183 protein-coding genes, 4 tRNA genes, 1 riboswitch and 3 other annotated features (1 of these 191 running past the window's edge) are annotated in these 230686 nt (G+C 39.2%); of the genes, 79 read left to right on the top strand and 108 right to left on the bottom strand.

Translation table 11 applies throughout. From position 1 onward, the window contains the following. The 16 genes from pflB to BQ2683_RS05390 all read right to left on the bottom strand — a co-directional run. On the bottom strand, positions 1 to 1083 hold the 5' end (the start) of the coding sequence (gene pflB, locus BQ2683_RS05470; protein WP_069987949.1) for a formate C-acetyltransferase. 1131 nt of this gene lie to the left of the window's left edge; the window shows 1083 of its 2214 coding nt (coding positions 1-1083); its start codon is at positions 1081 to 1083; its stop codon lies beyond the left edge, outside the window. A 382-nt stretch (positions 1084 to 1465) separates the two neighbouring features. Continuing rightward, a complete protein-coding gene (locus BQ2683_RS05465) occupies positions 1466 to 2407 on the bottom strand; it encodes a hypothetical protein (protein ID WP_069987942.1) in 942 nt (313 codons plus the stop codon). 25 nt (positions 2408 to 2432) lie between these two features. Next, the gene (locus BQ2683_RS05460; RefSeq protein ID WP_141720181.1) at positions 2433 to 3332 is read right to left on the bottom strand and encodes a hypothetical protein; all 900 of its coding nucleotides are present in this window, start codon (positions 3330 to 3332) and stop codon (positions 2433 to 2435) included. Positions 3333 to 3361: 29 nt separating this feature from the next. Next, positions 3362 to 3865, bottom strand: a complete 504-nt coding sequence (locus BQ2683_RS05455) for a hypothetical protein (protein WP_141720180.1) — start codon at positions 3863 to 3865, stop codon at positions 3362 to 3364. Between the two features lie 676 nt (positions 3866 to 4541). Then, positions 4542 to 5405 (bottom strand): 16S rRNA (adenine(1518)-N(6)/adenine(1519)-N(6))-dimethyltransferase RsmA, encoded by an 864-nt coding sequence (rsmA, locus tag BQ2683_RS05450; RefSeq protein WP_069987936.1) that lies wholly within the window; start codon positions 5403 to 5405, stop codon positions 4542 to 4544. A gap of 10 nt (positions 5406 to 5415) precedes the next feature. Then, on the bottom strand, positions 5416 to 5934 hold the full coding sequence (gene lepB / locus BQ2683_RS05445; protein WP_069987933.1) for a signal peptidase I: 519 nt from the start codon (positions 5932 to 5934) through the stop codon (positions 5416 to 5418). Positions 5935 to 6662: 728 nt separating this feature from the next. Beyond that, a complete protein-coding gene (rny, locus tag BQ2683_RS05440; RefSeq protein WP_235843892.1) occupies positions 6663 to 8195 on the bottom strand; it encodes a ribonuclease Y in 1533 nt (510 codons plus the stop codon). 487 nt (positions 8196 to 8682) lie between these two features. After that, complete coding sequence (gene trpA / locus BQ2683_RS05435; RefSeq protein ID WP_069987930.1) at positions 8683 to 9477, bottom strand: tryptophan synthase subunit alpha; 795 nt, start codon at positions 9475 to 9477, stop codon at positions 8683 to 8685. Next, positions 9467 to 10657: a tryptophan synthase subunit beta gene (trpB, locus tag BQ2683_RS05430; RefSeq protein ID WP_069987927.1), complete on the bottom strand. Its 1191-nt coding sequence runs from the start codon at positions 10655 to 10657 to the stop codon at positions 9467 to 9469. The genes trpA and trpB overlap by 11 nt, the downstream gene beginning before the upstream one ends. A gap of 1 nt (position 10658) precedes the next feature. Then, positions 10659 to 11276, bottom strand: a complete 618-nt coding sequence (locus BQ2683_RS05425) for a phosphoribosylanthranilate isomerase (protein ID WP_069987923.1) — start codon at positions 11274 to 11276, stop codon at positions 10659 to 10661. Further along, a complete protein-coding gene (gene trpC, locus BQ2683_RS05420; RefSeq protein WP_069987920.1) occupies positions 11273 to 12052 on the bottom strand; it encodes an indole-3-glycerol phosphate synthase TrpC in 780 nt (259 codons plus the stop codon). The genes BQ2683_RS05425 and trpC overlap by 4 nt, the downstream gene beginning before the upstream one ends. Beyond that, positions 12049 to 13074 (bottom strand): anthranilate phosphoribosyltransferase, encoded by a 1026-nt coding sequence (trpD, locus tag BQ2683_RS05415; protein ID WP_069987917.1) that lies wholly within the window; start codon positions 13072 to 13074, stop codon positions 12049 to 12051. Before trpD ends, trpC begins: the two co-directional genes overlap by 4 nt. A gap of 2 nt (positions 13075 to 13076) precedes the next feature. Further along, positions 13077 to 13640, bottom strand: a complete 564-nt coding sequence (locus BQ2683_RS05410; RefSeq protein ID WP_069987914.1) for an anthranilate synthase component II — start codon at positions 13638 to 13640, stop codon at positions 13077 to 13079. Positions 13641 to 13654: 14 nt separating this feature from the next. Continuing rightward, positions 13655 to 15124: an anthranilate synthase component I gene (trpE, locus tag BQ2683_RS05405; protein ID WP_069987906.1), complete on the bottom strand. Its 1470-nt coding sequence runs from the start codon at positions 15122 to 15124 to the stop codon at positions 13655 to 13657. A 55-nt stretch (positions 15125 to 15179) separates the two neighbouring features. Continuing rightward, positions 15180 to 15433 (bottom strand) — a binding site (T-box leader). A gap of 476 nt (positions 15434 to 15909) precedes the next feature. Then, positions 15910 to 17106, bottom strand: coding sequence for a dicarboxylate/amino acid:cation symporter (locus BQ2683_RS05395; protein ID WP_069987901.1), 1197 nt, complete (start codon positions 17104 to 17106; stop codon positions 15910 to 15912). 25 nt (positions 17107 to 17131) lie between these two features. Next, complete coding sequence (locus BQ2683_RS05390; RefSeq protein WP_069987900.1) at positions 17132 to 18349, bottom strand: AI-2E family transporter; 1218 nt, start codon at positions 18347 to 18349, stop codon at positions 17132 to 17134. Between the two features lie 388 nt (positions 18350 to 18737). Here BQ2683_RS05390 and BQ2683_RS05385 point away from each other — a divergent pair, with 388 nt between their 5' ends. Both BQ2683_RS05385 and BQ2683_RS05380 read left to right on the top strand, forming a co-directional pair. Beyond that, positions 18738 to 19520 carry a 4Fe-4S binding protein gene (locus BQ2683_RS05385; RefSeq protein ID WP_069987899.1) on the top strand — a complete coding sequence of 261 codons (783 nt, stop codon included), beginning with the start codon at positions 18738 to 18740 and terminating at the stop codon, positions 19518 to 19520. Positions 19521 to 19597: 77 nt separating this feature from the next. Continuing rightward, positions 19598 to 20323 carry a tRNA 2-thiocytidine biosynthesis TtcA family protein gene (locus BQ2683_RS05380; RefSeq protein ID WP_069987898.1) on the top strand — a complete coding sequence of 242 codons (726 nt, stop codon included), beginning with the start codon at positions 19598 to 19600 and terminating at the stop codon, positions 20321 to 20323. 351 nt (positions 20324 to 20674) lie between these two features. Here BQ2683_RS05380 and BQ2683_RS05375 read toward each other — a convergent pair whose 3' ends face one another. Together BQ2683_RS05375 and BQ2683_RS05370 are read right to left on the bottom strand one after the other, a co-directional pair. Continuing rightward, positions 20675 to 20851 (bottom strand): helix-turn-helix domain-containing protein, encoded by a 177-nt coding sequence (locus BQ2683_RS05375; protein WP_338061260.1) that lies wholly within the window; start codon positions 20849 to 20851, stop codon positions 20675 to 20677. Positions 20852 to 21638: 787 nt separating this feature from the next. Continuing rightward, positions 21639 to 22778, bottom strand: coding sequence for a WD40/YVTN/BNR-like repeat-containing protein (locus BQ2683_RS05370; RefSeq protein ID WP_069987897.1), 1140 nt, complete (start codon positions 22776 to 22778; stop codon positions 21639 to 21641). 174 nt (positions 22779 to 22952) lie between these two features. Between BQ2683_RS05370 and BQ2683_RS05365 the strand changes: the two genes are divergently transcribed. After that, a complete protein-coding gene (locus BQ2683_RS05365; RefSeq protein WP_159427357.1) occupies positions 22953 to 23273 on the top strand; it encodes a helix-turn-helix transcriptional regulator in 321 nt (106 codons plus the stop codon). A gap of 319 nt (positions 23274 to 23592) precedes the next feature. On the opposite strand, the gene BQ2683_RS05360 is transcribed toward BQ2683_RS05365, so the two are convergent. From BQ2683_RS05360 to BQ2683_RS05265, 19 genes are all read right to left on the bottom strand, one after another. Further along, the gene (locus tag BQ2683_RS05360; protein ID WP_069987892.1) at positions 23593 to 25047 is read right to left on the bottom strand and encodes a hypothetical protein; all 1455 of its coding nucleotides are present in this window, start codon (positions 25045 to 25047) and stop codon (positions 23593 to 23595) included. 85 nt (positions 25048 to 25132) lie between these two features. Next, a complete protein-coding gene (locus BQ2683_RS05355; protein WP_069987890.1) occupies positions 25133 to 26503 on the bottom strand; it encodes a hypothetical protein in 1371 nt (456 codons plus the stop codon). Between the two features lie 29 nt (positions 26504 to 26532). After that, positions 26533 to 27879, bottom strand: a complete 1347-nt coding sequence (locus tag BQ2683_RS05350; RefSeq protein ID WP_069987888.1) for a hypothetical protein — start codon at positions 27877 to 27879, stop codon at positions 26533 to 26535. Between the two features lie 22 nt (positions 27880 to 27901). Next, positions 27902 to 29077, bottom strand: coding sequence for a hypothetical protein (locus tag BQ2683_RS05345; protein WP_069987885.1), 1176 nt, complete (start codon positions 29075 to 29077; stop codon positions 27902 to 27904). 23 nt (positions 29078 to 29100) lie between these two features. Then, positions 29101 to 30267, bottom strand: a complete 1167-nt coding sequence (locus tag BQ2683_RS05340; protein ID WP_069987882.1) for a hypothetical protein — start codon at positions 30265 to 30267, stop codon at positions 29101 to 29103. Between the two features lie 410 nt (positions 30268 to 30677). Then, positions 30678 to 31319, bottom strand: coding sequence for a hypothetical protein (locus BQ2683_RS05330; protein WP_069987875.1), 642 nt, complete (start codon positions 31317 to 31319; stop codon positions 30678 to 30680). Positions 31320 to 31395: 76 nt separating this feature from the next. After that, positions 31396 to 31971: a signal peptidase I gene (locus BQ2683_RS05325; RefSeq protein ID WP_069987872.1), complete on the bottom strand. Its 576-nt coding sequence runs from the start codon at positions 31969 to 31971 to the stop codon at positions 31396 to 31398. Between the two features lie 117 nt (positions 31972 to 32088). After that, complete coding sequence (locus BQ2683_RS13730; RefSeq protein WP_268873766.1) at positions 32089 to 32214, bottom strand: hypothetical protein; 126 nt, start codon at positions 32212 to 32214, stop codon at positions 32089 to 32091. A 263-nt stretch (positions 32215 to 32477) separates the two neighbouring features. Further along, a complete protein-coding gene (gene aspS / locus BQ2683_RS05320) occupies positions 32478 to 34259 on the bottom strand; it encodes an aspartate--tRNA ligase (protein ID WP_069987869.1) in 1782 nt (593 codons plus the stop codon). Between the two features lie 54 nt (positions 34260 to 34313). Next, positions 34314 to 35624 carry a histidine--tRNA ligase gene (hisS, locus tag BQ2683_RS05315; RefSeq protein WP_069987866.1) on the bottom strand — a complete coding sequence of 437 codons (1311 nt, stop codon included), beginning with the start codon at positions 35622 to 35624 and terminating at the stop codon, positions 34314 to 34316. A gap of 282 nt (positions 35625 to 35906) precedes the next feature. Next, positions 35907 to 36134: a binding site (T-box leader), on the bottom strand. A 13-nt stretch (positions 36135 to 36147) separates the two neighbouring features. Continuing rightward, positions 36148 to 36549, bottom strand: a complete 402-nt coding sequence (locus tag BQ2683_RS05305; protein WP_069987861.1) for a methylglyoxal synthase — start codon at positions 36547 to 36549, stop codon at positions 36148 to 36150. Positions 36550 to 36587: 38 nt separating this feature from the next. After that, complete coding sequence (locus tag BQ2683_RS05300; RefSeq protein ID WP_069987858.1) at positions 36588 to 37316, bottom strand: nucleotide-binding protein; 729 nt, start codon at positions 37314 to 37316, stop codon at positions 36588 to 36590. 299 nt (positions 37317 to 37615) lie between these two features. Beyond that, positions 37616 to 39661 (bottom strand): peptidoglycan D,D-transpeptidase FtsI family protein, encoded by a 2046-nt coding sequence (locus tag BQ2683_RS05295; RefSeq protein WP_069987857.1) that lies wholly within the window; start codon positions 39659 to 39661, stop codon positions 37616 to 37618. Between the two features lie 18 nt (positions 39662 to 39679). Next, positions 39680 to 40210, bottom strand: a complete 531-nt coding sequence (gene mreD / locus BQ2683_RS05290) for a rod shape-determining protein MreD (protein WP_069987855.1) — start codon at positions 40208 to 40210, stop codon at positions 39680 to 39682. 2 nt (positions 40211 to 40212) lie between these two features. Then, positions 40213 to 41103, bottom strand: a complete 891-nt coding sequence (gene mreC / locus BQ2683_RS05285; protein ID WP_069987851.1) for a rod shape-determining protein MreC — start codon at positions 41101 to 41103, stop codon at positions 40213 to 40215. Positions 41104 to 41236: 133 nt separating this feature from the next. Further along, positions 41237 to 42253, bottom strand: coding sequence for a rod shape-determining protein (locus BQ2683_RS05280; RefSeq protein ID WP_069987838.1), 1017 nt, complete (start codon positions 42251 to 42253; stop codon positions 41237 to 41239). A gap of 131 nt (positions 42254 to 42384) precedes the next feature. Continuing rightward, on the bottom strand, positions 42385 to 42942 hold the full coding sequence (locus BQ2683_RS05275) for a Maf family protein (protein WP_069987835.1): 558 nt from the start codon (positions 42940 to 42942) through the stop codon (positions 42385 to 42387). Positions 42943 to 42993: 51 nt separating this feature from the next. Then, positions 42994 to 45060, bottom strand: coding sequence for a U32 family peptidase (locus BQ2683_RS05270; RefSeq protein WP_083256385.1), 2067 nt, complete (start codon positions 45058 to 45060; stop codon positions 42994 to 42996). Then, positions 45032 to 45424, bottom strand: a complete 393-nt coding sequence (locus BQ2683_RS05265; protein ID WP_069987831.1) for a cell division protein ZapA — start codon at positions 45422 to 45424, stop codon at positions 45032 to 45034. The genes BQ2683_RS05270 and BQ2683_RS05265 overlap by 29 nt, the downstream gene beginning before the upstream one ends. 355 nt (positions 45425 to 45779) lie before the next feature. Between BQ2683_RS05265 and BQ2683_RS05260 the strand changes: the two genes are divergently transcribed. After that, the gene (locus BQ2683_RS05260; protein WP_069987829.1) at positions 45780 to 48173 is read left to right on the top strand and encodes a glycogen/starch/alpha-glucan phosphorylase; all 2394 of its coding nucleotides are present in this window, start codon (positions 45780 to 45782) and stop codon (positions 48171 to 48173) included. Between the two features lie 82 nt (positions 48174 to 48255). Continuing rightward, positions 48256 to 50106, top strand: a complete 1851-nt coding sequence (locus BQ2683_RS05255; protein ID WP_069987827.1) for a glycoside hydrolase family 13 protein — start codon at positions 48256 to 48258, stop codon at positions 50104 to 50106. Between the two features lie 318 nt (positions 50107 to 50424). Here BQ2683_RS05255 and serS read toward each other — a convergent pair whose 3' ends face one another. From serS to rpmH, 14 genes are all read right to left on the bottom strand, one after another. Beyond that, a complete protein-coding gene (gene serS, locus BQ2683_RS05250) occupies positions 50425 to 51705 on the bottom strand; it encodes a serine--tRNA ligase (protein ID WP_069987824.1) in 1281 nt (426 codons plus the stop codon). A 32-nt stretch (positions 51706 to 51737) separates the two neighbouring features. Then, positions 51738 to 52586, bottom strand: coding sequence for a ParB/RepB/Spo0J family partition protein (locus tag BQ2683_RS05245; RefSeq protein WP_069987822.1), 849 nt, complete (start codon positions 52584 to 52586; stop codon positions 51738 to 51740). Positions 52587 to 52589: 3 nt separating this feature from the next. Further along, positions 52590 to 53369, bottom strand: coding sequence for a ParA family protein (locus BQ2683_RS05240; protein ID WP_069987819.1), 780 nt, complete (start codon positions 53367 to 53369; stop codon positions 52590 to 52592). Between the two features lie 363 nt (positions 53370 to 53732). Further along, positions 53733 to 54899, bottom strand: coding sequence for a YibE/F family protein (locus BQ2683_RS05235; RefSeq protein ID WP_159427356.1), 1167 nt, complete (start codon positions 54897 to 54899; stop codon positions 53733 to 53735). Between the two features lie 25 nt (positions 54900 to 54924). Beyond that, a complete protein-coding gene (locus tag BQ2683_RS05230) occupies positions 54925 to 57297 on the bottom strand; it encodes an immunoglobulin-like domain-containing protein (RefSeq protein ID WP_069987810.1) in 2373 nt (790 codons plus the stop codon). A 504-nt stretch (positions 57298 to 57801) separates the two neighbouring features. Next, positions 57802 to 58662, bottom strand: a complete 861-nt coding sequence (locus BQ2683_RS05225; protein ID WP_235843886.1) for a ParB/RepB/Spo0J family partition protein — start codon at positions 58660 to 58662, stop codon at positions 57802 to 57804. Positions 58663 to 58737: 75 nt separating this feature from the next. Further along, positions 58738 to 59445 carry a 16S rRNA (guanine(527)-N(7))-methyltransferase RsmG gene (gene rsmG, locus BQ2683_RS05220; RefSeq protein WP_069987807.1) on the bottom strand — a complete coding sequence of 236 codons (708 nt, stop codon included), beginning with the start codon at positions 59443 to 59445 and terminating at the stop codon, positions 58738 to 58740. 3 nt (positions 59446 to 59448) lie between these two features. Continuing rightward, positions 59449 to 61338 (bottom strand): tRNA uridine-5-carboxymethylaminomethyl(34) synthesis enzyme MnmG, encoded by a 1890-nt coding sequence (gene mnmG, locus BQ2683_RS05215; RefSeq protein ID WP_069987804.1) that lies wholly within the window; start codon positions 61336 to 61338, stop codon positions 59449 to 59451. Between the two features lie 151 nt (positions 61339 to 61489). Next, a complete protein-coding gene (gene mnmE, locus BQ2683_RS05210) occupies positions 61490 to 62851 on the bottom strand; it encodes a tRNA uridine-5-carboxymethylaminomethyl(34) synthesis GTPase MnmE (protein ID WP_069987802.1) in 1362 nt (453 codons plus the stop codon). Between the two features lie 168 nt (positions 62852 to 63019). Next, complete coding sequence (jag, locus tag BQ2683_RS05205) at positions 63020 to 63907, bottom strand: RNA-binding cell elongation regulator Jag/EloR (protein WP_069987800.1); 888 nt, start codon at positions 63905 to 63907, stop codon at positions 63020 to 63022. A 25-nt stretch (positions 63908 to 63932) separates the two neighbouring features. Beyond that, positions 63933 to 65000, bottom strand: coding sequence for a YidC/Oxa1 family membrane protein insertase (locus tag BQ2683_RS05200; protein WP_069987798.1), 1068 nt, complete (start codon positions 64998 to 65000; stop codon positions 63933 to 63935). 54 nt (positions 65001 to 65054) lie between these two features. Further along, entirely contained in the window at positions 65055 to 65288 is a 234-nt protein-coding gene (yidD, locus tag BQ2683_RS05195; RefSeq protein ID WP_069987797.1) for a membrane protein insertion efficiency factor YidD, read from the bottom strand. A 4-nt stretch (positions 65289 to 65292) separates the two neighbouring features. Then, entirely contained in the window at positions 65293 to 65670 is a 378-nt protein-coding gene (rnpA, locus tag BQ2683_RS05190) for a ribonuclease P protein component (protein ID WP_069987796.1), read from the bottom strand. A gap of 193 nt (positions 65671 to 65863) precedes the next feature. Continuing rightward, positions 65864 to 65998, bottom strand: a complete 135-nt coding sequence (gene rpmH / locus BQ2683_RS05185; RefSeq protein ID WP_069987794.1) for a 50S ribosomal protein L34 — start codon at positions 65996 to 65998, stop codon at positions 65864 to 65866. 492 nt (positions 65999 to 66490) lie between these two features. Between rpmH and dnaA the strand changes: the two genes are divergently transcribed. The 10 genes from dnaA to BQ2683_RS05130 all read left to right on the top strand — a co-directional run bounded on the left by dnaA (position 66491) and on the right by BQ2683_RS05130 (position 83674). Then, positions 66491 to 67846: a chromosomal replication initiator protein DnaA gene (gene dnaA, locus BQ2683_RS05180; protein ID WP_069987792.1), complete on the top strand. Its 1356-nt coding sequence runs from the start codon at positions 66491 to 66493 to the stop codon at positions 67844 to 67846. A gap of 381 nt (positions 67847 to 68227) precedes the next feature. Next, complete coding sequence (gene dnaN, locus BQ2683_RS05175) at positions 68228 to 69337, top strand: DNA polymerase III subunit beta (RefSeq protein WP_069987790.1); 1110 nt, start codon at positions 68228 to 68230, stop codon at positions 69335 to 69337. Then, positions 69327 to 69554: an RNA-binding S4 domain-containing protein gene (locus tag BQ2683_RS05170; RefSeq protein WP_069987788.1), complete on the top strand. Its 228-nt coding sequence runs from the start codon at positions 69327 to 69329 to the stop codon at positions 69552 to 69554. The genes dnaN and BQ2683_RS05170 overlap by 11 nt, the downstream gene beginning before the upstream one ends. Further along, the gene (gene recF / locus BQ2683_RS05165; protein ID WP_069987782.1) at positions 69541 to 70644 is read left to right on the top strand and encodes a DNA replication/repair protein RecF; all 1104 of its coding nucleotides are present in this window, start codon (positions 69541 to 69543) and stop codon (positions 70642 to 70644) included. The genes BQ2683_RS05170 and recF overlap by 14 nt, the downstream gene beginning before the upstream one ends. 15 nt (positions 70645 to 70659) lie before the next feature. Then, positions 70660 to 70923 carry an extracellular matrix regulator RemB gene (gene remB / locus BQ2683_RS05160; RefSeq protein WP_069987780.1) on the top strand — a complete coding sequence of 88 codons (264 nt, stop codon included), beginning with the start codon at positions 70660 to 70662 and terminating at the stop codon, positions 70921 to 70923. A 60-nt stretch (positions 70924 to 70983) separates the two neighbouring features. Next, the gene (gene gyrB / locus BQ2683_RS05155) at positions 70984 to 72912 is read left to right on the top strand and encodes a DNA topoisomerase (ATP-hydrolyzing) subunit B (protein ID WP_069987778.1); all 1929 of its coding nucleotides are present in this window, start codon (positions 70984 to 70986) and stop codon (positions 72910 to 72912) included. A gap of 32 nt (positions 72913 to 72944) precedes the next feature. Next, the gene (locus BQ2683_RS05150) at positions 72945 to 73829 is read left to right on the top strand and encodes a YcxB family protein (RefSeq protein ID WP_069987776.1); all 885 of its coding nucleotides are present in this window, start codon (positions 72945 to 72947) and stop codon (positions 73827 to 73829) included. A gap of 37 nt (positions 73830 to 73866) precedes the next feature. Continuing rightward, positions 73867 to 76500 carry a DNA gyrase subunit A gene (gene gyrA / locus BQ2683_RS05145; RefSeq protein WP_069987774.1) on the top strand — a complete coding sequence of 878 codons (2634 nt, stop codon included), beginning with the start codon at positions 73867 to 73869 and terminating at the stop codon, positions 76498 to 76500. A gap of 235 nt (positions 76501 to 76735) precedes the next feature. Further along, a complete protein-coding gene (locus BQ2683_RS05140) occupies positions 76736 to 77170 on the top strand; it encodes a zinc ribbon domain-containing protein (RefSeq protein ID WP_069987772.1) in 435 nt (144 codons plus the stop codon). A 1380-nt stretch (positions 77171 to 78550) separates the two neighbouring features. Continuing rightward, positions 78551 to 83674 (top strand): family 78 glycoside hydrolase catalytic domain, encoded by a 5124-nt coding sequence (locus BQ2683_RS05130; RefSeq protein WP_069987768.1) that lies wholly within the window; start codon positions 78551 to 78553, stop codon positions 83672 to 83674. A gap of 282 nt (positions 83675 to 83956) precedes the next feature. On the opposite strand, the gene BQ2683_RS05125 is transcribed toward BQ2683_RS05130, so the two are convergent. Both BQ2683_RS05125 and BQ2683_RS13365 read right to left on the bottom strand, forming a co-directional pair. Continuing rightward, positions 83957 to 84496 carry a YcxB family protein gene (locus tag BQ2683_RS05125; protein WP_069987766.1) on the bottom strand — a complete coding sequence of 180 codons (540 nt, stop codon included), beginning with the start codon at positions 84494 to 84496 and terminating at the stop codon, positions 83957 to 83959. A 268-nt stretch (positions 84497 to 84764) separates the two neighbouring features. Further along, positions 84765 to 84932 (bottom strand): hypothetical protein, encoded by a 168-nt coding sequence (locus BQ2683_RS13365; protein WP_159427355.1) that lies wholly within the window; start codon positions 84930 to 84932, stop codon positions 84765 to 84767. A 349-nt stretch (positions 84933 to 85281) separates the two neighbouring features. On the opposite strand from BQ2683_RS13365, the gene BQ2683_RS05120 reads away from it, so the two are divergent. The 5 genes from BQ2683_RS05120 to BQ2683_RS05100 all read left to right on the top strand — a co-directional run bounded on the left by BQ2683_RS05120 (position 85282) and on the right by BQ2683_RS05100 (position 88684). Further along, complete coding sequence (locus tag BQ2683_RS05120; RefSeq protein ID WP_069987764.1) at positions 85282 to 85566, top strand: co-chaperone GroES; 285 nt, start codon at positions 85282 to 85284, stop codon at positions 85564 to 85566. Between the two features lie 26 nt (positions 85567 to 85592). After that, positions 85593 to 87218 carry a chaperonin GroEL gene (gene groL / locus BQ2683_RS05115; RefSeq protein ID WP_069987762.1) on the top strand — a complete coding sequence of 542 codons (1626 nt, stop codon included), beginning with the start codon at positions 85593 to 85595 and terminating at the stop codon, positions 87216 to 87218. 168 nt (positions 87219 to 87386) lie between these two features. Continuing rightward, complete coding sequence (locus tag BQ2683_RS05110) at positions 87387 to 87854, top strand: hypothetical protein (RefSeq protein ID WP_069987760.1); 468 nt, start codon at positions 87387 to 87389, stop codon at positions 87852 to 87854. A gap of 61 nt (positions 87855 to 87915) precedes the next feature. Beyond that, on the top strand, positions 87916 to 88440 hold the full coding sequence (locus BQ2683_RS05105; RefSeq protein WP_069987758.1) for a hypothetical protein: 525 nt from the start codon (positions 87916 to 87918) through the stop codon (positions 88438 to 88440). Then, on the top strand, positions 88433 to 88684 hold the full coding sequence (locus tag BQ2683_RS05100; protein ID WP_069987756.1) for a hypothetical protein: 252 nt from the start codon (positions 88433 to 88435) through the stop codon (positions 88682 to 88684). The genes BQ2683_RS05105 and BQ2683_RS05100 overlap by 8 nt, the downstream gene beginning before the upstream one ends. A gap of 752 nt (positions 88685 to 89436) precedes the next feature. On the opposite strand, the gene BQ2683_RS05095 is transcribed toward BQ2683_RS05100, so the two are convergent. The 8 genes from BQ2683_RS05095 to BQ2683_RS05060 form a co-directional block, all read right to left on the bottom strand. Then, on the bottom strand, positions 89437 to 90525 hold the full coding sequence (locus BQ2683_RS05095) for a transglutaminase-like domain-containing protein (protein WP_069987755.1): 1089 nt from the start codon (positions 90523 to 90525) through the stop codon (positions 89437 to 89439). A gap of 390 nt (positions 90526 to 90915) precedes the next feature. After that, a complete protein-coding gene (locus tag BQ2683_RS05090) occupies positions 90916 to 91368 on the bottom strand; it encodes a GNAT family N-acetyltransferase (protein WP_338061262.1) in 453 nt (150 codons plus the stop codon). 244 nt (positions 91369 to 91612) lie between these two features. Then, positions 91613 to 92695, bottom strand: coding sequence for a DUF4340 domain-containing protein (locus BQ2683_RS05085; RefSeq protein ID WP_069987753.1), 1083 nt, complete (start codon positions 92693 to 92695; stop codon positions 91613 to 91615). A 4-nt stretch (positions 92696 to 92699) separates the two neighbouring features. Next, the gene (locus BQ2683_RS05080; protein WP_069987751.1) at positions 92700 to 94136 is read right to left on the bottom strand and encodes a GldG family protein; all 1437 of its coding nucleotides are present in this window, start codon (positions 94134 to 94136) and stop codon (positions 92700 to 92702) included. A gap of 10 nt (positions 94137 to 94146) precedes the next feature. After that, positions 94147 to 94851 carry an ABC transporter permease gene (locus BQ2683_RS05075; protein WP_069987749.1) on the bottom strand — a complete coding sequence of 235 codons (705 nt, stop codon included), beginning with the start codon at positions 94849 to 94851 and terminating at the stop codon, positions 94147 to 94149. Continuing rightward, complete coding sequence (locus tag BQ2683_RS05070) at positions 94851 to 95975, bottom strand: ABC transporter ATP-binding protein (protein WP_069987747.1); 1125 nt, start codon at positions 95973 to 95975, stop codon at positions 94851 to 94853. The genes BQ2683_RS05075 and BQ2683_RS05070 overlap by 1 nt, the downstream gene beginning before the upstream one ends. A gap of 199 nt (positions 95976 to 96174) precedes the next feature. Next, positions 96175 to 97452, bottom strand: coding sequence for a DUF1015 domain-containing protein (locus tag BQ2683_RS05065; RefSeq protein ID WP_069987745.1), 1278 nt, complete (start codon positions 97450 to 97452; stop codon positions 96175 to 96177). 105 nt (positions 97453 to 97557) lie between these two features. Then, a complete protein-coding gene (locus BQ2683_RS05060; RefSeq protein ID WP_069987743.1) occupies positions 97558 to 98307 on the bottom strand; it encodes a GH25 family lysozyme in 750 nt (249 codons plus the stop codon). Positions 98308 to 98800: 493 nt separating this feature from the next. On the opposite strand from BQ2683_RS05060, the gene BQ2683_RS05055 reads away from it, so the two are divergent. From BQ2683_RS05055 to ftsH, 6 genes are all read left to right on the top strand, one after another. Beyond that, positions 98801 to 100645, top strand: a complete 1845-nt coding sequence (locus BQ2683_RS05055) for a ribonuclease J (protein ID WP_235843885.1) — start codon at positions 98801 to 98803, stop codon at positions 100643 to 100645. Positions 100646 to 100683: 38 nt separating this feature from the next. Then, positions 100684 to 102651 carry a DHH family phosphoesterase gene (locus BQ2683_RS05050; RefSeq protein WP_069987741.1) on the top strand — a complete coding sequence of 656 codons (1968 nt, stop codon included), beginning with the start codon at positions 100684 to 100686 and terminating at the stop codon, positions 102649 to 102651. 351 nt (positions 102652 to 103002) lie between these two features. Next, positions 103003 to 103446 (top strand): 50S ribosomal protein L9, encoded by a 444-nt coding sequence (gene rplI / locus BQ2683_RS05045; RefSeq protein ID WP_069987739.1) that lies wholly within the window; start codon positions 103003 to 103005, stop codon positions 103444 to 103446. Positions 103447 to 103615: 169 nt separating this feature from the next. Next, positions 103616 to 104953, top strand: coding sequence for a replicative DNA helicase (gene dnaB / locus BQ2683_RS05040; RefSeq protein WP_069987738.1), 1338 nt, complete (start codon positions 103616 to 103618; stop codon positions 104951 to 104953). After that, positions 104946 to 106274, top strand: a complete 1329-nt coding sequence (tilS, locus tag BQ2683_RS05035) for a tRNA lysidine(34) synthetase TilS (protein ID WP_069987736.1) — start codon at positions 104946 to 104948, stop codon at positions 106272 to 106274. Before dnaB ends, tilS begins: the two co-directional genes overlap by 8 nt. Before the next feature lie 101 nt (positions 106275 to 106375). Further along, a complete protein-coding gene (gene ftsH / locus BQ2683_RS05030; protein WP_270739399.1) occupies positions 106376 to 108589 on the top strand; it encodes an ATP-dependent zinc metalloprotease FtsH in 2214 nt (737 codons plus the stop codon). A gap of 1011 nt (positions 108590 to 109600) precedes the next feature. Here the strand turns inward: ftsH and BQ2683_RS05025 are convergent. The 4 genes from BQ2683_RS05025 to BQ2683_RS05010 form a co-directional block, all read right to left on the bottom strand. After that, on the bottom strand, positions 109601 to 109837 hold the full coding sequence (locus BQ2683_RS05025; RefSeq protein WP_069987734.1) for a helix-turn-helix domain-containing protein: 237 nt from the start codon (positions 109835 to 109837) through the stop codon (positions 109601 to 109603). A 234-nt stretch (positions 109838 to 110071) separates the two neighbouring features. Beyond that, positions 110072 to 110548 (bottom strand): tRNA adenosine(34) deaminase TadA, encoded by a 477-nt coding sequence (tadA, locus tag BQ2683_RS05020; protein WP_069987732.1) that lies wholly within the window; start codon positions 110546 to 110548, stop codon positions 110072 to 110074. An 18-nt stretch (positions 110549 to 110566) separates the two neighbouring features. Next, a complete protein-coding gene (locus BQ2683_RS05015) occupies positions 110567 to 111571 on the bottom strand; it encodes a CPBP family intramembrane glutamic endopeptidase (protein ID WP_069987731.1) in 1005 nt (334 codons plus the stop codon). 30 nt (positions 111572 to 111601) lie between these two features. Continuing rightward, entirely contained in the window at positions 111602 to 113290 is a 1689-nt protein-coding gene (locus BQ2683_RS05010) for a hypothetical protein (RefSeq protein ID WP_069987730.1), read from the bottom strand. Between the two features lie 372 nt (positions 113291 to 113662). On the opposite strand from BQ2683_RS05010, the gene BQ2683_RS05005 reads away from it, so the two are divergent. The 9 genes from BQ2683_RS05005 (at position 113663) to BQ2683_RS04965 (ending at position 123778) form a co-directional block, all read left to right on the top strand. Further along, positions 113663 to 114664, top strand: coding sequence for an LTA glycolipid anchor biosynthesis glycosyltransferase, IagA/BgsA family (locus BQ2683_RS05005; protein ID WP_069987728.1), 1002 nt, complete (start codon positions 113663 to 113665; stop codon positions 114662 to 114664). Between the two features lie 137 nt (positions 114665 to 114801). Next, positions 114802 to 116175 carry an MATE family efflux transporter gene (locus BQ2683_RS05000; RefSeq protein ID WP_463674931.1) on the top strand — a complete coding sequence of 458 codons (1374 nt, stop codon included), beginning with the start codon at positions 114802 to 114804 and terminating at the stop codon, positions 116173 to 116175. 935 nt (positions 116176 to 117110) lie between these two features. Then, positions 117111 to 117485 carry a hypothetical protein gene (locus BQ2683_RS04995; RefSeq protein ID WP_069987725.1) on the top strand — a complete coding sequence of 125 codons (375 nt, stop codon included), beginning with the start codon at positions 117111 to 117113 and terminating at the stop codon, positions 117483 to 117485. 102 nt (positions 117486 to 117587) lie between these two features. Then, positions 117588 to 118754: a hypothetical protein gene (locus BQ2683_RS04990; RefSeq protein ID WP_069987723.1), complete on the top strand. Its 1167-nt coding sequence runs from the start codon at positions 117588 to 117590 to the stop codon at positions 118752 to 118754. A 17-nt stretch (positions 118755 to 118771) separates the two neighbouring features. After that, the gene (locus BQ2683_RS04985) at positions 118772 to 119944 is read left to right on the top strand and encodes a hypothetical protein (RefSeq protein WP_069987722.1); all 1173 of its coding nucleotides are present in this window, start codon (positions 118772 to 118774) and stop codon (positions 119942 to 119944) included. A 438-nt stretch (positions 119945 to 120382) separates the two neighbouring features. Further along, complete coding sequence (locus BQ2683_RS13190) at positions 120383 to 120775, top strand: hypothetical protein (protein WP_141720177.1); 393 nt, start codon at positions 120383 to 120385, stop codon at positions 120773 to 120775. Further along, positions 120762 to 121634: a hypothetical protein gene (locus tag BQ2683_RS04975; RefSeq protein ID WP_069987717.1), complete on the top strand. Its 873-nt coding sequence runs from the start codon at positions 120762 to 120764 to the stop codon at positions 121632 to 121634. The genes BQ2683_RS13190 and BQ2683_RS04975 overlap by 14 nt, the downstream gene beginning before the upstream one ends. An 18-nt stretch (positions 121635 to 121652) precedes the next feature. Next, positions 121653 to 122342: an ATP-binding cassette domain-containing protein gene (locus BQ2683_RS04970; protein ID WP_069987715.1), complete on the top strand. Its 690-nt coding sequence runs from the start codon at positions 121653 to 121655 to the stop codon at positions 122340 to 122342. Positions 122343 to 122593: 251 nt separating this feature from the next. Then, positions 122594 to 123778 (top strand): hypothetical protein, encoded by a 1185-nt coding sequence (locus BQ2683_RS04965; protein ID WP_069987714.1) that lies wholly within the window; start codon positions 122594 to 122596, stop codon positions 123776 to 123778. Between the two features lie 304 nt (positions 123779 to 124082). Here the strand turns inward: BQ2683_RS04965 and BQ2683_RS04960 are convergent, their stop codons facing one another. The 3 genes from BQ2683_RS04960 to metG form a co-directional block, all read right to left on the bottom strand. Beyond that, on the bottom strand, positions 124083 to 124859 hold the full coding sequence (locus tag BQ2683_RS04960) for a TatD family hydrolase (protein ID WP_069987713.1): 777 nt from the start codon (positions 124857 to 124859) through the stop codon (positions 124083 to 124085). 142 nt (positions 124860 to 125001) lie between these two features. Beyond that, positions 125002 to 125502, bottom strand: coding sequence for a hypothetical protein (locus BQ2683_RS04955; RefSeq protein WP_069987711.1), 501 nt, complete (start codon positions 125500 to 125502; stop codon positions 125002 to 125004). A 138-nt stretch (positions 125503 to 125640) separates the two neighbouring features. Further along, positions 125641 to 127587, bottom strand: a complete 1947-nt coding sequence (gene metG, locus BQ2683_RS04950) for a methionine--tRNA ligase (protein WP_069987710.1) — start codon at positions 127585 to 127587, stop codon at positions 125641 to 125643. Positions 127588 to 127923: 336 nt separating this feature from the next. On the opposite strand from metG, the gene BQ2683_RS04945 reads away from it, so the two are divergent. Together BQ2683_RS04945 and BQ2683_RS04940 are read left to right on the top strand one after the other, a co-directional pair. Continuing rightward, positions 127924 to 128000, top strand: a tRNA-Pro gene (locus tag BQ2683_RS04945). Between the two features lie 82 nt (positions 128001 to 128082). Further along, on the top strand, positions 128083 to 128331 hold the full coding sequence (locus BQ2683_RS04940; protein ID WP_069987709.1) for a hypothetical protein: 249 nt from the start codon (positions 128083 to 128085) through the stop codon (positions 128329 to 128331). 68 nt (positions 128332 to 128399) lie between these two features. Here the strand turns inward: BQ2683_RS04940 and BQ2683_RS04935 are convergent, their stop codons facing one another. Further along, positions 128400 to 128942 carry a nitroreductase family protein gene (locus tag BQ2683_RS04935; RefSeq protein ID WP_069987706.1) on the bottom strand — a complete coding sequence of 181 codons (543 nt, stop codon included), beginning with the start codon at positions 128940 to 128942 and terminating at the stop codon, positions 128400 to 128402. A gap of 239 nt (positions 128943 to 129181) precedes the next feature. On the opposite strand from BQ2683_RS04935, the gene BQ2683_RS04930 reads away from it, so the two are divergent. Beyond that, positions 129182 to 130741, top strand: a complete 1560-nt coding sequence (locus BQ2683_RS04930) for a trypsin-like peptidase domain-containing protein (RefSeq protein WP_083256378.1) — start codon at positions 129182 to 129184, stop codon at positions 130739 to 130741. A gap of 298 nt (positions 130742 to 131039) precedes the next feature. Beyond that, the gene (locus BQ2683_RS04925) at positions 131040 to 132548 is read left to right on the top strand and encodes an IMP dehydrogenase (protein ID WP_069987704.1); all 1509 of its coding nucleotides are present in this window, start codon (positions 131040 to 131042) and stop codon (positions 132546 to 132548) included. 499 nt (positions 132549 to 133047) lie between these two features. Here the strand turns inward: BQ2683_RS04925 and alr are convergent, their stop codons facing one another. The 3 genes from alr to rpsT all read right to left on the bottom strand — a co-directional run bounded on the left by alr (position 133048) and on the right by rpsT (position 135371). Further along, complete coding sequence (gene alr, locus BQ2683_RS04920) at positions 133048 to 134211, bottom strand: alanine racemase (RefSeq protein WP_069987701.1); 1164 nt, start codon at positions 134209 to 134211, stop codon at positions 133048 to 133050. 548 nt (positions 134212 to 134759) lie between these two features. After that, positions 134760 to 134933, bottom strand: a complete 174-nt coding sequence (locus tag BQ2683_RS13360; protein ID WP_159427354.1) for a hypothetical protein — start codon at positions 134931 to 134933, stop codon at positions 134760 to 134762. Positions 134934 to 135116: 183 nt separating this feature from the next. Next, positions 135117 to 135371 carry a 30S ribosomal protein S20 gene (rpsT, locus tag BQ2683_RS04915; protein WP_069987698.1) on the bottom strand — a complete coding sequence of 85 codons (255 nt, stop codon included), beginning with the start codon at positions 135369 to 135371 and terminating at the stop codon, positions 135117 to 135119. Positions 135372 to 135594: 223 nt separating this feature from the next. On the opposite strand from rpsT, the gene gpr reads away from it, so the two are divergent. The 8 genes from gpr (at position 135595) to BQ2683_RS04875 (ending at position 140698) form a co-directional block, all read left to right on the top strand. Further along, entirely contained in the window at positions 135595 to 136458 is an 864-nt protein-coding gene (gene gpr, locus BQ2683_RS04910) for a GPR endopeptidase (protein WP_069987697.1), read from the top strand. Between the two features lie 62 nt (positions 136459 to 136520). After that, positions 136521 to 137678, top strand: coding sequence for a stage II sporulation protein P (gene spoIIP / locus BQ2683_RS04905; protein WP_069987694.1), 1158 nt, complete (start codon positions 136521 to 136523; stop codon positions 137676 to 137678). Positions 137679 to 137684: 6 nt separating this feature from the next. After that, the gene (locus tag BQ2683_RS04900; protein ID WP_069987692.1) at positions 137685 to 137981 is read left to right on the top strand and encodes a hypothetical protein; all 297 of its coding nucleotides are present in this window, start codon (positions 137685 to 137687) and stop codon (positions 137979 to 137981) included. A gap of 152 nt (positions 137982 to 138133) precedes the next feature. Continuing rightward, positions 138134 to 138210 (top strand) — tRNA-Pro (locus BQ2683_RS04895). A 63-nt stretch (positions 138211 to 138273) separates the two neighbouring features. Then, a tRNA-Thr gene (locus BQ2683_RS04890) sits at positions 138274 to 138349 on the top strand. Between the two features lie 28 nt (positions 138350 to 138377). Next, positions 138378 to 138463, top strand: a tRNA-Tyr gene (locus tag BQ2683_RS04885). Between the two features lie 791 nt (positions 138464 to 139254). Next, entirely contained in the window at positions 139255 to 139989 is a 735-nt protein-coding gene (locus BQ2683_RS04880; RefSeq protein WP_069987689.1) for a toll/interleukin-1 receptor domain-containing protein, read from the top strand. 472 nt (positions 139990 to 140461) lie between these two features. Next, positions 140462 to 140698, top strand: a complete 237-nt coding sequence (locus BQ2683_RS04875; protein ID WP_069987687.1) for a hypothetical protein — start codon at positions 140462 to 140464, stop codon at positions 140696 to 140698. 120 nt (positions 140699 to 140818) lie between these two features. Here the strand turns inward: BQ2683_RS04875 and BQ2683_RS04870 are convergent, their stop codons facing one another. After that, complete coding sequence (locus BQ2683_RS04870) at positions 140819 to 142189, bottom strand: MATE family efflux transporter (protein WP_069987685.1); 1371 nt, start codon at positions 142187 to 142189, stop codon at positions 140819 to 140821. Between the two features lie 655 nt (positions 142190 to 142844). Here BQ2683_RS04870 and BQ2683_RS04865 point away from each other — a divergent pair. Further along, on the top strand, positions 142845 to 143936 hold the full coding sequence (locus tag BQ2683_RS04865) for a 3D domain-containing protein (RefSeq protein ID WP_069987683.1): 1092 nt from the start codon (positions 142845 to 142847) through the stop codon (positions 143934 to 143936). Positions 143937 to 144231: 295 nt separating this feature from the next. Then, positions 144232 to 145008 (top strand): hypothetical protein, encoded by a 777-nt coding sequence (locus BQ2683_RS04860; RefSeq protein WP_069987680.1) that lies wholly within the window; start codon positions 144232 to 144234, stop codon positions 145006 to 145008. Between the two features lie 532 nt (positions 145009 to 145540). Here BQ2683_RS04860 and BQ2683_RS04855 read toward each other — a convergent pair. After that, positions 145541 to 146566, bottom strand: coding sequence for an AraC family transcriptional regulator (locus tag BQ2683_RS04855; protein WP_069987678.1), 1026 nt, complete (start codon positions 146564 to 146566; stop codon positions 145541 to 145543). A 204-nt stretch (positions 146567 to 146770) separates the two neighbouring features. Here BQ2683_RS04855 and BQ2683_RS04850 point away from each other — a divergent pair, with 204 nt between their 5' ends. Further along, entirely contained in the window at positions 146771 to 150949 is a 4179-nt protein-coding gene (locus BQ2683_RS04850) for a glycosyl hydrolase (RefSeq protein ID WP_069987676.1), read from the top strand. Positions 150950 to 151079: 130 nt separating this feature from the next. Further along, complete coding sequence (locus BQ2683_RS13895) at positions 151080 to 154247, top strand: glycosyl hydrolase (protein WP_076939118.1); 3168 nt, start codon at positions 151080 to 151082, stop codon at positions 154245 to 154247. An 865-nt stretch (positions 154248 to 155112) separates the two neighbouring features. Here BQ2683_RS13895 and pheT read toward each other — a convergent pair. Both pheT and pheS read right to left on the bottom strand, forming a co-directional pair. Further along, the gene (gene pheT / locus BQ2683_RS04840; RefSeq protein WP_069987672.1) at positions 155113 to 157485 is read right to left on the bottom strand and encodes a phenylalanine--tRNA ligase subunit beta; all 2373 of its coding nucleotides are present in this window, start codon (positions 157483 to 157485) and stop codon (positions 155113 to 155115) included. Positions 157486 to 157534: 49 nt separating this feature from the next. Continuing rightward, the gene (gene pheS / locus BQ2683_RS04835) at positions 157535 to 158554 is read right to left on the bottom strand and encodes a phenylalanine--tRNA ligase subunit alpha (protein WP_069987669.1); all 1020 of its coding nucleotides are present in this window, start codon (positions 158552 to 158554) and stop codon (positions 157535 to 157537) included. 85 nt (positions 158555 to 158639) lie between these two features. After that, positions 158640 to 158868: a binding site (T-box leader), on the bottom strand. Between the two features lie 216 nt (positions 158869 to 159084). Between pheS and BQ2683_RS04830 the strand changes: the two genes are divergently transcribed. From BQ2683_RS04830 to BQ2683_RS04820, 3 genes are all read left to right on the top strand, one after another. After that, positions 159085 to 159660: a hypothetical protein gene (locus BQ2683_RS04830; protein ID WP_069987667.1), complete on the top strand. Its 576-nt coding sequence runs from the start codon at positions 159085 to 159087 to the stop codon at positions 159658 to 159660. A gap of 12 nt (positions 159661 to 159672) precedes the next feature. Further along, complete coding sequence (locus BQ2683_RS04825; protein ID WP_069987665.1) at positions 159673 to 160131, top strand: S-ribosylhomocysteine lyase; 459 nt, start codon at positions 159673 to 159675, stop codon at positions 160129 to 160131. A gap of 200 nt (positions 160132 to 160331) precedes the next feature. Beyond that, positions 160332 to 162077, top strand: a complete 1746-nt coding sequence (locus BQ2683_RS04820) for a peptidoglycan DD-metalloendopeptidase family protein (RefSeq protein ID WP_069987663.1) — start codon at positions 160332 to 160334, stop codon at positions 162075 to 162077. 159 nt (positions 162078 to 162236) lie between these two features. On the opposite strand, the gene BQ2683_RS04815 is transcribed toward BQ2683_RS04820, so the two are convergent. After that, positions 162237 to 163322: an AraC family transcriptional regulator gene (locus BQ2683_RS04815; RefSeq protein WP_159427353.1), complete on the bottom strand. Its 1086-nt coding sequence runs from the start codon at positions 163320 to 163322 to the stop codon at positions 162237 to 162239. Between the two features lie 210 nt (positions 163323 to 163532). Between BQ2683_RS04815 and BQ2683_RS04810 the strand changes: the two genes are divergently transcribed. Beyond that, positions 163533 to 167465 (top strand): family 78 glycoside hydrolase catalytic domain, encoded by a 3933-nt coding sequence (locus BQ2683_RS04810; RefSeq protein ID WP_069987658.1) that lies wholly within the window; start codon positions 163533 to 163535, stop codon positions 167463 to 167465. A gap of 69 nt (positions 167466 to 167534) precedes the next feature. Here BQ2683_RS04810 and BQ2683_RS04805 read toward each other — a convergent pair whose 3' ends face one another. Continuing rightward, entirely contained in the window at positions 167535 to 168668 is a 1134-nt protein-coding gene (locus BQ2683_RS04805) for a YbjQ family protein (RefSeq protein WP_069987655.1), read from the bottom strand. A 349-nt stretch (positions 168669 to 169017) separates the two neighbouring features. Between BQ2683_RS04805 and BQ2683_RS04800 the strand changes: the two genes are divergently transcribed. Then, entirely contained in the window at positions 169018 to 170007 is a 990-nt protein-coding gene (locus BQ2683_RS04800; RefSeq protein WP_069987652.1) for an AraC family transcriptional regulator, read from the top strand. Between the two features lie 364 nt (positions 170008 to 170371). On the opposite strand, the gene BQ2683_RS04795 is transcribed toward BQ2683_RS04800, so the two are convergent. The 7 genes from BQ2683_RS04795 to BQ2683_RS04765 all read right to left on the bottom strand — a co-directional run bounded on the left by BQ2683_RS04795 (position 170372) and on the right by BQ2683_RS04765 (position 182654). Continuing rightward, entirely contained in the window at positions 170372 to 174049 is a 3678-nt protein-coding gene (locus BQ2683_RS04795; protein ID WP_069987649.1) for a glycosyl hydrolase, read from the bottom strand. A gap of 475 nt (positions 174050 to 174524) precedes the next feature. After that, complete coding sequence (gene thrS, locus BQ2683_RS04790; RefSeq protein WP_069987647.1) at positions 174525 to 176471, bottom strand: threonine--tRNA ligase; 1947 nt, start codon at positions 176469 to 176471, stop codon at positions 174525 to 174527. A gap of 474 nt (positions 176472 to 176945) precedes the next feature. Beyond that, complete coding sequence (recG, locus tag BQ2683_RS04785) at positions 176946 to 178979, bottom strand: ATP-dependent DNA helicase RecG (protein WP_069987645.1); 2034 nt, start codon at positions 178977 to 178979, stop codon at positions 176946 to 176948. 1 nt (position 178980) lies between these two features. Further along, entirely contained in the window at positions 178981 to 180615 is a 1635-nt protein-coding gene (locus BQ2683_RS04780; RefSeq protein ID WP_069987643.1) for a DAK2 domain-containing protein, read from the bottom strand. Between the two features lie 17 nt (positions 180616 to 180632). After that, positions 180633 to 180983, bottom strand: coding sequence for an Asp23/Gls24 family envelope stress response protein (locus BQ2683_RS04775; protein WP_069987641.1), 351 nt, complete (start codon positions 180981 to 180983; stop codon positions 180633 to 180635). A gap of 511 nt (positions 180984 to 181494) precedes the next feature. Continuing rightward, on the bottom strand, positions 181495 to 181755 hold the full coding sequence (locus BQ2683_RS04770) for a stage V sporulation protein S (protein ID WP_069987638.1): 261 nt from the start codon (positions 181753 to 181755) through the stop codon (positions 181495 to 181497). 131 nt (positions 181756 to 181886) lie between these two features. Then, complete coding sequence (locus BQ2683_RS04765; RefSeq protein ID WP_069987635.1) at positions 181887 to 182654, bottom strand: TIGR00282 family metallophosphoesterase; 768 nt, start codon at positions 182652 to 182654, stop codon at positions 181887 to 181889. Positions 182655 to 182912: 258 nt separating this feature from the next. On the opposite strand from BQ2683_RS04765, the gene BQ2683_RS04760 reads away from it, so the two are divergent. The 5 genes from BQ2683_RS04760 (at position 182913) to spo0A (ending at position 187850) form a co-directional block, all read left to right on the top strand. Then, positions 182913 to 183275 carry a GntR family transcriptional regulator gene (locus BQ2683_RS04760; protein WP_333724051.1) on the top strand — a complete coding sequence of 121 codons (363 nt, stop codon included), beginning with the start codon at positions 182913 to 182915 and terminating at the stop codon, positions 183273 to 183275. Next, a complete protein-coding gene (locus BQ2683_RS04755; protein WP_069987633.1) occupies positions 183272 to 183970 on the top strand; it encodes an ABC transporter ATP-binding protein in 699 nt (232 codons plus the stop codon). The genes BQ2683_RS04760 and BQ2683_RS04755 overlap by 4 nt, the downstream gene beginning before the upstream one ends. Continuing rightward, a complete protein-coding gene (locus tag BQ2683_RS04750) occupies positions 183964 to 184830 on the top strand; it encodes a hypothetical protein (RefSeq protein ID WP_069987631.1) in 867 nt (288 codons plus the stop codon). The genes BQ2683_RS04755 and BQ2683_RS04750 overlap by 7 nt, the downstream gene beginning before the upstream one ends. 271 nt (positions 184831 to 185101) lie before the next feature. Then, positions 185102 to 186427, top strand: a complete 1326-nt coding sequence (locus tag BQ2683_RS04745; RefSeq protein ID WP_069987628.1) for a sodium-dependent transporter — start codon at positions 185102 to 185104, stop codon at positions 186425 to 186427. Positions 186428 to 187073: 646 nt separating this feature from the next. Then, positions 187074 to 187850 carry a sporulation transcription factor Spo0A gene (gene spo0A, locus BQ2683_RS04740; protein WP_069987625.1) on the top strand — a complete coding sequence of 259 codons (777 nt, stop codon included), beginning with the start codon at positions 187074 to 187076 and terminating at the stop codon, positions 187848 to 187850. 107 nt (positions 187851 to 187957) lie between these two features. On the opposite strand, the gene BQ2683_RS04735 is transcribed toward spo0A, so the two are convergent. Then, on the bottom strand, positions 187958 to 189559 hold the full coding sequence (locus tag BQ2683_RS04735; RefSeq protein WP_069987622.1) for an ABC-F family ATP-binding cassette domain-containing protein: 1602 nt from the start codon (positions 189557 to 189559) through the stop codon (positions 187958 to 187960). Between the two features lie 252 nt (positions 189560 to 189811). Between BQ2683_RS04735 and BQ2683_RS04730 the strand changes: the two genes are divergently transcribed. The 3 genes from BQ2683_RS04730 to BQ2683_RS04720 are packed head-to-tail and all read left to right on the top strand — an operon-like array spanning position 189812 to position 191770. Next, entirely contained in the window at positions 189812 to 190174 is a 363-nt protein-coding gene (locus tag BQ2683_RS04730; RefSeq protein WP_069987620.1) for a PadR family transcriptional regulator, read from the top strand. Further along, positions 190159 to 190815: a permease prefix domain 1-containing protein gene (locus tag BQ2683_RS04725; RefSeq protein ID WP_069987619.1), complete on the top strand. Its 657-nt coding sequence runs from the start codon at positions 190159 to 190161 to the stop codon at positions 190813 to 190815. The genes BQ2683_RS04730 and BQ2683_RS04725 overlap by 16 nt, the downstream gene beginning before the upstream one ends. A gap of 4 nt (positions 190816 to 190819) precedes the next feature. Next, positions 190820 to 191770: a DUF4097 family beta strand repeat-containing protein gene (locus tag BQ2683_RS04720; protein ID WP_069987617.1), complete on the top strand. Its 951-nt coding sequence runs from the start codon at positions 190820 to 190822 to the stop codon at positions 191768 to 191770. 324 nt (positions 191771 to 192094) lie between these two features. Here the strand turns inward: BQ2683_RS04720 and BQ2683_RS04715 are convergent, their stop codons facing one another. The 6 genes from BQ2683_RS04715 to BQ2683_RS04690 all read right to left on the bottom strand — a co-directional run bounded on the left by BQ2683_RS04715 (position 192095) and on the right by BQ2683_RS04690 (position 198942). Next, positions 192095 to 193948 (bottom strand): ABC transporter ATP-binding protein, encoded by a 1854-nt coding sequence (locus BQ2683_RS04715; RefSeq protein ID WP_069987616.1) that lies wholly within the window; start codon positions 193946 to 193948, stop codon positions 192095 to 192097. Continuing rightward, the gene (locus BQ2683_RS04710; RefSeq protein WP_069987614.1) at positions 193941 to 196247 is read right to left on the bottom strand and encodes an ABC transporter ATP-binding protein; all 2307 of its coding nucleotides are present in this window, start codon (positions 196245 to 196247) and stop codon (positions 193941 to 193943) included. Before BQ2683_RS04710 ends, BQ2683_RS04715 begins: the two co-directional genes overlap by 8 nt. A 19-nt stretch (positions 196248 to 196266) precedes the next feature. Continuing rightward, on the bottom strand, positions 196267 to 196725 hold the full coding sequence (locus BQ2683_RS04705; RefSeq protein WP_083256376.1) for a MarR family winged helix-turn-helix transcriptional regulator: 459 nt from the start codon (positions 196723 to 196725) through the stop codon (positions 196267 to 196269). 312 nt (positions 196726 to 197037) lie between these two features. Next, on the bottom strand, positions 197038 to 197793 hold the full coding sequence (locus BQ2683_RS04700; RefSeq protein ID WP_069987612.1) for a helix-turn-helix transcriptional regulator: 756 nt from the start codon (positions 197791 to 197793) through the stop codon (positions 197038 to 197040). A 121-nt stretch (positions 197794 to 197914) separates the two neighbouring features. Beyond that, on the bottom strand, positions 197915 to 198493 hold the full coding sequence (gene lexA / locus BQ2683_RS04695; RefSeq protein ID WP_069987610.1) for a transcriptional repressor LexA: 579 nt from the start codon (positions 198491 to 198493) through the stop codon (positions 197915 to 197917). Positions 198494 to 198507: 14 nt separating this feature from the next. After that, positions 198508 to 198942 carry a GNAT family N-acetyltransferase gene (locus BQ2683_RS04690; RefSeq protein ID WP_235843884.1) on the bottom strand — a complete coding sequence of 145 codons (435 nt, stop codon included), beginning with the start codon at positions 198940 to 198942 and terminating at the stop codon, positions 198508 to 198510. 413 nt (positions 198943 to 199355) lie between these two features. On the opposite strand from BQ2683_RS04690, the gene gdhA reads away from it, so the two are divergent. Beyond that, a complete protein-coding gene (gene gdhA, locus BQ2683_RS04685; protein ID WP_069987608.1) occupies positions 199356 to 200708 on the top strand; it encodes an NADP-specific glutamate dehydrogenase in 1353 nt (450 codons plus the stop codon). A gap of 390 nt (positions 200709 to 201098) precedes the next feature. Here gdhA and BQ2683_RS04680 read toward each other — a convergent pair whose 3' ends face one another. After that, the gene (locus BQ2683_RS04680) at positions 201099 to 202118 is read right to left on the bottom strand and encodes an AraC family transcriptional regulator (protein WP_069987606.1); all 1020 of its coding nucleotides are present in this window, start codon (positions 202116 to 202118) and stop codon (positions 201099 to 201101) included. A 195-nt stretch (positions 202119 to 202313) separates the two neighbouring features. Here BQ2683_RS04680 and BQ2683_RS04675 point away from each other — a divergent pair, with 195 nt between their 5' ends. Then, positions 202314 to 205439 (top strand): glycosyl hydrolase, encoded by a 3126-nt coding sequence (locus BQ2683_RS04675; RefSeq protein WP_069987604.1) that lies wholly within the window; start codon positions 202314 to 202316, stop codon positions 205437 to 205439. A 183-nt stretch (positions 205440 to 205622) separates the two neighbouring features. Here BQ2683_RS04675 and BQ2683_RS04670 read toward each other — a convergent pair whose 3' ends face one another. Together BQ2683_RS04670 and BQ2683_RS04665 are read right to left on the bottom strand one after the other, a co-directional pair. Further along, complete coding sequence (locus BQ2683_RS04670) at positions 205623 to 206231, bottom strand: hypothetical protein (protein ID WP_069987602.1); 609 nt, start codon at positions 206229 to 206231, stop codon at positions 205623 to 205625. Further along, positions 206216 to 206731 (bottom strand): flavodoxin family protein, encoded by a 516-nt coding sequence (locus BQ2683_RS04665; RefSeq protein ID WP_069987600.1) that lies wholly within the window; start codon positions 206729 to 206731, stop codon positions 206216 to 206218. Before BQ2683_RS04665 ends, BQ2683_RS04670 begins: the two co-directional genes overlap by 16 nt. Positions 206732 to 207025: 294 nt before the next feature. Between BQ2683_RS04665 and BQ2683_RS04660 the strand changes: the two genes are divergently transcribed. The 7 genes from BQ2683_RS04660 to BQ2683_RS04635 all read left to right on the top strand — a co-directional run bounded on the left by BQ2683_RS04660 (position 207026) and on the right by BQ2683_RS04635 (position 212540). Next, positions 207026 to 207352, top strand: coding sequence for a PadR family transcriptional regulator (locus BQ2683_RS04660; RefSeq protein WP_069987598.1), 327 nt, complete (start codon positions 207026 to 207028; stop codon positions 207350 to 207352). Next, positions 207342 to 207932, top strand: a complete 591-nt coding sequence (locus tag BQ2683_RS04655; RefSeq protein ID WP_069987596.1) for a DUF1700 domain-containing protein — start codon at positions 207342 to 207344, stop codon at positions 207930 to 207932. Before BQ2683_RS04660 ends, BQ2683_RS04655 begins: the two co-directional genes overlap by 11 nt. After that, a complete protein-coding gene (locus tag BQ2683_RS13355; RefSeq protein ID WP_159427352.1) occupies positions 207920 to 208063 on the top strand; it encodes a hypothetical protein in 144 nt (47 codons plus the stop codon). The genes BQ2683_RS04655 and BQ2683_RS13355 overlap by 13 nt, the downstream gene beginning before the upstream one ends. Continuing rightward, the gene (locus tag BQ2683_RS04650; protein WP_069987593.1) at positions 208060 to 209040 is read left to right on the top strand and encodes a DUF4097 family beta strand repeat-containing protein; all 981 of its coding nucleotides are present in this window, start codon (positions 208060 to 208062) and stop codon (positions 209038 to 209040) included. The genes BQ2683_RS13355 and BQ2683_RS04650 overlap by 4 nt, the downstream gene beginning before the upstream one ends. Before the next feature lie 17 nt (positions 209041 to 209057). Continuing rightward, positions 209058 to 209921 carry a CPBP family intramembrane glutamic endopeptidase gene (locus BQ2683_RS04645; protein WP_069987591.1) on the top strand — a complete coding sequence of 288 codons (864 nt, stop codon included), beginning with the start codon at positions 209058 to 209060 and terminating at the stop codon, positions 209919 to 209921. A 350-nt stretch (positions 209922 to 210271) separates the two neighbouring features. Continuing rightward, positions 210272 to 211879, top strand: a complete 1608-nt coding sequence (locus BQ2683_RS04640) for an ABC transporter permease (RefSeq protein ID WP_069987589.1) — start codon at positions 210272 to 210274, stop codon at positions 211877 to 211879. Between the two features lie 13 nt (positions 211880 to 211892). Beyond that, a complete protein-coding gene (locus tag BQ2683_RS04635; RefSeq protein WP_069987586.1) occupies positions 211893 to 212540 on the top strand; it encodes an ABC transporter ATP-binding protein in 648 nt (215 codons plus the stop codon). A 778-nt stretch (positions 212541 to 213318) separates the two neighbouring features. Here BQ2683_RS04635 and BQ2683_RS04630 read toward each other — a convergent pair. Beyond that, a complete protein-coding gene (locus tag BQ2683_RS04630) occupies positions 213319 to 214107 on the bottom strand; it encodes a hypothetical protein (protein WP_069987584.1) in 789 nt (262 codons plus the stop codon). A gap of 446 nt (positions 214108 to 214553) precedes the next feature. Between BQ2683_RS04630 and BQ2683_RS13350 the strand changes: the two genes are divergently transcribed. Together BQ2683_RS13350 and BQ2683_RS04625 are read left to right on the top strand one after the other, a co-directional pair. Then, a complete protein-coding gene (locus BQ2683_RS13350) occupies positions 214554 to 214691 on the top strand; it encodes a hypothetical protein (protein WP_159427351.1) in 138 nt (45 codons plus the stop codon). A gap of 294 nt (positions 214692 to 214985) precedes the next feature. Then, entirely contained in the window at positions 214986 to 215537 is a 552-nt protein-coding gene (locus BQ2683_RS04625) for a flavodoxin family protein (protein WP_069987583.1), read from the top strand. Between the two features lie 99 nt (positions 215538 to 215636). Here BQ2683_RS04625 and BQ2683_RS04620 read toward each other — a convergent pair whose 3' ends face one another. From BQ2683_RS04620 to lepB (BQ2683_RS04590), 7 genes are all read right to left on the bottom strand, one after another. Then, entirely contained in the window at positions 215637 to 217232 is a 1596-nt protein-coding gene (locus tag BQ2683_RS04620) for an amidohydrolase (RefSeq protein ID WP_069987582.1), read from the bottom strand. A 403-nt stretch (positions 217233 to 217635) separates the two neighbouring features. Then, positions 217636 to 218328, bottom strand: coding sequence for an ECF transporter S component (locus BQ2683_RS04615; RefSeq protein ID WP_069987581.1), 693 nt, complete (start codon positions 218326 to 218328; stop codon positions 217636 to 217638). Continuing rightward, positions 218316 to 219995, bottom strand: a complete 1680-nt coding sequence (locus BQ2683_RS04610; RefSeq protein WP_235843883.1) for an ABC transporter ATP-binding protein — start codon at positions 219993 to 219995, stop codon at positions 218316 to 218318. Before BQ2683_RS04610 ends, BQ2683_RS04615 begins: the two co-directional genes overlap by 13 nt. Beyond that, entirely contained in the window at positions 219968 to 220858 is an 891-nt protein-coding gene (locus tag BQ2683_RS04605; protein WP_069987579.1) for an energy-coupling factor transporter transmembrane component T, read from the bottom strand. The genes BQ2683_RS04610 and BQ2683_RS04605 overlap by 28 nt, the downstream gene beginning before the upstream one ends. A 16-nt stretch (positions 220859 to 220874) precedes the next feature. Then, positions 220875 to 221645 (bottom strand): DUF4430 domain-containing protein, encoded by a 771-nt coding sequence (locus BQ2683_RS04600; RefSeq protein WP_069987578.1) that lies wholly within the window; start codon positions 221643 to 221645, stop codon positions 220875 to 220877. A 171-nt stretch (positions 221646 to 221816) separates the two neighbouring features. Continuing rightward, the gene (locus BQ2683_RS04595) at positions 221817 to 223124 is read right to left on the bottom strand and encodes a hypothetical protein (protein WP_069987577.1); all 1308 of its coding nucleotides are present in this window, start codon (positions 223122 to 223124) and stop codon (positions 221817 to 221819) included. A 175-nt stretch (positions 223125 to 223299) separates the two neighbouring features. Beyond that, positions 223300 to 223497, bottom strand: a riboswitch (cobalamin riboswitch). Positions 223498 to 223626: 129 nt separating this feature from the next. Beyond that, positions 223627 to 224136 carry a signal peptidase I gene (gene lepB, locus BQ2683_RS04590; RefSeq protein ID WP_069987576.1) on the bottom strand — a complete coding sequence of 170 codons (510 nt, stop codon included), beginning with the start codon at positions 224134 to 224136 and terminating at the stop codon, positions 223627 to 223629. A 189-nt stretch (positions 224137 to 224325) separates the two neighbouring features. Between lepB (BQ2683_RS04590) and BQ2683_RS04585 the strand changes: the two genes are divergently transcribed. Genes BQ2683_RS04585 through BQ2683_RS04575 form a run of 3 tightly spaced genes read left to right on the top strand, consistent with a single transcriptional unit; the run spans position 224326 to position 226711 of the window. Beyond that, positions 224326 to 224679, top strand: coding sequence for a sigma factor (locus tag BQ2683_RS04585; protein ID WP_083256391.1), 354 nt, complete (start codon positions 224326 to 224328; stop codon positions 224677 to 224679). 8 nt (positions 224680 to 224687) lie between these two features. Beyond that, the gene (locus BQ2683_RS04580; RefSeq protein WP_069987575.1) at positions 224688 to 225278 is read left to right on the top strand and encodes a helix-turn-helix domain-containing protein; all 591 of its coding nucleotides are present in this window, start codon (positions 224688 to 224690) and stop codon (positions 225276 to 225278) included. A gap of 41 nt (positions 225279 to 225319) precedes the next feature. Next, the gene (locus BQ2683_RS04575; protein WP_069987574.1) at positions 225320 to 226711 is read left to right on the top strand and encodes an LA2681 family HEPN domain-containing protein; all 1392 of its coding nucleotides are present in this window, start codon (positions 225320 to 225322) and stop codon (positions 226709 to 226711) included. Positions 226712 to 226757: 46 nt separating this feature from the next. On the opposite strand, the gene BQ2683_RS13345 is transcribed toward BQ2683_RS04575, so the two are convergent. Genes BQ2683_RS13345 through BQ2683_RS04565 form a run of 3 tightly spaced genes read right to left on the bottom strand, consistent with a single transcriptional unit; the run spans position 226758 to position 228041 of the window. Further along, the gene (locus BQ2683_RS13345) at positions 226758 to 226934 is read right to left on the bottom strand and encodes a hypothetical protein (protein WP_159427350.1); all 177 of its coding nucleotides are present in this window, start codon (positions 226932 to 226934) and stop codon (positions 226758 to 226760) included. Positions 226935 to 226993: 59 nt separating this feature from the next. Then, the gene (locus BQ2683_RS04570; protein WP_069987573.1) at positions 226994 to 227200 is read right to left on the bottom strand and encodes a hypothetical protein; all 207 of its coding nucleotides are present in this window, start codon (positions 227198 to 227200) and stop codon (positions 226994 to 226996) included. After that, the gene (locus BQ2683_RS04565; protein WP_069987572.1) at positions 227193 to 228041 is read right to left on the bottom strand and encodes a rolling circle replication-associated protein; all 849 of its coding nucleotides are present in this window, start codon (positions 228039 to 228041) and stop codon (positions 227193 to 227195) included. The genes BQ2683_RS04570 and BQ2683_RS04565 overlap by 8 nt, the downstream gene beginning before the upstream one ends. Positions 228042 to 228318: 277 nt before the next feature. Between BQ2683_RS04565 and BQ2683_RS04560 the strand changes: the two genes are divergently transcribed. Then, on the top strand, positions 228319 to 228507 hold the full coding sequence (locus tag BQ2683_RS04560) for a hypothetical protein (RefSeq protein WP_069987571.1): 189 nt from the start codon (positions 228319 to 228321) through the stop codon (positions 228505 to 228507). A gap of 150 nt (positions 228508 to 228657) precedes the next feature. On the opposite strand, the gene BQ2683_RS04555 is transcribed toward BQ2683_RS04560, so the two are convergent. Together BQ2683_RS04555 and BQ2683_RS04550 are read right to left on the bottom strand one after the other, a co-directional pair. Next, positions 228658 to 229092 (bottom strand): hypothetical protein, encoded by a 435-nt coding sequence (locus tag BQ2683_RS04555; RefSeq protein WP_069987570.1) that lies wholly within the window; start codon positions 229090 to 229092, stop codon positions 228658 to 228660. Positions 229093 to 229192: 100 nt separating this feature from the next. Next, positions 229193 to 230584 carry an LPXTG cell wall anchor domain-containing protein gene (locus tag BQ2683_RS04550; RefSeq protein ID WP_069987569.1) on the bottom strand — a complete coding sequence of 464 codons (1392 nt, stop codon included), beginning with the start codon at positions 230582 to 230584 and terminating at the stop codon, positions 229193 to 229195. Positions 230585 to 230686: the final 102 nt, after the last annotated feature.

The raw sequence follows: 230686 nt of genomic DNA, 5'->3' as shown, positions 1-230686 counted from the left end.
TTCGGACCACAGGACAGTCAGGTTTGGTTCTGGAGCTGGGCCCAAGTTAATCAGAGTGTGTAAGAAACGGAAGGACATTTTTGTTACCATGTGGCGTCCATCATTGCACATACCGCCAATGGATTCTGTTACCCAGGTTGGATCTCCGCTGAACAGTTCATCGTATTCAGGGGTTCTCAGGAAGCGGACCATTCTCAGCTTCATAATAAAGTGGTCAACAAATTCCTGGATTTGTGCTTCGGTAAAGGTACCGTTTTTCAAATCTTCTTCCGCGTAAATATCCAAGAAGGTAGATACACGACCTAGGGACATTGCAGCGCCGTTCTGGTCTTTTACTGCTGCCAAGTAGCCAAAGTATACCGCCTGAATTGCTTCCTGTGTGTTGGTAGCAGGTTTGGAGATATCACAGCCATATCTTGCAGCCATGCTCTTCATTGCTTCCAAAGCACGGATTTGTTCAGAAAGTTCTTCCCTTTGACGGATGGTTGGGCTGTCCATATAGTCAAAAGCAAAGTTTTTCTTCGCGATTTTCTTTTCTTCGATTAACTTGTCAATCCCATACAAAGCAACACGGCGGTAGTCGCCAATAATTCTTCCACGGCCGTATGCGTCTGGTAAACCAGTAATAATCGCACAGTGGCGAGCTGCCCTCATTTCATCGGTATAAACATCGAATACACCGTCGTTATGGGTTTTTCTGTGTTTAAATACACGGGCAACCTTTGGATCCATCTCTTTGCCGTATGCTTTTAAGGAAGTTTCCACCATACGGATCCCACCGTAAGGCATAATCGCACGTTTTAAAGGCTCGTTAGTCTGCAAGCCAACAATTGTTTCCAGGTTTTTATCAATATAGCCTGGAGCATATGCGTCAATAGCGGAGATTGTTTTTTCGTCAATATCCAATACGCCGCCGGCTTCCCGCTCTTTTTTCATTAAATCGGTTACTTCTTGCCAGAGGTCTTTTGTTTTTTCGGTTGGTCCAACCAGAAAGCTATCATCACCATCATATGGTGTGTAGTTTCTTACAATAAAGTCACGTACATTGATTTCTTTGTTCCATTTTCCTGTTACAAAATCCATGTATTTTCCCTCCTGTTTTTGTATGACTGCCTTTGTTCACTTTCCTTCGATAAAGAACTATTCCGTCCATCCTTTATCTCGCATTAATATCTTAACAAACCAAGGGAATAATGTCAAACAATTGTACGCCAAACTTTCTGCAACAAACTATACTTATTTTGTATATATTATATAGGAATCATTCCTAACATTGCAATAAAACATTTTTTCATAAATAAACCAAGAATTTATTTCTTTATCAAATAAATTTTTCTCTTTTTCTCAAAAAAACAAAAATAATTTTTGTTTCCAAATCTTTGTTTCCATTTATTTTTTTTGGAAATAACAAGTCTATTATGATCAATTCCTATCAAAATAAGGGCGAATCAACATCGCCCTTCTATTATCGAACCCTATCTTTTACCTTCTGGTAAATCAATAACCCTCCTGTTGTGAGAACAAACGCCGCTATAATAACCAGTAACACAATTCCTTCCGGTTTAATGCCTTCTAAAAATTTCGGCCTGGTTGGGTTCGTAATTAATCCAGGTTCTCCTCCGTAAGGGAAAACGTGCTTATGTTCTTTTACGCGGTTTATCCGTTCCGCAAAGTCCTTATAGGTATAGCGCTGTCCATCTATAAAATCACCGGCTGATTTCATATCTCCTGATATTTTTTCTATACCGCTTACACTAAAATCTTTAATTGGAACCATATAAACAGGTTTTTTATCCTGTAAAACGAGGCTATACAATCCTCTCATCTTATTACAATCGCCAAAAAATATTTTATGTACCCTCTGATCGAAATTCGTATTGATCAAAGCGTCATCCAGTATTTCCGTTGGTAATTTGGAAGCGTTTGGATAATAATACGATAATGAGGTCTGCCAGCGGACTTCCTGATTGGCAATTATGCGGAGGGAGGAATCGGTCAACAGCCCTTTGCTATTTGTGTTTAATTTTCGGTTCAAACGACAGCTCACAATAAAATGCCCATTATCGGTGAGAACCGGAATATTCCAAGCATATTCCGCACGAGGCAACTCCTGCTCCAAATCCTCTAGTTTTAATGGATTTACCATATAAGATTTGTATGCCAATTTAAAATGAATATTTTCTTTTTCAACGGTGATATCTAAATTGCTGGAACGGATAATGGTACGGGTTTCACTTAAGATACTCCCTGAAAGCTTTTGTATTTTCTCAAATTCTTCTGCTTGAAGCAATGATTCATATCCATTTTCATTCCATACCAGTTCCCTTGTTTCCACATCGGATGAACACGCTGTTAGGATAGAAAACAGCAGTAGCATACAAGATAAGCAGGATAAAATCTTTTTCATACGACCACCTTCTTGTCCATAAAGGTCACTCACATGTTAATTTAAAACGGATGATACACACCGCTACCAAAACCGAAACAATCCCAACTAACACGAGCAAAAGGATTTGAACATACGAGATACTATTCAAATGGGGAAAATCCTGCTTCTCTGCTTTTACCTGTTGAAATCTTTTTGCCATCTCCGAAAAATCATAAAATTTTCCAATTTGATATTCCCTCACCGATCCTTGTCCAAACCTTACATACTCCGACCCGATAGGGTAAGAACCATCTAACAAAATTCCTTGGGATAATTGATTGTTTTCCACTGTCACACCCAATGTTCCAGTTCGTTTTTCTGCGCCATAAAATAATAATTTTGGCTGGTTTGGATCAACGCCATACCATCTGGAACGCATCTGAAATTCTTCCGCTACATCCATACCTGATGAATACCGCACATAGTTTAACGCGAATTCACCAACCACCCAGCTTCTCCCTGATTTCTCCATCTTTTCCTTTTCGCTATCCGCTAAAAAAGGATAATCCCTTGGAAAACACTGGATTGTAATCCGAAACCCCTTACAACAGATTGGAATCATCCAAATATGAGTGGTATAACGCAGTTCTCGTATCCAATCTTCTGTGGAAAACTCTCCTAAAAGAAATGGGTCAGACATAACAAAACAGCAATAGGCGTTTTCATAATCAATCAATTCCGGAACAATATCGGATTTTTCCACATCCTCCAGCCCCGGCAAATTATCACTGATTTCTTCCAAAATATCCTCTTCCAATGCAGAAATTTCCGCAAAGTCCTGAGATTTCATTAAGGATAAAAATCCGGATTCATTCCACTTTAATATTGGTTCTTCCGCAAATGCTGGTAATTCAAACAAAACGGCAAGCATAACACATATCCATACCAACATCCATCTTTTCACAACTGTTACCAGCTTAGAAAAATCAATTGTTATATCCCCAAAGTAGGAACATTATCGTCTGTTCCCTCTACCTCCTGATGCAAAATTTTTCCTTCCCAATACAAAATATTCTCATTTTGTTTTGAGCCAATTTCAAAATGCCAGGTTTCGGAATCAGAACTTAATTTGTCCGTCCATTCATAAACATGAGGCCCATCGTTTAAATTAAACACTAACAACCCATTTCCTGTTGATTCTGTCGTTTCTGGTACCACAGTATCATCTTCAATATAACAGGTAAAATCAGTATCCACAAAAAATCCGCCTCGATAGATTTCCTGGTCACCCGCAATCGTACATCCACGGTATTCGTCCAATTGTAAAACCAGATTTCCCTGTTCATCATACCAAGAACCATTATTCAGCAACAATGCGTATTCCCCGCCTAGAGTAAGGGTTTGATTAACATTGCCAAAAACACATCCAGTTAGACAAAGGGTCACCATAACACAACATAAAACAAATACTCCTACTTTTAAACTCTTTTTCATCATAAATGCCTCCTTTTCCTGCTTTTATTGTAGCATAAGGGATAACAAATAGCTATATAGTAAATCGACAAAAATCACCAAAATATTTTTGCGAAATCAACATACTACTAGATATTTCAAAAGAGATTCGTGCTACTATGGAGAGAATATCCTTTTATTTTTTGTGTGAACTATTGATTATCTGGTTTCTATTGTGATTTTTCTAATACATAAAATGAAATACTATTCCTTGTTTTGCGTCCTTCTTAAAATAACATTTCTCCTTTTACAGTAAAAACCCTAACATATCTTTACATTGATTGATATCATAAAAACCTTCTATGGTAGGATTGAATAGATCCAGCAAAAACGGATAATAGACAAAAGCCCCCTGATGTAGGAAAATAGATACATCAGGGAGCTTAACTGTACAAAAAGGAAATTACACGCACGTGCAGGAAATATTACCAGAAATCGAGGAAATAATTCAGGCAGGAAAAAGTCAGAGAGAAATAATTGACCAATATATCCATTTCTACAACCACGAACGCATCCAAATTAAAACAGGAGTAGTGCCGCTCACACTGTGCCATTCCTACTAAAACTTAATATTCCTACACCACGGGTCTTTTTTGTACTGTCTGCACAATATGGGGCAGTACGATCCTACCATAGAGGGTTTTTGCGCTTATTCGTTTTATTATTTTTTCAACATTGTAATCCCGTTTGCAAGCTGGATAAACTGTTCCATCGTCAATTCTTCCGCACGGGCAGTAGATTTTATTCCGGATTCCTCCATCAATTGTTTTAACCGGGGTTTGCCCACCCCTAAACTGCCGGATACTGGGTTCACCAAAGTTTTTCTTCGCTGGGAAAACGCCGCTTTTACCAAACGGAAAAACAGCTTTTCATCCAGTATATTCTGTGGCGTTTCTTTTTTAATATCCAGCCGGATAACGCAGCTATCTACATTAGGCGCAGGCATAAAACTTCCTCTGGATACCTGGAACAAAATACGGGGTTCGCTAAAATAACGCACTGCCAAGCTAACAGCACCTACATCCCTGGTTCCAGGCTGGGCACAAATACGGATGGCAGCCTCTTTTTGCACCATCACGGTAACAGCATCAATTGGCAACCTACTTTCCAACAAATACATAATAACAGGAGAGGTAATATAATAAGGAAGGTTAGCGCATACCACAACCTGCATCCCTGCGAATTCTTCCTGGATCAATTTGTGGAGGTCTACCTTTAAAATATCCTGGTTGATGATTTTGATATTATGATAATCAGATAAGGTTTCCTCTAAAACCGGTAACAGCCGCTGGTCAATTTCCACCGCAACCACTTTATCAGCCCGTTGCGCCAATTCACTGGTTAAGACACCGATCCCCGTTCCAACCTCAATTACGCCGACACCTTGTTTAGCGCCTCCTTGTTCCGCAATCCTAGGGCACACACTGGGGTTTACCAAAAAATTTTGCCCCAATGATTTGGAGAATGTAAAACCATGTTTGGTTAATATTGCTTTAATTGTTGAAATATTGGATAGATTTTCCATCTATTCCTCCTTATCCGAGCCACTCTATTTTTGGGAAAAAGGTAAATTCTGCTTTCCCAAGAATTTTATCCCGTTTCACAAATGTATTTTTCCAATAGCGGGAGTCTAAGGAGTCATTCCGATTGTCCCCCATCATAAAATAGGAATCCTCTGGTACTTCAAACGGTCCAAAATCCTCCTGTATGACGATATCCGTATAATCTGGATTGAGGGCTTCCCCATTGACATAAACAACGCCGTCAATCCCTTCCACAGTATCTCCTGGTGTACCAATAATCCGTTTAATAAACTTTTGCTTTTCATCATCTGGATATTTGAAAATCACAATATCCCCCTGTTGAGGGTCAGAAGTCAGGTATGCCAGCCGAAAGCCTATCAGACGATCCCCTTTTGAAATGGTAGGTTCCATAGATGAAGAAGGTATGGAAACATTTAAAATAATAAAACTATTTAAGATGATTGCGGCTAATACCGCTGCACCAATGGTAATCACCCAACTCAATATATTTTTTTTGGTTTCTTTTGTCAAAAGAATCCCTCTTTTCTGGATTATAAATCAACCTTTAAACTAGATCTTACAATTTCTCATTGGATAACTCTATCATACCAAATTTTTGATGTATTTTCAAATCCTTTTTCTATTAATGTCATACGGATACTTTACTCGTTAACCAAATATTAATTGTTTTTCATACACATTACTTTTTAAATCCTAATTTATCATTAGAAATTTTCTCTAATCTTATCTTTTAGTTTTATTTTGTATAAACATCAAAAATATTACTAATTGTTTAAATGTTAATTTCGCTTTATAGCAAAAAGTAAGCGTACCATAGTCCTGTAACAGTCCAACATTATTTTCAGTTCTGTATCGTTATCATTTTATCCGTTTATATGGTTTCGTTTTATTTCTTTTTTCATCTTCTCCAGTATAACTTTCTCAATATAGTCGAATCAGTGTCTTACACAGCCCCTAAAGGGCTATTCTAATTAACCCCTATAAGGGGATAGCTAAATAATATGATTGCATCACACGCACTGGCTTTTCATTCGCTATACTTTTTCATACAGCCTCTTTTCAACTCGCATAAAGCTGGTCATTATAATTCTTGCACTACTTTTATTTCTTCTCCACTCAAACTAGGGGATTTTCCCACGTCAAAAGACACCATTAAAAAAACTGCTGTAACGATTTACAGCAGTTTTTCTATACTATTTGTTATAAAATCAAATTAGATTTACTTAATCCATTTGATACTATTTTGCATAATCCACTGCACGGCTTTCACGGATCAGGTTTACTTTTACCTGCCCAGGATAATCCAGTTCATTTTCAATGCGCTGAACAATCTGACGTGCTACTAAAATCATGCCATCATCCTTAATCACTTCTGGTTTTACCATGATACGGATTTCACGGCCTGCCTGAATGGCGAAAGAGCGTTCTACCCCTTCAAAGGAGTCAGCAATTTCCTCCAGTTTTTCCAGACGTTTAATATAATTTTCTAAGTTCTCACGGCGAGCACCTGGACGTGCAGCGGAAATAGCATCCGCAGCCTGTACAATACAGGCGATTACTGTTCTTGGTTCTACATCGCCATGATGTGCCTCAATTGCGTGAATTACTTCTGGATTTTCTTTGTATTTTTTACATACATCCACGCCAATTTCCACATGGGACCCTTCAATTTCGTGGTTCAACGCTTTACCAATGTCATGCAACAAGCCGGCACGACGTGCAGTATTTGCGTCCACACCTAATTCGCTTGCCATCATACCAGCCAAATGAGCCACTTCAATCGAATGGTTTAATACATTCTGTCCATAGCTGGTACGGTATTTCAAACGACCAATTAATTTTACTAGTTCGTGGTGAATACCATGTACATTGGTTTCCATCACAGCCCGTTCCCCTTCCGAACGGATAGTTTGGTCAACATCCCTACGTGCTTTTTCCACCATTTCTTCAATGCGGGCAGGATGGATACGTCCATCTGCAATCAGGCGTTCCAAAGCCTGGCGAGCAATTTCCCTTCTTACTGGGTCAAAACAAGAAAGTGTGATTGCTTCAGGGGTATCATCAATAATCAGGTCAACTCCGGTAAAGGTTTCTAAGGTACGGATATTCCTACCTTCACGGCCGATAATTCGGCCTTTCATTTCATCATTTGGCAAGTTTACAACCGAAACGGTTGCTTCTGACACATGGTCAGCAGCACAACGGGATACCGCTAAAGAGATCAGCTGCCGCGCTTTATCCTCTGCTTCATCCCGGATTTGCTGTTCATAAGTAGATATTTTTAAAGCCTTTTCATGTACCAGTTCTTTATCCAAACTTTCCAGCAGCTGGTTTTTTGCCTGTTCTGCTGTTAAACCGGATATTTTCTCCAGCATTTCCATCTGGTGGGTTTTGATTACTTCGGCTTCTTCCAGTTTTTTATCCGCTGTTTTAATTTTGTTTTGCAAGATTTCTTCTTTCTTTTCAAAATTATCCAGCTTGCGGTCAAGTGTTTCTTCTTTTTGCTGCAAACGGCGTTCCATACGGTTTGCTTCATTACGGCGCTCTTTAATATCCCGGTCGGCTTCCAAGCGTAATTTATGGATTTCGTCTTTTGCTTCAATCAATGCTTCTTTCTTTTTGGAGGATGCATCCTTTTTTGCGTCTTCTAAAATACGTTTTGCCTGTTCTTCTGCATTTCCCAGTTCCCCTTCCGCAACCTGTTTGCGGTAAGCAATTCCTTTTTTAAAGGAGATAAAACCGGCAACAAAGCCACAAAGCGCGCCTGACACAACAAAGGTTAGCACACACCATAAAACTGTTTCCAAATCAAATAAACCTCCTTTTTGTTAGATTACCCTGTATTAGGATTGTAATAGTTTTCAAAATGTTTTAGCGGTGCGCACTACGCAATCGATCTATTTGATAAAGCAGTATTTTCCCAGAAAAAACACTACTCCCTGGGAAAACAACTATTTCTATTTTTTATAACAAGACACCCTCGTGTACGGACTTAAACAAAAGTGATACAGTTTACAATACGATTGTTATCTTTTATTGAAATTGAATCATCATTTTTTATTTAGGAACCCCGACGTCCCAAACCGTCGGTTTCAGTTATAAATATAAACACAAATCTATCGATAATAGGAACGATACGTCTTTCACACGCACCATATCTTTATTTTATTACGGAAACCATGTTATGTCAAGAGAAATTGTGTAATTTATACAGGTTTATTTGGATAGGAATCGACAAATACAACAAATTAGTTGAATTTATTTTACAGCTTTGCACATATTGCCAACAAACTCGCCAACAGATGTGATTTTTTCTTCTTTTGTTTTGCCATTGGCAATCCGGTTTACAATCGCACTGCCTACAATGACTCCATCACAGTACTGTTTTACTTCAGCAGCTAGTTCCGGTGTAGAAATTCCAAAGCCAATACAATTTGGAATCGTACTATAGGTTTGGATGTTATGGAAAAATTCGTTTAAGTCGGTGTTGATGTGGTCTCGCATCCCAGTAACCCCAAGGGAGGAAACACAGTACAAAAATCCTTTTGATTTAGCGATAATCCCTTTCATTCGTTCCAAGGAGGTTGGGGCTACCAAACTGATTTGATATACATTGTATTTGTTGGTATACTCCTCTATCTCGTCACTTTCTTCATAGGGCAGGTCGGGAACAATAATCCCATCTACACCCACTTTGGCACAGCCAGCAAAAAATGGCTCTGCCCCATAGTGAAGTAGACTGTTATAGTACATTAAAAATACAATGGGGATTTGGCTGGACTGGCGGAGTTTTTGTACCATTTCAAACAAACGGTCAATGCAAACATCGTGTTGTAATGCACGTAAATTTGCAGCTTGGATGACAGGACCTTCCGCCATAGGGTCAGTAAATGGAACCCCCAGTTCCACTAAATCAGCCCCCTGCTTCTCCATTTCCAACACCAGTTCAATAGTGGTGTCCAAATCTGGGTCCCCTGCGGTGATAAATGGGATAAACGCTTTTTTCCCCTCTTGCTTTAACTGTTCAAATTTTAAATCAATTCTATTCTTCATTGAGCTCAACCCCCATATATTTTGCTACAGAATACACATCTTTGTCTCCACGACCAGATAAACAGATGACCATAATCTGGTCTTTTGTCATTGTTTTTGCCAGCTTTATCGCCTGGGCTACTGCATGGGAACTTTCAATCGCTGGAATAATCCCCTCTACCCTGGTCAAATACCGGAAGGCATTAACCGCTTCATCATCAGTAATCGGATAGTATTCTGCCCTACCTGTTTTAAATAGATGGGCATGCTGAGGACCTACGCCCGGATAGTCCAAACCAGCAGAAATCGAGTAAACTGGCATAATACCGCCGTTGTCATCCTGCAAAAACAGGGATTTCATCCCGTGGAATACCCCCAACTGCCCTTTTGCAAAGGTAGCGGCATGTAATTCGGTGTCCACTCCTTTTCCAGCTGCTTCTGCACCAATCAGTTTCACAGATGGTTCATCAATAAATTCACTGAAGGTACCAATCGCATTGCTGCCTCCACCAACACAGGCAACGACACAGTCAGGCAGCCTTCCTTCTTTTTCCTTTAACTGCTGTTTGATTTCTTTACTGATCACACTTTGGAATCCCCGAACAATGGTTGGATATGGATGAGGACCTACCGCAGAACCCAATACATAAAAAGTATCGTCCGCATGGGCAGCCCAAGCTCGGATCGCCTCGCTAGTAGCATCCTTTAATGTGGCTGTTCCAGCGGTAACAGGGGTTACCTTTGCGCCTAGCAATTCCATCCGGAACACATTTAATGCCTGGCGTTCCGTATCTTCCTTCCCCATAAACACTTCACATTCCATATCAAACAATGCAGCAGCGGTGGCAGCCGCTACGCCATGCTGCCCTGCCCCGGTTTCCGCAATGATTTTCTTTTTGCCCATCCGCTTTGCCAGCAATGCCTGCCCCAGTACATTGTTGATTTTATGGGAACCAGTGTGGTTCAAATCTTCCCTTTTTAAATAAATTTTAGGACCTCCCAAATCCTTTGTCATCTTTTCTGCGTAATACAACAAGGAAGGTCTACCTGCATACTCTTTATAATAAAATTCCAGTTCTTTCAAAAACTCTGGATCTTTCATTGCTTCCGCATACACATTATCCAACTGCTGCAACGCATGCATCAGTGTTTCCGGCGCGAATACCCCACCGTACTCTCCAAATCTTCCTAAGTTACCCATTTTATGAAACTCCTTTCATCAACTCAATTAACTGTTTTACTTTACTTTCATCTTTATGGCCATCTGTTTCTGCCCCGCTGCTCAAATCCACTGCATAGGGGCGGACTGTTGTCACAGCCTCTATTAAATTTTTTCGGTTTAAGCCACCCGCCAATATCAGGCGCTCCTTTGGAAGATGTTGAATTAGCTCCCACTGAAACTGCTTTCCGCTTCCTCCATATTCACCAGGCTGGTAGGTATCCATCAAATACCGGTCAGCATGGTAACGCTCTATATTTTCTACAGATTGTTCATTTTTTACCCGGATGGCTTTCCAGACTTCACAACTGCTGTTTTGTTTTAATTGCTCTATCAGTTCTGGCGATTCTTCTCCATGCAACTGGATTACTTTTAACCGTGCTGTATGAGAAATTTCCAACAACTCTTCTAAGGGAGTGTTGACAAATACACCTACTGGTAAGATAGCAGGATTTAACTGTGTAATCAACTTTTTTGCCTGCTCTTTTGTGACCTGGCGTTTGCTTGGTGCAAACACAAACCCTACATAATCGGGATGGTACCGATTTGCAATCTCAATATCCTCTATGCTTCGTAAACCACATAATTTAAATTTTGTCATTGGGATCCTCTCAACTGTTCCACTGCTAACGTAACATTCGGATTTCTCATAAATGCTTCCCCGATTAAAACACCGTCCACCTGATATTCCGCAATCCTTCGGATATCCTCCGGCGTACGGATACCGCTTTCCGAAACCACCACCCGGTCAGAGGGGATACTATTTCTCAATTCTCCGGTAGTTTCCAGCTTTTCTTCAAATGTTTTCAGGTTGCGGTTGTTGATTCCTACAATCGGGAATCCCAACTTTAGAACCCGTTCCAGTTCCTGTTGGTCGTGTACTTCATTTAAGCAGTGCATCCCTAAAGTAGTAGCGATATTATAAAACCGTTTCATGGTAGTATTATCTAAAATAGCGGCAATTAGCAGGATTGCATCCGCTCCCATGCAATACGCCTCATAAATCTGATACTCATCTATGATAAAATCCTTACGCAACAACGGGATATTCGCAAAAGAACGGATTTGCTTAAAATACTCATCCGAGCCTTGAAAAAAATCTTCCTCGGTCAAAATAGACATAGCCTGGACACCAGCTTTTAAATACGCCCGCGCAATTGCCTGTGGATAGAAGTCTGGTCGGATTACCCCTTTGGAGGGAGATGCTTTTTTCACTTCCGCAATTATTGATAGCCCTTCCTGCCGCAAGGCATGTTGGAAATCCAATGGTTTCCGTTGCAGTTTTAGTGCCTGTTGTTTCAACTGTTCCAAAGGAAATTTTGCTTTTCTCTCTTGCAGTCGGATTTTCTTTTTCGCCACAATTTCATCTAAAATCATGATTTATTTCCTTTCAAACTATTGGTAAAGGTGATCAATTCCTGTAATTTTTGTTGTGCCGCTCCGGTTTCCACCAGTTCTTTCGCCATCAATACACCTTCTGCAATCGAGCTGGCTTTTCCTCCAATATAAATTCCAGCTCCAGCGTTGAGCAATACAGTATCTAGTTTCGCACCCTGTTCTTCCCCGCTGAGAATCCGTTTGGTAATCTCCGCGTTTTCTTCTGGAGTACTTCCTTTGATATCCTCTATTTCAGCACGCTGGAACCCGAATACTTCCGGTGTCACCATATAGTCGATCACCTTTCCGTCCTTAATTTCAGAAACTTTATTTTCTCCAATCGTGGTAAATTCATCAATGCCATTACAGCAAACCACAATCCCTTTCTGAACCCCCATGGTCAGCATAGCAGTTGCCAGGGTATTGGTCATATATGGATCGAACACCCCAATCAACTGTCCTTTTGCGTTGGAGGGGTTGGAAATTGGTCCTAAAATATTAAAAATTGTACGGAATCCCAACTCGTTCCTAACCACAGAAGCGTTTTTCATACAGGGGTTAAAGCTACGAGCAAACATAAAGCCCATACCTGTATGGTCCACACATTCCTCTACCTGTTTTGGGGTAACATCCATATTGATTCCCAGCTTTTCTAACAGGTCGATGCTGCCACTCTTACTGGTAACTGCTCGATTTCCGTGTTTGGCAATCGAAACCCCAGCCGCTGCTGTGATAAATACGGCGGTGGTCGTAATATTAAAGGTGTTGACGCCATCTCCACCAGTTCCTACAAAATCAATATAATCTGAAACTTTTGGATTGATGTGCATCGCCTTTTCCTTCATCATCATTGCGGAACCAGTGATTTCCTCCACTGTTTCCCCTTTTTGGCGGAGCAAGGAAAGGTATGCCCCAATCTGCGCATAAGTGGCTCCGTTATCTAACACTTTATCCATTGCGTACTTTGCTTCTTCCAGTGTTAAGCTCTCGCCCAATGATAATTTCTTTAAAATTTGTTTCATCGTTATCCCTCCAAAAAGTTTCTGATCATTTGCATGCCATCCGGTGTTAGTACCGATTCCGGATGGAACTGGATGCCGTAAACAGGCCTTGTTTTATGTTGAACTGCCATAATACATCCATCGGATGTTTGGGCGGTAATTTGTAATTCTTCTGGCAGAGTTTCCGGAGCAATCACAAGGGAATGGTATCTCCCTACCTGGACTTCCGACCGCAACCCATGGAACAGCTTACAGCTAGCGTCCACAGTAGCAACATCTGCCTTGCCGTGCATCACCTGTGGCGCATGGACAATCTTGCCGCCAAACGCTTCCCCAATCGCCTGATGTCCCAAGCAAACACCTAAAATGGGGATTTCCCCCGCCTGTTGAATTAATGGGATACAAATTCCCGCATCAGCAGGATAACCTGGTCCAGGTGAGATAATAATCCGCTCCGGCTTCATCTCCAATACCTGCTGCACGCTCACCGCATCGTTCCGCATTACCTTTACATCAGGCTGGATGGTTCCAACATATTGGAATAAATTATAGGTAAAAGAATCGTAATTATCAAGAATAAAAATCATAAGAACCCTCCTGCCTAAGCCATTTCAGCCGCTTCTTCTACTGCACGGAACACAGCAGTCGCTTTGTTGACGGACTCCTGATACTCTGTTTCTGGGTTGGAATCATATACAATCCCGCCGCCAGCGCCTACATAACAGGTGTTATTTTGAAACACGCCGGTGCGGATGGTGATACAGCTATCAAAATTACCATCAAAACCAATGTATCCAATCGCCCCACCATATAAACCACGACGTTTGGTTTCCAGCTCATCGATGATCTCCATTGCTCTCACCTTTGGCGCGCCGGATAACGTTCCTGCTGGTAGGACGGACGCTAGTGCGTCAAATGGGGTTTTATCCTTCCTCAGTTTCCCTTGTACATCGCTGGTCATATGCATTATATGGGAAAACCGTTGGATGTACTTGTACTTGCTGACATGGACCGAGCCAAATTCGGAGACTTTTCCAATATCATTCCGCCCCAAATCCACCAACATGGTATGTTCCGCATTTTCTTTTGGGTCGGCAACCAGGTCTTTTTCGTTTTCCAAATCCTCTTGCGCCGTCTTGCCCCGTGGTCGGCTTCCGGCAATGGGACAGGTGGTCACAATTCCATCCTGTACCCGGACGAGAAGTTCTGGGGAAGCGCCTGCCACCTGATAATCTCCAAAATCAAAGAAATACATATAGGGGGAGGGATTGATCACCCGCAAAGCCCGATAAGCGTTAAATGGATTGACCGAAGTTTGAATTTTAAACTGCTGGGCAAATACCACCTGGAAAATATCCCCGTTGCGGATGTATTCTTTTGCCTTTTCCACTTTGGTACAATACTCTTGTTTGGTCATGTTACTTTCCACCTGGCATTGTTCCCGATAGCGCACTGTCTGTTTTTTCCTTGGCAATACCGCCTGGTCCAGCTCCTGTTTAATCTCAATAATCCGGCGTTGTGCCATATCATAGCTGCGTTGTAGGTTTCCGCCAGTACGCATGTTAACGATAATCACCAGCTTTTGTTTTTGATGGTCAAATGCAATTACTTCATCCACAAACAAAAACTTTAAATCCGGTAAATGGAGGGAATCTTCCGGTGGATTTTCCAATCGCTCAAACAGCCGGATAGTGTCATATCCAAAGCATCCAACAGCGCCTCCACAAAACCCAGGGGATTTTTCCAGTTTTGGTGCCTTGTACTGTTCGGTCAGTTGCTGTAAATAGTCCATCGGGTTCCCAGATAAGTTCTGTTCCCCCTGCTCTGTTGTCAAAGCTATTTGATTTCCACGGCTTTCAAACACCAAAAATGGATTCCGCCCCAAAAAGGAATACCTTGCCCGTTCGCTGTGCTGTTCTACACTTTCCAGTAAAAAACAATTTGTTTCTGTCCTCAGCTTTTGGAACACACTAATTGGCGTTTCGGTATCTGCGTAATATTCCGCCATAATTGGGATCATTTGATAATCTTCTGCTAAATTTTTGACTTGTTCATAAGTTGGATAAAACATTCTGGTCACCTCTCATTGCCTGAAAAAAACAAAAACAGCCCATCCTTTTTCTGTTAAAAAGGACAAGCTGTTGTAATCTCATACAAAACCTGCGGTACCACCTTAATTGGTATAACTATACCCACTCTGCGGATGCAATCACATCCCGCTCCCTATAACGTAGGAGATACGTCGGGGGCTACTTACAGTAACTGTGTTCGGCCCGCCCTCCTCAGTCCAACGGCGTTTGTACTAATCCATACCGGCTTGCAGCAACCGCCGGCTCTCTGGGATGGCAAAAGTACAGCCAATCTGATTCATCGGTTTTGTTTTTATTTGTTATATTTGTTACCATTATAGCATGATTTTCAAATTTTGCAACCCCATTTTCAAAAAAATTTTGCAAAAAGCTATTTTTCATTACAGCAAAATTTCCTTGCAATACTGGTAAACTGTATCGTTTCTACTGAGTAATCATTTTTTATAAGAGTAATCCTATACCCATAACTCAAAAGTAATAAGTCCCAACATCCCCATTTCGATCTTTATATCATTTCCATAATGAGTAAATTCTATTCTGGAACTATCATAATTTTCCGCAAAAACAACTCTTCCAATAATCATAAACTAACTCTATCATGTTTATTGATGATACCTTTGGATTGTCAAACACCACTTTCTCTCAAAATTTTAAAAAGTTCTATCTAATTCGGAAATACTTCCAAGTTTCTTCATCAAAAGAAGAAAACTCCCGATTTTGTCAAAATCAGAAGCTTTCTATCCTACACTTATGCTATAAATATTTATCAACCAATTTCTTTTTCCAGCTCGTCAGCATCTCCTAAATGGTGCTTCTCCGCATAGCCGGTAAGAATTAAGGTCAATGCGCCATCCCCTGTGACATTGCACGCCGTACCAAAACTATCCTGCAATGCAAAGATCGTCATCATCAACGCTGTTCCGGTTTCGTCAAAACCAAGTACGCTGGTGATCAAACCCAGCGAAGCCATTACTGTACCGCCTGGTACCCCTGGCGCTCCAATCGCGAATACACCCAATAAGACAATAAACAATATCATGGATGGAATAGATGGCAACTTACCATATAAAATTTGGGATACGGTAATTACAAAAAATACTTCTGTTAAAACAGAACCACATAAATGGATATTTGCAAATAAAGGAACTCCAAAATTGATAATATCCGGACGGAGCACCTTAGATTTTTTTGCGCAAGTAAGGGCCACTGGAAGCGTTGCGGCGGATGACATAGTCCCTACTGCGGTCAAATAGGCTGGTCCATAATGTTTGAATACTTCTTTTGGATTTTTTCTAGTGACAAGCCCTGCAATACCATACAGCACTGTCATCCAGATAAAATGTCCAACAATCGCAATTACAATTACCCCTAAAAATACCGGCAACTGTTTGGTAATAGAACCCTCATAGGACAATGTTGCAAAGGTGGAGGCAATAAAGATTGGCAAGATTGGAATAATAATTTTACTGACAATCGCCAAAATTACCTTTTGAAACTCATTTAACACATCTTCGATTAAAGTTGCTTTGCTCCAGGAAGTCGCCAATCCCAACATAACAGAAAGCACCAAAGCGGACATCACCGACATAATAGGGTCAATCTGCAAATCAAACAGCAATTCTGGAAGTTCTCGCAGACCTTCCGCGGCAGAAGAAATGTGCATTTGGGGGATAATCAAATATCCTGCTACAGCAGAAAAAGCCGCGGCCCCTACAGAGGATAGATAGGCAATTCCAACAGCCAATGTCAGCAATTTGGATGCATTGTTCTTTAATTGAGCAATGGACGGGGCGATAAAGCCAATAATAATCAGTGGTACAGCAAACAACACCAACTGGCTGAAAATAGATTTTATAGTAACAACCACATTCATAACGGGTTCATTAGCAAGGATACCAATAACAATCCCTAGTACCACAGCTACTAACAGCTTGAATACCAGGCTATTTAATATTTTTTTCATAATACAACTCCTTTTTTAACGGAAATCAATCATCTTCTTTCCCTAATTGTTCCATATATGGTTCCGCAGAGGAATCCATATCGCTCATATCGGATTCTTTCTCATCCCATTTTTTCAATTTTTTCTGGAACTCTTTTTCCGCAATAAAATCATCGATTAATTCAATCATAATCGCCATCAATGGAGGGCCTAAGAACATTCCCACAACACCAAATAAACCACCAAATAGCGTTACTCCAAAGATAACATATAACGGTTTGATTCCAATAGAATTGCCAATAATTTTTGGATTAACAATGTTCCCATCAATCTGTTGTAATACAGTGATAAAGATAAATGCTATGATTAACTGCCCTAAACCACCGGATAAGAAGGTAAAAATAGAAACAGTAATAACACCAAATAACGCCCCAAAGTAAGGGATTAAACTAAATAATCCATAAATCAATCCTAAGATTGGCGCATTTTTTACCCCCAACAGTTGGAACCCTACTCCAGAGGCTACCCCTACAAATAGAGCATCCAATGCCTGACCATAAATAAAGCTATTGAGTACCGAACCAATCCGTATTAGTAAATCATTTACCCGCTCCGCACGACGTTCTTTAAAGATCAACTGCAATACACGGTTAAAATTTTTACGGATATTCGCACGGTCAATTAACAAATAAATCGCTAAAATCATTCCCAAACCAATATTGGTCAAGGTGCCTATCACGCTCTGAATTCCTGCAATATAACTACTCCAATCATTCATGCTTAAAAAATCCAAAATTTTAGACGGAGTTAGATATTGGTTCACTGTTTGGATCAAATGATCAATTTGTATTTCATCTCCAAAATGCTCCTTGATAAAGGTATATAACTCATTTAAATATCCAGGAATGGACCGGGCGAATTCATAAATATTCCGATACAGAGATGGTAAAAAGATCACCAATAATACAACTAGTATAATAAGAAACAGTAATAATGCTGCAATCGAACTAATACTCCTAGCCCGCTTTTGGAAAAACGGCTTTTTAATTTTGTAAAGCAATATCTCTATTTTTTTCGCTGGTAAAAATAGCAGGAATGCAATCACTCCACCATAAATAAATGGAGATAATACCCCTAGTATTTTTCCAATAGTAGAAGTTATCACACTAAAGTCATCAAACGTTTTGTAAACAGCAATCACTGCTACCGCAAAAATAAACAGCTCCAGCCATTTTCGTATACTACCTTTATTCTTGGTTGACATGCTCCAATACCCCGATCTTTCCCTATTTTCGCAAATTACCTCTTGGCGATAAAATACTAGTAATTACAGACACGATTTTATATAGGCGTTATAAAATAATCATAAAAAATAGAACGACATAACTTTTTGTCCTATTTTAATACTATCTTTATTATATCTGGTAACAGAAGGTTTGTCCAGCAAATGGCATAAGTCCTACGAAACGCCAAAATTTATGGGAAATCTTTGTGCAAAATAAGTAATTCCTACTAAATATAAAGGAATTAATAAAATAGACTTTTCTATTTTTTAATGGTATAATATAGCCACAAACTAAATAAATTATGGTTCCTTTACCCCATTCTTATACAACAATGGGGTTTCACTTTGCATAGAAAGGATGATACTTATGGAGATAAATCAGGTAATAGCGGCCTATTTTAGCCCCACTTACAGCACTAGGGATATTGTTTTAACTATTTCCTCAGAAATACAACACTCCCCAAAACAGATTGATTTAAGTATCTATGACAATAGAGAAACTTCCTATTCTTTTTCCTCCCATGAACTGGTGGTGCTAGGAGTTCCCGTTTATGGTGGAAGAGTTCCAGCTGACGCTACAAAGCGAATCCATAACCTGCACGGAAATAACACTCCGATTGTATTAGTAGCTGTTTATGGTAACCGGGAATTTGAAGATGCACTGATAGAGCTAAAAGATATTGTTGTATCAAACGGATTTATCCCAGTCGCTGCGGCTGCACCTGTTGCACAACATTCTATTATCCACTCCATTGCCGCAGGAAGGCCAAATGCGCAGGATATCCAGCAGGCACGGGATTTTTCCAAAAAGGTACAGGATAAACTGAAAAAAACTGTTGTACTAACTCAGCAGGATTGCATCCAATTGCCTGGAAACCAGCCCTATAAGAAGTATGGCGTTATCCCTTTACATCCCAAAGCTGGTCACAACTGCATCCAATGTGGTAAATGTGCGAGTAACTGCCCTGTCCACGCCATTCCTCAAGACCATCCAGATCAAACCAACACGGAACAATGTATTTCCTGTATGCGTTGTATCGTTGTTTGTCCAAAACACGCTCGTGGATTAAACCCGATTGTAAAAGCTGCTACTGCCAACAAACTGAAAAAAGTCTGTTCTCAGCCAAAAGAAAACCTTTGGATTTTATAACACTCTTATTCTATGCTTGCAGTTCTATTTACTCTATGATACAATAAAATACCAATATACAAAAGGGATGGGATAAAATGCAAAGAATTTTAGGATATATGCGCAAAGCGGTTACAGAATTTGATTTGATACAGGATGGGGATAAAATCGCAGTTGGCGTTTCCGGTGGAAAAGATAGTGTTGTATTGTTAACCGGGCTTGCCAGACTGCGCCGTTTTATTGGCATCCAATATGATATTGTGGGGATTACCCTAGATCCTCAGTTCAATAGCCAACCTACGGATTATTCCCCCATTGCAAAGCTGTGTGAAGAACTGGATGTGGAATACACAGTAAAGCCCACCCATATTGGCGAGATTGTGTTTGATGTGCGAAAAGAAGAGAATCCTTGTAGCTTATGCGCCCGGATGCGACGTGGTGCGCTTCACGATATGGCAAAAGAATACGACTGCAATAAAGTGGCGTTAGGCCATCACTACAATGACGCAGTGGAAACCTTTGTTATGAACTTGTTTAATGAAGGCAGGCTTGGATGTTTTTCCCCCAAAAGCTATCTATCCCGCAAAGAACTTACTTTGATTCGACCATTGGTGTTTGCACCAGAAAAGGAGATCAGAAGGGCTGCGGAACGGACAAACCTACCAATTGTTAAAAGCAAATGCCCGGTAGATGGTTATACCAACCGACAAAAGACAAAAGAATTTTTACGGGAGCGGGAACGAGAAGACAATGGATTCACTTACCGCTTATTTGGAGCTATGCGCCGCGCTGGATTGGATGGCTGGGGATTTCCAGAAAAATAACAGATAAAAAACCTCAAGGCAATGATGAACTGCCTTGAGGTTTTCCATTTTCTCTCCTCTTCTAGTACATGCTTAATAGAGGAAATAGATAAAATTTCAAAACCAACTATCTCCCACTACCTGCTAATCCAAGTAATTGTATGGTATTTCTGTATTCCTTTGCGGGATCAATATTGCCCCTGTAAAGAAAAACGAAACCATGGATTTGTCATTTCGATTTTTGAGAATTGCCCCATTTTATTTCAGAAAAAACAGCCACTATTGGGGAATCACTCTGTTGTTCTGTTTATTGGATATCCTGCTCTAATGAATTAAATTCTGGCGTATCAAAAAATTGGGATAATGTGATTCCTAAGCCACACAAATCATTTTAATGGTCGCGATTTTAGGATTCATGCTTTTCCCATATAAAATATTTTTCACAGAGGAAGGCGGTATACCACATAAATCTGCTAGTCCATTAATTGTTAAATCGTTTTGTCCGCATAATTGTAAAATTCTTGATTTAATTGCGTCTACTGTGTTCAAAGTTAACCCTCCACTCTTCTTCTCGCTAAGATTATATAACTGCGCTAATAACAGATGCCATTATTTTTAATATACATAGATTTTCCTTTTTTTCATCGATTTTTTATTCCAAAATTTTGTTAAACCGAAAAAGTGAAGAAATATGCCTTATGGTACTGTTATATGGATTCTATTTAAGAATAGGTTAACTCAATTAATCCAGTTTTATAGGCTATACATGCTACTATAGTCTACCTATAGCCTTGTAAATTTTGGTTATTATCTTTTTTTGCACTGTTTCGACAATATATTTGCGATTTTTGCCGATTGATAGTATGATTACTATACGGTTTATTGATACCACTCCAATCTTATATTACGAAAATCAAAATAGACTCCATTCTTCTTGTATTATTCATAAATAAAGGATCATTTTACATTATTTCCATAAAACACCTCCCCTGATAATTTGCTCAACCTCCAGCTTATCCACTCGACCCATCCCATATAATCACACATTATAGCTCTGAAAAAAGTTTCAACCTGATTTCCACGAAAATAAATCACACCACAAATTTACAATTGATTATATCAAATAATGATATTCTTCAAAATCTTATACTACATTTTTCTAACAATCCCAGTGGATAAGCGATATCTACTGACTCATTTTACTTGATTTACAGCTCATAAATAGGTAAAATCCCATTGGAACAAACGCTTTTGTGTAGTGATCTTTTACCAATAGGGCGAATATCCTCTATAAAACAAAAATAGCCCCTCCTAATTAGGAGAGGTTATTTTTATTTTACTGGGTAACGACAGAATCAAAATTCCAGCTATCCCCTCCATCGTGGGAGAGAAATTTTGCTCTGGAGCCTTCCCCACCAGTCATGAACAGCGTTCCTTCCTGCCCATCAAACTCTATATCATCCACAACTGTGTAAAATCCTTTTTGTTCTTCTGGTAATGTTAATGGTATTTCCGTCCAATTCTGTCCATCCATAGAGTAAAATAATGATCCGAGGCTACCATTCGTAATATTTCCATATGACACAAAAATTTTCCCTGCTTCTGAGATACCAACACAGGATATCGGTGGGGAGTAAATAGGGCTTGTACAACTGTTCCATGTGGTTCCCCCATCGTTGGTATAATAAACCAGATTGTTGTAATATCCCATTTGCCTATCTGCATTTGCCGCAAAAACGCCATGCTGGCTATCTGAAAAATTGACAAATACCGATTCTATGATATGGTCAAGCAATCCATCTACCTGATGTAGTTGCCATCCATTTCCAGCTGACCAGGTTCCCACTGCATTTTCCGTGCGGCACGCTCCCGCTACGGCAATCATCCCATTGATATCACTGGAACCATATACCGCCGCTTCTGGCAGTTCTTTTGGAAAATCGTCTTGTTTCCCTGTTAATAAATCCAGTACATAATACCGATTCTCTCCTGGATTCAACTGGTACCGCTTTTCCTGCTCCACGGTTCCAACTATCATTTCATAAAAAACGGTGTCCAATTCTGTTTGCTCAACCGCCCCCATTGCTATTACCTGATAATTTTCCTTGTCCTTTACCACTTCAATTGTTTCCTGGACATGATATCCCGTCCCATCATCCAGCCAGCCCAGGTATAATCCCTGTGCTACAAAATCCTGTGGACCGCCATTGGTAATGGTAATCTTCATTAACTGTTCCTCTCCATTTGTATTTTCCACCAAAGGGAACGCCTGATAAGCGGCCGCAAACATCTCTACTACATCTTCGGATTGTTTATGGTCTCCTTCTCCTTTATTTAAGGAAGAAATAAAATCTATATTTTGTTGCTCCAAGGTAAAGGCTTTTGTTTCTTTTGGCGCTATATGTCCTGTAGATTGACAAGCAGTACAGCCCATCAAGAGAAATACACATAAAAGTAAAATTCCAAGCCGTTTCATCTAATTTCACACCTTTCTTTGTTTCAGAGTATCACATTCATCACATAAACGCAATGGTATTCTATTTTCCGTGGAACGCAAGGATACCTTCCGTAGAATTTTAAGAAATTGCAATCTAAGATTGTTAGGTATCATGAAAATGTAAAAATCCTGCAAAATCGGGATTTATTCAGTGTGCTACATTATATCCAAAACAATTATGCCACTGTTACGTTGGAAGAAGTGGCGGATAAGTTTTACTTTTCTACCAGTTACCTTTCCAAGCTCATTAAAGCCAATACCAATTTAAACTTTACCGAACATATTACTCATCTTAAACTGCAAAGTGCCTGTAATTATTTAACCCATTCTGACTTACCCATTGATAAGATTACCGAAATTATTGGTTACAATGACTCCAGCTATTTTTCCAAGGTGTTCCGGAAACAGTATGGTATGACCCCCAAACAATACCGGCAAATCCAAATATCCTCCCTTTCAAGTGTTCATGATTAATATACTAGAAAAATGTATTTCTTTTAATTTCAATTCAACTGCTGACCATAGTTCTCCAAAAGTATAAGTTCCTATTTTATTACAAAATTGGCTTCAACACTAAATTGGTAAATTTATCAATCTCTACTTTCATTTTATCTTCCAAGCCTATATTAATTCCATTTCTGATTGATAAATAGTTCCTTAGGCCGCAAATTTTTTAGACCTGATACAGATAATCCCATAAAAGAAACCGGGACGATTTTTAAAGAATCGTCCCGGTTTCTACATTTATAATTTTTATGATAGGATACTTCTAAATCTAAATCATAAATTAATACTATTTTATGATAATAGTACTGTTATCATCTGACGCAGCTGTAATTTGGTCATAATTACCGCCGTTGCTAATTGTAGTTGTGTGTCCATTAAAGGCAGCAGCATAAATCTCAGTGAAATTTTCTGGTACATCAAAAGTAACACCGGACAGTGTTGCTGTTGCATCATATGGATAGGAGTTTGGGTTGGAACGGTTCCCTACAACAAGTGCTGCCATTGGAACTTCGTTTCCACTTCCCCAATTTGCATCATTATATTTGCCACCATCCTGATATTCTGCTGTACAAGTTAGAGTACTATTTGTGATATTTACGGTTCCGCAACGGTTAATAACTGCCTGACGGTCAGCGGTAATTTTAGAATTTTCGATATTCAATGTTCCAGGGATATTGAATAAGATTGCCGCAGTATCATGGTCACTTCTTTCCGCGACCAAGGTGGAGTTTTTAACGTTGATGGTTATATTGTGACCTGTTTGATTGTTGCTGGCATTAGTAGAAATACAATAGTTGTCATTGGTTTTAATCTCAGAATCAATGACATTGAGGGTCGCTTTATTGACGCCATTACTTACCAAAAGAGGGCTGGCCCCAGCTGGAGTTGTCATTGCAACGTTTTTAAGTGTTAATTCAGAATCTTCTTGCAAAGCAATTGCAACTTGGCTACCTTGTTCTGGAGTAGCTGTATAATTAAGGGTTCCATTTTCCATTGTTAAAGACTGACCTTGTTGCAGTATGGTTGACCCTCCCTCATTGATAGTAAGAGTTTGACCATTCAGATTGAGTTCAGGGGATTTTGTTGCTTCAATTGTATCTGCGGAAACCTCTACATCCCCAGTTAACACAACTGATTTTCCCGCTTGTAAAGCTGTTGTTAAATCTTCTGTTGAACTAACTGCTGAATACGCATTTTCAAAAGCTTCTTTTGCACTTGTAAAGCCATCTTTTTGGATCGCGTGTGCTGTAAATGTTAAATTGACACCATCTTTTAAACTACCATCTGGATTTAACATACCATCATTATCCAGTGCAGCATCATATGTAACTTTATTGTCCTTTAAAACAGGGAATGTTTTTGGGTCTGCATCTTTTGCTACCTCTCGGTAATAAACTTTGGTAGCTCCTACATTCCAACCTTCTAATTCTGTCCAACCTTCCGCAATAGTATAATCTACGAGACCATCCGTATTATCTGTTACGATAGCGTAAACATAGGAAGGCACGGTATTATTTACAGTAATGATTGGGTCTTTGGCTTGTTCGGTTCCAGGGATAATATTATAGTCGCTTCCAGTGGTTTCACTTAAGGTTACCAAAACCTTATTGGTGTTAAAGTTATTTATTACATCATCTGTGGTTCCTTGCAAATAAGCATAGGTTCCTCCACCCAGTACCATCGCTGCTGCCAATGCAACCGCCAGCCCAGTGGTTACTACTTTTTTCTTACTAATTTTCATAATTGCTATTCCTTTCAACATCTTCATTTTTTACTACAATACATGAAGTTTTATTATCATTTCTGACAATAAATAGTATAATAATTTATTTTGCTGTTACAGTCCATTTATCATTGGATTTCGTCACATTATAATGTTCTGTATCCACATAATCGGATGGATCTACATTAAAGGTTCCACCGGTAATCACCAGGATATCTGTTGCCGGAACATTTCCAGAAACTTCAACCAGTTTTCCACCTGGAGCAACATTAAAATTGCCTCCCTTTACCTCAATTTTTTGAGTGTAACCGCTTTGAGATTTGATATAAAAGAGACGACCATCCGCATTAAAAGTACCATCATTAATAGTAGTAATAGTAGGTACTCTCTGAGAACCCCAGGAAAGGTAAATACACTCTCCAGAACCATCGCCTTCCTTAGTTGCGTTAAAGGTTCCGCCATTAATCTCCACACTTCCAATGATATCTGCCACAACACTGGCATTTCCTTTGCCTTCAAAGGTACCACCGTTGATAACAACACCCACCGTTTCACTACTTCTCTGGAGCTGACAGTAAACTACCGCATTATCATGACGATATTTACCACTCTCGATAGTAATAGTTGGCTGCCATGCAGTAACAGCCCCTATTTGCCGCATACCACCACCAGGCAGTTTTACCAATTCACTATCAATACTATACCCACCATTATTATTAGGGTCTCTTAACACAAGGTTTACAGAAGGGCCTCCATTGGTGGTAGTACCATTTTCAAATGCACCACTAAAAGTTTTCCCATTAAAATCAATGCTAGAGTCTTTCAAAATTCCCAACTGAATACCATCTTCAACTGTAATGTTATCCTGTAAAATGATGTTTCCACCATTCTGCTGAAGCATCTCCTTCAAATCAGCAGCAGAGGAAACAAACGTTGGCATTTGCTTATAAGCATCCACTGCATTTGCAAACGGTTCGGATTGAATTGCACGTGCTTTGAAGGTCAACGCAACACCATCTTTCAATGCGTCTCCTTCCATCATATCACTATTTCCTAGTGCTGCGTCATAAGTAACGCTATCCCCTGCTAATACAGAAAATGTTTTAGTTTCTGCGTTTGCCGCTACCTCACGGTAATAAATATTGTCATACCCATCCAGTTTTGTCCAACCATCCGCAATGGCATAACTAACCAACCCTTCTGTGGCATCTGTAATTTCTACATATACATAAGAATCCACCGTATTGTCAACGGTTACTTTTGGGTCTTTTTCCTGTGTTGTACCAGGGATAATATTATAATCATTTCCGGTAGTTTCGTTCAGTTCTACCAGAACCTTATTGGTGTTAAAATTGTTTACTACATCCTTTGTGGTTCCTTGCAAATAAGCATAGGTTCCTCCACCCAGTACCATTGCCGCCGTCAGTGCAACCGCCAGCCCAGTGGCTACTACTTTTTTCTTATTAATTTTCATGTCGTTTTTATTCCTTTCTAATACTGCAATTAATGGATTGTAAATTGAAAAGAATCCAATGCTTCTTCATACACGGATACATATGGGGACAGCGCTTCTTGTGTAGCGGCAATCTGTTCGCCGTTTACAAAGAAAGTACAGTTTTCAACATCCACTGTTGTGTTAATCGCCCGGATTGACATAAAATATTGCTTGTTTCCTGTGGTTTGGTTTGCCTCAATTCGGCAGTCTTTAAAGGTAAATACACCGCCGCTAGCACCGGTTGCACTAGGATTTCCATCTGCGTTATCTACAACAACTGTCGCAAAATCGTTCCATCCATCCTCATTATATCCTTTGTCATTTAACCCAATTAAAGTACAATTCTCAAAGGTTGCTTTCATATTTGGTGTATGTATATTCATTGCCGCCCAACCCTGGATCGTTGTATTTTTACAGTTAATTTCCACATTTTCATTTCCAAATGCGAAATTAAATGCGTAATAGCTTGCTGACAGGGATGAATCCTCAATATTAATGGTTACATTTTTGGATTGACCAACGGATATTCCGCGGGTATAGGCTCCTGTAGTAGGCCCTACCAGATCCACGTCCTTAATATTAATCGTAGTTGGCTCTGTTTGATCGGTAATGCTAATAATGCGATTGTTGTCTTTTTGTGGAGAATTGGTTGGAGCAGTTAGTTTATGCCCATTCCCAATAATATTCACTTCACCAGAAGCATTCAAGTATGCGTTGTCTAAGGCAATATCCGTTGTTAAAACAGCTGTCTTGCCTTCTTGTAAAGCTGTTGTTAAATCCGTAGAGGTATCCACTGTTGTGTATGCGGTTTCAAAAGCAGCTTCTGGGCTAGCAAATCCATCTTTCTGGATTGCATGCGCTGTAAATGTCAGGTTTAAACCATCTTTTAAAGTTCCATCTGGATTGACCATATCGCTATTTTCCAATGCAGCATCATAGGCAACTTTATCTCCCGCCAGTACAGAAAATTCTTTTGCTGCTGCGTCTTTTGTTACTTCACGATAATACACTTTTGTATGTTCGCCATCCCAGCCGTTTAACAGAGTCCATCCATCTGCGATGTCATATTTTACTAGACCATTGGTGTTATCTGTTACAATCGCGTAAACATAGGAATCTACAGTATTGTCAACGGTTACTTTTGGGTCTTTCGCTTGTTCTGTTCCAGGAATAATATTATAATTACTTCCGGTCTTTTCTTCCAGAGTTACCAGAACCTTATTGGTGTTGAAGTTGTTGACTACATCCTTTGTAGTGCCCTGCAAATAAGCGTAGGTCCCTCCACCCAACGCCATCGCTGCTGCAAGCATAACAGCTGCTCCAGTAACGATTATGCTTTTCTTATTCCGTTTCATCTTTGGTACTCCTCTCAAAATATTAATCCGCTACTACAGTATACCAAGTTCCTTTGGTATCTGTGGATTTGTCTACATGATAGCCTTCTGCTACAAAATTTGTATTTTCTCCCTCTACTGTACAATTGGATGGATCAAATTCAAAAAATTTGCCGCCCTTTACAATGATATTGGCAATCCCATCTTTATAATTTGCATCTTTACAGTTTAATGTCCATTTTGGAGTTTTACAAATAAAGGTTCCGCCATTAATTTCAATGGTTCCTGTCTCACAATAGATTAAGTCATATTGTGCATCGTTACCATTTACTTGTTCATTTGTATAAGTACCGTTATTGATAATTAATTTGGCAAACTGGTTAGTAGTCGATACTGCCATATGGTATCCATCTGCGTCATTAGAAACACCACTAACAGTACCCTCCCCATCAAGGGTTAATGTTGTATTGGTTCCTACCTGGAATACACCCCAGTTTGATGTATTTTTGCTATTCCCCAATACTTTTCCATTCAAATCTACTGTAACATTGCCTTTGTTGGACATCTTTGTAACAGTGGCAAAATCAATATTATCTTGAACAATAAGATTATGCGCTCCGTTTTCAATAGCGGATTCAAAGCTCTCCTCACTATTTGGCATCTCTACTCGATAAGCATCTTCAGGATTATAAAATGGTGCCTTTTGGATAGCGCTTGCCTTAAAAGTAATGGTCTCACCTGTTTTTAATTTTCCAGTTGTCCACATCATATCGCTATTTTCAAGAGCTGCGTCATAGGAGACTTTGTTATCTTTTAACACATAAAATTCTTGTGGGCTATCCGATGCCTCGATTTCACGATAATACACTTTTGTAAATTGGGTTGTGTATTTTTCAAGTGGTAACCAGCCATCTACAATCTCATAGTCCACTAAGTCCGCTACCTCATTCGCCAATTTTACTTCTACATATACATAGGAGGGCACCGTAGCATTCACTGTCACTTTTGGGTCTTTTTCTTGTGTTGTACCAGGGATAATTTCATAATCATTCCCTGTGGTTTCTTCCAAATCTACCAGAACTTTATTAGTATGAAAGTTGTTTACTACATCGTTTGTGGTACCCTGTAAGTAAGCGAATGTTCCTCCGCCTATCAGAAGCGTTGCTGCCAGCGTTATCGCAAGGCCAGTAGTAATCACCTTTTTCTTGCTCGATTTCATCGTTTTACGCTCCTTTCAATGTCTTATTTTTGTTGTACCGTATACCAAGTAGCACCACCGTCTGGATTAGAAGTTATGGTATAGCCTTCTGGAACAAAGTTTGTATGTGCGCCTTCGGCCTCATTATCGGCAGGGTTAAAGTTTTTAAATGTACCACCTGTGACAGTAATTTTAGCAGTACCATTTAATCTGTTAGTATCATAACAGTTTAAAGTAAATCTCTCATCTTTGCTTGAACCTAATTGTTGTATAGAGAAAGTACCACCTTGTACTGTCAATTCTCCTTGATAGATATATGCTACCGAAATATTTCCAATAAAAGTACCGTTTTCAATGGTACATTTACTTCCATCTTGGACATCTACCACATAACAGTCGTTTTCTTTTGTTTTTACTGTTCCATTTCCTGTAATGGTAAGATTACCACCTTGTTTTACTGAGAAAATTGACCAGTTATTTCCTACGTAAATATCATCGGTATTTGTTATGGTTTTGCCGTTCAGGTTAATAGTAATATCTTTATTCTTCACTGCTATTGGCTTGGCAGAACTAGCTCCGCTGGCTTTTGCCAAAGTAATATCATTTGCCAGTACAACTACATCTCCGTCTTTCGCATTTTCAATCGCTGCTTCCAGCTCAGATGGTGTTGAGGCAATATAGTCAGCATCTATGCATAAATAGGCTGATGCAGCGTTTTCAAACGGTTTGGATTGGATTGCATGTGCTTTGAAAGTCAGTGCAACGTCATCTTTCGCCATATCACTATTTTCCAGTGCTGCATCATAGGTAACGCTATCCCCTGCCAATACAGAAAATGTTTTGGTTTCTGCGTTTGCCGCTACTTCACGATAATAAATATTGTCATATCCATCCAGTTTTGTCCAACCATCCGCAATGGTATAGTCAACCAATCCGTCTGTGGCATCTGTAATTTCTACATACACATAAGAGTCTACGGTATTGTCTACCGTCACTTTTGGGTCTTTGGATTGTGTTGTACCAGGAATAATTTCATAATCATTTCCTGTGGTTTCTTTCAACTCTACCAGAACTTTATTGGTATGAAAGTTGTTTACTACATCCTTTGTGGAACCCTGTAAATAAGCATAAGTTCCTCCACCCAATACCATAATCGCTGCAAGCATGATAGCTGCTCCAGTAACAACTATACTTTTCTTGCGATTTTTCATCGTTTACTCCTCCATTTTTGTCTGTTCATCACTTGAAACAATTGTGTGAATCTTTCTTGCGTGTCCACATTAGGCCACCCACTATCCCAGAAGCTCCAAGCAACATAGCAGCAAGGTACCATCCAATCTGGTTGCTATCTCCTGTTGGAGGTTTGGAAGGAACATTGGGCTCCGATTCGGATGGTTCTGTTGGTTGGGATGGCTCCGTTTGGCTCTCCCCTGTAAAGGTATTCACACAGGTTACCGAAAGTGAGGTCACATAAGCAGTAGTACCCTTTACCGTCTGTGTATATAGACCAATAGTGAGGCAAACACAGATTGCCAGTAGAAAAAACGATTTGAAAAGTAAAAGATGCTTTTCTTTTTTCGTCATTTATGTACCCCTCCTTCTTTCCAAATTATTTGCGACATCATGCAATTGGTGGAACCGTTATAGTAACATCGCCCAATCCAAACTGTTTTACAGCAAGATCTGTCGCGGTAGCTACATCAATGTTAGCAGTTTGTACAGCAAATGCTGTCACGCACAATTTTCTTTCGCCTAAGCTCTCAATATCTGCTTTTGTCAATTCTGGGGAAATAGTAACTGTCGTAAAAATCGGTTTTAATGCGATATCTTCTGTTGATTCCAGAGCGTTTACCTTTGTGCTATACGCGTAAACAGTATTACCGCCTGATTCTGCTACCTTCAACCATGCGTCTGTAGCGTAGTTCATGGTAAATTTATCGTTTAGGCCATTTTCTACTAACAGGAACACATAACATTCTTCACTACCTTTTAGCACCGTTGGAGTTGGATCTTTATCCAGCACAGCACCGGCAACATATTTGTAGTTATTAGCGTTTACCCGCTTTGCATCTTCCCCTGTTACTTTTTTGCCGTTCGTGTCAACAAATGCCTCATCTAATTTAATAGAAATCGCACCTCCCGCAAAGGTGTTTACCACCGGTTCACTGGTGGAAGACAGCCAGGATAGTGTTGGCATAACTGTGAGCATTACAATTACAGCAAGCAGTACACTGGTGAGCATGAACTTTTGACTTTTCCGCATTTTTTTATTCTCCTTTCGGTAAAATTTATTTTCATATGGCAAAATAGGAACTAGTTTACCATACTAAAACCAAATATTACGATTCTGAAACATTATGATCCGATGACAATACACTGTTATCTTTTTCCGAATCTATTTTTTTCTTTGTATTTTTTCTGGCGACAATATCCCAAACCAAAGAAAGGATAAACAGTATAGCAATTGCTCCAATCACAAAGGGACGATTTTCATCAGCGGTTAAAAAACGCATTGGCTTGCCAAGCCATGGAATGCCAAATGCAACCTTACCTACTGTGTTTCCCCATAATACAGGCGCCGCGTCTTCTGTGTTGTTCGCATCGCCTTTTGTGATAAAGGTTTTATCTGTATGATTGATATCAACTACACGGTGTGTTACAAGTATACCATCTTCATTGAGTACATAGGTGATTACATCGCCTACCTGTATTTTTTCTGGTTCGATTTTTTGTACAACAACTAATGTATCCACTGGATATTGAGGGGACATACTGGGGCTATCAACCGAAAACATATTCCAGCCCAGCAGTTTAATTACTACAAATAGGATTGCTATAATTACCACTATTGCTGTAATAAATGTGGATAAAAAATCACCTGTTATTTTTAAAGCATTTTTTATTTTAGGATTCATTTTTTGTACCGTTCTCCTTTAAATATAAAAAAACGTACAGCTATAAGGATAGCTATCCCTATAGCTGTACGTTATATAGCAATAAAAACCATTTGGGCAACACAAAATAGACAGAAGTTACCTCTGTCTGTCTGTCTGTCTGTCTGTCTGTCTGTCTGTCTGTCTGTCTGTCTGTCTGTCTGTCTGTCTGTCTGTCTGTCTGTCTGTCTGTCTGTCTGTTAAAATCATGCTCTTCATTTTCATAAAAATCAAGACCTTATATGTAAATTATTGAATTTTTATATACATAATTTTACACGTCTAGTATATCATACCTTGGTAACTTTTTCAATAAGATCTCAAGTATTTACAGATTATTACAGGAAAATATGACAATTTTCTTGTATTTCTCCATAAATGAGGACATAATACAATGAAACATAATTTATAATTGTAATTGAAATTATTTTACCAAAACAAAAAGACGCAGATATAATAATCCACGCCTTTTGCCAGCCTGTTTACCCTTATTCTTGTGGTAAGTTGGTTTTAATATAAAGTTCATCCAGCTGTTTCTGGTCTACTTCTGCTGGACATTGAGTCATCAATTCACTTGCGTTCTGTACTTTTGGGAACGCGATTACATCACGAATACTTGGTTTGTTCAACATCAACATGACCAGACGGTCCAGACCATATGCCATACCGCCATGTGGTGGAGCGCCATACTGGAACGCATTAATCAGGAAGCCAAACCGTTCTTGTGCTTCTTCTTCCGAGAAACCAAGTGCCTGGAACATCTTCTTCTGCAATTCAGGGTTGTTAATACGGATAGACCCTCCCCCAACTTCACAGCCATTCAATACCATATCATAAGCTTTCGCATGGCAATGAGCTGGATCGGTCAGTAGCTTGTCCACATCTTCGTCCGCAACTGCAGTAAATGGGTGATGTTTTGCCACGTAACGGTCCTCTTCTTCATCGTATTCAAACAGTGGGAAATCGGTTACCCACAGCAAGTCAAAGCTATTTTCTGGAATCAGTTCCAGTTTTTCCGCCAGATGACAACGTAAAGCTCCCAAAGAATCATATACAACACTGTTAGATGGGTCGGCTACAATCAGGATGATATCCCCTGTTTCTGCCCCCATTGCCTGACGGATGGCTGTTTTCTCTTCCGCACTCAGGAACTTCTCATAACTCGAACTCCCTTCCTCGGTATTCAAACGAGTATAGGCCAATCCTTTCGCACGGTAGGTTTTCACATATTCCACCAGTTTGTCGATTTCTTTACGGGAAAGCTTTTCCGCCCCGCCTTTCACATTGATACCACGTACACTACCAGTGGATAAAGCGCCAGCAAACACTTTAAACTCAGTATTCTGTAATAGGTTGGACAAGTCCACTAGTTCCATGCCAAAACGGGTATCCGGTTTATCGGAACCATAACGGTTCATAGCTTCCTCATATGGAATACGACGGAACGGGGTTTGGATATCAATATCCATAATACGTTTAAACACATATTTCATAAACCCTTCGTTTATAGCAATCACATCATCTACATCCACAAAGCTCATTTCCAGGTCAATCTGAGTAAACTCAGGCTGACGGTCCGCACGTAAGTCCTCATCACGGAAGCAGCGGGCAATCTGCATGTAACGGTCAAAACCGGCAAGCATAGTAAGCTGTTTGTAAAGCTGTGGGGACTGTGGCAGAGCATAAAATGCCCCTGGATGCACACGAGATGGCACCAAATAGTCACGGGCTCCCTCTGGGGTGGATTTGATTAAAATTGGGGTTTCAATCTCGATAAACCCGTTTTCATCATAGTAATCCCGGGCAGCTTTTACGATTTTATGGCGCATCATCAAGGTGTGCTGCATTGGCGCACGGCGCAAATCCAGGTAACGGTATTTTAACCGCAGTTCTTCATTTACCTTTGTTTCATCGGTAATTTCAAATGGTGGAACCTCTGCTTCGGACAGGACACGCAAATCCGAAACAAAAACCTCAATATCCCCAGTTGGAATCTCTTTGTTTTTGCTTTCCCTCTCCCGGATGTTCCCCTTTGCCATTACGACAAATTCTGAACGGCACCCAGCCGCTTTTTCAAATACTGCACGGTCTGTGGCATCATCAAAGGCCAACTGCACAATACCGGTGCGGTCACGTAGATCCAAAAAAATCAGATTTCCTAAATTGCGGCGTTTTTGTACAAAACCGCATACCACTACTTCATCGCCAACTGCTGCGTTAACTACTTCTACACAATAATGGGTCCGTTTTAACCCTTTCATCGTATCCATTGATTCCATTCTCCTTTTGTTCAACAATCTTTCCCCAGTATTCTACCGGTTATATTAAAATGAAATATCTTCATCGCCTATTTGGTCGCTTAAATCTTTCAACTGTTTTTCATACACCACATTTGGTAAATCCTTAAACTCTACCTGCTGTACGCTGCCATCTTCCATGTCTTTTACTTTAGCAGAACAACTTTGGATCTCATCATCCCCCAATACGCAGGAAAGTTTTGCACCAATTTTGTCCGCATATTTCATTTGGGCTTTTAGGCTTCTTCCCACAGTATCGGTTTCGGCATAAAATCCTTCTTTTCTCAACAAATAAACCAGCTGGGTTGCTTTTAGCTGGGCTGCCTGTCCAATGGTAGCAATAAAAAGATCGCAGGTATTTGGTTCCGGAATTTCAATTCCCTGTGCTTCCAATACCATCAGCAGACGTTCCAGACCCATACCAAATCCCAAAGCAGGAGTTGGTTTTCCACCCATGGTTTCCACCAAAGTATCATAGCGTCCGCCACCGCACACGGTGCTTTGTGCTCCCAAATCATTGGAAACAAATTCAAATACGGTACGGCTGTAATAATCCAAGCCACGTACAATATTTGGATTCACAGTAAACGGAATCCCCATTGCGGTCAAGCTCTGTTGTACCTGTTGAAAATGTTCTGCACAGTCCTCACAAATATAATCCAATACTTTTGGTGCGTTTTTCGTGATCTCTTTACAACTTTCTACTTTACAATCCAAAATACGCATTGGATTTTTTTCCAAACGCTCTTTACAAGTATCACACAACTGGTCAATATTCTCATAAAAATACTGCTTTAATGCTTCTTGATATTTTTTGCGGCATTCCGGGCATCCAATGGAATTGATCTGCAATTCCAGATTTTTGATCCCTAAAGTATCAAAAATTTCATACGCAACACTAATCACTTCCGCATCTGCGCTTGGTAAAGCGGAACCAAACATCTCAATCCCAAACTGATGGAATTCCTTAAAACGTCCTGCTTGTGGACGTTCGTTCCGAAAACAGCTCAGTATATAACAAAGCTTTAATGGAAGAGCATCGTTGATAATTCCTGTTTCCAATACAGAACGGACCGTACCAGCAGTACCTTCTGGACGAAGGGAAAGGGAACGCCCTCCCCTATCCTCAAAAGTAAACATCTCTTTTTGTACTACATCGGTGGTATCCCCAACCGAACGCTGGAACAACTCAGTATGTTCAAAGGTAGGTACTCTAATCTCACGGAAACCAAACATACCTGCCGCTTCCAAAACCAGATTTTCAATAAATTGCCATTTATAGCTATCCTTTGGAAGGATATCCTGGGTTCCCCTTGGTGCTTTGGTCAAAAGTTTCATTCCTGTCATCCTTTCACTTTACAATCTTAATATTTTCCATAAAACCAATGTTTTTAACGAAATTCTTTCTTTTTATCATAGCAGATTCCCCACAATAGTACAACTATTTTTGTTCTATTTGTAAACCTCCTTTGAATGAAACCGAACATTGGTATAACAGCACTAGCTACAATAATATATAATATTTTTTGATTCTTATAAGACAATTCAGTTTCTATTACGGTACTATTTGATTCATGTGTCCTTATGGTATACCGCAATAAAAAATAATATCCCCGTCCACCAAGGGACGAGGATAATTCCACGTGTTGCCACCCAAATTTATGCAGCACAAAAAATAGCTTTTTTGCTACACCTTCCATTTCTTTAACGCAGAAATTACGGTTTTGCTTTTTTTCACAAAACAGCTCTAGGGTGTCTTCTACAGGGCAGGAAAAATGGCTTTCAGCAACTGCCATTCTCTCTGGGCTTCCTGGGGAGCTGTATACTCTTCCCTTTCAGCGCATTATTATCATATCGAATTTTATTGTGGATTTACAATATTTCTCCAGTCTAAATCACCGCGTTCCAAACCGTGGATGAGCACCTCCGCAGTTGCGATATTAGTTGCTAACGGAATGTTGTGCACGTCACAAAGGCGGAGCATATCCATTTCGTTTACCTCTCTGGTTTTATCTGCTAAAGCATCGCGGAAAAACAACAGCAGGTCAATTTCATCATAAGCGATACGGGCAGAAATCTGTTGGTCTCCCCCTTGTTTACCACTTAAAAAACGTTGGATGCTTAGACCTGTCGCCTCAGAAACCAACTTTCCGGTTGTGCCAGTAGCGCACAGATTATGCCGGCTTAATACGCCGCAGTACGCAATACAAAACTGTACCATTAGTTCTTTTTTGGAGTCGTGCGCAATTAACGCGATATTCATATAACTCTCCCCTTATATTAAATTAATCGGATAAAACTTTATTGTACTACCAACGGTGTGTGTTCGCCTGTTAACCGCTTGGCTATTGCTTGAAACGTCCGTTCAGATAAACTGCCAGTGCTTAATGGAAGCCCTTTTGCTGTACTGTACCAAATATCCTGCTGGTCTTTTACCACACCTAGCAACTGGACACCTACACCATCGATCACCGCATCCAAATCCGGTACCATATCCTTTTTTAACGCTTCTTTGGAAACTTTGTTAATAATCAGTCGAAGTTCCGCCGCTTTATTTTTCCGCAATACAGCTGCTACAATAGCTGCGTCACGGACGCAAATTGGGTCAGGAGTAACTAAAAGTAAAATTGTATCAGATACTGTAGCCAATGCATCTGTTAAGCCATAGCCCGCTGTTGTATCAATAATTACAAAATCATATTTGGTTTTTAATGCGGAACAAATGGCAGAAACCTCTTCTTTAGTAGGGAATCGTTCAAATTGTGAAGGTGCATTGATTAATGAAAGATTTTTACAATCTGGTACATAGTTTACAGCGTCTTTTATACTACACCTGCCATGTAGGATATCATTAAAATCATAAACAGAATCTGAAACGCCTAACATGATATCCAAGCCACGGAGGCCACAATCCAGCTCTAAAATCACAGTGGCCTTCCCTTTCGCTGCTAATGCTCTACCTAACAAGCAGCTAAAGGAGGATTTTCCAACCCCACCTTTTCCAGATGTCACTGAGATTACCTTACTCATGGTTCCTCCTATTGCCTAGTTCTCCATTTTGCTATCTTACTATAATTCTACATGATTTCAGGATAAAAATCTATATTTTTATCACAACTTAATGTATTTTTGTTTGTTGTTACAAAAAGCAAATTTTTAACACTTAAATTACTGTTCAATTATAACATGTATGAATTCTGAAAATCAACGTTTTTTATTACAATAAACGGAATTTCGTACAGGTTACATAGAATTATTTTCTATTTTTTGTACTATTTATCCATTCGATTTTTCCATATTATCATGCAAATTATCCAATTTTTGTTAAATTAACTATTTTGATGTTCCTGTTGCCACTGCTGGGCGGACTGTTTACTTGCCTCATATGCTTGAATCACTGGTACCACCATATCTTTGGCATAAGATATTCCATCACCCCGTTCGATTACTACCGCAATCGCAATTTCGGGTTGTTCTGCTGGATAAAAAGCAACTGCTGCAGAGTCATATACTGTTTTTGTTCTTTGAGGAGTACCAGTTTTAATGGCAATATTCATTCCATTCATCTCTGGGTACTTGGTACTAACAGATTCCATCCCTTTGGTTGTTTCTTCAAAGGCGTTATTTTTATCCTCCAGCTGGTTCATGATCTGTTTTTCTGTTTGTTTTACTGTTTCAGAACCATCAAATTTATCCACTTGTTTGATAATATGGGTATTATAACGAATCCCTTTGTTTGCGATAGTCGCCATCTGGGTTGCCATCTGGACTGGGGTAACATAGGTTTCCATCTGTCCAATCGCACTCTGCATCGCGTCACCGATACCATTCCATGGAATACCCAATTTTTCTGCGGTTTCTTTGGAAGTAATCCTACCAGTGGCATTGCTCAGCTCCAGACCAATGTCAGTCCCCAGCCCCAAAGCATTGGAATATTCGGTAATTTTATGCTCATCGATTTCCTGTAATGATTTACCTACATTATAAAAATAAATATTACAAGATACCTTTAAAGCATCATATAAATTCAAATAGCCATGCCTGCTTAAACAGTTAAACGGTGTACGGCTGGTATCACCAGGTAAATACATTGTTTTGGTACAATTAAACGGCTTAGAAGTTCCCGTCATAATTCCTTCACTAACTCCTGCGACTGCCATAGCCGTTTTATAGGTGGAACCTGGACGATAAATCTCTTTAAAAGACCGGTTCAGCATTGGTTTTTTCGGATCGGCATTTAAGGTGTCATAATTTTCACTCATGGTATTCAGATCATAGCCTGGATAACTCACGGACGCCAATATACTGTTATCACTGGTATCCAGAACCACAACGGAACCTCCAGTGATTGCACTGTGTTGGGATAATCTTTGATAAAATTGGTCTTGAATTTGTTTCTGTAAGACAGAATCTATGGTTAATACGACGTTATTTCCAGGTTTTGCTTCTTCTTCCATGTATTGATTCACAACGGTTCCATCTGCGTCTTTTTCCAAAATCATGACGCCGTCAGTGCCTTTTAGGTCGGATTCCATCAAAGCTTCTATCCCCGTACGACCAATATCATCATCCATGTTATATCCTTCAATATCCTTATATCCGGTAACCCCTGATTCTTCGTCCCCTTCCCAGTCCTCTTTCAACATAGGACCAATGTTTCCTAAAATATGAGGTGCCAAAGTTCCATCTACATATCCTCTGGTATAGGTTTCGCTGATTTCTACACCTGGGATTTCATTCTGCATTTCAATCAGTTGTGCAGCAAATGTTTTATCCACATTTTCCGCAAAGGTATATGGATTGCGGTCAGAAAAATTTTCTACTTCCATCATACAACGGATTGCCACAATGGTTCTAGTATCCTGTTCGTTGTAACCAGTAATTTCAAATTTTTCTATGGCATTATCCATACATTGTTGGGCTGTACCGTAATCTTGCATTTTGAGCATTGATTTTAGTTTTTCAATCTCAGAGTCCATCCCATCTTTAAACTGATATTCTCCATTGACAGGTTGTTCTGTAATAGGGAACTCATCCCTCCAGGCTGCACCCTGTTTCTGGAACAGCTGGGTTAAACGGAGGATAACCTCGTTCTCCTTGCCCTCTGGCAAGCTTCCACGGTTTAACTGAATGTTTAACACCAGTGAATTGGTTACTAACGGTCTGCCGTAACGATCCAGGATTTCACCTCGAGCTGCCTCTACATTGGTACGAATCAAGTTATTACTGTCCGCTTTTACCGCGTTTTCTTCCCCATGTACTACCTGGATATTCATCAGCTTGATAGAAGCAAAAATAACCGCAACCATCAATATTGCGGATAATACAAGCAGACGCACTTTCTCTTTTCTTTTTGGTTTTTCTGAAGTTGCCATACTGGCTGACCTCCCTTCTTACCAAGAGCTATCCTCTTCTGCAACCGGATAAATTTTTCTTCTGATTTTTTGCATAATTAAGAAGAAAATCGGACTAAACAACAAGCTGTATCCAATTGTAGGAAGGATATTCCTTACCAATAATAGACCCATATGGGAATAACCCCAAATGAGATAACCGAAAACAAAATCAATCAAAAAATAAATTACCAATGTACCCAAACAAAACAAAATATTGTTAATTACATTGGATTTTACCAAATACATGACCAACAACGAGATGGTGACACAACAAACCATCAAGATAATGACAGAAGTACCAAACAGCCGGGATGTTGCACTATCCCATAAACATCCTGCCACAATACCAATAGCAGCTGCGGAACGCTCATGTTCCAACATGGCAATCGCCACAGCATAGGGCAAAACAAAAACCGGACGCACTCCCATAATCTCTAAAAACCCTGGTGTAGTCTGTAGAATAAACAGGAAAAACAGGATTACAATATAAATCACCCATTTTAATACCGACCGGGTGGATTTTTTCATGCTCAGCCCTCCCCAGACGATGTATTGGCAGAAGAATTGGTGCCATCCGGTGTGGACACACCCTGCCCTGTAAAGCTTTTGATGACAAGGACATCATTTACTTTTTCAATATCCACCATTGGTTCAATTTCAGCATAAGCGGAAATCCCATTTTCCTGAACGGAAATTTTCTGAACAGTACCAATTTGTAAACTTGCTGGGAACACCCCGCTGGATCCGGCAGTAGTAACAATGCTACCCTCTTCAATTTTGGTTTCTTTATCCAAATGGAGCATCTGGCACATTCCCTGTTCCGCTAAAGAAATCTCCCCATTTACAACCCCCGCACTTTGGGTTGTTACCTCATAAGCACTGATATATAACTCTGGGTTTAATATAGTAATGACATGGGAATAGGTCAACGCAACTGAATCCACCTGTCCTACTAAGCCTTGGGATGTCATAACAACATCCCCCACTTCAATTCCGTTCAACGAACCTTTGTTGATCTGGAAAGAACAGAATGGGTCGCTAGCATCCCGTGAAATTACATTAGCTGGTTCCAAATCATAATCCGGGTTTATCTCTTTAATATCCGCAATTTCTTTCAGCTGATCATTTTCTGCTTTAATTTTTTCATAATCAATCAGTTTTTCATTCAAATCTGTAATTTGCTGTTTCAGTTCTTCATTTTCTTTTTTGTATTCGTTCGCATTAACCAATGGGTCAGTTAAACTGCTAAACCCGTTAGAAATGGTAGACGCTAGACTTTTAAAAGGAGAAGCAATCACGCCAATCAGTTGGGATGGCGAGGATATGTTCCCAGTTGAGGCCTCATATAAAATAAATGCCAAAAAAACAGCAATAACCCCTAACAATATTTTAAAAATGGCACTTTTAAAAAATTCTCTCAATGGTTTTTACACCCCCAAAGTTGGATGTCCATACGGTTGTTGTCAATTCCACTAATAGCGGATAAGACCGAGCTCAACCTGTATGTTAAGCCCAGTCTTATCAGATTGTATTTGTTAAGTTCCACCCGTTGTATTAAAAACGGTCCTCTGTTAAAACATCAGCCAGTTTATCGATGTTTTCCAATACCTTACCTGTACCTTCCGCTACGCAGTCCAATGGGCTTTCCGCAATATGCACAGGCATGCCTGTTTCTTGGGAAATCAAACGATCCAGCCCTCTCAGCAAAGCGCCGCCACCAGTTAGCATAATCCCCTGGTCAATAATATCCGCAGCCAACTCTGGTGGGGTTTTTTCCAATGTTACTTTTACTGCATCAATCACACTGGATAACGCATCCCCCAGCGCTTCCCGAATTTCCACAGAAGAAATTTCGATATTTTCTGGCAGACCGTTCAATAAGTTTCTACCTTTGATCTCCATTGTTTCTTCTGTTTCCAGAGGGAAAGCGGAACCAATATTCATTTTGATATTTTCTGCTGTACGTTCCCCGATTAGCAGATTATATTTCTTTTTAATATACTGGATAATCGCATTGTCAAATGCGTCCCCGCCAACACGGACGGATTTTGCAGCTACAATACCACCTAAGGAAATTACTGCTACTTCACTGGTACCACCGCCAATATCTACTACCATATTACCGGTAGGTTCTTCTACTGGCAAGCCCGCACCAATTGCCGCTGCCATAGGTTCTTCAATAATCGCAACTTTTTTCGCGCCAGCCCGTTCTGTCGCTTCTTTTACTGCCCTTCTTTCTACAGCAGTAACGCCGGATGGGATGCAGATGATAACACGTGGCTTCGCCAAAAATGTTTTGTTCAACGCTTTTTTGATAAATTGTTCCAACATGCTGGTGGTGATGTCAAAATCAGCGATAACGCCGTCTTTTAATGGACGGACTGCTGTGATGGAACCAGGGGTTCTACCGATTACTTGTTTTGCTTCTAATCCCACAAATTTTACAATGTCTGTTCTGGTATCCACAGCAACAACGGAAGGCTCCCGGATAATAATCCCTTTGCCTTTCATAAATACCAGTGTGTTCGCGGTTCCCAAGTCAATACCAATGTCCTTTGAAAATGCTCCCATGTTACAAACTCCTCCTATATTGAAAAAAACTGAACGTTTTAATAGCAAAAATAACGCAATAGACTACAAGTTCTTTTAACTTTTTCATTATAACCCTAAATCGGCTTTTTCTCAACGTTTTTCGTAAAATTTCACTTTCTATTCACAAAAAGATTTAATTCCCGACTCAGTTTTGAAACAGGCAGGCCAACCACGTTATAATAATCCCCATTGATTTTCTTTACCAACAGGCATCCCTGGCCTTGGATGCCGTATCCGCCGGCTTTATCAAAGGGTTCGTTGGTGTCAATATAATCTTTGATTTCCTGCTCGGTCAGCTGGTAAAAGGTCACTTCGGTTATTTCAGAAAAACTGGCTGTTTTATCTCCCTGTATCATAGCTACTCCAGTGATTACTTTATGAGTATTCCCCGAAAGCCTACTTAGCATCTCAAAAGCATGTTGTTTATTTTCAGGTTTTCCCAGCACTTCCCCATCCAGGATGACAACGGTATCGCAACCAACAACCAGCTCATCCGGATGTTCTTGGGCAACCTGGTCCGCTTTTGCCCTTGCCAAGCGCTCTGCAAAGTATTCTACTGGTTTTTGTGCCACCAGGCTTTCGTCCACTCCAGATGGAATAATTTTCACATCTTTGCAAATTCTTTGAATTAATTCTTTTCTTCTTGGCGATTTTGAAGCTAAAATCATAATATGTCTTCCTTTTCTATGGTTTATCCATGATAATACATTTTATTTTTTCTATAAAACACCCCGGTAATACAATCCTTTTGTAATAGGCAGCTCTATTTTTTGTTTTTGTAAAAAGTTTTGAACCATTTCCCTACTCTGCTCCGGTGTTTCCAGCGTAATTTTTAATGTAAAAAACGAGATATTGGTAAAATCATCAATTCGGTCGGCTATCCACAAACAATCGCTGTTATAAATTTCACTATATCCATCCGAACACGCTACCCGGAACCGTTTTCCTTTTCGGTCGGTCAGCCAGGATTGTCGTTTACATTGCCTACAGGTTTTCTGGTTCTTAATTGGGCAGTTTCTGGTCAACATCAACGGCAGGTATCCTCCAGCAAGGATACCACATGGCAGGCTGCTTTTCAAAATTTTCATCTGTTTTGCCGTCAATTCCGGGGATACCACACAATCCTGGAACCCCCATTCTTCCAGCTGGGCAATACTCATGGAATTGGCAATATTCAAACCAAACCCGCCATGCAGCCGATACCCCAGTTGTTTTCCAATCTGAATCTGTGCTAGGTTTTGTACCAATAAATCTTCAATCCCTTGCTGTTTTAATATTTCCAGTTGCTGAATTACTTGTTGCTCTATTCCAAACATCGCTCTTGGAGGAATTACAACTAACTTTTGTTTCCATGGAGCAAGTTTAGTTATATACTTGGATAATTCCTCCAATTTTAAACCAATCCATTCAAATTGATCCATAAATTCCAGTGGAATTTGATCGAACCGTTCAAATTCTACCCTTAGACTAGTGATTTTAGGAGGGGTAAGAGGGATTTTGCTCTCTTTTATCGGAAAAAACGTTTTCGGATGGATAGCGGAACGTTTCTGCTCCAGTTGTTGTACTGCCTCACGCCGCATCCCGTTTAAAACAGAAACTGGTAAACTTAACCCATCCTCCAACTCTGCCTGAAACTGTTTTAAATAAAAAGCTGTCCCACCCAGTTTTCCCAAGCTGGACTGGAGCTTTTCCTCTGTTAGGGCAACATGTTTCGCTGTTTCCGGAACTACCCCAGAAACATGTGCTTGATTTCCATCTTGATCCCATAGGGTAAGTTGGGATGGACAATCTGATTTTAGTTGAAACTTCATCCAAACTGGAATCCTTGCAGTGGGCTTTTGATAGGTATTCTCCAGTTGTTTTAACAGCTTAGCCGAAGCTGCTGTCACATCTTCTTTGCTCCGCACACCAAACATTTGGGGAGAAAGTTTTTGATCTAAATAACCATCTGTAAACCCACTGCGAGAAAATACGGATTGTAACACTTCCATATTGGGTTGGTTTCCATCCACAACTGCTTTACAAGCGGATACCGCTGCTGCCACATATTCCGGCCGTTTCATTCTGCCTTCAATTTTTAAGGAATAAACCCCCGCATCCAGCAGTTCTGGAATCCGTTGCACTGCACTCAAATCTTTCAAAGAAAGGTCACACCTACCCGGCGCTCCTGCTGAAAAAGGCAGACGACAAGGCTGGGCACACATGCCACGGTTGGCACTGCGCCCTCCTAACATCCCGCTCATATAACATTGCCCAGAAACACACATACACAGTGCCCCATGGACAAACGCTTCCAATTCAATTCCGGCTTTCGCCACATTCCGGATTTCTTCCAGGCTCATTTCCCGAGATAATACCACACGGGAAAAGCCCTGTTCTTTTAAAAATTCCGCTCCTTTCCGGGTATGGATACTCATTTGGGTGGAACCATGCAGCCTCAACTCCGGGGCAACCTGTTTTACTAGGGAGGCAACGCCAATATCCTGTACAATCACCGCATCTAACCCCAATTCACAGGCTTGTTGTAGGGTTTCAATTACCTGCTTCCGTTCCTCATCAAACGCTATCGTATTTAACGTCAAATATACTTTTGCCCCATTCAAGTGGCAATATTCTACGGTTTCTTTTAATTGGGAATAATCAAAATTTTTCGCGTTTCTTCTTGCGTTTAACGCTTTCATCCCCAGATAAATGCTGTCGGCACCATTGTTCAAGGCGGCTCTCACACAGTCCGGCTGGCCTGCGGGAGCTAAGAGTTCATAACGGCTTGGTATGATTCTGGTCAATTTTATCCCTCAATGTATAAATTTCTAATTCTGTTTGCAACTTTTCAATAGTTTGCTGGTATTCATCCAGTTTCCTTTGGCAGTATTCCAGCTGGCGCTGGGATTCTGCTGCCTCATCCACATAGTTTTTGATCTGCATTCTGATATTATCAATATTGGAGCTGGATTTTACCCTCTCATCCAAAATATCCAATGCTACCAATATTGCCGCATCTGGAAGGGAAATTAAACGGTCTACACTGAACACGTCTTCCAACCGTTTATCCAACTTCCTTGCCAATTCTTTCATATATTCTGGATCGTCCTGGGTGCGTAATACATAACGTTTCCCGCCAATAAACACTTCCACACGATTATATTCCATTTTTGAGACTTCCTTTCCCATGGTTTTATCTGTATAAGGCTGGTATATTGCGGCTTATACTCCTACTTATGAGTGCTGCGCTCTATTTTATTGCCACAATCCAAAAATTTGACTGACTACCTCCGAAAAATACAGATTTCTGTTAATTTTATTATACAGCAATATACAAAATAAAAAAAGATATTTTGTTGGTTTTTTCAAAATAATCTACACATCTGATGAACATTTTAAATTTTTCTATGACAAACGTAAATTGTTTTCAACCCGCCGTAATTTCATTGATTTTTGGGCAATTTAGAGATATAATAATTATTATGTGAATACCTTTTAATATAAAATCATGAGGAGGACACGCATGAATACTTATTCTACCGATTATTTAAAAAATCAAATTGAAGAAAATATTGCGATGTTACATGAAACTACGGATACTGCCTCCAACCAGACTTTTTATAAAGCAGCAGCCAAAACAGTTAATGATATTTTAATAGAACGCTCAAAACACTTTCAGGCACAAGCTGCTTCTAAAGGAGTAAAACAGGTAAACTACCTGAGTATGGAATTTTTAATGGGGCGTTCCCTAAAAAATAGCTTATATAACCTTGGTTTAGTAGACCAGTTTGAAAAGATTATGAAAGACTATGATGTTAATCTAACCGACCTTTATGAATGTGAACCAGATGCAGGTTTAGGGAATGGTGGTCTGGGAAGATTGGCGGCATGTTATTTGGATGGCTTTGCCACCCAAGGGTACAACGCCTATGGTTATTCCATCCTATACGAATTTGGTATTTTCCAACAAAAAATCGTGGATGGATGGCAGACAGAACTCCCGGACAACTGGCTTCCAGGGGGACGGGTATGGCTTCACGCCAAACCAGAACTAGCTGTAGATGTTCATTTTGGCGGTTATATTGATGAATTCTGGGACAATGGCTACCACTTTACTAGTCATAAAAATTATACCACCGTAAAAGCAGTACCATATGATATGTATGTATCCGGTTACAACAGCCCAGCTGTAGCAATCCTTCGCTTATGGAAAGCGGAAAGCCCTGCTTTTGATATGGAATCCTTTAACCGTGGAGATTACACCCATGCCTTAAGCCAAAGTATGACCGCTGAGGCAATTTCTAAAGTCCTGTATCCAAATGACAACCACACTCAGGGAAAAATGCTCCGCTTACGCCAACAGTATTTCCTGTGTGCCGCTTCGGTAGCAGATATTACTAACCGCCACATGCGGGAATACGGTACTTTGGATAACTTTGCGGAAAAGAACACCATCCATATCAATGACACCCATCCAACCTTGGCAATTCCTGAGTTGATGCGGATTTTATTAGATGAATGTGGTTATGGTTGGGATCACGCCTGGAAGATTGTTACCAAAACCTTTAATTATACCAACCATACTGTGATGAAAGAAGCCTTGGAAGTATGGAATGAAGATATTTTTAAAGAAATCCTTCCACGCATTTACCAGATTGTCGCAGAAATTAACCGCCGATTTGTGGAAGAGATGAATCAGCAGTTTGCTTGGGACACCATGCGGATTGAACGGATGGCAATTGTTTCAAACCATCAAGTACGTATGGCAAACCTTTGCGTATACGCTTCTAACAAGGTAAATGGGGTTTCCAAACTGCACAGTGAAATCATCAAACAAAATGTATTCCACGAATTTTACGATTTGTATCCCGCTAAATTTACCAATGTCACCAACGGTATCGCATATCGCAGATGGCTGTTGCAATCCAATCCATGGCTGACCAATCTGTTAAAATCCACCATTGGGGATGGATTCTTACAGGATGCTTCCCAACTGAAAAAATTTGAAAAATACGCAACCGATAAAAAAGTGCATAAACAGTTGGCAGAAGCAAAACTCTCTGCAAAAAAAGCGTTGGCGTCCTATATGAAAAAGACACAGGGCATTGAAATGAATGTAAATTCTATGTTTGATGTACAAGTAAAACGAATGCACGAATACAAACGCCAACACCTGAACGCCTTAAATATTATTACCGACTACCTCTATCTGAAAGAGAATCCAAACGCTGATTTTGTCCCAAAAACTTATATTTTTGGCGCGAAAGCAGCTCCAGGTTACTATATGGCAAAACAGATTATTAAACTGCTTTGCTGCCTAGCGGAGGAGATTAAAAAGGACCCTGTGATCAGCAAAAAGTTGAGTGTGGTTTATCTGGAAAACTACAGCGTTACTTTATCCGAATATATTATGCCTGCCAGTGAAGTGAGCGAACAAATTTCCCTCGCCGGTACAGAAGCAAGCGGAACTGGTAACATGAAATTTATGTTAAACGGCGCTGTTACCCTAGGGACAATGGATGGGGCGAATGTAGAAATCTGTGAACGAGTTGGCAACGACAATATCGTTATCTTCGGTATGGATGCGGAACAGGTAGAAACAACCAAAGAAATGGGTTATGCTCCAATTGAGTATTACAACAACAACCCGGATATCAAACGTGCGATTGACTTTATTGAAAGTGGCGTAGCTGGTTCCACCTTCCCTGATATTGCGAACTCCTTAAAATGGAATGACCCTTATATGGTTTTGGCTGACTTTGACTCCTACCGCAAAGCGCAGGCAAAAATCAGTGAATTATACCAAAAACCTGATGTATGGTATACTATGGCTGCAATGAATATTGCGAACGCAGGCTACTTCTCAGCTGACCGCTCAGTAAAAGATTATGCAACCGGCATCTGGGAATTGGAATAGCAACAAATGATAACAATATCGACAGCCTGTATCCTTCGGATGCAGGTTGTTTTCTCATTCTATCAAATCGAGGTGACTCCCATTGGAAGATTGTATTTTTAATAGTATGGACCCCGCTTACCGCAATCCATTTGGAGCAGTATCCACTGGTACTACAGTAGATTTTACGATTCATATTCCATTGGATTTGGTGTATGCCACTGCTACACTGGTATTATACGATGATGGCATGGAACGCAGGATTCCTCTTGAATACCAACAAACAAAAAACAACTTGATTTTTTATCATACTTGTTTTACCTTTGACCAACCAGGTGTATTCTTTTATTATTTCCATATCAATCGGGGACAGGAAAACTATTGGGTAAAACGTGGTGAAACTGGAAAAGGCTATCTGTCTCAATCTGGGCAAGGCTCTGATTATCAGATTACTGTTTATCAAAAAGGGTTTCAAACCCCGGATGAAGTAAAAGGCGGTTTATTTTATCAGATTTTTCCTGACCGTTTTTATTCTAGTGGAGAAAATATTGAAAATGCTCCTGATGACCGAATCCTCCGCTCTGATTGGGGTGGCATGCCCTACTTTCTTCCCAATGAACAGGGGGAAATTTTAAATAATGATTATTTTTGTGGTGATTTAAAGGGAATTGAACAAAAATTAAATTATTTAGAAAGCCTGGGGGTTACAATCCTTTATTTGAACCCCATTTTTGAAGCCCATTCTAACCATCGGTATAATACGGCTAATTATTTAAAAATTGACCCCTTATTGGGAACGGAACAAGATTTTTCCCATCTATGCGCAGAGGCGAAAAAACATGGGATTAAAATTATTTTAGATGGTGTGTTTAGCCATACAGGGAGCGATAGTATCTATTTTAATAAAGAAAACCGTTATGATACCTTAGGAGCATTTAATAGCATGAACAGCCCTTATTTTAAATGGTTCCACTTTATTAAATACCCAGATGTTTACCAATCCTGGTGGGGATTCTCCACATTGCCAGAGTTAAATAAACATGACCCAGATTACATCGAATTTATTTGTGGTAAAAATGGCGTCCTACGTCATTGGCTCCGTTTGGGGGCATCTGGGTTCCGTCTAGATGTGGCAGATGAATTGCCGGATGAATTTATCCAAAAAGTACGGGAAGCGGTAAAAGCAGAAGGAGAAGAAAACCTGCTCATTGGAGAGGTATGGGAAGACGCTTCCAATAAAATCGCGTATGGCATCCGTCGGAAGTATTTCCAGGGAAAAGAACTAGATAGCGTAATGAACTATCCTTTTAAAAATGCAATTTTAGATTTTGTGAAAGACCAAGATAAGCAAAGTTTTTTCAACAAAATTTCAATAATTGTTGAAAATTATCCTCCTCAGTGTTTGCATACTGCCATGAATTCTATTTCCACCCATGATACAGAACGGGCGATTACGGTAATTGCAGGGGAAAGCTGCTGTGGAAAAGGGCGTGAATGGCAGTCCCATCATCAGCTCACCATCTCACAATACCGGGATGGTATCAATAAACTAAAAGTGGCTATGACGCTACAATATTTCCTGCCGGGTATCCCATGCTTATATTATGGGGATGAGGCTGGTTTACAGGGATATAAAGACCCTTTTAACCGAGGATGTTATCCATGGGGACAGGAAAATAAAGCTTTAATTTCTTATTGCCAACGTCTTGGAACCTTACGTAAAACCTGCCCTGGATTAAAGGATGGAAGCTTAACCTTTTTACCTTCTCCAGAAGGTATTATAATTTTAAAACGGGATGGATCTGATGGTTCTTGTATATTGGCATTAAATTATACCAATTGTAATCAAGTAATTGAACTAGCTTACCGTGGTTATCGTATTAACCAAAAAATTGTATTAAAAAAACAATCCTATACGATTCCACCGTTTGATTATATCTTATTCGAAAAGTAATTTATTTTTTAATATATACTATTTGTAATTTAATAATATTTTCTAATATCTATTTTTAAAGTAATAGGTCGATTTCTTGCAATTATTTTTTGTGTTATTCTAAAATATTATTGCATTTTATTTTGTATAAAAATAAAATGATAATGGATATGACAAAATCTATTTCAATATAAATATCTCTTTTAATAACACAATTTGTTTTACAAACAATAGTAGCTAATTGTTCCACTAAGAGTATGATAAAAATAAACACAAAAAATCCCATCTGAATCAGATGGGATTTTGTTATATTAATAAAAATATATACAATTCGTTATATTACTGGATTTTATCTTTTTCACCCATATACATACGCAGTGGTTCTGGGATATGAATGCTTCCATCTGCATTCAAGTTGTTTTCCAAAAACGCAATCAGCATACGTGGTGGTGCAACAACTGTATTATTTAATGTATGTGGTAAGTAATTGCCTTTTTCTTTATTTTTTACTCGAATACCTAAACGCCTTGCTTGTGCATCCCCTAAGTTGGAACAACTGCCCACTTCAAAGTATTTCTGTTGGCGTGGGGACCATGCTTCTACGTCAATGCTCTTTACTTTCAAATCCGCCAAATCACCAGAGCAGCACTCTAAAGTGCGAACTGGGATATCCAAAGAACGGAAAAATTCTACGGTATAAGAGTATAATTTTTCAAACCAAGCTGGGCTTTCTTCTGGCTTGCAAACCACAATCATTTCTTGTTTTTCAAATTGATGGATTCGATAAACTCCACGTTCTTCGATGCCGTGTGCCCCCACTTCTTTTCGGAAACATGGAGAATAGCTAGTCAATGTCTGAGGCAAATCCTGTTCATCCAACATGGTATCAATAAATTTACCAATCATAGAGTGTTCACTGGTACCTATTAAATACAGGTCTTCCCCTTCGATCTTATACATCATATTTTCCATTTCAGAAAAGCTCATAACACCATCCACAACATTGCTACGAATCATAAATGGTGGTACATAATAGGTAAACCCTTTGTCAATCATGAAATCACGGGCGTAGGATAAAATAGCAGAATGCAAACGAGCAATATCACCACGCAGATAATAAAAACCGTTTCCACTGGTTTTTCTGGCACTGTCTAAATCAATCCCATTCAGTTTTTCCATAATATCTACATGGTATGGCACTTCAAAATCTGGTACAACTGGTTCACCAAACCGTTCTACTTCAACATTTTCACTATCATCTTTTCCAATTGGAACAGATGGGTCAATGATATTTGGAATCACCAGCATACGTTCTCTGATTTGTTTGGAGAGTTCGTCCTCTTTTACTTCTAAGTCAGCTAGTTCCTGAGCCATAGCGGTTACTTGAGATTTCGCTTCTTCCGCTTTGTCCTTCTCCCCTTTTGCCATAAATCCGCCAATCTGTTTGCTAATTGCGTTTCTTTGGCTTCTCAAATAGTCACAACGGGTTTTTGCATCCCTGTATTGCTGATCTAGTTCGATTACTTCATCTACCAAAGGTAATTTTTGGTCCTGAAATTTCTTTTTGAGATTTTCTTTTACTACATCCGGATTTGCCCGTAAAAATTTAATATCTAACATGCTATTTCTCCTTTAATTTAATTTTGTAATCATTACATATTTTCTGCAAGCTTTTTTGCAAGTTCTTTTAATTCTTCTTTGCTATAAAAATCAATATGTAGAGTTCCATGGTCTTGTTTATTGACATCAATTTTGATTTTCCGGCTCAGCTCATTGCTCAAGGCAATTTCCACTTCATCAAAATAGCTGTCACGAATTTTTATTGCTTTTTGTTTTGGCTGCTGCTGTTCTTTTTTTGCCATTGCTTCTAATTGCCGGACCGTTAATCCTTTTTTTACAGTTAATTTTGCGATTTCCACCATTTTTTCTGGGTCTTCAAACGCTAAAATGGCTTTACCTTGTCCAAAACTCAAATCACCTTGTTGCAATAAAGCAATAACTTCCTCGGGTAAATTAAGTAAACGCAGGGAATTAGCGATTGCGGGGCGGGATTTCCCTACACTGTTCGCCACTTGATCTTGTGTAAAATGATATTCTTCTATGAGTTGACGATATCCCATTGCTTCTTCGATTGGATTCAGATCTTCCCTCTGTAAATTTTCAATCAGGGCTACTTCCATAACTTGCTGGTCATCCATTTCACGAATCACAACTGGTACTTCTGCCAACCCCAGCATTCTACTAGCTCTCCAGCGCCGTTCTCCTGCAATAATTTGGTAACTTCCATTTGCCATAGGACGCACAATTAACGGCTGAATTAAACCATGTTGCCGTATGGAATCTGCCAAGGAAGCCAAAGCTGCTTCGTCAAAATCTTTTCTTGGTTGGTTTCGATTTGGCTCAATTTCTGATAACCGTATGGTTGTTACTTCATCACTCGGTGTGCCATTATCCTGAAATAGGGCGTCCAAACCTTTTCCAAGCCCTTTTTTCCTTGCCATGCATCAACTCTCCTTTCTTTTTTTATTGATTTTAATAATTTCTTTTGCTAATTCATCGTAAGCTTTCGCACCTTTAGAGTTTTTATCATAATAAACCGCAGGTTCTCCAAAGCTCGGTGCTTCAGAAAGTCGGACTGTTCGAGGAATAACTGTTTTATATACCTTTTTCGGGAAGAATTTTTTAATTTCAGCTACAACCTGCATCGTCAAATTTAATCTTCCATCAAACATGGTTAGCAAAACGCCCTCGATATCAATCAATGGATTATACATTTTTTTTACTTGCCGCACCGTCCCTAGCAATTGGGAAAGGCCTTCCAAAGCATAGTATTCACACTGGATTGGCACCAACAAGGTATCACAAGCTGTTAATGCGTTTAGAGTAATTAATCCCAATGAAGGAGGACAGTCAAACAAGATAAAATCATAATTAGGTTTAATAGTTGCTAAAGATTTTTTTAATAGAAATGTCCTTTCTTCTAGATTAACCATTTCAATTTCCGCTCCAGCCAATTCCATGCCTGCGGGAATAATATCTAAATTTTTAAATTTAGTATGTTGAATAATTTGTTCTGCCGGAATCTCCCCCAACAATAAATCATAGGAAGTAAGGTCATTATCTTTTTTATTGATTCCACATCCACTAGTTGCATTTCCCTGCGGGTCAATATCAATTAATAATACTTTCTTATTGCGGCAGCCCATAGAAGCTGCCAAATTTACAGTAGTAGTAGTCTTTCCTACTCCACCTTTTTGGTTTACGATTGCAATAATCTTTCCCATTTGATCACTCCAAAAATAGATAAACAACAGTGTTGTATGTAAATATGTTAAGTTGAGTGCTTTTACTACCATTTTCTGTTGTGTTGTACTGCCTACATACAATATAAAATGGTTCTGGTTTTTGCAAATTATTCAATTTGCATTTAAAATCTAATTCTATTTTTTATTATATCACAAACAAAATACAAAGAAAAGTAATTTGACAAGAAAAACTGATAAAATGTTTCACGTGAAACATTATTTACTTATTACGATTATGTTCCACGTGGAACATAATCAATTTTCATCCATATCATGTATTTGTTTCACGTGAAACAAAAAGAAAAAGCAGTATTAGAATTACTGCTTTTTCTTTTTTTAAGATTATTGTTTGCTCCTTTGTTTCCAGTTTAACTTTGTTGTAAACAGCGCTGTCAAAATTGCCGTAATTGGTACTACTAATATAACAGCTACACTTCCTGTTATACTGTGCAATAATTCTATTGCAATATAATCCGAACTCAACAACTGTTGCAACTGCGTTCCATAAGAAATCAAAACAAGCAATGCGGTTACCGCACTTCCTACAAACGCTAAAATTAAAGTCTCACACATCGTTCCAATCATATCGCTTCCAATTTTCATACCAGAAACAAAAATCTGTTTTCCAGTTAATTGTGGATGAATTCGTTTCATTTCATATAAGGAAGATGCGATTGACATAGACATATCCATAGTAGCGCCTAAAGAGGCAATTAAAATTCCCACAAACAACAATTGGTTTACTTGTAACCCTGTATTTTGATGGATAATAATTAATTCTTCTGCCTGCTCCAAATTATATCCAGTTAAATGTAGAACATTAGAAAATAAATAATAAGCAATCGCTGCAATTAGCACTCCCCCCATAACAGATACAATTGCTGTCCAGGTTTTTGCTTGAAAGCCATTCAATAGCAACATTGAAAAAACAGTTGTTACTAATACAGTTAAAATTGCCATACCAATTGGAGAATACCCCTGATATATCATCGGCAAAAGGAATAATAGAATAAACAAGAGAGTAAATAAAAGCCCAATCAAACTTTTTAATCCTTTTAGGCCTCCAACAAGTATCATTAAAACAGCGAAAATACCAATAATACAATAGATACCCATACTCCTATCATAGTTAAAGACAGAATAATGAGGTTCTATCCCCTCTGGTGTATCTGATTTTACAATAATGTTGGTACCTTCAGTAGCTTTAATGTTATGGGTTGCTGTCAATTCATTATGGATAACAATTTGTAATCCTTTTTGCTCCCCAGTTTTTAAAGTAACTAGTAGTGTTTGTTCCCCACGATACCGATCTGTTTCCCCTTCTTCCAACTGTAAATCTTCTTCTATTATCTGGTCTACTTTTCCCTTTTCATAGGTAATGGAATCACTGGTATACATTTGATACGATATTGCAGAAAGATTCTGATAGCAAAATACTGCTACCAGAATCCCTGCCATTACGATAATCAATATCAGTTCTTCCAATCGTTTTTTATGATTGGTTTTCATAAACATCAATATCCTATCTTAATTTTTATTTTTTTAATTTTCTTTTCATCAAAATAGTTCCACCAATTGTAGCACCTACTGCTGCTAATATTGCTGGGAAGAACAAGATGTAATCCCCTGTATGAACTGGTTTTGTAGAATTCTGAGTGGAAGATGTATTTTGAGAATTTGTAGAACTGGAATTGCCATTAGATTGATTGTCACCAGATTCACTGGAAGATTTTACAACAACAATGTGACGTTCTACAGAAGTGCTATTGCCATTTTCATCTGTAACACTATAAGTTAAAGTATAACTGCCTGGAGTTTGTGTATCCACTTTACCTTCCACTTGAATGAGATTTGTAATATCATTGCTATTCGCGTCAGTAGCAGATACCCCATCCATTGGGTCAAAATGGCTTCCTTGTTGAATAATTTCCTGATCTCCTGTTGTTACTTCTGGTAAATGAATGGTTGGATTTTGTGTTTGGGATGTTTTGTAAATTGTGAAAGTATCTACCGGAGTTAATTGATCTGTATCTGTATAATAGGTAGTAACAGTAAAGGAATTGTCTGTGACCTCTACATTGGTAATATTTTCGCGGTTACTTTGATCTTGAACTGCTACATAATCTGGCATACCAGAAGCTAATTCGCTGTTTCTACTATAATATTTACTACCGGATGCGGAGTTTGCAGTTATATATAAAACCTGACCTTCTTCTGGATCGGTTACACTGGTTGGAGCTTGTTCCCCTTTGGAAACATCATTTCCTTCCGGAACAACCGGATTTCCACCCTCCATCATATAAGTTCTGGTATAATAATGGTCATGTCCCATTAATACAACATCAATTCCCAATTCAGAAAAAATTGGCGCTAACTCTGCCCTTCTTTGCTGGATATCTTTGTCGGTGTAGTGGTTCGCCACACTGTAAATGGAATGATGGAACGAAACTACTGTCCATCTTGCTTCTGATCCATGTTCTTTTAATACTTTTTCCATAAATGCTTTATGTTCAGCAGTTTGAACATTGTTAGAGTTTAAAGATAGGAACAAAACATTGTTATAGGTAAACCAATAATCCCCACTGCCATCACCAGTATTGTTTGATTGACCTAAACTATCCACATTTGGCATATTAAAATGCTCGGTATATTTTTGGCTACCGCTATCATGGTTACCTACATTGGTTGCCAAGGATAAAGAACGCATTGCGTCAGGGGTAAGGAAACCAACGTATTGGTCTTCTTCCTCAGAATTTTTATCATTAATTTGGTCACCAGCACTCAATAAAAAGCTAGTTTCTGGGAACTGTTGCAAGGAGCGGTTCATTGTATTAACCCATCCTTCGGTATCACTTGCTGTATTAGAAGCCCCAATTTGTGGGTCGCCAGCAAATAGGAAGTTAAAAGATGCATTTTCACCAAATGCCGCAGTAGTAAAGGAGTAGGTTTCCGACCATTTTTCATCATTTCCTACACGATAAAGATAAGTTGTGTTTTCTTTTAAATCATACATGGTCGCCTTATTATTTTGGAAACCTTGCATGCTGGTAGAGGATTGTACCGCTGGAACAGAAATAACATTTTCGGCTGGAAAACCAGCTTGTTCTGTCCAACCTTCTGGTTTTACTACAAATTGTACTTGTGTTGCCTGAGTAGAAGTGCCATACCAAGTAATATTTTTTTGTGTTTCATCTTCCCCAATATTTAAAGAAATATCTTTGATTTCAGGCTGATTACCTTTGGTATCTAAAACAAGTTCTTGAAAATCAAAATACAGGTCAGAACTACTTGGACGTCCTTGATGCAATTCTACAGCAAGTACATTTCCTGTTTCTTTTAACTGTAAGGATTCTATATTTTCAAAATTGATTTTTCCAGCTTTTGGTGCACTGGCATTAGAACCACCATAACCATTTTCATCGAAAGATTCATCATCAAATCCAGCGATTTTCTGTCCATTTACATAAACAACAATGGCATCGTCATATAAAACAGATCCTGTAATTTTTTGAATATCCGCAAGGTTGGTTGCATCAAAGGTTGTCCTAAAATAATAAACAGGAATATCTGGTTCATTTTTACCATCAATATACTGTTGCAATAAAGTATTTGGTAGATATCCGCCACTGAGTTCTTCCAATTTTCCATCTTTAGCACCAAAACTACCAGTTGCTGTTTTCCATTGTGTGGTGTCGTAATTGGAATCTGTTTTCCAATTATCTTCTGGTTTTGTATTGTTATCAAGATAATTCCAACTGGTTGTTTTTGTTGTGATTACAGGTGTTGCTTCTGTTTTTGCTTGTTGATTATTCCCTACAGCAAATACTGCTACTTGCTGGAAGGCAAACAACAATAGCAACACAAGAACCAGGCTAACAATTCTTTTTGCGTTTACTATTTTTTTCATAATAGCCTCCTGATGAATAATGATAGTAATTTTTTACCGTTGTCTATCTTACTAGGGAAAGATTAGCATCTGTTTATCAACAGGTTAAATCTGGGTTAAATAATGTCATTTGAAGAATTAAAATTAAAAATTTAAATAATGTGAACCTAAAAAATTCTTTTTTATATTTTTATTTTTTCTATATAAATGGTTTTCTTTTAGTTTTTAACAATTAATTGTATAAACAATTTATTTTCTACATATTATTTTCTACATATAGTATTTTATCTAGTACCATGAATAACAGAAAATGATACCCACTCAACTAGTAATTCATACAAATACCTTTCCTTCCAATAGTCTGTAATTATTTATTATATTTGAGTTTATAAAAAACAACATATTTTTTGTTTCTCAAAAGATTTTGCTATTCTAAAACAAAAAACAGAAAAGCGGCACAGCCTCCGAAGCTGTACCGCTTTCCTGCTAAAATAATTGTTACAGTATTATTTTATGGGGGATTTTTCATTTGGAAAGTGGAATTTTCACAATATACTCAATACAATCCGATTGCTCCCTTTTTTCTGTCGTCGCCGGGACACCTGCTTTTTGCATGGTTTCAATCGCTTTATTGATAGTATTTAAAAACAACCGTACATCTTTAATCACCGGAATATAATTACGGTGTGGTTTTTTCGTCTCCTGTAATAAATCTTGTATGTATTTTTCGGATTGTTGGACATTTAAGTGCCTTGCTGAAATATAATAAATGGCTTTATCCACCAACATGGGGTCCTCCAGCTTTAATAAAGCCCTCGCATGGCGTTCTGTCAATCCGGCATCTAAAATTTTTTGTTGCTGCTCTGGGTGAAACCGCAGCAAACGGATTTTATTTGCCACTGTAGATTGCGCCTTTCCCAGTCGTTTGGATGCTTCTTCCTGTGTAACATTCCACTCCACAATTAAATTGGAAATTGCAGCCGCCTCCTCAAAATAATTTAAATTTTGGCGTTGGATATTTTCGATTAAAGCGTATACTGCAGATTGTTTATCCGTACTTTCCATCACAATGCAGGGTACTTCTTTTAAATTTGCCAGTTTTGCCGCACGGAGCCGACGTTCCCCTGCAATTAGCTCATATTCTCCGTTGGCATTTGTGCGCACAGTAAGGGGTTGTAATATCCCATTTTCCCGGATGCTCTCCGCTAAAGCCTGCAATTCCTGTTCCACAAAAATTGCCCTGGGCTGTGCAGGGTTCGGCTTAATCTGTTCCACATCCAGTAAAACAACCCGGTTTACTACTTTTGTCTTTGAAAAGATGCCCAAAAAAATCACCTCTGTGCCATCAGCTTGTCCACTGCCATGTCCAATACTACTATACCACAAAGATGATTTAGTTTCCACATTTTTACATTTACAAAAAATCCAACCCAAACTGTTTTTTCGAGCTTTTATGCTGCATTATAACGGGGATTTTTTGATTTTTCCTGCATTTCTCGGGTATTTTGGCGGAGTTTGCGATATTTTTTTTACCACAATAATTGCCCTGCTGTTATCTTCTAACTGGAATTTTTCTACAGCCTCTGTCTTGCCGCCCAAGGTACGGATTGCTTTTTTTGCCTGTTCCAGTTCTTCCTCAATTTCATACCCCTTCATCGCCACGAAATATCCACCGGGTTTTACATAAGGAAGGCAATATTCGGATAATGTTTGCATATTTGCCACCGCTCGTGCTGTGGCAAAATCAAATTTTTCCCGTAAGACAGTATCTCTTCCCCCATCTTCTGCCCTTTGATGAATGGTTTGAATGCCAAGCCCTAACTGGTCGGATACTTCCTGTAAAAATAGCACCCGTTTATTCAGGCTATCCAGTTGGGTTACTTTTAAATCGGGACGCACAATCGCCAAAGGGGTGGAAGGAAACCCCGCCCCTGTTCCAATATCAATTAAAGAAGAACCTTCTGGCACAGAAACCGCCTTTAAAAAAGAGATACTATCCGCAAAATGTTTGATAACAATCTCTCTGGGGTCTACAATTGCGGTTAAATTGATTTTTTCATTCCATTCCACCAGCAGTTGGGCGTATCGGTCAAATTGATCCAATTGCTGTTGGGATAAAGTTACCCCTAACTGGTTAGCAAACTGTTGTAATAACGGCTGTTCAATCATAGCTTATCCTTTCCAATGGTCGTGTTTTACCTGTTCCATCCAAATCAATAAAACAGAAATATCCGCAGGGCTTACCCCGGAAATACGGGAAGCCTGTCCAATGCTCAACGGGCGGATTTTATTCAATTTTTCCCTTGCTTCCAAACGAAGCCCTTCAATGGTGTTATAATCCAAATCAACCGGCAATGACTTGTTTTCTAAACGTCGCATATCTTCAACCTGCATTAACTGGCGTTTGATATATCCTTCATATTTTAATGAGATTTCCACCTGTTCCGTCACCTCATATGGAAGTTCAGGACGTTCTTTATCAAATGGTTTTAAATCCTCGTAACTTACTTGGGGACGTCGGATTAGATCTTCCATTTTTACACCGGACTTTAATGGGGAAGTTCCACGTGAAACCAATAGTTCATTCAATTCTTTTGACGGCCCCATATGTACCGTGGAAACCCTTTTGGTTTCCTGTTCAATCATCTCCATTTTGTGTAGGAAGTCTTGATAACGTTGGTCGGAAATCAAACCAATTTCATGCCCCATCGGGGTTAAACGCTGGTCAGCGTTATCCTGCCGAAGTACCAAACGGTACTCACTTCGGGATGTCATCATCCGATAAGGGTCAGAACATCCTTTTGTCACCAAATCATCAATCAGGGTTCCAATATAAGAGCTGGCACGGTCTAAAATAACAGGTGTTTGTCCTTTTATTTTACGTGCTGCATTGATACCAGCTACTAATCCCTGAGCAGCAGCTTCCTCATAGCCAGAAGTCCCATTAAACTGCCCAGCACCATACAGCCCTTTGATTTTGATAAACTCCAAAGTAGGCTGCAATTGCAATGGGTCACAGCAATCATATTCGATGGCATAAGCATTACGCATTACTTCAACATGTTCCAGACCTTTGATGGTGCGTAAAAACTGCAACTGTACATTCTCTGGCAACGAAGAGGACATCCCCTGCAAGTAAATTTCATCAGTGTCCATTCCCATTGGTTCAATAAACAACTGATGGCGTGGCTTATCTGAAAAACGCACCACTTTATCCTCGATGGATGGGCAATACCTTGGTCCAACTCCATGAATTTTTCCAGAATATAATGGGGACAAATGGATATTATCCTGAATGACCTGATGGGTTTTTTCATTGGTATAGGCAATATAACAATTTACTTGGTTTTTCAGTTTCCCTTTGGTTTCAAATGAGAATGGAACAATCCGCTCATCTCCAGACTGTTCTTCCAACTGGGAAAAATCAATGCTACGGCGATGGACACGGGAAGGGGTTCCCGTTTTAAAACGTCGTAGTTCCATTCCCAATTTTTCTAGGTTTCTGGTCAATAAAGTAGCGGCGTTTGCGCCGTCTGGCCCACTGGAGTAGGATGCTTCTCCCACATAAATAGTGCCATTCAAATAGGTTCCACAACATAAGATCGCCGCTTTTGTTTGATAAACAGCTCCCAATTTAGTGACAACCCCGGTTACCTGGTTTTTATCATCTACCTGAATATCTGCGATTTCATCCTGTTTAATCCATAGATTTTCCTGGTTTTCACAGACTTGTTTTACATGGCGATGGTATGCCATACGGTCTGCCTGCACCCTTAAGCTATGTACCGCAGGACCTTTTCCCCTGTTTAACATCCTGCTCTGTAAAAAGGTGGCGTCTGCCGCCTTTCCCATTTCTCCACCTAGGGCATCAATCTCCCTGACCAAATGCCCTTTTGCCGTCCCTCCAATGGAAGGGTTACATGGCATATTAGCGATCTGGTCCAAAGATATGGTAAACAGCACAGTTTTCATTCCCAACCGCGCGGACGCCAAAGCAGCTTCCACGCCAGCATGCCCAGCGCCTACCACCGCTATATCAAATTCACCCATTGGATAATTCATCTTTTTTCACCTCATGGTATGTTTATTTTCCACCGTGTTTCCATCTAATTTTTCTGTCTTTTTTTCCACTATCTTTCCATAACGGAATCGATCTATTTTTTCAACAAATTATTTTGGCGATGCAACTATTTTTATTTTAATACTTTTCGTATTATTTTCCAACACAAAAATGAGAAAACACTTCGTCTACTACTGCATCTGTCACCCGTTCCCCTGTCAATTCCAATAGGGACTCAATCGCAGATTCAATCGAAACCGTAACAGCATCCAAAGTAAATCCTGCCTGCAGAGTCGCAATGCTTTCCTGAATCATCTGGTATGCCTGCTGCGCACAATTCTTTTGCCGTTCATTTGCGATCATTGGGGATGACCCATCAATATGCTCCAATTCCAGCATAGAAAAAATAGTTTGCTTTAATTGGTCTATCCCATCTGTATTTTTAGCAGAAATAAATACAATACGTTGGAAATGCTGCTGCAAATAAGTGGTGTCCAGTTTTTGTTCCAAGTCGGTCTTATTGACTACCGCTATGACTGGCAAGCCTCTTAACTCCTCAATCAACTGTTTATCCTGATCAGACAGCTCTTCCGAACAATCAAACATGGCAAGGACTAAATCTGCATGAAGCATCCTCTTTTTTGCCATATCTACACCAATCTGCTCCACAACATCCTGAGTATCACGGATACCGGCGGTATCTGCCAAACGGAGGATTACCCCGCCAATATCTACAGTTTCTTCCACTACATCACGGGTTGTCCCCGCAATATCCGTGACAATACTTTTCTGTACACCGCTCATTAAGTTCATCAAGGTGGATTTTCCCACATTTGGTTTCCCTACAATTGCAGTTTCGATCCCTTCCCGAATAATTCTTCCTACGTCATAGTGTTCCAATAGCTCTTTCATCTGGGATTCTGCTTGCTGAAGGGATTCCAAAAGATGACTTGTTTCCACCTGTTCAATTTCTTCTTCCGGGTAGTCTACCCATGCGGATAAATGCCCAGCTACGGCAACTAACTGATCGCACACACTGCGGATGGACTGGTACAATGCCCCTTCCATTGCTGTTTTTGCCGATTTAACAGCCTGGTCGGATTGGGCATTGATAATATCCATCACTGCTTCTGCTTGGGTCAATCCCATTTTTCCGTTCAAAAAAGCCCGTTTGGTAAACTCACCATTCTGCGCCGGGGCAGCCCCTGCTTCCAGTGCTGCACGAAGCACATTACGGGAAACCAATAGCCCTCCGTGGCAGGATATTTCCACTACATTCTCCCCTGTATAACTTTTAGGAGCACGGTATACTAAGACAACTCCATCATCTATTTTATTTCCTTGGGAAATAATATCCCCATAAGCAGCGGTATAACCTTCCATCTGACTCAATTTTTTGCCGGATACTGGCTGAAAAATCTGTTCTGCAAGAGAAATTGCTTCTTCCCCGGATAAACGGATGACCGAAATCCCTCCCACTGCAAGAGGGGTTGCAATTGCCGCAATTGTTTTCATGGATATCCTCCTGTCTTTCTAATCATAATAGGCTATCGAAACCCATAAAAAAACAGGTAAAAGCCAAGGATTACACCTGGCTAATACCTGTTGGTTCCGATAAACAAAAGCATGTCACCGCAAGGTGCATATACGCTCTGTACAAATTTTAACAATTTATACTTTTACTTAGTCATCAAATTCGATTTTGGAATACAATTTTGTGTCACTGCTTTTTTTCAAAAACTCTTTTTCAAAATCATAAGTGGATGGCTGATTGGAAACATCTTTTGGGATAACATAATCCTTATCATCATAATTGCGGCGTTCCCGTGGTTTTTTATGGTAGTTGCCACCTTTTCCATTGCGGTTGCTTTTTCTTGGATGTTCACTAATTACCACAACTTTACGGTTTGGTTCTTCCCCAATAGATTTGGAATAAACACCTTCAATTTCGGATACCACAGAATGGATAATTCTTCTTTCATATGGGTTCATTGGTTCCAAGGTGGAATTTCTGCCTGTTTTTAAGGTTGTTTTTGCAATTTTAGCAGCCAGATGACGCAGGGTTTCTTCCCTTTTTTCACGGAAGTTACCACTGTCAATAATAAAGCGGACATAGTCCCCTTCTTCCCGGTTTGCCACTAAGCTTACAAGATATTGAAGTGCATCCAAGGTTTCCCCACGGCGGCCAATCGCAACCCCCATGTTATCCCCTTCTAACACAATTTTCACGTTGTCCTCTTCCCGGTCAATATCCATATGAACATCGTTTAATCCCATTGCAGAAAGGACATCTTTTAAATAAGTGGTAGCAATTTCAATTTTATGTTTTGTGGTATCTTCATCAACCAATGTAGTTGTGACGGTTTCAGCAACTTCTGGCTGTTCTACTACATCCTGTTCTTCATAATAGAATGTTACTTCCGCCTGTTCTTTAATCTTTCCAAACAAACTCTTTTTTACATCGCGGATTACATCCCATTTTAATTCTTCCTGCCCTTTTTGCAGCTGCTCACAAGCCATTGCAATAGCTTGTTCAATACTATCCGCATGTAAAGTTAATTCTTTTCTCATGGTTTATTACCTCCCGTATGCCAACTTAGGATAAAAGATCATCATCTGTTACATCGATATATTCTTCCCCGTATTTTTCTGCATCAGCTTTTCTTGCCGCTGCCAGACGTTGGCGGTTCCATTCTTTTTGGGAAACTTGTTTTTCTTTTACAACTGTTTCTCCATCTATTTTAATTTCTTCTTTAATTGTTGTCTTTTTTGATTTCCGTTTTGCTTCCATCTCCGCCTTGGCTTCTTCCCGCAAACGTTTTGGATTGTAAAAATTATTCAGCACAATTACCTGCACTAAGCCGATCAAATAAGAAATAATCCAGTAGCTGCCAACACCTGCTGGTACTGTACAGGTAATCCAGATGGAGAAGATTGGCATAATGTACATCATAACCTTCATGGAACAGCCAGCTCCACCAGCCGCCTCCATGCTCATTGGGTTCATCTTCATGGAAACAAACATCTGTAAGAAAGAGAACACCCCTGCTAAAACTGGCAACAAAATCAATGGAAAAATAATTCCCTGCTGAATTTGTTCCAATGGAACCGATCCAAGGTTAATTCCTAAAAAGTTCAAGTCCAAATTTTGTATTTTTTCAATCACATCAGGCCCTAATGCAGCGAATTTTTCTGCTCCACCCGATGCTTGAACCTGGGAAATAATGCTTAACTGCTGGGTCATCATATTTCCTGTATTTCCAATAATATCAGCTGCTTGCTGGATTACATCGGAAGATAGGTGTAAAATATGGGTTAATGGCTTGTACACAACGTCAATCATACCAAATAGGATGATAAACGGAATTGCCATTGGCAGACACCCACTCATTGGGTTATATCCGTATTCCTGTTGAAGTTTCATCAATTCTTCTTGACGCTTCTGCGGATTATTCGCATATTTTTTATTGATTTCCGCCATCTTTGGCTGGAGTGCGCCCATTCTTGCGCTGGATTTTTGTTGCTTAATCGCAAACGGTACCTGAACCAATCTCAAAATAATCGTAAAGATGATCAAGGACCAGCCATAACTATGGATTACTTGATAAATTGCCCAAATAATCCATCCCAACGGCGTACCGAGGATCGTATAAATTAGATTCATTGGAAACCTCCATTCCGGCCGAACCGGTAATTCTTTTGAAGTCTTTTTATCATTTTATTTTGGTTTTTTCTGTTTTTTTGGTGGGACAGGGTCCACACCTCCAGGATGCAAAGGGTTACATTTGAAAAAACGCTTTAAGGCAAGCCATCCTCCTTTGATCGCCCCGTGGACTTGGATCGCTTCTAGCGCATATTGGGAACAGGTCGGATAAAAGCGGCAGCATGGCGGAAATAACGGCGAAATAAATTTTTGATAAAACCGAATGATTGCCATGAAAATATGCTTCATTTTATCATCCCTTTTTAAAACCGGATTGTTTTTTTCCTTTTCCCGAATCTTTTGATAACACAAAAGATAATTGTTTTTTCATATCCTGATAAATATCAGTGGATTTTTGTTCTACCGAGGCTGTGCGGGCAACAAAAACAAAATCCCACCCCTTTAGGTTCTGTTCCTGCTCCAATTGGGCATACGCTGCGCGAATGATTCGCCGAACACGGTTACGTGTATGGGCTTTTCCTATTTTTTTGCTAACGGTAATCCCAATATGGCATTGTTTATCCCATCGTTTCATTCCATAGGTAACAAGGTTGGGGGATGCTTTAAAACTTCCCCGATAGTACAACCGTTTAAAATCCTTATTCAATTTTAATGGTGTGGTATAAATCATAGCGTTATCCTACCCGTATTCCAACCATCCTTTTAATAAAAAAGACCACATAAAATGAATTTATGTGGTCAGGCTCACTGGCTTCGGTGCTGTATACTGATTTTTTAGTTGAGTTTAAACTGGCCGTAAACATTGCAGAAACCAATACGCAACACCCGAATTATCCGTAAGTATCCTGCGAAAAAACTCATTCTTAGTGAGTAAGTCTTTTTCTGCCTTTCGCACGTCTGCGTGCTAAAACTTTGCGGCCATTAGTAGAAGCCATTCTTTTTCTAAAACCATGAACTTTGGATCTTTGGCGTTTTTTTGGCTGATAAGTTCTTTTCATCTGTCCGTCCTCCTTTTTGTATGTGCGGATGCACAGCGATTATATCAATAGGGAGAACCCCTATGTAGTACAAGTTCTATCCCTGCAAGTTATTAGTATAGCTTATCCAGATAGGAAATGTCAAGCTTTTTATTTAGAAATTTATATTTGTTTTAAAATAATAAAATCCTCCCCCCTCCTTTTTTGAAAATCTCTTTTTTCTATTTTAATAAATCCGCCTTATCTTGGGTTGATTTTTTACTTAGCCTGTTTAAAAACTGTGAATTATTTTGACCTATTTCTAACTATTCTTTTTTTAATTTTCCACGTTTAAAAAGAAAAAGATTCAACGACTTTTTTCTTTTTACAAAATAAATCCATAATCTTTCCTTATATAATAGGAATAAGAACGTTGAAAACTGCTTGTAAAATTGTTGAAAACATGTTATACTAGAACAGTATAAGTATGCCCAAAATGAGATCAGACCACAAAATTTGATAGGAGGTTACAATATGGAATCCTTTTCACAGGTATTTCAGGCTGTGAAACAATACTGTGAAACAGAGCTGTCCCCCACTGCGTATTCCCTTTGGATCCAGCCCATTGAACCAGTTGAATTCAAATCCGGTACCGCAGTATTAGCTCTAAAAAGCAATTTTCAAAAAAATATTGTTCTCACAAAATATATGAATATATTAACAGAAGCTTTTAAAGAGGTATTGGGGTTTGATGTTACCATTGATATCATCACCGAAGAAAACCATACTCCTGCTGCTGAACCCACTGCTTCTGTTCCACAGCAAACCAGTTTAATGCCACCTGCTGAAGAAAAAATTGATAATAAATACCTGGGGGAATATGAATATACTTTTGATACTTTTATTGTAGGCAGCTCCAACACGTTTGCCTATGCTGCTTGTAAGGCGGTTGCTCAAAAACAGAATGGTACTTATAACCCACTGTTTATTTATGGCCCAAGCGGGCTAGGAAAAACCCATCTGTTAATTTCCATTGCCCACGAAATTCGCAAAAACAATCCAAAAGCCAATATCGCCTATGTCAATGGTGAAACCTTCACCAACGAATTGATTACCGCAATTGAACGCCATACTACAGATGAGTTCCATGAAAAGTATCGTAATGTAGATATTCTTCTTATGGACGATATCCAATTCCTGGCTGGGAAAACCCAAACCCAAGAGGAATTTTTCCATACTTTTAATGAACTGCATCAGGTTGGTAAACAGATTGTATTGACATCCGACCGTCCTCCAAAAGATATTAAAACCCTGGAAGATCGTTTGAAAACTCGTTTTGAATGGGGTCTGTTAGCGGATATTTCCCCGCCAGATTTTGAAACCAGGGTTGCGATTGTCCGCCGTAAGGCAGAATTGATGAACCTGGAAATGTCCGATGATGTTGCGGAGTTTATTGCTTCCAATTTAAAACATAATATCCGGCAACTGGAAGGAGCGGTAAAACGGCTAAATGCGTTTAAGGACTTAAATGGGGCTACCCCATCTATCGGCATGGCGCAAACCGCAATCCGAGATATTCTAAATAATAACCAGCCTGCCCCTGTTACCGTAGAACGCATCATCAAAGAAGTAGCACGTACATTTAGTGTCACGGAAGAAGATATTCGTTCTTCCAAACGTTCTGCACAAATTTCAACATCCCGTCAAATTGCCATGTATATTGTACGGGAAATTACCCAAATGCCTCTGGCGGAAATCGGAAAAGAATTTAATGGTCGTGACCATGCAACAGTCGTTTATGCACTACAAAAAGTTGAAAACATGATAAAAAAAGATAGCCATCAAAAAGAGATTGTTGAGGACATTATTAAAAATATCCGGGATAAATAACCATTTTTCAACATTTTTAACTCAACCAAGTTCCAACTTATTCAACATCCAATATTCGGAAATTTATTTTGTTTTACTCTTCAACAAACTTACAAACAATCTTTTAACATTTTCAACCCAGTTTTCAACATAGCTGTTAAATAAAATTTATCTTTCAACTTTTTCAACTTATTTTTCTTTTTCAATCCGGAAAAGAAAAATCACTTCAACCCTAGTATTTTCCGAGGTTTTTCACATTTTCAACTTTTACACACTCCCTACTACTACTACTAAAATATTATAAAATAAAATACATTTATTTTATTCAAAAATCGAAATTTTTTTGATCGGATACAAAGAAGTTGTGAAAAACCCTTATTTCTAGTAAAAGAGGTACTAACTATGAAATTTTCATGTGATTTAAAACTACTCAATGAAGTTGTTTCTAATGTGTCTTTAGCAATTTCTTCGAAATCTACAATACCTGCGTTGGAAGGCGTCCTGTTACAATGTAACAATAGCGAACTGACAATTACCGGCTATAATTTAGAAATTGGTATTACCAAAACAATCCAGGTAAACCAACAAGAAGAAGGTAGCATTGTATTAAATGCCCGTCTGTTCAGCGATATTTTAAAAAAGATGCCAAATCAGGAAATTTTGATTGCATCTGATGAACGCTTTATGACCTTAATTCAAGGTGCAGACACGGAATTCCATATTTTAGGGATGGCAAAAGATGAATACCCAGACCTTCCTTCCATAGAGGATTGCATTTCCTTTGAACTGCCAGAATACCTATTAAAAAATATGATTAACCAAACATTGTTTGCAATTTCTGTCAACGAACAAACTCCAATTCTAACAGGTTCCCTTTTTGATATTTCCAATGGTACAATGCATGTGGTATCCGTAGATGGATACCGGGTCGCATTACGTAGGGAAAAAGTAAACGTGGACAAGGATATTTCCTTTATTGTCCCAGGAAAAACATTAGCGGAACTAACCAAACTGTTATCTGACCAACAGGATCAAATCGCAAAAATCAATGTTTGTGAAAAACATATCCTTTTTGAAGTTGATGGATATACCATGATTTCTCGCCTATTATTAGGGGAATATTTGGACTATAAATCCGCTATTCCAGATGGTTTTTCCACTCGTATCCATGTGGAAGATGCAATATTGGCACAGAGCATCGAAAGGACTTCTATTATCATCAACGATCGGAATAAAAGCCCTATTAAATTGGAAACAGAAGGCAATTCTCTAATTCTTTCTTGTGAAAGCGCCATTGGTAAAGTAAATGATCGCTGTGAAGCACAGGTAGAGGGAAACCAAATCCGGATTGCTTTTAACAATAAATATATGATTGATGCGTTACGCCATACGGATTGTGATGAAATTTATATTGATATGAATGGTCCGCTTTCTCCAATTAAAATCATTCCAGTGGAAGGGGATCAATTCCTATTCCTGGTATTGCCAGTGAGGTTAAAAAATGAAAACTGAGACAATCCCAATCCATACACCGTTTATTAAGTTGGATCAGCTTTTAAAATTTGCCGGCATTGCGGAGACAGGCGGACACGCGAAAGAGATGGTGGCGGATGGTGAAGTTATGCTCAACGGTGAAGTTTGTTATATTCGTGGTAAAAAAGTATTCCCCAATGATAAAATTGTCATCGGGAATGAATTGGAGCTACTGATTATCCATGAAGGTAACTGAATTTCGAGGGGATGGGTTTCGTAATCTCAAACAAATTGTGATCCAGCCAGGAGAAGGGATTAATGTCATTTATGGGCAGAATGCCCAGGGAAAAACCAATTTAATTGAAGCCATCTGGTTGTTTTCTGGCGCTAGGAGCTTTCGGAGCTCCAAAGAATCCAAATTGATTGGATTTGATTGCCAGCGGGCAGAATTATCATTGGAGTTTGATGATACCCAGCGCATCCAAAAAGCCAATATGGTATTTGGGGCAAAAAATAAATATTTTTTAAACCGGGTGGAATTAAAATCCCCCACTGAGTATGCGGGAAATTTCCTCTGTGTTGTGTTCTCTCCTGCCCATCTTTCGATTATCCAAGGTTCGCCATCTTTACGGCGGAAATTTTTGGACAGCGCGATCTGCCAAATCCGGCCGGATTACCACCATTACCTGCACCAATATGAAAAGGTACTATACCAGCGGAATAGCCTTTTAAAAGAACTTTACCGTCAGCCTTATTTAAAAGACACGATGGAGATTTGGGATTTACAGCTGGCAAAATTGGGGACGATTGTTTCCCTACTGCGCCAGGATTACACCGATAAGGTAGCAAAGTTTTCCCACCATATTTACCAGGGAATTTCATCCCAGAAAGAAAACCTGCGGGTAGAATACCAGTCCACTGTATTTGATAAACTTGGGGATCGGGAATATACCCAAGATAAAGTACAGCATTATCTGGAACAGCTGGAGCAGAACCTGGAACAAGATGTCAAACAGGGATTTACCGGCATTGGTGTGCATCGGGATGAGGTGGAATTGTTAATCAATGACGTATCCGTCAAAAACTATGGCTCCCAAGGGCAACAGCGGAGTAGTATTTTGGCGTTAAAACTGGCGGAAGCCAAGTTACTGAAATCCATTACTGGAAATAATCCGGTTATTTTGTTGGATGATGTGATGAGTGAATTAGATGTTTCCCGCCAGGATTATATTTTAAACCATGTAAAAGGGCATCAGGTATTTATTACCTGCTGCGATATTTCCAATACCCTACGCCTTCAGCATGGAGAGATATTCCATGTGGAGGATGGCAGGATTCAATCATAAACAAAGAGGTTTGCTATGTATATTCATTTAGGGGAAGATACCGTGGTAAAACAGGAGAATATTGTCGGGATTTTTGACCTGGATAATACTTCTATTTCCAAACATACCCGGTTTTTTCTGCGCAAAGCAGAAGAAACTGGAAAAGTGGTGAATGTTTCGTATGAGCTTCCCCGTTCTTTTGTGGTATGCTGTGAAAATGGAACTACCAAAGTTTACATTTCCCAAATCAGTCCAGCAACCTTGCGGCTGAGGGCAAAGCGCGGATTAAAATTAGAATAGCCCTTGGTATTGGCAGGGCAAGACGTGAAAGATCATTTCAGTAATTGGGAGGAATTTTTTTTGGAAAGAATCAATCAAAACTATGATGAAAATCAAATCCAGGTATTAGAAGGACTGGAAGCAGTTCGTAAGCGTCCCGGTATGTATATTGGGTCTACTGGCTCCAAAGGGCTGCACCACCTGGTGTATGAGATTGTGGATAACTCCATTGATGAGGCTTTGGCTGGTTTCTGTACCCAGATCGACGTGGAAATTCTTCCCGGCGATGTGATCAGAGTCTCGGATAACGGCCGTGGGATTCCAACTGGTATCCATCCAAAAGAAGGGATATCCGCAGCAACTGTGGTATATACCATGCTACATGCGGGAGGAAAATTTGGCGGTGGCGGTTATAAAGTAGCCGGTGGTTTACATGGGGTAGGTGCGTCGGTTGTAAATGCCCTGAGTGAATGGCTGGAACTGACGGTATATGATGGACAGCATATCAACTACCAAAAATTTGCCCGTGGAAACTATGATGAACAAATGAAGATTATTGGAGATACCACGAAAACAGGTACTTCTGTTATGTTCAAAGCCGACGGGACGATTTTTAGTGAAACCCACTATGATTACGATATTTTGCTGACCCGTTTGCGGGAACAGGCATTTTTGAACGCTGGAGTAAAAATTGTGCTCACCGACCGTCGTGGAGAGGAACCGGTTGGGGAAACCTTACACTACGAAGGTGGTATTGTAAGCTTTGTAGAATTTATCCACAAACGCAGGCAGTTGGAAACAATCAATGACCAGGTAATCTATTTAAAAGCAAAAGAGGGGGATTCTATTGCGGAAGTTGCCCTTCAGTACAACGATAGTTATAACGAATTAATCCTGTCTTTCGCCAATAATATTCATACACCGGATGGCGGTACCCATGAGACTGGTTTTAAAAACGCACTGACGAAAGTATTTAACGAATACGCGAAAAAGACCAATTTACTCAAAGATGCGGATAAAAAGCTGATTGGCGATGATGTGCGGGAGGGCTTGACCGCTATTATTAGCGTAAAGCTCACCAACTGTGAATTTGAGGGTCAAACTAAAACCAAGTTGGGCAATGTGGAAGTGCGCCAGTTGGTGGAAAAGATGGTTACTGAAAAACTAATGGATTATTTTGATGAAAATCCATCGGTTGCCCAGGAAATTATCTCGAAATCCTTAAATGCTCAAAAAGCAAGGGAAGCGGCAAGGAAAGCAAGGGAATTAACCAGACGGAAATCCGCCCTGGAAAGTGCTTCCCTGCCAGGAAAATTAGCGGATTGTTCCGAACGTGACCCAGAATTGACCGAATTGTACATTGTCGAAGGGGATTCCGCAGGTGGGTCCGCAAAAAGCGGGCGAGAACGAAAATATCAAGCAATCCTTCCTCTGTGGGGAAAAATGCTCAACGTAGAAAAGGCGCGCCTGGACAAAGTGTACGGCAATGAAAAATTGATGCCAGTAGTTACAGCATTGGGTACTTCCATTGGAGAAGATTTTGATATTACGAAACTCCGTTATAACAAGATTGTCATCATGGCGGATGCCGATGTGGATGGTAGCCATATCCGTACCCTATTGCTGACCTTCTTCTTCCGTTTCATGCGGCCTTTGATTGAAAATGGGAACGTTTATATTGCACAGCCTCCGTTGTACCGTTTAACCAGAGGAAAAGTGCATAAATATGCTTATAGTGACGAGGAACGTAACAGTTTATTGGTAACTATGCGGGGAGATAACCCAGATGCGAAAATTGATATCCAGCGTTACAAAGGTCTAGGTGAAATGGACCCAGAACAGCTTTGGGAAACTACCATGAATCCAGAAAACAGAGTAATGATTCAGGTTACTATGGAAGACGCAGCGGCAGCGGATGAAATCTTTACTATCCTCATGGGGGATAAAGTAGCGCCACGCCGTGAATTCATTGAACAGAACGCACGGTATGTGCAGAATTTGGATATTTAATTTTGGGCAACCAAACAATAGCAGGAGGCAGTATGGACGAAAAACAAAAGGAAACCCAGTTGGAACCAGATCAGGAAATACAGCAGGAGCCACAAGAGAAATCCCAGGCGGAACTGTATTACGAAGAGCATAAGCATGATTTTGATGGCTTGTTCCAATGGAAAAAAGATAAAAAAGATGGGGATGAGGAGCAGGAAGAAGAATACAAGGACGATCCAACCAAATCCCAAGCAGAAAATTATTACAACAAAAATATTGACCAATTGGAAAATGTATACCAAATCAAAAAGAAAAAATCAAAAAAAGAAGAGCAAAAACCAGCTACTTCCAATATTGATTTGCAGCAGTATGATGAAAAAGACCTTCCTCCTGTGAGAATGGGAGATAAAGAAGATACTTCCCTACCCCACATTCCAGTATCCTATAACCTGACGGAAGAGGAAGTGGAAACCGGGATGAAGGCATTCCAGAAAAAGCATCTGTTTAAGCGCAACCTTATTTTTACCATTTTGTTTGGGTTGGTGCTGGTATTTTATTTAATTGATTTGTTTTTACGTACCCCTTCCACGGTTACTTACCTGGGTACCATTGTTTGTATTGCCGTGGTTTTTATCATTTGGTACAATCCAGTACGCCACCGCAAACAGGTGGCAAAGGCAATGGCACAGATTGAAGAGCCTTTTACCATGGATATTTATGACGAATACATTTTTGTAAAAGAAGAAAACGGCGGTTTCCGTATTATGTACAACAATCCCAGCAATTTTATCCTTAACCAGAAGGATAAATACATTATCAGCGTTGGGAAAGAGCGGATTTATATCCTGCCAAAACGCTGCTTGGATGAGGAACAGCAGGCAGGGATAAATCAGAAATTCCAGGCTCTCGGGGAACGGTTGATTCAAACAGAAGCATAGAAATACTGACTTGTCGGATAGATTTGGAGGAACCTGAATGAGTAATGAAAACACTTTTGACCCAAGTATGGGTAAGGTGATTCCGGTAGATATTGAAAAAGAGATGCGGAAATCCTTTTTGGATTATTCCATGTCTGTTATTGTCAGCAGGGCGCTGCCGGATGTGCGGGACGGTTTAAAACCAGTCCATCGCCGTATCCTGTATACCCTGTATGAGAACGGTATTTTTCCGGACAAACCTTACCGTAAATCAGCCGATACAGTCGGTTCTGTATTGGGACGTTACCACCCCCACGGTGACGCCTCTGTTTACGATGCCCTGGTACGTATGGCGCAGGATTTTTCCTTGCGCTATCCATTGGTAGATGGGCATGGGAACTTCGGTTCTGTGGATGGCGACCCTCCGGCTGCTTACCGTTATACCGAAGCAAAAATGAGCAAAATCTCCATGGAGATGCTTACTAATATCAATAAAGATACCGTTGAATTCGGTATGAACTACGATGATCGTTTGAAGGAGCCTACTGTATTACCTTCCAGGTTCCCAAACCTGTTGGTAAATGGTTCTACTGGTATTGCTGTAGGGATGGCGACGAACATCCCTCCCCACAACTTGAATGAAATTGTGGATGGTATCTGCATGTTGATTGATAACCCGGATGCAGAGTTGCTGGATCTCATGGGCTGCATCAAAGGGCCGGATTTCCCTACTGCTGGTATTATTATGGGTCAGGCTGGAATTCGTGCCGCTTATGCCACAGGACGGGGTAAGATTACAGTACGTTCCCGTGCTGACGTAGAAGAAATGAAAAATGGACGGTTCCGCATTGTGGTGACCGAACTTCCTTATCAGGTCAACAAAGCACGGCTAATCGAGAGCATTGCCAACCATGTAAAAGATAAGAAAATTGAGGGAATTTCCGGATTGCGTGACGAATCCAGCCGGGAAGGAATGCGGATTGTCATTGAGTTAAAACGGGACGCGAACCCTCAGATTGTTTTAAACAAATTGTACAGTTATACCCAAATGCAGGAGACCTTTGGCGTCATTAACCTAGCATTGGTCAACGGCGAACCAAAAGTCATGTCCCTGAAAGAAATGCTCCAGCATTACATTGATTTCCAAGCGGAAGTTATCCGCAGAAGGACAGAATTTGACCTACGCAAAGCAAAAGAGCGGGAGCATGTGCTGGAAGGGTTAAAAATCGCTTTGGATTTCATCGAAGAAGTGATTAAAATCATCCGTTCTTCCAAAACAGTGGCAGAGTCCAAAGAGCGTTTGATGGAAAACTTTAACCTGGATGATATTCAGGCAACCGCTATTGTACAGATGCGTTTGGGGCAGTTATCCGGTCTGGAACGGATTAAAATTGAGCAGGAACTGGCTGATATCCTGGCAAAAGTAAAAGAATTGGAACATATTTTAAGCGATTACCAGATTATCCTAGGGATTGTACGGGATGAGTTGCTGGAAATCAAACAGAAATATGGAGATGAACGCCGCACAGAGATCAAAGCGGTTAGCGGTGAAGTGGATATTGAAGACCTGATTCCAGAAGAGGAATGTGTAGTTACACTCACCCATTACGGCTATATCAAACGCCAGCCAGTGGATGTTTACAAAACCCAGAAGCGTGGTGGCCGTGGTGTTTCCGGTATGAAACAGCGGGAAGAGGATTTTGTGGAAGAACTCTTTATCTCCTCTACCCACGACCATGTTGTGTTTATTACCAACCGTGGAAAAATGTACCGCTTAAAATGCTATGAAATTCCAGAAGGGGGCAAAACCTCCAAAGGGATGAATATTGTCAATCTATTGCCATTGGAACCAGAGGAAAAAGTTACTTCCATGTTGCGGGTAACCGAGTTTGATTCTGACCAGTATATTGTCATGGTAACCAAGCAGGGTATTGTGAAAAGAACCAAGTTGGATGCTTACCGCAATATCCGCAAAAACGGTTTGATTGCCATTACCCTATCCGAAGACGATGAATTGGCATGGGTACGTTTGACTTCTGGGCACTCTGAACTAATTGTTGCTACTAAAAACGGGATGGCAATCCGGTTTAAAGAAACGGATGCCCGTCCATTGTCCCGTTCCGCCAAAGGCGTGCGTGCCATTAAGCTGAAGGATGGCGACCAGGTTGTTGGTATGGCTCGTATCCGAGAAGGCGCGACTGTTATGACAGTTACCGACAAAGGGCAAGGCAGACGTACCGCTGTGGAAGAATACCGTTGCCAGACCAGAGGTGGTTTTGGTAAAATCAACTACAAAGTCAATGAAGAAAAAGGCCATGTAGTTGGGGTAAAAGTAGTGGATGAAGATGATGATCTGATTATGATTTCAGATGATGGTGTTATTATCCGTATCCGTGTAAGCGATGTCAGCGTGATGTCCCGGTATGCTGGTGGTGTGCGTGTCATGAGAGTACAAGGGGATACCAAGGTGGTAACCTTTGCCCGTGCGGAACATGAGGAGGAAGCGGAAGTTCAGGAAGTAGAACAAGCAGAAGAAACAGAACTTTCTCCAGAAGAAAAAGCAGCTTTAGAAGCGGAAGAAAATCAGCTAGAAACCCAGATGGATGGTTCTGACGCTGCCGATGAGCTGTTGGCACATGCGGAATCCATGGAAAGCCAAATGAATGAATTAGAAGAACAAAAAGACGAATAAAAAATTAAAAATTCCGGTAGTGTTCCTACCGGAATTTTTTGTTTTATATGAGTTTCTAGAAAAAATTGGAGAAAAATAAATTGTGGCAGTTGCTATTCCTTGCCTTATTTTGTTGGATAAATGAAATAAAAATTTCATAGTTATGTGATAACTCATAGGTGGTTTTCTGTTATGATAAAGTTAAACAGTTAAATTTTATTATGAGAAGAAAAAGTAGCAGAAAGGGGTTTTTAATATGAAAGTATGCCCACATTGTAATACACCCAATAATGACGAATTTACCTTCTGTAAGGCCTGTGGGGAACGGTTGGATGAGGATATTGAGATTTCCAGTTCCTACACAACGGAATATCAGCAACCAGTGGCGCCTCCACCAGTACCAAATGTAATGCCTCCTGTTGCTATCCCACAAAGGGAAGGTTACAACTGGTGTGATGTATGTGCCATTATCGGTTTTATCTGCTCTATTATTGGTCTGTTTACCTTCGCTATTATTTTATTGCCATTGGGGCTGATTACTTCATTAATTGGATGTTTTGGTAAGCATCTAAAAGGTTTAGCGGTTGCCGGAATTTCGATTTCCTTGGTTGCCACATTGGTTCGAGTTGGAATGATTTTATATGAAAATGCTATGATTCCAGATTGGATTATTTCTGGTTTGTTCTGGTAATAAACAAAAATCCCCTTGTTGTATAAAAAACAAGGGGTATTTTTGTATACAATTGTATATGATATTCATTTTTTGTATTTTAATATAAAAACGAAATTAAAAAAAAGATTTTATTTTTTTAGTTAAATGTATTGTCTATAAATATATATTGAATAATAATATTAAATGTTATTTGTTAAAACAATATTTAATCAATAAAATTGTTAAAAACCATTGGTGGATTCACTAAATTTTAGGATTATCTTCGTTTATTATGACCTTTGTGTTTATTAATGTTTTGTTGTATAATAAGGTTGTTGCTTACAAAAGGATTTATCACGTTGTTTTTGTAAGTAACGGAGAATAGAAAAAGAAAAAAGAGAATACTTTTTGTTTCGAAAAAAAGATAAAAAGTGTTCTATCAAAAGAGAAGAGAGAAACATGAAATTGACAAAATCGATGAATTGTTTCAAACAAAATACAGGTAACATTGCGGAGGCAACATTACCTAATATCTTCCGATCCGGAAGAAAGAAACATTGATCCTTAGCTCTGAGAGAATCAACTAAAGATGAACCATGGCATTGAGAATGTGAATGAGAGATTAGAGAAATAACCTTGACAAGGAATCGTCCATTCCTTGAAAACAGTACAAGATGTTAGCGGTTACTAGGGGCAGTAAAGGCGGTTACATCTTACATTGGGCAATAAAATACTGGAAGTTAGGTATCATTTCCTTACGAAATTCATAGGCACGAAGATAGCGAATATTCAATCTGGTTTATTTTGTAAAATGGTTGGAAAACCAACCAAATGCTGCATCACTACAACAAACAAATCAGTTTTTATTTTACGATTCGACTTTATAATTTTATTTTTATTGTATCCATCAACATAGTATCTCTCTAATGATTTCGAAATCAATGTACCAAAAAATGCTTTGAACCTGCTTGGGTTTAAAGCATTTTTTGTTGTTAAAAAGACAATTGGATGAATTACGCAAAATAATGCATATTTCTTACAAGCGTATACCAAGATAAAACTTTATCAAAGTGGTAATTTTCTGTTTGAATTTAAACGGGCAAACAATACAACTGTTTACGGTTTTTGTGAAAACTTTCTATTTTTTAAAAATTAAATTTGTTAATTATTGAGTTTGAAATCAAAAATTGATCGTGCTATAATAAAATTGCTTTATATGTAGCTGTGCATATATTGGGTATACTTTATCATTCAGTCAAAAAATAAGTTTTCTCCCCTGCTTTAGAGGGGTTTTTTTATCTAAGTTTAACCGAACGAAAAAGTATACATTTCGTTTGTTAAAGGGGGCGGAAAGAGAAAAGAGTAGTGTTGACTATAAAAAGTCTAATTTGAACGTGAGAGAAGGAGGAACTTGTTAAAATGTTTATGAAAAAAGGCGTAAAACGCATGTCAGCATTGCTGTTAAGCGCTGCAATGTTAAGTACTGTTTTGGTAGCGCCAGCAAATGCTCAAGATGGCGTCAACGCACCAATGCCATATGGCTTATTAACCAATGAATTGGAAAAGCCACTAAATGTGGAAGCACCTACTTTTAGCTGGTGGAACCAGGATGCTGACCTGGACGATGTACAAACTGCATACCAGATTATTGTAAAAGATGACCTAACAGATGAGGTTGTTTGGGATTCTAATAAAGTAGAATCTTCCGAACAATCCAATATTCCTTATGCAGGTCCAGAATTGGATCCAGCTCATCCATATAGCTGGACGGTAACTACTTGGGATTCTACCGGATTAAAAGGCACCAGTGAACCAGCATCTTTTGCTACTGGTTTATCGGATGAAGACTGGAATGCAAGCTGGATTCAAAAGCCAGGTACTCCTGTTACCATCGAATCTTCTGGCACTGCTGCCCATGTACAAGGTGGTGGGTTAACCATGTACAGTGCAGGGACAGGCTGGGCAAACTATAATTTGAATGTAGATGTGAACGCGGAGAAAGGTGCTGCAGGGGTAGCGTTCCGTGCAGCAGACAGCAATAACGCTTACATTTGGTCATTGGTACCAGGGAAAGGTTTAACAAAAACCGCTTTGGTAAATGGCGAGAAAAAAGACCTGGGCACTGTAGAAATGGATATTATGGAAAACGCTTATTATTCCATGAATATTGTTGCCAATGGCAATACCATTACTACCAGTATTGACGGTATACAGGTAGATGTTACCACAGATGATATTTTTGCCACAGGTAGTGTTGGTTTCTATGAAGAAGAAGGGCAAGTTGGTAATTTCCAAAAATTATCTGCTCAGTCTATATCCAAACAGATCGAAAGTATAAAAGTAGTTGGTGGAAAAAGTAGCGATAAACAGGTTATTTTAAATAATCAAGGCTATGACTGGACTGACTATACCCTAGATTTTGATATGCAGATCAACAACACAAGTGATGATGCTACAGCGGTTATGCTCCGTTCCAGCAGTGATTTTAAAACAGGATATATGTGGCAATTTACCCGTAAGAAAAAGGGACTTGCTCGCCATACCATGACGAATGGTAAATTCAATAAAATTGATGGAGATGGGGCAGTTTCCTACTCTTTCAAAGCAGATACTTATTATCATATTACCATTGAAGTAAAAGGCAATACCATTAAAACTTATATTGAAGGCGAACTGTTTGATACTTATGTGGATGAGAAAAATACTTCTACCAAAGGTACATTTGGTTTCCGTAATACCAATGCGGAAGGTGGTACCTTTAAAAATATTAAAGTAACGGGCGCAGATGGCAGCGAATTGATGGTAGAAGATTTTCAAAACTTAGATAATTATATTACAAGCGATGGAAAACCAGCTACTACAATCACCACAAATGATAATACGCAAACCTATCTCTCTACTGATTTCAGTAAAGGTTTTGACGGTTGGAGCAATACCACGGTGATGAGTCAGGTAGATGGCTACAACTGGGCGAACTGTAACACCAATGGGGTTATCCTAGCAAAAACTGGAACCGATTGGGATAACTATACCGTTTCCATGCGTGTGATTGCGGAAAAAACTGCTGCGGGTATCATGTTCCGCGCGACAGACAAAGATAGCGGGTACATGTGGCAGATTGTCCCTGGTACTGGATTAAAAGTTCATGTACAGGAAAATGGCAAATTTACTGCCTTAAAAGACCCAATTAAATACGATATTAAAGAAGGTCAAGCTTACCGTGTTACAATTGATGTAAATGGCGATACCTTTAAAACCTATATCAATGGAACACTGGTGGATACCACAACAGATTCCACCTATTCAAAAGGTACTATCGGTTTCCGAGAAAGCACCACTGGAACAGAAGTTGGTAAATTTAGTGAAGTAAAAGTAACAGGTGCGGATGGAACTATCCTGTTAGAAGATAAATTTGACAATGGAATGTCCCAATGGAATGGGGATACTGTTCCAGCAACTGGTTCCAACATGTATTGGTACGCCCGAAAAGAAGAAAAATTGGAAGAAGGCAAAGAACCTGTAAAAGCTCTTGCCTATATGGCTTCTGCTCATGATTATGAATTATCCATCAACGGAACAAGAATTGGCCGTGGACAATCCTTTGACTATTCTGATGAAACCCATTATCAAGGTTGGGATATTACCGAAGCATTAGGCGATGACGATACTATTTCCATTGGCGTTTTGGACCGCTGGTACAGTGGTGGCCAAGGACGCGCAGCAGGAAAACCAGGTTTGTTGGGTGAAATTGTTGTTTACTACAACGATGGAAGTTACCAAACTATCTCTACTGGAGAGGATTGGGTAGCGGAAGATGCTCCATTGTCCGGATCTACAAAACGTAATGGCGAAGGTGATTTTGTAGAAGAATACGATGCTAGAAAAGCAATTGATAATTACTCCGAAGTAGGATTTGACGATTCTTCTTGGCAGAATGTTTATGTATTAGGAGAACATCCAACTGATCCGTTTACTAATGTACAATCAGAATTAGGACATGTTACAGAAGAAACCGTACAACCGGAAACCATCACAACATTGGAAGACGGCACAACTATTGTAGACTTTGGACGGGTTATTCCAGCACGGTTCTCTGTTAATTTTGCGAATGGCAAAGCCGGACAAAAATTAACATTGATCACTGGCTATGAATTAAAAGATGATGGAAAAGTCAATACAAGTGGAAGTTCTTCCCAAAACACAAACATGAACTTTATCTATACACAAAAAGATGGAGCACAAACCTACAATACTTGGGATCATTTAGCATTCCGTTATCTACAGATTCCAAATGTAGGTCAGACATTTACCAAAGATGATATTACAGCAACGATTTTGTATCAGGAAGTACCAGAAGACCGTGATTCTACTCTGATAACATCGGATGAGATGCTCAATCAGGTTTACCAGTTAATGAAAGATTCCGCTCTGTACTCCGCACAAAACCAGTTTGTAGATACACCAACCCGTGAAAAAGGCCAGTTCTTACAAGACTCTGTTAATATCAGTGCAATTACTACCACAAGCTTGTATGAAAGAGCAACTTCCAGAAAAGCAATTATGCAGTTCTTTGATTCTGCGAACCGCTACTGGAATTCTGGCGATGATCTGGGACGTTATAACTCTGTATATCCAAACGTAGATAATAAAAGGGATATCCCTGATTTCAGTTTAAATGTGCCAATTTGGATTTGGAGATACTATATGCAAACCGGCGACCGCGAATTGTTAGAAGTTGCGTACCCGTATCTCCAAAATACAGCGGATTACGCGACAAGGGCAATTGCAACTGAGGGTGCAACAGCTGGTTTGGTAACCAATTTACCAGGAGGAAGCGGTCAATATAAATATGGTATTGTAGACTGGCCAGCTCCAGGTAGATTTAATTATGATATGAAGGCTGCTGCTAGAACAACAGTAAACGCACTTTCAGTACGTGTATTTGATGTTGTTGCGGATGTCGCTCAAGAATTAGGCAAAGATGCAGCAGAAGTTCAGGATTATACTACTCGTGCGGAAAACCTGAAAAAGACCATGAATGAAAAATTGATCACAGAAGACGGTGTTTACTGTGACGGTTTGATGTCCGATGGTACACAGAGTACCCATAATGGGCAACATTCTACTTCTTACGCATTGGCATTTGGTATTGCACCAGAAGATAAAATTGATAGCATGGTAGACTATGTAGCTTCCATGGGTATGAAACAAGGTCCAATGACAGCTGATATCTTAGTACAGGCATTGTTTGATAATGGACGTGCTGATGCAGCACTAAAACTGTTGACGAATACCGAAGATTATGGTTGGGCGCAATTGATTGACCAATATGACGCAACCTTTACTTGGGAACAATGGCAACATGGCGAGAGCCAGTCCCATGGTTGGGGTGCAGCTGCTGGTGCGGAAATGCTAGAAAACATTTTAGGTGTTACTGTAACAGAAGCTGGTGCAAAAACAGTTACTATTGACCCTGCAAGGGATATCCTTGACCATGCGGAAGGTCGCTTTGCAACGGAACGTGGTTTTGTAGAAGTAGCATATTCCGGTAGTGGTGAAGACTACACCTTAAAAGTAACGGTACCAACCAACGTTGAAGCTACCGTTGTACTGCCAAAAATCGAAGGTGGGCAATTTGTAGATAAAAACGGAAACTCTGGAACAAGTACTTTCACAGAAACTGAACAACTGGTAACAGTAGGCGGTGGAACACGTGAATTTGTATTCCAGAAAAATGTAGAAGCGAATAAAGGTATCTTAAATACTGTAATTGATTACGCTCAACAACAAAAAGATTCTGACGAATTTAACAATGTCATTGCAGACGTACAAGCATCCTTTACCGCAGCGCTAGATAACGCTATTGCAGTACGTGACAATACTACTGCAACACAGAAAGAAGTTGATGCAGCATGGCAGGCATTAATGACTGAAATCCATAAATTAGGCTTTGTAAAAGGCGACATTACTTCTTTGGAGACCCTGGTAAGTGTGGCAGAAGGCTTTGACTTGAGTAAATATGTAGAAGCAGGCCAGGCAGAATTTAAAGAAGCTTTGAAAGCAGCTCAGGATTTAATTGCAGATAAGGATAATGCGATGGAAGCAGAAATCCAAACAGCGGAAGATAACCTGCTCAATACAATGTTAAACTTACGTCTCAAAGCGGATAAATCCATCCTGGAAGAAATGATCGCAACAGCAAACGGCATGGATGCAAATGCGTATACATCAGAATCTTATAGTGTGTTGACAACAGCTTTGGCAAAAGCAAATGATGTGATGGCTGATGACAACGCAACCCAAGAAGATGTAGATGCGGCAGCAAATGCTGTAAAAGCAGCAATGGATGGCTTGGTAGCAATAGATGGAACAGAAGTTCAAACACCATCTACCGAAAACAATGCTACACAGGCAGGACAGGAAACAACTACTACAAAAGCAAATGCCGCAAAAACTGGAGATGTAGCAGTTCCAGCAGCAGTAATTGGCTTGTTGGCAGCATCCGCAGTAGCAGTTGGAATTACAAAAAAACGTAAAAAATAAGGTTAAGATTTTTTAACTACACAAAAAGGCTTCCGAATGATTCGGAAGCCTTTTTCTATATGGTATCTTTTGATGTAGAAATAATCAGCCAATTATATCAAAAAAAGAATGGACGGAACAGCAAGAAAAATATTAAATTTTAATTTGCAAAAAAATAAAATACATACAAAAAATTTTGATAATAAAATAATATTGAGTTGATTCGTTTCCTAGTGAAATGTTACAATTCCTTATTGAGAAAAGAACTGTGTAAGCCACTAGTGGTATTAACGAAAGAAACGATTAATAGAAAAAGCGGGATGGATCTATTTTGTTATGTAGGAATGATAGCAGCTGTTCTTTCTCCTCCTGGCTTGAAAAACAGGAATCTGTAAGGATACATGCCTCTGAACAATTGAAAAACAAATAAAGACCTTTGCTGGTGACACAAACTTTCTCAATCTGTGAATAATTCTTTCTATTTTCCATATCCGTGGTGATTTCCGTGATTCCCTCTTCCCCAAAAATCACTTTTCCTGTTTCAGGATAAGGCAGCTTTCCATCTTTTTTATAATTTTTAACAGTTCCTTTGACCGAATTGAGCAGTATGCGTTTGGAAAATAAAATAAAAAGAAAAGAAAAAATAATAGATAATATAATTTGAACGAAAATAAACCATAGATCCTCATCCATCATAATAGAAAATAAAACCAGCAATAAAAAAATAGCTGGAAGACATAACCGATAAATTAATAATGAACGTTTTCCTGCTGTACTATTTAACAGAGAATATTGGTTAAATGCCAGATAATCTTCCTCGGTAATATAAAATTGAAAATCCATTTTATCCATCTCCTTTTTTATCATGGTTCCTTTCGCTTATGGTTTGATAAAGTAACAATAAATCCAGATAAACCCCTTAATTTAATATGATTATATCATATGGTGATAAAAATGAATATTCATATTTATGATAAAATAACAGGTTACAATTTGTAAGATAGGACAATAGGGCTTTATTAAAGTAAAATCAAATGGATATCACAGAGATTTCTATAAAAAGAAAGCCTTCCACGAATTTAGGAAGGCTTTCTTTTTGGATGTAAACTCATTATTTCTCGCTTTTATGGAATTCCTGTTGGCAGAAAATAAAATCATCAATATCCCCGGGTACGTTGCGCCATTGTTCCAAACTCATTTGTGGATTTTGCTTTTGTTCCACAGTTTTTGGTTGGTGAAATGGCGGTACGGGATATTGTCTTACCTGTTTGGTATTCACGACGCGTCACCTCCTATCTTTGCTTACAATCAATTGCACCTTACCCTTATACTATGAAAAATTGGATAAAAAAGAGTGCTAATTCGATATAACCGAATCTTTTCGTAGGGCAATAGGGATAGTTTACCACAATTCTTTTGCAATATTTGCTGAAAACACAAGGAAATATTTGTATATAACATATAAATATAAGGGATAAATATAGGACAAATCATCTATTTTGCTAAAAATATTTTGTTCATCATTTTTTGCTTGATTTTTCATAAATAATCAGTAAAATAAATAATAGATTTAGCACTCAAATAGAAAGAGTGCTAAAACAAAATCATTTCTTTAGGAGGAATTATCAATGAACATTAAACCTCTTGCAGATAGGGTTGTCATTAAAATGGTAGAAGCTGAAGAAACCACAAAAAGTGGTATTATCTTAACAGGTTCTGCAAAAGAAAAACCTCAGGTTGCTGAAATTGTAGCAGTTGGCCCAGGCGGCGTTGTAGATGGCAAAGAAATTAAAATGGAACTTAAAGTTGGCGATAAAGTTTTAATTAGCAAATATGCTGGCACAGAAGTAAAAATGGATGGCCAGGAATATACCATTCTCCGCCAGGAAGACGTTTTGGCAATTGTAGAATAATCAATTAGATTTGGAGGAATTTCATTATGGCGAAAAAAATTGTTTATGGTGAAGAAGCAAGAAAAGCTCTTCAAACTGGTATTGATAAATTAGCAGACACTGTAAAAATTACATTGGGACCAAAAGGTCGCAATGTGGTATTGGATAAAAAATTCGGTTCCCCATTGATTACAAACGATGGCGTTACCATCGCAAAAGAAATTGAACTGGAAGACGAATTTGAAAACATGGGCGCACAGCTGGTAAAAGAAGTTGCTGTGAAAACCAACGACGCTGCTGGCGATGGTACTACAACCGCTACTCTGTTGGCTCAAGCACTGGTTCACGAAGGTATGAAAAACGTAGCTGCTGGCGCTAACCCAATGGCAGTAAAACGTGGCATCCAAAAAGCGGTTGATGCTGCTGTAGCTTCCATCAAAGAAAACGCGAAACAAATCGAAGGCACAGATGATATTGCTCGTGTTGCGACTGTATCTGCTGACAATGAATTTGTTGGAAAATTGATTGCGGAAGCAATGGAAAAAGTAACTGCTGACGGGGTTATTACCATTGAAGAATCCAAAACTGCTGAAACCTACAGTGATGTTGTAGAAGGGATGCAGTTTGACAGAGGCTATATTACCCCTTACATGGTAACCGATACCGATAAAATGGAAGCTATTCTGGATGACGCTTATCTGTTGATTACAGATAAAAAAATCAGCGTAATCCAAGACCTGTTACCACTGTTGGAACAAATCGTACAATCCGGTAAAAAACTGGTGATTATTGCAGAAGATGTAGAGGGTGAAGCTCTTTCTACTCTGATTGTTAATAGATTAAGAGGTACTTTTACTGTTGTTGCTGTAAAAGCTCCAGGCTTTGGCGATAGAAGAAAAGAAATGCTGCAAGATATCGCAATCCTGACAGGTGGTACTGTAATCAGTGAAGAAGTTGGTTTGGAACTGAAAGATGCTACAATGGATATGCTGGGCCATGCTCATCAGGTAAAAGTAACAAAAGAAAATACTACTATTGTTGACGGCTTTGGCGACAGCGAAGCTATCAAAGCAAGAGTTGCACAGATTAGAGCACAGATTGAAGAAACTACTTCTGATTTTGACCGTGAAAAATTACAGGAAAGATTGGCAAAATTGGCTGGCGGCGTTGCTGTAATTAAAGTTGGTGCTGCAACAGAAGTAGAAATGAAAGAACAAAAACTGCGCATTGAAGACGCACTTTCCGCAACAAAAGCTGCTGTAGAAGAAGGTATTGTAGCTGGCGGTGGTACTGCGTTATTGGAAGTAATCCCAGCAGTAGCTGCACTGTTAGAAAATACCCATGGGGACGAAAAAACTGGTGTACAGATTGTACTGAAAGCATTGGAAGCTCCAGTTCGTCAGATCGCTACAAACGCTGGTGTAGAAGGCTCTGTTATTGTAGATAAAATCCTCAACGCAAATGAGAAAAACTACGGCTACAACGCAGCCAACGAAAGCTATGGCGATATGATCAAAGCTGGTATTGTTGACCCTGCGAAAGTAACCAGAAGCGCACTGCAAAACGCTGCTTCCGTTGCTTCCATGGTTCTGACAACCGAAAGCCTTGTAACTGATATCAAAGAAGAAACCCCAGCAGCTCCAGCTGCACCAATGGGTGGCGGAATGTATTAATTCCCTGATCAGAATATAATGGATGAAAATCCTCAGTATTGTAAAAGATACTGAGGATTTTTTTACTTGCAATAGAATTAAAAAAATTGGATTTTACTTCCAGATGATAACAGATTTTACAAACAAACTGTATTATAAAAACAATCAATCAAAATGGGGTGGCGTAAGTTGAGCAAAAATAAATGGAGATGGATTTTAATCATAATAATAGTTCTTCTCATCGTTGGTGTTTGTATTGCCGTCCCAATTTTGAGGCAAAGCCAATCAGGGTTACAGTTGGATTCCAACGCCTCTGCATGGGAACCAACTACCTCTATTCAGACAACAGAAGAACAAGGGATACAAATTCCTGGATATGGGACAATTTGTTTTGCCGCTGGGGAAAAAGATGTACCAATCACCTTATACAATCCTGAGGAGAATACCTGTAATTTTGTATTTGAACTGTCCATTGAAGGAGATGAGCCTTTTTATCAGACTGGACTGGTGGAACCAGGCAAAGCGGTAACTGAAATCAGTTTAAAAAATCCGTTTACCGCTGGGAATTATAAAATGCACATTTTAGTGAAAGCATATGACCAAGATGGAAATTCCCTGAATAGTGGGGATGTCAAAACTACTTTGGTAGTACAGTAAATTTTGAGTACACGCATAAGCGTTGCTATATATTTTACTTTACATTTAGGAGGAAATTAAAATGAAAAAAATGGTAGCTGTATTATTAACCTTTGCAATTTCTATCCCTATGGCAACAACAGCATTTGCTGCACCAGAGGAAAGAGAGGCTCCATCTACCGCAATCACATTTGAATACAAAAATGATCCAACTTATACGGTAACAATCCCTGAAACCTTGACAATGGAAGAACAGGGTACCGCTTTTGATATTATAGCGGAAGATGTTGCAAACCTGGATAACCAAAAAATTTCCGTAACTATTGCAGGGACTGATCAATTCCGCAATCAAATGACATTACAGGGTAAAACCGAAACCGGAAGTAACGCTACCCTTCGTTACACTTTTACAAAAGAAGATGGTACTGTCATTGAAACAACTGGGCAAAAAGATGAAGTGGTTGGAGTAGAAGTAGCTTCCTTTACACAAGATGGAACAGCAACCCTAACAGCAACCCCTATTTTAACTGGAAGTTCTTCCATTAAAAAAGGCGTTACTTACACTGGTAGTATTACTTATGGAATTGAGTTGGTAGACCTTGCTTAAGCGGATTTGTATCACGCTGCTTATCAGTCTTATGGTAAGTGTTTTTGCAGGTGCTGTGTCTATAAAAGCGGCTGAAGTTCCACAAACCAAGCTATATTTTTCTTTACCGCAAGAAAATGAGAATCTTCCGGTAGAGCCTTCCCCTAATACAAGGGATCAGGAGATTGCTGTTGCATTGGCCATCATGGCTATATCGGGGACAGTATCCCTATTGTTTTTCCAAAATTTAAAATTTAATGTCTAAATAAAATCAATTGCGGTATAATAATCCGCAATTGATTTTTGCTATATAGATGTTTTAATGGGAATAAGATATATTAAAATGGAATTTGAATAAGAAAACAAAACAGGTGAACCATAGAACAGAAAAAACGCTCCAATCTGATAGTATCCTTTTTTATATCTATTTTGATGATTACGGGTTATTCTAAATTTTATAAAAAGGAAAAATAAGAAAAGTAATCGATTTGTTTGAAAATTGGTTTTCAACGAAAGCAGAAATGTTTGTTGAAAATAAAACGGAAATTCAGATAGTTATGTAGAATAAAAACGAATCTTTTATTGTTGAAACAAGGTGGATAATATCAAAGAAATGGTTTTGTTGAAAAAATATTCCTATCAATAAAATTGATAATCTAAATCAAGAGAATACAAGTATTGTGTTAATACCTCATATAAAACATAATATGGGATGGTACCACTGTAAGGTCTATATTTTTCCTTACCATCTGATACAAATGTAGGGTAAATTTTATCCTATATTGAGTTTGAAAATCATATCATTTATCAACAGAAAACAACAATTCATCCATTTTTCATTAAGAAGATTTATTCTTAAAAGGATAACCTTACTAAGTAGAAGCAACTGCCATAATTAATACTACATAAATTTTTATCATTAACTACCACGGTACTAGCAGAAATTTTATATTATAAAAGACAGGTACAGTAATTTTACTGTACCTGTCTAACTATTTTAAATTTTATTGGAAGCGATTATTTTACATATTTTCCAGCTAATTGGCTATAGGTTTTCCAATAGCGGGAATATCCGTCCCCTTCTCCACGAGCACGCATATTGTCCTCTACTTGTGGATCAAAGATATATGGAGTTCCACCAATTATAACTTCTGCCCAAACGTGGTCGTCCATTGAACCATTGGCGTAATGGGTTTGTCCCATAATATAATTTGCTTGGTATCCTAAGCAGCGCATCATGGCAATAAATGCAGCGCTATAACGGTTACAGGAACCTTTTCCTGTTGTTAAACAACCATATGCGGCAGAAGCAACATAGTTATTGCTTCCTTCTACACTAGTATCGCCAAATCCACCTGGCATTGGTGTCCCTCTCGCATAATCAGTATGGTCGATTAAATAGTTATAGCAAGCTTTAATTTTATCGGCGTCGCTCATTCCTGGAGTAAAGATTTGAGCAAAAATTCCATTAATTAAGTTATCTAATTGGGTATAGCCAGTAGAACCAATTGCGCTGGAACTACCACTAGATGGCGTATTGCTGACTACAGGTGCTTGAGCTGTAAGATAATCAGCAGAAATAAAATTGCCATTTTCCAGTTTCATAAAGTTCAGGTCTGTTTTAGCTACTACCTGAACAGCAGTACCTTTTTTCAAAATACCATTCGAAGCGGAAGATACCCGTGGTTCCACCCTTTGGTTACAGTTTTCTGTTAAATACATCGTAGCGGAATAAGGGGATTCATTCCATTGGAATGCTGCTTGCTGTTGTTCAGCAGCTTGTTGAGCCGCTGCCTGTTGCGCGGCTGCTTCTGCCTCTGCTGCCGCTTGTGCCGCAGCCGCCTGCTCCGCTGCCTGCTGTTCTGCTGCTTCCTGTGCTGCCTGCTGTTTTATTTGTTCTATTTTTGTGGCCAACTCTTTATCCAGTTTTTTTGCAAGCTGTTTGGTTGGTTCTAAAATAGAAGCCACTTGAGTACTAGCCTGTTCAGTATCCAATGCTTGGGTGTTAATCATCCATAAACTACATGCCATTACCGAAAAGGCACTTACTAATAGGATACTCATAATCTGAAATTTTATTTTTTTATGTGCTTCAGAAGGTCTCATCGTAACATTTTATCTCCATCATCATTTTTTGTAACTTACTGGTGGAACAAAGAAAGATAGTGAATAAACAAAATAAAACTGGAACTAAACCACTACAGTAATTATTACAATTTGATTACAATTATACTTTGTTTTTAGCATTTTGTAAAGACGGAATGTCGATTTTTATAAGATATTCCATAATTTGTAGCAGAATATATAAATTGAAAGGGCTAATTTAGTGAATAGCAACATATACGAACGACTAGGATTAGTGATAGTATGCGCTATTTTGGCGGAAAAAGTGACAGCCTATAAATATTTTGTAACTTTTTTGAAATCATTTTTGGAATCAAAGCCCAATCAAAAACTGTGGATATGTAAAAGCAAACGGAAACCTAATTTCTGTTTTTACAAAAAGGATTCTATAAAATGTTGTTTAGACTGGTTCCAATATTTTTGATAAACTCTACTATTTTGCCCATCAAAATTGAGCTGGTACATACGGAATACCACTAACTTGTCTTTTGGCTGCCACTGTTCTTCATAGGAATACCGGTATGTCATACCGATTTTTTTCATTACTTCCCCACTGCGCGGATTGTTGCGGTCGTGTGTGGCAGTGATATAGGAAAATCCTATTTTGCGCAATTGTTCTATTATTGCAAGACAAGCTTCTGTTGTAATACCCATGCGCCAAAAATCATGCCGCAAACCGTAGCCAAGATCATAACTGTCGTTATAGCTAAGATGGACATATCCAATAGGCAGGTTGTCTTTTTTAAAACAAACCGCATATTGATGCCCTAGTGTCTGCTGATATTCTTCTTGATAATGCTGTAAAAAGCTTTGTGTTTCTTCTATTGTTTGAACAGGAAACCATGGAAGATAAGTGTTAGTTTGTCACTTAAGATAAGGAATAGGGGTTCCAGGTCGTTTTGCGTAAATTTCCGTAAGATAAGCCGTTCAGTTTCTATCTCTGGTAATAGCACATTCATTACTAATCGCCCTTTCTTTTATGATTGTTAGTATCATATAATAAATTACTGCATTTTGCAAAAATAAAAACGGCATCGTTTGAAACGATACCGTTTTTAATGTTCACTTTTTATTGCAAATCCATTGTCAACCAAGGGAGAGAATCTTTACTTACGATATAAACAACGTCCCTGCCTTCCATCATTACATAATAGGCTTTAATTGGAGTAATCGAGGAAGAGCTGGTATTGCTGCTGGAATGGGAATCTTCATCGGTTTCCTGTTCTGGCAACTCTGCTTCCGTTAAGCCATTTCCGATCGTAAAGGAATAAGTTGTTCCACTTACGGTATAGGAAACAGTTGCTTTCGGGTCGTCAAAACCATATTCAGATCGTTGGGCAGAGGTTGAGGACACTGCCACTGTACTGGAAGCGGTAATGCTGGAAATCGCGGATTCCAATTGACTGGAAAGGACGTCATCCACTGGTTCCCCATTTTGGACAAGCTGATTATCCTGGTTGGTAAATACAACAGGAGAAGCAAGGTCTTTCCTCTGGATTGTAATATTGGAAATATTAAGAGTAGAACTTGTTGTGGAAGAACTAGTATCCTCTGAAGAAGATGTAGTATAGGTGGTGGTTTCCACTGTACTGGTTAAACTTAAATCTACATAGTCTAAGGTGTTACGTAAAAATTTTTCTGCTGTAGTACCAGAAACTAAATAGATATCGTCCTGATCTTCCAGCTTACAATAGTAGTTTAAATCACCTGGTGCTGCATTCCCCACTAAAATTGTTTTCGTGGTACCATCTGTATAGTGTGCAGTCCCTTTGGTTGGCTGGTCTAAACCATAAACAGAGAGTTCTTCTACATTCTCTAGTTTTTGTACTGCTTCCAGTTCTTTCATTACTTCCACAAGGTCGTTGTATTTGGATTGGTATTGGGGTGCGTCCTGGAGGGAATCAATCTTCCATTTGGGGTCCTCCTCTGTGGTATCGTCTGCAGGAAGGATGGAATAACTGCCAGAAGGATTGGAAATATCTATCGAGGAAACATCTTGATCTGTTTGTAGCATCATCAAGGAAGTGTCAGTAGAACCGGTGGAAGAAGCCGACTGTTCTTTTGGGCTGGATAGAAGAAGCCAAGTCATTAATCCAGTTAAAACCAGCAGGATCGCAACTGCAATAAGTAAAAATTGGCGTTTGCTTCTCATAGGCTTAACGGTGCCTCCTACGCATCCATACAGCTAAGCCCGTTATTAGGACAGCAACAGGGACAATAATGACAAATAAAATCAACAGCAACCATCCCTGGAAAGAGGAGATCCCCAAGGTGCTGGCAGTTAGACTTTTTGGAGTAATCTGTATGGTATTTTCACGGTTTGCGGCAGCGTTAAAAGTAGCTAATACAAAATCGCCATTATTGACAACTGGTTCGGATAAGAACGCCAGCATATCCACAGAGGCATACGCAATGACTTGCGAACTATTTTCACCAGAAGTTTTCTTTGCAGCTAAGGCAACCGCATAGGATTGCAGCTCATCGTTGGTAGGCTGCCAATTCGCGTCTGCGTCAGCTGGCTGACGGACACAGGTTTCACTGGTTGTGGCCAAGGTGGTAACGGTGATACCGCTATCCGCTTTTCCTTCCTGCATTGGTTTTAGGTATGGGGTTAGGATGTTGGTGCTAGTATTTGGCATATTGGATGTGTAATCGTTGGCATTTACTGTAGTAAATGGAGTTAATGAGTTTTGGTAAATCATATTGGAATCCAGTTCATGGATAGCGCCGTCCTGTACCTGAATTCCCCATTTAGATAGGAAGGCTTCTAGGTTTGGAAGTGTCCCTTGAGATGCACTTCCAAAATAGGTTACGGTTTTTCCTAATTGACCGTTATTGTCTAAAAACGAAACTAATTTTGCAATTTCATCTGCCGTATAATCCACTGATGGGCATGCGATAAGCACCATATCAGTATCATCCGGAATGGTGCCTGTTAGCAGGCTAACCGAATTAAAATTGTAGTTACTTTTTTCAAATACATCCTGGATGGAGGATAAGTCAATTTCTTCATGACCGGAAATCATTGCCACATTCACTGGGTCTTCCCCTACAATATACGCCAGGGCGGAATCAATTGACTGTTCTGCCATAGAAAGAACCTCAGAGGTTTGGTAATCGTCGGAATAGGATTGGGTAAACAGGTCGTCTCCAGTCAATGCCTGGTACCGTCCGTTTTCCCCCACTAGAAGCAAATCCCCATTGACCAATTCCACATCCGGGTAATTAGTAGCAAAATCGGGGTGTTCTGTCAGGTTGATATATTCAGTAGTGATGTTGGAATTTAAGGAAGCAAATTTTTCAATAATATAGTATGCTTGAGTGTAAAGGTCAGAATAGGTTTTAAACGTTTCTTCCTCTTCTAATACATAAATGGTGACTTTTTCGTTATAATTTTTTAAGTATTCTTCCGTTTGGTCTGTTACCTGGTAAATCTGGTTAGCAGTTAAGTCGATTTTCCAATCAAAACGGTCGATTAACAGGGCTACCACAATATTCACTACCACAATAATGGCAATAAAAATGGCGGTAATCGCTGTTGCCAACGAGCCATGTTTGAATTTTTTATTTTGCAATAGTTTCTTTATCTTCATGGCAATCACCTCAGCTCCAGCGTTTTTTCTCCAGCGTGCGTGCGGTCAAAAAGTTAAATACCAAAACTACGCTGATGAAATACAAAATGTCCGAAATATTAATTAGCCCGCCTACAAAGTTGCGGTATTTCCCCATAAAGGAAAGCTGGGAAAGCAGACTGTTTAACCAGTCAATTGGAATCAAGCTCGCAAATGTATCCATGTACATAAATACCAGGATTAAGCCAAAGGAACCCACCGCGGCAATGACTTGGCTTTGGGTTAGGGAAGAAATGAACAACCCCATGGAGATTAAGGCTCCTCCCAACAAAAGCAGTCCTAGAATATTCCCCACCATACTGTTCCAATCCAGCGGGGCAAAAATCGCCATAATCAGGGCGTAGATAATTGTGATGGCGGAACCAATGGCAAATACCAGATAAGCAGCAAAAAATTTGCCATACACCATACTGTGGATTCCTACTGGGCTAGTGAGCAGCAACTGGTCGGTTTTTGCACGAAATTCCTCACTAAATAGACGCATGGTTAAGATTGGGACAAGCAGCATAATAATTAAAAACATGGATTCAAATACTGGGCTGATGTCCGCTGAGTTTGGATAAAGGACACCGGCAAAGAAATAAAAGCCGGAGAAAAAGAAAAATACCCCTAAAAAGACGTATGCTAAAGCAGAGGAAAAGTAACCTCTTATTTCTTTTTTAAAAATTGCCCCCATTACTGCTCACCCCCATCTTGTTTTTCTTCCATATTTTCCAGTTCAGGTTCTTCCACAGAGGTGTTTTGTTCTGTATCTTCCAAAACCATATCCCCTTCTTGTGGAACCTGGTCATCTTGCTGTTCTTCCACTGCGCTTTTATCCTCATCCTCTTCTGAAATCGGAGGCTGTTGGGCAATCAGTTTTAAGAAAACTTCTTCCAAGGTTAGGGCGTTATCCTTTAATTCCAACAATGGAAGGTTGTGTTCCGCTAATAGATGGAATAGAGCAAAACGGATTTCTGTTCCGGTTTCTGGATGGAGGATAAAGTCACAAGTCCCCTCTTCTTTGCTGCCACAGGAAAGGATTTCCCGCATATGGTCTAGGGATTGAAGTACCTGTAAAACCTGTTGTTCTTCACCAGCTACCCGGATAATATATTCTTTTTCTTCGTTTAATGCTTGGGTAAGATGGTCGGCGGTGTCATCCGCCACAATCGTTCCTTGGTTAATAATGATGATACGATTACAAACCGCTTGAATCTCGGATAAAATATGGGAAGAAAGAATAATCGTATGGGTTTCGCCTAACTGCTGGATTAAGCTGCGGATTTCAATAATCTGTTTTGGGTCCAATCCCACAGTAGGTTCATCCAGAATTAAAACTTCTGGATTCCCCAGCATTGCCTGCGCTAACCCAACCCTTTGCTTATACCCTTTAGAAAGGTTGGAAATCAACCGGTCCATTACCTGGTCAAGCTGTACTCTTTGGCAGACTTCCAGGATATGTTGGAATTTTTTTTCTTTTTTTTGCTTTCCTTTTCCACCTAAATTGATTTTTTTCAGGTTATATACAAACTCTAAATATTCCAGAACCGTCATATTTGGATAAAGTGGCGGCTGTTCTGGCAGGTATCCAATTGTTTTTTTGGCCTGGTTTGGCTGTTCCTGTATGTCCAATCCATTGATGGTTACTTTCCCCGACGTAGAGGAGAGGTAACCGGTCAATATATTCATTGTGGTAGATTTCCCTGCACCGTTTGGCCCAAGGAACCCCAAAATCTCACCCTGTTTTACTTCAAAGCTGATATCCCGTACAGCCTTACGGGAGCCGTAGCGTTTGGTGAGATGCTCTACTTGAATCATCGTGCGACCTCCTATTGTCCAAATCTTCCCCAGACCGTTTCCAGCCTGTTCTGCTGTTTTGTTGCAAAAGCAGGGGCGGGGAAACAATTTCTCCGCCCATTGTTTATTTTCAGTTTAGCATAGTTTCATGTTCGCCTGTTGTTTAAATGGTGAATATTCTTTGAACACTAAGCTGTAAAAATGCCGTATTTTCGGAGAATTACAGGATTTTATTCATAACAAGGCCTGTAATGAGTTTTGGATAAAAATAGGTACTTTTCTGAGGCATTTTTTCTCCAGCGGTTGCTACGTCCCGGATTTCTTCCACACGGGTTGGGTTTAACAGCACGCAGCAGTTTGCTTCCCCGCTATCCACCGCCTGGATTGCCTCCCGTTTGGAGCGGGTATAGGTCAGGTTAATTTGCTGCGCCATATTCTCCTTATCAATCCCTAAAATCTTTTCTAAAATCAAAGAATGGAGTACAGCAACATCCAGATTGCGGTAGGTTTTACTTTTCTCTGGAAATACCTGGTCCATGATAGCAGGATTCTTTAAGGTAAACAGGGTATACCGGTGGTTATGGTACAGCAAGAAAGTAGTACGGTATTTGACATATTCTTCCCGCATCTGATGTTCAGCTTTTTCTTTTTCCGCAAACCAGGCAATTTCAAAGTTTTCTTTTGCTTTATCAACAATCTGGTCGATGGAAAACTCGGTTAATCCACGGACAATCCGATGGGTTGGAAGCACTACTAAACCAGGATTTTCCATGTTTACCAACATCATCATAATTTTGTTGGCAGGATGGTCCTGTTCCAGTCCAATCCCTTGTTCATGTAGCCAGTTGCGGTAGTTTAAAGCGGTCTCGTAACGGTGGTGCCCATCTGCGATGTACAGTTTTTTATCCGCAAATAAACGGGAAATCTGCTGGATCAACTGGGGATCGTCACATTTCCACAAACTATGGGTTACTTCATAGGTTGCGGTGAACGAAACCAAAGGTTCCCCTTGGCTAGCTTGGTTTAGCAAGTGGGTGATTTCCCCTTCTTCATCATGGTATAAAGAATACACCTGGCTAAAGTTACAGCCAGTGGCTTTCATCAGGTTAAAGCGGTCTTCTTTTGCTTTGGAAAGGGTTTCTTCGTGGGGGAGGATAATTCCCTTTTCAAATTCCTCTAATGTGACCCGCCCGATGACTCCTTTTAGTTGGTAAGGAACGCCGTCAATCTGGAATGATTCCTGATAAATATAAAAACTATCAATTTCATCCTGTTTGAGGATTCCGGTGTTTAACCAATCTTTTAGGGTATCCGCTGCCTGTTGGTAACAGTTTTCCCCCTGTGGCAGTTCCAACCGAATAATATTGTTGGGATTTTCTTCTAAATAGTTACGGCGTTGCTGTTCGCTGATAATATCATAGGGTGGACAGGTTAGTTGTTCTGGCAGCCCTGCTTTTTCTGTAAACCGCAATGCTGGAAATGGTGTTACTTGTGCCATAAAAATCCTCCTGTTTTTTATTGTTTTGAATAAAGAGTTTTATAAAATTTATATACTGATATGTTGTATACTGCTTATGAAATCTATTTAAAATGGACAACTATATCAAGCGGTATCCTGTTTGATATACGGATACTGGTCAAACTGCTTTTGAGTCCCATAAAAAACATTACAATCAATATATGGGGTATCTCCCTGGTAGCCACTTAACCTTGCCCGGCTGGTGTATTGCCAAAAGGTCCATTGGCGTTCATCGTTTAAGTGAGGTCTGGTCATGATATCCCGTATCCAAATATCGTGTTGTAAAAAAGAGTCGGAAATATACTGTTTGTAACAAGAATATGTGGTATATATAATTGGTTTTATTCCATAATATTCTTCCAAGCGATTGGAACAGGAAGAAAGTTCACGCTGGACCACTTCCTTTGAAGGAGGATTGGACTGAAATTCCCCATAGAATTCTAAATCAATGACAGATGGAAGCATCTTTGCGAATTTTGGAACTTGTTGGATAAAATGTTCCGCTTGAGTAATTCCGCCGGATTCAAAGCTGAAAAAGTGGTATGCCCCAATCCTCAAACTGGTTTTGGTTGCCCTTTGAAAATTTTGGTGGAAGTTTGGGTCAATGGAGGAACTCCCCTCTGTTGCTTTGATAAACGCGAACTGTATCCCCTCTTGGCTGAGGACCTGCCAATCCACATCCCCTTGATAGTGGGAGAGGTCAACACCACGAACTGGATATTGTTCTGTAGAAGGGGTATTCCAAGGAATGATTCCAAAGCAAATGAGAATACCGAAAAGAATAGCGATAAAACCAAAAATAAATATGGTAAAAAACCATCTTCGTCTTTTCATATTAGACTCCTATATCTTAAATCGCTTGCAGACAATTTTCATTGTAGCACAGAACAGATGAGATTGCAAAATGATTATTTTTTGCCATATGGGCAATACTCCAAACGGATGTGATTAGCTTTATATTACCATATTGAAACGGCGTTTTTCATGGGTAATATTTCAGGAAGCTACAAAAATATATTGACAGAGTGCGGGTTTCAAGATACAATAAAATTAAGTATTTGTTCGGAATTTTATTTTTGGGCATCGGATATCCTAGCTTTCAACTCTCTATTTTTGTAAGATGCCTTGTAAAAACTGATCGGGCTTAAATGAAACAGATGGCTCTGTATGGCGAAAAATTGTTTTTAAAGGAGAAAAACAGCTTTCGCCTTGGTTTATTTTGCAGAAAATCTGTTTTTACAGGGGTTTTTTCTATGGAACCACCTGTTTTCTTGTTACATAAGTAAATGATATTGCTATCAAAAAAAGAATTAAGAGAGGTAATAATGTGATTACAGAAACTCAAAATAAACAAAAAAATACGACAAAATCCCCTACAAAACGCCGTACAACCAAACCATATGCCAACCGTACCAAAACAGCGGCGAAACCAAAAACCACTAAAACAGCGGAGCCAAAACAAGCGGCAAAAACAACCAAACGCGCACCACAGCAAAAACGTAAACCAGTGCGTAAGACCCCTGTACGGATTATCCCATTGGGCGGCTTAAATGAAATTGGAAAGAACATGACTTGCTTTGAATGCGGCCAGGATATGTTTATTGTAGACTGTGGTATGGCGTTCCCAGACGCGGATATGCTGGGGGTAGATTTAGTACTGCCAGATTACACCTATGTAGAAAAAAATATCGACCGTTTACGTGGTATTGTGATTACCCATGGACATGAGGATCATATTGGCGGGGTGCCATATTTTTTGAAACGGTTTAACGTACCAGTATACGGAACCCGTTTGACTATTGGATTAATTGAAGAGAAATTAAAGGAACATGGATTATTAAACAAAGCAAATTTAAACGTTATCCAGCCAAAACAGACAGTAAAAATGGGTTGTATGGCAGTGGAAGCAGTTCGTGTAAACCATTCTATCCCAGACGCTATTGCGTTTGCGATCCATACACCAGCGGGGATTATTGTCCATACCGGTGACTTTAAGGTGGATTATAATCCAATTGAAGGGGATATGATTGACCTAGCAAGATTCGCGGAACTGGGAAGCCGTGGTGTGCTGCTGCTAATGTCCGATTCTACCAATGCGGAACGTCCAGGCTATACCATGGCAGAACGGAAAATTGGCGAATCCTTTGAACGGCTGTTTAACAGCGCTGGAAATCGGCGTATTATCGTGGCTTCTTTTGCCTCCAATATCCACCGTATCCAACAGATTATTGATAACGCGGAAAAATATGGGCGTAAAGTAGCGATTTCTGGACGTAGTATGGAAAATGTTGTGAGCAAGGCAATTGAGCTGGGCTATCTAAAAGTTCCAAACAATATTTTAATCAATGTAGACGCGATTTCCCGCTACCCACATGAAAAATTAACGATTATCACCACTGGGAGCCAAGGGGAACCTATGTCCGCTTTGGCAAGGATGGCAACTGGAGACCACCGCAAAGTAACCGTGACCAGTGAGGATTTTATCATTATTTCCGCTTCCCCGATTCCAGGAAACGAGAAGCATGTTACCCGAGTTGTCAACGACTTGATGAAACTGGGGGCAAAGGTAATTTACGAATCCATGTATGAGGTGCATACCTCTGGGCACGCCTGCCAGGATGAATTGAAAATGATCCTCTCGTTGACACGGCCAAAATATTTTATGCCGGTACATGGGGAATATAAACATTTGAAAAAGCACTCTGAACTGGCGCAAACCATGGGGATTGATGCAAATAGAATCCATATTGGTACCATTGGCCAGGTATTGGAGATTGATAATATTGATATGCACGTAGCGGGAACCGTACCATCTGGACAGATTTTCGTGGATGGTTTGGGGATTGGTGATGTTGGTTCCATCGTGCTGCGTGACCGCAAAATTTTATCCGAAGATGGGTTGATTGTTGTAGTAACTACAATTGAAAGTGAGTCCGGCTGCGTTGTGGCAGGACCGGATCTGGTTTCCCGTGGTTTTGTGTATGTGCGGGAATCAGAAGCTTTGATGGACGAGGCGAAACATCTATTGGTACAGGTGCTGGATCAGTGCTATACCAATAATATCCGGGAATGGGGCGCGATGAAAACCGCTATCCGGGATGAATTGTCCAGCTATATTTACCGTAAAACAAAGCGTTCCCCTATGATTTTACCGATTATTATGGAAATTTAAAGGATAAAGCAACATGACCTAGGTAGATGAGGTATCGCATGAAGAACAAATCCATTTGGAAAATCCGCAATTATATTATCATTATTATGGCATTAAGCGTGCTGGTAACCGGAATTTTATTTTTCCAAAGCAAACAGGCGTTTTTTATTGTTGCGCCATTTGTGCTATTGCTGTTGGCGGCAGGCGTCGTTATTTTGGTCCAATTCCGCCGAGAGATACGTACATTGATGCTGCTACTTTCCAAAGAATTTGGTACCTCTCGGAGCAAAGTATTATATGAATTCCCAATGCCTGTTATGGTGTGCGATGTAGATGGGCGCATTTTATGGTACAACAATCAGTTCCAAACTTTTTTGGCAAAACAGGATGAAATGATTGGATGGGAATTCAACCGGATTTCGGAACGTCCAATGGAGGAATTTTTATCCCCCAGTGGTGTACAGGTGGACTTTCGTGGAAAAAGCTATTGTGTTTATGGTACTTCGGTGGAAGAACATGACTTGTATACCTTTTATTTCTCAGACATTACAACGTTAACCGCGATTGCGGAAGAATATGAACTTTCCCACCCTTCTGTTATGTTGGTGATGCTGGATAATTACGACGAAGTATTTGAAGGCAAAAAGGAAAGTGCGAAATCCACTATTTTAGGTGTGATTGACGAGAGCCTGGAGGCTTTTTTTGGAGAAACCAATGGGTTTTTCCGGCGGCTTTCCCACGACCGGTTTTTGGCGGTTGTGGAGCAACGGCATCTGGAGCAGATGATTGAATCAAGGTTCCATATTTTAGATACAGTACGGGAAAAAACCAAAGAAAAAGGCATTACTGTGACCTTATCCATTGGGGTGGGAGCTGGTGGAACTACCCTATATGAAAGTGAATCCTTTGCTAGCCAAGCGTTGGATATGGCTCTGGGGCGTGGCGGGGATCAGGCGGCTGTCAAAACAGTCAATGGTTTTGATTTTTACGGCGGGGTATCCCAAGGGATTGAAAAACGAACCAAAGTAAAAACCCGGGTTATCGCCACTGCTTTGCGGGAATTTATTGACCAGAGCGAGCGGGTACTTGTAATGGGTCACCGCTTTGGAGACTTGGATAGCATGGGTAGTTCAATTGCCATGGCGAAAATCGCCCGGCAGTTAGGAAAAAAATCTTATATCATTGTGGATTATAAAAAGAACCTTGCTACTGCGTTAATTGATAAAATGACTGCAAATGGCGAAGAAGGTATGTTTGTCCATCCTTCTGATGCCGGGGATTTGATTACACCAAACACCCTATTGGTCGTGGTGGATACCCACAGCCCGGATGTTGTGGAAGCTCCTGGTGTGTATGAACGCTGCAAGAATGTGGTTGTCATCGACCATCACCGGAAAATGGTCAACTATATCGACAACGCTGTTATCTTTTACCATGAACCATATGCTTCTTCCGCCTCAGAAATGATTACCGAATTGGCGCAATACATGAATGGAGTTGTTTTACAGGCGCCGGAAGCGGAAGGGCTTTTGGCGGGTATTATGTTAGATACCAAAAATTTTGTTCTGCGTGCTGGCGTCCGAACCTTTGAAGCTGCTGCCTATTTAAAGGGCAGAGGGGCTGACACAGTATCCGTCCGCAAACTGTTTTCCAATACGATTGATTCTTACCAGCAAAAAACAAGGATTGTCTCCAATGCAGAAACCTACCGCAACTGCGCCATCGCTATGGGAGATTTCCAATGTGACGATATGCGTGTGGTTGCGCCTCAGGCAGCGGACGAGCTGTTGGGGATTTCGGATGTTGACGCGTCGTTTGTTTTATATCAGACTGGGACAACCACTAACATTTCCGGGCGCAGTTTGGGAGCGGTGAATGTTCAGGTCATTATGGAAAAACTTGGTGGCGGCGGGCATCAAACCATGGCAGCCTGTCAATTGGAAAATACCAATCTAGAACAGGGGCGGCAGCATTTATTGGATGCCATTGACCAATACTTAAATTCCCGGACGGATAAAAAATCATAATATGAAATTGAATTTTCTGTTTTTCGAAAAACCTTGTTTTCATAAAATTTAAAAGAGTATCCATTTATTTCTGTTGTTTTAACAGAATAAATTTTTCCTTTGGATGGAAATAAAAACTTTGAGTATACAAAATAAAATACGGATAACAGGATGGCAAGGTATGTGATGAGGCAATACACGATGCAAGGGGTTAAATCCCCCTTTCCTAAATTCACATATACATTGCTTGAGAGAAGCTAGAACAAATCAATTGGATATTGATTTGATTAAATTTTCATTTTATGTTATCTTGTATTTGTAACGATCAATCTTCCGATCAAAAAAAGACATAATATAGAGGAGGAACCACCGATGAAAGTAATTTTACTACAAGATGTAAAAGGCTCCGGTAAAAAAGGGGACCTTGTCAATGTAAGCGACGGTTATGCCCGTAACTTTTTATTTCCAAAAAAGATGGCGATGGAAGCAACCGCACAGGCGATGACCGAAAAGAAAAATAAAGACCAGGCAAAAGAGTTCCACAAGCAGGAGGAAATCAAAGCAGCACAGCAGATTGCGGACAAGCTAAAAGACCAGACGGTTACCATCGCTGCAAAAGCAGGCACAGCTGGCAGATTATTTGGCTCTGTTACTGCGAAAGAAATTTCTGCGGCCATCAAAAAAGAGTTTGGTTTTGATATTGATAAACGAAAAATCTCTGTTGGCGAAGTAAAAAGCTTTGGTACTTTCCAGGTAGAAGTGAAAGTATTGACAGGGGTTACTACCAATATGAAACTAATGGTGGTAGAAGCATAGCAATGTTTTGAATGATGGATAAGCCGGGATGTTTTCCGGCTTATTTTCATCGTTTCCAAAAAATAGTTCTGCTAGTAAAACAGGAAAAATTAATTGCCAATTGGAACAAGATATGCTATAGTGGTAACATCTTTGAGGAGATCCATTTTTTGATGGAAGGAGCTGTCACATGGATTTAGAAAATCAAATAGAACTGGAGCAGCTTCCTTATAATTTGGAAGCGGAACAGTCGGTGCTGGGTGGTTTGATTTTAGACCCAAGCTATATGGCGGACGCATTAAAGTTTGTTGGGGTATCCAGCTTTTATCGGGAGCAGCATCAACGGATTTTTGCGGTCATTGCCCGCATGTATACTTCTGGGCAACCGATTGATTTTATTACAGTATATGATGCCGTAGTTTCGGAGAATATTTTTGATACACCGGAAAATGCCAAGGTATACCTGGGCAGATTGATGGAAATGGTTCCATCTGTGGCCAATATGGAAGTATATTGTAAGATTGTTCAGGATAAGTATTACATCCGTTCCTTGATTTTAGCAGCCCGGGAAATTATATCAGTAGCTACGGATAGTGGCGCGGATGCGGAAACCATATTGGATACCGCAGAACAAAAAATTTATGAAATCCGTCAGGGCAGAACTTCCTCCAGTTTAATCCCGATCAATGAAGTAATCGGCCGTGAATTTGACCATCTGGATAAATTGGCAACGGGGCAAAAAGAAGTGGGAATATCCTCTGGTTTTTCCGGGTTAGACCATGTATTGACCGGTCTAAATCCATCCGACCTGATTATTTTGGCAGCCCGGCCAGCAATGGGAAAAACCAGCTTTGCGTTAAATGTGGCAGCCAATGCGGCGAGAAAGAGCAAACGTCAGGTGGCAATCTTTTCTCTGGAAATGTCCAGCCAACAGCTGGTAGAGCGTATGCTTTCTTCCGAGTGCAGGATTCAAAGCACCAAGCTGCATACCGGAAATTTGGCTCAGGAGGAATGGGCACTATTGGCAGCAGGGGCGCAATCTCTGAGTGAATCCAAAATTTATTTGGATGATACTCCAAATATTACTATTGCAGAGATGAAATCCAAGTTGCGCCGCTTACCGGATTTGGGCTTGGTGGTAATCGACTATTTGCAGTTGATGAACAGCGGGCGACGGGATGGAAACCGTGTACAGGAGATTTCTGAAATTACCCGTAACTTAAAAATCATGGCAAAAGAGTTGAATGTAACGGTGATAGCCCTATCCCAGCTGGCACGTGGGCCGGAAGCTAGGCAGGATCATCGTCCCCTGCTTTCCGACTTGCGTGATTCCGGTTCTATTGAGCAGGATGCGGATATTGTATTGTTTTTGTATCGGGATGAATATTATAATCCGGAAGATGGAAAGCATGGCATTGCGGAGTGTATTGTGGGCAAAAACCGTCATGGTGAAGTGGGCACAGTAGAATTAGGCTGGGATGGGCAGTATACCCGGTTTACAGGATTGGATACGATTCACCATGAATAAAATACAGGATTCAGTTTCCAAATGGTTCCACGCAGGAGAGGTTGTGGTCATTGGAGTATCTGGAGGGGCGGACTCTATGGCGTTATTACATGCTGTATGCCATTGTGGAGTACCCTTACAAATTATGGTTGCCCATGTGAATCATTGTTTACGGGGAGAAGAAAGCGACCGAGATGAAAATTTTGTCCGGCAGTATTGTGAAAAACAGCAAATTTTATTTTATTCCAAACGGGTGGATGTTGCTTCGTTAGCGAAGGAAAACAGGCAGTCCGAAGAAGTTTGCGGCAGGGAGCAGCGATATGCCTTTTTTGAGGAATTGGCAGGGAAAGATGGCTGGATTCTAACAGCTCATACCCTATCTGACCGGATTGAAACCATGTTGTTCCATCTTACTAGGGGGAGCTCGTTATCAGGGCTTTGTTCCATCCCACAAAAAAGAGGAAAAATCCTTCGGCCTTTGTTGGATTTTACCCGGCAGGAAATTGAGGCGTATTGCCAAGAATTTTATCTTCCCTACGTTCAGGATAGTACCAATGATTTGGATCTTTATAATCGGAATAAAATACGTCATCATGTTGTACCAGTATTACAGGAGATCAACCCTAGATTTGCCCAAAATATGCTGCGGACATTCCAATTGTTAGAAGCTGACCGAGAGTTGTTGCAGAAACAGGCGGAACATCAATTTTATTTACTGTTTGACAAAGGGAAACTATGGGTAGAAAGAATGATAGGTGTACCAACTGCAATATCCAGCAGGATTATTTCGTTGTTTTTGGAACAGCATCAAATTCCGGCGGATACCAAATTAATTTTATCCATTTTGCAGATTTGCGAAAGAGGGTTTGGAAAATATAATGTTCCAGGAAATCGTTTTGTAGTTTGTCAAAACGGCTGGTTATCCGTACAAACTCCTGTCGAAGGACACCCTTATTTTGAGTATCAGGTTGAAAATTGTACCAATTGCCGGGTTTTTGGCTTTCATCTTCTAGTAGGAGGGCAAGAAATTTACGAACAATTCATAAATGTTGCAAAAAATTTCTTTCATTCTATTGTGGATTATGATAAAATATTTGGTAAAGTTAAAATAAGACAGCGTATGCCCGGGGATCGTATTTCCCTACCGAATCATCCAAATCGGAAAGTAAAAAAATATTGGAACGAGCAAAAAATTCCACTGGAACAGAGGGATTTGCTTGCTGTGTTTGAGGATGACAATGGTGTATTTGCGGTAGAGGGCCTTGGTATTGACCAGAGGGTACAGCCAGACGCCCATACAACCAGATATTTATGGATTCAAAAAGAAACTGTTGTAAAATAGCATCTATATTATGTAACAGGAATACACACAGTTATACCAAAAGATAGAAATATAACTTTGTTTTTACGAAAATAAACCTAATTGAAAAGGGAGATGAGAGTTTGGACAACCAAAACAAAAACAGTAAATCCTTTATTGTCCCGGTGATTATTATTTTGGTTTTAGCAGGTGTGGCTATTTACATGTTAATGAACATGAAAGGCCCTAGCAGCAACCTGAAATATTATGAGGTTGTAAGCCTGTTCCAAAACAACCAGGTAAAAGCTGGAGAATTGGACTTAGGAAGTGGTGAATTAAAGCTGGAACTGCGGGATGGCGTTGATATGAGCAAGTTCCAAAGCAATACGAATGACCGTTCCAACAATAATATTTTGTTTGGTGGCAATAGTCAGGATAACCAAAATAACAATGCAACCAGTAGTGCTGTTTCGGAATCCTCCAGCCAGACATCCAGTACAGAAGAATCTAGTACTGCAGAGAGCCAGGCTAGCTCGGAACAAGCTTCTTCTAGCGAATCATCCAGTAGTGTTGCCGCTGCGAATGGCAATCAAAATGGAAACCAGTCCAATAATAAAAATGGACAGAGCAGCAATCAGATCACCTATAAAGTGCCAAGTGTAAACTTGTTTGTCAATTCGATTGACCCATTGATTTTGGAATATAACAAAGCACATCCAGATGATATGATTGAAATGAACTATACTCCTGCAAGCGATAATTCTTGGCTGCTGCAGATGATTCCAACCGCGCTTTCCTTATTGTTGATTGTAGGCCTGTTGTTCTTTATGATGAAACAGGCAAATGCAGGTGCAGGTAAAATCGGTCAGTTTGGAAAAGCGAATTTAAAAAATTCTATGGAACGCGGACGTACGACTACCTTTGATGAGGTGGCAGGTGCGGAAGAGGAAAAGGAAGAACTTTCTGAAATCGTTGAGTTCCTGAAAAACCCGAAAAAGTTTAATGAATTGGGTGCCCGTGTACCAAAAGGTGTGTTGTTAGTAGGACCTCCTGGTACAGGTAAGACCTTGTTGGCCCGTGCGGTTGCAGGGGAAGCAGGTGTTCCTTTCTTCTCGATTTCTGGTTCTGATTTCGTGGAAATGTATGTTGGTGTTGGTGCATCCCGTGTGCGTGACCTGTTTGAGCAAGCAAAGAAAAACGCTCCAGCCATTATCTTTATCGATGAAATTGACGCAGTTGGACGCCAAAGAGGCGCTGGCCTTGGCGGCGGACACGATGAACGAGAACAAACATTGAACCAGTTGCTGGTAGAAATGGATGGTTTTGGCGCCAATGAAGGGGTTATTATCATTGCGGCTACCAACCGTAGGGATATTTTGGACCCAGCGTTGTTGCGTTCCGGACGTTTTGACCGCCAGGTTGTAGTAGGCTATCCAGATGTAAAAGGCCGTGAAGAAATCTTAAAAGTTCACTCCCGCAACAAGATTTTAGGCTTTGATGTAGATTTAAGTGTAATCGCGAAATCCACCGCAGGGTTTACTGGTGCGGATTTGGAAAGCCTGATGAACGAAGCGGCTCTGTTAGCTGCCCGTAAAAACCATAAAGCAATTACCGCTTCTGATATTGAAGAAGCCACCATTAAAGTAATTGCGGGACCAGAAAAGAAATCACGTATTATTAACGAAAAAGAAAAACGTTTAACCGCTTACCACGAGGCAGGGCATGCGGTTGCTACCTATTATAGTCCAACTCAGGACCCTGTACACCAGATTTCGATTATTCCACGTGGTATGGCAGGTGGCTATACCATGTCCTTGCCAGAACATGACAGAAGTTATGTATTAAAACAGAATATGCAGGAAGAACTGGTGGTATTGCTGGGTGGACGTATTGCCGAAAGTATCGTATTAGATGATATTTCCACAGGCGCATCCAATGATATTGAACGCGCAACTGACATTGCTCGGAACATGGTAACCCGTTATGGCTTTAGTGAAAAGCTCGGTCCTATTGTATATGGGGAAAGCGACCACGAAGTGTTCCTGGGGCGTGACTTTAATAACTCCCGAAACTACTCTGAAACTGTCGCAACCGAGATTGATGAGGAAATTCGTTCCATTATGGATCGCGCTTATAAAACCTGCCACGATATTTTGGTTACTCACCGTGACCAATTAGAAATAGTAGCACAGTACTTGATCCGCAAAGAAAAAGTGGATGCAGATACCTTTGTAAAATTGATGACAGGTGAAATTACCCTGGAAGATATTCATAAGATGGATGAACAGGAAGCGCAAGAAAAAGCACGAAAAGAAGCACAAGCAGAGCAGAATCCTTCATCTACAACAGAAAAATAGTGGATTGATAAAAAGCCGTTTGCAAAAAAGCAAACGGCTTTTTCTTGTTGTTATGGAAACTACCGGCTATGCCGGTGGAGGCTCTCGCTCAAAAGCTTTACTTTAAGCATCGAGCGAAGCGAGCTACTAACAGTAATCTTATCGTAACGAAAAAACTATCGTTGTAAAAATTACTCGTTTACGGGCGGCAGGGCAAGTGATGCAAAAGATAGATATTTCAGCACATGTTTAGATGCTTTCCGGTATTATGCCCTTCTAGGGTTTACTCAAGCCACTAGCTAACTGCATCTGTCAAGAAAAAATAGATACCAAAAACACCATAGTATTAGAAGCCCACGGCGTCTGCAGGCCGCCTGTTATTGAAGTAATATACATACCTATCCAAGAGTAAGTGAACATCATCCATGGTTGCCAACCTGAAGTCAAGGTAGAGTATTCATTCGTTTCGTGCTTCTATGATTGGATTATCTGTTGGAGTTCCCTCTCACGACATTGACCGAAGTATGTTATAGTGTTCATGGGCTCGGCAAAAAGCCCGGGAGGAGTAGATAGAACCCTGGTCGGTATGGAAAACTACTTGGGGAGTCTGTTCCTCTTTCTTTTCTGCAAACAGCTTCAGCTGCTCTAAGCCAATGGTAATATGGTTTGTTACTGCCGTGAACAGACGTTGCGTGATGTGCTATATCTCATTATTAAATGTATCCAATAAAAGTGTCCATTCCCGCCTGTTTTATCCCTTTTTCATGATTACCACCTCCAACTTCATTTTAACATAAACAAAAGGTAGACAACATGGTGGTTTTCCATGTGTCTACCTTTATCTTACAACTTCATTGAACTGGTGATCATGACTTTCCGGATATCATCTTTGTTGTTTTGGATAGAAAGGGTTGAATGTGGGAATTATTTTGAAAGACAAAAGAATCAACCTGTTATATCAACACATTAAGGCAAAAAATAAATCTTCCACAATGCTGTAAAAGATTTATTTTTTGCCTTATCCATTGGTTTTTACTGAAAATCAGAATCATTAAAAAATTCTTTTAATGTAATGTTAAGCCCATCACATAAACGTTTTACGGTAATGATAGAAACATCCTCCCCTTTACTATTCATAATACTGTATACGGTAGACGGAGTTACGCCAGAATGAACGGCCAACCAATGCAGCGTAATATGGCGTTCTTTGCACAATTGCTGTAGTCTATTTGATACAGCAGATTTCATGGTTATCTTCATCACCCTCATTTTTATCATTCCCTGTTCTATTAAAATGTGTATGGAACATTTGATATGACAGGTTCCATGTTAATTGTTTTTATACTTCTACTATATCATGAATCATCTGATTGTCAATTACATGGATACAATTTATTAGAAGAAACGAAAAATTTGTCGAATTATAGTAAAATAGAATGAAAAATCGAAGATTCTTGAGTGAATTCGTAGAACCTTCGATTTTTTAAATTCATATCATTCCATTTATTTTTTGTATGATGTTTTTTTCAACTTTTTCTTGCGTAATTGTTGAAAAAAATCCGATAACAACTGGCTACATTCCTGTTGAAGCAGTCCACCTTCCAAAATAGGTTTATGGTTATAAGGAAATTCGGTCAATGGGATAACAGATTCGCAGGAACCCGCTTTTGGGTCCAATGCGCCGTAAACCACCCGGTCAATACGGGAATTGATAATAGCCCCCGTGCACATAGGGCAAGGCTCCAGTGTGACGTACAAAGTACATCCAAACAGACGCCATCCACCAAGCCTTTTGCAAGCACGGTCGATTGCCAGTAGTTCCGCATGTGCCAATGCGTTTTTGTCCAATTCCCTTCTATTATAGGCTGTTGCAACAATGGAATCATTTTTTACAATAACAGCTCCCACTGGCACTTCCCCAAGAGATGCTGCGATTTTTGCCTGTTCTATGGCGAGTTCCATATAATCAAGATCGGTCAATTTGGTTCTCCTTATTGTTTAAATGATAGTAAATGTGCTGAATATTTGGAAACAGCAACAGATAATTACGCCAATCATAAAAATATTACCAAAGGCATACCGAATTTTTTCACTGTTGTTAAAATAAGTTTTTTTATCGTAAACAACAAATAAGTTTGGATCTCGGTTTACTAAAATAATTAGGCTTAAAGAACCAATCAGCAGGCAGATGATATAAATCATGTACACAATTGTTTGATTTCCATCCATAGAAAGCTGGATCCAGTTTAAAAATAGTACCATGCCATTATTAATAAAATGCAGTAACATCCCTGTTAACAAGCTGCCAGTACGGATGACAAAATATCCAATAACCAACCCCATAATAAATGCGTTCATTGCGGAAGGAAGGTTTCCGTGCATTATTGCGAACAACACAGAGGAAAGGATAAGCGCAAATGTATCTCCATGACGGCGGAGCGCATACAGCATAACCCCATGGAACAAAACTTCCTCAAAAAAGGCGGGCACAATGGTTAAAGAAAGACCATATAGTATCAGTGCCACAGGGTTATTTGGGTACACCGCAGCTGGTTGCAGCACGTAAATATGAAAGTGATTTAACAATGCAGTAAAATTGGATATTCCAATATTGGCCACCACAAATACACTTAACATCATTGGGATAGACGCAATTAAAATAGTGCGGTTTGGGATACGGCACATCTTTTTAATACGATACCGGTATCCCTGAAAACTATAATACAGCAATACGGTGGGAATTAAATAAACAATTGCAAAAGTGAGGATGGAAAGAGATTGTGTGATGATTTGACCATAATCTGTATAATTGGTTTTTACCCAGTGTTGGATAATCCAGTTTTGCAAAAGTGGAACGGTAGCGGATAATAAGAGGTATAACAATAGTACAATGCCAATATTGGAAACTGTATGCACAATTGCCCTTTTTTCCAGGATAGGAGCAGGGATATTGGATATGGGAGAGTACTGATTGATAGAATCCTGTTTCGGATATTCGTTCATTGTGACACCTCTTTTCTATTTTAAAATGGTTTATTCTATAGAGGAGGATGTTCCGATCTCAATCGTAGTCACCTGGCGGTAACGGAAGGCGTCTTCCTGGAATTCTAGCGTTACAGTATCCCCCTGTTTTAACATTGGCAAACCGTCGCTTAATTCAATGGAAGCAACATAGATTTCTTCCGGTTTTCCATCCAGAGTGAAATAGTAATAGGTATTCCCCTCTTTTACAGCACTGGTGATCTGCGCGATTGTACCGGACGCAGAAGTTGTTTCTGATTCGGGCGCCTGCCCAGAGGATTTTAACTGTTTAATATAGGAGTCCTGCGCACTGCTTAAGGTATCTCCAACCCCAACAGTCTGGTAATTTTCCACTGATACAAACGCGAATTCCTTTACCAGCCCTGCTGCGTCTTTTAAGCTGACAAAATAGGTCGGCCGTTCTGCCACATTAATTAAGATTGGGAAAGTAGCCACGTATTCTTTTTCCTGTACCTTACCTTCTGCTGAACCCATAGCGGAAGATTCATCCGCACCATTAATTTGATAGTAACGGGTTTCTTTGGTGCGTTTGTTTACCAGTAGGAAACCGATATTGGATTGGTCCGCAGTAACAGAACTTAGCCCAGTGTACATCCACAGGTCATCGTCCAATGCCAAATGGTTGTATCCGTCGGTGGTTTTAATTACATTTTTTTGCCCAATTACCGAGTTGATAAAGCCGTTGGTATATTTCCCCCAGTTGTTTGCCTGGGTATTCAATAGATCATCCGGATAAACCTGGTCGATCCATTGTGGCACATCGGCTACGGAGTAATGGGTCATTTCTCCAGATACCGCATCTACCAGAACAATACCTGTAATATCCTTACCACCAATTAAACCAATTTTATAATCATATACGGGAACCACCCAATATGGATTTCCATCGTCATCCACTTCAAAAGTAGGATCTTCAAACATCAATGTTGGGTATGCAAAACGTACATGACGTTCCAAGCGGCGGTTAAAGTACTCGCAAGGGCTGTATTTCATTGGCTTTTCTAATTCGACCAATTGGGTATCCTGGGTAGCCATATCAATTTTGATGTAGTAAGGGATCCCTTCGCTCTGATTTGTAAGCCATTTGATAGGGTCAGCGTATACCAATGGGGATACACGGGTTGGTGCATTATTCATATTAATTTGGGAGTATAATGGAGATACCTCAAATTGGGAGGTCAGTTCTACAACTTCTCCCAGTTTACGGTCTCCTAAACGGATTGCGGTATCCTTGTCCACAATTGGAATTTGAGAGATTGGAATTTCCGCTACGTCTTTCTGGAAATCACGGGTATTCACCGTTAATTGTTGCTGATATTTTTTGGCGTTGGTAATTTCGGAGGAGGTTAGCCAGATAATACCTGCGCCAACCAAAAGGATGCCAACAACCCAAGCAGCAATTTTTAGTTTTTTCTTGCTGGTAGGCTTCATATCCGCAAATACCTTTTCTCCACCATCTTGGTGCTGATCTTTAAAATCCGTTACTTTGTCGCGAATTCCACGAATGGAAAAGGTAATAATCAACCTTGTTACAATAAATACTACAATTAAAAACAGCAAAAAGCTGTAGAAGCTAGAGGATTTCAAGTTAATTGCAGGTATGGTAATATAAAACCAAACAAACCCCAATACAACTGAAACCAGCAAGGGGATTACAATTTTTTTAATCTTCTTTGACATAAGGACTCCTTTTCACGAAAGTTTCTTTTTGGTTTATGTTGATCAAAACCATAATAATTGGCATGGTTTTCCCTCCTATTATAACATACGGGATATAAAAAGAGGAATAAGACTTCAAAAAATTCAAGGTTTATTTTCAATTTTAACAATCTTCCTACTATTATATATAGCACAAATTTTTATAGCTTGTAAATAGAAAAATTTCCTGTAAAATTGCTAGCGATCCTTTGAAACAGGGATTGATTCCCTAAAAAAGGGATAATACAACGGATTTTATTACAAAACTCTTTCAGATATCCCGTTTACATTGACATATCTTTAAAAAGAGATATAATAAAGAGGTTAGAAAAAATAATAATAAATGGTGACAGTATGAAAGTATTGCTTTACTCAGAGGCGATGAATCTGATTAAAAAGTCAGGGGTGGGTAAAACTCTGAGCCATCAGATGAAGGCGCTGGAAAAAAACGGCGTCCCGTATACCTTGGACCCAAAAGATACCTATGATCTGGTACACATCAATACAATTGGCCCAAAATCTTATCAATTAGCACAGCGCGCTAAGAAACAGGGGATTAAAGTAGTTTATCATGCGCATAGCACAGAAGAAGATTTCCGTAACTCTTTTTTATTTTCCAATTTAATTTCCCCTTATTTTAAAAAATGGCTGATTAAATGCTATACTTCAGGGGATTGTATTATTACACCAACCCCTTATTCCAAACAATTGTTAGAACAATATGGTATTGACAAAAAAATATATGCAGTTTCCAATGGAATTGAAATTGAATTTTTTAAAAAGGACCCTGTTAAGTCCAGGGAATTCCGGGAACGGTTTCATTTTTCCCCTACGGATAAGATTGTGATGGCGGTAGGGTTATACATTGAACGAAAAGGAATTTTGGACTTTGTGGAGTTGGCAAAAAGGATGCCAGAGTACCAGTTTATTTGGTTTGGGCACACTCCCCTATATTCTGTCCCCAAAAAGATTGGAAAGGCAGTAAAGACGAAATTGCCCAATCTGTTCTTCCCAGGTTATGTGGAAAGTGATATCCTACGTACCGCCTATTCTGGTTCTGACCTTTTTATCTTCCCTACTTATGAGGAAACAGAAGGTATTGTGTTGTTGGAAGCACTAGCTTGTAAGCAGAATGTTCTTATTCGAGATATTCCCATTTATCAGGGATGGTTTGAGGATGGAAAAAATGTTTATAAGGCCAAAACATTGGACGAGTTTGAACAGAAAACCAGAAATATTTTAGAGCGGCGTTGCCCTGATTTAACAGAACAGGGATACCAGGTTGCAGCGGAGCGGAGTTTGGAATCCATTGGAAAGCAATTGGTTCAAATTTATCAAACAGTATTAGAACAATAAAAAGCCAGCAGGGAACGGACTGCTGGCTTTTCCTGTTTTTTCAAGGAATAGACTATGACAATTTTCGATTCTATGATATAATTTAATGGAGTAAATTGTTGAAGATAGAAGAATAACCAGATGAGGAGGTTTCTCAATTGACAGAACAAAAACCAGTAGAAAACAAAATGGGAACAATGCCTGTAAATAAGCTTTTAATTACAATGTCTTTGCCGATGATGGTGGCGATGCTGGTACAGGCAATGTATAACGTAGTGGATAGTGTTTTTGTGGCCCAAATTGATGCGGAAAGCCTAGGATTGGCAGCTGTTTCCATGGCATTTCCTGTCCAGTCATTGATGATTGCGTTTGCCACTGGAACCGGGGTTGGCGTAAATGCGTTATTATCCCGACGCCTTGGGGAAAAGAAATTGAAAGAGGCGAGCTTAACCGCTAAAAACGGTATTTTTGTAATTCTGATTACCTATATTGTGTTCGCTTTATTTGGAATTTTTGGCTCTAGACTCTTTTTCTCCCTGCAAACAACAGATACCCGTGTGATCGAAATGGGAGTACAATATCTTTCTGTGTGTTGTATTTTTTCTTTTGGATTGTTTTTGGAGATTATATTAGAACGCCTGCTGCAATCCACCGGTAAAACGATTTATACGATGTTTACCCAAGGGGCAGGTGCAATCATTAATATTATTTTTGACCCGTTACTGATTTTTGGAATTGGTCCCTTCCCAAAGATGGGTGTACAAGGGGCGGCAGTGGCAACCGTTGCTGGACAAATTGTAGCGGCAGCTTTGGCGTTTCTCTTTAATCACTGGAAAAACCATGAAATCAATATCAGTATGAGGAAATTTCGTCCCCATGGCAGGACAATCCGTCAAATTTATTCGGTAGGGATTCCGTCTATTATTATGCAATCCATTGTTTCTATTATGACCTTTGGGATGAATAAAATTTTAATGATCTTCCCTACCCAAGGAACGGTTGCGGTATCTGTTTTTGGGGTATATTTCAAATTACAAAGCTTTATTTTTATGCCAGTGTTTGGGCTGAACAATGGAATGGTACCAATTATTGCTTATAATTATGGTGCAAAGAATAAACAACGTATTACGCAGACGATTAAATTGAGCATTATCATTGCAGTTGGATTTATGGTTGTAGGGTTGCTAATCTTCCAGTTGCTACCAGACCAATTGTTGCTATTGTTTAACGCTTCAAAAGATATGTTGGAGATTGGTGGTTACGCATTGCGTATTATCAGCTTAAGTTTTATTTTTGCTGGATTTAGTATTATCATTATCTCTGTATTTCAGGCGTTGGGGAATGGTGTTTATAGTTTGGTGATTTCCGCAGCACGTCAGTTGGTGATTATATTGCCAGTAGCGTATTTGTTAGCAGTAACAGCAGGATTGCACTCTGTTTGGTTTGCGTTCCCTATTGCGGAGTTGTGCTGTGTAATATTGTGTTTTATCATGTTGCGCCATATTTATAACCAAAAAATAAAACAGCTTTAACTACAGTGGTTTTGTTAATGGGCAGGAAATTTGTTCCTGCCTATTTTTTTATTACGAAATACTAAAATGTACCGCGGTAAAAGAAAATATTGCCCCTATAGAAAAGAATCCACGATTATTTTGCGTTTATTTGGTGAGTTCTGATAGCAAAAAATTCCTGTGTGATTTTTTCAAACGGAGGTGATTCTTTGCAACGCACCAGTATAGGAATCTTGCAATTGGTCGTTACAAGAAGGGAATTTTGCCAGATTTATGATGGAAGCTTTCTTTTTATATGCTGTGAGTGTGGAAAATAGGAAAGCATCGCTGTTGTGATGAGATATTTTCTGTTTTTATGAGACGGTTTTTGTTTGGAACAATGGACAAAAAAGAAACATATTATGGAAGAAAAGTACAGTAGAATAGGTTGTTTGAAATAGAATTACAAAATAATCCTGTATTTGACAAATAAACAAATATTTCTGGGTAAATTGACAAAATGTTATATTTTTCATCTGATGGAAATCTATGAAATAGTAATTTATCCGACAAAATAATTGAAAAAAGAACAAATTATATAATTTCCAGGAAAGAACGAAATTGTAATTTTTAGTTAAAATAATTTTGTTTTAGGGGATATTTTATATAATATTTCTCAACAATTGTGGAAATTACATATTGAAATTAGAAAAATAATGATGTATACTAAAACCACAATCAAACAAATAGGAAAGTTATAACAAAAATAGACGGTATAGGGAAAATAGTAAAAAACAGTCGATAAAATAAAAATGAAGGCAAAAAAATAAATAAAAATGTAAAAAATAACAAAAAACGGTTATTCTTGTTTTGCTGGCGGTTGTGTGTGCAACGGGCAGGCAGCCAACAAAACTTGCAATAAAAAAGAAGACTGCAACAAGAAGAAAAAATGTTCAAAAGAAAGGACGTGAATTTTTATGTTAAAGAAGAAAATAGCGGCTGCTCTAGCGGCAGCAATGTTAGTGGGCGCAGTGATGACAACTGGCGCAATGGCAGGACCAAGAGACTTTGGATTTAATTTTGCGTATGGACCAACATCAACAGGTTATGTAATGAAATCTGGTACAGTTGGCTATGCAAATGTTAATATTCAATCTGCAACAGATACAATTTATTATCAAGTATATCGTCAAAGTATTTCCTCACCAGTAACTGCACGAACGGCTATTGCCAGTGGGCGATCTGTGAATTTAAGTTATAATGCTGGTCATGCAATTCAATTTAATAACTATGAATTGAGAGGATCAGGTGGAGGTTCCTCTACTTCAGTAGTAGGTGTGTTCACTCCTTGATGAACTTCACCAATGGAATTGATGAAAAAGGCATAAGGGAGGGAAGGTCGGCAGCCTGCACCGGCCTTCCCATTTTATTTGAGTATAAGGAGGGTGATTGGTATGAAAAAAAGATGGGCGGCAATCAGTTTGGCAGTGGCAATGGCTTTGCTATGTACGGGATGTTTTCCAACAGGGGTACAGGTGAAAGGGGATATTTCGATCACCGACCCAGCGGAGTTAAAAAATTTACCCGACCATTATCGGGAACAATTGAGCGATAGGCTGTTGGTGAATGCGGATATTATTGTACCCGAAGACGCCACCTATCATATTTATAAAGCTCAATTGAGGAAACCCGATGTGGAAACCTGGGTGGATTTGTGTTATGGTGACCGGTTGGATCAAATCAGGTTGGTAAATGATGACGCAGCAACCAATCCATCTCCTTATGCGCAAACTATTTATACCCACGATGGGGAGGGCAGTGTGCTCAACCTAGCTGCAACAAAGATAAATTATGCGAAACGGTTTCTAAATCGGGAATATATGCTTTGCAATAATTTTACCAATTATAAAGACGATAGTTACCTTCCCATGTCCTCTTTTTTCAAAAAAGAGACAATCCCCGATGTAGACAAACAGGAAGCCTTAACTACGGCAAAGAATTTTGTAGAACAATTGCAGCTCCCACTGGAATCAGAACCAAGTGTGTACGCGTTTGATGAAGAAGAGTTGAATCAACTTTCAGATCGTTATGCTGGCGATTTTACTCGATATAACGAGGAAGAACAGGGCTATTTTATCTCATACCGCGCTCTGGTGGACAACGTCCCTGTTTACGATTTTGATTATACTCCGCCAGACCAGGATATCGTATCCGGAAGTTATTTGGGGATTGCCTATACCAATTATGGGCTGGATGAAGTCTGGACAGGAGGATTTTATGAAACAACAGAATGTGTACAGGAAAATGTGGATTTAATCTCATTGGAGTCTGCTTTTTCATCGGTGCAAACGTATCTGGAAGAAATGGTGGATATGGGGCCAATTTTAATCAACAAGGCGGAGTTGTGTTACCTTCCCATTACCAATGACGTAGATGGCAATGATTTTACTTTGCAGCCCACCTGGGTAATCGGCACATATGTTTTTATGCAGGAAGTGGACTGGAGCAAGGTTCAGGATTTAGAGGATATTAAGATTGACCAGGATTCTATAGATGTTTTGGCGTTTAGCTATAAACCTTATTTTATTGATGCTACAACCGGAAAAATGGTGTTATCCTGACAAAGGGGGTAGGGAACATGAAAAAACTGTGTTTAGCAACCTGTGTATTGCTAGTATTTTGTTTGGTCTGTACCGGATGTTCTGGGGCAAATGGCGTAAAGGAAATCAATGCGGACGCCAGTTTGTCCTATACCAATCCGGCGGATTTTTCCCAATACCCGGACCATGTGCGGAAACAGTGCAGTGAGAACCTGTTTTATGATATGGATATCGTGGTTCCAACACCCCAGCAGTTCAACACCTATCTGGCAACCATGAAGATACCGGATGAGCAATTGTATATAAAAACGTTTTTTTCCAACTATCAAGAATCGGATATTGTAGAACGAGATATCGGTCAAGTCAATCCAAAAATAGAGGAATCATCATATACAGCAGAAAAAAATGGAGAAATAACAGACTTATATGTAAGCAGGGAGGAAGTCATCTATGCAGCCAGCAATTTAGATGGATATGGCGGTACCTATGCGTATCACAGTTTGGCTACCGGCTTGGACTATCCCCCGCTATATACAAAGTGTTCCGATCAAGATAAGGATTTACCTTCTATTAGCCAGCAGGATGCGTTGGATCAGGTGAATGAAATGATACAAATTCTAGGATTAAACGTAGATGAAAACCCAGAAATATATCCGTTCACCAAAAGCCAGATGCAGGAAGTTGCCAGTTTTCCATTCCATATGAATGGGGTACAGGAAGGGTATTTTATTTTATATCGCTGTTCTGTGGATGGCGTCCCGATGTTTACGGATTTCCATCAAGCGCCACATTCGGATGCGTACTATCAATCCCATGGAAGTTGTGTTAGTGCGATTGTCACAAAAAGCGGGATTCGGGCTTTTAATACAGAAAGTTTTTATGATACCCAGTTGGTGGAAGAAGATGTGCCGATTGTAGCGTTGGAAACAGTGCTGGAAGACGCGGCAACCAGGCTGCAAGGAAAATATAAAGGAAAAGATTGTTTAATCAACCGTGCGGAGCTGTGCTATTTGCCGCTGGCAGAAGAAGAATACGACAAAGAGGTTCCGTTAAAACCAGCATGGGTGATTGATGGATGTTCCACCAACGCAACCGCGAGCTTGGATAATCTGGATAAATTCAGCAATGGGGAGCATATGCGGTATTATTATGACGCAACAACTGGGGAGATCATTGTAACAGGCGATATTGCCATGGATGCCTTGGGATAATATAGCTTTTATTGAAAAGGGGGGATTATTTTGAGAAGAATTTTTTCCAGCTGGAAATCAGACTGTTGCCGTTTTCTATGGAATAAACGGTTTGTATTTAGTATCTTATGTGTTACTGCTGTTTGTCTGTTTAGTAGCTCTTATTATATTATATTTGAAGGCAGTATGGGGACATCAACAGTAGTAAATGTGTTATTTATGCTGTTTATGACATCAATGGACGTTATACTATTGTCGGTTTTCGCATCCTTTCCTGCGGTATCCAGTTTTTGCAGTGACTGGAACTGTCAGTATATTCGTTGCCACAGTTCCCGAAGCGGAACAAAGGCATATATTAGAGGACGTATTTTTAGCTGCTTTACCGTAACATTCCTCACTGTATTTCTGGGATTGTTATTGTTCGTAATAATATTGTTATTTCTTTTTCCTGTTGCTAACATGGAAAATGAATTGAATGTGACCAACTTCCCTATTACCCGAAAATTATTTATGGTTTCACCATGGCTTTATATTTTATACCATATATTTGTTATATCATTGGAAACAGCTGCTTGGGGAATGGTAGGGCTTAGCATTTCTGCCTTATTACCGAACCGTTTTATTGCATTGCTATCCCCTTTTATTTGCTGTTATATTGTAACCACTATCTCAAGAAGCTTTCCTGTTTATTTAAATTTTTACTCTATAAATACATTAGAAGACGTTTTCAAACAAGAAAATCCAATTTTAAATCTAGCCTATATCGTTGGGGTATATGCTGTTATCGTTTTGATATTTAGCTTGATATTCAGCAGGGTTGTAAAAAGGAGGATTGGCAATGAGATTACTTAAAAATTCCTGGTTTGTATGTTGCCAAAACTTCCGAAAATGGCGGCATGACTACCGTATTATACTGGCAGCAATTTTAATATTGATTGAAGTAAATTATTTTTCCGGTTCCTTAGGGACAGTATGTAGTTCTTTAGGTTTAAAAATGTCCCCATGGCTGTTTCCATTTTTATTCACTGCTCAATGGTCCAGTATTGTTTTGTTTTTACCATTGGTTTTTATCTTTTGTAACGCGCCGTTTATTGATGCCAATCAACCCTATTCCATTATCCGCACAGGCCGTACCGCATGGAGTGTAGGCCAGATTATATATGTTGCCTTGACAACGGCGATTTATATGCTATTTATTATTTTTTCCAGTATTATTTTACATATTGGTCATATGGAATTCACGACAGGATGGGGAAAACTTTTTACTAGTTTAGGCAATTTAACTTTTCATTCGGATATTCCACTTAATATTTTTGTATCAACCAAAATTATTAATTATTTTACTCCGTTACAAGCAATGTGGTTTACCTTTTTGTTCTTATGGTTTAGTGGAATGTTTGTTGGATTATTAATTTATTTTTTTAATTCTTTGACAAACACTCGTATTGTTGGCATGGGAATTGCAAGTGCGTTTTTGGTTTTTGACTCTTTTTTATCCCAAACTTTTATCACATTAGATCTTACTTATTTTCTATACCATTTTTCACCGGTCACCTGGAGCCATTTAAACCTGATTGAGATTGATTACGGCACCACACAGCCAACTTTTCCTTATGTGATGATAATGTATATTATACTAACTGTAATTTTGATAGTAGGCTGTATTTGGGCAAACCGCAAACAAACCATTGAAGTTTTACCACCTGTATAAAAGAGAGGAGTGTCTATTATGGCAGATTATGCGATACAAGTCAAACATCTAGTAAAATCATTTAAAACAGCAACTGTATTAAACGATATCTCCTTGAATTTTGAGCGTGGAAAGATTCATGGATTGATTGGTAGGAATGGATCTGGAAAAACCATGCTGCTAAAGTGTATGTGTGGTTTTGTAATACCCACCAGCGGAGAAATTACCATCAATGGAAAACGGATCGCAAAAGATATAGATGTTCCGGATGACATCGGTATTATCATAGAAGCGCCTGGATTTTTGCCTAATTATGACGCTTACCATAATCTAAAATTTTTGGCAATGATCAAAAATAAAATTGGAAAAGAAGAAATTTTAGCGGCAATCAAACGAGTCGGATTGGATCCCGATAGCAAGAAAAAAGTAGGAAAATTCTCTTTGGGGATGCGTCAGCGCTTGGGGATTGCCCAAGCTTTGATGGAAGACCCGGAGATTTTGTTGCTAGATGAACCGATGAATGGCTTGGATAACCATGGTGTGGATGAAATCCGTAAATTATTGTTGAACCTTCGGGAAGAAGGAAAAACCATTTTGATTGCCAGCCACGGCAAAGAGGACATTGAGATTTTATGCGATACAGTGCATGAAATGGATCATGGAAAAATTATTTCCGAAATCATCAAAGAAAAGGAACAAGCTGTTACTGTGGAACCATCAGGCGAATAATTTGTTTTTCTTCCAATAAGAAATAGCTCTACTTTTTATATAAAAGGTAGGGCTATTTCTTTGGTAAAATTACCAATTGATAGATGAAACTAAACATTAGATTTGAGATTGATTGTGATAAAAATCGACAAAAAACCACAATATAGATTGAAAACATCTACCCTGCGTTGTATACTAAAAGTAGAACATAGATGTGAATACTTTGATTACTCGCTAAAATAACAGTTCCATGGAGTAAAGGAAGTGGTATTATGAGGAAATTTTGGATAATTTGTATCGTTCTGACGGCTTGTTTGACCTTTACAGGATGTCCCAATACTAAAGAACAGGCACAGGATTTTAGTTACCTGGAAGTAAATGCAGATGTAGATTTATCCAACACAAATCCAGAAGAATTTTCCAATTACCCCAATTATATCCGGAAACAGTATGATGACCATACTTTTTGGGATGTGGAAATTGAGGTGCCATCCCCACAACAGTTTAATACCTATTATGCAACCATGAAGCTGCCGGACCACCAGTTATGGATTGATACCTTTTATCCAGGAAGGCAGCAGGATGTAACAGTACGTATCCCTCCGGAAGATGAAATGGTAGATTTACCTGATACGGACCAGCAGTATGTTGTAAAAAACGATACCATGATATTTACGGTAAGCAGGGAGAATTCTTCTTACCATGCCAGTGATAAAGATGGATGTACTGGAGCTTATGATTTTTTAATGCAAGCAAATGGCGTCTACTATCCCCCATTGTCCAGTTATGCTTCAGAGGGAGATTTGCAGTCTTTATCACGGCAGGATGCGGTAGAGCAGGTAAACAATATCATTAACCAATTGGGACTAACAGTGGACCTCAATCCAAAAGTATATCCCTTAACCTATGAAAATATGGTACGGGCAACAAAAATTGACCTTTCTTATGGAAAGAAAATAGAGGAAGGATATTTTATCCAATATCCTGTTTTGGTGGATGGCGTCCCCATTTTTTCGGACTTTCATTGCCGGTCCGAAATGACAGATTCGATTTATGGTTATGGAAGTACGGTAGCGGCGGTTGTTACGAAGGATGGAGTACGGGGATGGCAATCCTTCGCGTTTTATGATACTCGCTTAAAAGAGGAGAATGTGCCTGTCATTTCATTACAGGAATTGCTGGATAGTGTATCGCAACGACTGGCGAAAGCATTTAAAAACCAAAAATCCCTGGTAAACCGTGTAGAACTTTGTTATTTTCCAATGGTGGATACCCCGAATGCGACAGAAGTTATTTTACAGCCGGTTTGGGTAGTGGATACATTTACATTAACGTCGGATGAGATCAGTTTGGAGAGCCTGGATAAATTCCAAAGTGGGCAGCATGTCCGGTATTTTGTGGACGCGACTACGGGAGCATATCTTGTCATTGGGGATATGATTACCCATCAGTGCTAAATCTATGTGCTATAATTTGGGTGGAAATGATCACTGTATTTGGCATAATAAACGAGAAAAGAGGATTCCTCAATAAGTTAAGGAATCCTCTTTTTGTACGTTCTAGCTTGAAACACCCGGTTCCATTACTGATTGAAAAAATTTCCACAACAGGCTAATTAGTAGTTAAGTGGTAGCTTATCTATTTATATACAATAAAGTTGTTCCTAAAAATTTAGTAGAAAGTAAGCTGAAAGTAACTACTTCTAAAGTGTACGTACAACACCAGCTTATTGGCAGTTATCCTTTGCGGGTGGTTTTTCTGCTATAACGAAATACCAAATAGCCGGCAGGTGTTTTCTCTGGCGTGGTCAACCAATTCCTGCGGGGAAACCTGTTTGACTTCCGCCAGTTTTTCCACTGTGTAAGGCAGCATAGTGGAATCGCAGCGCTTTCCTCTGCATGGAACAGGCGCCATATAGGGGCAGTCGGTTTCAATCAACATCCGGTCCAATGGGACTACTTCCGCCGCGGAAACAGTTTTTTTGGCATTTTTAAAGGTAATCACTCCGGTAAATCCAATGTAGTACCCCATATTTAGCAGTTGTTTCGCGGTTTCCGCACTGCCGCTAAAACAATGAACAACACCGGTTACTTCGGGGAACTCGTTTAAAACTTCCAGAGTATCCTGGGTTGCTTCCCTGGAATGGATTACCACTGGAAGATGTAACTGTTTTGCCAATTCCATCTGTTGACGGAACACGTTTTTCTGGATATCCCTTGGACTGAGGTCATAATGATAATCCAATCCGATTTCCCCTATGGCAACTACCCTGTCATCCTGGGACATTTGCGTTAATTCTTCCAGATAGTTTTCCGCAACCCCTTCCGCTTCGTGGGGATGCACCCCAACAGCGCACCAGAAAAAAGGGTATCGGTGTGCTAGCTGAAAACTATTGCGGGAAGTTTCCATATCGCTGGAAGCATTAAGTACTGCCCGGATACCATTGGAGGAAAGGGACGAAATCAAATCCTCCCGGTCTTCCTCGAATTTTGGGTCATCATAATGGGCATGGGAATCAAAAATACCAGTTAATTGCATCTTATCACCTTCTTACGAGAATAAAAGGACCAGCCTGCGGAAGACACTTCATAAAGAAGATATTTCTATAGAGGTTGTGAACAAAAAGAACCTTTTTTCGGGTTGTATTTGTGGACATATATGAAATTTTCGTCATTACCCATTATTTGTTGAACAATTTTTTGAAATAGTTTTTGAGTTTTTCTGAAATTTTTTCTTTTGTTGTTGGAAAAGGGTCATCTGTTGTTGGGAAAGGTTCCTCTAACACCCATGGTAGTTTAATCCCCATCACCGAAATAACGAAGTACGCTTCAGTTTGCTCATTTGGTGGGGAAAAATCATCAGTGATCGCTATATTTAACAATGAATGATCATATAGATTGATTTCATGTTTTCCCATAGATTTGATGTTTCCGCAAACGGTATAGTATACGTTGATATAATCAATGTAGTTATCCATTTCGATACTGAATATTTCATCTGGCTTTGAGATATTCACACCGAATTCCTTTAAAAAAGCATCCAGTTTCGGTAATTTATCTTTTATTTGTCTATAGTAATTACGACAATAAGGGCAATCACAAAGAGGAAGGGTTTTATAATATTCTTTTGTTTTTTCAATATCAACGGAAAAGATGTATTTGTCCTTTTGGATTGTTGTCATCACTACACCTCATATTTCGGTATGATATCATACCCTTTCCCAAAGTAAATTATTGTCCATCCTTAAGTATATATCTAGAATAAAAGTTTCACGGGGCACCCTTCCTGGAGAGTGTCCCGTGGGCTAACCCTTTTTATTTTATCTAATTTTTGCGCCGCATGGGATGGATTCATCCACAAACAGTACTTTTACTTCTTTTTCGGAACAATCTGCTGCAAGGATCATCCCCTGGCTCTCCACACCACGCAGTTTTGCTGGCTTTAAATTGGAAACAATAATTACTTTTTTGCCAATTAAGTCTTCCGGTTTGTACCAAGTGGCAATACCAGAAACAACTTGGCGTCCTGCTGCTCCATCGTCCAATTGCAGTTTTAATAATTTATCGGATTTTTCTACTTTTACGCATTCCTTAATTTGTGCGACGCACAACTGTACCTTTGCGAAATCATCAATTGTAATGACGCCTGGAACTGTTTCTTTTTTCTCCTGTTTTTTCGGAGCTTCTTTTTTTGGTTTAGCGGCTTCGATTTCCGCTTGGATTTCCGCCAGTTTTTTTGCTTCGTCAATACGGGCAAACAGTGCTTTTGGTTGACCTACTTTGGAACCAACTTGAATGCCGTTGAATCCCTCTAGGGAATCCAAACTATCTAAGCTGCTGTTGATCTGGGCAAGTATTTCTTTAGAAGTATCCGGCATGAATGGGGATAGCATTACCGCAATCCAACGAATACCCTCTAACAGATTGTACAATACCGTACCCAAGCGAGGCATAGAGGATTCTTCTTTTGCCAAAGACCAAGGAGTGGTTTCATCAATATATTTGTTGCAACGGCGGGCAAAAGTCATAATGGCGTCAATGGCGTCGGAGGTTTTGAACGCTTCCATACAGGAAATAAACTTTTCTTTTGCTGTTTTGGCAGCGGAAACTAGTTCCTCATCCAATGGTTCTTTAGCGGTAGGCTCACAAACGCTTCCTTCAAAATATTTGTTTACCATGGTGACAGTACGGTTTACCAGATTGCCCAATGTGTTTGCCAATTCAGAGTTATATCTTGTAATGACATTTTCGTAGGTAATGCTACCATCCTGGGCGTAAGGCATTTCACTTAAGAGGTAAAAACGGACTGCTTCCATAGAGAACTGGCGGGAAAGGTCATCGGCATAAATAACATTGCCGATAGATTTACTCATTTTGTCCTGACCAGATAACAGCCATGGGTGGCCAAAAATCTGTTTTGGCAGTGGGAGGTCTAACGCCATTAACATGATTGGCCAGTAAATGGTATGGAACCGGAGAATATCCTTTCCAATAATATGGACATCGGCTGGCCAGTATTTCTTGAAAGTTTCACTGCTGCCATCTGGGTCATATCCTAAGGCGGTAATATAGTTGGTTAGAGCGTCAAGCCATACATAAACCACGTGTTTTGGATCAAAATCCACAGGGATACCCCATTTGAAGGAAGTTCTGGAAACACAGAGGTCTTGCAGCCCTGGTTTTAAGAAGTTGTTGACCATCTCATTTTCACGGGATTTTGGTTGAATAAATTCAGGGTGGTCCTGAATATACTGCATTAAGCGATCCTGATATTTGCTCATACGGAAGAAATAAGCTTCTTCTTTGGTTGGAACCACTTCCCTGCCACAGTCAGGACATTTTCCATCCACCAGCTGGGTTGGGGTCCAAAAGGATTCACAAGGGGTGCAGTACATCCCTTCATATTCACTTTTGTAAATATCCCCCTTATCGTATAATTTTTTAAAGATTTTTTGCACTACTTTTTCGTGATAAGGGTCGGTGGTACGGATAAAAGTATCATAACTGGAACCCATCAAATCCCAGATCTGTTTGATTTCCCCGGAAACCTGGTCTACATATTGCTGTGGAGAGATACCAGCGGATTTCGCTAACTCCTCTACTTTTTGACCATGCTCATCAGTACCGGTACAAAAATGCACATCATATCCTTGCATGCGTTTAAAGCGGGCGATTGCATCCGCCAATACAATTTCATATGTGTTGCCTATATGAGGCTTTCTAGAAGCGTAGGCAATTGCCGTTGTCAGATAGTATTTTTCTTTCATATTCTAAAACTCCTTCCGCCGAATGGGGCGTATGATATTCCCAAGGCTATGATCCTCAGGGGATAAAAAAGATATATTAAAATTATTATACCATATTTCTGGAAAAACCCAATGGTTTTTATAAAAATTCTGTTTTTGTTCAATACTTATACTCTATAAACTGCGGTCATGGCAGTGTCACCTGATAACAAATGGAACAGAACTTTATTTTACAACAAAAAATATCTTTTTCTTTCCAACTATTATACATTATCGCAACAGCTATCATCGCCGAAAAAGCGTAACAAAATCCCCTTGACTTTGCCAGAATCCCTATGCTATAATAAAACTTAATATCTGGGTGTAGCGCAGCTTGGTAGCGCGCCACCTTGGGGTGGTGGAGGCCGTGGGTTCAAGTCCCGTCACTCAGACCATGACGAGTGCTCTTCACAATGGGTGAAGAGCCTCTTTTTGTATTGCAAAATAGTGGACGATTACCGTAAAGGAGCTTAAAAAATGGATTGGTTTTTTGATATTCGGATTGATATTGTTCTTTTCATTGGTTGTTTCATCTTTGGTTTGTATGTCTTAATTGGAAAACCAGCATGGCTATTAAGGATGTATCGGAAACAGAATGAGAAATACCACCGTGACAGCAAGCCAGAAGAAGAAGCAAAGATGTACCGGAATACGGGGCTTATTTTTCTTGTGGCAGCAGTAATTGAAATTATTATCATTGTATTTCATTTTACCAAAGGTGCTTAAAACAGAAAACAGGCGCACCAGCGCCTGTTTTTCCTTATCCTATTGTAATCTGAAAAAAGGGGCGACCATTAATCCTGAAAAGGTTCGCCATATCGTCCAAACGAAACTTTTTGGTTAAATTCTTCTCTTGGGCGTTGTTTTGGCTGGTAAAGCGGAACACCGACAGGGGCAATACAATAGATGTGTTTTTCCATTGGTATTCCCAGTGCTTGTTTGAGTGGGTCCTCATCCATAATTTCGCCAGCGGCAACCGTACCGAGACCGGCATCATGGCATGCCAGCCAAAAGGCATAAAAGGAAGTGGCGGCATCCGCCATAAAATATTGTTTTCCCTGCGGAGTTTCTACTTTGGAAGGATCTGCGATACAAACTACTACATATGGTGCCGTAGAAAGGCATTTATAAGCGGGGTTGGTTTCTGGAATGGATTGTGCCATAAACTGCTTCGTAGCTGGGTCATCTACCACAAGGTATTCCCAGCACTGGCTGTTTTTCCAGGAAGGTGCTTGTAACGCAAGTTCTAACAGCTCATGGATCGTTTGTTTACTTACAGGGTCCTCTGTAAATTTACGGACGCTGCGGCGTTCTGTAATGGCTTGACGTAATTCCATAAAGTACATCTCCGTTTCCATAGTATTTAGTTCTATATTATAGATATGGTTTTATTATAGCACCTTGTCATGTTGTTGTAAATTCTGTTTTTGCGGGAATACATTCAAACAAAATACATATAACTTTATAAGAAGTTTCATTCCTTCAACACTTTTTCATCACATTGCAAGGGTACAATACAGACATAGACAAAAAAAGAAGTTACAAACAGGAGATCACAGAAAGGGTAGTGACAAATATGGATGAAAATAAAAACTTTATGACAGGTGAACCAAACGAACCTGATAGAGATAGAACAAATAATTCCCCTTATCATGAAGGGGCACAAAACACAGCAGAACAGGCGACACCTGTTACCCCAACCAACCAGGATGCGTCTACAGAACCTTCTGCTCAGGTGGTAGGTCAAGGCAGTACAATACCAAAACAGGAATCCCCAACCCCTGTTTCCCCTTCCTACCAAACCACTTACCATGACCATACCAATACAGGTTCCCAAACATATCAGGGTTATGGTTACAATTATAATCAATACATGGCACAGCAACAGGCGGCACAAACACAGCAGCCATCAGGAAACCCAACATCAAATCCACAACAGACAGAATTTTTGGATTCTATCTCCCCTATTGTAGCTCCAACCCCAGAATCGAAACAGAAGAAAAAACAAAAATCGCACTCTGGCTGGGGAGTTAAAATTGCGGCAATTGCTTTGATATGCGCTTTAGCTGGGGGGGCTGTTGGAGGTGGAACGACCTACTTGCTATTAGGAAATAATCCTACTAATAGCAATAGCTCCACACCGGCTACCAATGTGAATATTGATGAGAGCTATAATTCCTCTGTAGAGGCAATTGCGGATAAAGTATTGCCATCCGTGGTAGGAATCCGTGCTAGTTATCAGAGTGCTGGTGGATTTTTTGGACAATCAACCCAGAGTTCTTCTGAAGGCTCCGGTGTTATTTACCGGGAAGACGGTTATATCATCACCAACTACCATGTGGTAGAAGGTGCAAAGGATAGTGGTACAATCAATGTTTATATGGATGAAAACGACAGTGATGGTACAGAAGCTACGATTGTAGGATATGACGCAGGTGCGGACCTTGCAGTATTGAAAATTAATAAAACAGGGTTAACACCGATTGAAATCGCGGATTCTGACCAAATCAAAGTAGGTCAGGTTGCTGTAGCGGTTGGTAACCCAGGTGGCTTACAGTTTATGGGCTCTGTCAGCGAAGGAATTGTCAGTGGTTTGAATCGTACCTTGACTTTGGAAAGTGGTCAGAGTATGGGTTTAATCCAAACAGATGCGGCAATTAACCCTGGTAACTCTGGCGGTGCTTTAGTAGACGGTACCGGGAAACTGATTGGCATCAACAGCGCGAAATTAGCGAGCAGTTCTAGCTCCTCCACTAGTTTTGAAGGGATGGGTTTTGCGATTCCTTCCAACGAAGTAGTGGAAATTTGTGACCGATTAATCAATAACGAAGGCAAAAAAGCCGCTTACCTTGGCGTTACCATTGATATGAGATATACTACCGATGTACTGCAAAGTATGGGTTATCCACAAGGAATGGTTGTTTCCAGCGTGGTGGAGAATTCTCCTGCTGGTCAGGCTGGAATACAAGGTGGGGATATTATTACCGCTATGGATGGAACCGAACTGACCAGTTATGATATCCTTGCCAGTGAATTGGCAAAACATGCAGCTGGAGACCAGGTTACCCTGGAGGTGTTCCGTTTAGGCCAAACCTTAAATGTTACTGTAACATTGGGTGAAACCAGCGCAAGCTAATATAATTATTTTGCTATCTTCTTTTTCATATATAATCTTCTTTTTACCCTCGAAAACAGGCTGCCTTTTTGGTGGCCTGTTTTCCTTTTGTCATGAAAGAGCGTAACTGGTTCAATTTTGTCTTTTTTGTCTGATTTTATTGGAATTCTTGTTTGCAACCGTTGACTTTATAAGGATAAAGATTTATAATAAAAAATAATTATCCTAGGAGAGTATAACATTTTTTACTTTCTGCTGTACAGTCGGTTCTACCGGCATTGTCCACAAGGTTATATTTCAAGATAAGGAGAGTACGATTATGGCTTATTTTTACGAAGGAACATCCCATACCTTTAGTGAATACTTGTTGGTACCAGGTTATTCCTCTGCTGAGTGTATTCCTGACAACGTCAGCCTAAAAACACCAGTTACCAAATTTAAAAAAGGGGAAGAACCAGCGGTTACAATGAACATCCCAATGGTATCCGCAATTATGCAATCTGTTTCGGATGACAAAATGGCAATTGCCTTGGCAATTGAAGGCGGTATTTCCTTTATTTATGGCGCTCAAACCATTGAGGATCAAGCTGCAATGGTAAAACGTGTAAAAGATTATAAAGCTGGCTTTGTTGTAAGTTCTTCTAATATTCAGCCAGATAAAACATTGCAGGATATCTTGGATTTAAAAGAAAAGACAGGGCACTCCACTGTTGCGGTAACAGACGATGGTACTGCACATGGAAAACTGTTAGGGGTCGTTACTGGCAGGGATTACCGTGTGAGCCGTATGTCTTTGGATACTAAAGTGTCCGAATTTATGACGCCATTTGAAAAATTGATCTATGCTGACAAAGGCACTAGCCTAAAAGAGGCAAACAATATTATATGGGACCACAAATTAAACTCCCTCCCTATCGTTGATGAAAACCAAAAATTATTGTATTTTGTATTCCGCAAAGACTATGCTTCCCACAAAGAAAATCCACGTGAATTACTGGATGCCAAAAAACGCTATGTTGTGGGTGCCGGCGTCAATACCCGTGACTATGAAAAACGTATCCCTGCTTTGGTAGAAGCTGGTGCGGACGTTTTATGTATTGACTCCTCAGAAGGCTTCTCCGAATGGCAAAAACGCACCATTGATTTTGTGCGGGAAAAATATGGTGATACTGTTAAAATCGGTGCAGGTAACGTAGTAGACCGTGAAGGTTTCTTGTTCCTGGCGGAAGCAGGGGCAGACTTCGTTAAAGTTGGTATTGGTGGAGGCTCCATCTGTATTACCCGTGAAACCAAAGGAATTGGCCGTGGACAGGCTACTGCAGTCATTGAGGTTGCAAAAGCTCGTGATGAATATTATGAAAAAACCGGTATCTATGTGCCAATCTGTTCAGATGGCGGTATCGTATACGATTATCACATTACTTTGGCTTTGGCAATGGGTGCGGACTTCGTGATGTTGGGTCGTTACTTCTCCCGTTTTGACGAAAGCCCAACCAATAAAGTAAACATTAATGGCAACTACATGAAAGAGTATTGGGGCGAAGGTTCCAACCGTGCTAGAAACTGGCAGCGTTATGATTTAGGCGGAAAAGGTGGGCTTTCCTTTGAAGAAGGAGTGGACTGTTATGTTCCATATGCTGGTCCATTGAAGGATAATGTGAGCTTGACATTGAAAAAGGTTAGCTCTACGATGTGTAACTGCGGTGCGTTGACGATTCCAGAATTGCAGAAAAAAGCAAAATTGACACTGGTATCCTCTACCAGTATTGTAGAAGGTGGCGCGCATGACGTCCTATTAAAGGAAAAAACCGCAACTACTGTAAAATAATATTATTTTATCATAAAAAAGGATGTTACCAGCGGATTTTGCTGGTAGCATCCTTTTTTTCTACCTAAATGAAATCCCGAATTTTATGGAGGATAGGAAGAGGAAGCTTTACCTGAGCAAAGTAAATAGAACAGAAACCAATGGTTAATTGGACAGATTGCCGGTATCTAATGGAACCTGTTTATGGATAGTAGGGTGTATGATGTTCAGTGTCCATTGAGCTAAGTCAATAGCAGACCCATCCAGGATCTATGTATGCCACAATCTCAGCGGTTGTCTTGATGAATTATTTTTTGAATTTTAGGATTTCACAGATAAGATAAAAGCACACGGTTTACAATAAAACCTATTATTCCCTGTAAAAACTGTTTTTATCGTTGCGACAGTGAAAGGAATTATAAAATAAGGTAGGCGGATAAAAAATTATCGTCACTGCTTATCAAGATTCAATATTATCATGTAAATAAAAAACATCAGTTTCTCACTGATGTTTTTTCATTTAATATTCTATTACTTCAATTAATTTCCCATTTTGGTAGATTGCTCTTGGTACACGTTTGCTGATTTGACAAACCAGTTCATAACCAATGGTACCAATACTTTCCGCAACCTGATCTGCGGTTATTTCCAAATTGCCGTCTTTTCCAATTAGAGTGACAATATCCCCTTGCTTTGCGGGAATTCCTGTCACATCCAACATGAGCTGGTCCATACAGACATTGCCGATAATAGGAACTTTTTGTCCGTTTACCAATACATATCCTCGGTTCGATAATAGCCGTGGCCAGCCATCTGCATATCCAATACAGACTGTGGCGATTTTTGTTGCTTTTTTAGTGGTAAAGGTTCTAGAATATCCCACTGTAACATTCGCTTCAATTTCTTTTACCATCGAAATAACAGATTTTAGTTGCAATACTGGTTTTAATCCAGGGATTGTTACTTGGCCACTTGGGTGTAATCCATATAATACAATACCAGGGCGCGCTAAATCATAGTGGTTCCCTTGTAACATTTGGATACCTGCACTGTTTTGTATGTGGGAAACCCCTGTGTGATATCCTTTTTGCTGTAGCTGTCGTATCATTTGGTCAAAAAGCTGCTTTTGGTGTAAGGTGAAATTTCGTGGTCCCTCTTCTGTACTGTCAGCATGACATAAATGGGTAAAATAGCCCTCTATTTTTAGATGGGGGTAGTGATAAAGCCGTTCAATCTCCCCTATTTCCCAACAGGATTGGGTTGCCTGGAAACCAATTCGGGACATTCCTGTATCCAAAGCAACATGGACTCGGACTGTAATACCAGCTTTTTGTGCTGCCAGATTTAATTCTTGAGCAAACTCAGGTGAAAACACGGTTTGTATAATGTTGTATTTTACCAATTCTTCCGCTTGTTCCACAGGGGTATACCCTAAGATTAAAATATCGCCTTGAATTTGGTCATCTCGCAGTGCAGTAGCCTCATCGATATTGGAGACACTAAAAAAATGAACTCCTAACTCTTGCAAATGTCGTGCCACAGGTTCTGCACAGTGTCCATAGCCATCCGCTTTGACGGTGGCAATGATGTCAGTCTGGGGCAATAATGCTTTTATTTGATGATAATTGTGTTCCAAACAATCCAAGTTAATTTCCGTCCAGGTACGTTTTGTATAAGGCTGCATAGCCGTTCCTCCTCGGAGAAAAATTCTGTGTTATTTATGATACTACTTTTTATAAAAAAGTGCAAATGTTGAATATTCAGGCGGTTTTGCAAGAAAAATGTAATTTATTAGAAATAGAAGGAATTAAAAGGAAAATGAATGATTACATGTGGTAATATTTTATGGAAATAAACCTACTTTCAACTTTTTCAACACACTTTTCAACAAATGTGGAAAAGTCGATTTTTAAAATCAACCCATTGTATTATGGATAATTTGCTGAAAATACGGGAACTATTTTATTTACATTTCCCTTTTTTTAAAATATACAGAAAGTTTTCATCATTTTCCACAGAGTTTTCAACTAGTTAGTAAGTTGCTGGTTTTTTTCTGGATAATAATAGGAGTTGTGAATAATTTTCAACATAGAAAAGCGGTATTCTGGAAAAATAAGAAAAACAATCAAAACAAGACTTATTCTGTAAAAATAAAAGATAAAAGCGCCTGTTGCCCACAACAGACGCTAATCTCGATCACCTGTAAAAAAGGGAATCCTATGAATTGTAGGTTTATGCAACACCGCAATCGTCATAGTCTTTCCATTTATCTTCATAAGCACGTTTGCTGGATACCTTATAGAACCAGAGCGCTACGGTAGAAGCAATAGCAGCAATGCTTAACAGGATTGATATAATTGTTATTGATCTTTTATGCGCTTTTTTACGTTCAAGCTGTGTTGACATAAGACCACCTCCATTATTTATTTATATGATAATATAACTTGGGTATTCTGTCAAATGTTTTGTAGAATGTTTACAAAAGGGAAATAAAAATCATATGGGATACAAATGGAGTTTACAACAAAGAAAAAAGCAATCCCTGAGAGGTTAACGGGATTGCTCATATTTTTCTTATCTTTTAAAAAATTAGCCGTTCAGTTTTTTCATCAGCTGGGATTTTTTACGTGCAGCAACGTTTTTGTGGTAAACGCCTTTTGCAGCAGCCTGATCCATTTTTTTGATGGCAACTTTTACAACCTCAGCTTTATTGTCAGCGTTAGCAGCTACAGCAGCATCAGCAGCTTTTAAAGCGGTTTTTAACGCGGATTTTGTCATTTTGTTTTGCAGAGTTTTGGTTTTAATCACTTTAACTCTTTTTTTTGCGGATTTAATATTAGGCATGGTGACACCTCCTTAGTATTTTCTTCCACAGATCTCGAACTCATCTGATTCAGATAATTTCGCAGTAGGCACGAGACACTGACACCTACTGACAGCATTAATTATGATACCATGTTGTACAAAAAAAATCAATAGTAAAAAACATAAAATATTCCCTGTGTTTTCAAATAATCCTGTATGAATCTGCCCATACTAAAAGAAAAGCATCGAAAGGAATGAGGTTATGGGTATTCGGACAGATTTGATGATAGAACATACCGCTTTTGCAAAAGAGATTACTCCGGATGGCATTACCCGGAATGTGATTCAAAAAGGACATGTAACCGTCACCAGGATAGTGGTGGAAACAGAACAAGCTGCCCAACGGTTGGAAAAGCCCCAAGGGAGGTATCTTACGTTAGAGATGGACTCCTTAAAAGGATATTCCGGACAATTTGAACAGGAAGTAGAACTAATTGGAAAAGAAATTTCCCCTTTGTTACCCAAAGAAGGGTTGATTTTCGTAGTCGGTTTAGGTAACTCTGAAATTACTCCAGATGATATTGGGCCACATACCTGCCGTTACGTTTTGGCAACAAGGCATTTAATCAACGGGATTGCAGAACAGACGGGGCTCGACATGTTACGCCCCGTAGCGGTAGCTGCCCCTGGAGTATTGGGTCAAACAGGGATGGAAACAGTAGAAATAGTCGCCGGTATTTGCCAAAAAATCAAGCCCGCAGCTGTGGTAGTAGTAGATGCCTTAGCGGCTCGGGATATCAACCGTTTGGGTAGGACTATCCAAATTTCGGATACTGGTATTGTCCCAGGCTCAGGAGTGCAAAATCGGAGGAAAGAACTCTCTGTTCATACGTTAGGGGTACCGGTTATTGCAATTGGAGTTCCAACCGTAGTGGATATGGCAACAATTGCAAGTGATTTATTGCAAACTAATAATCAGATTCCAGACCGAGCGAAAACAATGATGGTGACACCTAGGGAAATTGACCAAATTGTAGCACAATCCTCGAAAATGCTCGCTATGGGGTTAAACTGTGCACTTCAGCCAGAATTGAGTGTATCCGAATTAATGGGATTAACAGCATAATTTTTTATTTCCATTCATATAATGTGTGGTAACCGAATGATATAATAAGGAGGAAACCACATATGGCAAGGCGGCATAAAACCATCCCCATAAAAAAAGCAGCATTGGCGGCCGGTATGGTGTTTGCGCTGCCGTTGTTGGGAAAAGGGTTTGTGATGAGTATCCCCTATGTCAGCGCTATGGCAGAACAAGCGGCGTTTGTTTCCGCAGGAATTACCCTGCCTGAAGGAACAATGTCGTTTTTTACCCAAGCAAAACAAGATAATGATGCTTCCCAGCCAACAGAACAGACAGAAGTTCAAACAGGAGGACAACAGGAGAATACTTCCCAACCGGAAACTAGTCCCTCGCCAGATTCTGTTTCTACCCCACAGGACGTTGGTATTACACAGGAAGAAATTGATACCTATAGCAACCATGACGGAACGATTGTTAGAAAACAATATACAGCGGGAAGTACTACTCAATATTTAAATATTGGGGGAAGCGCTTATATCTATAATACCACAAATGTGGATAATAACACAGTATTGCAGGCGGCTAACAGCTTACCAGACTTTAAAATAGCAGCGGATGGCTCCCCACAGGTATTAATTATGCATACCCATACGACAGAGAGTTATGACTTGGCACCAAGGGATTTTTATGATAACCGGGTCCCTTCCCGAAACCGGGATACCTCTCGGAATATGGTGAGGGTTGGGGATGAAATCGCCAAACAATTAGAGGCAGCAGGGATTGGAGTAATCCACAGTTCCGCAGAGCATGATTACCCTTCTTATAATGGAGCTTATGACCGTTCCCGGGAAACTGTCCAGACCATTTTAAAAGAAAACCCTTCGATTAAAATAGTATTGGACATCCATCGTGACGCGATTTCCACTAAGGATGGAACCCGTTATGCACCTATAGCAAACATCAATGGAAAAAACGCAGCTCAGGTCATGATTGTTTCCGGATGTGATGATGGCACAATGAATTATCCAAATTATTTAAAAAACCTTAGCTTTTCATCTTTATTACAAAAACAGATGGAAAGTGATTATCCAGGGTTAACCCGTCCCGTTGCTTTTAAATATAAATTTTATAATCAGGATTTAACAACAGGCTCCATTTTAATCGAAATGGGAGGCCATGCGAATAGTTTGAATGAAGCGGTATATTCTGGAGAACTAGTGGGAAAATCATTGGCAAAGGCTTTGTTAAGTATACAAGAATAGGATAGTATGAAACAGGAAAAAAAATATTTTTGGCAATTATTTTTTCAGGCGGCAGCAGCTACTGCTGCGGTAATCATTTTTTTTGGCTTGTTATTTGTGGTAATGAACCGCAGTCAACAAGCAATCGTGGGGATTGGTATTCAGATTTATCCTCATGCCAATGGTGTAGTAGTCGACTTATATGGCAATGGATATCTTCTGGATTTTACCCCTTGGCAGCAGTTCCAGGCATGGTGCCAGGAACACTGGATTTTGGTCCCGCGTTGGATTCGTGCAATTGGGTATCTGTTGGGGTTGAGTTAAAATTCCAACAGATATTTTTATGTTCCAAAAAAATTGTTACAAAGGAAAGATAATAGCTGAAAAAAATAAATTTTTTGCAAAAAAGTGTTGACAAAATAAAATGAATCAGTTATAATAATAAAGCTGTTTGATTTACAGCAATATACAACTTACGGGGTGTAACTCAGTTTGGTAGAGTGCTTGGTTTGGGACCAAGATGCCGCAGGTTCAAGTCCTGTCACCCCGACCACTTTTTTAAATTTAGTGTTGACAAGTTGTGTTTTATATGGTAAAATACCATACATCCTACTATGCTGGTGTAGCTCAGTTGGTAGAGCAGCTGATTTGTAATCAGCAGGTCGGGGGTTCGAGTCCGTCCACCAGCTCCATTTTTTGTAGGAGTATTTAATTGAATATGGGAGAATTCCCGAGTGGCCAAAGGGGGCAGACTGTAAATCTGTTGCTTTTCAGCTTCGGTGGTTCGAATCCACCTTCTCCCACCAGACTGAGTCTGGACGCAATTTGCGTTCGGACTCATTTCTTTTTCCGGGCAAAGTGCTCGCATTTAAAGTGTTTACCTCTTCCAAAAAGAGTCCAGATGTAATTTACATCTGGACTCTTTTTTTGATCAAGAAACTGCCGATGAAATTGGTATCTAAACCATATACCCTTTTTAGACCTGCGATCGCTTTTTCATTGTGTAGCTTGACTATAAGTAGAATCTACCGAACTATGTCTAAATTTAAGATAGAATTACACTTTAACCATATTAAATCTATAACGAATTTATTAGATTTGCTGTACTTTAACAGTTTTTCGAATTTATGGTAGCTTAGGAATCTTTATAGTCTGACAATAAAACTAAATTGATGGGTTGCTTTTAGAAAAGTAAAAGTTATTTTCAAATGGTATGGGACCTTTATCTAATTTTTCCAATTGGAGCTATCATGTGTGAAACATATAAACTTTGTTTTTGTTACAAAGAAATAAAGTTTTTTAATTGAGTATTGGTTTATTCAAAGAATTACTTTATAATAGTTTTAAGGAAAAATACTAACTAACTTTAATTTCCCAGTTTTAAGCCTTTTTGAAATGATAGTATAATTAGGTTTATTTGTTTCCTAAATCACAGTATTTATTGGATACCAATGTTAAAAAAGCTTTGCTAGATTAATACCCCATCATGTTAGTAATTTAAGTGGTAAATCCGTTGTTTCTCAAGAGGAATTATTAGTACACTTCTTCTAACATAGATAGTAAAAATAAGTAGATACAAGTTTGAAAGGTGGTTATTATGGTTTCTTATCTGGAATATGGACCTGTAATTTGTTTGGAGGGTTCTTTTAAGGGACAAATAGGGTATCTCGATGATTTTGATGAGGATAATGGTAAAATACTTGGAATAGTGTATTTTGGAAACCCATTATTATGTTCCTCTTACTTCCTTATCCCGGTTAATTATTTGTCAAATAGTATTACAATGCACGATATTATTCAATGTAAAGAAAAATTAGCGAGCCGAATATCCCGTCAAAAAGACAATAAAAATAAATCTCAATTATTACTGGAACTAGAATTTGTAAACACACTATTTTATGAGAGGCATATTACGACGCATACTTTATCAAAAAGTGGATTGAAATTATTTATTTCCCATTCATCCCAAGATAAAGGTTATGCCAATTTATTATATGCTGATTTAAAGGATGCAGGTTGTATCCCGTGGTTGGACCAATGGGATATCTTAGGCGGTCAGTCTATACCAACTGAGATTGAAAAGGGAATTGATAATAGCGATTTCTTGTTGATTTTATTATCCAAAAATTCCGTTGCATCTAGTTGGGTTAGGGCTGAATGGGAATCCTCTATTTGGGATGAAAATCAAGACAAACAGGTGCGAGTAATACCAATCTTGATTGAAGAGTGTACAATACCGAGATTTTTAAAAACAAAAAAATACATTGATTTTAGGCAAGACTATGGAAGTGCTTTCCGTGAGCTATTATATACAATTGATAAATTAAAATAAGTTTGGATCTATATTAGAACAAAATAAAGGGGCCAAAATCCTGTAAATTTAATCCTATACTAACATTAATGGAATGAAATACTTAGTCTCCTAATACGATTGATCAATAAGCCATAAGATACCTATTAAAAGAAGCAAAGCTGTGGGTATAGAAAAATTTTCAAATCTGTTTGAAGGATAGCAATCAGCAATTTTACATCGTATATCGAGCGCTTTCTGTCGTTATTTCCCAGAAAATATTTACTTGTTCTGTGACGTCGTTAGCCCTAAAACCTATCATAACTATATCGAAAACTAAATTTTAGATAAAATACCGCGTCCCTACCCTATGTGTTTACTGAAACAATATTGAAAACATCGTACCAGTTTTTTGAGTTCTCCTTTTTAAATGAAAATATACCATACAGGAACAGTTTGTAGAGATAGAGCATAGATATAATATATGATAATAGAGAGGAAAGGGGTAAAAATAATGGGGGAAATATGGGTAAAACGCCTTAGTAACCTTTTATGTGTAAAAAGCATTGTCACTTTAATTTTATCGGTGGCATTTGCCTATCTCGCTATTGTGGGTAAAGTTTCAAGCCAGGATTTTCTCACTGTTTTTTCAGTGGTAATCGCTTTTTATTTTGGAACACAAAGCCAACGATTAAACGATAAACTGGATACAGGTGAATCGAAAAAATCTTCCTTGCCAGAAGAAAAATAATAAGTAAATTTCATGGGAAGGATAGTTCGGAGAAAATCTATCTTATATAGGAATACCCCCATATTATAAATCGAAATAAAAAACCGGTAGGTGAAGTATTGCTCCATCTACCGGTTTTTATTATTTCTGATTGGAAGAGTTCTCTTGTTGTTCTTTCTTTTTCTTTTGGTCCATTTTGTGTAATTTGTAATGGAACCAAGGACACATCGCAATGATAGAACCTACCCAAGCGCATGGGCTGGCTAAACATACTGCAGAATATCCAAATTTCTTTACCAAAAAATACGAAACTAAAATTCTGGCTGTTAACTCGAATATGCCACCTGTCATAGAAGCTAGGCCGTTCCCTATCCCCTTTTGCGAATTTGTATAGATATGTACCAAACAAAGCAATGGAAAGAAAAATGAAATGGTGCTGATATACTGGAATGCATATGGAACAGATTGTTCCCCATTGGCATTGATAAACAGCTCACAAATTTGCCAACCAAATAATTGTACAATAGCAAAACAGGCAATACTGGCAACGAGTTCCCAACGGAAAATAATCCAAAACCCTTTTCTCAACCTGATAAAATTTTTGGCGCCGTAGTTTTGCCCAATATAAGTGCCAATTGTGCTTCCAAAAATGGCCATAGGGGAAACAATGATACTTTCCACTTTTGTTCCAATGGTGTAGCCACTGATTACCGCTGTACTCAAGGTATTAACACCACTTTGCAGAATAACAGAGCCTATGGAGATGCCCATACTCTGGAATCCAATTGGAACCCCTAATTTTAGAAGGTCTTTTGCGATCTGACTGTTCCATTGGAAATCTTTTTTTTCAAATACAAACCATTCGGATTTTTTTCTCATATATAAATAGAAGATAATTGACAAAACCACTTTTGAGATAACACTTGCAAAAACGATGCCAGCAACCCCAAAAGAAAATACTTTAATAAACAGGTAATCTAACCCCGAATTAAAAAACGTGTTAGCGATTAAGTAAACCAGCGATGTTGTACTATCCCCCATCGCATTCATAGCGCAAGACAATAGAGACGACAGCTGGGTAAAGATCATACTACCCAAAGAAAGACACATATAGAGATGGGCGCTGGGCATCAATTCTACCGGCGTGTTGATTGTTTCTAGCAGAGGGTATGAACAAATAATCCCCAAACCAGAAATAAAAATAACAAAAATCAACATAATATATGCTGCCATACAGATAGACTGGCGCATCTTATGTTGGTTATGCGTCCCAAAATACTTAGCAATTGTCATTGTAGTGGCGCCTACAATCCCACCGATAAACCCTGAGAATAAAAAGGTAACGGAATTTGTTGCGCCAATAGCGGCCAACTCACGCATCCCTAAAATCTGCCCTATAATAGCTGTATCAAAAACGCTCTGTAGTTGTACAAATGCGGTGCTGATAAAAATAGGGATCGCAAAGCTTATGAGTTTCCGGGACGGTATGCCGGTTGTCATATCTTTGATCATATATTTATCCTTTTCCTTTTCCTGATAAATTATAGTTTATCATTCTTATAAAAATTAGGTAGTTACCCCCTATTTTTTATAGGATTTTTTATCTCATTAACCAGAATGATAAAGTATACTTTTTATTCATTATATCATTTTTATAAAAACAAGTCAATTTAATGTAAATAATTATTATATTTGCCCTAAATTATAGTAAAAATTTTGGGATATCTGATAGAGGATTTTCTATAATCGGCAAGATTCGTCCGTTTTTATGTATAAAATCGAGTTTCTTTATATGGGGTGGTAAAAAATTATCAACCTTTTTTCTGTAAAAAAGGCGAAAAATAAAGTGAAATAATTTATAAAAACAAACAAATTTTTATCTATTTTGCACAAAAGAAAAAAAGATTACGATTTGGTAAAAACACCAATAGAAAAAAACAAATTTTTTCATAAAAAACCAGGAATATCAAAATATAGTTTCGGTTTTCCAAGTGTAAATTGATACAAATTGTGTGATTATATATATTTTATATAAATATCAACAGTATTTTAGCCTTGACAATTGCTATTTTACTGCATATAATAGCTACAAAACGGTTACAAACAGTAACAATCTGCAAAACATATATCCATAGTGATATGTTTTGTTCATTAAGGAGTTAAACACATGCAATCATTTTTACGTAAACTGAAAGAGATGTGTTCTGCTAAAACAAGAACCATTGTCATCAGTGGGGTGTGCGCTTTTGTTATGCTTTCTACACCAGTATTAACTGGTATTGCAAGTTTTAATTGCAGAGTAGAAATTTATGACAACGGACAATTCGTAAAATCGGTATTGACAAATAAGCAAACAGCAGATGAAATCCTAAGCGATTTAGGAGTAGAAACTTCTGCCAATGATGAAGTGCTATGGATGGATGTTGATAACAACCATGCAAACATCCGAATTAACAGGGCGTTTGATGTTTCTGTTACAGCGGATGGAAAAACAGTACAAGTACCTATGGTACGTGGAACTGTTCAGGATGCACTGGAGTTGGCAAATGTGGCGGTAGGTTCAACAGATACGGTGTCAGAGGATGTAAACAATGTAGTAAAAGAAGGAACATCCATTACCGTTGTCCGTGTTACCACCAATGAGGTAGCAGAACAAGTTGAGCTGCCATTTGAAACCATTTATCAAGAAACAGATGGTTTGTTAAAAGGGGTAACCCAAGAACAAACTGCAGGCTCTACTGGTACACGGGTAGATTATTATTCCTGCACTTATGAGGACGGCAACCTTGTTTCCCGTTCGGAACAGCCGGTTCGATCCGAAGTAACCGTTCAACCGGTAAATCGTGTCGTTTTAGTGGGGACAAAAACCCCAGTAGAACAAAAAAGTGTAGCAGGAAAATCTGTTATTTCTGAATTGGATACACCTGCGGGGATTAGCTTTGATGGAAATGGAATCCCTACCAATTATACAAAAGTAATTACAGGCCGTGGGGTAGCTTATACCGCTCCAGCAGGCGCCCGTACCTCAACAGGTAGAACGGTAAAACCTGGTTATGTTGCGGTAAATCCAAATGTGATCCCTTATGGGACAAAGATGTATATTGCCAGCGCAGATGGGCGTGTATATGGCTATGCGATTGCAGCTGATACTGGTGGATCCTGTATGAAAAACGAAATCTTAGTTGATTTATTTATGAACTCAGAAGGTGAATGCCGTAATTGGGGTTCTAGGACTGTAAATATTTATATTTTGCCATAACCAAAGAGTTAAAATACCGATGCAAAAGCTTTGATTGATATCAATCAAAGCTTTTTTGTTTTATCTAATATAGAAAAAATAGTATAACATAAACTTTGTCTTATAATGGATCGCTTAATAAAAGCTGGCTTACTATATTTCTTTATGGGAAGCAGGAATACTTTTGAGTTTTACTTCATATGCAATGGATATCCTCAATAAAAATATTGGTTATAACAATAAATCTGGACAGAAATCATGATTTGTGGTATACTCAAAATAAATAGAGATGTCCAGCCAGAAAGGTGGAATTGCAATGAGTGAATATAATGTGATGTTTACGATGTATATTATAGTATTACTGGTGAGCATATGTTTGGTCGTGATCCCGCAGTATGTATTAAATGGAATAGCTTATATGAAATTGGCAAAACGGAGGAATATGCCAAACCCTTGGCTTGCTTGGGTTCCATTTGCCAATTCTTACTTAATTGGCGCTGTTGCGGATAATATCAATGGGCAATATCAAAAACAAACCAATCGTCGCGTTCTTTTATTAGTACTTTCCATTATTTCTGTTGTGACAACCACAATTTCTTCCATATTTTCTGTCAATATTATCTTTGACCTTTTATACAATATTCAATGGATTGAGCAAGGTATGTATACCCCTGACCTTCCCACTTTTGGATGGATGATTATATTGATGAGTGTACTGATGATTATTGGGGTTACGGCATCTATTTGGGGAACTGTTTTGCAGTTTATGAGTTACTATACGGTATTTAAAGAGTATGCACCGGATAATAGCGGGCTTTTTATTGCTGTGAGTTTAGTAGCATATTTATTGCTCAGTATGACTTTTTTACCTGGGATCTTTATTTTAATTATCCAAAAAAATACCCCTCAATTTATTTTATTAAATACACGTAGTGCGTATCATTATGGGCCTTATGGGCAGCCACAACAGCCTTATCAGGGAGGACAGCAGCCTCCTTATGGAAATCCTCCATATCCACCACAACCACCTTACCAACAGCAACCACCACAAAACCAGAATCAAAATAACGATAATAATCCATATCAACAGTAATAAAATTTTTCTATAAAAAAGCCCAGATTTGGTTTTTTTATTTTAGTGGGAAAAATGTATTAGGGATTTTTGTAAGCATTCAAAGGGCGTAACAAACGTATAAACTGGCACTAATTTTTGTTTCATCTGTTTCTTCGTTCTATCTGCTTTTATGATGAAATTATGTGTGGATTATCGTATTTATGAATCGAATCCGTATTGGCTCCACGATCGTTCTATTGATGTTGTTTTCAGCATATTCCTTTTTGTGATGATATTTTTTTACATAACATACCCCCTGTTCTATTAGAGCAGGGGGTATGTTTGCTGTATATGATTAAAATTTTTTGGTTCTATTGGAGATTATAAAATAAAAAAGATGTTATGTACAAGGAAAGATAGTGATTTTTTATCACGAAAGTAGAGGCAGTAACTTATATTGTATTTTTATAAAATATTTTTCATATAGTTACAGGTTACATGATCTATATTGCTTTTATTTGATATAGATAAGAAGTATTTATATTCCTTTATCCGGGGTTCGAAATCTGTCTTATTGGAATTCATAAGGAAAATGTTCCAAATTGGTACTGGTGTGAATTCTTTTCCGATACTCAGATGGTGTCATTTGGTATTGTTTTTGGAACACACGGTAAAAGTAGCTTCGATTCGAGTATCCTACTTCTTCCACAATATCTGCAATAGAAAGGTCAGTCTGTTTTAAAAGCTGACAGGCATGACTTAGTTTAAACCCTTGTACAATATCAGAAAACCCTTTTCCCGTATATTTTTTCAGCAAGCTGGGTAAATACTTTGGATGATAATTAAAGTGTTCTGATACCGATTGTACGGTTACTGTTTTATAATTTTCCGCAAGGTAAGCAATAATATTGGAGAGGTTTGCTTTTGAAAATTCTTTACGGCTAGTATCCTCCAACTGTTTTTGATAACCTCGGGTCAATTCTACAAATAAACAGGATAATAAAGATTCTACTACGCTTTGTTGATATAAAGCAGTATGAAAATATTCGGTTAAAATTCGTTTTAAATATTCCTGTATTGTCGTTTGATTTAAATATTGTTGAGAAAACACCAAATAGTTTTTCTCCTGCTTTTTTTGGAACAATGAGTCTACAAAAAAATTGGCCAATAACTGGTTGTCCAAAATTAGGTTCATAAAAGATTTTTCAAACAAATCATTGGTCATCAAAATATTTAAGGCGAGGGCATTTTCCCCGATGGTAACAGGGGTGTGGATGGCATCTGGGTTCATCAGACAAAAATCTCCCTGTTCCAGATCTATTTTGATACGGTCCACCTGGTTCTTCATTCTTCCCCGATAGACATAGATCAACTCAAAAAAACTATGCTTGTGCGCAACCTGGATTTTATTAAATTCCGGAATATGGAGGTTGATCCCAATATCGTTTAGTTTGAAGTATTTTCCCATGGATTCTTTATTGATCCTCCATCTTGCATGGGGATTTTTCAATTCTTCCGGCTGAAATGGCTTCAGTTTTTCCCGGTCAGGGTTTCTTTGCTGGTGGAGCATTGTATCCATGATTTTATCCAATTCCATAAAAAATCCTCCTTCCCTCCATTCTTTATTATAATAAAAATTGTTGTAAAAATCAATCTATTAAATAAAATAACTGGATATAGTGTACAATTTATTGAGGTTTACCTTACATTACGATACTGACAATATTGTTCCATTCTATTATACTAAAAATATCATAAATACAATGATTTTTTATTAGTAATAGAAAAAGGAGGATCTATTATGAAAAAATCTCATAAACTGTTGGCAGCAGTTCTGTCGGCAACTATGCTGTTATCTGCAACAGCGACCGTTCTGCCAGCCAATGCGACACAAGCGGATTCCAATTCGGCTATCTCTTATTTTAAGAATCCGGATTACACCGCGAAACCAATGGCAAGGATGTGGTTCCCCGATGCGACCGCTGGAATTGATGACAACGATGTTATTGAAAAACAAATCAATTCTTTGGCAGAAGCAGGGTTTGGTGGCGTTGAAATCGCCATGCTTTCCGACTCTACTAGTTATACCAATGACCAGGCGGAATACTGTGGATGGGGTTCTGATTCCTGGGTAAAATTACTGAAAAAAGTTTACAAAGCGGCAAACGCTATTGAAGGTGGTTTTGTTGTTGACCTGACGATTACCGCACACTGGCCACCATGCGTGAACACCATTGACCCCAACGACCCTCAAACTTCCAAACAAACAGCAGTATCCTTTACCCCTGTTACCGCGGAAGATATCCAAAATGGTTCTGTTGAACTAAAATTACCGGAAACCAAAACAACAGACGGCAAGAACGCTCATTTTATTTTTACCGATACGTTGGTTTCTACCAACCTGGCAAAAGTGGTTTCCGTAACAGATAAAGAAGAAAAAGGAACTCCTTATACAGGATATAACCTGGATTTCTCCAGCTTAAAAGGGATGGATGCTTCCGAAATTGAAGGAAAAACAACACCAGCAGGTATTCCAGACAAAGCGTATGCGGAATCCCAAGGCTGGGACTATCAGGAGACCCTGGATGCTTTCGGCCCAGAACAGGCGGACCCAAATGAAACAGCAAAAGTGGACGCCGATGGAAACAGAAAACGTATGGCAGATGAACAGCACTACTATCAGGCAGATTTATCTGGACTCACTGCGGATGATGTAAGCGATGGGGATTATGTGCTGGTTTCTGTTTATTACCGTGGTACTGGACAGTTGTTTAACGGTGGTTCTTCTGTAGTAATGCACAACAGATGCTATGTAATGGATTTCTTTAATGACGATGGCATCAATGCGATTACAGACTATTGGGATAACTATATCTTAAATGATACCGAGCTGGCGGCAATGATCCGTGAAAACGGCGGCAGCATTTTTGAGGATTCCATTGAAGCAAATAAAACTACCAACCTGTGGGCACCTGACCTGAAAGAAGAAATTGCCGCTTACTATGGAGAGAATTACCAATATCAGGATGTTATAGCAGCGGTTGTCGCCAGTGAACGCACCTATGGTGGATTTGGTGCAAGTGCTGATCCAAAAGATTTGGTTTATACCTATGACAATGAGGAAGAAAAAGAGTTAGGTGCCAGAATTGTTGAAGACTATAACGATATTATGGGGCATCTCTACGAAACACAACACTGTATTCCAGCGAATAAATGGGCAGAAAGCATTGGATGCAACTACCGTGCGCAAACTTATGATTTAACAGGTTTGGATATTGCAGGCGCAGCTTCCACTGTTACAATCCCTGAAGGGGATAATATGACCAAGGGAGATGGCTTACGCCAGTTATCCGCTTCCGCTAACTTGTACAATAAAAAATATTTGTCTATGGAAGCCATTACTGGAGCTAGTATTTATCAATTTAACTGGGAGGATATCCTATTCGAATTGACCGCAAACTTCTCCTGGGGGGTAAACAGAGCGATCTTCCACGGAAGTGCTTATTCAAAATCCATCAACGGATTTCATGCGGACTGGCCAGGTTGGGATCCATTTGGTGGTTCCTTTGGTGAACCATATACCTACCGTCAAGCCTATTGGGACGAAATGGATATGGTAACCGATTATGTGTCCCGTAACCAGGCATTGTTACAATATGCGAACCAGAAAGTTGATGTTGCCGTTGTACGCGATGGAACATTGGCGTTTAAAAACCCAAGTGGAAACTCCATGCAGGCACTGCTAGATCATGGCTATTCCTATAACATTATGAGCGAAGCACTGATCAATGGCGAAAATGCCCATGATGTACAAAATCAGATGATCTATCCGGATGGTCCTGGCTATAAAGCGTTGGTATTAAGCGAAGTTTCCACCATCTCTGTAGAATCAATGGAAACTATTCTGGATTATGCAAAAGCTGGTATACCAATTATTTCTTACTCCAGCAATCCTTCCAAAGTATATGGGACAGAAAAATCAGACAATATGGATGCAAAAGTACAGGAATTATATCAAGAACTGTTAACTTTTGACAATGTAAAAGAAACTTCCAATAAAGATGAAATTCCCGAAATTTTAAAATCCTTGGGCGTTACCGGCTATGCCAACTATAGCATCCCAAAACTGGAAACCACCATGTATCAGGATACCACTGACGGAACCAACTACTACTACATGTTTAACGATGTTTCCACTTTCCAGGGTATGTTGACCGCAGGTTCTTCTAAAATATACAAAACTGGGGAATATGGGGAAGCTATTCAAGATGCTATTGTAACCTTAGAAGGTTCTGGTACCCCATATATGTTAGATGCTATGACCGGGGAAATCACACAAATTGGAGAATACACTGACAATGGCGATGGTACCATCACCCTCTGCCTGGATAATCTGGATCCAGGAGCATCTACCATCATCGCAATTACCAATAATACAACCGACTTCCCTGCTCCATCTGACTATGTAACAGATGTAAATGCGGACAATGGTGATTACGAAATCGCACGTGATGTGGATCATAATGCGGTATTCCGCTCCAACACAGCGGGCAGTTACCAAGTTAGCTTGTCCGATGGTACAACAAAGGATGTTACCATTGATAAATCCGGTGAGGTATTGGATTTAAGCGATGCGAAATGGAATTTGACCATCGACAGTTATGGCCCAAAATATAAGGACGCAAGTAGTATGGTAGACCCAGAAACTGGAATCCAAACCGTAGATCCTTCCGAAACAGAGATTATTACCGTTGATTTTGGAGAACAAAACCTAGTGAACTGGGCAGATATCCAGGCAACGGAAGAACAGCTGGCTACTTTAGGCGTTGCTTCTATGGATAATGTATCAGGACGTGGATACTATACCACTACATTTGATTGGGATGGTTCCAAAGCAAACCTGTGGATGTCCTATGGTAATGACCAGATTACTGGTATTACCATCAACGGCCAGGAAATTGATGTCATTAATAATCTGACAGATACGGTTGATTTAGGAAAATATTTAATAGAAGGCTCCAATACTTTAACCATCGAACTCACTACTACCTTGAACAAACGTGCACGGGTAGAAAGCGATGTTTTTGCTGGCGGCGGTGGTGGCCCTAGCTTTGGTGGCGAGCCAATTACCGATAATGGATTGGTAAGTGCAATATTGACCCCATATACCGAAGTTGTTTTGGCTGATCAGGAACAAGCGGACAAAGGTATCCTGAACGCAGTAATTGCATACGCAAATGCCGCAAAAGAAAGTGGCGAATATGATAATGCCATCGAAAGTGTACAAAAATCCTTTGATGAAGCGTTGACAAATGCAAAAGCAGTAGCAGAAAATGATGCAGCAACTCAAGAAGAAGTGGATGCAGCATGGAAAACCTTGCTAAATGAAATCCATAAATTAGGATTTGTAGCAGGCGATAAAACAGAATTAGCAAGCTTGATCGCAGCAGCAGAAGAAATCGACCTGAGCAAGTATGTAGAAGCAGGTCAAGCGGAATTCACCGCAGCATTGGAAGCAGCTCAGAGCGTATACAAAGACGGAGACGCAATGCAGGCAGAAATTAACGAAGTAGCAGATAAGCTGTTAAACGCGATGTTGAACCTGAGATACAAAGCAGATAAATCTATCCTGGAAGAAGTAGTAGCAAAAGCAAATCAGATAGATGCGAACGCATACACAGCAGAAAGCTACGCAGTACTGGAAGCGGCATTAAAAGATGCGAATGCGGTATTAGCAAATGAAAATGCAACCCAGGAAGAAGTAGACGTAGCAGTACAATCTGTGCAGGCTGCAATGGATAGTTTAGTAGCAGTAGAAGGAACAGAAACACCATCTGATAACAATGCTACTCAGACTGGACAGGAAAGCACAACAACAAAAGCAAACGCAGCGAAAACAGGGGACTTTGCCCCAATCGCAGGCATTGCAGTATTGGCAGTAGCAGGTGCAGCAATCCTGATTACTCGTAAGAAAAAATAATATTGTAAAACTTCTTTTTCTCTTTTCTATCATTCATGCGCATATAGTTCATGCGCTGCTATAAAAATATCCCGCGGAATCAAGTTCCGCGGGATATTTTTATACTATTAACTACTTTGACAAAACAGGTGTGAATGCTTTAATTGACTATTGGCAGCAACATGTTTTGGATGAAGAGATGCAAAGCTACATAAAACAGGTGGATGAAGCGGACTTCTACATGGATTCTCTAGAACTTCGCCCAAGGGGAACCAACACAACAGGCCAATTATGGTGTACGGATTACATTGAGCAATTTGAAACCAGAAGAGGCTATGATCCATCCCTCTACCTTCCATTTATGATTTTACGGGAAGGCTCCAAAGCTGGGAACGATAAAGGTAACCTACGCTACCAATACGAACTGGCTGGAGATGAAGATTGTGACTTTACTGACCGCATTCGTAACGATATGTATCAAACCGATACAGATTTGTACCGTGAAAACTGCTTACAGCCACTGGAACAATGGCTGGATTCTTTTGGAATGAACCTGCGTGCGGAGAACTCTTATGGTTCTATGTTGGAAATTTCCCAGCCAATTAAAGATTTGGATTTTGTTGAAACCGAATCCTTTGAAATGGGAGTAGAACCAGAATTGTTCCGTGGTATGTCTGGTGCAGCTCATCTTTATAATAAACGTTACTCCTCTGAAACCGGCGCAATGTATTATCAAAACTATTACAATAACAATAATTACCTGCGTCAAATTTACTATACTCAATATGCTTCCGGTATTCAAAAAGTTGTAACCCATGGATATTCCTCTGAATATGGACCAGAACAAAACTGCTCTTGGCCAGGATACGAAGGTATGATGCCAAGGTTCTCCGAACGTATTAACAAACGCCAACCATGGTCCATGGATTATAATGAACTAAATACCCATTTAAACCGTGTCCAAAAAGTGTTGGAACAAGGCGTTCCTCAAATGGATTTGGCTATTTTGAGAAATGACTACTTCTTTAACTGTGGCCTATTAAGAAATGATGGTTCCAAAGACTATATCAACAATGATTTCCATCAGCATAAAGGTATTTACTGGCAGGATACGACCTTACAAGATGCAGGTTATACCTATGATTACTTCTCCCCATACTTGCTGCAAGATCAAGATATCACATGTAGCGACGGCTTAATCCAAGCGGATGGAGTTGGTTACCAAGCAATTGTGGTATATCAAGAAGAAATGCCTTATGAAAGCGCCAAAGTTCTATTGCAATGGGCACAAAGTGGTTTACCTGTCATCCTGGTAGACGGCCCAAGCACCGAATTTGTACGGAACTCTGACCAAACAGGCAGAGTATATAAATACAATGATGGCGCAGCGATCACAACCGGTTCTAATGATGGATTAGATGAAGAAATGGTTGCTGTTATGGATCAGATCCGTCAATTGGACAATGTAAAATGTATTGGCTCTGTAGAAGAAGCTTACGATGCGTTGGCGGAATTAAACGTAAAACCTCGTTCCGAAAACGTGGAAATCAACCAGAATATCGTTCCAGTAATGAGAAAATCTGAAGATGCAACCTATTTATTCCTCTATAACTACATGTATGAAGATACTGAAAATTATGTTGGACAGGTTTCAGTAGATGGTATATATGCCCCTTATGTACTGGATACCTGGACAGGTGAAGTCAATGAAGTAGTGGACTACTCTTATGAAGATGGCAGAACAATCCTAAATGTGGATATCGCTCCAGGTGAAGTGATGATTTTCGCATTAAACCCTGATGTAGAAGACCCAACCGAAAAAACAATTGTAAACAAAGACAATGTTTATAAACTTTCCGTAGAAGACGGTCAAACTGTTATGAATGTCAGTGAAAGTGGACCAGCTACTATTACCTATAGTGATGGCTCGACTTTTGAAACAAATGTAGAAGCTTTGGATGACATTAATCTGGATAAATGGAATCTGACTGTAGAATCCTGGGAGCCAGGTGATAAATTAACCCGTACAGAAGATAGAGGTTTCGGTTATACCACAACTGAAGTTACTTATAGCACGAATAAAGTAGAAAAGAACGCAGGCGAATTAAGCGAACTGAAACCATGGAAAGATATTGAAGCAGTAGGGGAAGATGTATCCGGTGTTGGACACTACACTACAACCTTTACCTTACCAGAAAATTGGTCCAGTGAGAACCAGTCCATTGAATTCAACGCAGAGTCCTTTAATAATGGAACAGCAGCACTATTTGTAAACGATCAACAAGTTGGATTAAATATGGATGGTCGTGATGCAAATATCAGTCAATACTGTGTTCCTGGAGAAAACAAAATTGAAGTACGAGTTACTTCCAGCTTAAGAAACATCATGCGCAAATTGGATTATGCTGGATGGAAAGATAAAGATTCCTGGTTAAATGATGTACAGCCAGATGACTATGGCTTAACAGGTGAAGTAAAATTGGTTACTATGACAAAAGTTCCAGTAACTGAAACACAAAGTAATAAATCCATTTTAAATTCTGTCATTACTTATGCGGAAAATGCAAAAGCCAGTGGAGAATATGATAACGCCATCGAAAGTGTGCAAAAATCCTTTGACGCGGCATTGGAAAATGCGAAGGCAGTAGCAAACAATGTAGGAGCAACCCAGGAAGAAGTGGATGCAGCATGGCAAACACTGCTGAATGAAATCCATAAATTAGGATTTATCGCAGGGGATAAGACAGAATTAACAAGCTTAATCGCAGCAGCGGAAGAAATTAACGGAGAATTAGACCGTTATGTAGAAGCTGGCAAATCGGAATTCATCGCAGCATTGAAAGCAGCCCAAGGGGTATGCCAAGATGGGGATGCCATGCAGGCAGAAATCAATGAAGTAGCGGATGACTTGTTAAACGCAATGTTAAACCTGAGATACAAAGCAGATAAATCTATCCTAGAAGAAGTAGTAGCAGAAGCAGACAAAGTAAATGCAAACGCATATACAGCGGAAAGCTATGCAGTACTGACAGCAGCAGTAAAAGACGCAAAAGCAGTATTGGAAAATGAAAATGCAACTCAGGAGGAAGTAGACGTAGCAGTAACAAACGTACAGAGTGCAATGAATGGTTTAGTAGCAGTAAATGGAACAGTTGAAACACCAAGCGAAAACAATCCTTCAACAGCTACCCAAACTGGGCACACAACTACAACAACCAAAGCGACCGCAGCAAAAACAGGAGATTTTGCTCCAATTGCAGGATTAGCCGCCATTGTTGTAGCTGGTGCAACCGTATATTGTACCCGTAGGAAAAAATAATAGCGTTCTTATCCTTTCCTATATTTTTAAAACAAGGCAATCTATTAAATAGATTGCCTTGTTTTTTAGTGTATTTAGACGTGAAAAAAACTTGGTTTTACCAGGGATGAAAAAGAGTAATGCAACAATTATAACGGCGAGCTTTATGCTAGTCGAAAAGTCAAAGAATATACAAAAAATAGCGAATTAAAAAGTACTATTTTTGCCCTATTTATGATGTAACGTAATAATGAGTTAAACCAGTAATAGCCAGTCTTTTAGGGGTCGTGCAAGTTACCAGTTCAACCGGTGGTTTTGAATTTTGTAAATGATTAGACCAATCCTATTTTATATCAAAATAGGATTTTATTTTAGATTTAAGTTTAGTAATTTTTTAGTAGAAACGATTTTATTTTACCTATACACTCTTATGACTGTAATATAGCCTCATAAGCACCTACATCAATATCCTATGGATGTACTAAATTTTTGTATTATTGTCCCTACAGTTTATAAACCTGTAACTATCATTCTAACAGAAGTTTTCTTTTCATATATTACATTCCTTGATACTTCAAGCGAAAGCTTTTTATGGGATTCCACTAGTAGGGCTGTTAATTTGTAGAACTGATAAAAATTTCTTCAAATAAGGTTCAAGGCGAACTGCCAATAAAACTCATACCCATATTTTTTCGCTCTGTTCTTCCTATCAATTTACTAATTTACTATCTGTAAATCACTTATCTTTCTCATTTCATATTTTATCAAAGTTTTCTTTTAAATATTCTTTTTTATAAAATATAGCATTAATAGTTTACTTTTCATAAACAAAGAAGCACCGGTTTTTTCAAGCAAAAACTGGTGCTTCTTTTATAATACAATATTGTTATCTCAAAACAACATTGATTTTTTCTAGATTTTTCAGTACCTTTTTGATAGCGTTGTCCGCTTCCTCATCATTTAATGTATGGTCATGGGAACGCATTACTAGAGAGAAGGAAACAGATTTTTTACCTTCTCCGATTTGTTCACCACGGAAAATATCAAACAGTTCCAATTGCTCCAAAATCTTGCCTACAGAGGATTTGATTACTTTTTCGATCTCAATCACTGGCAATTCTTCTTCGCAAACAAGGCTTAAATCACGGGTGCTTGCTGGGAATTTTGGCAATGGATGATAGGTAGCCTCCTCGGATTGTGCTGCAAACAAAGCCTGCATATCAAAGTTTGCCACATATGCTTTCGTTCCAATTCCATAATTGTTTAATACCGCTGGATGGATTTCTCCCAATACACCCAATTCCACACCATCTTTCAGGATGGTAGCGCAGCGTCCACTATGGAATGGAATTGCATCTTCTGTAACTGCAATGTCCCAATCTTTGATATTCAAACGATCCAACAACAATTCCACCATACCTTTTAAGGTGTAGAAATCACTGTTACCACCGTATAAGCCGATGACAATTTTATTCAACTCATCTGGCTGAACATCTTTTCCCTTTGGCAGATAAACAGTAGCAATTTCATACATCCAAGCCTGTGGGTTACGGTTGTTGTAGTTGCGAGACAAAACTTCCAACATGGAAGGGATTGCTGTGGTACGCATTACGCTGGTATCTTCCCCTAATGGATTGGAAATGGTAACAGATTCACGCAATTGACTATCTTTTGGAAGATTGATTTTATCGTAATATTTGGGGCTGATAAACGAATAGGTTGCAATTTCATTGCATCCCAAAGCGCGGATAATTTCCCCTGTTTTCTTTTCAAACTGCTGTTCAGGAGTCAGACTTGCTTCCGCAACTCCACGGATAACTGTAGTTGGAATATTGTTATAACCGTAAATCCGGGCAATTTCCTCCGCAATATCCGCTTTGTGTTCAATATCAATTCGGAAAGCAGGTACCTCAATTTGATCTCCATTCACTTTAAAGGAAAGGCTTTCCAAAATTTTTACCATTTCTTCTCTGGTCAATTGAATTCCCAAGAACTGGTTGGTCCACTCTGGCTCAAAAGTAACTGTTTTTGGAGTTGGGTCAAAGTAAGCTTTGTCAATGGTTCCATCTACAACTTCCCCGCAGCCCAGAATATTTACCAATTCGCATGCACGCATGATAGCATCCTCACAATTGCGGGCATCCAAACCTTTTTCAAACCGGGCGGAAGATTCTGTACGGATTCCTAACGCTTTGGCTGTGGTTCGAACAGAAGCCCCATCAAACATAGCGGATTCAAATACAACAGTTGTGGTGTCGTCCATAATACCACTGTATTCCCCTCCCATAACGCCTGCAACGCCAATTGGTTTTTTGCTATCGCAGATGACCAGCATTTCAGGAGTTAATCTGTGTTCTGCTCCTTCCAGTGTCGTGATGACCTCCCCTTCTCTTGCGGTGCGGATGTGGATGGAATGGTCTTCTACAAACCGTAGGTCAAATGCATGCATTGGCTGGCCATATTCCAGCATCACATAGTTGGTAATATCCACCAAGTTATTGATAGGACGCACGCCACTTGCACGTAAACGTTCCCTCATCCAACGTGGAGATGGCCCAATTTTTACGTTTTTCACCATTTTGGCCATATATCTGGTACAGAGGTCGGTATTTTCCACTGTTACATTCAATTCATCATTAATATCACCACCACAGGATTTTACTTCTGGTTTGTTCCAATGTAATGGTGTTTGAAATGTTGCTGCTGCTTCTCTTGCCAAACCTAAAACGGACAAACAGTCTGCACGGTTGGAGGTAATTTCAAATTCTACACAGGTGTCGTTTAATCCAATTGCTTCCCGGATATCCTGGCCAATCTGGCAATCTTCCTGCAATACAAAAATACCATCCTCAATGGCATAAGGGAAATCGTTCTTGGTTAGTTTTAATTCCCCTAAAGAACACATCATCCCCTGGCTCAATACGCCACGGAGTTTTCCTTTTTTAATTTTTTTACCCCCTGGCAGGATTGCACCATCCAAGCAAACTGGCACCAAATCTCCTACAGTTAAATTGGTGGCACCTGTTACAATCTGGATTGGTTCTGGCTGGCCAACTTCCATCTGACAAACCACCAGTTTATCCGCATCTGGGTGTTTTTCAATGGATAATACTTTTCCTACTACAACTTTGGAGATTTCTTCCCCTTCTATTTCATAGCCTTCTACTTTGGAGCCGGACATAGTCATCGCTTCGGAGAATTCCCTTGGGGTTACGTCTACATCCACATAGTCAGAAAGCCATTTCATGGACAAATTCATTACGATCTTCCTCCTATTTCGGAATTATTTTGATTTAAATTGGTTTCCATTAGAACTGAGTTAAAAAACGCATATCGTTTTCAAAGAACATACGCAGGTCGTCAATATTGTAGCGGCGCATTACCACACGTTCCAGGCCCATACCAAACGCAAATCCGCTGTATTCTTCTGGGTCAATCCCACAGTTCTGCAATACTTTTGGGTGAACCATACCACAACCAAGGATTTCAATCCAGCCTTCCCCTTTACACAAGCGGCAGCCTTCCCCCTTACAAGAGAAACACTGAACATCCAGTTCAGCGGATGGTTCTGTAAATGGAAAATGGTGTGGACGGAACCGGACAACCGATTCTTCCCCATATAATTTTTTCACGAAAATCTCCAGAGTCCCTTTCAAATCAGCCATGGTAACGTTTTTATCCACAACCAAGCCTTCAATTTGATGGAATAATGGGGAGTGGGTTGCATCCACCGCATCCGCACGGTATACACGACCTGGTGCAATCACACGAATTGGAGGCTTCTTGTTTTCCATCACACGAATTTGTACAGGGGATGTTTGGGTTCTCAACAGAATATTATCTGTAATGTAGAAAGTGTCCTGGGTATCCCGTGCTGGATGGTTTTTTGGCAGGTTCAATGCCTCAAAGTTATAGTAGTCGGTTTCTACCTCTGGACCTGCTGCAATATCAAACCCCATTCCTAAAAAGATATCTTTAATTTCATCCAAAACAGCGGTTAACGGATGCTTTTTCCCCATTTGAAATTTTTGTCCTGGCAGGGTAACATCAATTTTTTCTGCTTTTAACTGGCGTTCCATCTCCGCTTGTTTGATTTCAGCCATACGGGTTGTGATATCCTGCTCAATATCCCCACGAATCTGGTTTGCCAATTGTCCAATAACGGGGCGTTCTTCTGGGGAGAGTTTTCCCATTTGTTTTAAAATAGAAGTCAGCTCACCTTTTTTGCCTAGGAATTTTACTCTTATGGCATCCAATTCCTTCAGGTCTGTACAGGCATGCAGTGCTTGTTCCGCTGTAGCTTTAATCTGTTCCAGCGCTTGTTTCATCGTATTTGCCTCCTCGATTTATTTTGATTTACTTTCCTAAAATTGTGTTTCCACAAACTCATACAACAAAAAAGGCTCCATCCCTATAAGGGACGAAGCCATTGGTTCCGTGTTACCACCCTGATTCCCAGCTCAAAATAGCCAGGCACTCAACACCTTTAACGGGGGCAAACCGTCACTGCCTACTCAAGTTCAACAGAGCCACTCACGGGGGAAATTCGGAAATCAGGCATGTGGTTTGCTTACAGACGGTGGCAAACCTCTCTGATGCCATGCGGTTCTGATTCTTACTAAAACCCGGTCTATGTGTTTGTGAAAACAAAAACTTATTTTAATAGTACATTGATAGGTACCATTAATGAAAACAATATTATTAAAATTAATTCTATTTTTTTATTATAACAAGATTCTCCTGTAAAGGCAAGAGATTTCTATTGTACTAATAAAAAAATTATGCTAAAATATTGTATAAACTGCCATAATGTCAGAAAAAATCCTTTTTATAAGAATATCTATATGGAGGAATGAAAATGGACTATATCCACCAAACAGTAAAACGGGAAGTAACCAAAAAAGAGAAACGTCAGCAAACCCTTTTGGTTTTTATTTGTATTTTTATTTTTGGATGCATTTTCTTTTTTGCCTCTAAAATGGGGATATTCTCAATTATTGGATATATTGTAGCAATTGCCGTGGTTTACTATGCCTGCAAAGTAGTAGGTAAGACCAAACAGGTTTATGATTATACCTTGGACGAAGGCAGATTTACTGTTCTGTTAACAGCGCAGCGGAAACAAGACAGAATGTTTGTCCGTCCAGTACATGATTTTCTTTCTTATACAAATAAAGATGGAATTAATCTAGAAAAATCCAACTACGAACAGGTTTTATATGCTACAAAACATCCCGATTATAAGAACAATAAATATATCTGTTTCCGTTCCCGTAGCACTGGGAAACCCAGCTTATTGGTCATTTCCCCGGATGAAACAATGGACCGAGCAATATTGGACTGCCTACACCAACAAGACCAAACAGAGCAAATCGAAAAAATAGTAGAACAACATACAAAGACAGAAGAATCTACGGAACAAACCGAAAGATAGGAGGAACCTATTATGAAAAAAATTGCCAGCTTTACTGTTGATCACACCAAACTGGGGATTGGTATGTATATCTCTCGTATAGATGGTGACATTGTCACCTATGATGTCCGGATGGTAAAACCCAATGGAGGGGTTTACCTTTCTAATCCATCTATGCATACAATAGAACATCTTTTTGCCACCTATGCACGCAACACAGAACATGCTGACCATGTGGTTTATGTAGGGCCAATGGGGTGCCGTACTGGGTTCTATTTTATTACCCGTAATCTACCTCACGAAACCGCAATCGAAATTGTTCGTCAATCCATGGAGTTTGTCAAAGATTTTGAAGGGGAAATCCCAGGGGCAACAGAACCGGAATGTGGAAATTATCTGGAACATGATTTGCCTTCCGCCAAACGGGACGTTATCCAAATTTTAGAAAAATTAGAAAACTATTCCGTAGAACAACTGCAATATAACTGTTAATACGCACAAAATTATTTATTAAAACTAGTTAAGGCTACTAGAATACGCTGATATTTTGTAAACATTCTTTGTGTTGCAGTTGCATTTTTTCTAATTTATTGTATAATAGAAGTAAGCTTGTTACTAAATTGTAATAAGTTGTTACGGTTTAGAAATCTTTCTTTTGAAAACCGACAAATTTATTATGAGGAGAACTTATTATGGCACTTCACAACTGTAATGAGGCAGAAACGAAACTGCCGGCTGAAACAGATGAAGTTGAACAATTTAAAAAACAAATTACATTATCATCTATTTTTTCTTATATCGGAACTTATACCAGTTCTGCTGTAGTTCATTTTGGTCGTTTTATCAAGCGTCCTGTGTTTGCATGCGGCAGGTGGTTTAAAAGCTTTTTTATGGGATTTTGGCAAAGAGCAGGCCGTTTTGCGGAACGTGTGGCAAACGGTTTTGGTTCCCCATTCCGCAGTATCCACAACTTACATCAGGAATTGAAAGAAATTGAAGGTGTTGGCGCAAAAGGCCAGCGGACAAAACAAGTCCTAGCGCACCAAGTCCATTCCGGTCGAGTTACCTTTGGAAAATTTTTGAATGTGGTTGTCCCTGTTGTTGTTATTGTAGCATTTGGCTTTGTAGTGCATCACTTTACCAGCCAAGAATATGCAATTGCTGTTACCCACGATGGAGAAGTCGTTGCTTATATTGAAAAAGAAAGCGATTTTGATGAGGCGACAGATCTGATTGCCCAACAAATGGTATATGTAAATGACGAATCTGAATTTGACATCCAGCCAGAATTTTCTTTGACAAAAATTCACGAAAAAGAGGATTTAGTCAATTCGGCTGAATTAGCAAACAAACTGATTAGCTGTTCCTCTACGGATATTTCCACTGCAACAGGATTGTATATTGATAACCAGTTTTATGGTGCAACCACAAATTCCGCTAACTTGGAAACTACCCTGGAAAATATTTTGGTTGAATATCAGCAACAAACCGGTACAACCGATGCTTCCTTTGTAAGCCCGATTGTTTTAAAAACCGGATTATACTTACAGGATGCGATTGTACCAGAAGAAGATTTGTTAAATCTGGTTAATTCTGATGTTCAAAGCGAGCAAACCTACACTGTTGTCCCTGGTGATACTTTCACTACCATTGCACAAAAGACATCCGTCAGCATTGGAGAGATTAAGGCATTAAATCCAGAAATCCCAGAGGAAACCATCCAAATTGGACAACAAGTTAAAATCTCTAAGACCATTCCATTTTTAAGTGTAACCGCTACTAAACAGGTCGAATATGATGAAGAGGTACCATATCAATCCATCACTCAAGATGATGGGAATATGTATCAGGGTCAAACCTCTATTGCGCAGGCAGGTCAAAATGGAATTAACCATGTTACCGCATTGGTTCAGGTAGTAAACGGAGAAGAAGTGAGCAAAACTGTTACCAATACAGCGCAAGTATCCGCACCAGTAAATGAGATTAAATTGCAGGGGACAAAAGAACCAGTAAAAACTTCTGATAATAATAAAGTACTACCTGCTTCTACTGGTAGTGGAAGCTTATCTGGTGTAAATTTTGTACGTCCACTGAGTTCTGGTGTTGGTAAAGTAAGCCGTGGTGTTGGAAATGGTCACCATGGTATCGACTGGGCAGCTCCATCCGGTACTCCGATTTACGCGGCAGCCTCCGGTACTGTAATTTTAGCGAAATGGTATTCTGGTTATGGTTTGTGTGTCATTATTGACCATGGCAACGGTGTGCAAACATTGTATGGGCATCAATCCAGATTAGGGGTTAGTGCAGGTCAAACCGTAAGTGCCGGCCAACAAATTGGCTACGTTGGTACAACTGGTCAATCCACTGGTAACCATCTCCATTTTGAAATTCGTTCTAACGGAACAAAATTAGACCCATTTGATTATGTTCCTCGTTAATTAACTACAATAAACAATTCTAGATTCGATAACAGTATATTATTTTACCCTTTTGATGTTTCTTTTACATCAAAAGGGTTTTTCCTTTTTATAAAATTTTTCTTTTAAAATATTTGGAGCCGCCTTTTTGTATGTGTAAATTTCTATCATTTTTGATGATCACTCATATTCTTGGCAATAGGTTTTCCTATATTTTAAAATAGAAACGCCATAGACATTTCGGAAGAGCTTATCCAAATAATGCCGGTCGCTATACCCGACAATCTGGGGAATGCTCTCCAATGGAATATTGGGATCCTTTAATAAATTACATGCCTTTTGCAAACGGATTTCCTGTAAAATTTGAGAAAACTTCTTGTTGGTATACTTTTGCAGCAAATTGGATAAAGAACGAGGGGAGTAATAAAAATGTTCCGCCGTTTGCTGCAAACTAATATTGCGGTAATTCTGATCCAGATAGGTCAAAATCTCACTGATTGGAATTCCCTTTGATTCTTTACGGCTCTGCTCATCCGCCTGTTTTTGATACTGTTTCGCCAGCTCGTGGAACAGACAGACCATTAAAGAACGCATTAAACTATTATTGGTAATAGGAGCATTGTAATACGTAATAATCAATTTATAAAGATAAAATAACAGTTCTTCATTGGAACGGGTGGAAAATATCATACTGGTTTTACTGCTAACATTCCGCAAAGAGCCAAGAAAAAAGTTACTAAATATATTCTCGTCCGACATCATTTTAATCATAGTATCGTCAATCGCGGATTCCCGTATGATGATATTGAATACAATATCATGCTCGGAGGGCAGGGTACAAAAATGGGCTGCTTGCAGATTATATAAACAAAGTTCCCCAGCTTTAAATTCTCGTTCTACCCCATCAATGCTGGAAAAACAATGCCCCCGGTAAACATAAAACATTTCAAAATAATTATGGCTATGTAATGGTGCCCCTTTTTTCTTTTCCTGTTCTATGGATCTTAATGGTTTATATTTTTGAAAATCCATAAATACCCCAATCAAGGCATCTGATTTAATAAAACCGGTATCATTAAATTTTAAAAGCCCTGCTTGTTGCTCCTTGAAATACTTGTTCCACAGTTCTTCCTGTTTGGAGGGAGGCAATTTCAAAAATTTTTGCTTTGCCCTATTCCCTTTTTCCTGGGTCCATTTCATTTGTTCCCCTGTATCAAGTTGATATTGAACAATTTGCTCTACCTGCTGTTTGAGCAACTCCACCATAGAAAGCATCCCTATTTTCCTTCTTTCTGTTTACTTTAGTTTGATTATAACAAATCTCTCGGTTAGGCGCAATCCATAGTTTGCTGTTTATTGCCCAAAAACTTTCCGTTTATTGCCCAAATTGGTTGGACAAGCAAAGGATAAAATTGATAAAATAGAACTAAAGTGAAAAAACTTTTTATTTATTTTTATTGTAAAGGAGAAAAGTGTATGTCAAGAAAACTGAAGTACAAAGTGTTGGCATCGATTCTCGCTGTTTGTATGCTGACCTCTGCGATGGCAGTTACCACAACCGCGCAAACTGATTCGACATCCAGCACATCCATTGTTGATTTAACAACAGAATACCGTAACCAACCAATTGGGATTGATACTGATGCCCCACGGTTTAGCTGGAAGATGGATTCTAACTTAATTGGGCAAGAACAAACCGCTTACCAGGTAAACCTGTATCAAGGCGAGGCTTCTGGACAGCCTATTTGGACAACCGGAAAAGTAAAAGATGATTCTTCAGTTGCAATCCAATATGATGGGGAACCATTGCAACCAAAAACCGTATACTACTGGACGGTTACCATTTGGGATAGAAATGGAGAAACAACTACTTCCGAACCAACTAAATTTGAAACTGGTTTAGGGGAAGATGCCAACTGGGAAAAAGCAGCTTTCCTTTGTTTGGAAGAAAGTTCTTCTGCTCCGATCTTCCGTACAGAACAAACCTTAACCGGTAATAAAATTGCATCCGCACGGCTGTATATTACCTCTTTAGGCGCATATCAGGCATACATCAACGGAAAACAGGTGGGCAATGTCCAATCCGATGGTTCTATGACCTACAACCATATGAGCCCGGGTTATGGAAACACGGATGTTTCATTGACCTATCAAACCTATGATGTAACGGATTTAATTGACCAATCTAATGTTGCCCTTTCTGTATTAGCTGGTACTGGATGGTATGGCGGAATGGGTTCTACTACAGGAACACCTGCTGTAAAAGCAATGTTAGAAATCAGTTATCAAGATGGTTCTACCCAGGATATTCTGACCAATACCACTGATTGGAAAGCAACTCTGGATGGTGCGATTACTTTCAATAGTATTTGGGATGGAGAAACCTATGATGCCAACAAAGCGGTTGCCTTAGGGGATTATACGCAGGTTGGTTATGATGATTCCAATTGGTCTAGCTGCAATACCAGTAGTTATGACAAGCCAATTATCGCTTCCACTGGGGAACAGGGTAGTATCCTAGATGAACTGGAACAGCATCCAATTTCTGCTACCGTTTATACTGGAGCAAAAGAACAATCCTCCTATGAAGGTGGGGAAATCAACGTAAACAACTATTATGCTTATGAAAAATCCGACGATGCCCTCTACAATGATGGTGTAGATGTTACCATTGTAGAGAAAGACAAAGAAATCTTTGATGGTGGCATCTCCCTAAAAGCAGGGCAAACCATGGTGATTGACCTGGGCCAGAATATGGCAGCAATTCCAAATTTCGTATTCTCTGCTGACCAAGGTACTACCGTTACTATGCGCTTTGCGGAAATGTTAAACGATGGCAGCAAAGTATATAGTGGTGATTACAATACTGACTTGGAAATCGGTAACACAGACCCTGACGCCCTCTATTCTGGGGATGGTCCAAAAGGTTCTGTTTACCTAAAAAGTTTGCGTACTGCAAAAGCAGCCGCTACTTATACTTTTGCTGGACAAGGGAACGAAACCTATCAGCCAGCTATGACTTTCTTCGGTTACCGTTACATCTCTTTAACAGCAACTGATGATATTACGATTCAATCTGTCCGCAGCCGTGCAATTTCCTCTGTTTCCGACCAGACAGGTTTTATTGAAACCAATAATGCTGATGTAAACCAATTGATTAGCAACGCCAGATGGGGACAGTTGAGCAACTACTTTACCATCCCAACTGACTGCCCACAGCGTAACGAAAGGGAAGCTTGGACAGGAGATGCTCAAGTATTTAGCCAAACTGGATTATACAACTACGATTCTGTGGCGTTTTTGGAAACATTCCAAAATATGCTTTCTGATAATACCATGAAATCAGGGTTTCCTGGCGCAGTAGCTAGCAATAGCTTCTTCTCATATTTATGGGCAACTGGATGGAGCGATATCGAAATTATCCTTCCTTGGACATTATACTTACAAACTGGTGATGTTTCTATCCTAGAAGAAAACTGGGACGCTATGAGCAAGTATATGGATTATCTTATCTCCCATGAACGGGAACCATACGCTGGCCCAAAAGGCAGCTGGATGGCATTCGGAGATTGGTTGGCATTCCAAGGTACTAGTGTAGAACTTATGACAGATGCTTTCTATGGCTACGATACACAAATCATGGTTCAAGTAGCTGAAATTATGGGCGAAACTGAACTGGCAGCCAGCTATTCTGACCGTTTTGAAAACATCAAACAAACCTTTATTCAAAACCACGTGACTTTCAATGATGATGGCAGTATTACTGTAAATTCCGATGTTGGTACTGCTTCTTCTTCTGGTAAAGGTGGTGTGATGGAGCCAAACTCCCAGACTAGCTTGTTGTGGATGTTAAAACTTGGTTTCTACAATGATGACAATATGAAACAACAGTTAGAAAACTTATTAGTGGAAAACATTAAGAATGAAAACCCAGATCCAGACAGCGTTCGTGCTGGTTATACACAAAACACATTGGCGGTTGGTTTCTTAGGTTCCAATGTCATTACTCCAGTTTTAACTGATACAGGAAACGCAAATGTGGCTTACGACCTGTTATTACAAGACGAAATGCCATCCTGGTTGTTCCCAGTCAAACAGGGCGCAACTACCATTTGGGAAAGATGGAACTCCTATTCCAAAGAAGATGGATTTGGTCATCAGGAAATGAATTCCTTTAACCACTATTCTTATGGTTCCGTATTGGAATGGATGTACAAATACATGGTTGGTATTGCATCTGATACGAGCAATCCAGGATTCAAAAACGTGATCTTACAACCAACTCTTGACACTGGTGAACAATACAACGACCAATCCCGTATCAGCCAAGTATATGGCAGTTATGATTCTTATTATGGATTAATTGAAAGCAACTGGACTTCTGAACAAGGACAGCTGGCATCTTATGAAACCGTAGTACCAGCAAATACAACAGCAACCCTATACTTGCCAGTAAGTGGAGAAGCAGTAGCAGACTTTACAGCAATAGATGGTATTACTTATGTAGGCATGGAAGAACACAATGGCCAAATGACAGCAAAATTCAACTTGGAAGCAGGTGGCTACAACTTTTCACTGCAAGATGGTAAATTGGTAGCAAGCATTGCGGACGGTTATGTAATCCAAACCAATAAATCCATCTTAACTTCTGTTATCGAATATGCAGATGCAGCAAAAGCAAGCGGTGAATATGATAATGCCATCGAAAGTGTACAAAAATCCTTTGATGAAGCGTTGACAAATGCAAAATCAGTAGCAGAAAATGATGCAGCAACCCAGGAAGAAGTGGATGCAGCATGGAAAACCTTGCTAAACGAAATCCATAAGTTGGGATTTGTAGCAGGCGATAAAACAGAATTAGCAAGCTTAATTGCAGCAGCAGAAGAAATCGACCTGAGTAAGTATGTAGAAGCAGGTCAAGCGGAATTTACCACAGCATTGGAAGCAGCTCAGAGCGTATACAAAGACGGAGACGCAATGCAGGCAGAAATTAACGAAGTAGCGGATAAGCTGTTAAACGCAATGTTGAACCTGAGATACAAAGCAGATAAATCTATCCTGGAAGAAGTAGTAGCAAAAGCAAATCAGATAGATGCTAACGCATACACAGCGGAAAGCTATGCAGTACTGGAAGCGGCATTAAAAGATGCGAATGCAGTATTAGCAAATGAAAATGCAACTCAGGAAGAAGTAGATGCAGCAGTACAATCTGTGCAGGCTGCAATGGATAGTTTAGTAGCAGTAGAAGGAACAAAAACACCATCTGATAACAATGCTACTCAGACTGGACAGGAAAGCACAACAACAAAAGCAAATGCAGCGAAAACAGGGGATATTGCTCCAATTGCAGGCATCGCAGTATTGGCAGTAGCAGGTGCAGCAATCCTGATTACTCGCAAGAAAAAATAACCTCTTCTCTTTCTCTATTATAATACAATAGGCGGAACCAAATGGTTCCGCCTTATTTTATTCCATTTTCTAATGAGGTAGCTGTTGCTCTAAATACTGGATACAATCCCGCTTCATATTCCCAAACATCGCTTCGTTTGTAGCCATTTTTTCAATTTTCTCAATAATTTCGTCTGGAATTTCACCTTGATGACGTTTCAGTCCTTCCAAAATTTCTTTTGCACTTCCTAATGGTTGCACCTCATCTAAAATAGTATGGTAAAGGGAATATTTTTCGATTGTCTCTTGTGGGTCACCACAAATTGTTTCTCCTTTTTGGCGATGGCATAAACTACAATGATCCAATACCAGTGAATTTTGGTATCCACAAGCACAGGTCCATGTATCGTCTGTTTCAAATATCTCACTTACTGCGTCATCCCCGTATCTTTTCTTTAACTGGATCAAAGCTGTTACTGGGAATGATACTACTGTATTGGCATAAGCCGGTTTTCCAATTTCTTGTCCTTGCTTATATTTTTTTACATTGATATTTACTGATTCAATTGCTCTAAAATTGGAGATTGGAAGCTCAATGGGCATTCTTTCACTTTGATAAACCCCGATTGTTTTAGTAGATTGTTCTTGATCTATTTTAAAATCCGCTAAAATCATATCTGTCACTTTGTATTGGTCCCCTAATAAGGTATTAACCGATAGATCAAACTGCATGGCGGAAAGAAATTTAGGCGAATAGCTATATACCTGTAACTGCATGAGAGTGGGTTTCGAATCACTAATATAAAATCTTGCCTTACAAGGACGTATATCAATCGAAAAATTATAGTCCATTACCGGGCAATCCAATATTTTGGAGTATTCCTCTTTTATTTTGTCCTTTTCAATTTTTACCGCTGTACCATTTACAATAACGCTTATCAAATTATTCGCAAACATATTAAAGTCAATATCTACCCCAATAATTGCGTTAGCATGAGTATGTCTAGATACATTTTCCTTTAACGCTACAATTGCATCTCCTTCTACAATATCTAATTTATCACAAAACGCTTTATTATTAATACCAAGCACATCTGACCAATTCGCTTTTAATTCGCTAATAGGTCCTGTCCCTATTACAGCTTCCCCAGTAAATACACCATAATATTTTGTTATGTGATATCCTTCAAAATTAAATCCTGAAGTAAACATAATATCTTCCACAAGAAAATCCTCCTTTTATATTGATTCTTATAAATTATTATACCAATATTTTTGGTCATAAGATAGAATTGAATCCAACAAAACAATTTGTTGTTTTTTGTCGAGATTTAACAATTAACATAAATTCATTTTTATATCAAAAAAATTGTAAAAACAATTCTTGTATATAATATAGTTCAACTATCTGTGATAAAAATTTTCTCAGCTTTATACCACACTAAATATTATTTTTTCTCAATTTAAAAGTATGTTGACAAATTATTGAATGAAATATATAATAATTTTAGGCATTATTTAGAAAATGAGTTTTATGTTATGGGAAGTATTTTGGTGGAAAGGAGAAAACTAAATGGAAGATTTAAAGCAAAAAGTACAAACTTTTCAACAGACACGTCCTCCTGTTTGCACCTTAAAAAACACTCCTACTAGAATTAAGTCTCAACTAGAATCCAACGGATACATCACTATTTTACCAATGAAAAACCGTCCATTAGTGGATGTCTGCCTCCATTGGCCTCCTATCTTTGACCCAGATGGCTACTATTACCATCGCCATGATTTTTTTGAACTTGCGTATGTTTATCGGGGTTCCTGTATCAATTTAATGCCAGAATCAAGGCTTCATATGAAGCAGGGAGATCTAATATTATTTAATCCAAATATTACCCATGCGATAGGCACTTTATCCGAAAACGATTGTGTTATTAACATTATCATTCAAAAAGATATTTTTAAACAAACCATTTTATCTATGCAAAAAAGCAATGATATGATGTCTGGTTTTCTCATCAACTATATTTGCGATAACCAAAAAATGATGGACTATATCTATTTCCCCTGCTCTCCAGCTTACTCTGTTGACCCTTACATCAATAACCTTCTGGACGAATTAACCATACAAAGGCCTTATTATGAATCCATGGTACAGTCTTCATTAATCGCCTTAATCACAGTTTTAATGTGTATTTACGATACTACTCATCAACAAAAAGGACAACAGTTGATGAGCAATCTTATTACTTATATCAACAGTAATCTCACCACTGTTTCATTAGGAGAACTGTCGGAAAAATTCCATTATTCAGAAAGCTATATTTCCAGAAAAATTCATGAATATACTGGAAAAAGCTTTTCCAAAATCCTGCAAGAATCAAAACTTGAACTGGTGAAACGATATCTGGAAACAAGTTCTACCTCAATGGAAAACATCGCCCATTTAATTGGCTATACCGATGCGAGTTATTTGCACCATGTCTTTAAAAAACAATACGGCGTTTCTCCATCTGAATACCGAAAAATTGTTCAAGCAAACCATTCATTTCAAAATTTATCAGTATAATTTTTAACTGTCCTATTAGATCTATAATAACAATGATAAGCCAGTAAAACTGGTATGTATCAGACCTTTTCTCAAGAAATATAGAATTGAAACATAGCATTTACTAAAACTTGCTGTAAAATTGAACCATACTAATGGATTATCCATTTACTTATCCAGTCTGGTATTCCTTTAAGGATGGTTTTTACTCCATTTTGTTTAATGGAGAATTTTCTTACTCAAATATGAGTGTATAGTACAGTTTTCGTTAATCACCTGAATTACCGTTTTAAATAGCAACAAAAAATACCAACCTTTTAAAAAGGCTGGTATTTTTTTGTTTAATCAATGGAAAAGGAAAAATAAATACTATATCAATTTTATATTATTTATGGTTTTTGCGTTTTGCCAAGGCAATTCCTGCACCTGCAAGCAGTGCTAGGGCAGCTGCTGCAACGATTGGCATGCTTTCCCCTGTGCTAGGGAGATTCTCATCAGAGCTTCCTGAACCAGAAGAACTTTCTGAGCCAGTAGAAGAGGAACCTTCTGCTATAATATCCATAGTAAAGGTCACACCGGAATTGATGAAATACCCAACTTTTCCTTTTGCGGCAATGCTAAAAGTACGGTCGTTTCCGACAGTATCAACTGCCATGGTAATTGTCCAGGTTTTGGTTTCATCCTCATTTACAACCGATTTTATTGTATTAAGAGGCATCTCTTTGTTTGCTTCATCATAAATCTTAATGTCATCAACCGTTGCAGGTGTTACAACAGTAACATCGAAGTTTTCGTTTACAATAGCGGATTCCGGCGCAGATGCTGACATCACCAAATTTTCTTCTGGCAAAGCAATTTTTTCTTCCGCATATGGGATTAATGTGACAGATGATAAGCCGTTAGATTGGTAAGTACATCTGTAGCCATTAAATCCTACCAGCTTATCTACTCCATCATAGGTATTGCTTCCTTCAGAAACTTTACCCATAGCAAGCATACGGTTTTCCAATGTAGTGGTTACTGTAATTTTCAAACGATTCTCGCCATCTTTGAGCAGGTCAGCTATATCAATTACAGAGTCAACCACATCCACTGTTTCTGCACGTTGGCCGTTTACTTCCACAACTGCGTTCTGGAGGAATGTTCCAAGGTCAAGGTATGCACCATCCGCAGAATCAGCATCCCAATTAAAAGTGGTGGTGTAATAGCCAATACCGGAAACCTCTTTTCCGATTTCTGGAATGTTATCCCAGGTGGTAAGGGTATCCAAGTGAGTCGAAATAATATCCTTGTTGGTTTGGTAACGTACTTCTTCGGTTGTCAGATCGACTTCCTGGAAAGAATCGGTGTCTTTATCATATACGGTAGTTTTCCGAGTTTCGGAACGTTTATCTGTTACATCACTTGCTGTCCAGTTCTCAACAGACAAATCCCAATTGGTCAGTTCAGTTGCCTGTGGAACGTCCAACGTTGTTCTATAGGTATTGCCATTGCTCAAGGTCGTATTGTAAGTACCACTTTTTACTGCACGCACCGTAAAATCGCCATTGTGGTTACTTACATCAGCATCTGTATTGACAACATGCAATTCTTCTTCAGATACAGGTTCAAACGCAAATAAAGCAACATCATTATATTCCAGTGTTAAATTGAAAATCGTTCTGCCATCTTCATATCGATAGTTAGCGATTTTCTCCACTTCCCCAGTCCAAGGGTCAATGCAATATGGAACATACATTCCGTCTATAGACATATCAGTATTGGCAACTGTCCCATGGGATTGTGGGTTAGTAGTTTTATACTGCAAGAATTTGTGTTGGTCATCACAGTAGTTATAAGCGTAGAGATACCGATTATTGTCTTTATCTTCCCTCATCTGTGTGAGAATCTGCTCATTGGAGCCAACCAATTCCGCACGTGGTCTTACATCCATGTTCAACAATGCTGGATAAGCTTCTGCTTCAGAAGCAACAGTTACAACATTTTTCTGTTGTTTGATTTCATCGATAACCGTTTTCAAATCTTCATTAGATTCGCTGTAATATGGGGTTATTGTAGCAGCGTCATCTACAAAGATTACTTTTAAACCTTGTTTTGCTAATTCCAACAGCCGTTCTGCTGCATCCACTGGCATCCTCTGCTGTTGTACCAAAATTGCTTGATATCCAACTGTATCGCCTAAGGTTCCTGTCGTTGCATTGTATTCCATCTTATTGAGATAATCCGGTGAGAAATAGTCATAGGTATAACCGGCATTTTGTAAGGACATATCTGTCCAGTAAATTCCCTGATGGTTACCAATCCAGTCTGCATATTGGGTTGGCCATTCTGTGTTTTCACCATAGTTTAAGTGGAGGATACCAAGGTCGGTACGGGATACACCTTCACGAAGCAATTTCTGTACACGCCCATAGTAATCATTCATTTCAGAGTAATCTTTTGCATCAGGGTTACGGGAATCCAAACGGGTGGATAGACCTGCGCCCATTCCTTCATATCCTGGCCAGCTAGTATTACTTTCTGGGCCCCAAGAAGAGGCGTGTCCATGCCAGATAACACGGTTTACACCCGCTGCATATTCCAAATTGGCGATTTTAATGTAATCTTGTTCGGTCAGGCCATAGTTTAAGCCGGTTACACAAGCGGTTTCAGAGGAATATAACATATCCATAATGTGGGCTGCGCCACTCCACAAGCGGTAGGTATCTGTCTGATCCTTCATATTTAAGGTTTCCGTTTCCACATAGTCCATTGCCATACCCATTTCGGAGGTTTCCATATAAGTACCATATGGCATTTGGGAACGAAGAGTAATATTATAATTTTCTTTCAACCATTTTCTCAATGGTTCCATCATTTTTTCTTGAATCAGCTGGGTTTGCACATCGTATACGTCGTTTGTAATTCTCCACGTTGTCATCTCATCGATTGTAGCGCCATCCGAACCACTGAGTGCCACATTCCCAATACGTACGCCGTCTACACCATCAGGTTTGCCCGCACCAGTAAAGTTTGCACCAGTACTGATACCGTAAAGCAGCGGCAGATAAGGAACAACATCATAGCCTTTTTTATTGATAAATTCCTGCCGCATCTCATTGCTCCAGTATAAGCTTCGCTGCCCCTGGCTTGTGGAAATTTCTAGAGAATCCATAAAGAATTGGATATCTGCATTTTTAATTGCCTCTACTAATTCTGAGTCGGAGAAATAATAGTTTTTTAAAAATTCCTTTAATGCTTCTACACCTGCACTGCCGTAATAGTTAATTGCATAGGAATCTTCTTGTGCTGGTTCTTGAGACTGCCATGTACCCTGTTGCCACATGGAATAAATCACATAGTCTCCATCGTTTGGTGCTGTCCAATCCAGTGTCCATGTTTGATCATCTACCTGTTTTACTTGATCAGTCAGGTTAATAGCACCCACTTTGGTATCCAAAATTGTCTGTTGCCCATTTCCATTAGAACCAACACGATAAGCATAAGTTCCTACAAAAGTTTTTTTCACATCCTCTGTAGCAATCCCTCTTTTTACTGGAGGAAGTATAAGGGTTCCCTGATTTTTTTGTCCTGCTTTTACGTTTTCAACCGAAATACCAATTTCCTGCCCAGCTGCTTCTGAGTTTGGATCTAACCCAGGAATGTTGGCATGTGTCCAATGTGTACCGCTGGTAATGCCAACCCGCATGCCCAATTTAGCCGCTTCTGTAATGGCCACTTTCGCATCGTGTTGCCAGGATTCGGAACCATAACCATAAACATCAGCGCTAACGCCCGCTTCGTCTAACATACAAAGTTCAAATCCTGTAAATCCCTGTTCGTGCATGGTATTAATTTCTTCTATAATGGTCTTGTCAGTATGCCCACCTTCTGGAAGCCACCATCTTACCTCTGTAGCGTTGCTTTGTGCGGGTTTATTATAGTTTGCGTTTAACTGGTCAAGAAAACTGGTTCCCTGATTGGTAGCGGATACCGCTACACTGCCAGCTACTGTAGAAGAAACCAGTAAAGCCGCCAGTAAACCCGAAACCACCTTTTTCTTCCACGTTTTTTGTTTTTTCATTTTTACTTCATCCTCCTTTGATCTTTTGCCGACTCAAACGGCAATATCAAATGATAAACATCAATTGATCCTTATATTCCTATTTTAAACGTTTGGAAACCAAAAGAACATGTGATTTTACGAAGTATTTCTTGTAATAATATGCTTTTTTATTTTCAGAAATTAAACATGTTATAAGAAAAAATTTCTATTATGTAAACTACAACGCTCAAATATTATTTTTATAAGAGGGCTTAATAGTGGCAGCAGGACACAAAGACGCAATAAAAATATGGGTTCGATTTATCAAGGCTTTGTAAAGTAACGATTATAACTTAAAATCGTTCCTATCTAGCAACTTCGTTTATAGTTCAAATCAATAACTGTTTTTCATTGAACTTCCAGGAAAATATAACAAGAAAAATCGTTTATCTTAATACCTTGGTAAAAAAATAGACCCAACGGATCTTTACCCATTGGATCTATTCTGATTTCCTTATTGAATTGCTTTGGTACGAATTTCCTCGTTTGCTTTTTCAATAAACTCCTCTAAGCTCATAGCACCAATATCGCCATCTTTACGAGAACGGACGGATACTACATTGTTTTCGATATCCTTATCTCCTACCAATAGCATGTATGGTACTTTTTCTAGTTGTGCTTCCCTGATTTTATAACCAATCTTTTCACTGCGGTCATCTATTTCCACACGTTGGATGCCAGCAGCCTGTAGTTTTTTCTGAATTTCATAGACAGCATCTAGATGACGGTCTGCGATTGGCAACAGTTTTATCTGAGTTGGAGCCAACCACAATGGGAATGCGCCAGCATATTTTTCAATTAACAGGGCAAGGGTTCTTTCATAACAACCAATGGAGGTGCGGTGAATGATATATGGGTTTTTGGTCTGTCCATCCGCGTCTACATATTCCATACCAAATTTTTCGGCTAACATAAGGTCAATCTGGATGGTAATTAAAGTATCTTCCTTTCCATGCACATTCTTGATTTGAATATCCAGTTTAGGACCATAGAAAGCAGCCTCTCCAACACCAACTTTATATGGAATTTCCAAATGATTTAGAATTTTTTCCATTTTGCCTTCCGCTTCATTCCATTGTTCTGGCGTACCGATGTATTTTTCTCTGTCTTCTGGATCCCATTTAGAAAAACGGTAGGAGATATCTTCATATAGCCCCAGTGTTTTCAACATAAACATAACTAGTTCCAAACAACTTTTAAATTCATCTTCCAGCTGGTCTGGCCGACACATCAGATGTCCTTCCGAAATAGTAAACTGGCGTACACGAATTAAGCCGTGCATTTCTCCGCTTGCTTCGTTACGGAACAAAGTAGATGTTTCGTTATAACGCAAAGGAAGCTCACGGTAAGAACGTTTTTTGCTTAAATATGCCTGATATTGGAATGGACAGGTCATTGGACGTAACGCAAATACTTCATCGTCTTTTTCTGGATCGCCTAAAACAAACATGCCGTCCTGGTAGTGATCCCAGTGGCCTGATACTTTATATAAATCACTTTTCGCCATATATGGAGTTTTGGTCAGCAGCCAACCCCGTTTTTGTTCTTCATCCTCTACAAATCGTTGCAGTAGCTGGATTACACGGGCCCCTTTTGGCAATAAAATTGGCAATCCTTGACCAATCAAGTCAGAAGTAGTGAAAAATCCCAATTCACGGCCCAATTTGTTGTGGTCACGTTTTTTCGCTTCTTCTACTGCTGCAAGATGTGCTTCCAGCTCACTTGCTTTTGGAAATGCTGTCCCATAAATACGAACTAACTGGGTGTTGTTTGCATCCCCTCTCCAATAAGCACCAGTAGCAGAGGTCAATTTAAATGCTTTCACAGGAGAAACACTCATCAAATGGGGCCCAGCACACAAATCCACAAAATCACCTTGACGGTAAAAACTAATCGGTTCCCCTTTTCCAGCATGTTCCTGAATTAATTCTACTTTGTAAGGTTCCTGCTTTTCTTCCATCAATTTGATTGCTTCTTCTGGAGAAAGGGTGAAGCTTTCCAGTTCCAACCCAGATTTTACAATCTTCTTCATTTCAGCTTCCAATTTTGCCAAGTCATCTAATGTGATAGCTGGTGTACAGTCGATATCATAATAGAACCCATTATCCACAGCTGGCCCAATTGCCAATTTTGCTTGTGGGTACAGGTGTTTTACTGCCTGAGCTAAGATATGGGAAGCAGTATGCCAAAATGCCTTTTTCCCTTCCTCATCTTCAAACGTTAAAATCTCTACTTTTGCATCCTCCATCACAGGGGTACGCAAGTCGCAAATTTCACCGTTGATTTTTGCCACACATGCAGCTTTATACAAGCCCATGCCGATACTTTTCGCGATTTCCGCAACAGAAATACCGGATTCAAATTCTTTTACAACATCGCCTTTTAACGTTACCTGAATCATTTACTCAAGTCCTTTCTTATTGATTACCAAAACAAAAAAGCTCCATCCCAATTATGGGATGAAGCTAATTACTCCACGGTTCCACCCAAATTGCACCTAATAACAGATGCCACTTGTATGCCAAAATAACGGTTGGCTACCGATGTGGTTCACCACACGCTCCGAGGTGGTATGCTTTACTACTATCTGTTTACCGCTTTCAGCCGGGTGGCGGTAATTCTCTTCTCCAAACGCCTGTAATAAAGCCGTCCTCATCAACGTTTTTGTTTTATTGATTTTATACTAGCACGAAATAAAATGGTTGTCAACCCCATATTTTTATCATCATACGGTTTTTACAGAACCTATTTTGTAAATAAATCTATCATTTTATATTCTTGAAAAAATTAATAAGCCTTTGTCATTTATCAAAAAATCTTGCGTTTTTTCGATTGTTAACCTTATATATTTCTCACCATCATCCAATCAAAATTTTTATAATGCGGTTTCTTTTTCTTGGAACAGCCGTTCAATTAGCCATTTTAAACCTTGGTGTTCCGGGGAATAAAACCCGAGATCATCCCGCACCAATTGTTGTGCTAAAGCCTGGGTAGTTTCCAATGTTTTCATATCTTCTACCATATTTGCCAGTTTAAAATTGACCATACCGTGCTGGCGTTTACCAAAAAAGTCTCCTGGTCCCCGCTGTTTTAAATCCTGTTCCGCAATCTGGAAGCCATTGGTAGTTTTACACATAGTATCCAGACGCTGTCGGTTTTCCGGTGTGTTTAAGCCAGAAACCAAAATACAGTAAGATTTCTCGGTACCACGTCCAACACGCCCACGTAATTGGTGCATTTGGGATAACCCAAACAGTTCGGCATTCTCGATCATCATCACCACCGCATTGGGGACATCCACCCCAACTTCTACTACAGTAGTAGAAATTAGTAATTGCAGTTCCCCTCGCTTAAATTGGTTCATAATATCGTCTTTTTCCTGGGCTGCCAATTTTCCATGTAAAATTCCAATGGTATGATCTTTTAAACAAGTCTTTTTTAGGTGTTCCCCATAAGCCACAACATTGGCAGCATCCCGGTCGGAATCCTCAATCATCGGACAAACAATATATGCCTGCCTACCCTGCTCCAATAAATTGTGGATAAACCCATAAGCCCGTTCCCGTTTGCTTGGAGGAATGGCAAAAGTATCAATAGTTTGCCTACCTTTTGGAAGTTGGTCAATCACAGATAAATCCAAGTCCCCATATAAAATCAACGCTAACGTACGGGGGATTGGGGTTGCTGACATGACCATAACATGAGGGTGATCCCCTTTACTGGCGAGTTTTTGCCGTTGTCCCACGCCAAAACGGTGTTGTTCATCGGTAATCACCAACCCTAATTTTTGGAACACAGTACTGTCCTGCACCAACGCATGAGTACCAACTACTAGTTGGTAGATTCCCAGTTCAACCCCCGATTTTACTGTATCTTTTTGTTTTTTGGTCATCGAACCAGTCAAAAGGCAGACATGGATACCCAATGGTTCCAATAAATTGGACAGGGTTTCATAATGCTGGGTTGCCAAAATTTCAGTTGGCGCCATCATAGCGGATTGAAAGCCGCTTTTCGCCATCAAGTAGCAACAGGCTGCCGCCACCATTGTTTTACCACATCCAACATCTCCCTGCACTAGTCGGTTCATTGGTGTTTCTTTCTGGAAATCCTCCACACATTGTTGAATTACCCGCAGTTGTGCATCTGTCAAAGTAAAAGGAAGCTGCTGTAAAAATGGGGATAAGTCTGTATCCTTTATTTGAACGGCTGTTTGTTCCAGCCCGTTTTGCCGAAGGAGCATCATACCAATTTGCCAAACCAACAGTTCCTCAAATACCAGCCGTTTTCGGGCAATAGCACACTCAAATTTATTTTTCGGGAAATGAATCTGCTGCATGGCGTAATTCCATCCACACAGATGATATTGTTCCAAAATCCATTTAGGGAACGGTTCCCATGCCTCTTTCGTCGCATAGGATAAAGCTTCTTTTTGGTTGGTAATAATCATTTTAGAGGTGAGCCCTTCAGTTAGAGGATAAATTGGTTGCATGGTCAACTGACCCTCCGGCGGCAGAACTAGCGGTGAGTTCATTTCCTTTCGCACAAAATTCCCCGAAATTTTTCCGTAAAACAGATAATCATGGTCCAATTCCAAGCCCATGTAGGCATATTTGTTGTTGTAAATGGTAATAACCATATCGGAGATTCCATCTGTTACAAATACCTTATACAGCACCATGCCTTTCCGTATCCTCTGTTCCGGCTGCTTTTTATATACTCTGGCAAAAATAGCACAGCTCTCTCCTATGATTGCGTCAGAAATCTGTTTGGGATGGGTAAAATCTATATAATCCCTTGGATAATAGGTTAAAAGGGAATAGACCGAAAGGACGCCCAGCTTTTCATACAGCTGGGCGCGCTTTACGCCTACTCCCTTTAAAGAATGGATCGGTTGCTCTAAAAATTTCATCTTATTCCACCGAAACAATATAATAATACACCGGCTGCCCGCCATTGATCATATTGACTTCCAAATGGTCCAATTTGGAAGAAACAGTTGCATATAGCTGTTCTGCCAACTGGTCAGTTACATCCGCACCATAGATAATGGTAGCAAACTGGCTGTTCTTCTTACTCAATGTTTTGATTAATTTATACGCCGCTTTATTGATTTCTTTTTCTGTAAAGCTCAATTTTCCATCGGCAATCGCCAAAATTTCGCCTTTTTTAATTTTATGGCCTTCAAAGTCAGAATCTCTTGCTGCAAACGTCACCTGACCAGTTGCCACATGGTCCAAAGCCTTTGTCATAGCAACACGGTTATCTGAGAAAGAGGCATCCGGGTCAAATGCCATCATGGCAGTAATCCCCTGTGGAATTGTCCTACTCTGTAATACACATACCTTCCTGTCTGCCAGTTTTACAGCCTGCTCTGCTGCCATAATAATATTTTTATTGTTTGGCAAGACAAAAACATGTTTTGCTGGAACAGAGTGGATCGCCTCTAAAATATCCTCTGTACTAGGATTCATGGTCTGACCGCCACTTACAACTTTATCCACCCCTAAATCGACAAATAAATTCTGTAACCCTTGTCCAGCAGCGACAGCAACAAATCCAAATTCCACATCTGAATCTACCGCAACATATTCTGCCATCTTTTTCGCCTGTTTTGCCTGATGGGCTTTGGTCGCATGCTGATGGCGCATATTATCAATCTTCATATTGGTTAAATAGCCATACTTCAACCCTTCTTGAATCGCATTTCCAGGATTGTCCGTATGTACGTGGACTTTGATGATCTCTTCGTCATCCACAACAACTACACAATCCCCAATAGATTCCAAATAAGCCCGCAAAGCAACTGGGTCTTGGGAAGATTGGCTATTACGGTTTACAATAAATTCAGTACAATAGGTAAAGGTAATTTCCCCTTCGTACTCCGCAGCAGGATTGTTCAGTTTCGTAGTGACAGCATCGGTTTCTCGCTCTATTTTTACACCGTCTTTGATCACGCTTAACATTCCCTGTAAAATCACCAGCAACCCCATCCCGCCAGCGTCTACTACACCAGCTTTCTTTAAAACAGGAAGCATTTCAGGGGTTTGATTTAAAGCATCCTCCGCGGCAGCAACCACACTATCCAATAAAACCACAGGGTCATTGGTAGAGTATTCCAATTCTTCCGCTTTTTCTTTCGCCATTCTGGCAACTGTTAAAATAGTCCCTTCTGTTGGTTTCATCACCGCTTTATAAGCTGCCTCTACACCAGACTGCAAAGCATCCACCAGATTATTGCTTGTCAATTCGTTCTGGTCTTTTAACCCCTTGGATATTCCACGGAACAGCAGGGACAAAATAACCCCGGAATTTCCACGGGCGCCCCGCAACATGGCAGATGCCGTTGTATCCGCTACCTGGGATACCGTTGGATTTTCCAACGCCAATAAAGCTTCCGCAGCAGCCAAAGCTGTCATGGACATATTGGTCCCTGTATCCCCATCCGGTACAGGAAACACATTTAATTCATCCACACGGTTTTTTTGGTTTGCAATATGGTAAGCGCCAGAAATTACAGCGTCCTTAAAAATCTGTCCATCAATCACTTTTCAATCATCCTCCATTATGCCTTCATCCCATCAATAAATACATTTACACTGGATACTGTAATGCCGGTAACTTCCTCCACAGCATAACGTACTTTATTGATAATACTTTTTACAACAGCTGAAATGTTCATACCATAAATAACAAGGATGTGCAAATCCACGATCAATTTTTCTTTTTTATACCGCACTAAAATTCCTTTATCCAAAGGCTCCTTGTGTAACAGTTTTGCTTTTAGTCCTTGGCGGTTATTGCAGTTGGACATTCCCGCAACCCCAAAACAGTTGGTAGCTGTATTGACAATTAAGTTGACTAAAAACTCGTGGGAGATATCAATCCATCCCAAATGGTTTTCCAATTTAATCATGAACATTCCCTCCTTATAATAGGTGTCCCATTGAATACCAATATCAACAAAAACCTTATGGTACATTGCAGTAATTTTCTGTTCCCTTTATGAGATAAAAACAAAATTATGATTCCTTACAAATGGTCGAAATACACCCGTTTTTAGAAATAACCAAGCTTTGATATAACTTCTATCTTGATAGAAAACTAGATGAAATAAAATAGCGACCGTATAAAGTTGCTTCGTATCGGGATCTTACATCTTCCTACGTACACTATAAAATTCATATCTAATAATACTCTCTGTACGAATACAATGCTGCTTTTATTGGGATGCGTCACAAATGTACCATAAGCAAAATAATTCCCGTTTGTAAACCACTTGATTTGCATTTCAATCATTTATTATTTTATATATTATACCATATGATCTATTCTTATTCAATCATTGCCTAAATAAAACCCCTAACTTTTCTGTTTACAGCAAAAAAGAGGAGGTACAATACCTCCCCTTTTATTTTTAAGCTGATTTATCTTGGCTCAACAATCATCTTAATTGCTGTTCTTTCTACCCCATCAATTTCGACATTACCAAATGCAGGAATACAAACCAAATCTACTCCTGTTGGAGCCAAATAGCCCCGAGCAATGGCAATTGATTTAACAGCCTGGTTGGTAGCCCCTGCACCAACAGCCTGAATTTCTACAGCCCCTTTTTCACGGATTACTCCAGCAATCGCTCCTGCTACTGAATTGGGAACTGATCTTGATGAAACTTTTAGAATATCCATTGCTAAAACCCTCCTTCATATAGTGTGCTAAGATTGTAAATTGTTTTAACCTATAGCGATGTTTTTTCTAATACTATAATATTATAATAATTTTATAAAAATTTCAATAGTTTGTTTATTGTTTTGTATCTTTACACTATTTTTAACCGTTGAATTAAGGCACAATGACCACTTTTTTCCTCAATTTGCAGAAAAACAGCATTGATCATACAAGGAGTGTCCCTCACTTCAAACCGAGTTGGCAGATGGGTCGTCATTTTCCTTACAATACAATCTGGTGCAACCCCTAAAATAGATTGGATTGGACCGGTCATCCCAACATCTGAGATAAAGCCGGTGCCTTGTGGTAAAATCTGTTCATCAGCGGTTTGTACATGGGTATGTGTCCCTAAAACTGCACTGACACGGCCGTCCAAATAATATCCCATCGCCCCTTTTTCACCAGTGGCTTCCCCATGAAAATCCACAATAATAATATTGGTATCCAGCTGTTTTAAGATTTCATCCACTGCTTGAAATGGGCAATTGTTAGCATCCAGATAAACCTGACCTATCAGATTAATCACCGCCACTGAAATACGCCCCATATCGTAAACGCAGTAACCCTTTCCTGGTACACTAGATGGATAGTTCGCAGGACGTATAATATGTTCATGTTCTTCTAAATAATCGTAGATTTCACGCCGTTTAAAGGTATGGTTCCCCAATGTGATAATATCCACACCAGAATCAAACAAAAAATCAGCTGACTTTGGCAGGATGCCATTTCCTACAGCAGAATTTTCACCATTGGCAATTACCAGATCTACTTGGTATTCCTTTTTTAGATTGGATAATTTTTGACGGATGATATTGCAGCCAGATTGGCTGACCACATCACCAATAAATAATAAATTCATTTTACTTTGAATCCTTTCCATTTCTAATTCTACTGTATGAGTGAATTGTTGTATGTTTACTTACTAACAAGGATACCATATCTGAAAAAATTCTTCAAGGGAACCTTTTACAATGGTGAATGAAACTTTGTCTCCCCTATTGACAAATTCTATTTTCAGTTGTATTATTGTATTATAAGTTTAATACAATAATACAAAGAGATCTCTTTTAGAGGTGAGCTTTCTGTGAAATAACTAGTAAATAAGGAGGCTGATCTTTTGAATCAAGTTGCATTTGATTCCAATATACCAATTTATCTTCAAATTATGCAGAAGATAAAACAATCCATTGTTGCTGGCGAATTAAAACCAGGGGAACGCATTCCATCTGTCCGCGACCTTTCCACCGTTTTTGGTGTAAACCCTAATACGATGCAGCGTGCGTTGACAGAATTAGAAAGAGAAGGTTTGCTGTACAGCGAACGTACCTCTGGTCGTTTTGTGACAGAACATACTGAGGTGATCCAAACGATGCAAAAAACCTATGCGGAAGAATTGATCCAAAAATTTTTAAACCAAATGTACTCTTTGGGTTATACCAAAGAGCAGGTTGCCAAAATTATTATGGAGGTGAAACAATGAATTCATTGGTACAAATCTCAAATCTAAATAAATCTTATGACCGTTTTCCTGTACTGCAAAATTTAAACCTCACAATCGAACAAGGGCAGATTGTTGGTCTATTAGGCCCAAATGGTTGCGGCAAAACTACATTGATGAAAATTATGGCTGGTTTAATTAACGATTATCAAGGTAATGTACTGATTGATGGGCATGCACCGGATCGGTACACCAAATCCATTGTTTCTTACCTTCCAGAAAAAACCTATTTATCTGATTCTATGAAAGCGGAATATGCCATTGATATGTTCCAAGATTTTTATCATGATTTTGATAAAAAGAAAGCCATGGAATTATTGGAACGATTCCATCTTCATCCAAAACAGAAAATTAAAGCGATGTCCAAAGGGATGCAAGAAAAATTGCAGCTAATTTTAGTAATGTCCCGTGCTGCCCGGCTTTATATTTTAGATGAACCTTTAAGTGGTGTGGATTCTGCTACCCGTGATAGCCTATTAAACCTAATTCTAAATAATTATAATGAAAATGCTTCGATTATTCTTTCCACCCACCTAATCAATGATGTGGAACGTATTTTCGATTCTGTAATCCTATTGGGATACGGCCAATTGATTATGCAGGACGAAGTGGACAATATTCGGTTGAAAACTGGAAAATCAGTAGATGAACTGTTCAGGGAGGTATTTCGATGTTAGGCAAATTATTAAAACATGAATTCCACGCAACTGGAAAAATACTCCCTATTAGCTATTTAGGGGTTGTCGTATTGTTTTTGGTAGGCTGGATGTTTAAGTTGATTTTTAAAGATATCCTTGCAGCCACGATTATTCCAATTATCCTATTGGTATTAGGTACTATCTTTTTGTTTATCTTCACATATGTTGTGATTATCATGCGGTTTTATCGCAGTATGTATGGGCGGGAAGGTTATCTTACACAGACTCTTCCAGTATCCAAAAGCGCATTACTTTCTAGCAGGATTATTGTATTTGTCACCTGGTTAATCGCAACCACAATCGTTGTACTATTCGCATGTGCTGGAATTGCATTTTTGGCATTGGATGCGGATCCGAAACAATTTTTTGAAATCATTCAAACATTATACGGCACAAGTCCAACCATGTTCCTCTATTTATTAATCGCTATGATAGCTTCTACTTTGCTATTTGCGTTTGAAGTATTCTTTTCCATCTCTTTGGCGAACACTTCAAAATTCCTAAAAAACAATATTGCTTTTTCTGTCGTATTTTTGTTGATTACCTATATTATCGTAGAATTGTTTGGTGTTGTCGCAATGCTGTTTATTCCCCTTACCATTGTCATTGACCCAATCACTGGAGGTGCCACATGGTCTACCCACACCATGTTTGAAGAAATGAAAAATGCTATTGTGGAGGGAATCAATAGCGCTACCGCTGACCCAGGTGCGACAACTACTATTTCTACTACTACAAATGCAATTGGTGTAGGAAGTATCTTCACCTCTATCCTCTTTATCATTGTGCTATTTTTCCTCACCAAGTATTTGATGAAACACAAAATCAACGTAAAATAAAGATAACCCATTCAATGGCATAAGTGCTGTAGATGATCTACAGCACTTATGTTTTTTGTTTTAAGCAATTATCTTTATTTTCACAATTATCCTGCCAAGATAGGATGTTTCTTACAATCAAATTATAAAACATTTATGAATTTTGACAAAATAAAACTTAATTCATTGATTCAGCTCTTTGTTTTTGTTATGATAGTAAATATGGCTTATTTCGCCAAAAATAAAGAATGCCCTAACAAACAAAAATTATAATAATTGTGAGGTATCAAGAATGAAACAAAATCAATGGGCCAGCCGGTTGGGCTTTGTGCTTGCAACAGCAGGCGCGGCAATCGGTTTAGGAAACCTATGGAAGTTTCCTTATTTAATGGGAAGTAATGGGGGATTTTTCTTCCTGATCGCTTATTTAGTGTTTATTGTTATTTTAGGCTTACCAGTGATGATGCTGGAAATGAGCCTTGGCCGTTATACTGGAAAAAACCCTGTAGCAAGCTATCGACAAATCCATCCAAAAGCAGGCATTGTAGGTGTATTCGGCGTGCTTTCTGCGATGATGATTCTAAGCTATTACAGCGTCATTGGTGGCTGGATTATCAAATATGTTATCAGTTATGTTACCACATTTCAGGCGCCAGCGGATTTTGCTGCTTTTACCAGCAATGGTCCAGAAACAACCCTGTGGCACTTTGTATTTATGGCAATTACAGTACTGATTTGTCTAAAAGGGGTTAGTGGCATTGAAAAAGCAAGTAAATTTATGATGCCCACCTTATTTATTCTATTATTAGTTGTAATTGTGAGAAATGTTACCCTGCCAAATGCTGGGGAAGGATTAAAATTTATTTTTACCCCATCTGAATCAAGTTTTTCCTTATCTTCTATCAGCACAGCACTGGGGCAGGTTTTTTATTCCCTTAGCCTTTGTATGGGGATTACCATTACCTACGGAAGTTACCTAAAAAAAGGAGAAAATATCCCAAGAAGCTGTGGTCATGTTGCCATTATGGATACTACTATTGCTGTATTGGCTGGTATTGCAATTTTCCCTGCGGTGTTCTCGTTTGGTCTAGAACCTGGCCAAGGTCCAAGTCTGATTTTTGGAACATTGCCAAAGGTATTCTCTGAAATTGCTGGTGGTTCCATCTTTGCGATCCTTTTCTTCGCACTAGTACTATTTGCTGCTGTAACCAGCGCAATCGCTCTGCTAGAAGTTGTTGTTTCTTTTGTAGTGGGAAGCATGGGCTGGAGCCGTAAAAAAGCTGTACTATTAGTAGGTGGGCTTATTTTCTTACTGGGTATCCCAAGTTGCCTCTCTTTTGGTCCTTTGGCTGATGTTACATTAGCTGGCTATACTTTCTTTGATTTGGTTGGGTTGTTAACGGATAACTTCCTGTTACCAATCGGCGGAATTTTAATGTGCTGGTTTGTAGGCTGGAAGTGGAATCCCAATATCCTGGTAGACGAAATCAAGGATGGTTGTCCTGAATTTAAACTGCAAAAAGTTTGGGTATTATGTATCCGGTTTTTAACCCCTATTTTAGTTTTAATTGTAACTATTAGTGGATTTATAAATATTTATCAAACAATTGTTGGATAAGAAAAAACTGTGGGTTTATTTTTCATTACCCACAGTTTTTTTGTACAATTAACAATTATATACGCCTTTTCTTCCTTGTTGTCACAAAATAGGCTCTAATCTTTTTTATTTTGACAAATCATCAATGTCAATTTACCCATATTATTACAAACTAATTCTTTTTGCTTCCCATATATATTTTGGGAAAATTGAAATTTTTCCAAAAATAATAGTACAAAAGCACTTGACAAACATCATAACAACTTCTTTGGATGGAGCGATTCTTTCTAATACGACATTTTCCGTCATTTCTGTAGAAATTTTTCCAGTTTATTTTTAGTAAATATGTCGAAAAAGAAAGCTATTCGTATTTTCTAGTTGTATCATAGATTGGGAACTGATATAATAATAGTATCCATAATATGGAATATTTATGGTTTCCCTCTTAATTCCTGAAAAAAAGATAAATTTACTATTTGATGATTCGGAAATAAAAAAACTAATTTGTTAAATATTGACAATTAAGTTTTGCCGAATCAAGATGATAATGATATAATCTACAAGTTTTTCTTTTTTTAGGAAATTTTTTCCAATAAGCTATTGCATCATATTACAAATTATGGTAATCTATGTTTGTAAGATTTTTCACCTTATAGGAGGATAGCATATGAATCAGCAGATAAAAGTTTTAATTGGTGACGATACAGCAAACTTTGGCATATTGTTTCGTAAAGTGTTAGAAGGTAGAGGTTTTCAAACTATCTTGACATCAAAAGATGGCGGAGAAATTATGTCAAAGATTGAACTGGAACATCCAGATGTTGTTGTAATGGATTCCTTTATGGCAAAAATGGATGCAATTAGCGTAATGAAAACGGTAAACCAACGTCAACTTCCAAAACCAATCTTTATTGTCATGACAGCTTACGACAACGAGTTTTTGGAAAAAGAGTTAATGAGGAACGGTGCAGCTTATTGTGTCTTAAAACCATTTGAGATGGATATGGTTGCATCTATTATTGAGGATTTTTGTTCTCATAAAAATGATACTCCTCACTCTATCCACTCTGACCCAACCGAAAAAGATATTGAAGTTATGGTAACACAGGTAATCCACCAGATTGGTGTACCTGCACATATTAAAGGATACCATTACTTAAGATCTTCTATCATGCACTGCATCGAAGATTCCGATATGATTAACGCGGTAACAAAAGTATTGTATCCAACCGTTGCAAAAGAATTTGATACCACTTCTTCCCGTGTAGAACGTGCAATCCGTCACGCAATCGAAGTTGCTTGGGACCGTGGAGATGTGGATACTTTAAATTCCTATTTTGGCTATACGATCCACAATGGCAGAGGGAAACCAACTAACTCTGAATTTATCGCAATGATTGCGGACAAGTTGCGTTTGCAAATGAAAAAAGAACACACCGCTTAAATGTAATGATTGCCTTTTTATTAAAATGATAATTGTCGAACAAACAGGGTACCCCTTGTAAGGGGTACCCTGTTATTGTGTTGAAAGCACTAGCAATACCTATTCGGTTAAGCCTCTAAACTTTCTTTATATTCCAAATATTCATCATAAGTGGATAAGCGGTCGATTAGCTTCCCTTCTGGCGTAACCTCGATAATGCGGTTCGCAATTGTCTGGATAAACTGATGGTCATAAGAAGCAAACAAAATGACCCCTTTAAAGTCAATCAACCCGTTATTGACAGCGGTAATAGATTCCAGATCTAAATGGTTCGTTGGCTGGTCTAATACCAACACATTGGAGTGAAACATCATCATACGGGAAAGCATACAGCGGACTTTCTCCCCACCGGATAAAACATTAACTGGTTTGTAAACGTCATCTCCAGAAAACAACATTTTCCCTAAAAAGCTACGCAAATAGGTTTCTGTATCATCGGTGGAATATTGTTTTAACCAATTTAATAGGCTATCCTCACAGCCATCAAAATAACTATTATTGTCCTTTGGAAAATAGGATTGGGTTGTTGTCCCACCCCATTTATATCTTCCCTGGTCTGCGTCCAATTCTCCCATTAGGATTTGAAACAGTGCTGTAATCGCCAGCTCATTTTCTCCAACAAATGCGACTTTGTCCCCTTTATTTAAGCGGAATGAAATATTGTCCAACAATAGCTGTCCATCCATGGTTTTGGATAATCCTTCTACTTCCAGGATTTCCTTCCCTGGTTCCCGCTCCATCTCAAACCCAACATAAGGGTATCGGCGGGAGGAAGCTGGCATTTCTTCCACGGCCAGTTTTTCCAGCAGTTTACGGCGGGAAGTCGCCTGCTTGGATTTGGACTTATTAGCGGAAAAGCGCTGGATAAAGTTTTGCAGTTCTTTGATTTTGTCCTCTTTTTTCTTATTCTGGTCTTTGATCATCCGCTGCATCAGTTGGCTGGATTCATACCAAAAGTCATAGTTCCCCACATAAATTTTAATTTGGGTATAATCTACATCCACAATATGAGTGCATACATTGTTTAAAAAATGACGGTCATGAGATACCACAATTACAGTGCCTTCATAATCCATCAAAAAGTCCTCCAGCCATTGGATGGATTCCACATCCAAGTGGTTGGTAGGCTCGTCCAGCAGGATAATATCCGGCTGGCCAAATAATGCCCGCGCCAACAGGATTTTTACTTTCTCCTTATCCCCCAAGCTTCCCATCTGTTCATAGAGCAGGTCAGTACTCAGACGCAATCCTTGCAGGATTTTTCCCGCATCCGTTTCCGCATCCCATCCGTTCAGTTCTGCAAATTCTGCTTCCAGTTCAGCAGCCAAATCCCCATCTTCTTCACTGAAATCCTCTTTGGCATACAAAGCATCTTTTTGCTGCATCACTTCGTATAAACGTGGATTCCCCTGAATAATCGTATCTAGCACAGAGAATTCATCATACGCAAAATGGTCCTGTTTTAACACAGACATTCTGGTATTCTTTTGAATGGAAACCTCACCGGTAGAAGGCTCCAAATCGCCGGATAAAATACGCAAAAAGGTAGATTTTCCGGCGCCATTCGCCCCAATTACCCCATAGCAGTTCTCTGCCGCGAACTTTAAATCCACATGGGAAAATAAATTTTGCCCATCAAAATTAATACTAACATTGGATACAGTAATCATATTGAATTCCTTTCTTTTTTCTATCGAAAACAGTATTAGAATAATCCATTGATAAACAGGGTCTATTGTAACATAAAATAAAATTGTTTTCCAGAGCAATACTGGAAAAAGAATAGAAACATTGTACAATCAGTTTTATTTCTATTTGTACAACTTAACTATTTTAATAGGATTATTAGATTTTTTGCCAATATACATTGACAGACGAGGTATTATATGATTTAATGTATGATAGAAAAAGGAGGTACGGTCATGTCAATCGCATCTGATTTAATCCGAGGCCATACAGATACTATCATTCTGGCCCACCTCTTAAAAGAAGATAGTTATGGTTATCGGATCAACAAAGAAATCCAACGTAAAACAGCAAACCAATATGAACTAAAAGAAGCTACATTGTATACTGCTTTCCGCCGTCTGGAGGATGCTGGTTACATCTGTTCCTATTGGGGGAATGAAACTACTGGAGCAAGGCGGAGATACTATACTATTACGCCAGAAGGTAAGCAGGCTTATTACAGGCTAAAAGAAGAGTGGAATCATTCTAAAAAACTAATTGACCTATTAATAGAAAACGAAGAAAGTGAGGGGAAGTCATCATGGAAAACAAATTAAGGGCATATATGGAAGAACTATTTTCTGAAGTAACTCCAACCAAACAAGCAGTTGAACTAAAAGAGGAAATCCTGCAAAATTTAATGGATAAATATCACGATTTGCTGGCAGAAGGCAAATCTCCAGAAGCCGCCTATAATATCGCGGTTGCCAGTATTGGGGATACAGATGAACTCCTTTCCACATTAAAACAGGGGACGCAAACTTTTTCCCAAGAGCAACTGGAAAATCGACGTAAAAAATCCGCTATTCTAATTTCCATATCCGTTATGTTATATATTCTCAGTGTAATCCCTGTTATTTTATTTGAACAATTTGGATATGAAATAATTGGTGTTAGCTTAATGTTTATCATGGTGGCAATTGCGACAGGTCTCATTATTTATAATGCCATGACAAAACCCAAATATCTCAAAAAAGATGATAGCATGGTAGAAGAATTCAAAGAGTGGAAAACCAACCAATATAGCCCAAACCGTTCTGCGATGAAGGCAATTAACAGCGCAATCTGGTCAATAACAGTAGTGATTTATATGATAATCAGCTTTACCACATTTGCCTGGCATATTACATGGGTTCTCTTTTTAATCGCTGCTGCTGTACAAGGAGTAGTAAAGGCTGTATTTGAATTAAGGGGGTAGGTCAATGAGAAAACACACTAACACCTCATCCATGATACGAATTATAACTTATTCCTGTACAGCAGTCATACTTATTGTAATTCTAATTCTTGGCTTGTTCGGAAGAATCCCATTTATTCCAGGCGTCAACTGGAATTTTGGTGGAAATTACGCCAATTCGGAACAGTATCAGATTGGTCCCAATGAATTAACAGTAACTGACATGACAGAATTAGAGGTAAACTGGATGGATGGTACCATTACCATTCTTCCTTATGATGGAACAACCGTACAGTTTTCCGAGACTAATGCCCATAATTTAGCCCCAAAAGATCAATTACACTATTTATACAAAGATGGAAAATTAACCATACAATATAAGGGGGCTAAACATTTCCCATTCCTGTTTGGCAGTATCAATGGAAAAGGAAAAAGCCTGGAAATTAAGCTACCCAAAAGCATTGCGGAACATCTAAATGAATGCAGTGTAGATAGTGTATCCTCCAAAATTGAGATTTCAGGGATCCGAACAGAAAAAATCTCGTTGAATACCACTTCTGGGGATTTAAAATTGAGAGAATGCATAACAGGTACCCTATCCGCAGATTCTGTCAGTGGAAGTATACAAGGGGAACAAGTGGTAGTAAATGAAAAAATGGATGTAGATACCACGAGCGGAAATGTTATCCTTTCTGGTTCTATACGGGGTGTTGAATTTGATAGTGTTTCAGGAGAGTTAAACATCACTTCCCAAGTGTGTCCTGATCAAATTACAACAGATACTGTCAGTGGGAAAGTTACTGTTTCCATTCCGGAAAATGATGGTTTCTGCTATTACAAAGATACATTGAGTGGAAAGTTACAATGTGATTTTTCTGTTACTCAGGAAGAGGATAAAGGCACCTATAAAAATGGAAAGTCTGAATTTTCATTTCATTCCTTAAGCGGAGATATTACAATTAAAAAAGCCAGATAGAAAGAGGAATTTTATATCTAGTATGTTTTCGCCTTGAATAAGGGATAATGTATAAACAAGTTCACATATCAACATGACGTACGATGGCGGTTCCACAATAGAAAAACTGGCTTTTTAGGGAACATCCTATGAAAGGATCAGTAATTTTTTCACTCAGCAATCTATTAAACAGCTAGCAAATATATTTTTTTGTGTTATATTCTCAATGATAAAGCTCTTCCTACCTTTTAAATATCTTATCAATTATTTCTCTCAGAAACTCTATGTCAAAAGTGAATCACAATGAAAACGGCAGATTCTCAATCAGAATCTGCCGTTTTATCATTATGCGCTTACTTCGGATGTTTTATCGAACTGAGAGTTATACAAGTTTTCATAGAAACCATGCTGTGCCATTAATTCTTCATGGTTCCCCTGTTCAATAATATCTCCGTCTTTCATGACCAAAATCATATCTGCATCCCGTATGGTAGACAAACGATGGGCAATGACAAAGCTGGTCCTGCCTTTCATCAGGTTATCCATTGCCTTTTGAATTTGTACCTCTGTACGGGTATCAACCGAGCTGGTCGCTTCGTCCAAAATCAAGATTTTTGGATCCGCTAATATGGCTCGGGCAATGGTCAACAACTGCTTCTGTCCTTGGGATACATTGCTTGCATCTTCATTTAACACCATATTGTATCCGTCTGGCAATGTGGATATAAAATGATGCACATGGGCTGCTTTCGCCGCTTCGATTACTTCTTCATCTGTAGCGTCCAAACGGCCATAACGAATGTTTTCCATAATGGTTCCATTAAATAACCAGGTATCCTGCAATACCATTCCAAACAATTTACGAAGGTCGCTGCGGTTAAAGTCCTTAATATCATATCCATCTACTAAAATTGCGCCTTGGTTAACATCATAAAACCGCATCAACAGTTTTACCATAGTGGTTTTTCCAGCACCAGTTGGCCCTACAATTGCCACTTTCTGTCCTGGTTCTACCATTGCGCAGAAATCATGGATAATAGTTTTATCTGGGCGGTATCCAAAATTAACATGAGCGAACTGGACACTTCCCTGTAATTCGGTAATTGGATTTGGATGTTCTGCGAACTGGTCTTCTTCCTCCTCTTCCAAGAATTCAAAGACACGTTCTGCAGCAGCACCGGTTGCCTGTAACAGGTTCGTTACCTGGGCAATCTGGTTGATTGGTTGAGTGAATGTTTTTACATATTGGATAAAGGATTGAATATTACCAACGGTAATGGTCTGGTTAATTGCTAGCCATCCTCCCAATACAGCAACCGCAACATAGCCTAAGTTTCCAATAAAAGTCATGATTGGCATCATCATACCAGATAAAAACTGGGATTTCCATGCGGAACTATAGAGTGTATCATTCATTTTGTTGAACTCGTCTGTAACACCTTTTTCATTGTTAAACGCTTTTACAATGTTCTGTCCGCCATATACTTCTTCTACCTGACCATTAACATGCCCTAAATATTCCTGTTGAGAACGGAAATATTTTTGGGAATGTTTTACGATGATTGAAATACATCCCATGGAGATTGGTAAAATCAACAATGCCACTACTGTCATCAACCAGCTAATAGAAAACATCATCACCAAAATACCAATGAGCAATGTAATCGAGGTAATCAACTGGGTCAAACTCTGGTTTAAGCTCTGACCCAAGGTATCAATATCATTCGTTACACGGGACAACACTTCACCATGTGTTTTGGTATCAAAATACTTCATTGGTAGCCGGTTGATTTTTTCGGAAATCTCTTTCCGCATCCGGTAGGAAACAGTTTGAGAAACTTTTGTCATAATAAAGCCCTGTATAAAGGCAAACAGCATGCTGATAATATATAGCCCCAGCAAAAAAACCAAAATCTGACCAACTTTTCCAAAGTCAATCCCTGTTCCGCCGGAGAGTTTTCCAACAATACCGTTAAATACCTCGGTAGTCGCGTTCCCTAAAATTTTTGGTCCTACAATAGAAAAGACAGTACTACCAATCGCAAATACAAAAACAACTAAAATGGCAATTTTAAATTTTCCAAGGTACTTCATCAATTTTTTAATAGTACCCTTTAAGTCTTTTGCTTTTTCGCCGGAACCCATTCCGCCTGCGCCATGAGGCCCCATTGGACCAACTCTTCTTTTATTATTACTCATGATCCAACTCCTCCTCTGATAACTGGGATGAAGCAATTTGGCGGTATACCTCACAAGTTTGCATCAATTCCTTATGGGTGCCTTTTCCTACAATCTTTCCTTCATCCAGCACTAAAATTTGTTCTGCATTTAAAATGGTACTAATACGCTGTGCTACAATAATAACAGTGCTGTTACCGGTTTGTTTTTTCAGCGCTTTCCGCAAAGCAACATCTGTTTTAAAGTCCAACGCAGAAAAACTATCATCAAACAGATAAATTTTTGGATTTTTCGCAATCGCACGGGCGATGGAAAGACGCTGTTTTTGTCCGCCAGATACGTTGGTGCCTCCTTCGGCGATAGGGGCATCGTATTCTTTCGGCAGTTTGTCAATAAATTCTGTTGCCTGAGCAATTTCAGCCGCCTTTTTCGCATGTTCTGTATCTTCTTCTGGAACGCCATAATTAATATTAGATTGGATAGTTCCTGTAAATAAAACACCTTTTTGTGGTACGTATCCCAACTGATCCCTTAAAAAGTGCTGGGAAATCTCTTTTATGTCAACACCATCCAATAAAACTTGGCCCTCTGTTACGTCATAAAAACGCGGAATCAGATTTAACAGCGTGGATTTCCCACTTCCAGTACTACCAATAATAGCAGTAGTCTGCCCTGGTTTTGCAGTAAAGGAAATATGGGAAAGAGCGTCTTCCGAAGCATTTGGGTAACGGAAAGAAACATCCTGGAATGTCAGTTCCCCTTTTACCTGATCCAATTTTTCTGGAGCCTTAACGTCTTTGATACAGACATCAGTGTCCAATACTTCCTGGATACGGTTTGCTGCAACCGAAGCACGGGGTAACATAACCGAAATCATGGAAATCATCAAGAATGCCATAATAATCTGCATGGTATACTGGATATAAGCCATCATATCCCCTACCTGCATGGTACCGGCATCTACCCCTTGGCTGCCTACCCATACGACTAAAATAGCGATAGAGTTCATAATAAACATCATAGCTGGCATCATACAGGACATCACACGGTTTACAAACAGGTTCGTTCCTGTCAAATCCCTATTTGCTTTGTCAAACCGTTTCTCTTCATGCTTTTGAGTGCTAAACGCACGGATAACGGGCAAACCAGTTAAGATTTCCCGGGTAACTAGGTTCAAGCGGTCTACCAACTTTTGCATTTTCTTAAATTTTGGCATCGCTACCGCAAACATAATTCCTACAATTACCAAAATAGCAAGAACCGCAATTCCAATTACCCAAGTCATGGAGCCATTGGTTCCTGTTACCTTTAACACACCGCCAACACCAATAATCGGGGCATAGAATACAATACGCAGCAACATTACCATCACCAGCTGGATCTGCTGGATATCGTTGGTGCTTCTGGTAATTAAAGAAGCGGTAGAAAAATGGTCTAATTCAGTGTTGGAGAAGGATACTACCTTGGTGAATACTTGTTTCCTCAATTCTCTGGAAAGGGATGCGGCAACTCGTGCTGCCAAGAAAGTTACAATAACTGTGGCCAACATACTAACCAACGCAATACTCAACATCTGTAAACCAGAAAAAATAATATAGTGGATTTGCATCGTGCCTGTATCTAAACCGATGGCATCATATTCCGCTTTTATCCCTGGAATAGCGCTTTGGGCTAAAATGCTATCTGGCATATCATCGAATTGTTTTCCCATTTCCTCCAATATTGCTTGCATCTGCTGCTCAGGAACTAGTTCAAGAATATCCCATAAACTAGTGGCGTTTTGTAATGCTTGAGGCGGAATAGCTGCTGTTAGCTGGGAAAACATCTGCTGCATTTTTTCCGCGTTTTCACTGGTTTGGGAACTATCTTCCTGGTTTAAGGAAGCCTGGTTGACCGAATCATTAATCAGTACAGGTTTTGCCAACATTGTTTCCAAATCAGAAAGTTCCTGTTCGGAAAGTTTATTTCTTTTAAAAAAAGTTTCTGTGGCCAAATTTGGATTCTGTTCCAATTGCTCATCGAACAATTCCTGTTTATAATACTTTGTTTTTTGGAACTCTTCCTGAGATAATTCTGTATAACTATTATCTAATTGCTGCTTTTGGTCTTGGGTTAAAAACAAACCCAAATGGTCTTTAGTCGTTTTACTTAAATATTCTGGGGCAGCGGATTCAATCCCATTTTGTTGAATCCCTACATTAACGATAACTGATGTATAATCTGGCAGAGCTAGGTCACACATTGCCTGCACAACCAATAAAGCTAGTATTGCCAAGATTGGAATGATAGAGCGTTTTAGATACTTAATCAATTTTAGCATAGGCTAATGTTCCTTTCGTTTATTGTGATTTTGAAGCAAAGGAACAAAACGCATCTTTTCCAGAAACATCTTTCAAGTTTTTTCGGATACGAATTAAAAACTCGTTAAATTCTGTTAACTCTTCTTTCGAAAAACCCTGAAAAGCCTCATTTTCCAGATAAAAATGGCTTCGTTCTAATTTTTTTATTACATCTTTTCCTTGTTCGGTTAAAAATATCCTGGAAATACGTTGGTCATGTTCATCCTGTTTTTTGTAAATCAGGTTTAATTTTTCCATCCTTTGGATTGTAACCGTAACAGTAGGCGGTTTCACGCAAAGGTGCTCCGCAATCTCTTTTTGACTCAATCCTTGCTGATGAAACAGCAGTTTTAAAACAGGTACTTGGCCGGGATGTACCCCTAGCTCTTTTACAATGGTAAAAGAACGGCTAAAATAAAGGTGCATAATCTGCCCTACCATAAACCGTGGGTCTTCCAATCAAATTCACCTCCCAAAATTAATTCGTTGACTAAATATATAGTATGCTTATTGCACGAAATAGTCAACATACATTTATGCAGTTTAACAAATTATTCATGGAAAATTAATTCGTCAACGAACTAATTTTTGTTGAAATAAGTTTTTCTATTATATTACATATAATAAGCATACAAATATAATAATGCACAGTTTTGTTGGGATAAAAATAATATCGGAATTTTCCTTCATATCCGTCCCACTCATCTATGGAGTTCCCTATGGATTTAAATGATTAAAAAGGGCTATCCAATTATGGATAGCCCTTTTTAATCATATTATAGATGAAAACAAATCTATGATATATTTCCATGTATGTGGATATTTTTGCAAAATAGCAGATTGTACTTGCTGTGACGAGACAGATTGATGGATATCAAAGGTAATTTGCCCTACCGTTTTATCTCCGATAGCAATAGGAGCATTTGCGTATCCACCAGCAGCTATATGGGATGCAACTGCGCATCCCCCAATGGAATATATTCCAATCGAGCAGCCGCCAATTGCCAAAATACCAACCGCAAGCCCACCAATTGATATAATCCCCAATGAGATACTACCAACTGAAAACAACAACCCCAAAGAAATTGCGCCAAAGCAAAGCAATCCCAATGAAACAGCACCGAAAGAAAATAATCCCATGGAAATAACACCAATCGAAACCAATCCTCGTGCAATTGTACCGATAGCGACAATTCCTTTCGCGTGGTATAAACCTCTGCCTACATTAATATGGATAAGGGGGATGCCACGAAACTTCCGCTTGCTTTTATACTCATAATGCCAGGAACATCGGCAGCAAACATTTTTTCTAGTATCCTGTTGTTCTGAGACATGTCGCCCCACTAAGGTATCAATAGGAATATCAAAAAAATCGCTAAGCTGGATTAATTTTTCCATTTCTGGGGTTGTGCTGCCCAACTCCCATTTGGAAATAGTTTGCCGAGAAACACCAATTTTCTCCCCTAACTGTTCCTGCGATAACCCCTTTTGTTTTCGCAAAAAAATAAGCTGTTCTTGAAAAGTCATATTCTCTCCTCCTATTGGTCTACCAAAAGTATACCAATAGTTACCACTTTTTTCTACCAAAAGCGGTTGGAATCTTGTCAACCAAACTTAACATTCCCTAAAGTTCAGAATTTTTTGTTCTTTAAAAGTAACGGATGGATGCTTTTACTTTTCCTAGAATTTCTACATGGTCTACCAGGATCGGATCCATAGTAGAGTTTTGTGGTTGCAAACGGTAACCGCCGTTTTCCTTATAAAAAGTTTTAATTGTTGCCTCATCATCAATTAACGCTGCCACGATTTCACCATTTTCTGCTACAGGGGTTTTTTCAATAATCACAACATCTCCGTCAAAAATGCCAGCTTCAATCATACTTTCCCCTCTTACTTTCAGGGCAAAGTGTTCTTTGTTCCGGCTAAAAGAACTGGAAAACGGAATATAGGTCTCGATATTTTGGATGGCAGTAATGGGCTCCCCTGCAGTAATTGTACCTACCAATGGAATTAAAGTGGCATCAGAACCTGGTATACGCAAAGTACGGGTCAGGTTACTATCTTTTTCTACTAATCCCTGTTCCACCAAAATGGAAACATATTTGTGCGCGGTAGAGGTGGATTTGATCCCTAAATCTTTACAGATTTCTCGAATAGTTGGGGGAATCCCATCTTGGCAGCGTTGTTGTATATATTGGTAAATTTCTTCATTATAATTTCGTTTCAAAACAATCCCTCCAATCAATCCAGTTGTTTTGACATTGCGATATGGGGACAAAATTCATCAAGATAGGGCTCCCCTTCGGCATGGTATCCCATGGATTCATAAAACCCCTGAATCCTGAGCTGTGCGCTTAAATGGGAGGAATGTCCTCCTAGTACTTGGATTTGTTTTTCACACTCCTCTACGGCAATGCGACCAACACCGTGTTTTCGATAAGGAGGTATCACACAAACCCTTCCAATCATCCATTTATCATCTTGCTGAAAAATTCTTGCTGTTGCAATGGGATTCTCCCCTGCCTGAATTAACAGATGGTATGCGGTTTCATCTATTTCATCAAATTCGTTTTCGAAACCCTGTTCTTTTACAAATACTTGTTCCCTGATTTGAAAGCATTTGGTTTTGTCCTGTTGTGGATCAATCCATGTCACCAAAAATTGTTGTGTTTGCAACGGAATACCCCTTTATCGTGTTTTTTTCTATTAAATATAGGATACCATATCTATTCTTGAAAATCAAACAAATGTTTGTAAATATTCGTTCTTTGTTGGGGATCTACCGGATAATGGTGGGCAAGAAGATGCACTCGCTTGTAAAACCAAATTTATAAAAAATTTTTTAATCATTTATTGCAATATTGTTTTTTTAAAATTGCAAAAACCAAAAATAAAAGCTTTTCCGTTTTTACAGTTTGTCAAAAAAACTTTTTGTGATAATATGGTTTTTATGTGAAACTAACGTTTCTTTGCAAAATTTAAATAAGAATCTAAATTTTATTGATTTTCCTCTTGATTTTCGGAGGTTGAAAGGTTATAATCTAAATTGTAGATCAAATCATTTAACTAAAGAAAGGATGGCAAAACCCATGGCTTTTAAAAGTACATATTTGGCAAACGTATACGAAACCGTTTGCAAAAGAAATCCTAATGAACCAGAATTTTTGCAAGCTGTAAGAGAAGTTCTTGAATCTTTGGAATTGGTAGTAGAAAAAAACCCAGAAATCGAAAAAACTGGTGTAATCGATAGAATTGTAGAACCAGAACGTTTTATTCAGTTCCGTGTTTCTTGGGTTGACGATAACGGTAACGTTCAGGTAAACCGTGGCTTCCGTGTACAGTTCAACTCCGCAATTGGCCCTTACAAAGGCGGTTTGCGTTTCCATCCAACTGTTTGTGCTTCCGTTATCAAATTTTTGGGCTTTGAACAAATCTTTAAAAACAGCTTGACAACCCTGCCAATGGGCGGTGGTAAAGGTGGTTCTGATTTCGATCCAAAAGGAAAATCCGATGGGGAAATCATGCGTTTTTGCCAGAGCTTTATGACAGAATTGAGCAAACATATTGGTGCTGATACTGACGTTCCTGCTGGTGACATCGGCGTAGGTGCCCGTGAAATTGGCTTTATGTTTGGCCAATATAAACGTTTACGCAACGAATTTACTGGCGTATTAACCGGAAAAGGCTTGACTTATGGTGGTTCCTTGACAAGAACAGAAGCAACAGGTTATGGACTGTGCTACTTCACACAAGAAATGTTAACCCATATGGCGAACACTTCTTTTGAAGGTAAAACTGTTGTTATCTCCGGTTCTGGTAACGTTGCTATCTATGCAACCCAAAAAGCAACTGAACTAGGTGCAAAAGTAGTAGCTCTGTCTGACTCCCAGGGTTACGTATACGATCCAGAAGGAATCAAACTGGACGTTGTAAAACAAATTAAAGAAGTGGAAAGAGGAAGAATCTCCGAATACGCAAAACGCGTTCCTTCCGCTACTTATACAGAAGGCTGCCGTGGCATTTGGAGCATTAAATGTGATATTGCTCTGCCATGTGCTACCCAGAACGAATTAAATGGCGAAGAAGCAAAACAGCTGATTGCAAACGGTGTTATGGCTGTAGCAGAAGGTGCAAACATGCCTTCTACTCCAGAAGCTGTTGAAGCATTCCAGGCTGCTGGCGTTCTGTTCGGACCTGCTAAAGCTGCTAATGCTGGCGGTGTTGCTTGCTCTGGTTTGGAAATGAGCCAGAACTCCATGCGTTATGGCTGGACCTTTGAAGAAGTAGACGCAAAATTGCAAAGTATCATGAAAGATATCTTCAAAGCTTCTTATGAAGCTGCAAAAGAATACGGCGTAGATGGCAACCTGGTTGCTGGCGCTAACATTGCAGGATTTAACAAAGTTGCAAACGCTATGATTGCTCAAGGCGTTGCATATTAATGTAATCTCTCATAAATAGATTAGACCTTCAGGGAAATAACCTGAAGGTCTATTTTTGTATAACGGAACACCACAAATAAATGGACAGTATTTTTACAGAATAAAATTCAGTCCGTTTTAGGTGTCCGTATGATAACCACTTAACTTCCTGAAAGGACTACACCTGCTCACTGGTAATTTTAAAAACTAAAATAAAGAGTTATACACTGAAAAAATCATTGTCCTTAATATGGGTATGTTAATTTTTAGTATCATTTCTAGCAGGATAAAAGACCGTTTGTTGGCACAATTGAGGTAAATTAGCTTATCAACATTTTTATAGGGAATTGTTGATAAGCTTTTTGTTTTATCCAGTGTTGTTATGACAAATGTGAAAAACAATAGGATAAATTATAATACTGTAAAGCGTTTTCGATATTCCAAGGGAGAAATGTGGTATTTCTCATGGAAAATACGGAAAAAATATGCTGTTTCAAAGCCGGAACGGTCGATAATTTCCTGAATCGGACGATCAGTATGGGTCAGCAGGTAGGTTGCCCGTTCCATGCGGATCTGTCTCCTAAAACTAGAAAAACTTTGGTTAGTATATTGTTTGAGCAAGCGGCTTAAATATTGGGGATTATAATGGAATTGTTCCGCAGTTTTTTCTAAGGTGGCAGTAGAACAGTTTTCAATGATGTAGGAGAGGATCTCAGATATTTTAGGGTGGCATACTTGCTGGATACTGTTTTCATCCAGATAGTTCTGGTAAGCGGTTAACAAATCGGAAAAAAGGATCATCAAATATCCGTTGAGTTTTAAAAAGTATTGGTTTCCTGTTTCTGCGTACTCTTTTATCAGCTGTAAGACAGATTGATCAATGGTATTACATAACTGTTTGGAAAACAGCAAATAGCTTTCTTCCTGGTTTTTTTCAAATAAAGAATTGATTAGAAAGTGGTTAAAAGGGTTATCGTGGCTTAAAATTTCCTGTGCCAGCCGTTGGAATAACGTTTTTTTCACAAGAATATTAAAAATAATATTACAATCGCCTTCAACCTGCAATTGATGCGCTGCATTTGGGGTGAGTAAGCATAGATCCCCTTGCTTTAAATTTAATTCTTTTACCGTTTGACAGGAGTCAATATAGTTTGTTACTTTACCTTGGTAAACATAAATCATTTCGTAAAAATCGTGTTTATGGAAAGGTGTTTTTTTCTTATCTTGTGGTAAATTAGGTAATCTCTCCTTTACCTGGGAAAGGGAAAGATGCATATTGATAAAAATTTCTGCATCTGAATCAAAAAAAGAACTTTGCTGAAGAATATCAACTCCATTTTCCTGTAAAGAAAATTGATCCATGCGGGAAGCGTTAAACAAAAATCGGTCAATTGTGATATGATATATTTTTTCAATAAATGGTTCCATCATTTACTTCCCCCTTTAAAAATATACCAAAAAACAACCTAAAAGGTATGTTTTTTAAATATCTATTTATTTGCTAAAATGATATTATAAATATATCAACTTTTAGTAATATTAACTGTTTTTGATATTATAAAGCAATCATTTGGGTTTGTCAATGGCTGCTAAGTTGAAATTTATATTTCAGGAAGGAAAATAAAGATGAAGAAACAATGGAAGCAGGCAAAGAAACTACTTGCTGTTTTAACTGCATTGGCATTGGGCGCTAGTATTTTAACCGGTCCTGCACAGGCAACAGAAACCAAAGTATCGGATTTTGTAGCTGGCTTTACCAATGTAAGCAATGAAGCAAAACCGCAAATCCGTTACTGGTGGCCCAACGGGCTGGTGGACGAAACAGAAATCCGTTCCCAAATACAATCCATTGCAAATGCCGGATTTGGAGGTGCGGAAATCATTTGCAAAGGCAGTTCTTTTGACGGGGAAGATGGAACCAGCTGGGGCAGTGATAACTGGCTAGCCAGTATGGAGATTGCTTTGGACGAAGCAAAACATCTTGGGCTGCATTTAACGTTCACTATTTCATCTGGATGGCCAGCTGTCACACCTGCAATTCAAAGTTGTGATGACCCTCTGGCAATCAAACAGATTGGGTATGGAAAGACCGAAGCGATTGCATCTGGGCAACAATACAACGGGGCAATTCCTGCCCCGGAGGTTCAGACCAATACAGATAGCTTGCTGGCTGTGGTTGCTGTGCAGTTGGATGAATCAGTGCAAACCGCCGAGACACAGTATATAAAAGAGGATTCCTTTACTGTACTGACCAGCCAGGTTAACCAGCAGGATAATACCATCCAATGGACCGCTCCGGATCAGGGGAATTGGATTATCCTATCATTTTATATGCAGAGCGCCAGCGATGAAGAATATCCACCAATCGACCATTTTAGCAAAGAGGCCACAAAAGCTTTAACAGATTATTGGGATACCAGGATGATTACCTGGGGGGATGAGAAAAATCAAATTGTAGATGGAATCTTTGAGGATTCTTTGGAACTTTCCCCTGATTATCTTTGGACGCCAAAATTGTTGGAAGAGTTCAAAGACCGGCGTGGATATGATTTAACACCATATTTGCCGTTGATTTTTGTCCCCGGATTACATTTTGATACTAACAACCGTCCATCAACCGATGATCCCGCTGTTTTTGATACCCAAAGCACAATGGGAGAACGTGTACGGATGGATTACTACCAAACTCTAACTGATTTGTATACCGAAAACCATATTGAATCATTACAGCAATGGTGCGAAAGCCATGGATGGGATTATCGTGGCCAAGTAGCTTACGGTGCTCCAATGGAAATGACTCAATCTGCTGCACAGGCTGGGATTGCGGAAACAGAATCCTTATATTTTGCGAAATTGCCCGGGAATGGATCCCCTAAATTAATGGATTCTGGAACAAGGGATGGATACCGGATGCAGACAGGTATGGTAAACCTAACTGGAAAAGAAGTTTATTCTTCTGAACTTTCACCATTACGCAGCGGAGCATATGAACAAAGTACCTCTGATTTATTGAATATGATCAATTCCAATATGGCTGCTGGCGTAAACCTTTCTGTAGTCCATGGATATAGTAACAATGGCGTTTACCAAGGCAAATACGAAGGCAACTGGGGCGGCTATGATGGAATGAGTGGATTTTTCTCTAATTCATGGGACAAAACACCTGGTTTTACCCAGTTCGCGGATAGTATGGGGTATGTTGCCAGAAATCAGTATGTTTTGCGGCAGGGTCACCAGGATGTGGATATTGCCTATTACCGCTTTGAATACTTTGAGGTTCAGGTAATTGAGGATATGGTAACTCCTGATCTGGAAGAAAACGGCTATTCCTATGATTTTGTCAGCCCTTATTTGTTAAACCTGGATACAGCAAATGCCAAAGATGGTGTGATTGCGCCAGAGGGTCCATCCTATAAGGCATTAGTAGTTGATAACGAGGACTACATGCCTCTTGATACAGCGAAAAAAATGCTATCTTACCTTGACCAAGGTGTTAAATTATTCTTTATTGGGAAAACACCTTCTATGACACCGTCTTATGGGGATTCAATGGAGGATAGCCAACTGATAGCAGTAATGGAACAAATCAAGAACCATGCCAACACTACTTTGTTGGATACAGAAACCCAGTTGGTTTCCGCTTTAAAAGGCGCAGGCATTATGCCAGATACCCAGTACCAGTCCGCCAATGAATTGTCCAGCTACCACAATGTAGATGGAAACAATGATTATTACTATTTGTATAATCCATCCTCCCAGCCAATCACCCAAACCATTACATTTGATGCTGAAGGAACCCCATATGAACTGAATGCATGGGATGGTAGTATCCAGCCTGTTGCCCTTTACCAGCAGAAATCAGGCCAAACAACTATAACCGTGACAGTACCGGCTTACGGAACCTGTTTATACGCATTCACATCCGACCAATTGACAGAATATCCAATCCCTTCGGTGCATGCAGTTCAGAGCGATTGTGAAGTTGATTACAATGAGGATGGTGAACTAGTTGCAGTCTTAGAGGACAACGAAACACATACTGTTGTGCTCAGTGATGGGACCGTAAAAACAGTAACAGGGAAAGGGCAACACCAGCCTGTTTCGATCAATAGCTGGACACTTTCAGTAGAAAGTTGGCATCCTGGTGATGATCCATCCAACAACGCCATCATTGCAAAAACAATGTTGGAGCCGGTTTCGATGGAAACCCTCATCCCATGGCGTGATATCCAAGGGATGGAGAATGTATCCGGTATTGGTAGATACTCAACAACAGTGACAATGGAAACCGTTGCAGACCATGTTGTATTCGATTTAGGAAAAGTTGCAAACAGCAGTTTCCGCATTGCGGTAAATGGGATGGACTTACCACCAGCTAACCAATTTGATACCAAAGTAGACCTTGCCCCTTACTTACGGCAAGGCGAAAATACCATTACGGTTACTACAGCGAGTACATTGATTAACGCAGCATTGGTAAATGGTTTAATCAGCCCAATTTGGCAGTTTACTGGAGATGCAGAGCCAGTTCCACAGGATTATGGTATGCTGGGCAACCAAGGCAAGGTACAGTTGAACGACCTGGAAGAAATTGTTTTGGTGGAGAAAACAGGGGAAACAAATTATGGTGATCAAAATAAACCACAGGAACTAATCCCTCAAACGGGTGATTCCACTTTGAGTTTCCTGTTTGTAATTGGTACAGTGACAGCATTAGGATTGATTCTCGGACTTAAACGGAAAAAATATTAGCTAATAACGAACTTATACCTATCCCAGCGCAATGAAGCTATAAAACAGATAACTTACAAATTTTTTAGATTGTAATAAATAATACTCTATTATTCTATTATTAGATTTTCTTATATTGTACTAGTTAATATAAAACGTCACATTTTATGGTGAAATAAAATCATAAAATGCGACGTTTTTGTTTTAGTTGGTTTCTATTTCCATAGTGTCCATCTGCTCTTTGGTAACTCCATTTTTTGCCCCATAGCGGATCCAATATTTTGTGGATGCTTTTAAATAGGTTTCTTTAGAGATGGGCATAGTAACTTGAAATGATAAGCTTTGATGGGATGCCACCGACTTCACCAATTGTTTTATTTTCCTTTTAACCAAAAACCGAAATGGAGTATTTAAGATTGCCTCTCCGCCTCCTATACACAGCACAGACAAAAAAGGATACCCTTGCTGTTTACAAAACAGCTTAATCATTTCAACCGCAATTTGGTTCTGTTCTGGTTCCAGAAAACCGCAGTTGACAACCATACTGATCCTTGGTTTTTGTTTTGGCGGATGCTGCTCCAGTGTTTTTAAAAAGTTGTGGAGTGTGACAGGGATACTATCCACATATAGTGGAAACACCAACAAAACATCGGTATAATGGGCCATATCCTCACAAATCTCCGTATGGTTTTTTGGTGTAATATTGACTTTAGAGGATTCTCCGTTCCAGTATTTTTGGAATAGGGCCACATACTGCTTAGAATTGGATTTCGGTGCCCTGGGGCTTCCGTTTATAATCAAAAGTTTTCCCATTTTTCCACCTCTCGTATTATCGCTTGTTCCAGTTCTTCTTTGAAAACAAATAAAACTTTATGTGTTTGAAACCGCATATTATAAGCGTTTCTAGCAACCAGACGCTGAAACAAATCCTGTTCTTCCCTATTATCACAGCCATAGGCGATGATAACAGCATTTTTTTCCACAACATCCCTTTGCATATGGTGGGTTTCTCCATGATGTAATTGGATAAACGCCTTTTGAATAGGGATTGCCCGCTCCAACATGGTTTTCATGATGGCATCATATGTTCCAAATTTTACTCTACTCACATAAATAATATTTTCACTCTTCGCAATCAAGGGATAAACTTTTGTAGCGTCATCCCGGATGACACATTTTCCAGGTGTTTTGGTCCAGCATCCAAAACATCCAATACAGTTTTTTATATTTAATTGGGATAGGTCAAGATACCGATTGGTCTTGTTATCAACAAACGGCAGATTGACAGGACAGTCGGTTAACAATAGATTCATATTGACACCTCACTTTTTGCGTTTCCCTGATAGAAAAATTATCATATCAGACTGTTTTACATTGTACCGCTGTTTTGTATCGTAACAGGTACGTTGAACAATGGCTAATATTCCTTTAAAATAATAGGTTTATTTTAAAGTGTAACATGTCCAAAAGGAAAAATCATTTCCATTTCGTAAAACTGGTTAAAATAATGTATTTTTATGGAATAAAAATTTTACCTCTTATTATATTGACAAAACAATATTATATGATATATAATATTGTTAAACTAATAAAAAGGAGTGTGAAACATGGCTTTTCCAATTAGTGCATCCTTATTGGACGCCTGTGTATTAGCTGCCTTAAGCCGTGGGGACGCCTATGGCTACAGCTTAACACAGCAGATTAAACAAACAATTGATGTTTCGGAATCCACTTTGTACCCAGTACTTCGACGGCTACAAAAAGAAAAATTCCTCGCTACATACGATCAGCCTATGGATGGACGGAACCGAAGATATTACAAGATTACCGTAGAAGGACAGGAAAGGCTGACGCTGTATCTACAGGAATGGGACGATTATAAAAAAGCAATAGAATCTATTTTATTAGGGGAGGTTTTGGGTGATGATGAATAAAGAACAATTTTTAGCCCGCCTTGAAAAACGGTTGCGCCGTATTCCACAAGAGGAACGGGAAAATATAATGCTTTATTACCAAGAATATTTTGAGGAAGCTGGCCCAGAACAGGAACAGGAAGTTATCCAAGAGTTGGGCTCCCCAGACCAGATTGCTGCGGATATGATTGGTGAATTTGCGGTAAAAGAGTTGAATAAAGGTTCCAATAAGGGGCTCCATATTCTATGGATTGTCATTTTAGCTATTTTTGCTTCCCCGATCGCAATACCAATTGCGGTTGCGATGGTATCGATAATCCTCGCTTTAGCGGTATGCGCCTTTGCCATTGTTCTTTCTATCGGGATCACTGCAATTAGTATGGTGGCAATGGGGATTTTTACTTCGGTGGTCGCCTTAATGCTGATTGCTTCAGATCCGGCAACTTGTTTGTTTTTCTTGGGAATTGGATTGTTGTGCGGAACGATTGGTATGGCTCTTTGCGTTTTTACAATATGGCTGAGCAAACAGCTGGTACGTGGCCTTGTAACACTATCAAAAAAATTCTTATCCCACAGGAGAGGTAAATCATGTACAAAATAAAACAGATCATTGGTGCTTTCATAGGGATTGGATGCATTTCCATTTTATTATTTGGATGGTTTCTAAAACAAGGAATGCAATATATTAAAAAGCCAATCCATCATTTACAGAAAGGAGTTATGGAACGATGAAACGATCCATGAAAATAGTATGGACAGTAATTGGAGTTATATTTGGGGTAGGCCTCATTCTAACAGCTATCGGATATACCATGGGGGCAAGTAAACATATTGTATTAAATACCACAGGGGTCCATGCCATAAAAGGCGACACGAAGGTCATAAGCGATCAACAACAGTTAGAAAAGTTTACCAGTATTTCGATTGATACAAGATCCGCTTCTGTAAAATTAGAACCATCCGACCATTACGGAATTGAAACCCATTATCAAGACAATAACGAAACCATTACCTGGGAAATCAAGGATGGCTGCCTCACAGTACAGCAATCAGAAAACTACCTCGGTTTGAATTGGGATTTTTCCTTTATAAACGCAGGGGCACCCTATTATTGGGGTGAGGTTACAATTTATTATCCATCGGACGCCAATTTTCAAACAACTACTGTTGTATCCGGTGGAAATATTACCATTGCAGGGTTAAAAACAGATGGATTAACACTAGAAGGTGATTCAGCTACCTTTGATTTACAGGATGTAACTACAACACAATGGGAAAATAAATTGGATACCAGTGATATATCTGCCAATCATGTCACTACTACAAAACTAGTCCATATTACCAACAATGGGGATACTTCTTTTTCCAACTGCATGTTTGAAATGATAGAAGGTTCTATAGAAGATGGAAATCTTGATATGGTATCCTGCCAAACAAAAGGAATGCAGATCATCAATCACTATGGAGACATGGACTTAACAGGTGATTTTCAGGGTATAACCAGTTTAAATGCCGTTGAAGGCGATGTTACCCTCCATCCTACCATGGATTCCTCCTCTTATGGATATCAATTGGAATCCGCGGAAGGTTGTGTGGAAATCAACGGTATCGAGCAACCTCAAAGTATTTCTCAAAATATGTCCAGTCAAAATCAAATTCGAGCAACAGTGGAGTACGGCGATATTTCGATTGCTGTCTCCTCCCATTAGAAATCAGGTGAATCCCTATGGGAAAAAAACAAACAAAACGGCTTATCATTTTTGCAGGGTTTGCCCTTGCCTTTTTGGCAATATTCAGTACAGCTTACTTTTTCAGCCACAATGCTGTATTGTTAACCATTTTAATGATGACACCAGCAATTAGCGTAATATTAACTAGGCTCATTACGAAAGAAGGCTGGAAAGGATTATATTTAAGCCCTTGTTTTCGAGGAAATATTAAGTGGTATCTTGGCGCTTATCTTGTTGTCCCGTTGATTGCCTTGATTGGGGCTGCGGTTTATTTTTTCGTATTTCCAAATCAGTTTGACCCATTGGGTTCTAAATTTGCGGTTGAATCCGGTGTTACCACCCTGCCCGAATATCTAAAATTACTGGCAACCATGATCCCTATGGCAGTCCTCATCAACCCAATCATGGGATTGATACAATGCTTTGGGGAGGAATTTGCCTGGAGAGGATATTTGTTTCCAAAACTATGTAATACGTTTTCGGTCCCTATGGCGGCATTGATGTCCAGTATTATTTGGGGATTATGGCATGCCCCCATTATCGCCATGGGATATAATTATGGAACGGAACGCCCTGTCTTGGAAGTTTTCGCCATGGTATTATTCTGCTTAGTGATTGGCACTATACAATCCTATCTGTTTCTGAAAACAAAATCCGTATGGGTTCCTGTGGTTTTCCATGCAGCACTAAATGGTATGGATTTATGGGCTCCTTCCACCCTGTTAATGAGTCAACCCACAAATCCATTTTTGGGTCCTGATCTGATTGGTATCCTTGGAGGGATTGGATTTTTATTTACCGCAATTATCTGTTTTATTAAGCTCTGTAATATGCCAAATAAAACATCTTTGCAAAAATAATAGAGATACATTGGAAAAACAGAGGCTCTGGCTGAGCCTCTGTTTTTTGTTGTGATTAGATAGATCGTGTTGCAGTTTGGTGCTAGCTTTGGTCTGTTTGAAAAATAGGTTTTTTCGATAGATGGATGGCGTGGGATATTATGGCTGTGCTTTGATACTCCTTTCAGTGGCTATGCAGCCTATTAATTGGTAGACTATCCTATATTGTTTACTAATTATTATTGATTGCGTTATAACTATGTCATAAAAAATTAATATTTTTAACACCAGTCAATCACCTATCCCACACTAGTTGAACACATAACCCTATTATAATAATACCAGATTAAAATTTAAGGGAGAGAATGTCTATGTTGATGATAAAAAACGCTCTTATTAGTATTTCCAGGTCGAAAGCAAGGAATATTTTAATTGGCATTATTGTACTTGTAATTGCAGTTTCCAGCTGTATTGCCCTTTCCATTCGGGAAGCAGCGGAATCTGCCAGGAAAAGTGGGATTGAAAATTTAGAGGTAACAGCCCAAATTTCTGTCAACCGTCAGGCAATGATGGAGAATATGGAGCAAAATGGTGGGGATCTAAAAGAGATGTTCCAACAAACTCAAGAACTCCCATTAAGCGAACTGCAAAATTATGCGACTTCTAACTATGTAAAAGATTTTTATTATACCATTTCCTCCTCGCTAAACGGTAACGATAGCCTGGAGGCAGTAACGACCCAATCAGAAACAGATACGGGAACTACACAACAACAGCCAGAAGGTGGTATGGTGATGCCAGGTGGCAATATGAATGGTGAAATGATACCTCCAGGAGGGATGGGATCGCAGGGGGATTTTACTGTAATTGGATACAGCTCCTATTCCGCTATGACCTCTTTTGTGGATGGCAGCTGTAAAATATCCGATGGGGAAATATTTGATGAAACCACTTCGGACACTGTGTGTATTATCAGTGATGAACTTGCCGCTTATAACGAGGTTTCCGTTGGAGATACCATTACATTGGTAAATCCAAATAATGAGGAGGAAACCTACTCTTTTACCGTCACAGGGATCTATACTAACAGTGAATCCGCAGTAAATGGAACCGATATGAGGGGATTCCAAGCTGCATCCGATCCAGCAAACCAGATTTATACCACAGCATCCAGCTTACAGGCAATATTGGATCAATCCACTGCCAATGCAGAAACAAGCACGGATTCAACTACAGGAATGGAATTGACAACCGCTTTACGTAGCCAGACATCTGGAACCTACGTTTTCTCTAATGTGGAAAGCTACGAAAATTTCCAGCAGGATGTTACAGCAATGGGATTAAGCGATGATTATACGGTGGTATCCACAGATGTGGAACAATATGAACAAAGCTTAGTTCCCCTTCAAAACCTAAGTAAATTCGCAAGTTATTTTGTCATTGTTGTGTTAATTATAGGTGGTATTATCTTAGTGGTATTTAGCATTTTCCAAATTCGGGAACGCAAATACGAAATTGGAGTTTTAACTGCCATTGGCATGAAAAAATGGAAAGTAGCTATCCAATTTATTATGGAGATGTTTACCGTTACATTGGCAGCTATCCTAATCGGCACAGGAATTGGCGCTGTGTTATCCGTCCCAACAACAAACGCATTGCTGGAAACTCAAGTCACAGCCCAACAGGAACAGCAAACCCAGCAGCAAGAAAACTTTGGAATGATGGAAGGAATCCCAATGGAAGGCGGCCAGCCTGGTGGACAACAACCGGATAGTGGTGTACAGCCCGAAGAGGGAGGGTTTACAGGATTTGGACAAAAGGTGACCAACTATGTGGACGAGATTTCTTCCGCTACCAATATGACGGTAGTATTAGAATTGATGGGAATTTGTATTTTACTTACCATTGTTTCCAGCTGTGTTGCAGTAGGATTTGTCATGCGTTATGAACCACTTAAAATTTTAACTAACCGGGTATAAGGAGGAAATAAAAATGAGTGTATTAACATTAGACCATTTAGGATATTCTTATGGGGAACGATCTTCCTCAGTATTTCAAAATATTTGTTATCAATTTGAAAAAGGAAAGGTATATTCGATTGTTGGACGTTCTGGAGCAGGTAAAACAACATTACTCTCTTTATTGTCAGGATTGGCAAAGCCAACTTCAGGAAAAATCCTGTTTGAGGGAAATGATATAGCCGAAATGGATAAATACCGTTACCGTAGCCAGTATGTTGGGGTTGTGTTCCAAAGTTTTAACCTGCTTCCCCATTTGACAGCTTTGGAAAACGTTCGCCTATCCATGGATTTATCAGGGAAAAAATACGAAAACAAAAATGAGTATGCCCTTCGTATGCTGCAAAGTGTTGAATTAGATGAAACCAAAGCGAAAAGGCGGATTTTAAAATTATCCGGTGGAGAACAGCAACGAGTTGCTATAGCTCGAGCACTTTCCTACCATCCAGAAATTATTTTGGCAGATGAACCCACTGGGAATCTGGATGGGGAAACCCAAGACCAGATTATGGATATTTTCCAGCGGCTGGCGCATCAAGATGGAAAATGTGTCATTTTAGTTACCCACTCTCCAGCGGTTGCGAAAGCTTCGGATGAAGTATATCAATTGTCCAGTAAATAGGAGTCATGATCGCCAGCTAAGCTGGTGGCTTGAGTAAGCCCTAGAAGGGCATAGTACCAGAAAGCATTAAAGATGTACTGAAATATCTGTCTTTTGCATCACTTGTACTGCTGCCCGTAAATGAGCAATTCTTTCCAACGATAGTTTTTTCGTTACGATAAGATTGCTGTTAGTAGCTCGCTTCGCTCGATGCTTAAAGTAAAGCTTTTGGGCGAGAGCCTCCACCGGCATATCCAGTGGATTCTATAACAATAAAAAAACACAAACGAATTCGTTTGTGTGCTGGATGTGATTTCATTTTTGTATACTACATTATTTTATCAGATTGGCATCAGTTTATTTTCATAGTCAAATCAAAATACAAATGATTCTATTTGTTTATTCATGCAAAAGACACAACGCAAAAATAAATTTTGAGCTGAAACCAAGAAATTTAATGAAATGGAGCTATTTCAGTACTACCATATAACCCCTTTCCAAACCCTATATCACATTGTATATTATTGAGTGGAAAGATTTATCTTAAATAAAAATATCCTTCTAAAACAGTAACTAAAATAATCAATCAGTCTTTATAAAATCCACTCCCATAAAAACTTGCGTAACAGCACAACAACTCCTCCAAATTCTGTCTGTTACAAAAACGATATGGAAGGTATAGCTGTTTTCTATAATAGAAAACAGCCTGCCCTTTCCAAGATAGAAAGAGTATGTGCTTATTATCATAAAGCCCCTCAACTACAGGTTTACTATAGTTGAGGGGTAATTGCTTCTATGGTTACTCTTTGTCTTTCTTTTCTTTACAAATCATTGCTACTACACCAAGGGATAATAAAGTACCTGCAAGAATAATGGTAATTGACATAGGCGGTAAATCTCCTGTAGCTGGGGGATTGATAATACCGCTATCTTCATTACTGGGAACATCCTCTTTTACATACCAGTTCGCTGCCAACTCAATCTCGGATGAATTCTCTATTGAATTGACGGAATCATCTACTACCAGTTCTATACGGAAATCCTGAATCGTTACGTTCTGTTCATTCTTATTCACAGATATAGCAAGCTCCTGCCCACAAAAGGCAGATAGTTTCCCTTCATATAAAACAGAATTGTCCTCCATAGAGACGACACGAATCGTCAGGTGATCCGCTATCGCGTCAGTTTGAGCTGTAATCTCTGTTTTGTAATACAAATTTATTTTTTGGTTATGGTAAATTTTAATATGGATATTTTTTGTAATAGTTTCTCCTGGACGGAGATCTGTGATTTGAAACTGCCTATTTTCATTAGGGTGGTCTTTATATAATTCGATATCTGTATCATTGTTACTTTCTGTAGTGGCTTTTACATCCAATACAGCTTCTGGTCCTATGATATGGTGAGAATGGGATGTAGCCATCATGGGAACTGTCTGTAGGTTAGAAGGGACAGCTTTATAGGACAAATGGGTAGAATGAATACACAATATACAATATAATACGAAAGTAAAAAAAGAGAACCCCAACAAAACAGCCAAAATAACGCTAATCCATTTGAACCAACCGGCTTTATTTTGCTGTACCACTGTGGAAAACCTCCTTTGTATTTGATAAAATAATATCAGTCGTTCGCCCTATCTTTTCTAGTTCAACAATTCCCCATTTCATAATAACAAACAAATCAATTTCAGTCAACCTATTCGCTATAATTTTTATCAAAAACAATAATATTTTGTGCATTTTTTTGTTTTGTCCTTCCATTTGAACTGGAAAAACTGTAATTTTAACGATAATATTCTATCCTATTCCCCATCCTTCTTTTCTATTTTACGAATCAAATATGACAATTGCTTTTTCTCCCATTTCGAATAGTAGATCATCTAGTTCAAATACCGAAAGTTTTTTCGTTAATCCAAAATAATGATACTATCCTGTCGATTCCTTTGATATAGTTTGCTTACCTTGGCAATCCACCACACACGCTTTAGAACCTTTATATCTTATTTTACAAGATGGACGGAATGAATACACTATGATTGAAGTTCTATACTATTTTTATAAAGAGCCGCAAGATGCGGTTGAAGCGTTACAAAAAAGGCAACAAATCACAATTACCGGAAAAGGTGATGGAAAGGTAGTACATATTTCTATAAAAAATGCCATTATTTAATCGGATTGTTTGGTAACGGTATTTTCTTATCAACCTAAGCAAAATAAACGCTCTGTTTTTACCATGGGAAAACGTTTGCAAACTATTGGTAGAAACAACAAGTGTTTTTTATAGTATTATATTGCGGATCTATGTGAAAAAGCAACATAATATACTCCTTATTTTTATAAAGTGTTCTGGTTTTCTTTTTCATTAAACCTGATTTTTATCGTCATTTTTCACATATTTTCGCATTAGCATTGAAATACATAAAATTTTGTCATACAATAGAAGTAATGAAAAGGAGGGTCTCGCATGAAAAAATTAGTAGCTGTATTAGGAAGTTCCAGAGCACAATCCGCTTCCAAAAAAGTGGCAATGGAAATTATCCGTGGTGCAAAAGAAAATGGATATGAAGTTGTCATTTACGAAACATTCCAGATGGAATTAAAAGGATGTATTGGCTGCGGAAGTTGCCGCCGAAATGGTACGGACTGTATTATTCATGATGGGATGGAAGATTATTATAATGAATTGCATCACTGTGACGCACTATTGATTACTTCTCCAAATTACTACTCCCAGGTTTCCGGCCAGATGATTACATTTATGAACCGTCATTATTGTATGACAAACCAAGACCGTTCCTCAAGATTACAACCGGGTATCCAGTTAATTGGTGTGTTTGCCCAAGGAGCCCCAGAAAATTATGAAAAATATCAAGCCAATTATGACTGGTACCTCAGTTTATTCACCGCTAAAGGGATGGAGCTGGCTGGAAAAATTGTGGTTGGTGGGGATTCGGACCTGAAAGAAAACGGAGCCATTATGAAAAAAGCGTACTCCATCGGAAAAAATTTAAAATAGCATACTCTCATTGTTAACTTGAAATAGCTCAAAATCAATTACAAAAGGATATCCAGATTTTTTTGGATATCCTTTTTCTTTACTTAAGTTTAAAATATTTTATTTTTTATTTTGAAAGGATTGATATACTGGTATTCCATCTTTGATGGTTTGTAATATTTGAATTTGGTTGAGCTCCAATTTTGGAGTCTTAAGCGGATTCCGATCTAAGATTACAAAATCGGCTCGTTTTCCCATCTTAATAGAACCTTTCTTCCGTTCCTCCCCATATTGGTATGCAGCATTTATGGTAATTCCCTTTAACGCATCTAACACTGAAATTTTTTCCTGTTGTCCGATTACCGTCCCCTGTCTACTAATGCGGTTTACCGCACACCAGACAGTTTCCATCATATTTGGTAAAAGTACGGGGGTATCTTGATGAAATGTATATACAACATGGTTTTCTATGGCAGATTGGACAGGACTGATTGACATTGCTCGTTGCCCTAAGTTTTTACAGTGGATATCCCCCCAGTAATAGGTATGGGCAATGAAAAAAGAGGCTATCATATCCAATTCAGCCATCTGTTTTAGTTGGTCTTTCCGTACAGTCTGAGCATGTATCATAACAGGACGGATATTTTGTGTGCTGCCAGTTTGTTCTTTTGCCAACCTATATTGGTCAATCAATTGCTGGGCAGCCGCATCCCCATTACAATGGACTAAAACTTGCAGTTTTTCTTCCAAAGCGGTAGACAGGCATTCTAATACTTCCTGATCTGTATGAGCCGGATAGCCACAATAGCTGGACTCCCCTTCATAAGGTTGGCTCATCCATGCGGTTTTTCCTTGTGGGGAACCATCCAAAATTAGCTTATATCCTCCAATTTTCAGGTGGTTTAAGTCGTTTTTTACATATAGTTTATTTTTCTGCACTAATTCCTTTGCCTGCATATAATCTGGATAGGCTACTATATCTACAGTGAGCTGTTTTTGCGCAGATGCTGTTTGCAACAGGCTCCATTCTGGCTGCTTGGTTAAGCCGTCCTGTACTGTCGTAATCCCATTTTTTAGATAAACCTCTTCTGCCTGTTTCAATTGATTTAATTGCTGCTCCATCGTTGGGGATGGAATTTTTGAACTTCCCATAAAAAAGGCGTTTTCTTCTAAGTACCCATTGAAACTGCCATCTTCATTTCTACCAATTTTTCCACCAACGGGATCGTCTGACTGTTGGGTGATCCCCATCTCTTTCAGCGCCATGGTATTCGCTACCCCCATATGTCCGGAAACATGGCTAATCAAGATAGGGATTTCAGTAGAAATCTGGTCCAATACAGTCCTATCAGGATGCTGTTTCTCCTGTAGATTATTGTGGTCATACCCAAATCCGATGAGCCACTGGCCTTCTTTTAACTGGTTACAGGACTTTTTCAGAATATCTACTATCTCTTGAAAACTGTTGGCATTGGAAAGGCAAGCCATACCCATAGTGGTAGCCAACGCGGTAATATGACTGTGACTGTCAATAAATGCAGGTAGCAATGCTTTTCCTTTCAAATCAACTAATCGAGCGCCTGCAATATCTGTATCCGCAATATCTTCTATTTTTCCTACAAAACGGATGATACCATTTTCGGTCAGGACTGCCTCTGCTATCTGGCTTCCTTCCATGGTAATTACTGGCCCTCCGTAATACAAGGTCTGTTCCATAACTTCATCCTCCATTGTTCGTAATAACATCTATTCATTCTATTATACCAATTTGTTTGGCTTACAACCATCTTTTTTGAAAAAAATATTGATTGTATATATATCTTTTTAGAAGATATTTTTCATGAAACAAATCCATTCTATATTTTGATAACAGGACAAAATATTCCTGATTTTTTCTATTATCCTTACTTCAATATATTTATTCTTATTTAAGGCTATCTATTTTTCTTAAGTACAAAAATAAAAATCATGTGATAATTCTATCTACTTGAGTGTTTCTCTTAAAATATAGAAATCCTCCTTTGAGATCATAATTACTAAACTTGTAACCATGATATCAAAAGGAGGATTTATTTTTTTACTTAAGATAGTAGGGATATTCATCTTTTCCTAATATCATTTATGAAATCAGCACCCCATATTTTTGTTTCATTCGCTCCATTTTCTTTGACATTGGGCGGTATAGCAACAATAAAAAGATGACATTCCCCACACTGTGGGAGATATTAAATAAAAATCCGGTTACAAATATCATCCAGGTGGAAGCCGCGGTAATGCTCATCCCCAAAGAGGCCACGGTCCAGATATCCGTAATCATACTGAACAGCATCCCTGATAAAGCACCATAACACAATACTGGAATCCACCGCTTACCCCAGGAAAATTTTCCGAATATACCAGCAATCCAGCCAATAATTCCCCATGCTAGCATCTGCCAAGGTGTCCAAGGTCCCTGCCCCATAATCATATTGGATACCAATGCACAAAGGGCTCCGGTTAAAAATCCTGTTTGCCTGCCATAGCAAATGCCTGTAATAATCACAATCGCCGTCACAGGCTGCACCTGCGGAAGGAATCCAAAAATAACCCTTCCTGCCGAAGCAAGCGTACAAATAATAATCACAGGCATAATGTCCCGTAGTGCCGGCCTTCTAGATTCAAATGACACAAAAAATAAACCGCAGATTCCTGCTGCCAGTAAAAAACTAAATAATATATAATTATGGGTCATTCCCGTAACCGTTGCGTATCCCAACAAGAAAATGGCAACCCCAAACAGCAAATAGGCAATTATTTTGGTTATTTTTTGCATTGTTCCACCACATCCTGACAAGTCACAGCCTGTTCCAACCTTCCTTTGCTGATTTTACTGGCTGCCGTAGTATAAAAATGGTTAGAAGAAAAAAACTCTTTTGGGGTTCCGGTTGATACAATTTCCCCGTTAAATAACAAGGCACACCGGTCAGAGTATTCCGCTGAAAATTCTATATCATGGGTTACCATTAAAATGGTGATACCATGTTGTTTTAGTTCCTTTAAAATAAAGGATAAATCATGTTTGGAAAACGCATCCAATCCTTTGGTGGGTTCATCCAATAAAATAACCTGGGGTTTTAACAGCAAAATTTTTAAAAATGCTGCTCGCTGCAGTTCACCACCACTTAAATCCATGGGATTACGCTCCATCAACGGCAGGATATCCTGGAAAAAAGAATATGACTGGATGGTCTGTTCAATTTGTTTTGGATCAATTTTTTGTGTTTCCGCTAAAAAGAGTAAATCCTGTTTTACCGTGTCTTTTACAAAAACCATTAAAGGATTCTGAGGTAAATACGCCAAATGGTTCTGACAAATTTCTTTTTGAGGTAGTTTTGCCAAATCCTTGCCATTGAGCTTGATTTTGCCTTGGTAAGGACGGTACATTTTACATAACAAATGCAATAAGGTGGTTTTTCCCGCACCATTTCCACCCAAAATAGAAAGCAATTCCCCAGGGAATACCTCCAACGAAAGGTTATGTAAAACATCAGACCCGTTTTTTTCGTAGCGAAAACAAACCTCTTTTACTTTCAATACCGGTTTTTGTTTTGGATGGGGACATTTCTCCAATGGGATAGTTTTAATAACCTCTAATTGCCCCAGCATCTCCCGTCCTTCTTTTACTGTCAAAGGAATTTCGCCAGGACAATCCAATTGCTGGTAAATCCTACTGGCAGTTGGTAGAGCATACCTCATGTTATGCTGGTGCTTCCCAATCCAGGACGCTACTGCTTTCGGTGTATCTTGTACCAAAAATTTTCCTTCTTCCATTAAAAAAACACGGTCTACCAATGGATAGATTTCCTCTAATTTATGTTCTGTTATAATAATGGTCAAACCCAGTTCTTGATTCAACCGGGATAAAACCGCAAAAAATTCCGAGGAGGAAATAGGGTCCAGTTGAGAAGTAGGCTCATCCAATATCAATACTTTAGGTTGCATAGCCATCACTGAAGCTAGATTTAAAATCTGCTTTTGTCCACCAGAAAGAGTCTCTATGGTTTGGGAAAAATAGTGTTCAATTCCAAAAAAACTCGCCATTTCCGCAACACGGCGTCGAATTTCATCCGAAGGTATCCCCAAATTCTCCAAACCAAATGCCATTTCCGCGAAAACACGGTCGCAAACAATCTGATCATCCGGTACTTGGAATACAAACCCTATATCCGAAACCAACCGGCGTTCTTTGATTGTTTGGATTGGTTCTCCTTCAAACAACAACTCTCCAGTCATCTTCCCTACCGGTGCAATTAAATGCTTTAAATGCCTCAAGAGGGTTGTTTTTCCGCAGCCAGATTGTCCACACAGCAAAATAAACTCCCCTGGTTGAATGGTAAAATTCACATCCTGTAAAACAGAATGTGTGCTGTTATGATAACAAAAACTCAAATTTTTTGCTTGAAATACTGGCATTATGCTGTTACCTGAATTCTGTGCCAACGCAATCCCTCCCATCCATTATAAAGCAGTGGTGAACAAAGTATGATGCAATGAAGAATACAAATCCCCAATTGGATAGGATTTAGCCGCCAATCCGTCATAGCAGGGAAAAAATAAAACTGAAATTGCTTTGCATAAAAAGCCCAGATGAGAAAAGCTGACGCGCCACACAATACTCCAAGGAAAAACCAATCCCGCGGTTTCATGCAAAAACTTTTGTAATGGGTTTTTCCCTTTAATCCATATCCTCTTGCCCGCATAGAATCCGATGTTCCTACCGTTCCTTCCATACTAATCGAAAATAGCACAGACAAAATACTACCACCCGCTTTTAGCCTGTTTTTGATACTTCCAGAACTGGTAGAAACTCCAAACATCCGTTGAGTAGCTGCGATCTGATCCAACTTCCTTTTAAAATAAGGGATAAACCGCAAAATCATCGTCACCATCAGTGCAATGGTAGGGATCACCTTACCAAACAAATAGAGTAGCTTATGGTTTTCCACCGTCTTTTGGAAACAGATAAACCACATGATCATAGAGATAATCATAACACCAGAACACAATCCATATAAGGTGGATTCCAATGTAATTGGTTGGTCATTCCAATAAAATAGTGGGGTAGTTCCTTGGTGGTTAAAAAAAGGATTCACCACCGCAAAAATCACAATGGTAGGTATCGTAAACAAAACACTAATCCCTAAAGTTTTCCACCCACTCATAGAACCTGCACAAAATAAAGCTGCTAAACAGCTGGTGGCCATCATTATAGGATGATTAAATAAAATACTAAATGTCACTGCATATAGAAAAAAACAGCAGCATACTCCAGGATGCAATTGTGAGAAATAGTTGGTACGCATCTGTTTTCCCCCTTAATCAATCAAAAACATGTTCCGCATAATACCACTCAATGGTTTCCCCTCCTTGCAGCGTATAGTCGCTACAGGACAAATTGGGAATAGATCCGTTTACTTTATATTTCCATCCGCTTTGGTCCCCGCAAGCTTTTTCAGGAATATGGTGGATAGATGTAATATAAATATCCTTTCGTTTTACAGAACCTGTATATGTTGGAGCAGGGTTTAGATTCAATGCCTGTAAAGCGTCAAATACTGTTCCGTTTTTTGAAATTGTCACTTGGGTCGTTCCTTGAATATACCCATTTGAAGGAACATATGGGCGGTATGGTTCCGCTAAATTGTTGTTCCCAACTAATGCCTTACACTGTACTGAAATAGTGACCTGGATGGTTTGTGGGGTTTCCGGTGCTTGGGAAGGTGTTGTTTCCGCAGGAGGTGCTGTTGGAGTCTGTCCAGATGGCTGTTGCGCGGAATTTGGCTGATCCTCAGATGGTTGGTTTGCCGCAGGCTGGTTTCCTCCTGATTTTGTGGAAGGAGTCTGTTTTGCGCTTCCTGATTTAGAAGATTCCCCTCCTGCTTCCTGACTGGAACCCGAACCTGGATTATCCTCTGTGGTCTCCTCTTCTTCATTGTGAGAAGAACTGGATTCTTGGGAAGAAGTTGATTCACTGGAACCATAGGAAGACTCCAGTTTTTTATTATGTTCTTCCACCGTTTCAAATCCTCCACATCCAGCAAAAGAAACCGCAATGATAAGACTTAATAAGAAACAAACAAAACGTTTCATGGTTATGCTCTCCTTTTTTAATGAATTCTGGTTTGTCCTATGAAAAAACAACTTACAACAAATTACTTTTTCATAAGATAAACAGGTTGGAGCCCCCAGTTAGGAGGCTCCAACAAGGTATCAGTTTATCTGTGTATATTAGGAATGTCCTTGTTTGGAGCAATCCTCATATTATTTCTGTTTTCTGCGTAAAGCAACTATAGAAACACCGGCTAAACCACAAAGGGCAACAACAGAAGCTACTCCCATATCCCCTGTGGCTGGAACAGGATGGGAAGATGTTGTGTCTTCTGGTTTGGATTCTGGTTTGCTGGAATCTGGTTTTGAACCTGCAACCTCTTTTAAGGTTTGGAGCACTTGTTCCGCTTTTTCCAAATCCGCAATATTGGTTACTTTTGCCTGGAACGCAGCAGGTAAACTATTATACAATTGGCGTAGCGCAACAATAGTCGCTTCGTCTTCCAAACGAATTACTTCTGGCAACTGGTCGATTTTTTCAATTAATTGTTTGTATTGTTGGATTGGAGTATCGGAAAGATCGTATAAACCAACTTTACCATCTACCATTCTCTGGTATGCTAACATCGCCTCTAACCCTTGTTGAGAAGCCATATAGTTATCTTTTCCATTATAAGTAAATGCACCTGGTGTGGTTTCGGATTGGAAACTCAATACAATATCCACAATATTTTTGCCAGTAGAATCATTTGCGGCTGCTACCGCTTCTGGTCCTACTAAACTCAAAGCAGTTAATACTTTTTCTGCAGTGTTGGAAACTGTCATTTTATCCGCTTTTACCTGCTCCTGCAACCATGCTACAGTTTCATCTACCATAGTTTTTACTTCTGGGTCTGTATCTGTATAATCCACCAAAGCAGCTACTACCATAGCTGGGCTATCTGCACCCCAATTGGCACCCCATTTACTGTTGTTATATTCTGTTTTCAACACATTGATAATATCTGTAGCAAAGGTTTTATCTGTAATTTCATCATCAAATTGGGTTGCCGCAATCAAAATAACTGGTAAGTTGGTATAGTATAATGAAGTAACAGTGCTACGGTCCATAGATACCAGTTTATCTACCAGGTTAAACCCATCAATATTGGTTGGATCTTCCCCAATTATCGCCAAAGCTAAAGCATTTGCTGCATAGTAAATGGCACTTTCAGATTTTGTTCCATCCCAATTTTCATATTCCAATTTTCCAGTTTCATGTAATTCAGTAGCAATATTGCTGCGATATAGTTCAAATAAAATATTATCGCGTTCTACTCCCGCACGAGCAAGATACAGCATGTCCCAATAACTGGTTTCATTTGGTTGTTCTGTTTCCACATCATACATTGTTTGCAAATAAGCTGCAGTATCCTGGATATCCTGGCTTAAATCCTTTTTTTCTGCTGCGCTGACTGGGAAAGCAAACATCCCAACCATAATTGCCATAGTAGTAAGCAAAGCAATTAATTTTTGTTTCATATCCATTTCCTCCATTTTTAGGCAATGCCTTAATTTATGGTGAGGAAGTTTAGAGTATGGAATCCATTCCAATCAAAAAGCCTTTCTGATAGACAGAAAGGCTGACATAACAAAATCAGGCAATACACCTGTTTTTTCTTGATTATGTATCCCCTATCTATTCTCACCAAAAGATAAATGATTCCTGTTATTTATGGATATCCTGACTTACAGTTTCAAACCTAATCCTTCCCCTTCCCGATGGCGCAATAATCAGTGGGATTTGAAGTTTCGTAACTGCTTACAGTAGGTGTGAGCTGTCATGGATTTTCACCATATTCCCGGAAGAAAATCTTCTTCCCAGTAAAACTGCATAAATAACTTACTTTTATTATAATGAAAACATCGGAAAAAAGTCAATAGCTTTCCCGACAAAAAATAATTTTGCCACTAATTTTGGTAAACCAACTAGCCTACCAAGTCATAGAGGCCCATTTTCCAGTTAAAATAACATTTTTTATCACTAATGAATTGCTCCTATCCTCTGAAATGGAAACACACGGAATACAACTTTTCCTAGTAAGGCATCGTTGGAAAAACAGCCAATTTCACGACTATCGCTGGAATGATTCCGGTTGTCCCCCATTAAAAACACCGAATTTTCTGGTACAACAATAGGTGGCATATCTCCATACCAGTTGCCTTCCTTGAGATAATCTTCCTGTTTTACTTTCCCATCTATGAACAATTTACCTTGCTGTATCTCTACTGTTTGTCCTTCTGTTGCAACTACCCTTTTTACCAAATTCACATCAAAATCATTTTCCTTATCTGTAACTACAACATCTCCTGCCTTTGGGGTATACCCTAACTGCCACACAATTACAAAATCACGATCCTGCAAGGTATTTTCCATGCTAGGACCATTTACCAACGAAAAACATGCGACAAAATGGCAAAAAACAAAGATAAAAAGCAATACTGCTAAATAGATCCAATTGTGCTTCCAAAAATCACGTAATTTTTGACCCATATATTCCCCTTCTTAATATGAATACGATCCTAGTATAAAGGATAATGAATTTATATGACAAATCTATTGATAGAACAAAAAAGTTTTATAAATTACATCATATCCTATGTTGAAACCAATTGGAATTCTGGCGGACATACAACATTCTGTTTTTCCTTTCATAAACTAATAGCAATGGAAAAGGATGTGATGACTTTGCTATTTGAATTTTTCGGAACCATCATCCGGCACTTATGCTATCTGGCATTGCATGTGGAGCGAAATCAGTCGTTTCCAAAACCGCTTTCTGCAAAAGAAGAAAAAGAATGCTTTATGAAAATGGAACAAGGAGATACCAATGCCCGTAACCGTTTAATTGAGCATAATCTCCGTCTCGTAGCCCATATTATTAAAAAATACTATGCCTCTACCGATGACCAGGATGACCTCATCTCGATTGGAACCATTGGCCTTATTAAGGCAGTAAATACTTTCCATTACTCGAAAGGCACCCGTTTCGCTACTTATGCCTCTAGATGTATAGAAAAACCAATCCCCTCATAACGGCTCTTTTGGGTTCGGAGCAGGAAAAAGAAGCTCCCTTTTCCCGGAATACTCCAAAATGGCGGTTGTTCCTCAAAATCAGCGATAGCCTGTATGTGTTCAGTAAACAAAGAAACGGACGGACGATTTACAGTCCCCTTGCAATCCACAACTTTCAGTTTCTACGTCCAAAAAAGCTCACCGACGCCGAAAAGTTCAATATCCAGTACCCCAATCCGGCAATGCTCACGACAACGGCGGACAAGCTGCGGTATTACCGATACAAAAAATCCCTGCTCCAGCGTCAAGTCGCTGACTACGCAGGGATTAACGAAAGCACTTATATTCATTATGAGAACCCGGAGCATGACTACTACCCGATAGACAAGCTCAGCCGGATTGCGGGGTTGCTGGAAGTGGACGTCACCGACCTGCTGGACGAATACAACCGTTTTCTCTATGACGGGCAGGGTTGGCAGATACAGAAGATTCGCAAAAGCATGGGATTGACACAGTACCAATTTGGAAAGCTGTATGGCGTGAGCGCCGGAGCAGTGAAACGGTGGGAAAGCGGAAAAGTGAGGGTGACAAAGGGGACATGGGAGAAGTTTTATTCTTAATAAAAATAGTGTATAATTTAGATTAAAAAGGAGGTTAGGGCGTGGACTCGGAAGAATTCAAAAAATTTTTAAACTGTACTACAGAACAAGAATTTGTTTATTATGCAGAAAATTATAGGAATAATATATACACATTTGAATCGCCAAAACATGAAATTTCATTTTTATATAATTTAGGATTGTTCTTTTCTGAAATCTATCAAACTGGCAACTGGCTTGAAATGATTTTTCGTAAAGAAGACAAATACTATTATCCTATTTATTTCTATTTAAAAGCTGTGCAAATTTATGAAAAGGACTATTCTCTTCAACAAGATTGGCTTTTAACACATGAAACCATGAAGCGTTGCTACACAAATTTAGGAAAAGAACTCAGCGATCAGTTTCGAACATTCGATGCTATGATATATTTTAGAAAAGCTCTAAAAATAGACCCCTTTTTTGACATGGCAATAGGAAATTATGCTTTGTGTATTGAAAAGCACTACCCATTTTTAGACTTCAATAGTCCAAATAAAATCTTTAATTTACTTTATTCTTTATATGACGAAATACATCTTGATAAACTTGAAAACGGGAAAGACTTTTTTAAAGATAAGAAACAACAATATAACTCTCTATGGATAAAAAATTTAGAGAATAAAAGAAAGACAACTCAATGGATATTTGACTTGAAAGATGAATTCAATCGCATTGATGACGACCGTGATTCTTATTCAAATTGGTGTGTAGAAAATGTATTATATCTAAATTCAATTAACGATATAAATAGTTTTCAGGAAGCAACTTTTGACGTGTCTTTGAAATACCTTGACGATAATCTACAGCTCGGTCCAGATTTAAATACCATGCTAAAAAATATGATGAAATTATATTTTAATCAAAGAAAGAAGTTGTATATCAATCGTAATAATGAAACTGAAACTTCAACTATTGAATTAATGTTAATCTTCAACTGTCTTTACTCATTTTTTGATAAAGTTGCATTTTGGATTTATAGATTTTTTTCCTTGGACTGTGAAGAACATAAAGTAAATTTCAATAGCGTATGGAATCAAAAAACAAAAGATGGAATTGAGCTGTTAGATATTAAGAATCAATATTTATATGGGATTTACTGGATAAGAAAAGAATATAGGGAAAACAGACAAGATAAATTGAAAATTAACCCTATACTCTCTCCTGATTCGCAATTATATAGCGATTTAAGGAATCATATTGAACATAAGGATTACTGTTTTAACCAGGTCGATAATTTATATTATATATCTCCTAAATTGTTGTACTCTAAGACTATAAAACTCATGAACATAATTCGCAATCTTATATTATCTTTAATTTTAATGGTTCGAATAGAAAATAAGTTGACCGACTCAATTACTCAAGTTAGAAATTACGATTTAATTTATTTTGAATATGAAGGATTCAAGTAAAAAAGACGGTCAAGCCTAACTAGCCTGACCGTCTCATTTTATGTACCTACTTACCATTCTTTAAATCGTCCTGAACGGCTTTCAGTAACGCCAGCTTCTGACCCTTAGGGCATGGTAGTTTTGTGAGATACTGCTCTACCGCTTCGGCATGAACAGAAGCTATTCTTTTTTGAAGTTCCCGCCAGCCCTGTTCCGTCTTAGGGTAGTGCATGATTACCTCCATACCTTACCAAGCCCCCTCCCTTCTAACAGGATATGCGTGAAGTATTGTCCAACATGATTCTACTTTTGGATAGTGCGCTTGTAACGTTCAAAATCCTCTAGAACCTCGTTTTGAATTTCGGAAAGCTCGGAGATATATTTTCCCATAAAGTTCCAGCGTTCCATTGACATGAATCCTGTGCATTCAAGAGTGCCGATCAAATTGTTTGTCGACTGAATTTCTCGAAACAGCATATCAACTAAATCTTCATGTGTCACATTATTCATGGTGTTTCTCCCCCCTTAAAATATATTGTTCGTAGGTAATGGAGTTCAAAACTTCTCCGCTACCTTGTTCATCTCGGATGGTCGTGGTATGGGAATAGCAAGGTGGTGTTTCCCCAACGATTTGCTTTAACTTCCCATATGTCATCGTGACAGGAACAGGCTTTTGAATCCCTCTGGAACAGCTATACAGTCTGAAATGTTCTGGATAGAAAGCAACGCGAGTTCCTTTTTCATACGCTTTTGAAACAGTATCAACAGGAGTGGTGCTCTCTTTCAAAAACTTCGGGCAAAAGTAAGCGCCGAAATTATCGACAAAGGGGAAATTTTCAATCCATGCACCACCGTGTTCCCACATTTGTTTGAGTTTCTCCATTGGAACAAATAAACCTTGTTTGTCCATACGTTTCATCAGTATATGAAGATGGTAGCTGCCGTTACCCTGCGGTTCTATGATACGGATATACTCGCAAGATGGATAGGAATACCGAAACCTGCTCCAAAATCTTTTAAAGTCCAGATTGACCTGCTTATAGTCTCTCATGATATTGGAATAGGTCAAAGTCAAAAACTTTTCAGAACAATGCCCTGTAAAGTTCAGATTGATAATCCTTCTTAACTCATGACAGGACTTTTTAAATCTTTTTTCCATATCAATCGGACTTGCACGAGCTTTGCTCTCAATGTACTCTCCGGTTTCCAAATTAACATAACCCTGTCTGCTCACCTTGCGATAACGTGCAATACCAGTACAACGTTTCTCAACCGTAATAGCTTCTACAATGTGATTGGTATGGTACACTTTTGTTAAATGTTCATTTTCAATTTGTTTCTTCTCTTCCATCAGATTACCTCCTGTATGTTCTAGTATTTAATAACGTTTTGGAAGAGAGAAAACATCAGGATTTTTTGAGCGTTAATAAAAAGTTCATGAATGTACTTCTTTGATGAAATTGTTTTGCTTGTTTGTAATAACGCAAAAAGTGTGTATATTACAGCAAAGAAACTATTGATTTTAGAAATTAGAACGGTAAAGATAAAATAAAGAGAGCACAGGGGCGTAATACATCTGGGCGGAATCTGCCTGAATTTCTGTGACAAAGCAGAGAGGAGGGAAAAAGATGATACGCATTGTTAAAGAAAGCGTTGATGTAACGGTAAGTTTGGAAAAGGCAAAACGTGAGATTCTTGCAATTCGTCGTCAACTGGTACAGGACGGAAAGGTAAGCAACCATCTTGGTATTAGCTTTACAGTGGTAGACGATACATTGGCGACCATGATTGAAGAACTCAAAACCTTTAAGCTTTAAGAACCTCTCTTTTTGTCTCAGAAGCGGCTAAGAAGCACATAGAACAAAAGAGATATGTTTTGCGGAAAGCTTGCCCCAAAAAAGAAAAAGCCCTCTATGAGCCTTATAGACTGCATAGAGAGCAAACGAAAAAGACGCCCTGATTTTGTTTCAGAGCGTCTTTTCTTTGCATTTTTCTTTATATAACGAATTAAGAATATTTTCAATTACCGTTGGATCTGTTTCCTGATAAAGAGTATGAGTAGAACCATATTTGTTGGGTGCAGGAATCTCAACGTAATCATCACCACTTAAATCTTTTACCCAGTAAACTTTAATTCCTTCTTTATCTTCATATCCATATTTTAGGCTCCAATCGGCATCTGTTACTATTCCGATTCCTTTAATTCGCAGAGGTTTAGAATAATCATGTCTTGACTTTATAAAAATTAAATCGCCAAGACGAATTTTCTTTCTAAGTTCTTTAAGGCGTGGGTGTTTTGACAGGTCGTGTCCTATGAATGCAACACCGTTATTAAGAAAAAACCTTACTACATCTTCTGGAGGTATGCTTGTTAAATATGCTCCAATTCCCCAAATTGTCATTTAGTCCTCTCCTATCTTGCAGAATATTATACTTTCATTCTAACAATTTAAGAGAGAAAAAACAAGGTAGAGCAATGATGTTGCCCTACCTTGTAATCATTTAAGCGTGTTTCTTCTTGCGAATGAAAAGAAATATCAAAGTTGTACCGGAAATTACGAATACCAAAACAGAAATCATGAGAGAACTATTATCCCCAGTCTTTGGATTATCTGTGGTTGGCTTTTGCTGTTCCGGTTGGGCAGGGGGATTTGTAGCTTCTTCTTTTTCCGCTACTAAAGCGTAAGTACTGAAATGGTCGGTTTCAAAAGTAATACAATTATTCTCAATTTTTGATTCCATTTTTTCCGCTTTCGCATTGCTGTCTATATAATAAATGCCAAGGTTATTAAGTCCTTTGTATTTTTCCGGTAGAGGAATGGATACTTCCACTTTTCCGTTTGGCTGAACGGTATCGCCATTATCATCAACCAATGTAATGTCAAAGGCAACAAACTCATTATAGCCTATATCAGCTAAAGCTGTTTCCGTATTTTTAACAGCCTGTTTGTCATTTGACTTAACCGCTAATGTAACATCATTGGGGAGATTGTTCCCGGAAATCACAATGCCTGAAACGGAATCTGTAATATTAGTTGCCTTTTCCGTTACCTGAATCGTAATGATTTTTTCAGGGCTGTAAAGCTTACTGTCGCTTTGAATGCAGTCTTTGCAGGTATTGAACTGTTTGTATGTCACTTTCAGTTTCACAGTACCGGAGCCAGTAAAGGTAAGCGTTTCGCTGGATTTTAATGTATTGGAATAATCTTGATTCGATTGGCTGACAATATCCTTACCCTCTAAAATTTCAACGGAAGGCTGGTAAGCGGCTTCGTGGGTTTTATGGGTTTCATCTTCAACCAGCATACCGCCGGAATAGTTGTTTTCGTTCAGATAGTAAGCAGTATCTTTATTCACAAGGGCGGTATTAGTTAGCTCCGTGGTGAGATTTAGAGTATCGCCAGATTGAACGGACGAGGGCGCATTTGTCTGAATAACAGGTTCTTCAACTGTAACGGTAAAAGGATCGCCTATTTTGGTATAGTCGCCATCAGTCGGCAAAACGTCATTACTATAACAATACTGTGCTTGGAAACGAATTGTTCCAGGCTTATAAAAAGACTCCGTTGTATGGAATGTGTCTGACGTAACCAGTTTACCGTTTTCATCGGTTGTCTCTGGACCGTTCCAACCCCCATGTTGGTCAAAACTGCCAACGCCTGTTTTCCAGTCTCCTAAAGACAAAAAGACATCAGTGCTGGGAGTTAAATTTTCCAAAGTGATGCTTTTGTTTTCGTCCGGAATATCTGGAATCCACTCTCCAATTTTGACCGAAGCAGGCATAGCATAAGACACTGTAACGTTTGAATCGGTTTCCTGTGCAAAAACAGGAACGGCAATTCCAACCGTTAAAGATAGAGAAAGTGCAACAGCACATATATTTTTGAACTTCACAATTTTTCCTCCTTGCAATACTTTTCTTTATTTTAATCCTAAAAAATCGTTTTGTCAATGATTATCTCGTTTTTAAGAGTGGAAAACTCGTTTCTCCTTTAA

This window comes from Massilioclostridium coli, assembly GCF_900095865.1.
GTDB classification, from domain to species: domain Bacteria; phylum Bacillota; class Clostridia; order Oscillospirales; family Ruminococcaceae; genus Massilioclostridium; species Massilioclostridium facile.
This window is presented reverse-complemented; position numbering and strand designations above follow the sequence as displayed.

What these genes read in the sequence shown, in the direction of transcription:
- BQ2683_RS05465 (WP_069987942.1), bottom strand. Translation starts at nt 2,407, where the DNA reads ATGAAAAAGATTTTATCCTGCTTATCTTGTATGCTACTGCTGTTTTCT.
- BQ2683_RS05455 (WP_141720180.1), bottom strand. Translation starts at nt 3,865, where the DNA reads ATGATGAAAAAGAGTTTAAAAGTAGGAGTATTTGTTTTATGTTGTGTT.
- rsmA (WP_069987936.1), bottom strand. Translation starts at nt 5,405, where the DNA reads ATGGAAAATCTATCCAATATTTCAACAATTAAAGCAATATTAACCAAA.
- trpA (WP_069987930.1), bottom strand. Translation starts at nt 9,477, where the DNA reads ATGAAGAATAGAATTGATTTAAAATTTGAACAGTTAAAGCAAGAGGGG.
- trpB (WP_069987927.1), bottom strand. Translation starts at nt 10,657, where the DNA reads ATGGGTAACTTAGGAAGATTTGGAGAGTACGGTGGGGTATTCGCGCCG.
- BQ2683_RS05425 (WP_069987923.1), bottom strand. Translation starts at nt 11,276, where the DNA reads ATGACAAAATTTAAATTATGTGGTTTACGAAGCATAGAGGATATTGAG.
- trpC (WP_069987920.1), bottom strand. Translation starts at nt 12,052, where the DNA reads ATGATTTTAGATGAAATTGTGGCGAAAAAGAAAATCCGACTGCAAGAG.
- trpD (WP_069987917.1), bottom strand. Translation starts at nt 13,074, where the DNA reads ATGAAACAAATTTTAAAGAAATTATCATTGGGCGAGAGCTTAACACTG.
- BQ2683_RS05410 (WP_069987914.1), bottom strand. Translation starts at nt 13,640, where the DNA reads ATGATTTTTATTCTTGATAATTACGATTCTTTTACCTATAATTTATTC.
- trpE (WP_069987906.1), bottom strand. Translation starts at nt 15,124, where the DNA reads ATGTTTTATCCAACTTATGAACAAGTCAAAAATTTAGCAGAAGATTAT.
- BQ2683_RS05395 (WP_069987901.1), bottom strand. Translation starts at nt 17,106, where the DNA reads ATGAAAAAAATATTAAATAGCCTGGTATTCAAGCTGTTAGTAGCTGTG.
- BQ2683_RS05390 (WP_069987900.1), bottom strand. Translation starts at nt 18,349, where the DNA reads ATGTCAACCAAGAATAAAGGTAGTATACGAAAATGGCTGGAGCTGTTT.
- BQ2683_RS05385 (WP_069987899.1), top strand. Translation starts at nt 18,738, where the DNA reads ATGGAGATAAATCAGGTAATAGCGGCCTATTTTAGCCCCACTTACAGC.
- BQ2683_RS05380 (WP_069987898.1), top strand. Translation starts at nt 19,598, where the DNA reads ATGCAAAGAATTTTAGGATATATGCGCAAAGCGGTTACAGAATTTGAT.
- BQ2683_RS05370 (WP_069987897.1), bottom strand. Translation starts at nt 22,778, where the DNA reads ATGAAACGGCTTGGAATTTTACTTTTATGTGTATTTCTCTTGATGGGC.
- BQ2683_RS05360 (WP_069987892.1), bottom strand. Translation starts at nt 25,047, where the DNA reads ATGAAAATTAGTAAGAAAAAAGTAGTAACCACTGGGCTGGCGGTTGCA.
- BQ2683_RS05355 (WP_069987890.1), bottom strand. Translation starts at nt 26,503, where the DNA reads ATGAAAATTAATAAGAAAAAAGTAGTAGCCACTGGGCTGGCGGTTGCA.
- BQ2683_RS05350 (WP_069987888.1), bottom strand. Translation starts at nt 27,879, where the DNA reads ATGAAACGGAATAAGAAAAGCATAATCGTTACTGGAGCAGCTGTTATG.
- BQ2683_RS05345 (WP_069987885.1), bottom strand. Translation starts at nt 29,077, where the DNA reads ATGAAATCGAGCAAGAAAAAGGTGATTACTACTGGCCTTGCGATAACG.
- BQ2683_RS05340 (WP_069987882.1), bottom strand. Translation starts at nt 30,267, where the DNA reads ATGAAAAATCGCAAGAAAAGTATAGTTGTTACTGGAGCAGCTATCATG.
- BQ2683_RS05330 (WP_069987875.1), bottom strand. Translation starts at nt 31,319, where the DNA reads ATGCGGAAAAGTCAAAAGTTCATGCTCACCAGTGTACTGCTTGCTGTA.
- BQ2683_RS05325 (WP_069987872.1), bottom strand. Translation starts at nt 31,971, where the DNA reads ATGAATCCTAAAATAAAAAATGCTTTAAAAATAACAGGTGATTTTTTA.
- BQ2683_RS13730 (WP_268873766.1), bottom strand. Translation starts at nt 32,214, where the DNA reads ATGAAAATGAAGAGCATGATTTTAACAGACAGACAGACAGACAGACAG.
- aspS (WP_069987869.1), bottom strand. Translation starts at nt 34,259, where the DNA reads ATGGATACGATGAAAGGGTTAAAACGGACCCATTATTGTGTAGAAGTA.
- hisS (WP_069987866.1), bottom strand. Translation starts at nt 35,624, where the DNA reads ATGAAACTTTTGACCAAAGCACCAAGGGGAACCCAGGATATCCTTCCA.
- BQ2683_RS05305 (WP_069987861.1), bottom strand. Translation starts at nt 36,549, where the DNA reads ATGAATATCGCGTTAATTGCGCACGACTCCAAAAAAGAACTAATGGTA.
- BQ2683_RS05300 (WP_069987858.1), bottom strand. Translation starts at nt 37,316, where the DNA reads ATGAGTAAGGTAATCTCAGTGACATCTGGAAAAGGTGGGGTTGGAAAA.
- BQ2683_RS05295 (WP_069987857.1), bottom strand. Translation starts at nt 39,661, where the DNA reads ATGGCAACTTCAGAAAAACCAAAAAGAAAAGAGAAAGTGCGTCTGCTT.
- mreD (WP_069987855.1), bottom strand. Translation starts at nt 40,210, where the DNA reads ATGAAAAAATCCACCCGGTCGGTATTAAAATGGGTGATTTATATTGTA.
- BQ2683_RS05280 (WP_069987838.1), bottom strand. Translation starts at nt 42,253, where the DNA reads ATGGGAGCATTTTCAAAGGACATTGGTATTGACTTGGGAACCGCGAAC.
- BQ2683_RS05275 (WP_069987835.1), bottom strand. Translation starts at nt 42,942, where the DNA reads ATGATTTTAGCTTCAAAATCGCCAAGAAGAAAAGAATTAATTCAAAGA.
- BQ2683_RS05265 (WP_069987831.1), bottom strand. Translation starts at nt 45,424, where the DNA reads ATGGAATATAATCGTGTGGAAGTGTTTATTGGCGGGAAACGTTATGTA.
- BQ2683_RS05260 (WP_069987829.1), top strand. Translation starts at nt 45,780, where the DNA reads ATGAATACTTATTCTACCGATTATTTAAAAAATCAAATTGAAGAAAAT.
- serS (WP_069987824.1), bottom strand. Translation starts at nt 51,705, where the DNA reads ATGTTAGATATTAAATTTTTACGGGCAAATCCGGATGTAGTAAAAGAA.
- BQ2683_RS05245 (WP_069987822.1), bottom strand. Translation starts at nt 52,586, where the DNA reads ATGGCAAGGAAAAAAGGGCTTGGAAAAGGTTTGGACGCCCTATTTCAG.
- BQ2683_RS05240 (WP_069987819.1), bottom strand. Translation starts at nt 53,369, where the DNA reads ATGGGAAAGATTATTGCAATCGTAAACCAAAAAGGTGGAGTAGGAAAG.
- BQ2683_RS05235 (WP_159427356.1), bottom strand. Translation starts at nt 54,899, where the DNA reads ATGAAAACCAATCATAAAAAACGATTGGAAGAACTGATATTGATTATC.
- BQ2683_RS05230 (WP_069987810.1), bottom strand. Translation starts at nt 57,297, where the DNA reads ATGAAAAAAATAGTAAACGCAAAAAGAATTGTTAGCCTGGTTCTTGTG.
- rsmG (WP_069987807.1), bottom strand. Translation starts at nt 59,445, where the DNA reads ATGATTGAACAGCCGTTATTACAACAGTTTGCTAACCAGTTAGGGGTA.
- mnmG (WP_069987804.1), bottom strand. Translation starts at nt 61,338, where the DNA reads ATGAATTATCCAATGGGTGAATTTGATATAGCGGTGGTAGGCGCTGGG.
- mnmE (WP_069987802.1), bottom strand. Translation starts at nt 62,851, where the DNA reads ATGAAAACAATTGCGGCAATTGCAACCCCTCTTGCAGTGGGAGGGATT.
- jag (WP_069987800.1), bottom strand. Translation starts at nt 63,907, where the DNA reads ATGAGAAAAGAATTAACTTTACATGCGGATAGTATTGAACAAGCTATT.
- BQ2683_RS05200 (WP_069987798.1), bottom strand. Translation starts at nt 65,000, where the DNA reads ATGAATCTAATTTATACGATCCTCGGTACGCCGTTGGGATGGATTATT.
- yidD (WP_069987797.1), bottom strand. Translation starts at nt 65,288, where the DNA reads ATGAAGCATATTTTCATGGCAATCATTCGGTTTTATCAAAAATTTATT.
- rnpA (WP_069987796.1), bottom strand. Translation starts at nt 65,670, where the DNA reads ATGATTTATACCACACCATTAAAATTGAATAAGGATTTTAAACGGTTG.
- rpmH (WP_069987794.1), bottom strand. Translation starts at nt 65,998, where the DNA reads ATGAAAAGAACTTATCAGCCAAAAAAACGCCAAAGATCCAAAGTTCAT.
- dnaA (WP_069987792.1), top strand. Translation starts at nt 66,491, where the DNA reads ATGGAATCCTTTTCACAGGTATTTCAGGCTGTGAAACAATACTGTGAA.
- dnaN (WP_069987790.1), top strand. Translation starts at nt 68,228, where the DNA reads ATGAAATTTTCATGTGATTTAAAACTACTCAATGAAGTTGTTTCTAAT.
- BQ2683_RS05170 (WP_069987788.1), top strand. Translation starts at nt 69,327, where the DNA reads ATGAAAACTGAGACAATCCCAATCCATACACCGTTTATTAAGTTGGAT.
- recF (WP_069987782.1), top strand. Translation starts at nt 69,541, where the DNA reads ATGAAGGTAACTGAATTTCGAGGGGATGGGTTTCGTAATCTCAAACAA.
- remB (WP_069987780.1), top strand. Translation starts at nt 70,660, where the DNA reads ATGTATATTCATTTAGGGGAAGATACCGTGGTAAAACAGGAGAATATT.
- BQ2683_RS05150 (WP_069987776.1), top strand. Translation starts at nt 72,945, where the DNA reads ATGGACGAAAAACAAAAGGAAACCCAGTTGGAACCAGATCAGGAAATA.
- gyrA (WP_069987774.1), top strand. Translation starts at nt 73,867, where the DNA reads ATGAGTAATGAAAACACTTTTGACCCAAGTATGGGTAAGGTGATTCCG.
- BQ2683_RS05140 (WP_069987772.1), top strand. Translation starts at nt 76,736, where the DNA reads ATGAAAGTATGCCCACATTGTAATACACCCAATAATGACGAATTTACC.
- BQ2683_RS05130 (WP_069987768.1), top strand. Translation starts at nt 78,551, where the DNA reads ATGTTTATGAAAAAAGGCGTAAAACGCATGTCAGCATTGCTGTTAAGC.
- BQ2683_RS05125 (WP_069987766.1), bottom strand. Translation starts at nt 84,496, where the DNA reads ATGGATTTTCAATTTTATATTACCGAGGAAGATTATCTGGCATTTAAC.
- BQ2683_RS05120 (WP_069987764.1), top strand. Translation starts at nt 85,282, where the DNA reads ATGAACATTAAACCTCTTGCAGATAGGGTTGTCATTAAAATGGTAGAA.
- groL (WP_069987762.1), top strand. Translation starts at nt 85,593, where the DNA reads ATGGCGAAAAAAATTGTTTATGGTGAAGAAGCAAGAAAAGCTCTTCAA.
- BQ2683_RS05105 (WP_069987758.1), top strand. Translation starts at nt 87,916, where the DNA reads ATGAAAAAAATGGTAGCTGTATTATTAACCTTTGCAATTTCTATCCCT.
- BQ2683_RS05095 (WP_069987755.1), bottom strand. Translation starts at nt 90,525, where the DNA reads ATGAGACCTTCTGAAGCACATAAAAAAATAAAATTTCAGATTATGAGT.
- BQ2683_RS05085 (WP_069987753.1), bottom strand. Translation starts at nt 92,695, where the DNA reads ATGAGAAGCAAACGCCAATTTTTACTTATTGCAGTTGCGATCCTGCTG.
- BQ2683_RS05080 (WP_069987751.1), bottom strand. Translation starts at nt 94,136, where the DNA reads ATGAAGATAAAGAAACTATTGCAAAATAAAAAATTCAAACATGGCTCG.
- BQ2683_RS05075 (WP_069987749.1), bottom strand. Translation starts at nt 94,851, where the DNA reads ATGGGGGCAATTTTTAAAAAAGAAATAAGAGGTTACTTTTCCTCTGCT.
- BQ2683_RS05070 (WP_069987747.1), bottom strand. Translation starts at nt 95,975, where the DNA reads ATGATTCAAGTAGAGCATCTCACCAAACGCTACGGCTCCCGTAAGGCT.
- BQ2683_RS05065 (WP_069987745.1), bottom strand. Translation starts at nt 97,452, where the DNA reads ATGGCACAAGTAACACCATTTCCAGCATTGCGGTTTACAGAAAAAGCA.
- BQ2683_RS05060 (WP_069987743.1), bottom strand. Translation starts at nt 98,307, where the DNA reads ATGAAAAGACGAAGATGGTTTTTTACCATATTTATTTTTGGTTTTATC.
- BQ2683_RS05050 (WP_069987741.1), top strand. Translation starts at nt 100,684, where the DNA reads ATGAAGAACAAATCCATTTGGAAAATCCGCAATTATATTATCATTATT.
- rplI (WP_069987739.1), top strand. Translation starts at nt 103,003, where the DNA reads ATGAAAGTAATTTTACTACAAGATGTAAAAGGCTCCGGTAAAAAAGGG.
- dnaB (WP_069987738.1), top strand. Translation starts at nt 103,616, where the DNA reads ATGGATTTAGAAAATCAAATAGAACTGGAGCAGCTTCCTTATAATTTG.
- tilS (WP_069987736.1), top strand. Translation starts at nt 104,946, where the DNA reads ATGAATAAAATACAGGATTCAGTTTCCAAATGGTTCCACGCAGGAGAG.
- BQ2683_RS05025 (WP_069987734.1), bottom strand. Translation starts at nt 109,837, where the DNA reads ATGAGGGTGATGAAGATAACCATGAAATCTGCTGTATCAAATAGACTA.
- BQ2683_RS05015 (WP_069987731.1), bottom strand. Translation starts at nt 111,571, where the DNA reads ATGAACGAATATCCGAAACAGGATTCTATCAATCAGTACTCTCCCATA.
- BQ2683_RS05010 (WP_069987730.1), bottom strand. Translation starts at nt 113,290, where the DNA reads ATGTCAAAGAAGATTAAAAAAATTGTAATCCCCTTGCTGGTTTCAGTT.
- BQ2683_RS05005 (WP_069987728.1), top strand. Translation starts at nt 113,663, where the DNA reads ATGAAAGTATTGCTTTACTCAGAGGCGATGAATCTGATTAAAAAGTCA.
- BQ2683_RS04995 (WP_069987725.1), top strand. Translation starts at nt 117,111, where the DNA reads ATGTTAAAGAAGAAAATAGCGGCTGCTCTAGCGGCAGCAATGTTAGTG.
- BQ2683_RS04990 (WP_069987723.1), top strand. Translation starts at nt 117,588, where the DNA reads ATGAAAAAAAGATGGGCGGCAATCAGTTTGGCAGTGGCAATGGCTTTG.
- BQ2683_RS04985 (WP_069987722.1), top strand. Translation starts at nt 118,772, where the DNA reads ATGAAAAAACTGTGTTTAGCAACCTGTGTATTGCTAGTATTTTGTTTG.
- BQ2683_RS13190 (WP_141720177.1), top strand. Translation starts at nt 120,383, where the DNA reads ATGGAAAATGAATTGAATGTGACCAACTTCCCTATTACCCGAAAATTA.
- BQ2683_RS04975 (WP_069987717.1), top strand. Translation starts at nt 120,762, where the DNA reads ATGAGATTACTTAAAAATTCCTGGTTTGTATGTTGCCAAAACTTCCGA.
- BQ2683_RS04970 (WP_069987715.1), top strand. Translation starts at nt 121,653, where the DNA reads ATGGCAGATTATGCGATACAAGTCAAACATCTAGTAAAATCATTTAAA.
- BQ2683_RS04965 (WP_069987714.1), top strand. Translation starts at nt 122,594, where the DNA reads ATGAGGAAATTTTGGATAATTTGTATCGTTCTGACGGCTTGTTTGACC.
- BQ2683_RS04960 (WP_069987713.1), bottom strand. Translation starts at nt 124,859, where the DNA reads ATGCAATTAACTGGTATTTTTGATTCCCATGCCCATTATGATGACCCA.
- BQ2683_RS04955 (WP_069987711.1), bottom strand. Translation starts at nt 125,502, where the DNA reads ATGACAACAATCCAAAAGGACAAATACATCTTTTCCGTTGATATTGAA.
- metG (WP_069987710.1), bottom strand. Translation starts at nt 127,587, where the DNA reads ATGAAAGAAAAATACTATCTGACAACGGCAATTGCCTACGCTTCTAGA.
- BQ2683_RS04940 (WP_069987709.1), top strand. Translation starts at nt 128,083, where the DNA reads ATGGATTGGTTTTTTGATATTCGGATTGATATTGTTCTTTTCATTGGT.
- BQ2683_RS04935 (WP_069987706.1), bottom strand. Translation starts at nt 128,942, where the DNA reads ATGGAATTACGTCAAGCCATTACAGAACGCCGCAGCGTCCGTAAATTT.
- BQ2683_RS04930 (WP_083256378.1), top strand. Translation starts at nt 129,182, where the DNA reads ATGGATGAAAATAAAAACTTTATGACAGGTGAACCAAACGAACCTGAT.
- BQ2683_RS04925 (WP_069987704.1), top strand. Translation starts at nt 131,040, where the DNA reads ATGGCTTATTTTTACGAAGGAACATCCCATACCTTTAGTGAATACTTG.
- alr (WP_069987701.1), bottom strand. Translation starts at nt 134,211, where the DNA reads ATGCAGCCTTATACAAAACGTACCTGGACGGAAATTAACTTGGATTGT.
- BQ2683_RS13360 (WP_159427354.1), bottom strand. Translation starts at nt 134,933, where the DNA reads ATGTCAACACAGCTTGAACGTAAAAAAGCGCATAAAAGATCAATAACA.
- rpsT (WP_069987698.1), bottom strand. Translation starts at nt 135,371, where the DNA reads ATGCCTAATATTAAATCCGCAAAAAAAAGAGTTAAAGTGATTAAAACC.
- gpr (WP_069987697.1), top strand. Translation starts at nt 135,595, where the DNA reads ATGGGTATTCGGACAGATTTGATGATAGAACATACCGCTTTTGCAAAA.
- spoIIP (WP_069987694.1), top strand. Translation starts at nt 136,521, where the DNA reads ATGGCAAGGCGGCATAAAACCATCCCCATAAAAAAAGCAGCATTGGCG.
- BQ2683_RS04900 (WP_069987692.1), top strand. Translation starts at nt 137,685, where the DNA reads ATGAAACAGGAAAAAAAATATTTTTGGCAATTATTTTTTCAGGCGGCA.
- BQ2683_RS04880 (WP_069987689.1), top strand. Translation starts at nt 139,255, where the DNA reads ATGGTTTCTTATCTGGAATATGGACCTGTAATTTGTTTGGAGGGTTCT.
- BQ2683_RS04875 (WP_069987687.1), top strand. Translation starts at nt 140,462, where the DNA reads ATGGGGGAAATATGGGTAAAACGCCTTAGTAACCTTTTATGTGTAAAA.
- BQ2683_RS04870 (WP_069987685.1), bottom strand. Translation starts at nt 142,189, where the DNA reads ATGATCAAAGATATGACAACCGGCATACCGTCCCGGAAACTCATAAGC.
- BQ2683_RS04865 (WP_069987683.1), top strand. Translation starts at nt 142,845, where the DNA reads ATGCAATCATTTTTACGTAAACTGAAAGAGATGTGTTCTGCTAAAACA.
- BQ2683_RS04860 (WP_069987680.1), top strand. Translation starts at nt 144,232, where the DNA reads ATGAGTGAATATAATGTGATGTTTACGATGTATATTATAGTATTACTG.
- BQ2683_RS04855 (WP_069987678.1), bottom strand. Translation starts at nt 146,566, where the DNA reads ATGGAATTGGATAAAATCATGGATACAATGCTCCACCAGCAAAGAAAC.
- BQ2683_RS04850 (WP_069987676.1), top strand. Translation starts at nt 146,771, where the DNA reads ATGAAAAAATCTCATAAACTGTTGGCAGCAGTTCTGTCGGCAACTATG.
- pheT (WP_069987672.1), bottom strand. Translation starts at nt 157,485, where the DNA reads ATGAATTTGTCCATGAAATGGCTTTCTGACTATGTGGATGTAGACGTA.
- pheS (WP_069987669.1), bottom strand. Translation starts at nt 158,554, where the DNA reads ATGAAACAAGCGCTGGAACAGATTAAAGCTACAGCGGAACAAGCACTG.
- BQ2683_RS04830 (WP_069987667.1), top strand. Translation starts at nt 159,085, where the DNA reads ATGGACTATATCCACCAAACAGTAAAACGGGAAGTAACCAAAAAAGAG.
- BQ2683_RS04825 (WP_069987665.1), top strand. Translation starts at nt 159,673, where the DNA reads ATGAAAAAAATTGCCAGCTTTACTGTTGATCACACCAAACTGGGGATT.
- BQ2683_RS04820 (WP_069987663.1), top strand. Translation starts at nt 160,332, where the DNA reads ATGGCACTTCACAACTGTAATGAGGCAGAAACGAAACTGCCGGCTGAA.
- BQ2683_RS04815 (WP_159427353.1), bottom strand. Translation starts at nt 163,322, where the DNA reads ATGGTGGAGTTGCTCAAACAGCAGGTAGAGCAAATTGTTCAATATCAA.
- BQ2683_RS04810 (WP_069987658.1), top strand. Translation starts at nt 163,533, where the DNA reads ATGTCAAGAAAACTGAAGTACAAAGTGTTGGCATCGATTCTCGCTGTT.
- BQ2683_RS04800 (WP_069987652.1), top strand. Translation starts at nt 169,018, where the DNA reads ATGGAAGATTTAAAGCAAAAAGTACAAACTTTTCAACAGACACGTCCT.
- BQ2683_RS04795 (WP_069987649.1), bottom strand. Translation starts at nt 174,049, where the DNA reads ATGAAAAAACAAAAAACGTGGAAGAAAAAGGTGGTTTCGGGTTTACTG.
- thrS (WP_069987647.1), bottom strand. Translation starts at nt 176,471, where the DNA reads ATGATTCAGGTAACGTTAAAAGGCGATGTTGTAAAAGAATTTGAATCC.
- recG (WP_069987645.1), bottom strand. Translation starts at nt 178,979, where the DNA reads ATGAAATTTTTAGAGCAACCGATCCATTCTTTAAAGGGAGTAGGCGTA.
- BQ2683_RS04775 (WP_069987641.1), bottom strand. Translation starts at nt 180,983, where the DNA reads ATGATTAAATTGGAAAACCATTTGGGATGGATTGATATCTCCCACGAG.
- BQ2683_RS04770 (WP_069987638.1), bottom strand. Translation starts at nt 181,755, where the DNA reads ATGGATATTCTAAAAGTTTCATCAAGATCAGTTCCCAATTCAGTAGCA.
- BQ2683_RS04765 (WP_069987635.1), bottom strand. Translation starts at nt 182,654, where the DNA reads ATGAATTTATTATTTATTGGTGATGTGGTCAGCCAATCTGGCTGCAAT.
- BQ2683_RS04755 (WP_069987633.1), top strand. Translation starts at nt 183,272, where the DNA reads ATGAATTCATTGGTACAAATCTCAAATCTAAATAAATCTTATGACCGT.
- BQ2683_RS04750 (WP_069987631.1), top strand. Translation starts at nt 183,964, where the DNA reads ATGTTAGGCAAATTATTAAAACATGAATTCCACGCAACTGGAAAAATA.
- BQ2683_RS04745 (WP_069987628.1), top strand. Translation starts at nt 185,102, where the DNA reads ATGAAACAAAATCAATGGGCCAGCCGGTTGGGCTTTGTGCTTGCAACA.
- spo0A (WP_069987625.1), top strand. Translation starts at nt 187,074, where the DNA reads ATGAATCAGCAGATAAAAGTTTTAATTGGTGACGATACAGCAAACTTT.
- BQ2683_RS04735 (WP_069987622.1), bottom strand. Translation starts at nt 189,559, where the DNA reads ATGATTACTGTATCCAATGTTAGTATTAATTTTGATGGGCAAAATTTA.
- BQ2683_RS04730 (WP_069987620.1), top strand. Translation starts at nt 189,812, where the DNA reads ATGTCAATCGCATCTGATTTAATCCGAGGCCATACAGATACTATCATT.
- BQ2683_RS04725 (WP_069987619.1), top strand. Translation starts at nt 190,159, where the DNA reads ATGGAAAACAAATTAAGGGCATATATGGAAGAACTATTTTCTGAAGTA.
- BQ2683_RS04720 (WP_069987617.1), top strand. Translation starts at nt 190,820, where the DNA reads ATGAGAAAACACACTAACACCTCATCCATGATACGAATTATAACTTAT.
- BQ2683_RS04715 (WP_069987616.1), bottom strand. Translation starts at nt 193,948, where the DNA reads ATGAGTAATAATAAAAGAAGAGTTGGTCCAATGGGGCCTCATGGCGCA.
- BQ2683_RS04710 (WP_069987614.1), bottom strand. Translation starts at nt 196,247, where the DNA reads ATGCTAAAATTGATTAAGTATCTAAAACGCTCTATCATTCCAATCTTG.
- BQ2683_RS04700 (WP_069987612.1), bottom strand. Translation starts at nt 197,793, where the DNA reads ATGACTTTTCAAGAACAGCTTATTTTTTTGCGAAAACAAAAGGGGTTA.
- gdhA (WP_069987608.1), top strand. Translation starts at nt 199,356, where the DNA reads ATGGCTTTTAAAAGTACATATTTGGCAAACGTATACGAAACCGTTTGC.
- BQ2683_RS04680 (WP_069987606.1), bottom strand. Translation starts at nt 202,118, where the DNA reads ATGATGGAACCATTTATTGAAAAAATATATCATATCACAATTGACCGA.
- BQ2683_RS04675 (WP_069987604.1), top strand. Translation starts at nt 202,314, where the DNA reads ATGAAGAAACAATGGAAGCAGGCAAAGAAACTACTTGCTGTTTTAACT.
- BQ2683_RS04670 (WP_069987602.1), bottom strand. Translation starts at nt 206,231, where the DNA reads ATGGGAAAACTTTTGATTATAAACGGAAGCCCCAGGGCACCGAAATCC.
- BQ2683_RS04665 (WP_069987600.1), bottom strand. Translation starts at nt 206,731, where the DNA reads ATGAATCTATTGTTAACCGACTGTCCTGTCAATCTGCCGTTTGTTGAT.
- BQ2683_RS04660 (WP_069987598.1), top strand. Translation starts at nt 207,026, where the DNA reads ATGGCTTTTCCAATTAGTGCATCCTTATTGGACGCCTGTGTATTAGCT.
- BQ2683_RS04655 (WP_069987596.1), top strand. Translation starts at nt 207,342, where the DNA reads ATGATGAATAAAGAACAATTTTTAGCCCGCCTTGAAAAACGGTTGCGC.
- BQ2683_RS13355 (WP_159427352.1), top strand. Translation starts at nt 207,920, where the DNA reads ATGTACAAAATAAAACAGATCATTGGTGCTTTCATAGGGATTGGATGC.
- BQ2683_RS04650 (WP_069987593.1), top strand. Translation starts at nt 208,060, where the DNA reads ATGAAACGATCCATGAAAATAGTATGGACAGTAATTGGAGTTATATTT.
- BQ2683_RS04645 (WP_069987591.1), top strand. Translation starts at nt 209,058, where the DNA reads ATGGGAAAAAAACAAACAAAACGGCTTATCATTTTTGCAGGGTTTGCC.
- BQ2683_RS04640 (WP_069987589.1), top strand. Translation starts at nt 210,272, where the DNA reads ATGTTGATGATAAAAAACGCTCTTATTAGTATTTCCAGGTCGAAAGCA.
- BQ2683_RS04635 (WP_069987586.1), top strand. Translation starts at nt 211,893, where the DNA reads ATGAGTGTATTAACATTAGACCATTTAGGATATTCTTATGGGGAACGA.
- BQ2683_RS13350 (WP_159427351.1), top strand. Translation starts at nt 214,554, where the DNA reads ATGATTGAAGTTCTATACTATTTTTATAAAGAGCCGCAAGATGCGGTT.
- BQ2683_RS04625 (WP_069987583.1), top strand. Translation starts at nt 214,986, where the DNA reads ATGAAAAAATTAGTAGCTGTATTAGGAAGTTCCAGAGCACAATCCGCT.
- BQ2683_RS04620 (WP_069987582.1), bottom strand. Translation starts at nt 217,232, where the DNA reads ATGGAACAGACCTTGTATTACGGAGGGCCAGTAATTACCATGGAAGGA.
- BQ2683_RS04615 (WP_069987581.1), bottom strand. Translation starts at nt 218,328, where the DNA reads ATGCAAAAAATAACCAAAATAATTGCCTATTTGCTGTTTGGGGTTGCC.
- BQ2683_RS04605 (WP_069987579.1), bottom strand. Translation starts at nt 220,858, where the DNA reads ATGCGTACCAACTATTTCTCACAATTGCATCCTGGAGTATGCTGCTGT.
- BQ2683_RS04600 (WP_069987578.1), bottom strand. Translation starts at nt 221,645, where the DNA reads ATGAAACGTTTTGTTTGTTTCTTATTAAGTCTTATCATTGCGGTTTCT.
- BQ2683_RS04595 (WP_069987577.1), bottom strand. Translation starts at nt 223,124, where the DNA reads ATGAAACAAAAATTAATTGCTTTGCTTACTACTATGGCAATTATGGTT.
- lepB (WP_069987576.1), bottom strand. Translation starts at nt 224,136, where the DNA reads ATGGGTCAAAAATTACGTGATTTTTGGAAGCACAATTGGATCTATTTA.
- BQ2683_RS04585 (WP_083256391.1), top strand. Translation starts at nt 224,326, where the DNA reads ATGACTTTGCTATTTGAATTTTTCGGAACCATCATCCGGCACTTATGC.
- BQ2683_RS13345 (WP_159427350.1), bottom strand. Translation starts at nt 226,934, where the DNA reads ATGGAGGTAATCATGCACTACCCTAAGACGGAACAGGGCTGGCGGGAA.
- BQ2683_RS04570 (WP_069987573.1), bottom strand. Translation starts at nt 227,200, where the DNA reads ATGAATAATGTGACACATGAAGATTTAGTTGATATGCTGTTTCGAGAA.
- BQ2683_RS04565 (WP_069987572.1), bottom strand. Translation starts at nt 228,041, where the DNA reads ATGGAAGAGAAGAAACAAATTGAAAATGAACATTTAACAAAAGTGTAC.
- BQ2683_RS04560 (WP_069987571.1), top strand. Translation starts at nt 228,319, where the DNA reads ATGATACGCATTGTTAAAGAAAGCGTTGATGTAACGGTAAGTTTGGAA.
- BQ2683_RS04555 (WP_069987570.1), bottom strand. Translation starts at nt 229,092, where the DNA reads ATGACAATTTGGGGAATTGGAGCATATTTAACAAGCATACCTCCAGAA.